This window comes from Bradyrhizobium sp. cf659, assembly GCF_900113725.1.
In the GTDB taxonomy this organism is placed as follows: domain Bacteria; phylum Pseudomonadota; class Alphaproteobacteria; order Rhizobiales; family Xanthobacteraceae; genus Bradyrhizobium.
In genome coordinates this window covers 110,555-340,012 of the sequence record NZ_FOQJ01000002.1, presented here as the reverse complement: position 1 = coordinate 340,012, position 229,458 = coordinate 110,555, and the positions used below count along the sequence as shown (strand labels likewise).

211 protein-coding genes and 3 pseudogenes (1 of these 214 running past the window's edge) are annotated in these 229,458 nt (G+C 65.0%); 84 read left to right on the top strand and 130 right to left on the bottom strand.

The window, feature by feature from the left end:
- Positions 1-215, top strand: partial view of an IS5 family transposase gene (locus tag BM118_RS10690; protein WP_092184984.1) — the 3' end only. 547 nt of this gene lie to the left of the window's left edge; the window shows 215 of its 762 coding nt (coding positions 548-762); the start codon falls outside the window, past its left edge; the stop codon is at positions 213-215.
- Here the strand turns inward: BM118_RS10690 and BM118_RS10685 are convergent.
- The gene (locus BM118_RS10685; RefSeq protein ID WP_092184982.1) at positions 212-1,237 is read right to left on the bottom strand and encodes an AraC family transcriptional regulator; all 1,026 of its coding nucleotides are present in this window, start codon (positions 1,235-1,237) and stop codon (positions 212-214) included. The genes BM118_RS10690 and BM118_RS10685 overlap by 4 nt on opposite strands.
- A 187-nt stretch (positions 1,238-1,424) precedes the next feature.
- On the opposite strand from BM118_RS10685, the gene BM118_RS10680 reads away from it, so the two are divergent.
- From BM118_RS10680 to BM118_RS10670, 3 genes are all read left to right on the top strand, one after another.
- Positions 1,425-1,874: a cupin domain-containing protein gene (locus tag BM118_RS10680; RefSeq protein ID WP_092184980.1), complete on the top strand. Its 450-nt coding sequence runs from the start codon at positions 1,425-1,427 to the stop codon at positions 1,872-1,874.
- Between the two features lie 106 nt (positions 1,875-1,980).
- On the top strand, positions 1,981-3,474 hold the full coding sequence (locus BM118_RS10675; protein ID WP_092184978.1) for a flavin-containing monooxygenase: 1,494 nt from the start codon (positions 1,981-1,983) through the stop codon (positions 3,472-3,474).
- A gap of 103 nt (positions 3,475-3,577) precedes the next feature.
- Positions 3,578-4,651: a hypothetical protein gene (locus BM118_RS10670; protein ID WP_092184976.1), complete on the top strand. Its 1,074-nt coding sequence runs from the start codon at positions 3,578-3,580 to the stop codon at positions 4,649-4,651.
- A 33-nt stretch (positions 4,652-4,684) separates the two neighbouring features.
- Here the strand turns inward: BM118_RS10670 and BM118_RS10665 are convergent, their stop codons facing one another.
- Positions 4,685-5,476 carry an ABC transporter substrate-binding protein gene (locus BM118_RS10665; RefSeq protein WP_092184974.1) on the bottom strand — a complete coding sequence of 264 codons (792 nt, stop codon included), beginning with the start codon at positions 5,474-5,476 and terminating at the stop codon, positions 4,685-4,687.
- 251 nt (positions 5,477-5,727) lie between these two features.
- Here BM118_RS10665 and BM118_RS10660 point away from each other — a divergent pair, with 251 nt between their 5' ends.
- Both BM118_RS10660 and BM118_RS10655 read left to right on the top strand, forming a co-directional pair.
- Positions 5,728-6,921, top strand: coding sequence for an efflux RND transporter periplasmic adaptor subunit (locus tag BM118_RS10660; protein ID WP_177234190.1), 1,194 nt, complete (start codon positions 5,728-5,730; stop codon positions 6,919-6,921).
- A gap of 12 nt (positions 6,922-6,933) precedes the next feature.
- A complete protein-coding gene (locus BM118_RS10655) occupies positions 6,934-10,092 on the top strand; it encodes an efflux RND transporter permease subunit (RefSeq protein ID WP_092184972.1) in 3,159 nt (1,052 codons plus the stop codon).
- 405 nt (positions 10,093-10,497) lie between these two features.
- Here BM118_RS10655 and BM118_RS10650 read toward each other — a convergent pair whose 3' ends face one another.
- Positions 10,498-11,670: an MFS transporter gene (locus tag BM118_RS10650; RefSeq protein WP_092184970.1), complete on the bottom strand. Its 1,173-nt coding sequence runs from the start codon at positions 11,668-11,670 to the stop codon at positions 10,498-10,500.
- A 50-nt stretch (positions 11,671-11,720) separates the two neighbouring features.
- Here BM118_RS10650 and BM118_RS10645 point away from each other — a divergent pair, with 50 nt between their 5' ends.
- The 3 genes from BM118_RS10645 to BM118_RS10635 all read left to right on the top strand — a co-directional run bounded on the left by BM118_RS10645 (position 11,721) and on the right by BM118_RS10635 (position 15,366).
- Positions 11,721-12,530, top strand: coding sequence for an AraC family transcriptional regulator (locus BM118_RS10645; protein ID WP_092184968.1), 810 nt, complete (start codon positions 11,721-11,723; stop codon positions 12,528-12,530).
- Positions 12,531-12,828: 298 nt separating this feature from the next.
- Positions 12,829-14,178 carry a malonyl-CoA decarboxylase gene (locus BM118_RS10640; RefSeq protein WP_092184966.1) on the top strand — a complete coding sequence of 450 codons (1,350 nt, stop codon included), beginning with the start codon at positions 12,829-12,831 and terminating at the stop codon, positions 14,176-14,178.
- A gap of 42 nt (positions 14,179-14,220) precedes the next feature.
- On the top strand, positions 14,221-15,366 hold the full coding sequence (locus BM118_RS10635; RefSeq protein WP_092184964.1) for a DUF418 domain-containing protein: 1,146 nt from the start codon (positions 14,221-14,223) through the stop codon (positions 15,364-15,366).
- Positions 15,367-15,989: 623 nt separating this feature from the next.
- On the opposite strand, the gene tarD is transcribed toward BM118_RS10635, so the two are convergent.
- The 5 genes from tarD to BM118_RS10605 form a co-directional block, all read right to left on the bottom strand.
- Positions 15,990-17,159 carry a D(-)-tartrate dehydratase gene (gene tarD / locus BM118_RS10625; RefSeq protein WP_092184960.1) on the bottom strand — a complete coding sequence of 390 codons (1,170 nt, stop codon included), beginning with the start codon at positions 17,157-17,159 and terminating at the stop codon, positions 15,990-15,992.
- 142 nt (positions 17,160-17,301) lie between these two features.
- Positions 17,302-17,559: a DUF3297 family protein gene (locus BM118_RS10620; protein ID WP_011089470.1), complete on the bottom strand. Its 258-nt coding sequence runs from the start codon at positions 17,557-17,559 to the stop codon at positions 17,302-17,304.
- Positions 17,556-18,032 carry a glutathione peroxidase gene (locus BM118_RS10615; protein ID WP_092184958.1) on the bottom strand — a complete coding sequence of 159 codons (477 nt, stop codon included), beginning with the start codon at positions 18,030-18,032 and terminating at the stop codon, positions 17,556-17,558. Before BM118_RS10615 ends, BM118_RS10620 begins: the two co-directional genes overlap by 4 nt.
- Positions 18,033-18,034: 2 nt before the next feature.
- Complete coding sequence (locus tag BM118_RS10610; RefSeq protein ID WP_092184955.1) at positions 18,035-19,435, bottom strand: amidase family protein; 1,401 nt, start codon at positions 19,433-19,435, stop codon at positions 18,035-18,037.
- Positions 19,436-19,645: 210 nt separating this feature from the next.
- On the bottom strand, positions 19,646-19,903 hold the full coding sequence (locus BM118_RS10605) for a DUF6894 family protein (RefSeq protein WP_177234189.1): 258 nt from the start codon (positions 19,901-19,903) through the stop codon (positions 19,646-19,648).
- Between the two features lie 284 nt (positions 19,904-20,187).
- Between BM118_RS10605 and pqqA the strand changes: the two genes are divergently transcribed.
- The 10 genes from pqqA (at position 20,188) to BM118_RS10555 (ending at position 30,368) form a co-directional block, all read left to right on the top strand.
- Entirely contained in the window at positions 20,188-20,268 is an 81-nt protein-coding gene (gene pqqA / locus BM118_RS10600; RefSeq protein ID WP_007595659.1) for a pyrroloquinoline quinone precursor peptide PqqA, read from the top strand.
- 132 nt (positions 20,269-20,400) lie between these two features.
- On the top strand, positions 20,401-21,330 hold the full coding sequence (gene pqqB, locus BM118_RS10595) for a pyrroloquinoline quinone biosynthesis protein PqqB (RefSeq protein ID WP_092184951.1): 930 nt from the start codon (positions 20,401-20,403) through the stop codon (positions 21,328-21,330).
- Entirely contained in the window at positions 21,327-22,106 is a 780-nt protein-coding gene (gene pqqC, locus BM118_RS10590) for a pyrroloquinoline-quinone synthase PqqC (RefSeq protein ID WP_092184949.1), read from the top strand. Before pqqB ends, pqqC begins: the two co-directional genes overlap by 4 nt.
- 12 nt (positions 22,107-22,118) lie before the next feature.
- Entirely contained in the window at positions 22,119-22,430 is a 312-nt protein-coding gene (gene pqqD, locus BM118_RS10585) for a pyrroloquinoline quinone biosynthesis peptide chaperone PqqD (RefSeq protein WP_092184947.1), read from the top strand.
- Entirely contained in the window at positions 22,427-23,626 is a 1,200-nt protein-coding gene (pqqE, locus tag BM118_RS10580; RefSeq protein WP_092184945.1) for a pyrroloquinoline quinone biosynthesis protein PqqE, read from the top strand. The genes pqqD and pqqE overlap by 4 nt, the downstream gene beginning before the upstream one ends.
- Positions 23,616-24,602: a prolyl aminopeptidase gene (gene pip, locus BM118_RS10575; protein WP_092184943.1), complete on the top strand. Its 987-nt coding sequence runs from the start codon at positions 23,616-23,618 to the stop codon at positions 24,600-24,602. Before pqqE ends, pip begins: the two co-directional genes overlap by 11 nt.
- Before the next feature lie 13 nt (positions 24,603-24,615).
- Positions 24,616-25,293: a DUF4286 family protein gene (locus BM118_RS10570; protein WP_092184941.1), complete on the top strand. Its 678-nt coding sequence runs from the start codon at positions 24,616-24,618 to the stop codon at positions 25,291-25,293.
- A gap of 236 nt (positions 25,294-25,529) precedes the next feature.
- Positions 25,530-27,329: an FAD-dependent oxidoreductase gene (locus BM118_RS10565; RefSeq protein WP_092184938.1), complete on the top strand. Its 1,800-nt coding sequence runs from the start codon at positions 25,530-25,532 to the stop codon at positions 27,327-27,329.
- The gene (locus BM118_RS10560) at positions 27,299-29,146 is read left to right on the top strand and encodes a 2-oxoacid:acceptor oxidoreductase subunit alpha (protein ID WP_177234188.1); all 1,848 of its coding nucleotides are present in this window, start codon (positions 27,299-27,301) and stop codon (positions 29,144-29,146) included. The genes BM118_RS10565 and BM118_RS10560 overlap by 31 nt, the downstream gene beginning before the upstream one ends.
- A 166-nt stretch (positions 29,147-29,312) precedes the next feature.
- Positions 29,313-30,368, top strand: a complete 1,056-nt coding sequence (locus tag BM118_RS10555) for a 2-oxoacid:ferredoxin oxidoreductase subunit beta (protein ID WP_092184934.1) — start codon at positions 29,313-29,315, stop codon at positions 30,366-30,368.
- On the opposite strand, the gene BM118_RS10550 is transcribed toward BM118_RS10555, so the two are convergent.
- The 3 genes from BM118_RS10550 to BM118_RS10540 form a co-directional block, all read right to left on the bottom strand.
- Positions 30,369-30,815, bottom strand: a complete 447-nt coding sequence (locus BM118_RS10550; protein ID WP_177234187.1) for a DUF4399 domain-containing protein — start codon at positions 30,813-30,815, stop codon at positions 30,369-30,371.
- A gap of 17 nt (positions 30,816-30,832) precedes the next feature.
- Positions 30,833-32,365: an SUMF1/EgtB/PvdO family nonheme iron enzyme gene (locus BM118_RS10545; protein WP_092184930.1), complete on the bottom strand. Its 1,533-nt coding sequence runs from the start codon at positions 32,363-32,365 to the stop codon at positions 30,833-30,835.
- A gap of 393 nt (positions 32,366-32,758) precedes the next feature.
- Positions 32,759-33,340: an STM3941 family protein gene (locus tag BM118_RS10540; RefSeq protein WP_092184928.1), complete on the bottom strand. Its 582-nt coding sequence runs from the start codon at positions 33,338-33,340 to the stop codon at positions 32,759-32,761.
- A gap of 195 nt (positions 33,341-33,535) precedes the next feature.
- On the opposite strand from BM118_RS10540, the gene BM118_RS10535 reads away from it, so the two are divergent.
- From BM118_RS10535 to BM118_RS10510, 6 genes are all read left to right on the top strand, one after another.
- Entirely contained in the window at positions 33,536-34,159 is a 624-nt protein-coding gene (locus BM118_RS10535) for a hypothetical protein (protein ID WP_092184926.1), read from the top strand.
- Positions 34,160-34,200: 41 nt separating this feature from the next.
- On the top strand, positions 34,201-34,650 hold the full coding sequence (locus tag BM118_RS10530; protein WP_177234185.1) for a DsrE family protein: 450 nt from the start codon (positions 34,201-34,203) through the stop codon (positions 34,648-34,650).
- A gap of 227 nt (positions 34,651-34,877) precedes the next feature.
- Entirely contained in the window at positions 34,878-35,201 is a 324-nt protein-coding gene (locus BM118_RS10525) for an ArsR/SmtB family transcription factor (RefSeq protein WP_080134163.1), read from the top strand.
- Positions 35,198-35,629 (top strand): SRPBCC family protein, encoded by a 432-nt coding sequence (locus BM118_RS10520; RefSeq protein WP_092184922.1) that lies wholly within the window; start codon positions 35,198-35,200, stop codon positions 35,627-35,629. Before BM118_RS10525 ends, BM118_RS10520 begins: the two co-directional genes overlap by 4 nt.
- Positions 35,630-35,678: 49 nt before the next feature.
- Positions 35,679-35,891 (top strand): hypothetical protein, encoded by a 213-nt coding sequence (locus BM118_RS10515; protein WP_092184920.1) that lies wholly within the window; start codon positions 35,679-35,681, stop codon positions 35,889-35,891.
- Positions 35,888-36,328 (top strand): DUF1801 domain-containing protein, encoded by a 441-nt coding sequence (locus BM118_RS10510; protein ID WP_092184918.1) that lies wholly within the window; start codon positions 35,888-35,890, stop codon positions 36,326-36,328. The genes BM118_RS10515 and BM118_RS10510 overlap by 4 nt, the downstream gene beginning before the upstream one ends.
- A gap of 213 nt (positions 36,329-36,541) precedes the next feature.
- Here the strand turns inward: BM118_RS10510 and BM118_RS10505 are convergent, their stop codons facing one another.
- The 4 genes from BM118_RS10505 to BM118_RS10490 all read right to left on the bottom strand — a co-directional run bounded on the left by BM118_RS10505 (position 36,542) and on the right by BM118_RS10490 (position 42,296).
- Positions 36,542-38,077 (bottom strand): SpoVR family protein, encoded by a 1,536-nt coding sequence (locus tag BM118_RS10505; protein WP_092184916.1) that lies wholly within the window; start codon positions 38,075-38,077, stop codon positions 36,542-36,544.
- The gene (locus BM118_RS10500) at positions 38,074-39,351 is read right to left on the bottom strand and encodes a YeaH/YhbH family protein (protein ID WP_177234286.1); all 1,278 of its coding nucleotides are present in this window, start codon (positions 39,349-39,351) and stop codon (positions 38,074-38,076) included. Before BM118_RS10500 ends, BM118_RS10505 begins: the two co-directional genes overlap by 4 nt.
- A gap of 19 nt (positions 39,352-39,370) precedes the next feature.
- A complete protein-coding gene (locus BM118_RS10495; RefSeq protein WP_027546894.1) occupies positions 39,371-41,314 on the bottom strand; it encodes a PrkA family serine protein kinase in 1,944 nt (647 codons plus the stop codon).
- A gap of 298 nt (positions 41,315-41,612) precedes the next feature.
- Positions 41,613-42,296: a hypothetical protein gene (locus BM118_RS10490; protein ID WP_092184912.1), complete on the bottom strand. Its 684-nt coding sequence runs from the start codon at positions 42,294-42,296 to the stop codon at positions 41,613-41,615.
- Between the two features lie 280 nt (positions 42,297-42,576).
- Between BM118_RS10490 and BM118_RS10485 the strand changes: the two genes are divergently transcribed.
- Genes BM118_RS10485 through BM118_RS10460 form a run of 6 tightly spaced genes read left to right on the top strand, consistent with a single transcriptional unit; the run spans position 42,577 to position 50,108 of the window.
- Positions 42,577-45,426 carry a bifunctional transaldolase/phosoglucose isomerase gene (locus BM118_RS10485; RefSeq protein WP_092184910.1) on the top strand — a complete coding sequence of 950 codons (2,850 nt, stop codon included), beginning with the start codon at positions 42,577-42,579 and terminating at the stop codon, positions 45,424-45,426.
- 13 nt (positions 45,427-45,439) lie between these two features.
- Complete coding sequence (gnd, locus tag BM118_RS10480) at positions 45,440-46,438, top strand: phosphogluconate dehydrogenase (NAD(+)-dependent, decarboxylating) (RefSeq protein WP_092184908.1); 999 nt, start codon at positions 45,440-45,442, stop codon at positions 46,436-46,438.
- 40 nt (positions 46,439-46,478) lie between these two features.
- On the top strand, positions 46,479-47,990 hold the full coding sequence (gene zwf, locus BM118_RS10475) for a glucose-6-phosphate dehydrogenase (RefSeq protein ID WP_092184906.1): 1,512 nt from the start codon (positions 46,479-46,481) through the stop codon (positions 47,988-47,990).
- A complete protein-coding gene (pgl, locus tag BM118_RS10470; RefSeq protein ID WP_177234285.1) occupies positions 47,990-48,739 on the top strand; it encodes a 6-phosphogluconolactonase in 750 nt (249 codons plus the stop codon). The genes zwf and pgl overlap by 1 nt, the downstream gene beginning before the upstream one ends.
- Positions 48,726-49,271 (top strand): gluconokinase, encoded by a 546-nt coding sequence (locus BM118_RS10465; protein ID WP_092184903.1) that lies wholly within the window; start codon positions 48,726-48,728, stop codon positions 49,269-49,271. Before pgl ends, BM118_RS10465 begins: the two co-directional genes overlap by 14 nt.
- Before the next feature lie 24 nt (positions 49,272-49,295).
- Positions 49,296-50,108, top strand: a complete 813-nt coding sequence (locus BM118_RS10460) for an HAD family hydrolase (RefSeq protein ID WP_092184901.1) — start codon at positions 49,296-49,298, stop codon at positions 50,106-50,108.
- A 180-nt stretch (positions 50,109-50,288) separates the two neighbouring features.
- Here BM118_RS10460 and BM118_RS10455 read toward each other — a convergent pair whose 3' ends face one another.
- Together BM118_RS10455 and malQ are read right to left on the bottom strand one after the other, a co-directional pair.
- A complete protein-coding gene (locus tag BM118_RS10455; RefSeq protein ID WP_092184899.1) occupies positions 50,289-52,094 on the bottom strand; it encodes a glycoside hydrolase family 15 protein in 1,806 nt (601 codons plus the stop codon).
- Between the two features lie 31 nt (positions 52,095-52,125).
- A complete protein-coding gene (malQ, locus tag BM118_RS10450; protein ID WP_092184897.1) occupies positions 52,126-54,087 on the bottom strand; it encodes a 4-alpha-glucanotransferase in 1,962 nt (653 codons plus the stop codon).
- A gap of 204 nt (positions 54,088-54,291) precedes the next feature.
- Here malQ and BM118_RS10445 point away from each other — a divergent pair, with 204 nt between their 5' ends.
- Genes BM118_RS10445 through treY form a run of 6 tightly spaced genes read left to right on the top strand, consistent with a single transcriptional unit; the run spans position 54,292 to position 68,302 of the window.
- Positions 54,292-56,238 (top strand): maltotransferase domain-containing protein, encoded by a 1,947-nt coding sequence (locus tag BM118_RS10445; RefSeq protein WP_092184895.1) that lies wholly within the window; start codon positions 54,292-54,294, stop codon positions 56,236-56,238.
- Between the two features lie 12 nt (positions 56,239-56,250).
- Positions 56,251-59,544 carry a maltose alpha-D-glucosyltransferase gene (gene treS, locus BM118_RS10440; RefSeq protein ID WP_092184893.1) on the top strand — a complete coding sequence of 1,098 codons (3,294 nt, stop codon included), beginning with the start codon at positions 56,251-56,253 and terminating at the stop codon, positions 59,542-59,544.
- Positions 59,537-61,684 (top strand): 1,4-alpha-glucan branching protein GlgB, encoded by a 2,148-nt coding sequence (gene glgB / locus BM118_RS10435; protein WP_244550120.1) that lies wholly within the window; start codon positions 59,537-59,539, stop codon positions 61,682-61,684. Before treS ends, glgB begins: the two co-directional genes overlap by 8 nt.
- 3 nt (positions 61,685-61,687) lie before the next feature.
- Entirely contained in the window at positions 61,688-63,766 is a 2,079-nt protein-coding gene (gene glgX, locus BM118_RS10430) for a glycogen debranching protein GlgX (RefSeq protein ID WP_092184889.1), read from the top strand.
- Positions 63,763-65,514 carry a malto-oligosyltrehalose trehalohydrolase gene (gene treZ, locus BM118_RS10425; protein ID WP_092184887.1) on the top strand — a complete coding sequence of 584 codons (1,752 nt, stop codon included), beginning with the start codon at positions 63,763-63,765 and terminating at the stop codon, positions 65,512-65,514. The genes glgX and treZ overlap by 4 nt, the downstream gene beginning before the upstream one ends.
- Position 65,515: 1 nt before the next feature.
- Positions 65,516-68,302, top strand: a complete 2,787-nt coding sequence (gene treY, locus BM118_RS10420; protein WP_092184886.1) for a malto-oligosyltrehalose synthase — start codon at positions 65,516-65,518, stop codon at positions 68,300-68,302.
- 3 nt (positions 68,303-68,305) lie between these two features.
- Here treY and BM118_RS10415 read toward each other — a convergent pair whose 3' ends face one another.
- Positions 68,306-68,623, bottom strand: coding sequence for a polyhydroxyalkanoic acid system family protein (locus BM118_RS10415; RefSeq protein WP_092184884.1), 318 nt, complete (start codon positions 68,621-68,623; stop codon positions 68,306-68,308).
- Positions 68,624-68,802: 179 nt separating this feature from the next.
- On the opposite strand from BM118_RS10415, the gene BM118_RS10410 reads away from it, so the two are divergent.
- The gene (locus BM118_RS10410; protein ID WP_007595743.1) at positions 68,803-68,967 is read left to right on the top strand and encodes a DUF3309 family protein; all 165 of its coding nucleotides are present in this window, start codon (positions 68,803-68,805) and stop codon (positions 68,965-68,967) included.
- 96 nt (positions 68,968-69,063) lie between these two features.
- On the opposite strand, the gene ligD is transcribed toward BM118_RS10410, so the two are convergent.
- Complete coding sequence (ligD, locus tag BM118_RS10405; RefSeq protein WP_092184882.1) at positions 69,064-71,730, bottom strand: DNA ligase D; 2,667 nt, start codon at positions 71,728-71,730, stop codon at positions 69,064-69,066.
- Between the two features lie 116 nt (positions 71,731-71,846).
- On the opposite strand from ligD, the pseudogene ku reads away from it, so the two are divergent.
- Positions 71,847-72,568: pseudogene (gene ku, locus BM118_RS10400) on the top strand (non-homologous end joining protein Ku); the annotation flags it as partial.
- A gap of 226 nt (positions 72,569-72,794) precedes the next feature.
- Here the strand turns inward: ku and BM118_RS10395 are convergent.
- The 6 genes from BM118_RS10395 to BM118_RS10370 all read right to left on the bottom strand — a co-directional run bounded on the left by BM118_RS10395 (position 72,795) and on the right by BM118_RS10370 (position 81,175).
- Positions 72,795-73,484, bottom strand: a complete 690-nt coding sequence (locus BM118_RS10395) for a response regulator (RefSeq protein WP_027546913.1) — start codon at positions 73,482-73,484, stop codon at positions 72,795-72,797.
- On the bottom strand, positions 73,481-76,204 hold the full coding sequence (locus BM118_RS10390; protein WP_092184880.1) for a sensor histidine kinase: 2,724 nt from the start codon (positions 76,202-76,204) through the stop codon (positions 73,481-73,483). The genes BM118_RS10395 and BM118_RS10390 overlap by 4 nt, the downstream gene beginning before the upstream one ends.
- Before the next feature lie 121 nt (positions 76,205-76,325).
- Positions 76,326-76,931 (bottom strand): K(+)-transporting ATPase subunit C, encoded by a 606-nt coding sequence (locus BM118_RS10385; protein ID WP_092184878.1) that lies wholly within the window; start codon positions 76,929-76,931, stop codon positions 76,326-76,328.
- A 189-nt stretch (positions 76,932-77,120) separates the two neighbouring features.
- The gene (gene kdpB, locus BM118_RS10380) at positions 77,121-79,235 is read right to left on the bottom strand and encodes a potassium-transporting ATPase subunit KdpB (protein ID WP_092184877.1); all 2,115 of its coding nucleotides are present in this window, start codon (positions 79,233-79,235) and stop codon (positions 77,121-77,123) included.
- 34 nt (positions 79,236-79,269) lie between these two features.
- Positions 79,270-80,973: a potassium-transporting ATPase subunit KdpA gene (kdpA, locus tag BM118_RS10375; RefSeq protein WP_092184875.1), complete on the bottom strand. Its 1,704-nt coding sequence runs from the start codon at positions 80,971-80,973 to the stop codon at positions 79,270-79,272.
- 112 nt (positions 80,974-81,085) lie between these two features.
- Positions 81,086-81,175, bottom strand: a complete 90-nt coding sequence (locus BM118_RS10370; protein WP_091879689.1) for a K(+)-transporting ATPase subunit F — start codon at positions 81,173-81,175, stop codon at positions 81,086-81,088.
- Positions 81,176-81,798: 623 nt separating this feature from the next.
- Here BM118_RS10370 and BM118_RS10365 point away from each other — a divergent pair.
- From BM118_RS10365 to BM118_RS10325, 10 genes are all read left to right on the top strand, one after another.
- Entirely contained in the window at positions 81,799-82,266 is a 468-nt protein-coding gene (locus BM118_RS10365) for a hypothetical protein (RefSeq protein ID WP_177234184.1), read from the top strand.
- Between the two features lie 39 nt (positions 82,267-82,305).
- Positions 82,306-82,566, top strand: a complete 261-nt coding sequence (locus BM118_RS10360) for a hypothetical protein (protein ID WP_092184871.1) — start codon at positions 82,306-82,308, stop codon at positions 82,564-82,566.
- Positions 82,567-82,698: 132 nt separating this feature from the next.
- Positions 82,699-82,953, top strand: coding sequence for a hypothetical protein (locus BM118_RS10355; RefSeq protein WP_177234183.1), 255 nt, complete (start codon positions 82,699-82,701; stop codon positions 82,951-82,953).
- Positions 82,954-82,977: 24 nt separating this feature from the next.
- On the top strand, positions 82,978-83,895 hold the full coding sequence (gene dapA / locus BM118_RS10350) for a 4-hydroxy-tetrahydrodipicolinate synthase (protein ID WP_092184867.1): 918 nt from the start codon (positions 82,978-82,980) through the stop codon (positions 83,893-83,895).
- 27 nt (positions 83,896-83,922) lie between these two features.
- Positions 83,923-84,315, top strand: coding sequence for a hypothetical protein (locus tag BM118_RS10345; RefSeq protein ID WP_092184865.1), 393 nt, complete (start codon positions 83,923-83,925; stop codon positions 84,313-84,315).
- A gap of 112 nt (positions 84,316-84,427) precedes the next feature.
- Positions 84,428-84,616 (top strand): hypothetical protein, encoded by a 189-nt coding sequence (locus BM118_RS10340; RefSeq protein WP_092184863.1) that lies wholly within the window; start codon positions 84,428-84,430, stop codon positions 84,614-84,616.
- A 17-nt stretch (positions 84,617-84,633) separates the two neighbouring features.
- The gene (locus BM118_RS10335; protein ID WP_092184861.1) at positions 84,634-85,032 is read left to right on the top strand and encodes a hypothetical protein; all 399 of its coding nucleotides are present in this window, start codon (positions 84,634-84,636) and stop codon (positions 85,030-85,032) included.
- Positions 85,033-85,122: 90 nt separating this feature from the next.
- Entirely contained in the window at positions 85,123-85,251 is a 129-nt protein-coding gene (locus tag BM118_RS42550; RefSeq protein ID WP_256374891.1) for a hypothetical protein, read from the top strand.
- A 240-nt stretch (positions 85,252-85,491) separates the two neighbouring features.
- Positions 85,492-86,127, top strand: a complete 636-nt coding sequence (upp, locus tag BM118_RS10330; protein WP_028174525.1) for a uracil phosphoribosyltransferase — start codon at positions 85,492-85,494, stop codon at positions 86,125-86,127.
- 33 nt (positions 86,128-86,160) lie between these two features.
- Positions 86,161-87,735 (top strand): AMP-binding protein, encoded by a 1,575-nt coding sequence (locus tag BM118_RS10325; protein ID WP_092184858.1) that lies wholly within the window; start codon positions 86,161-86,163, stop codon positions 87,733-87,735.
- 7 nt (positions 87,736-87,742) lie between these two features.
- Here BM118_RS10325 and BM118_RS10320 read toward each other — a convergent pair whose 3' ends face one another.
- The 11 genes from BM118_RS10320 to BM118_RS10270 form a co-directional block, all read right to left on the bottom strand.
- A complete protein-coding gene (locus BM118_RS10320) occupies positions 87,743-88,654 on the bottom strand; it encodes a flagellin (RefSeq protein ID WP_177234182.1) in 912 nt (303 codons plus the stop codon).
- 14 nt (positions 88,655-88,668) lie between these two features.
- The gene (gene flgK / locus BM118_RS10315; protein ID WP_092184856.1) at positions 88,669-90,444 is read right to left on the bottom strand and encodes a flagellar hook-associated protein FlgK; all 1,776 of its coding nucleotides are present in this window, start codon (positions 90,442-90,444) and stop codon (positions 88,669-88,671) included.
- An 18-nt stretch (positions 90,445-90,462) separates the two neighbouring features.
- Entirely contained in the window at positions 90,463-90,918 is a 456-nt protein-coding gene (locus BM118_RS10310; protein ID WP_441299752.1) for a flagellar protein FlgN, read from the bottom strand.
- 15 nt (positions 90,919-90,933) lie between these two features.
- Positions 90,934-91,194 (bottom strand): hypothetical protein, encoded by a 261-nt coding sequence (locus tag BM118_RS10305; RefSeq protein ID WP_092186124.1) that lies wholly within the window; start codon positions 91,192-91,194, stop codon positions 90,934-90,936.
- A 3-nt stretch (positions 91,195-91,197) separates the two neighbouring features.
- On the bottom strand, positions 91,198-92,463 hold the full coding sequence (gene flgE, locus BM118_RS10300; RefSeq protein ID WP_092184852.1) for a flagellar hook protein FlgE: 1,266 nt from the start codon (positions 92,461-92,463) through the stop codon (positions 91,198-91,200).
- Between the two features lie 19 nt (positions 92,464-92,482).
- On the bottom strand, positions 92,483-93,151 hold the full coding sequence (locus BM118_RS10295) for a flagellar hook assembly protein FlgD (RefSeq protein WP_092184850.1): 669 nt from the start codon (positions 93,149-93,151) through the stop codon (positions 92,483-92,485).
- Between the two features lie 381 nt (positions 93,152-93,532).
- Positions 93,533-93,805 (bottom strand): hypothetical protein, encoded by a 273-nt coding sequence (locus tag BM118_RS10290; RefSeq protein WP_092184848.1) that lies wholly within the window; start codon positions 93,803-93,805, stop codon positions 93,533-93,535.
- 165 nt (positions 93,806-93,970) lie between these two features.
- The gene (locus BM118_RS10285) at positions 93,971-94,399 is read right to left on the bottom strand and encodes a flagellar export chaperone FliS (RefSeq protein WP_177234181.1); all 429 of its coding nucleotides are present in this window, start codon (positions 94,397-94,399) and stop codon (positions 93,971-93,973) included.
- Positions 94,399-96,093, bottom strand: coding sequence for a flagellar filament capping protein FliD (gene fliD / locus BM118_RS10280; protein ID WP_092184842.1), 1,695 nt, complete (start codon positions 96,091-96,093; stop codon positions 94,399-94,401). The genes BM118_RS10285 and fliD overlap by 1 nt, the downstream gene beginning before the upstream one ends.
- A 64-nt stretch (positions 96,094-96,157) precedes the next feature.
- Entirely contained in the window at positions 96,158-96,982 is an 825-nt protein-coding gene (locus BM118_RS10275) for a flagellin (RefSeq protein WP_092184841.1), read from the bottom strand.
- A 143-nt stretch (positions 96,983-97,125) separates the two neighbouring features.
- Positions 97,126-97,824: an RNA polymerase sigma factor gene (locus BM118_RS10270; RefSeq protein WP_092184839.1), complete on the bottom strand. Its 699-nt coding sequence runs from the start codon at positions 97,822-97,824 to the stop codon at positions 97,126-97,128.
- 513 nt (positions 97,825-98,337) lie between these two features.
- On the opposite strand from BM118_RS10270, the gene BM118_RS10265 reads away from it, so the two are divergent.
- The 3 genes from BM118_RS10265 to BM118_RS10255 all read left to right on the top strand — a co-directional run bounded on the left by BM118_RS10265 (position 98,338) and on the right by BM118_RS10255 (position 102,685).
- Entirely contained in the window at positions 98,338-100,752 is a 2,415-nt protein-coding gene (locus tag BM118_RS10265) for a hypothetical protein (protein ID WP_092184837.1), read from the top strand.
- 63 nt (positions 100,753-100,815) lie between these two features.
- Positions 100,816-102,135, top strand: coding sequence for a hypothetical protein (locus tag BM118_RS10260; protein WP_092184835.1), 1,320 nt, complete (start codon positions 100,816-100,818; stop codon positions 102,133-102,135).
- A 13-nt stretch (positions 102,136-102,148) separates the two neighbouring features.
- Positions 102,149-102,685: a hypothetical protein gene (locus tag BM118_RS10255; protein WP_092184833.1), complete on the top strand. Its 537-nt coding sequence runs from the start codon at positions 102,149-102,151 to the stop codon at positions 102,683-102,685.
- A gap of 1 nt (position 102,686) precedes the next feature.
- Here the strand turns inward: BM118_RS10255 and BM118_RS10250 are convergent, their stop codons facing one another.
- The 6 genes from BM118_RS10250 to BM118_RS10225 are packed head-to-tail and all read right to left on the bottom strand — an operon-like array spanning position 102,687 to position 109,648.
- Entirely contained in the window at positions 102,687-103,934 is a 1,248-nt protein-coding gene (locus tag BM118_RS10250; RefSeq protein WP_092184831.1) for an acetyl-CoA hydrolase/transferase family protein, read from the bottom strand.
- A 7-nt stretch (positions 103,935-103,941) separates the two neighbouring features.
- A complete protein-coding gene (locus tag BM118_RS10245; protein WP_092184829.1) occupies positions 103,942-105,495 on the bottom strand; it encodes a class I adenylate-forming enzyme family protein in 1,554 nt (517 codons plus the stop codon).
- Positions 105,496-105,527: 32 nt separating this feature from the next.
- On the bottom strand, positions 105,528-106,694 hold the full coding sequence (locus tag BM118_RS10240; protein ID WP_092184827.1) for an acyl-CoA dehydrogenase family protein: 1,167 nt from the start codon (positions 106,692-106,694) through the stop codon (positions 105,528-105,530).
- 40 nt (positions 106,695-106,734) lie between these two features.
- Positions 106,735-108,024: a TRAP transporter large permease gene (locus BM118_RS10235; RefSeq protein ID WP_011089531.1), complete on the bottom strand. Its 1,290-nt coding sequence runs from the start codon at positions 108,022-108,024 to the stop codon at positions 106,735-106,737.
- Positions 108,025-108,036: 12 nt separating this feature from the next.
- A complete protein-coding gene (locus tag BM118_RS10230) occupies positions 108,037-108,591 on the bottom strand; it encodes a TRAP transporter small permease (protein ID WP_092184825.1) in 555 nt (184 codons plus the stop codon).
- A 28-nt stretch (positions 108,592-108,619) separates the two neighbouring features.
- Positions 108,620-109,648, bottom strand: coding sequence for a TRAP transporter substrate-binding protein (locus BM118_RS10225; protein WP_092184823.1), 1,029 nt, complete (start codon positions 109,646-109,648; stop codon positions 108,620-108,622).
- A gap of 227 nt (positions 109,649-109,875) precedes the next feature.
- Here BM118_RS10225 and BM118_RS10220 point away from each other — a divergent pair, with 227 nt between their 5' ends.
- From BM118_RS10220 to BM118_RS10205, 4 genes and pseudogenes are all read left to right on the top strand, one after another.
- Positions 109,876-111,078: a CaiB/BaiF CoA transferase family protein gene (locus BM118_RS10220; protein WP_092184821.1), complete on the top strand. Its 1,203-nt coding sequence runs from the start codon at positions 109,876-109,878 to the stop codon at positions 111,076-111,078.
- Between the two features lie 28 nt (positions 111,079-111,106).
- Positions 111,107-111,574, top strand: a pseudogene (locus tag BM118_RS10215) (MaoC family dehydratase); the annotation flags it as partial.
- Positions 111,574-112,425: an HpcH/HpaI aldolase/citrate lyase family protein gene (locus tag BM118_RS10210; RefSeq protein ID WP_177234180.1), complete on the top strand. Its 852-nt coding sequence runs from the start codon at positions 111,574-111,576 to the stop codon at positions 112,423-112,425. The pseudogene BM118_RS10215 and the gene BM118_RS10210, both read left to right, overlap by 1 nt.
- Before the next feature lie 37 nt (positions 112,426-112,462).
- Positions 112,463-113,206, top strand: coding sequence for an IclR family transcriptional regulator (locus BM118_RS10205; RefSeq protein ID WP_092184815.1), 744 nt, complete (start codon positions 112,463-112,465; stop codon positions 113,204-113,206).
- Positions 113,207-113,216: 10 nt separating this feature from the next.
- Here BM118_RS10205 and BM118_RS10200 read toward each other — a convergent pair whose 3' ends face one another.
- From BM118_RS10200 to BM118_RS10190, 3 genes are all read right to left on the bottom strand, one after another.
- Positions 113,217-113,633: a hypothetical protein gene (locus BM118_RS10200; protein WP_177234179.1), complete on the bottom strand. Its 417-nt coding sequence runs from the start codon at positions 113,631-113,633 to the stop codon at positions 113,217-113,219.
- 152 nt (positions 113,634-113,785) lie between these two features.
- Positions 113,786-114,577, bottom strand: coding sequence for a transporter substrate-binding domain-containing protein (locus BM118_RS10195; protein ID WP_092186123.1), 792 nt, complete (start codon positions 114,575-114,577; stop codon positions 113,786-113,788).
- 199 nt (positions 114,578-114,776) lie between these two features.
- Entirely contained in the window at positions 114,777-115,574 is a 798-nt protein-coding gene (locus BM118_RS10190) for a fumarylacetoacetate hydrolase family protein (RefSeq protein ID WP_092184811.1), read from the bottom strand.
- Positions 115,575-115,780: 206 nt separating this feature from the next.
- On the opposite strand from BM118_RS10190, the gene BM118_RS10185 reads away from it, so the two are divergent.
- Both BM118_RS10185 and BM118_RS10180 read left to right on the top strand, forming a co-directional pair.
- The gene (locus BM118_RS10185; protein WP_092184809.1) at positions 115,781-116,680 is read left to right on the top strand and encodes a LysR substrate-binding domain-containing protein; all 900 of its coding nucleotides are present in this window, start codon (positions 115,781-115,783) and stop codon (positions 116,678-116,680) included.
- 195 nt (positions 116,681-116,875) lie between these two features.
- Positions 116,876-117,172: a hypothetical protein gene (locus BM118_RS10180; RefSeq protein ID WP_177234178.1), complete on the top strand. Its 297-nt coding sequence runs from the start codon at positions 116,876-116,878 to the stop codon at positions 117,170-117,172.
- Between the two features lie 16 nt (positions 117,173-117,188).
- Here BM118_RS10180 and BM118_RS10175 read toward each other — a convergent pair whose 3' ends face one another.
- The 8 genes from BM118_RS10175 to BM118_RS10140 all read right to left on the bottom strand — a co-directional run bounded on the left by BM118_RS10175 (position 117,189) and on the right by BM118_RS10140 (position 126,725).
- Complete coding sequence (locus BM118_RS10175; protein ID WP_092186122.1) at positions 117,189-118,679, bottom strand: amidase; 1,491 nt, start codon at positions 118,677-118,679, stop codon at positions 117,189-117,191.
- A 16-nt stretch (positions 118,680-118,695) separates the two neighbouring features.
- Positions 118,696-119,493 (bottom strand): FAD binding domain-containing protein, encoded by a 798-nt coding sequence (locus BM118_RS10170; protein ID WP_092184805.1) that lies wholly within the window; start codon positions 119,491-119,493, stop codon positions 118,696-118,698.
- Between the two features lie 11 nt (positions 119,494-119,504).
- Positions 119,505-121,892 (bottom strand): xanthine dehydrogenase family protein molybdopterin-binding subunit, encoded by a 2,388-nt coding sequence (locus BM118_RS10165; protein WP_092184803.1) that lies wholly within the window; start codon positions 121,890-121,892, stop codon positions 119,505-119,507.
- A 2-nt stretch (positions 121,893-121,894) separates the two neighbouring features.
- A complete protein-coding gene (locus BM118_RS10160) occupies positions 121,895-122,386 on the bottom strand; it encodes a (2Fe-2S)-binding protein (protein ID WP_177234177.1) in 492 nt (163 codons plus the stop codon).
- Positions 122,387-122,407: 21 nt separating this feature from the next.
- A complete protein-coding gene (locus BM118_RS10155) occupies positions 122,408-123,514 on the bottom strand; it encodes an ABC transporter ATP-binding protein (RefSeq protein ID WP_092184801.1) in 1,107 nt (368 codons plus the stop codon).
- A gap of 7 nt (positions 123,515-123,521) precedes the next feature.
- Entirely contained in the window at positions 123,522-124,412 is an 891-nt protein-coding gene (locus BM118_RS10150) for an ABC transporter permease (RefSeq protein ID WP_092184799.1), read from the bottom strand.
- Positions 124,409-125,299 carry an ABC transporter permease gene (locus BM118_RS10145; RefSeq protein ID WP_092184798.1) on the bottom strand — a complete coding sequence of 297 codons (891 nt, stop codon included), beginning with the start codon at positions 125,297-125,299 and terminating at the stop codon, positions 124,409-124,411. The genes BM118_RS10150 and BM118_RS10145 overlap by 4 nt, the downstream gene beginning before the upstream one ends.
- Positions 125,300-125,375: 76 nt before the next feature.
- On the bottom strand, positions 125,376-126,725 hold the full coding sequence (locus BM118_RS10140) for an ABC transporter substrate-binding protein (RefSeq protein WP_092184796.1): 1,350 nt from the start codon (positions 126,723-126,725) through the stop codon (positions 125,376-125,378).
- A 246-nt stretch (positions 126,726-126,971) separates the two neighbouring features.
- Here BM118_RS10140 and BM118_RS10135 point away from each other — a divergent pair, with 246 nt between their 5' ends.
- Positions 126,972-128,462, top strand: a complete 1,491-nt coding sequence (locus BM118_RS10135) for a glycosyl hydrolase family 79 N-terminal domain-containing protein (RefSeq protein WP_092184794.1) — start codon at positions 126,972-126,974, stop codon at positions 128,460-128,462.
- A 6-nt stretch (positions 128,463-128,468) separates the two neighbouring features.
- On the opposite strand, the gene BM118_RS10130 is transcribed toward BM118_RS10135, so the two are convergent.
- Entirely contained in the window at positions 128,469-129,770 is a 1,302-nt protein-coding gene (locus BM118_RS10130; RefSeq protein ID WP_092184792.1) for an MFS transporter, read from the bottom strand.
- A 371-nt stretch (positions 129,771-130,141) separates the two neighbouring features.
- On the opposite strand from BM118_RS10130, the gene BM118_RS10125 reads away from it, so the two are divergent.
- Genes BM118_RS10125 through BM118_RS10115 form a run of 3 tightly spaced genes read left to right on the top strand, consistent with a single transcriptional unit; the run spans position 130,142 to position 133,559 of the window.
- On the top strand, positions 130,142-131,005 hold the full coding sequence (locus tag BM118_RS10125; protein WP_092184789.1) for an ABC transporter substrate-binding protein: 864 nt from the start codon (positions 130,142-130,144) through the stop codon (positions 131,003-131,005).
- Between the two features lie 7 nt (positions 131,006-131,012).
- Positions 131,013-132,746, top strand: a complete 1,734-nt coding sequence (locus BM118_RS10120; protein ID WP_092184787.1) for an FAD-dependent oxidoreductase — start codon at positions 131,013-131,015, stop codon at positions 132,744-132,746.
- Positions 132,747-132,764: 18 nt separating this feature from the next.
- Positions 132,765-133,559, top strand: a complete 795-nt coding sequence (locus BM118_RS10115; protein WP_092184785.1) for an IclR family transcriptional regulator — start codon at positions 132,765-132,767, stop codon at positions 133,557-133,559.
- Between the two features lie 171 nt (positions 133,560-133,730).
- Here the strand turns inward: BM118_RS10115 and BM118_RS10110 are convergent, their stop codons facing one another.
- The 10 genes from BM118_RS10110 to BM118_RS10065 all read right to left on the bottom strand — a co-directional run bounded on the left by BM118_RS10110 (position 133,731) and on the right by BM118_RS10065 (position 143,033).
- Positions 133,731-134,513, bottom strand: a complete 783-nt coding sequence (locus BM118_RS10110; protein ID WP_092184783.1) for an SDR family NAD(P)-dependent oxidoreductase — start codon at positions 134,511-134,513, stop codon at positions 133,731-133,733.
- Positions 134,514-134,571: 58 nt separating this feature from the next.
- Positions 134,572-135,162 (bottom strand): thiamine pyrophosphate-dependent enzyme, encoded by a 591-nt coding sequence (locus tag BM118_RS10105; RefSeq protein ID WP_092186120.1) that lies wholly within the window; start codon positions 135,160-135,162, stop codon positions 134,572-134,574.
- 5 nt (positions 135,163-135,167) lie between these two features.
- A complete protein-coding gene (locus BM118_RS10100) occupies positions 135,168-135,710 on the bottom strand; it encodes a thiamine pyrophosphate-binding protein (RefSeq protein ID WP_092184781.1) in 543 nt (180 codons plus the stop codon).
- A 308-nt stretch (positions 135,711-136,018) separates the two neighbouring features.
- Entirely contained in the window at positions 136,019-136,708 is a 690-nt protein-coding gene (locus BM118_RS10095) for a GntR family transcriptional regulator (RefSeq protein ID WP_244550119.1), read from the bottom strand.
- A gap of 120 nt (positions 136,709-136,828) precedes the next feature.
- The gene (locus tag BM118_RS10090) at positions 136,829-137,572 is read right to left on the bottom strand and encodes an aspartate/glutamate racemase family protein (RefSeq protein WP_092184777.1); all 744 of its coding nucleotides are present in this window, start codon (positions 137,570-137,572) and stop codon (positions 136,829-136,831) included.
- A gap of 9 nt (positions 137,573-137,581) precedes the next feature.
- Positions 137,582-138,847, bottom strand: coding sequence for an NAD(P)/FAD-dependent oxidoreductase (locus tag BM118_RS10085; protein ID WP_092184775.1), 1,266 nt, complete (start codon positions 138,845-138,847; stop codon positions 137,582-137,584).
- A gap of 3 nt (positions 138,848-138,850) precedes the next feature.
- Positions 138,851-140,512, bottom strand: a complete 1,662-nt coding sequence (locus BM118_RS10080; protein ID WP_092184773.1) for a thiamine pyrophosphate-binding protein — start codon at positions 140,510-140,512, stop codon at positions 138,851-138,853.
- Positions 140,509-141,735, bottom strand: coding sequence for a pyridoxal phosphate-dependent aminotransferase (locus BM118_RS10075; RefSeq protein ID WP_092184771.1), 1,227 nt, complete (start codon positions 141,733-141,735; stop codon positions 140,509-140,511). The genes BM118_RS10080 and BM118_RS10075 overlap by 4 nt, the downstream gene beginning before the upstream one ends.
- A gap of 10 nt (positions 141,736-141,745) precedes the next feature.
- On the bottom strand, positions 141,746-142,099 hold the full coding sequence (locus tag BM118_RS10070; RefSeq protein ID WP_092184769.1) for a RidA family protein: 354 nt from the start codon (positions 142,097-142,099) through the stop codon (positions 141,746-141,748).
- A gap of 16 nt (positions 142,100-142,115) precedes the next feature.
- Positions 142,116-143,033 (bottom strand): NAD(P)-dependent oxidoreductase, encoded by a 918-nt coding sequence (locus BM118_RS10065; RefSeq protein ID WP_092184767.1) that lies wholly within the window; start codon positions 143,031-143,033, stop codon positions 142,116-142,118.
- Between the two features lie 237 nt (positions 143,034-143,270).
- Between BM118_RS10065 and BM118_RS10060 the strand changes: the two genes are divergently transcribed.
- From BM118_RS10060 to BM118_RS10030, 6 genes are all read left to right on the top strand, one after another.
- Positions 143,271-144,110 carry a transporter substrate-binding domain-containing protein gene (locus BM118_RS10060; protein ID WP_092184765.1) on the top strand — a complete coding sequence of 280 codons (840 nt, stop codon included), beginning with the start codon at positions 143,271-143,273 and terminating at the stop codon, positions 144,108-144,110.
- Between the two features lie 13 nt (positions 144,111-144,123).
- A complete protein-coding gene (locus BM118_RS10055) occupies positions 144,124-144,786 on the top strand; it encodes an amino acid ABC transporter permease (protein WP_092184763.1) in 663 nt (220 codons plus the stop codon).
- Complete coding sequence (locus BM118_RS10050; RefSeq protein ID WP_092184761.1) at positions 144,783-145,553, top strand: amino acid ABC transporter ATP-binding protein; 771 nt, start codon at positions 144,783-144,785, stop codon at positions 145,551-145,553. The genes BM118_RS10055 and BM118_RS10050 overlap by 4 nt, the downstream gene beginning before the upstream one ends.
- 39 nt (positions 145,554-145,592) lie before the next feature.
- Complete coding sequence (locus BM118_RS10045; protein ID WP_177234176.1) at positions 145,593-146,321, top strand: aspartate/glutamate racemase family protein; 729 nt, start codon at positions 145,593-145,595, stop codon at positions 146,319-146,321.
- A gap of 339 nt (positions 146,322-146,660) precedes the next feature.
- Complete coding sequence (locus BM118_RS10035; protein ID WP_092184755.1) at positions 146,661-147,089, top strand: universal stress protein; 429 nt, start codon at positions 146,661-146,663, stop codon at positions 147,087-147,089.
- A 74-nt stretch (positions 147,090-147,163) separates the two neighbouring features.
- Positions 147,164-147,616 carry a universal stress protein gene (locus tag BM118_RS10030; RefSeq protein ID WP_092184753.1) on the top strand — a complete coding sequence of 151 codons (453 nt, stop codon included), beginning with the start codon at positions 147,164-147,166 and terminating at the stop codon, positions 147,614-147,616.
- 37 nt (positions 147,617-147,653) lie between these two features.
- On the opposite strand, the gene BM118_RS10025 is transcribed toward BM118_RS10030, so the two are convergent.
- The gene (locus tag BM118_RS10025; RefSeq protein WP_092184751.1) at positions 147,654-149,153 is read right to left on the bottom strand and encodes a carboxylesterase/lipase family protein; all 1,500 of its coding nucleotides are present in this window, start codon (positions 149,151-149,153) and stop codon (positions 147,654-147,656) included.
- Positions 149,154-149,170: 17 nt separating this feature from the next.
- Positions 149,171-150,511 carry an MFS transporter gene (locus BM118_RS10020; RefSeq protein ID WP_092184749.1) on the bottom strand — a complete coding sequence of 447 codons (1,341 nt, stop codon included), beginning with the start codon at positions 150,509-150,511 and terminating at the stop codon, positions 149,171-149,173.
- A 206-nt stretch (positions 150,512-150,717) separates the two neighbouring features.
- Between BM118_RS10020 and BM118_RS10015 the strand changes: the two genes are divergently transcribed.
- Positions 150,718-151,368, top strand: a complete 651-nt coding sequence (locus BM118_RS10015) for a TetR/AcrR family transcriptional regulator (protein WP_177234175.1) — start codon at positions 150,718-150,720, stop codon at positions 151,366-151,368.
- Positions 151,369-151,527: 159 nt separating this feature from the next.
- Here BM118_RS10015 and BM118_RS10005 read toward each other — a convergent pair whose 3' ends face one another.
- The 6 genes from BM118_RS10005 to BM118_RS09980 form a co-directional block, all read right to left on the bottom strand.
- A complete protein-coding gene (locus BM118_RS10005) occupies positions 151,528-152,313 on the bottom strand; it encodes an ABC transporter permease (protein ID WP_092184743.1) in 786 nt (261 codons plus the stop codon).
- On the bottom strand, positions 152,310-153,122 hold the full coding sequence (locus tag BM118_RS10000) for an ABC transporter permease (protein WP_092184741.1): 813 nt from the start codon (positions 153,120-153,122) through the stop codon (positions 152,310-152,312). The genes BM118_RS10005 and BM118_RS10000 overlap by 4 nt, the downstream gene beginning before the upstream one ends.
- A gap of 85 nt (positions 153,123-153,207) precedes the next feature.
- Positions 153,208-154,257 (bottom strand): ABC transporter substrate-binding protein, encoded by a 1,050-nt coding sequence (locus BM118_RS09995; RefSeq protein WP_177234174.1) that lies wholly within the window; start codon positions 154,255-154,257, stop codon positions 153,208-153,210.
- A gap of 28 nt (positions 154,258-154,285) precedes the next feature.
- Positions 154,286-155,593 carry an NAD(P)/FAD-dependent oxidoreductase gene (locus tag BM118_RS09990; RefSeq protein WP_177234173.1) on the bottom strand — a complete coding sequence of 436 codons (1,308 nt, stop codon included), beginning with the start codon at positions 155,591-155,593 and terminating at the stop codon, positions 154,286-154,288.
- A 16-nt stretch (positions 155,594-155,609) separates the two neighbouring features.
- Positions 155,610-156,326 (bottom strand): HAD family hydrolase, encoded by a 717-nt coding sequence (locus tag BM118_RS09985; protein ID WP_092184735.1) that lies wholly within the window; start codon positions 156,324-156,326, stop codon positions 155,610-155,612.
- 35 nt (positions 156,327-156,361) lie between these two features.
- Positions 156,362-157,444 (bottom strand): ABC transporter ATP-binding protein, encoded by a 1,083-nt coding sequence (locus tag BM118_RS09980; protein ID WP_177234172.1) that lies wholly within the window; start codon positions 157,442-157,444, stop codon positions 156,362-156,364.
- 210 nt (positions 157,445-157,654) lie between these two features.
- Here BM118_RS09980 and BM118_RS09975 point away from each other — a divergent pair, with 210 nt between their 5' ends.
- Positions 157,655-158,593 carry a LysR family transcriptional regulator gene (locus BM118_RS09975; RefSeq protein WP_092184731.1) on the top strand — a complete coding sequence of 313 codons (939 nt, stop codon included), beginning with the start codon at positions 157,655-157,657 and terminating at the stop codon, positions 158,591-158,593.
- A gap of 354 nt (positions 158,594-158,947) precedes the next feature.
- On the opposite strand, the gene uxuA is transcribed toward BM118_RS09975, so the two are convergent.
- The 6 genes from uxuA to BM118_RS09945 form a co-directional block, all read right to left on the bottom strand.
- Positions 158,948-160,138, bottom strand: coding sequence for a mannonate dehydratase (uxuA, locus tag BM118_RS09970; RefSeq protein ID WP_092184729.1), 1,191 nt, complete (start codon positions 160,136-160,138; stop codon positions 158,948-158,950).
- Between the two features lie 16 nt (positions 160,139-160,154).
- Positions 160,155-161,204, bottom strand: a complete 1,050-nt coding sequence (locus tag BM118_RS09965; RefSeq protein WP_092184727.1) for an L-idonate 5-dehydrogenase — start codon at positions 161,202-161,204, stop codon at positions 160,155-160,157.
- Positions 161,201-162,607, bottom strand: coding sequence for a TRAP transporter large permease (locus tag BM118_RS09960; protein ID WP_092184725.1), 1,407 nt, complete (start codon positions 162,605-162,607; stop codon positions 161,201-161,203). The genes BM118_RS09965 and BM118_RS09960 overlap by 4 nt, the downstream gene beginning before the upstream one ends.
- Before the next feature lie 4 nt (positions 162,608-162,611).
- Positions 162,612-163,190, bottom strand: coding sequence for a TRAP transporter small permease (locus tag BM118_RS09955; RefSeq protein WP_092184723.1), 579 nt, complete (start codon positions 163,188-163,190; stop codon positions 162,612-162,614).
- 110 nt (positions 163,191-163,300) lie between these two features.
- A complete protein-coding gene (locus BM118_RS09950) occupies positions 163,301-164,260 on the bottom strand; it encodes a sialic acid TRAP transporter substrate-binding protein SiaP (protein ID WP_177234284.1) in 960 nt (319 codons plus the stop codon).
- Positions 164,261-164,349: 89 nt separating this feature from the next.
- Positions 164,350-165,186 carry a FadR/GntR family transcriptional regulator gene (locus BM118_RS09945; protein ID WP_092184719.1) on the bottom strand — a complete coding sequence of 279 codons (837 nt, stop codon included), beginning with the start codon at positions 165,184-165,186 and terminating at the stop codon, positions 164,350-164,352.
- A 145-nt stretch (positions 165,187-165,331) separates the two neighbouring features.
- Here BM118_RS09945 and BM118_RS09940 point away from each other — a divergent pair, with 145 nt between their 5' ends.
- Together BM118_RS09940 and BM118_RS09935 are read left to right on the top strand one after the other, a co-directional pair.
- Positions 165,332-166,816: a mannitol dehydrogenase family protein gene (locus BM118_RS09940; protein WP_092186119.1), complete on the top strand. Its 1,485-nt coding sequence runs from the start codon at positions 165,332-165,334 to the stop codon at positions 166,814-166,816.
- A gap of 89 nt (positions 166,817-166,905) precedes the next feature.
- On the top strand, positions 166,906-167,313 hold the full coding sequence (locus tag BM118_RS09935; RefSeq protein ID WP_092184717.1) for a nuclear transport factor 2 family protein: 408 nt from the start codon (positions 166,906-166,908) through the stop codon (positions 167,311-167,313).
- A gap of 66 nt (positions 167,314-167,379) precedes the next feature.
- Here the strand turns inward: BM118_RS09935 and BM118_RS09930 are convergent, their stop codons facing one another.
- Positions 167,380-168,096 carry an HAD family hydrolase gene (locus tag BM118_RS09930; protein WP_177234283.1) on the bottom strand — a complete coding sequence of 239 codons (717 nt, stop codon included), beginning with the start codon at positions 168,094-168,096 and terminating at the stop codon, positions 167,380-167,382.
- 157 nt (positions 168,097-168,253) lie between these two features.
- Between BM118_RS09930 and BM118_RS09925 the strand changes: the two genes are divergently transcribed.
- The gene (locus BM118_RS09925; RefSeq protein ID WP_092184715.1) at positions 168,254-169,105 is read left to right on the top strand and encodes an SDR family oxidoreductase; all 852 of its coding nucleotides are present in this window, start codon (positions 168,254-168,256) and stop codon (positions 169,103-169,105) included.
- Positions 169,106-169,226: 121 nt separating this feature from the next.
- Entirely contained in the window at positions 169,227-170,495 is a 1,269-nt protein-coding gene (locus tag BM118_RS09920) for a serine hydrolase domain-containing protein (protein WP_092184712.1), read from the top strand.
- Positions 170,496-170,553: 58 nt separating this feature from the next.
- Here BM118_RS09920 and BM118_RS09915 read toward each other — a convergent pair whose 3' ends face one another.
- Positions 170,554-171,441 (bottom strand): dienelactone hydrolase family protein, encoded by an 888-nt coding sequence (locus BM118_RS09915; RefSeq protein ID WP_092184709.1) that lies wholly within the window; start codon positions 171,439-171,441, stop codon positions 170,554-170,556.
- A 666-nt stretch (positions 171,442-172,107) separates the two neighbouring features.
- On the opposite strand from BM118_RS09915, the gene BM118_RS09905 reads away from it, so the two are divergent.
- Positions 172,108-172,686: a MarR family winged helix-turn-helix transcriptional regulator gene (locus BM118_RS09905; RefSeq protein ID WP_092184707.1), complete on the top strand. Its 579-nt coding sequence runs from the start codon at positions 172,108-172,110 to the stop codon at positions 172,684-172,686.
- A gap of 13 nt (positions 172,687-172,699) precedes the next feature.
- Here BM118_RS09905 and BM118_RS09900 read toward each other — a convergent pair whose 3' ends face one another.
- A complete protein-coding gene (locus BM118_RS09900; protein ID WP_092184705.1) occupies positions 172,700-173,638 on the bottom strand; it encodes a hypothetical protein in 939 nt (312 codons plus the stop codon).
- Positions 173,639-174,457: 819 nt separating this feature from the next.
- On the opposite strand from BM118_RS09900, the gene BM118_RS09890 reads away from it, so the two are divergent.
- Positions 174,458-175,228: a response regulator transcription factor gene (locus BM118_RS09890; RefSeq protein WP_177234171.1), complete on the top strand. Its 771-nt coding sequence runs from the start codon at positions 174,458-174,460 to the stop codon at positions 175,226-175,228.
- A gap of 213 nt (positions 175,229-175,441) precedes the next feature.
- Here BM118_RS09890 and BM118_RS09885 read toward each other — a convergent pair whose 3' ends face one another.
- The 37 genes from BM118_RS09885 to motA form a co-directional block, all read right to left on the bottom strand.
- Positions 175,442-175,900 (bottom strand): hypothetical protein, encoded by a 459-nt coding sequence (locus BM118_RS09885; protein ID WP_092184699.1) that lies wholly within the window; start codon positions 175,898-175,900, stop codon positions 175,442-175,444.
- Positions 175,897-176,409: a flagellar biosynthesis protein FlgN gene (locus tag BM118_RS09880; protein ID WP_092184697.1), complete on the bottom strand. Its 513-nt coding sequence runs from the start codon at positions 176,407-176,409 to the stop codon at positions 175,897-175,899. Before BM118_RS09880 ends, BM118_RS09885 begins: the two co-directional genes overlap by 4 nt.
- Positions 176,410-176,451: 42 nt before the next feature.
- A complete protein-coding gene (locus tag BM118_RS09875; RefSeq protein WP_177234170.1) occupies positions 176,452-176,931 on the bottom strand; it encodes a rod-binding protein in 480 nt (159 codons plus the stop codon).
- Complete coding sequence (locus BM118_RS09870) at positions 176,928-177,347, bottom strand: hypothetical protein (protein ID WP_092186117.1); 420 nt, start codon at positions 177,345-177,347, stop codon at positions 176,928-176,930. Before BM118_RS09870 ends, BM118_RS09875 begins: the two co-directional genes overlap by 4 nt.
- Before the next feature lie 5 nt (positions 177,348-177,352).
- Positions 177,353-178,105: a flagellar biosynthesis protein FliR gene (gene fliR, locus BM118_RS09865; RefSeq protein ID WP_092184692.1), complete on the bottom strand. Its 753-nt coding sequence runs from the start codon at positions 178,103-178,105 to the stop codon at positions 177,353-177,355.
- Positions 178,102-180,183, bottom strand: coding sequence for a flagellar biosynthesis protein FlhA (gene flhA, locus BM118_RS09860; protein WP_092184690.1), 2,082 nt, complete (start codon positions 180,181-180,183; stop codon positions 178,102-178,104). The genes fliR and flhA overlap by 4 nt, the downstream gene beginning before the upstream one ends.
- A 76-nt stretch (positions 180,184-180,259) precedes the next feature.
- A complete protein-coding gene (gene fliQ, locus BM118_RS09855; RefSeq protein ID WP_008130649.1) occupies positions 180,260-180,526 on the bottom strand; it encodes a flagellar biosynthesis protein FliQ in 267 nt (88 codons plus the stop codon).
- Positions 180,523-180,945 carry a flagellar hook assembly protein FlgD gene (flgD, locus tag BM118_RS09850; protein WP_092184688.1) on the bottom strand — a complete coding sequence of 141 codons (423 nt, stop codon included), beginning with the start codon at positions 180,943-180,945 and terminating at the stop codon, positions 180,523-180,525. Before flgD ends, fliQ begins: the two co-directional genes overlap by 4 nt.
- 15 nt (positions 180,946-180,960) lie before the next feature.
- Positions 180,961-181,371 (bottom strand): flagellar biosynthesis repressor FlbT, encoded by a 411-nt coding sequence (gene flbT, locus BM118_RS09845; RefSeq protein WP_092184686.1) that lies wholly within the window; start codon positions 181,369-181,371, stop codon positions 180,961-180,963.
- Positions 181,371-181,715, bottom strand: coding sequence for a flagellar biosynthesis regulator FlaF (gene flaF, locus BM118_RS09840; protein WP_177234169.1), 345 nt, complete (start codon positions 181,713-181,715; stop codon positions 181,371-181,373). The genes flbT and flaF overlap by 1 nt, the downstream gene beginning before the upstream one ends.
- A gap of 67 nt (positions 181,716-181,782) precedes the next feature.
- A complete protein-coding gene (locus BM118_RS09835; protein ID WP_092184684.1) occupies positions 181,783-182,829 on the bottom strand; it encodes a flagellar hook-associated family protein in 1,047 nt (348 codons plus the stop codon).
- A 3-nt stretch (positions 182,830-182,832) separates the two neighbouring features.
- Entirely contained in the window at positions 182,833-184,308 is a 1,476-nt protein-coding gene (gene flgK / locus BM118_RS09830; protein WP_092184682.1) for a flagellar hook-associated protein FlgK, read from the bottom strand.
- Between the two features lie 34 nt (positions 184,309-184,342).
- Positions 184,343-185,575, bottom strand: coding sequence for a flagellar hook protein FlgE (locus tag BM118_RS09825; RefSeq protein ID WP_092184680.1), 1,233 nt, complete (start codon positions 185,573-185,575; stop codon positions 184,343-184,345).
- 90 nt (positions 185,576-185,665) lie between these two features.
- Positions 185,666-186,247 (bottom strand): transglycosylase SLT domain-containing protein, encoded by a 582-nt coding sequence (locus BM118_RS09820; RefSeq protein WP_092184678.1) that lies wholly within the window; start codon positions 186,245-186,247, stop codon positions 185,666-185,668.
- Positions 186,198-187,532 carry a flagellar hook-length control protein FliK gene (fliK, locus tag BM118_RS09815; RefSeq protein ID WP_092184676.1) on the bottom strand — a complete coding sequence of 445 codons (1,335 nt, stop codon included), beginning with the start codon at positions 187,530-187,532 and terminating at the stop codon, positions 186,198-186,200. The genes BM118_RS09820 and fliK overlap by 50 nt, the downstream gene beginning before the upstream one ends.
- The gene (locus BM118_RS09810; RefSeq protein ID WP_092184674.1) at positions 187,529-188,722 is read right to left on the bottom strand and encodes a chemotaxis protein; all 1,194 of its coding nucleotides are present in this window, start codon (positions 188,720-188,722) and stop codon (positions 187,529-187,531) included. The genes fliK and BM118_RS09810 overlap by 4 nt, the downstream gene beginning before the upstream one ends.
- Positions 188,719-190,044 (bottom strand): MotB family protein, encoded by a 1,326-nt coding sequence (locus BM118_RS09805; RefSeq protein WP_092186115.1) that lies wholly within the window; start codon positions 190,042-190,044, stop codon positions 188,719-188,721. The genes BM118_RS09810 and BM118_RS09805 overlap by 4 nt, the downstream gene beginning before the upstream one ends.
- 9 nt (positions 190,045-190,053) lie before the next feature.
- The gene (locus tag BM118_RS09800) at positions 190,054-190,755 is read right to left on the bottom strand and encodes a hypothetical protein (RefSeq protein WP_092184672.1); all 702 of its coding nucleotides are present in this window, start codon (positions 190,753-190,755) and stop codon (positions 190,054-190,056) included.
- Complete coding sequence (gene fliF / locus BM118_RS09795; RefSeq protein WP_177234168.1) at positions 190,752-192,377, bottom strand: flagellar basal-body MS-ring/collar protein FliF; 1,626 nt, start codon at positions 192,375-192,377, stop codon at positions 190,752-190,754. The genes BM118_RS09800 and fliF overlap by 4 nt, the downstream gene beginning before the upstream one ends.
- 297 nt (positions 192,378-192,674) lie before the next feature.
- A complete protein-coding gene (locus BM118_RS09790; protein ID WP_092184668.1) occupies positions 192,675-193,616 on the bottom strand; it encodes a flagellin N-terminal helical domain-containing protein in 942 nt (313 codons plus the stop codon).
- Between the two features lie 271 nt (positions 193,617-193,887).
- Complete coding sequence (locus BM118_RS09785) at positions 193,888-194,829, bottom strand: flagellin N-terminal helical domain-containing protein (protein WP_092184666.1); 942 nt, start codon at positions 194,827-194,829, stop codon at positions 193,888-193,890.
- A 240-nt stretch (positions 194,830-195,069) separates the two neighbouring features.
- A complete protein-coding gene (gene fliP / locus BM118_RS09780; RefSeq protein ID WP_092184664.1) occupies positions 195,070-195,810 on the bottom strand; it encodes a flagellar type III secretion system pore protein FliP in 741 nt (246 codons plus the stop codon).
- Entirely contained in the window at positions 195,807-196,250 is a 444-nt protein-coding gene (locus BM118_RS09775) for a flagellar basal body-associated FliL family protein (RefSeq protein ID WP_092184661.1), read from the bottom strand. Before BM118_RS09775 ends, fliP begins: the two co-directional genes overlap by 4 nt.
- A 42-nt stretch (positions 196,251-196,292) precedes the next feature.
- A complete protein-coding gene (gene flgH / locus BM118_RS09770) occupies positions 196,293-196,988 on the bottom strand; it encodes a flagellar basal body L-ring protein FlgH (RefSeq protein ID WP_092184659.1) in 696 nt (231 codons plus the stop codon).
- Complete coding sequence (locus BM118_RS09765; RefSeq protein ID WP_177234167.1) at positions 196,989-197,762, bottom strand: MotE family protein; 774 nt, start codon at positions 197,760-197,762, stop codon at positions 196,989-196,991.
- A 67-nt stretch (positions 197,763-197,829) separates the two neighbouring features.
- Complete coding sequence (gene flgI, locus BM118_RS09760) at positions 197,830-198,960, bottom strand: flagellar basal body P-ring protein FlgI (protein ID WP_092184655.1); 1,131 nt, start codon at positions 198,958-198,960, stop codon at positions 197,830-197,832.
- On the bottom strand, positions 198,957-199,433 hold the full coding sequence (flgA, locus tag BM118_RS09755) for a flagellar basal body P-ring formation chaperone FlgA (RefSeq protein ID WP_177234166.1): 477 nt from the start codon (positions 199,431-199,433) through the stop codon (positions 198,957-198,959). The genes flgI and flgA overlap by 4 nt, the downstream gene beginning before the upstream one ends.
- A gap of 13 nt (positions 199,434-199,446) precedes the next feature.
- The gene (flgG, locus tag BM118_RS09750) at positions 199,447-200,235 is read right to left on the bottom strand and encodes a flagellar basal-body rod protein FlgG (RefSeq protein ID WP_092184651.1); all 789 of its coding nucleotides are present in this window, start codon (positions 200,233-200,235) and stop codon (positions 199,447-199,449) included.
- A 17-nt stretch (positions 200,236-200,252) separates the two neighbouring features.
- Positions 200,253-200,582 carry a flagellar hook-basal body complex protein FliE gene (locus BM118_RS09745; protein WP_092184649.1) on the bottom strand — a complete coding sequence of 110 codons (330 nt, stop codon included), beginning with the start codon at positions 200,580-200,582 and terminating at the stop codon, positions 200,253-200,255.
- 2 nt (positions 200,583-200,584) lie between these two features.
- Entirely contained in the window at positions 200,585-201,001 is a 417-nt protein-coding gene (flgC, locus tag BM118_RS09740; protein ID WP_027546108.1) for a flagellar basal body rod protein FlgC, read from the bottom strand.
- An 11-nt stretch (positions 201,002-201,012) separates the two neighbouring features.
- Positions 201,013-201,414: a flagellar basal body rod protein FlgB gene (gene flgB / locus BM118_RS09735; protein ID WP_092184647.1), complete on the bottom strand. Its 402-nt coding sequence runs from the start codon at positions 201,412-201,414 to the stop codon at positions 201,013-201,015.
- A gap of 65 nt (positions 201,415-201,479) precedes the next feature.
- Complete coding sequence (flhB, locus tag BM118_RS09730; protein ID WP_092184645.1) at positions 201,480-202,565, bottom strand: flagellar biosynthesis protein FlhB; 1,086 nt, start codon at positions 202,563-202,565, stop codon at positions 201,480-201,482.
- Between the two features lie 13 nt (positions 202,566-202,578).
- The gene (locus BM118_RS09725; RefSeq protein WP_092184643.1) at positions 202,579-203,619 is read right to left on the bottom strand and encodes a flagellar motor switch protein FliG; all 1,041 of its coding nucleotides are present in this window, start codon (positions 203,617-203,619) and stop codon (positions 202,579-202,581) included.
- A gap of 2 nt (positions 203,620-203,621) precedes the next feature.
- Positions 203,622-203,996 carry a flagellar motor switch protein FliN gene (gene fliN, locus BM118_RS09720; RefSeq protein ID WP_092184641.1) on the bottom strand — a complete coding sequence of 125 codons (375 nt, stop codon included), beginning with the start codon at positions 203,994-203,996 and terminating at the stop codon, positions 203,622-203,624.
- Between the two features lie 76 nt (positions 203,997-204,072).
- Positions 204,073-204,387 carry a hypothetical protein gene (locus BM118_RS09715; protein ID WP_092184639.1) on the bottom strand — a complete coding sequence of 105 codons (315 nt, stop codon included), beginning with the start codon at positions 204,385-204,387 and terminating at the stop codon, positions 204,073-204,075.
- The gene (locus tag BM118_RS09710) at positions 204,368-205,309 is read right to left on the bottom strand and encodes a flagellar motor switch protein FliM (RefSeq protein ID WP_092184637.1); all 942 of its coding nucleotides are present in this window, start codon (positions 205,307-205,309) and stop codon (positions 204,368-204,370) included. The genes BM118_RS09715 and BM118_RS09710 overlap by 20 nt, the downstream gene beginning before the upstream one ends.
- Positions 205,306-206,202 carry a flagellar motor stator protein MotA gene (motA, locus tag BM118_RS09705; protein WP_028175216.1) on the bottom strand — a complete coding sequence of 299 codons (897 nt, stop codon included), beginning with the start codon at positions 206,200-206,202 and terminating at the stop codon, positions 205,306-205,308. The genes BM118_RS09710 and motA overlap by 4 nt, the downstream gene beginning before the upstream one ends.
- 143 nt (positions 206,203-206,345) lie before the next feature.
- Between motA and BM118_RS09700 the strand changes: the two genes are divergently transcribed.
- The 5 genes from BM118_RS09700 (at position 206,346) to BM118_RS41280 (ending at position 212,973) form a co-directional block, all read left to right on the top strand.
- Positions 206,346-207,134 carry a DUF1217 domain-containing protein gene (locus BM118_RS09700; RefSeq protein ID WP_177234165.1) on the top strand — a complete coding sequence of 263 codons (789 nt, stop codon included), beginning with the start codon at positions 206,346-206,348 and terminating at the stop codon, positions 207,132-207,134.
- Positions 207,135-207,137: 3 nt separating this feature from the next.
- A complete protein-coding gene (gene flgF / locus BM118_RS09695) occupies positions 207,138-207,866 on the top strand; it encodes a flagellar basal-body rod protein FlgF (protein WP_092184633.1) in 729 nt (242 codons plus the stop codon).
- Positions 207,867-207,902: 36 nt separating this feature from the next.
- Positions 207,903-209,228, top strand: coding sequence for a flagellar protein export ATPase FliI (gene fliI / locus BM118_RS09690; protein WP_092184631.1), 1,326 nt, complete (start codon positions 207,903-207,905; stop codon positions 209,226-209,228).
- 852 nt (positions 209,229-210,080) lie between these two features.
- Entirely contained in the window at positions 210,081-210,728 is a 648-nt protein-coding gene (locus BM118_RS09685) for a MarR family winged helix-turn-helix transcriptional regulator (protein WP_092184629.1), read from the top strand.
- Between the two features lie 1,180 nt (positions 210,729-211,908).
- The gene (locus tag BM118_RS41280; RefSeq protein WP_177234164.1) at positions 211,909-212,973 is read left to right on the top strand and encodes a ketopantoate reductase family protein; all 1,065 of its coding nucleotides are present in this window, start codon (positions 211,909-211,911) and stop codon (positions 212,971-212,973) included.
- A gap of 37 nt (positions 212,974-213,010) precedes the next feature.
- Here the strand turns inward: BM118_RS41280 and BM118_RS09665 are convergent, their stop codons facing one another.
- Positions 213,011-213,595 carry a LysE family translocator gene (locus tag BM118_RS09665; RefSeq protein ID WP_092184627.1) on the bottom strand — a complete coding sequence of 195 codons (585 nt, stop codon included), beginning with the start codon at positions 213,593-213,595 and terminating at the stop codon, positions 213,011-213,013.
- A 308-nt stretch (positions 213,596-213,903) separates the two neighbouring features.
- On the opposite strand from BM118_RS09665, the gene BM118_RS09660 reads away from it, so the two are divergent.
- On the top strand, positions 213,904-215,418 hold the full coding sequence (locus BM118_RS09660; RefSeq protein ID WP_092184625.1) for a helicase HerA domain-containing protein: 1,515 nt from the start codon (positions 213,904-213,906) through the stop codon (positions 215,416-215,418).
- Between the two features lie 3 nt (positions 215,419-215,421).
- Here BM118_RS09660 and BM118_RS09655 read toward each other — a convergent pair whose 3' ends face one another.
- The 9 genes from BM118_RS09655 to BM118_RS09615 form a co-directional block, all read right to left on the bottom strand.
- A complete protein-coding gene (locus tag BM118_RS09655) occupies positions 215,422-216,162 on the bottom strand; it encodes an ABC transporter ATP-binding protein (protein WP_092184623.1) in 741 nt (246 codons plus the stop codon).
- On the bottom strand, positions 216,159-217,007 hold the full coding sequence (locus BM118_RS09650; protein WP_177234163.1) for an ABC transporter ATP-binding protein: 849 nt from the start codon (positions 217,005-217,007) through the stop codon (positions 216,159-216,161). The genes BM118_RS09655 and BM118_RS09650 overlap by 4 nt, the downstream gene beginning before the upstream one ends.
- Positions 217,007-218,830 (bottom strand): ABC transporter permease, encoded by a 1,824-nt coding sequence (locus tag BM118_RS09645; protein ID WP_092184619.1) that lies wholly within the window; start codon positions 218,828-218,830, stop codon positions 217,007-217,009. Before BM118_RS09645 ends, BM118_RS09650 begins: the two co-directional genes overlap by 1 nt.
- 135 nt (positions 218,831-218,965) lie before the next feature.
- The gene (locus tag BM118_RS09640) at positions 218,966-220,123 is read right to left on the bottom strand and encodes an ABC transporter substrate-binding protein (protein ID WP_092184617.1); all 1,158 of its coding nucleotides are present in this window, start codon (positions 220,121-220,123) and stop codon (positions 218,966-218,968) included.
- A 61-nt stretch (positions 220,124-220,184) separates the two neighbouring features.
- Positions 220,185-220,769, bottom strand: coding sequence for an alkylhydroperoxidase domain protein (locus tag BM118_RS09635; RefSeq protein WP_092184615.1), 585 nt, complete (start codon positions 220,767-220,769; stop codon positions 220,185-220,187).
- A 13-nt stretch (positions 220,770-220,782) separates the two neighbouring features.
- Positions 220,783-221,409, bottom strand: a complete 627-nt coding sequence (locus BM118_RS09630) for a CMD domain protein (protein WP_177234282.1) — start codon at positions 221,407-221,409, stop codon at positions 220,783-220,785.
- 32 nt (positions 221,410-221,441) lie between these two features.
- A complete protein-coding gene (locus BM118_RS09625; protein WP_177234162.1) occupies positions 221,442-222,479 on the bottom strand; it encodes a putative FMN-dependent luciferase-like monooxygenase in 1,038 nt (345 codons plus the stop codon).
- 126 nt (positions 222,480-222,605) lie between these two features.
- Positions 222,606-223,388, bottom strand: a complete 783-nt coding sequence (locus BM118_RS09620; RefSeq protein WP_092186114.1) for a MetQ/NlpA family ABC transporter substrate-binding protein — start codon at positions 223,386-223,388, stop codon at positions 222,606-222,608.
- 228 nt (positions 223,389-223,616) lie between these two features.
- Positions 223,617-225,074, bottom strand: coding sequence for an MATE family efflux transporter (locus BM118_RS09615; protein WP_177234161.1), 1,458 nt, complete (start codon positions 225,072-225,074; stop codon positions 223,617-223,619).
- Between the two features lie 148 nt (positions 225,075-225,222).
- On the opposite strand from BM118_RS09615, the gene BM118_RS09610 reads away from it, so the two are divergent.
- On the top strand, positions 225,223-225,801 hold the full coding sequence (locus BM118_RS09610) for a TetR family transcriptional regulator (protein ID WP_092184607.1): 579 nt from the start codon (positions 225,223-225,225) through the stop codon (positions 225,799-225,801).
- A gap of 214 nt (positions 225,802-226,015) precedes the next feature.
- Here the strand turns inward: BM118_RS09610 and BM118_RS09605 are convergent.
- Positions 226,016-227,198 (bottom strand): annotated as a pseudogene (locus BM118_RS09605) (CaiB/BaiF CoA transferase family protein).
- A 162-nt stretch (positions 227,199-227,360) separates the two neighbouring features.
- Between BM118_RS09605 and BM118_RS09600 the strand changes: the two are divergent.
- Positions 227,361-228,248: a VOC family protein gene (locus BM118_RS09600; protein WP_092184606.1), complete on the top strand. Its 888-nt coding sequence runs from the start codon at positions 227,361-227,363 to the stop codon at positions 228,246-228,248.
- Positions 228,249-228,283: 35 nt separating this feature from the next.
- On the opposite strand, the gene BM118_RS09595 is transcribed toward BM118_RS09600, so the two are convergent.
- Positions 228,284-229,390 carry a HoxN/HupN/NixA family nickel/cobalt transporter gene (locus BM118_RS09595; RefSeq protein ID WP_244550118.1) on the bottom strand — a complete coding sequence of 369 codons (1,107 nt, stop codon included), beginning with the start codon at positions 229,388-229,390 and terminating at the stop codon, positions 228,284-228,286.
- Between the last annotated feature and the right edge of the window lie 68 nt (positions 229,391-229,458).

Below are 229,458 nucleotides of genomic sequence, written 5' to 3'. Positions count from 1 at the left end.
GGGCCAACATCCCGCCGAAAAGCAACCGCAGCGATCCGATCTGCTTCAGTCCGTATCTCTGTCGCGCTCGCAGCCGGGTCGAGCGGTTCTTCAACAGGATCAAACAATGTCGTCGGGTGGCGACGCGCTATGACAGGCTTGCTGCCAACTACCTTGCCTTCGTTCAACTCGCGTCAATCGGGCTATGGCTGCGCCTTAATGAGTCCGCATCCTAGCTCATCCTTCGCCGCAGCGTTGCCGACGGCGTCTCGCCAAATTTTTCACGGTAGGCGCCGGCCATGCGGCCGAGATGCGTGAAGCCGAGATCGAAGGCGATCGCGGTGATGGAGGCATCGGGCGGGGCCTGCGCGAGCCGGGCGTGCAGGCCAGCGAGGCGCATGTCGAGCAGCATCTCCGAGATCGACACGCCGAAATGACGGCGGAAGCCGAGCTGGAGCGCGCGGATGCCGATCCCGGCGGCGCAGGCGAGCTGCACAAGGTCGAGCGGCTCGCCGGCATTGTCCGCAAGACGGTCGCGCGCCACGCGGAGCGCACGCGGCAGACGCTCGGCTTGCCCCGAGAACGTCCTGATCGCATCCGACAGGCCATGACGCTGGCCATTGAGGAGGTGGTCGAGCAGCGCCTCCCGCCAGTCGGCCGTCGCGACCGGTGAAAGCCTGCCGGCGGGACCAAGACGTTCGGCGAGCGTCATCAGCCCGGCAAGGCTGGTCCGCAAGGCCTGCCCGGACGGCGCGTCCAGGTCGATCACAGGATCGAACTCGACCGTGCCCGCCACCCTCCCCGACAAAGCCGCGGCGCGCTGCTCGACCATGCGGCGGTCGAGCAACAGGATCACCTGGGCGCAGTCGCTCCACATCATCCGGGTCGGGATCGTCGGCGACAGCAGCGACGCCGTCCGGTCCGGCACGGCATCGAATTCGCCGGCGCCGGCACGAATCCGGGCGGCGCCCGTGAGCGGGACCTGCACCAGGAAGAAGCGCTCGAGGCAGCCGGGATCGATGCTGACCGATCCGCCATAGGCAACGTAGTTGACGGAAAAGCCGTCGAACGCCGCGCAATTGTGCCGGGCGGAGAAGCCGGCCGCCCGCGCCTGCGCCGGCTTGAGATCGTGCGGACAGAAGATGCGTCCGATCTGCTCGGCCGCCTCGTCGACATCGTCGGTGGCGACGCGGGCGAAGTCCGCAAGCCGTTCTGCTGCGGACGCACTTGCGTTCATTTCCAGCACGGCTGCGGACATCGTCGACCACGCTTCGCGTCACGGAATTGCTTTAAGCCTATAATAGTTCCCCGGGCGCGGAAAGGGCCGCGTCGCAAAATCGTCGTGCTGCATGGCAAAAGCTCCGTCCGGATTCGTTTAGCGGATAGACAGGCAGCCGGTCGCTGGCCGAAGCTCCATCCTCGCCGGAATCCATGAGGAGCGAGCCATGACTGCACTCGAAAAGGGCATAACCGCTGTCGGCACTGGCTATGGCGGCAAGAGCTGGAACATCCTTGGCCAGGTCTATTTCCCCAAGGCCGTCACCGACTCCACCTTCGCGTTCGAAACCAACAGCGATCCCGGCCAGTTCGTGCCGGTGCACATCCATCCGACCCAGGACGAGTTCATCCTGGTGCAGGAAGGCACGCTCGATCTCAAGCTCGACGGCCAATGGGTGAAGGCCCATGCCGGTGATCTCGTGCGCATGCCGCGCGGCATTCCGCACGGCTATTTCAACAAATCCGACAAACCGTGCCGCGCGCTGTTCTGGGTCTCGCCGATGCAGAAGCTGGAGGCGCTGTTCAACCAGCTCCACAATCTGACCGACCCTGCCGAAGTCGTGCGCATCTCGGCGCTGCACGAGGTCGACTTCCTGCCGCCCGAGGCCAACGACTAGGCGGCCGCCTCACCGTCCGATTTCACCTGCTTGCAGGTCCGCCGGCCGCGCATCGCGGCCGAGCGTGGCCGCCTGCGCGCGAAACAACCTGATTGCGAGAAATCCCATGGTCAGTCCCAAGCATGTTTGCGTGATCGGCGCCGGAGTCTCCGGTCTTGCCGCCGCAAAGGCATTCTCCACCCGCGGCCACCGCGTCACCATTCTCGAGCGCAGCCCCGATCTCGGCGGCGTCTGGGAGCCGGCGCGCTCCTATCCCGAGGTGCAGACCCAGAGCCCGAAGGATCTCTACCGCTACACCGATCGCGCCATGCCGGACGCTTATCCGGAATGGCCGACCGGACCGCAGGTTCACGCCTATCTCGCCGATTACGCCAAGAGCTTCGGCCTCGACCGCATGCTGCGCCTCAACACCGAGGTCGCCGGCATGGCGCGGCGCGCCGACGGGAAGCCGGGCTGGACGCTCGCGCTGGCGAACAAGGACGGCACGGCGACGAACGGGGATTTCGATTTCGTCGCGGTCTGCACCGGGCAGTTCAACGAGCCGCGCGAGCTGCATTGCCCGGGCGAGGACGGATTCCTGGCGCAGGGCGGCCAGATCCTGCATTCGTCGAAATACAGCGATTCCAGCCTGGCGAAAGGACGCCGCGTCGTCGTGCTCGGCGGCTCGAAATCGGCGACCGACATCGCGGTGAACGCGGTGAAATCAGGTGCACGCGAGGTCACCATCGTGATGCGCGAGCCGGTCTGGCGCATCCCCTATTTCATCGGCGGCCTCGTGAACTTCAAGCGCATCCTCTACATCCGCGCGCAGGAGGACATGTTTCCGGGCTGGGGCATGAGCGCGATGGCGCGGCTCGCACACCGCATCGCAGCACCCCTGGTCTGGGCGAACTGGCGCGGGCTGGAGAGCCTGTTGAAGGCCCAGCTCAAGCTTGGCCGGTGCAAGATGGTGCCGAAAGAGCGGATCGAGGACGGCGTCAACTGCTCGGTGCCGATCGCAACGCCGGGCTTCTATCCGATGGTCGCCGACGGCCGCATCAAGGCGGTGTTCGGCACGTTCGATCATTACGAAGGCGACAGCATCGTGATGAGCGGCGGCGAGCGCATCAGTGCCGACGTCGCGGTGCTCGCGATCGGCTACAAGCTCGGCGTGCCGTTCCTGCCTGCAGCCTATCAGCAGAAACTGGTCGATGCGGACGGCCAGTACCGGCTCTATCGCCTGATCGCCAACCCTGATCTGCCGGAGATGGGCTTCGTCGGCTTCAACTCGTCGTTCTGCACCGTGCTCTGTGCCGATCTCGCGGCGAACTGGCTGGTGCGCTATGCCGACGGGCAACTGGCGCGGCAGCCGACGACGCAACAGATGCGCGACAACATCGAGATGACGCTGCACTTCAAGCGCGTCGAGCGGCCGGCCGCCGGGGTCTATGGCGGCTTGTGTGTCGCGCCCTATCACTACCGCCATTTCGACGAGCTCATGGCCGATATCGGCGCCAAGAACCAGAAGCGCGGCGGGCTCGCCGGACACTTCCAGCCGCCGGATGCGGATGCCTATGCGAAGTTCCTGGCGACGGCGCCGGAGTACCGGGCCACGGCGTAAGGTCGGAGAACCCGGGCTGAGCGGGATTTGCAACTCGCCAGTCCGCGCGTTTGATGTTTACGATCCCCATGACCGACGAATCTCCGGCACATGGGAACCCGCCATGGGACTACGACGTCACGCCGCCGCAGCCATGGCGGTGCTTGGGCTGATCCTCACGACGTTTGCGGTCAGCCAGGCACAAACGCTCACGGCAAGGCAATTGGAGGCGCTTGCGGCCTACGATCGCGCGCTCGGCGATTTCAAATCCATCCTTGCCGAGCGGCGCCGACAGATCGAGGCGAAGGAGCCGCTGCCGAATCTGCCGGGACAGGCGCTCTATCTGGCACGCGTCGCTGTCATCAGCAGCTACAAGGATCTCACCGACGCCATGCCGTCGCGGATCGGCAAGCCCAACAAGTTCGAGATTCCGCCGGCCTATTTCGATGCCGCGATCGAGCCGCTGGTCGACGAATACGCTGGGCTGTTCGAGATCATGGAGGCACCGCCCGCCGGCGCACAGAACTCGCCGACGCCGTTCAAGGACGTCGTCGATCTCGCCGTCGCGATTGCGCGCGTGAAGAGGCTTGCACCTGAACACGCCGAAGCTGCCGGCCGCATCAGCCTCGGGCTGTTCTTTGCGGAGACGAACGGCAAGCAGAACGTCCGCAACGGGCGCTCGAACACCTATATGGGCAGCTTCCAGACCGGCCCCTCCGAAGACCGCAACGGCCGCAGGAAATGGGAGGCCATCAAGGACGCGATCGCGGCGGCCGATCCCGAATTGAGCGCGCGCGACGACAGGGAAGCGGCGCGCGCCCGCGGCACCGATCACCGCTTCAACCACTGGACCAACGTGCGCGACGGCCTGATGAACGCGCATGCGGATGTCTTCCGGGAAATCCCCGCGATCGTGAAAACGCTGCCCGACCCGATCGACCAGATGAAGCTGTTCGAGTTGATCCAGATCGTTCCCACCCCGACGCGGTCCGCGCTCAAGTCCGGCGATCTCCTGAACTACAGGGTGTCCAGCCCGACGATCATGAGACACTTGCGCAACAACAGCATCTTCGCCTTTGGACAAGCCGACAGATCGCGCAGCTCGGCAAGCTTCCGCGAGATTCTCGCTGCGATGTGGCTGTTCAACCGCAAGTTCGAGCGCGCGATGGCGAAATACGCGGAGATCAGGGCGCGCTGAGCGACGGTTGCAACCTGCCCTGCGCCGCCTGCCCTATTCGGTACGGATCGGCGAGTCCTTCAGGCCGTTGTTGTCATAGGCCTTGCGCAGAGTGCCGTTCGTCGTCGCCTCCGTCATGAACTTGGTGACGAACGCCAATGCCTGGCTGTGGCCGAGCGGCACGGCGACGGCCGTCACCGTCTTCTTGAACGTCTCGTCCAGCACCCTTGTACCGGGAATCTTCTGCGCCATCTTGTTGAGCTGGTCCCGCGACAGCGCAAAGGCGTCGATCTCGCCGCTCTTCAGGAGGCCGAAGATCTCGTCATAGGTCTGATAGCCGGTGACCTTTGCGTTCTTGAGATGCGCGACAGCGCCACGCATGGTGGTCGTGGCGTTGACGGCCGCGACCTTGATGCCGGGCTGGTCGAGCGAGGCGAAATTGGTCACGCTCGAACCAGGCTTGACGATGTAGGTGGCGTCCGCGACCTCGTAGATCGGGCCGAACATCATCTTGCTCTCGCGCTCGGGGTCCTTTGGCAGCCAGGTGACATCCCACGTGCCTTTGCCGGCCGCGTCGGTGATCTGCCCGGAATTCTGGTGCACGACATATTTGACGCCAACGCCGAGCCGGGCCGCCATCTCCTTGCCGAGGTCGACCGGCACGCCGGCATAGCCGGCTTCCGTCTTGGTCGACCAGAACGCGCCGCCCGCCGGGCTGATTGCGATCGCGACCCGCAGCTTGCCGGTCGGTGCGATCTCGTCCTTCAGGCCATCGGCTAGCGCAGGCATGGCAACCGCCGCTGCAAGGAGGAGGCCGGCAAGGGCCGATTGAAGCGACGTGGGCATGTCATGTTCTCCTCACTTTTTCTTCTTGGCTTCTTCTCTTCGTCCGGACCGCTTCGCTTCAGTGACACGGCCATTGACACAATTCTGATCGATCGTGCGCGCGGTGGAAAGCGGTTTGTCATGACAAACCTGTCAAAGGCCACACCGCCGTTTGCAGTGCAAGGCCGGCGAATGCCATGGCTATGGTGTTCCACGGCCGGGTATTTGTTGGTAGCCTGCCGCACCGACAGACAGCAATCGGGGGCCACCGAATGACGCGCGCGAATCCCGCATCTCCGGCACGACGCATTGGAGCGTGGAGACATGTCGGGCGGGCTGTGGCCGCCGTCGCGGCCGTGGCCGCACTCGCCGGTTGCGAGGACAAGAACGCCTTCGTGGCGCCGCCGCCGCCCAAGGTGGACGTCGCAACACCGGTGCAGCGCCCGGTGACGCGCTATGTCGAAGCCACCGGCAACACCGCCCCGATCAAGAGCGTCGACCTGGTTGCGCGCGTGCAGGGTTTTCTGCAATCGATCGATTATCAGGACGGGACTTTCGTCAAACAAGGGACTCAGCTCTTCACGATCGAGCCGGAGACCTACAAGCTCAAGGTCGAGCAGGCGAAGGCCGCGGAGGTCGGCGCGCAAGCCACGGTCAAGCAGGCCGAAGCCGATTTCAAGCGGCAGGTCGAGCTCGTGCAGCGCCAGGCGGTCTCGCAGTCCACCCTCGACACCTCGACATCGACCCGCGACAACGCTCAGGCCAGTCTCCAGCAGGCCCAGGTCAATACGAGACTCGCCGAGGTCAATTACGGCTACACCAAGGTGACCGCCCCGTTCGACGGTATCGTCAGCGCGCACCTGGTTTCGGTCGGCGAGCTCGTCGGCGTCTCCTCCCCGACCCAGCTCGCGACCATCGTCGCCATGGACCCGATCTGGGTGAACTTCACGGTCAACGAGCAGGACGTCCTTCGCATTCGCGCCGAAGCGGCCCGCCGCGGGCTGACCGTCGCCGACCTCAAACAGTTGCCGGTCCAGGTGGGCCTCCAGACCGAGACTGGATATCCGCATGAAGGCCACCTCGACTACGTCTCGCCGACCCTCAATACATCGACGGGCACGCTCGCGGTGCGCGGCGTCGTGCCCAACGACAAGCGGGCGCTGCTGCCAGGTTATTTCGTCCGCGTCCGCGTGCCCTTCGACCAGGAGAAGAGCGCCCTCCTCGTCCCCGACACCGCGCTCGGCAGCGATCAGGGCGGCCGCTATCTCCTCGTCGTCAATAACGACAACGTCGTCGAGCAGCGCAAGGTGCAGATCGGCCCCACCGACAACGGCCTGCGCGTGATCGAAAGCGGGTTGAAGCCGGACGACCGCGTCGTGATCGCGGGCCTGCTCAGGGTGATCCCGGGCCAGAAGATCGACCCGCAGGTGACGAAGATCGGACAGCCGCAGGCGTCTGCCAAGTAAGGAGCGCCGGCCATGATCTCAAAATTCTTCATCGAGCGGCCGGTCCTCTCGAACGTCATCGCACTGCTGATGATCCTGATCGGCGGCGTCGCGCTGTTCAACCTCGCGATCGCGCAATATCCCGACGTGGTGCCGCCGACCGTGCAGGTCACTACGCGCTATCCCGGCGCCAGCGCCAAGACAGTGATCGACACCGTGGCGCTGCCGATCGAGCAACAGGTCAACGGCGTCGAGGACATGCTCTATATGCAGTCCTACAGCGGCTCCGACGGCACCTACACGCTGACCGTGACCTTCAAGATCGGCACCGACCTCAACTTCGCGCAGGTGCTGGTGCAGAACCGCGTCTCCAGCGCGCTGTCGCAATTGCCGCAGTCGGTGCAGAACCAGGGCGTCACGGTGCAGAAGCGGTCGACCTCGATCCTGCTGTTCGTGACGTTGACCTCGCCGGACTCCCGGTATGACAGCCTGTATCTGAGCAACTACGCCACCATCAACATCCGCGACGAGCTCTCGCGCCTGCCCGGCGTCGGCAACGTCACGGTGTTCGGCGCCGGCCAGTATTCGATGCGGGTGTGGCTCGATCCCAACAAGCTGCAAGTCCTTGGCCTCGTGCCGCAGGACGTCATCAACGCAATCCAGCAGCAGAGCCAGCAGGTCTCGGCCGGCCAGGTCGGCGCGCCGCCGACGCCGCCGGGCCAGGCGTTCCAGTACACGCTCAACGTCAATGGACGGCTCGACGACACCAGCCAGTTCGAGAACATCATCGTCAAGTCAGGCACCAGCGGCGACGTTACGCGGGTGCGCGACGTCGGCTGGGTCGAACTCGGCGCACAGACCTACAGCCAGATCTTCTCGCTCAACAAGCAGCCCGCCACCGGCATCGGCGTATTCCAGTCGCCCGGCGCCAACGCGCTCCAGGTCGAGCAGGCCGTCGAGAAGAAGATGGCGGAGCTCGCCAAGCGTTTCCCGGAAGGCATCAAATACGACACGCCGTTCGACACCACCAAATTCGTCGAGGCCTCGGTGCACGAGGTCTACATGACGCTGATCGAGGCCGGCCTGCTGGTGCTGGTCGTGATCCTTGTTTTCTTGCAGGACTGGCGCGCGATGCTGGTGCCGGCAACGACCGTGCCGGTGACCATCATCGGCGCCTTCGCCGCGATGGCGGCGCTCGGCTTCACCATCAACATGTCGACGCTGTTCGCGATCGTGCTGGCGATCGGCATCGTCGTCGACGACGCCATCGTTGTGGTCGAAGGCGCCGCCCACCACATCGAGCAGGGCATGAACGGCCACGACGCCGCGATCAAGGCGATGGACCAGCTGTTCGCGCCGATCGTCGGCATCACGCTGGTGCTGATCTCGGTGTTCTTGCCGGCCTCGTTCCTCGCGGGCCTGACGGGCCGCATCTATTCGCAATTCGCGCTGGTGATCGCGGCGACCGCGCTGCTCTCCGCCATCAACGCGGCGACCTTGAAACCGACGCAATGCGCGCTGTGGCTGCGGCCGGCGGTGCCGCCGGAGCAGCGCAACTTCTTCTATCGCGGCTTCAACAACGTCTATAACCGGGTCGAGCGCGGCTACACGCGGCTGATCACATTCCTGGTCAGGCACGCCACGGTGTCGGTCGCGGTCGCACTGGTGCTGATCGGTATCGGCGGCTACGGCCTGTCGCGGGTGCCGACCGGCTTCCTGCCGATCGAGGACCAGGGCTATCTGATCGCCGCCATCCAGCTGCCCGACGGTGCTTCGCTGGAGCGAACCCAGAAGGTGCTCGACCGGGCCAGCGAGATCATCAAGGAGACGCCTGGCGTCCAGCAGGTCATCACGATTGCCGGCATCTCCGCGCTCGACAGCAGCGCGAGCCTTGCCAATGCCGGCGTCGCCTACATCATCCTGAAGGACTGGGGGGCGCGCAAAGGCCCCGGCGAGGATCTGCGCTCGCTGGTCTACGGGCTGAACGACAAGCTCGCTGTCATCATGGAGGCGCGCACCATCGTGCTGCCGCCGCCGCCGATCCAGAGCATCGGCAACGCCGCCGGCTTCTCGATGCAGGTCGAGCTGCGCGACGGCAACAGCGATTTCGCCAAGCTGCAGGCCATCACCGGTGCAATGGTCTCCAATGGCCAGAGCCAGAGCGCGCTCCAGCGCGTCCAGTCCTCGTTCCGCTCGTCGGTGCCGCAATTCAACGTCGAGATCGACCGCGTCAAGACCCAGACCTTGCACGTCACCACCGATCAGGTGTTCTCGGCGCTGTCGACCTATCTCGGCTCGTCCTATGTCAACCAGTTCAACAAGTTCGGCCGCGTGTTCCAGGTCTATACGCAAGCCGATCCGGCCTTCCGCGTCACCGAGCGCGACATCGCCAACATGCAGGTGCGCAACTCGAACGGCGACATGATCCCGATCGGCACGGTCGCCACGATCACGCCGGCCACCGGCCCGTCGCTGATCAGCCTCTACAACCTCTATCCATCCTCGACCATCATCGGCCTGCCGGCGCAGGGCTACTCGTCCGGCCAGTCGCTGAAGCTGATGGAAGAGATCGCGGACAAGACGCTGCCGCAGGGCACCGGCTACGAATGGACCGCGATGTCGTACCAGGAGAAGGCGGTCTCGAACCAGATCTACTGGGTGTTCGGGCTTGCCATGCTGCTGGTCTATCTCGTGCTCGCCGGCCAGTACGAGAGCTGGTACGCGCCGATCTCGGTGATCCTCGCCGTGCCGCTATCGCTGATCGGGCCGATGCTGATCCTCAACGGCCTGAAGATCGACAACAACCTCTACTGCCAGATCGGCCTCATCCTGCTGATCGCGCTGTCGGCCAAGAACGCCATCCTGATCGTCGAGGTCGGGCTCGAGCTGCATGGCCGCGACGGCAAGCCGATCCTGGAGTCGGCGATCGAAGCGGCCCGCGCCCGCTTCCGCCCGATCCTGATGACCTCGTTCGCCTTCATTCTCGGCGTGGTGCCGCTGGTGATCGCGACCGGCGCCGGCGCCAGCGCGCGCAAGTCGATCGGCATCACCGTGTTCTCCGGCATGCTGGCCTCGACCTGCCTCGCGGTGCTGTTCGTGCCCGCCTTCTTCGTGGTGGTGCAGCGGCTCGAGAACTGGCGGGCGTCCAAGAAGGCGCCGAAGGCGCAGCCGGCCGCGGAGGTGAAGCCGTAGCTTTTTTCTGCCTGCCCAAGCAAAAAAGCGAAAACAACCCCATGCACAGTAGAACGGCATTGACGGCGTTGAGTTTTTTCAGCCGCTCCGACGTTTGACTCGTCGGGCAAGACACCGGCAGAATGGCATGATCAGTGGCATGCGCGACGTGCCGCCTCATCCCCCGTCATTGCGAGCGCAGCGAAGCAATCCAGAGTCCCCCCGCGGAAAGATTCTGGATTGCTTCGCTGCGCTCGCAATGACGAGGTTGAAGCAGCTGCGTGCATCTCTTCCGTCATTCCGGGGCGCGCCGACAGGCGCGAGCTCGGAATCCATCGGGCGGCAGAGGCTGCGGGTAAATGGATTCCGGGCTCGTCGCTGCGCGACGCCCCGGAATGACGATGCGGCGCGAGCCGCTCACTGCTCTCACGCCGCCTGCGGCGTCCGGATCTCGCGCGGCAGGATCAGCGCGGCGGCGATCGCGAGCAGGCAGAGCGCGGCGAAGGCGTGCAGCATGGTGACGAAGCCGCCCTGCTCGTAGAGCCAGGCGACCAGGCCGACGGAAGCGCCCGCCGCGGTGAAGCCGACGAAATAGCGCACGGCATAGGCGCGCGAGCGCCACTCCTCCGTGGTGTATTTGCCGACCATGGCGTCGTTGACCGTGACCTGCCCGAACGCGCCCATGACGATGCCGATCGAGACCAGGATCAGCGGCAGATTGGACAGGCTCGCGGCGAGATACAGGAACGGCGCCAGCATGAAGGACAGCGGCAGCGCCACCGTCTTCAGCGAATAGCGGTCGAGCAGCCGCCCGATCGTGTACTGCGTCATCGCGCCGAACACGTAGACACAGGCCGCGATCACGCCGAGCAGCGCCGGGCTCTTGGTGAGATCGGCGAGCCGCTCCGCGAACAGCTTCGGCAACGCGACGGTGACGGCATTGAACGTGGTCGAGATCGCGATCACGACGATCAGCAGCGCCAGGATCACGCGCCACATGTCCTGCCTGGCGACGCGCGCCTGCGCCGCCGCCTGCTTCGAGCCCTTGCGGTCCTCGTGCACGACCATCATCGCAAATGCGATGCCGATCAGGATGGTGACGACGCCGGGGACGATGAAGGCAAAGCGCCAGCCGAGATACTGGCCGATCACGCCGGTGACCAGCGCGGATGAGGCAACGCCGAGATTGCCCCAGACGCCGTTCAGCCCCATCTCGCGGCCGAGCCTGTCGGCATAGGACACGATCATGGCGGTGCCGACGGGATGGTAGATCGAGGCGAAGATTCCGATCGCCAGCAGCGCCGCGCCGAGCTGCGCCGGGGTCTGCACGAAGCCGACCGCGATCATGGAGGCACCGATGCCGAGGAAGAAGATCAGCATCATGTGGCGGCGGCTCCAGCGGTCCCCGAGCCAGCCGGTCAGCAGCGAGCCTGCGCCGAAGGCGACGAAGCCCGGCGTCGCATAGGGCAGAAGTTCCGAATAGGCCATGCCGAGCGCCGGCCCCATGATGATCACGGCGGCGGCGAAGATCAGCATCGAGTAATGGTCGATGAAATGGCCTGCGTTGACGAAACTGATGACCCGGCTGGGGCTGTTCATACGAATCCTCTCCTGCTCCGAAATGAGTTATATGTCCTGGGCATGACGAGATGCTGCCAATGACTGTCTTGGAAACGCCAATCCTCCGGGAGGTCCGGAGCAATCATCGCTCGCCCGCGGGCGTGCACCTGGTCGCCCGCGATTATCCCAAGGGCATGCGGATCGACCCGCACCTGCACCGCGAGGCGCAGCTGATCTATGCCGCGAAGGGCACGATGCAGGTGACGACACCAGGGGGACGCTGGCTGGTGCCGCCGGACCGGGCCGTCTGGGTGCCGGCCGGGCTCGAGCACGCCCTCGACCTGCTGGCCGATATCGAGATGCGCACGCTGTATTTCGACCTGTCCTGGTTGAAGCGCGAGCAGCGCTATGACGGCCTGACCAGGGAATTCGTGGTGCGGGTGTCGCCGCTGCTCAATCAGGCGATCCTGGCGCTGTTCGATGCGCGCAACACGGAAGAGCGCACCGAGCTGCTGGTTCGGCTCGTGATGCTGGAATTGCACCAGGCCGAGGATTCCGCGACCTTCGTGCCGCTGCCGCGCGAGCCGCGCTGCCGGCGCGCCGCGATGATCGTGCTCGACGACCCCACCGGCCTGCACGACATCGACACGCTGGCGCGGGAGGTCGGAACCTCCGCGCGCACGCTGTCACGGCTGTTCTCGACGGAGACGCAGCTGAGCTTCAAGAGCTGGTGCCAGCGCGCCCGGATCGCCGCGGCGATCCAGCGGCTGTCGACGGATGCGAACGTCTCGGTGAAGCAGCTCGCCACCCAGCTCGGCTATGCCAGCGTGCCGGCGTTCTCGGCCGCGTTCCGCCAGGTGACCGGACGGACGCCGACGGAGTTTGCGGGGAAGGGATAGCTATCGCCTCACACTCGGTGTCATCGCCCGGCTTGACCGGGCGATCCAGTACTCCGAAACGGCGCGGCTAGAACCGAGACGCCGCGGCGTACTGGATGCCCCGCCCCCGTGCGCAATTGCGCACTAGGCGGGGCATGACAGCGGTTGTGGAGCGTGACGGTCTTGGCGAGGCATGACAACGTTCCTGGGACGCATGGCACCACGAAAGATACAAAATTCGTCTGCTTGATTGTGATCGGCTTCCGCCTAAATCCCGTGTAAGCTTCCGCACCGCACAAACCGGTTTCGAAAGGCCCAGATGGCTAACGCCTTCTTCTCCGACCTGCTTGCCACCATCTCCGAGCGCGGCCGCACGCTGCTTCGCCGCGATTCCGCGGACACCAAACAGGACGCCGGCGGGCTGATCGCGCTCTGCGGTGCGCTGCTGTCGGGCCGGGGCGAAGCCTCCGGCACAGCCATGGCGCGCGAGGTGCTCGATCTCTACCAGGACCTGGATGCGGCGGGACGCCGCGCCTTCTTCGAGGCGCTGGTGCGTGACTTCGGCCCCGACCGGGAACGCCTGTCCAAGGCGATCGAAAAATGGCGCGCCCAGCCGGCCGACGAGGATGGCAGCGCCCTGCATTTTGCATCGGAGCCGCGGCGGCAGGAGCTGATCCGCCGTCTCAACCGCGCGCCCGGCGGCACCGGCGACCTCGTCAACATGCGTGCTGATTTGCTCGGCATGATGAACGGGCACACCGATCTCGCCGCGCTCGATCGCGACGTCTCGCATCTGCTCTCTTCGTGGTTCAACAGGGGGTTTCTCGTGCTGCGCAGGATCGACTGGTCAACTCCGGCCAACATCCTCGAAAAGATCATCCGCTATGAAGCCGTGCACGAGATCAGCGACTGGGACGATCTGCGCCGCCGCATCGATCCGGTCGACCGCCGCTGCTATGCCTTCTTCCATCCCGCGATGGTGGACGAGCCCCTGATCTTCGTCGAGGTGGCGCTGACCGAGACGATCCCCGGCGCGATCGCGCCGCTGCTCGCGGTCGACCGCCAGCATCTGCCGATCGAGCGCGCGCGCACCGCCGTGTTCTATTCCATCTCCAACACCCAGCGGGGCCTCGGCGGCATCTCCTTCGGCAGCTTCCTGATCAAGCAGGTGGTCGAAGAGCTGCGCCGCGAGCTGCCGAAGCTCGACACCTTCGTGACGCTGTCGCCGGTTCCGGGCTTCATGCAGTGGGTGAAGCAGGACAAGGACCTGCCGCTGTCGGACGAGGACCGCGAGCTGCTGAAGCGCCTCGACGATCCGAAATGGTTCGAGAACCCCGAGACGACCGCGCTGCTGCGCGGCGTGATCGAGCCGCTCGCGGCACACTTCTTCCTGAAGGCGCGCACGCCGAAGGGCCGGCTGATCGACTCGGTCGCCCGCTTCCATCTCGGCAACGGCGCACGGCTCGAGCGCATCAACTGGCTCGGCGACCTCTCGCCGAAGGGCGTGCGGGAATCGGCCGGCGTGATGGTCAACTATCTCTACCGCCTCGAGGACATCGAGAAGAACCACGAGGCCTACGCCAATGACGGCGAGGTGGTGGCCTCGAGCGCGGTAAAGAAGCTGCTCAAGGGCGAAGGCCGGCGGCTGCTGGACATGCGGTTGTCGTAAGAGGACGAAACACGCCAAGACGCAATTGGAATTCATACCGCAATGACTTCCGATGGCGCCGCATCTCCCCGGCCAACAAATGCTACGGAGCGAATTGACGCTATCGACGTGTTGCGCGGCCTCGCCCTGTTCGGCGTCATGGCCATCAACGTCGTCATGGAATTTCGCATTTCGATCTTCGAGCAATTTCTTGGGCCCAAGACGCTTGCCTTGCCGGTCGATCGCGCCATCGAAACGATCCTGACACAGGCCGTCGAACTCAAGGCGTTTGCGCTGTTTTCGCTGCTGTTCGGCGCGGGCCTTGCCATTCAATTCGATCGGCTGACAAACAGCGAGCGCCGCATCTCGCTCCTCATGCGCCGGCTCGCTGTGCTGCTGATGTTCGGCGTCATTCACCTATGCCTGATCTGGAACGGCGATATCCTCACCGAATATGCTTTGGCGGGGTTCATCGTGCTGCCGTTCCTGTCTGGTCCGCGCTGGCTACTAACGCTCTCCGCGCTGGCGTTTCTGGCGCTGTACCTGGCAATGCAGGCCTTTCCGCCGGCTGGATTGTTTCCCAGCAGGGCTGCGATCTGGCGGGACGTCATGGATGCAAATCGCATCTATGCGACGGGCGGCCTCCTCGACGTATTGGCATTCCGTCTCCGCGAAATTCCTCTCATCGCGTCCCTGCACGCGTTCGTCTTCTTGCGCACGATCGGGCTGTTTCTTGTCGGAGCGCTCGCGTGGCGCAGCGGAATTTTGCAAAATGTCCGTGGCCTGCTCGTCATCGCGCCCCTCTGCATCGGTTTTGGCGCCACATTGATCCATATCGGCACCGAGCCGCTTGGCACCATCCTGCTGGCGCTGGGCTATGGCGCCGCCATTCTTGGCATCGCCAGTTTCGAGCACGGCAAGAGACTGCTTGGCTGGGCCGCGCCGTTGGGCCGGATGGCTTTCACCAACTACGTCGCACAATCCCTCATCTTCGGCTGGATTTTTTACGGCTACGGCCTTGGTCTGTTCGGGCGGCTTGGCATCACCCAGGCCCTCGCCATCGGCATCACCGTCTACGCTGGACAGGTGCTGTTCAGCGCATGGTGGCTGCGCCACTACCGATACGGCCCGATCGAATGGCTATGGCGCACGCTGATGTATGGTGTACGGCAGCCGATGGTGGCGACACAGGTGGCGGTGGTGGGGTGACGACCCATCTCTCGCCACCGTCATTGCGAGGATCTCTTGCGACGAAGCAATCCAGGCCGCCGCCGCCGAGAGATTCTGGATTGCTTCGCTGCGATCGTAATGACGGTGAATGCGGCGACACCTCACGCGCCCCAACCCACCGCCCGCCGCCGGCTCGGGGCCCGCGATTAACGCGGTTCTCTCCGCCGTCATTGCGAGGAGCCCTCGCGACGAAGCAATCCAGGCCGTCTCCGCGGAAAGATCCTGGATTGCTTCGCTTCGCTCGCAATGACGGAGAATGCGGCGACACCTCACGCACCCCAACCCACCGCCCGCCGCCGGCTCGGGGCCCGCGATTAACGCGGTTCTCTCCGCCGTCATTGCGACGAGCCCTTGCGACGAATCAATCCAGACCGTCTCCGCGGAAAGATCCTGGATTGCTTCGCTACGCTCGCAATGACGGAGAACGTTGCGACAGCTGAGGTCATCGCGGCCTACGGATCAAGGCTCTGACATAAGACACTACTCTCGCCACCGTCATTGCGAGGAGCTCTTGCGACGAAGCAATCCAGGCTGCCGCCGCCGAGAGATTCTGGATTGCTTCGCTGCGATCGTAATGACGGAGCGGGTTGCACCAGTGGAGGCTACTCCGCCAGCGCCTTCATCTCCTTGTAGAGATCCGACTTGCCTTCGAAGCCGATGCCTGAGAGCTCCGGCATGGTGATGTGGCCGTTCTCGACGCGGACGCCGTCGGGGAAGCCGCCATAGGGCTGGAACAGGTCGGGGTAGCTCTCGTTGCCGCCGAGGCCGAGGCCGGCGGCGATGTTGAGCGACATCTGGTGGCCGCCATGCGGGATGCAGCGGCTCGGCGACCAGCCATGGGTCTTCAGCACTTCCAGCGTGCGCTGGTATTCGCACAGGCCATAGGACAGCGCGCAGTCGAATTGCAGCCAGTCGCGGTCCGGGCGCATGCCGCCGTAGCGGATCAGGTTGCGGGCGTCCTGGTGGCTGAACAGGTTTTCGCCTGTCGCCATCGGGCCGGGATAGAATTCGGCGAGCGCGGCCTGCAGCGCGTAGTCGAGGGGATCGCCGACCTCCTCGTACCAGAACAAGGGATAATCCCGCAGCATCTTGGCGTAGGCGATGCCGGTTTCCAGGTTGAAGCGGCCGTTGGCGTCGACGGCGAGCTGCGCGTCCTTGCCGATCTCCTTCAGCACCGCCTCGATGCGGGTGCGATCCTCGTCAATCGGCGCGCCGCCGATCTTCATCTTCACGACGTTGTAGCCGCGATCGAGATAGCCGCGCATCTCGCCGCGCAGCATCGAGAGATCCTTGCCGGGATAGTAGTAGCCGCCGGCGGCGTAGACGAACACGCGCGGATTGGCTTTGACGCCGTGACGTTCGGCGAGCAGGCGGAACAGCGGCTTGCCGGCGATCTTCGCCACCGCGTCCCACACCGCCATGTCGATGGTGCCGACCGCGACCGAGCGCTCGCCGTGGCCGCCGGGCTTCTCGTTGGTCATCATCGCGGCCCAGACCTTGTCGGGGTCGAGATTGTCGCCGGCCGCATCCAGCAGCGACTTCGGATCGGCCTCCAGGATGCGCGAGGCAAAGCGCTCGCGGATCAGGCCGCCCTGCCCGTAACGGCCGTTGGAGTTGAAGCCGTAGCCGACGACCCGCTTGCCGTCGCGCACGACGTCGGTGACGACGGCAACGAGGCTCGTCGTCATCCTGGTGAAATCGATATAGGCGTTGCGGATCGGCGAGGAGATCGGTTTTGTAATTTCGCGGACGTCGACGATGCGGACGGACATGGTATTCAGCTTTCGGTGGTCGAGAGGAACTTCGTCATTGCGAGCGCAGCGAAGCAATCCAGACTGCCACCGCGGAAAGATTCTGGATTGCTTCGTCGCAAGGGCTCCTCGCAATGACGAGGAGAGAGTGTGCGCGCTGCGCTTACTTCTTATCCCTGAAATACGGCTCCACCGGCCCATGCACCTTGATGGTCAGCGGGTTGCCGTGGCGGTCCTTGGCGTTGCCGGCGGTGACGCGGACCCAGCCTTCGCTGATGCAGTACTCCTCGACATTGGTCTTCTCGATGCCCTTGAAGCGGATGCCCACGTCGCGCGCCAGGATGTCCGCGTTGTAATAGGGGCTGTTCGGATCGACCGACAGGCGGTCCGGAAATTCGTCGCTCATGATTGTCTCGCTCATAACAGGGTCTCGATTTGCTGCCGCAATCCTTCGGGCCGTGCGGTCGGCGCGTAGCGCGCGATCACCCGGCCGGCACGGTCCACCAGGAATTTGGTAAAATTCCATTTGATGGAGGCACCCAGCAGGCCGGATTGCTGGCGTTTCAGGTACTCATACAAGGGATGCGCATTGGCGCCGTTGACGTCGATCTTCTCGAACAGCGGAAAGGTGACGTCGTAATGGGTCGAGCAGAATTCCTGGATCTCGCTCGCCTGCCCGGGCTCCTGCGCGCCGAACTGGTTGCAGGGAAAGCCCAGCACCGAGAAGCCGCGCGGCGAGAGATCGCGATAGAGATCCTCCAGGCCGCGATATTGCGGCGTGAAGCCGCATTTGCTCGCGGTGTTGACGATCAGGAGCACCTGCCCCTCGAAGCGGCGCAGGGCGACTTCCTCGCCGAGAAGCGAGTTGGCCTTGAAGTCGTAGATCGCAGACATCGCTAACCCACGGGATCGATCGGCGACGGCGGCACGCCGCCCGCCTCGATCGCTTCGCCGGCGAGCAGACACAGATCCTCGCGGTAACGGCCGGACACGATCTGCACGCCGACCGGCGCCTTGCCGACGAGGCCGGTGGAGACCACGAGACCCGGCAGCCCCATGAAGGGAATCGCGATCTGCGGCAATTGCGCTTCCCAGACCCGCTTGAAGGACTCCTCGTCCTTGCGGTCGAGATGGTCGGGGAACGGCAGCTCGCCGGACACCGGCGTCAGCAGCACCGCATATTTCTCGAAGAACAGCATCCAGTCGCGGGTCAGCGTGGCGCGGCGGGTCAATGCCTTGGCGTAATTCGCCTGGTCCATTGGCGTGACCCTGCCGCGGTTGCCGCGCAGGCACGCCAGCGCACCGGGATCGCCCTCGCGCTCGGCCGCCTCTAGCTGCGCCTCATAGCCGTCGCCGAGCCAGAGCTTGATCTGCCACTCGACCGCTTCGCGCATCGGCGGAGTGTTCTCGATCACATCGACGGTCCACCCGGCACGCTCGAGGCGCTTGCCGGCGTCAACCACCGCGGCCTTCACCTCCGGCGTGGTCGCAAGGCCGTCCGGATTGAGGCAGAGCGCGGCGCGCTTCGGCCGCGCGGGGCCTTCCAGCGGCGCCGGCACATACCAGGGGTCGCGCACGTCGCGGGCCGCCATGGCCGCGAGCGAAATCCTGATGTCGTTGACGGTGCGCGCAAGGGGTCCCGACACCGCCATGATCTGCGGGCCGATCGGACGCTCCGGCAGCGCCGGATTGAAGGCGGGGATGCGGCCGAGAGTCGGGCGCAGGCCATGCACGCCGCAGGCATAGGCGGGATAGCGGATCGAGCCGGCGATGTCGGTGCCATGGGCGATGTGGCCGATGCCGGCCGCGACCGCCGAGCCGGCGCCACCGGACGAGCCGCCCGGCGTCAGCGCGGCATCGCGGGGGTTCCTGGTGTCGCCATGGACCAGGTTGGTGGTGAACCAGCGATAGGAGAAGGCCGGGCAATTGGTGCGGCCGAGCAGGATGGCGCCCGCCTTCCGAAAGTTGGCGACCACCGGGTTGTCCTCGCGCGCGATCAGGTCGCGCTGGAGCTTCAAGCCGTTGGTGGTGGCAAAGCCCTGCTGGTCGACATTGGCCTTGATGGTGACGGGGACGCCGGCCAGCACGCCGGGGTCCTCGCCCCTGGCAATGGCGGCATCGACGGCGTCGGCCTGCTTGAGCACGTCCTCCGGCCGGTGGTCGATCACGGCGTTAAGCTTTGGATTGACGGCGTCCAGGCGGGCGAGGCCGGCCTTGGCCGCCTCCCTGGCGGACACCTTTTTGGCCTTGACGAGGGTGGCGAGGTCGGCGGCCGACAGGCGCCAGAGATCTTGCATGACTTGCTCCGTATGACCGGCGTCTTTTAGCGCCGGGAACGCGGCAAAGCCATGCAGATTTCGCAGGGGCGAAGGGCAGGTTTGGTGTCGGATGGCGCCTCATTTTCCGTCATTGCGAGCGCAGCGAAGCAATCCAGACTACCTCCGCGGAGAGACTCTGGATTGCTTCGTCGCAAGGGCTCCTCGCAATGACGGCGGAGAGAGCTGGGGCTAATGCCTGGTCGCGGACTGAACCGGCATGTCCAGCAGCGCCTCGGTGAAGGGAAACTCCAGCACGACCTCGCCGTCGATGTCGGTGACCTCGATGACCGCCTCCAGCAGCGCCGGCTGGGTTCCCTCCGATTTCAGGACCTCCAGGATCATCTGGCGGGCGACCTCCCAGGCGTGGTCGGGATTGCGCAGATCCTCGCCCTCGGGATCCACGATCAATTCATCGCCGATGCGGGTGTTGAAGAAATATTTGGGCATCACCGAGATCCAATTGGGTCGCCTGGACCGGATTGAAAGCTGCACTGCACTCACAACTCCTTTATCAGGACAGCGGTCGCGACCGAATGCGTCAGGCGCAAGGCAGCACCACCATGAAGTATTGTTCCGACATCATTTTTACGGCCACAATACGCTCTCTTCGCAGTGCAACAATTCCGGCAGCCTACTACTTAGGTCGGGAAAATTTCACTGGCGAACTTTTCCCCCCGCAGTAGTTTAGCCAGTGGGCGGATACGTCCGAATTCATAAAAATGGAGAGCCAAATGGCCTGGAAAGCCCCGAAGATCGTCGAAGTGCCCTGCGGCATGGAAATCAACATGTATGTGAGCGCCACCCGCAAGTAAGCGGTTGGTGAGTTTGCGTTCTGCGCAGGTGGTTCTTTCGGTCGAGCACTTTCGGTCACGATGCGTTTCCGGAAGATAGATTTTGTGTCGACGTGAGATCCACCTCGCGACGTTGCCTCCAGGAGACGGATCATGCTTCGCGTCGTCGTCCTGGGCGCCGGGGCCGGCGGCGGAGTGCCGCAATGGAATTGCGGCTGCGAAGGTTGCCGTGCGGCCCGTGCCATCGGCGATGAGCTTCAACGAACCCAGGCCTCGGTCGCCTTCAGCGGCGACGGCGAGCATTGGTTCCTGATCAACGCCTCTCCCGATCTTCGCCAGCAATTGAATGCCACGCCGCAACTGCACCCCAGGGCGGGCGCGCTGCGTCATACGCCGGTCGCGGGCGTGATCCTGACCAATGGCGAGGTGGATGCCGTGGCGGGGCTGCTGTCGATGCGCGAGGGCTCGCCCTTCACGGTCTATGCGCATGAGAAGGTGCTGGCGATCCTAGCGAGCAACAGCATCTTCAACGTGCTGAATGAGAAGAACGTGCGGCGCCAGCCGATCGCCATCAGCGAGCCGTTCGAGCCGCGGCTGCCTGACGGTGCGCGGTCCGGAATCGAGGTGCTGCCCTTCGCGGTGCCGGGCAAGTCGGCCTGGTATCTGGAAGGCAAGGCGCATCCGGGCGGCGAGACCGGCGACGGCGATACGCTGGGCCTGAAGATCACCGACAAGACGACCGGCAAGTGCTTCTACTTCATCGCCGCCTGCGCCGAAGTGACCGACGCGCTCAAGGCCGAGATCGACGGCGCCGCGCTGGTGTTCTTCGACGGCACGGTCTGGCAGGACGACGAGATGATCAAGTGCGGGCTCGGCCACAAGACCGGCAAGAGCATGGGCCATGTCGCAATGTCCGGCGACGATGGCGCGATCGCGCGGCTGGCCGATCTCGATATCGACAGGAAGCTGTTTCTGCATATCAATAACTCGAATCCGGCGCTGCTGCCCGCCTCACCCGAGCGGAAAGCGGCCGAGCAGGCGGGCTGGCAGATACCCGCAGATGGAACGGAGATCGTGCTGTGAATGCCGCATCACTGACTGGAATAACCGCGCTCTCGATCGGCAAGGACATCAAGCTCAACTCGGCCGAGGAGCTGGAAGCGGCGCTGCGCCATATCGGCGCGACCCGCTATCACAGCCTGCATCCGTTCCATAAGCTGCTGCACGGCGGCAAGCTGAACAAGGGTCAGGTGCAGGCCTGGGCGCTGAACCGCTACTATTACCAGAGCACGATCCCGATCAAGGACGCGGTGGTGATCTCGCGCTTCCGCGACCGCGCCACGCGCCTGGAATGGCGCCACCGCATCGAGGACCATGACGGCGACGTCGGCTCCGAAGGCGGCATCGAGCGCTGGCTGAAGCTGACCGAAGGCCTCGGGCTCGACACCGCCTATGTGGAATCCACCGAAGGCATTCTCCCCGCCACGCGCTTCGCGGTCGAGGCCTATGTGCACTACTGCCGCGAGAAGAGCCCGCTGGAGGCGATCGCCTCCTCGCTCACGGAACTGTTCGCGCCGAGCATCCATGAAGAGCGCATCGCCGGCATGTTGCAGCATTACGACTTCGTCAACCCTGATATCATGAGCTACTTCAAGCGCCGGCTCACGCAGGCGCCGCGCGATGCCAATTTCGCGCTCGACTATGTCAGGACGCATGCGAGGACGCCGGAGGAGCGCGCCTCCGTGTGCAATGCGCTGATCTTCAAGACCAACGTGCTGTGGGTGCAGCTGGATGCGCTCCAACACGCCTATGTCGAGGGCCACATTCCGCCGGGTGCTTTCGTGCCCAAAGCGAGCTGAAGAGGAACCGTCATGGCCGGGCCGCGTCATATCAGCGTCAGCGAGGCAAGCCGCCCCGTGCTGCCGCGGCATGCCAAGCTGAAATACGACGAGACGCGCAAAGTCTGGGTGATCCTGGCGCCGGAGCGCGTGCTGGCACCGGACGAAATCGCGGTCGAGGTCTTGCAGCTCTGCAACGGCGAGCGTAGCGTCGGAGACGTCTCCGACCGGCTGGCGGCGAAATACGCCGCGCCGCGCGAGGCGATCCTGACCGACGTCATCGCCATGCTCCAGGATCTCGCCGACAAGGGCTTCCTCACCGAGGCCCGGGAGAAGACGTCATGAGCGATGTGCTCGGCAGTCCCACCGTTCCGCCCGAGGCAAACGACAGCCTCGCGGTGCTGGAGAAGCAGCGCTCGACGGCGGAGACCTTTGGCATTCCGCTCGCCGTGCTGCTCGAGATCACGCATCGCTGTCCGCTGCAATGTCCCTATTGCTCCAACCCGGTCGAGCTCGACCGGTCGGCTAAGGAGCTGACCACCGAGGAATGGAAGAAGGTGCTGAGCGAGCTCGCCGAGATCGGCGTGCTCCAGGTGCATTTCTCCGGCGGCGAGCCGACGGCGCGGAAGGATCTCGTCGAGTTGGTGAAGCATGCCAGCGACGTCGGCCTCTACACCAACCTCATCACCTCGGCCGTGCTACTGACGCGCGAGCGGCTGAGCGAGCTGGCGGATGCCGGGCTCTGTCACGTGCAGATCAGCTTCCAGGGCGTCGAGGAGGGCCCCGCCGATCGCGTCGCCGGGTACAGAGGCGGCCACCGCAAGAAGCTCGAAGTGGCAAAATGGACGCGCGAGCTCGATCTGCCGCTCACCGTGAATGCGGTGATGCACCGACAGAACCTGCACCAGCTCCCTGACATCATCCAGATGTCGATCGATCTCGACGCCGACCGGCTCGAGGTCGCCAACGTGCAATATTACGGCTGGGCGCTGAAGAACCGCGCCGCCTTGATGCCGACGGTGGCGCAGCTCGACGAATGCACCCGCCTCGTCGAGGACGCGCGGGAACGGCTCAAGGGCCGGCTTTCGATCGACTACGTCGTGCCGGATTATTACGCGCTGCGGCCGAAGAAGTGCATGGGCGGCTGGGGCCGGCAGTTCTTCAACATCTCGCCGGCCGGCAAGGTGCTGCCCTGCCACGCCGCCGAGAGCATCACCGGGCTCGACTTCGAATCCGTGCGCTCCAACCATTCGATCGCCTGGATCTGGCAGAACTCCGACGCCTTCAACCGCTATCGCGGCACCGGCTGGATGAAGGAGCCCTGCAAGTCCTGCGAATTCCGCGAGATCGATTTCGGCGGCTGCCGCTGCCAGGCCTTCGCGCTGACCGGCGATGCCGCCAACACCGACCCGGCTTGCGCGCTGTCGCCGCTGCACGAGACCATCTTCAAGCAGGCCGAGCGCGAGGCCGAGGGCGAGACCAACCGCTTCCTCTACCGCAACTTTGCCGGTGGCACCCTGGAATCCGAGAATGGCGCCTGACGCCGACGCGGCCAGTTCAGTCAAACGCGCCGATCCCTTTGCGCCGCTGACCTCCGAGATGCTCGACGTCGGCGACGGCCACGAGCTCTATGTCGAGAGCGTCGGCCGCACTGACGGCATTGCCGCGATCTACCTCCATGGCGGGCCCGGCAGCGGCTGCCAGCCCGACCATCGCCGGCTTTTTGATCCTGACCGTTTCTGCGCCGTGCTGTTCGACCAGCGCGGCTGCGGCCGCAGCCGTCCGAAGGGCTCGCGCGAGCACAACACCACGGCGCATCTGATCGCGGACATGGAGAAGATTCGCGAGAAATTCGGCTTCGAACGCTGGATCGTGGTCGGCGGCTCCTGGGGCGCGACGCTGGCGCTGGCGTATGCAGAGGCGCATCCCGAACGCGTCTGCGGCATCGCGCTGCGCGCGACGTTCCTCGGCACGCGGGCGGAAGTCGAGACGGCGTTCACCTCGCGCCTGTCGCAATTCTATCCCGCACTGTACGAGGATTTTCTGAGCGTGCTGCCACTCGAAGAGCGCGCGCGGCCGGTGGACGCCTATTGGCGCCGGATCCTCGATGCCGATCCGAGCGTGCATGGACCGGCGGCGCGGGCCTGGCATGATACCGAGCGCGCCCTGTCCGAGCACAAGCCCGCAAGGACGCGGCTCGACCTCGCCTCGCTGAACGTCTGGCGCACATTGCCGGCGACGCCGTTCATGGAAGCGCATTACTTCGTCAACGACAGCTTCATGACGGACAACCAGCTGCTGCAGAATGCGGGGAGGCTCGCCGGCATTCCCGGCATCATCGTGCAGGGCCGCTACGATCTGTTGTGTCCTCCTGAGACATCCGAGCGGCTGGCGAAAGTCTGGCCGGGTTCCGAGATTCGCATCATGGAAGAATCCGGGCATTCGCTCTATGATGCCGGCGTGAGGGACGCGGTCATGAAATCGATCGCCGACCTCGCTTCGAAAGCCGCGCGATGAGAGGACAAGAAAAATGCCGCTCGCCGGGAAAGGCATGCTGCTGACGTCGATGAATATCGACGCGGCCGATGAGGCCGATTTCAACCGCTGGTACGACCGCGAGCACCTGGAAGAGCGTGTCGCGATCGAGGGATTCCTGGAAGCGCGGCGCTATGTCGCGCACGCCGCCAATCCCAGATATCTCTGCCTCTATTCGACCGCGACGCTCGACGTGCTCGACAGCCCCCCTTACAAGGCGCGGCTCGCGAGCCCGACCGACTGGTCGCGGCAGACCATGGCGCGTTTCAAGGACATGCTCCGCGTCGTCGCGCGCATCACCATCAGCAATGGCACCGGACGCGGAGCTGCGCTCGGCGTGGTGCGGCTGCGGCCGACGCCCGACAATGCCGTGCCATGGCGTGATGCGCTGCAAGAAAAGCTGGCACCGGAAAAGCGCGACGGCATCATCTCGATGCATCTGCTCGAGAGCGAGCCGGAATTGTCGGGCGCAACGCCTGAGATTCCGGCAGTGCGCAACGAAGGTGCACGCGACTGGTTCGTGCTGATCGACGGCACGCATGTCGGCGCGGTCTCGGCTGTCATTGCCGAACGCTTCACCGGCCCTGCCGCATCGCCCTTCCCGCTTCCCGTCTCCGTCGGCACCTACCGCCTGATGTGGGACCTCGCGAAGAGCGACATCGCGCAGCGCTGACGCGGCTACATGCCCGTAGCATGTTGCACCGCCGCATTACCGCGCGCCGCCGTTAATGCTGTGCGCGCGCAGCTCCCATGAAAGCCGGTGATCCCCCAAATTTGCCGTTGTACTTCGGACCGGTTCTAATAAGCTAACTCAATGACGTCATTCAGAAACCAGATCGACGCGCGTTAGCGTTCGCCAAGCTCAAGAAAAGGCCGCCGGGTCTTTGGGCCCGCGCGGACAGGGTAGGAATGAAACCGACCGATATCGCGGCCCCCGACTACTTTCACAAAGTGGTCGATTGCCAGTGGGCCTGTCCTGCGCACACCCCGGTTCCCGAATACATCCGACTGATCGCACAAGGCCGCTACAGCGACGCCTACATGATCAATTGGAAATCGAACGTGTTTCCCGGAATTCTGGGACGCACCTGCGATCGTCCATGCGAGCCGGCGTGCCGCCGCGGACGCGTCGAGGAAACACCGGTCGCGATCTGCCGCCTCAAGCGCGTCGCAGCCGACTTCAAGGACGACATCAAGCACCGCCTGCCGAAGCCCTCGCCGAGGAACGGCAAGCGCGTCGCGCTGGTCGGCGGCGGTCCGGCCTCGCTGACGGTGGCGCGCGATCTAGCGCCGCTCGGCTATCACTGCACCGTGTTCGACGGCGATCCGGAAGCCGGCGGCATGATGCGCTCGCAGATCCCGAAGTTCCGGCTGCCCAATTCGGTGATCGACGAGGAGACCGGCTACATCCTAAATCTCGGCGTCGACTTCAAGGGCGGTCACCGCATCGAGAGCATGAAGGCGCTGCTCGCGGAGAAATACGACGCGATCTTCGTCGGCTCCGGCGCGCCGCGCGGCCGCGAGCTCGACATTCCCGGCCGGAAAGAGGCGGCCGCCAACATCCATATCGGCATCGACTGGCTGTCGTCGGTGTCGTTCGGTCACACCGACAAGATCGGCAAGCGCGTGATCGTGCTCGGCGGCGGCAACACCGCGATGGATTGCTGCCGAACCGCGCGCCGCCTCGGCGGCGAGAAAGTCACGGTGATCGTGCGCTCCGGCTTCGAGGAGATGAAGGCCTCGCCGTGGGAGAAGGAAGACGCGATCCACGAGGATATTCCGATCCTCAACTACATGGTGCCGGTGGCATTCAAGCATGTCGCCGGCAAGCTCATCGGCGTCACCTTCCAGCACGTCAAAGCCGAATACGACGCCAAAGGGCGCCGCAATCTGGTGCCTTCGGGCGACCCCGATCAGACCATTCCCTGCGACGACGTGCTGGTCGCGGTCGGCCAGGAGAACGCCTTCCCCTGGATCGAGCAGGACTGCGGCATCGAGTTCGACAAATGGCACATGCCCAAGGTCGATCCGAAGACCTTCGTCTCGACCAACCCGAAGGTCTTCTTCGGCGGCGACGCCGCTTTCGGCCCGAAGAACATCATCTGGGCGGTCGCGCAGGGCCATGACGCCGCGCTGTCGATCCACAAGCTGCTGTCGGGCGAGGACATCACCGAGCGGCCGCTGCCGGAGGTGCATGTCTCCTCGCAGAAGATGGGCATCCACGAATGGAGCTATGACAACGACATCTCCGTCGACAAGCGCTTCAAGGTTCCGCATCGCGACAAGGTGATCGCGCTGAAGGACATCCGCACCGAGGTCGAGCTCGGCTACGACGTCAAGCTCGCGCTCGGCGAAGCCCATCGCTGCCTGAACTGCGATGTGCAGACGGTGTTCTCGACCTCGCTCTGCATCGAGTGCGACGCCTGCGTCGACATCTGCCCGATGGACTGCATCACCTTCACGGAGAATGGCGAGGAAGCCGATCTGCGCCAGCGCCTGAAGGCGCCGTCGCCGCATCCCGACCAGGACCTTTACGTGTCCTCCGACCTCAAGACCGGGCGCGTGATGGTGAAGGACGAGGATGTCTGCCTGCATTGCGGGCTGTGCGCCGAGCGTTGTCCCACTGGAGCCTGGGACATGCAGAAGTATTTGATCGAAATGACTCACGCAGGTTCAGCATGTCCGACAAAAAGCCGATCAGCAGCGTAAACGACTTCGTCGTCCGTTTCGCCAACGTCAACGGATCGGGCTCGGCCAGCGCCAACGAGATGTTCGCGCGCGCGATCCTGCGCCATGGCGTGCCGGTGTCCCCGCGCAACATCTTCCCCTCCAACATCCAGGGCCTGCCGACCTGGTACGAGGTGCGGGTGACGGAGGACGGCCATCTCGGCGCCCGCGGCGGCGTCGACATGATGGTGGCGATGAACCCGCAGACCTGGGACAAGGACGTCGCCGGCATCGAGCCGGGCGGCTACCTGTTCTACGATTCCACCAAGCCGATGCCGTCGACGAAATTCCGCGACGACATCACCGTGATCGGCGTGCCGCTGACCGCGATCACCAACTCGACCTACACCGATCCGCGCCAGCGCCAGCTGTTCAAGAACATCATCTATCTCGGCGCGCTCTCGGCGCTGCTCGATATGGACGCGAAGCTGATCGAGCAGCTGATCGGCGAGCAGTACAAGGGCAAGGAGAAGCTGCTCTCCTCCAACGTCCATGCGCTGCATCTCGGCCGCGACTGGGCGCTTCAGAACCTGAAATGCCCGATCGGGCTGCGGGTGAAGAAGTCCGACAAGGTCGGCGACAGCATCTTCATCGAGGGCAACAGCGCCGCCGCGCTCGGCGCCGTCTATGGCGGCGCCACCGTGTGCGCCTGGTATCCGATCACGCCGTCCTCGTCGGTGGCGGAAGCCTTCACCGCCCATTGCAAGAAGTACCGGCACGACCCTGAGACGGGCAAGGCGAAATACGCCATCGTGCAGGGCGAGGACGAGCTTGCCTCGATCGGCATCGTCATTGGCGCCTCCTGGAACGGCGCACGCGCCTTCACCGCGACCTCCGGCCCCGGCATCTCCTTGATGACGGAGTTCATCGGCCTTTCATATTTTGCCGAGATCCCGGCCGTGATCATGAACATCCAGCGCGCCGGCCCCTCGACGGGCATGCCGACCCGCACCCAGCAATGCGACATCATCGCCTGTGCCTATGCCTCGCATGGCGACACCAAGCATGTGCTGCTGTTCCCGGAGGATCCGGCGGAGGCCTTCGAGTTCGCGGCCGCCGCCTTCGATCTCGCCGAGCGGCTCCAGACCACGATCTTCCTGATGCTCGATCTCGACATCGGCATGAACCACCGTCTCTGCCGTCCGCTGAAGTGGGACGATGCGCGGCAATATGACCGCGGCAAGATCATGACCGCGGAGATGCTGGAGGAAGGCCGCGACTTCGGCCGCTATCTCGACGTCGACGGCGACGGCATCCCCTATCGCACCTATCCCGGCACGCATCCGACCAAGGGCTCCTACTTCACCCGCGGCACCTCGCGCGACCGCTATGCGCGCTACTCCGAGGAAGGCCCGGTCTATGCCGACAACATGCAGCGCCTGGTCCGCAAGTTCGAGACGGCGCAGGACCTCGTGCCGCGCCCGCTCCAGGCCAATGCGGAACGGCCGACCAAATATGGCGTGATCTATTTCGGCTCGACCTCGCCGGCGATGGACGAGGCGATCGGCCTCCTGGAAGCGCGCGGCCATCAGCTCGATCGCCTGCGCATCCGCGCCTTCCCGTTCCATTCGAGCGTGGCGAGCTTCCTCGCCGAGCACGATTTCGTCTACGTGGTCGAGCAGAACCGCGACAGCCAGCTCCGACAGCTCATCGTCAACGAGAACGGCATCGACCCGGTGCGGCTCGTGCCGATCGTGCATTATGACGGCTCGCCGATCACCGCCCGTTTCATCGCAAAAGCCATTGGCGACCACCAGGATCACCTCAAGGTGACCCCGCTCCGCAAGGCCGTGTCATGATTTGCGCGTCGCTCTCTCCGTCGTCATGTCCGGGCATAGCCGTCCGAAGGACGGCGTCGCTTCCGCTCGCCTATGCCCGGGCATCCACGCCTTTCTTCTTCCTGGCCAAGACGTGGATGGCCGGGTCAAGCCCGGCCATGACGGGCTTGGGATCGCAGGTGCTGTCATGACCTATATTGCCAAGCCGAAATTCCATCATCCGGGCCTCAAGAAGAACGAGCTCGGCTACACGCATCGCGACTACGAGGGCAAGATCTCGACGCTGTGCGCCGGCTGCGGCCATGATTCGATCACGGCCTCGATCATCGAGGCCTGCTACGAGCTCTCGATCGAGCCGCACCGGGTGGCGAAGATCTCCGGCATCGGCTGCTCGTCGAAGACGCCGGACTATTTCCTCGGCAATTCGCACGGCTTCAACTCCGTGCACGGCCGCATGCCCTCGGTGCTGACCGGGGCCAACCTCGCCAACCGCGACCTGATCTATCTCGGCGTCTCCGGCGACGGCGATTCCGCCTCGATCGGCTTCGGCCAGTTCGCGCACTCGATCCGGCGCGCCGTCAACATGACCTATATCGTCGAGAACAACGGCGTCTACGGCCTGACCAAGGGACAGTTCTCGGCGACCGCCGACCGCGGCTCGAAGTCCAAGAAGGGCGTGACCAACACCGACAACGCCATCGACCTCGTCGCGATCGCGCTGCAACTGGGCGCAACCTTCGTGGCGCGCTCGTTCTCCGGCGACAAGACCCAGCTCGTGCCGCTGATCGCGGCCGCGATCCGCCACAAGGGCGCATCCTTCATCGACGTCATCAGCCCCTGCATCGCCTTCAACAACCATGCCGGCTCGACCAAGAGCTTCGACTATGTCCGCGAGCACAACGACGCGGTGAACCGGCTCGACGTGCTGGTCGGCCGCGACCCGATCGCCGTCGACTACGCGCCGGGCACGGTGCAATTGGTCGAGCAGCACGACGGCAGCAAGATCGCGCTGCGCAAGATCGACGCCGACTACGATCCACATGACCGGCTCGGCGCCCAGACCTTCCTCCAGAAGCACGCCGCCAAGGGGCAGATCGTCACCGGCCTGCTCTATGTCGACCCTGATGCGGACGACCTGCACGCGCATCTCAACACGGTCGAGACGCCGCTCAACGCGCTGGAAGCGGACACGCTGTGTCCGGGTTCGGCGGCGCTGGACAAGTTCAACGCCAGCCTGCGGTGATCACTTGCCGCGCTGAGGCGGCGTCCTGACGCGCACGGTGATCTTGTCCGACACGACGGGCGGCTCGAACGGATAGTGCTTCGCGTCGCCCAGCACCAGTTGAAGGGTATGGGTCCCGGGCGGAAGCTCGAGAAATGTCTCGGTCTGCCCTGCCCCGAAATGCAGATGCGACTTGTCCTGCGGGATCGGCTCCTTCGGATCGATGGGGTCGCTGACGTCGACCAGCAAATGATGATGGCCGGCGTTCTGGTAGTCGTCGCCGGCATGCGTCACGCCCATGTTGCGCAAGCCGAACCGGACCAGGAAACCGGCGCGCACCCTTTGCCCGTCATACGGGGTGATGAAATAAACCTTGGCGTCCTTTGGAGCAGCCTTACCCTGCGAGAGGGCTACGCCCGGGAGCAATGCGAGCACCGCCGACAGCGCGACGCAGCGAAGGATTTGCATCGGATCTACTCCTGCGCTCAAGGACTGAGCGCGACACGGAACCCATGCGTCGGGTAACGAACGTTGGTATCGTAACCGTCGCGGTTGGACGGCCGCACGTATCTTGAATCGTTCTTCCAGGAGCCCGAGCGCAGGACGTGCGAACCGCAGTCCCCACCGTTCCATGTCGAACCGTCATTGGGCGCGCCTTGATAAGTCCTGTGCCAGCAATCGGCGACCCACTGATCGACGCCGCCGCCCATGTCGTAGAGTCCAAATGGATTGGGTTTGAAGCTACCGACTTTCGCCGGCTGCTCGGCGGCTGCGTCACCGCAATCCTTGCACCCGGCCATGCCCGGCTGGAGCTTGTCGCCCCACCAATATTTGCTCTGCGTGCCGCCGCGCGCCGCATATTCCCATTCCGCTTCGCTCGGAAGCCGGTACGGCTTCTTCGTCGCCTGCGCGAGCCAGCCCGCATATTGCTGTGCATCGGTCCAGCTTACATTCGTGACGGGGGCGTCGTCCTTCCCGATCGCTGTAAAGCCACACGCCTTTGCAGCGGCGCATTCATTCCACTCCCGCACCGTCACGGGGTATTTGCCGATCGAGAATGGCTTGATCGCGACCTGGTGAACAGGGCGCTCGGTCGGATCATCGTTGCTTCCCATCGTGAAGCTGCCGCCGCGAATGGCGGTCATGTCCGGCTCGCTGGCGGGCGTCGGCGATTGGCTGGGCGTCGGCGTCGGTGCCGGCGGCGCAGGTGAAGCCAACGAGGGCGACGGTTGCGGCGTCGGCACGGCCGATTCGCGCGCCGGAGGCTGCTGGACAGGAGATGCGACCGGAGAGGCAGTCGGCGTGGCGGTCTGCTCGCTTCCCTTGCCGGGCGGCTGCGCCAGAAGATACCAGAGCACGCCGGCTGCGCTGACCAGCAACGTCAAGCTGAGGAGAAAGATCAAGGTATTCTCGCGCCGGCCTCGCGTCCCGCCGACGGCATCTGCGTCGGGCAGGACGCGATAGATGCGTACGGGGTCGGTGATGTTCTTCACCTTGCGGTCGCCAAGGGCCTCGTAGCCGCACACCACCTTGTGCTTGATCTGCTCGTAGATCGCGCCCGAGATGTAGACCTGACCGGGCTCGGCAATGCCCTCGATACGCGTGGCGATGTTGACGCCATCGCCGTAAACGTCGTCCGGCTCGATGATGACATCGCCGAGATTGACGCCAATCCGGTACTCGATCCGGGAGTGCTTCGGAAGCGAGGCATTGCGGCCGATGAGATTCTGCTGGATGACGATGCTGCAGCGAACGGCCTCAACAGGGCTATCGAAAATAGCGATGAAGCCGTCGCCCGTCGTCTTCACCAGGCTTCCATGGTGCTCGACGATACTGGGCTCGATGAGGTCCCGCTCGATCCGCTTGACGCGGACATGCGTGCCTTCCTCGTCGGCCTGCATCAAGCGGCTGTAGGAAGCGATGTCACCGACAATGATTGCTGCGAGACGACGAGGCATGGCGCCGTGCGAAGGCGGCTCGTTCTGATTCCCGGATCTGAAGTTGCGAATTTCGCCCATTGCGCGGGGACTCCACAAACTTACAAAGGCCGCCCCACCCTACGATTTCGAGAAGCAATCGTCTGTGAAGGCTATCACATTGACAAACTGGGACAATGTCGAAGGACTCGCGACATCGAGTTCCAGGGAGCGACGACCTTGAACCCTTCCGGTCCAACCAGCGACTAAAGCACCGCTCGGAACATCCATCTCATGTCGGTCCAGTGATGACGATGTCTGGGAGGAGCGAACGTGAACGCGCCGCGCTTACCCTGCGACTAACGGCCCGCCTGGGCTTCCGCTATCGCCATCGCAGCGACGATTTCGACTCCAGCGGGTCGTGCGGCAGCCACGCGGTGCTTCTCACTCAGGGCGACGGAGTCCGCCACTGGTTCAGCCAAGACACATCGGGCTTTAATGGACAGGCTCGGGCTCAGCTGCGGCGCGACCCGAATATGCCAACCGGCCGGCCGTCCAGTATTGCTTGCAGGTCTCGAACAGCGTTTCGCCGTCCATGGTCAGGCCGCCCGTGACGAGCACGCCGTCCGCGCCAATGGGCTTGTTCAGCAGCGACAAGACGCGCTTCAGAAAGCCGCCTTCGAACCGCTCGGCAAGAAGAGGATCGACCTGAAGAACGACGATCCTCTGGCTGCGATATCGAAAGATCGATATGTCCCTCACCGATCTCCACGAGATGGTGTCATCGGCGATCCTGGTGTCGCGAATGCCGACACGGGTGATGAAGAGGACCGGCTCCCCGGCGGAGATCAACGTCCAGAGCGTCTTGCAGGTGGCCAGGCCAAAAAACACGATGCCGAAATAGCTGAGCGCGATCTGGATCGTGGCGATGTCCTTGCCATAGTGCCAGCTGAATGCGAGCGCACCGCACAGCAGCGTCGCCAACAGGCCGGCTCCCAGCAACTTGAACAGCCGCGCAAGGGAATAGCCGATCGCAAGGTTGGGCAAGTTCTGACTTATGGACATTTTGACCGCCACCAGTCATCTGCAACAACCAGGGGTTTACCGACACCCCTCCTTCCAAATTGTTAAAGCGGGAACCTTGCGCGAGGCTGCCCGCAAGGCGTGCGGCCAGGAACGCTTGAACGCAACGCTTTCCGCCCGCGACTAACGGCCAATCGGCCCTGATCGTCCCGCCGCGGGCCGTCAACGGCTTACGCGTTCGGTGCGACCATGAAGCTTGCCCTCATCCTGCCGCTTGTCCTTGCCGCATTCACCGGCGTCGCCCACGCCGATGAGGCCGATAAAGTCCGGGAAACCACAAAAGCCGAAGCCGACGCCTTCACGGCCCGAATCTATGCGGGGACGCCGGGCGACAAGGCCTATGCCTGCTTCGTCCGCCGCTACGACGCCGAACATCTGGCGCGGCATCCCAAGCAGAAGGTCGCGTCGATGAAGCTGCTGATCTCCGCGGAGACCGACAAGGAGGACAAGCAGCTGCACAATTCCTTCCGCCTGGGCTTCCGCTATCGCCATCGCAGCGGCGATTTCGACTCCAGCGGGTCGTGCGGCACCCACGCGGTGCTTCTCGGTCAGGGCGACGAGGTGCGCCTCGGCTGCGGCGTCGACTGCGAAGGCGGCGGGATCGAAGTGGCGCTGTCCAAGGACAACAAGTCCGCCATCATTCGGCTCGAACAGGTCAGGGTCTGGCAAAACAACAAGCCGGATGACGAGGCCGAGCAATCGCTGGTCGCCGGCGCCGACGACAAGATTTTCCGCCTCGACCGCACCGACAACAGCGAGTGCGCCTCGCTGGTGACCGACCGCAAGGAACTCGCCGCGCTCCGTCACAAGTGATATGTGTCCGGCAAATTCGGGCGCAGCCGAGGGAGATCGCCATGAACCGCCGGAACATCCTGTGGAGCGCCGTCTCGGCCCTGGGCGCGGCGTTTGGCGCCTCCAGCGCGAAGGCTGCGACGGAAGCAACGCCGTCGAACAAGCTCAAGGTCGTCTATCACCTGAGCGACGCCGAGAAGGTCAATTTCGTGCTCGGCAACATCCAGAACCACATCGACGGCGTCGGCGGTCCTGATCACGTCACGATCGCGCTGGTGATTCACGGGCCGGCGCTGAAGGCGTTTCACGCGGCGCAGGCCAACCCCGATGTCAGCAAGCGGGTCGGCGACTTCTCCAAGGACGGCGTCGAGCTCGCCGCCTGCGGCAACACGATGAAGGCGCAGAACGTCACGCTGACGGATCTGCTGCCGGGCTTCGTCAGCGCGGAGAAAGGCGGCGTGGTCCGCCTGGCCGAGCTGCAATCGCAGGGCTATCTCTATCTGCGGCCGTAGAGCGCTGCGGTTGCGGCGAAAAAGCTGCGCCCCCCTCTCCAGCTTGCGGTGGAGGCTTGGTGGGGGTGTCTCCGCAGTCGAGAACCCCCCAAGAGGAGAGAACCCTCACCCGGCGCTGCGCGCCGACCTCTCCCGCAGGCGGGAGAGGTTAAGCCCCCAACCCGCTTGACTTATCCATAACTCTGCGGTTATGAGTTTATCCATAACTGAATGGTTATGGAAACCGCATGTCCGCCGCCCACGATGTCCTGTTCAGGACGCTCGCCGATCCGACCCGGCGGGCGATCTTCGAGCGGTTGTGCCGCGAGGGCGAGCAGACGGTCGGGGCACTGACGGCACGGTCAGGCGTTTCCCAGCCGGCGGTCTCGAAACATCTCGGCGCGCTGAAGCAGGCCGGTCTCGTACGCGACCGCCATGAGGGACGCCAGACCCATTACAGCGCGCAGCCCGGTGCGCTCAATCCGCTGGTCGACTGGACCAGCCAGATGGCCGGGTTCTGGCAGAACCGGCTCGACGCACTCGACGATCTCCTGAAGAGGATGGACCAATGAACGAACCCGCGGCTGAGACCCGCTCCGTCGTCATCGAGCGCGAATTTGCCTTTCCAGCCGAGCGGATCTGGCGCGCGCTGACACAGCCGCATCTGATCGAGGAATGGCTGATGAAGAACGACTTCAAGCCGTCGGTCGGCCATCGCTTCAACCTTCGCGGCGAATGGGGCGGCGTGCTGGACTGCGAGGTGCTCACCATCGAGCCGCAGAAGACGCTCGCCTACACCTGGAATTTCTCGCATGAGGACGCGGCGTTCGACTTGCGAAGCGTCGTCACCTTCACGCTGACACCGACGAGTGCAGGCACGCATCTGCGCGTCGAGCAGGCGGGCTTCAGCCCGACGCAGAAACAGGCCTATGGCGGCGCGCATGCCGGCTGGAAGCAGTTTCTCACCAAGCTGGACGAACTGCTGGCGCGACCGGATTGAGCCGGCGGCGCGCATCCATTCCGATCATTTCAGAGGAGGTCTCTTGAACATGTGGATTCGACAAATCCATTGCTGGCTGTCCATCGCCTTCACGCTCGCCGTCATCGCGAACATCGTCGCGATGACCATGCAGATCCAGGCCATGTGGATCGGCTTCCTGGCGCTCGTCCCGCTGATCCCGCTGCTCGCGACCGGGCTGTATTTGTTTGCGCTGCCCTATCTTGACCGGCGCAGCGGCATGCAACGCGAGGCGAGGTCATGAAGAAGGCGGTCGCGGTGAAGAAGACCAGCGCGAAGGACGTGGGCGCAGCGTCGGCGTCCAAGTTGATCGACGGCACGATCAAGGAGCTCGGCGACTGGCGCGGCGAGATGCTCGGGCGGATTCGCGCCCTGATCAAGGACGCCGACCCCGACGTGGTCGAGGAATGGAAGTGGCGCGGGGTTCCCGTGTGGGAGCACGACGGCATCATCTGCACCGGCGAGACCTACAAGGCCGTCGTGAAGCTGACCTTTGCCAAGGGGGCGGCGCTGGATGACCCGGCCGGCCTGTTCAATTCCAGCCTCGACGGCAACGTGCGGCGCGCGATCGATATCCGCGAGGGCGAGAACATCAACGAGAAAGCGCTGAAGGCGCTCATCCGCGCGGCCGTGGCCCTGAACGCGTCCAAGGCCAGGAAGCCGGCCAAGCGTTCTGCATAGAACAGCAGGCAGCCACAGACCTCTTCCTTCTCCCCTTGTGGGAGAAGGTGGCGCGAAGCGCCGGATGAGGGGGTATCTATCGACACGGGAAAGTGCGGAGAGATACCCCTCACCCCAGTGAGCTTGTGTCTGCCGGCGTCGCTGCCCTCTCCCACAAGGGGCGAGGGCACACCAACGCGCATCTCGCCGCATTGCTACACATAGACAGCGCCCTCAGGCCGCCGCCGGGATCGGGCGCGGGCTCACGACATATTCGCGCAGGACCTTGTCGTTGGCATCGACCTCGATCAGCGCGACGTCGTAGGTCCAGAGGTCCGCCAGATGCTGGAGCACGCGCTTGGCGTCGGTCTCGTTGAGCTGCGCGCCCTTGATGACGTGGTGATGCAGGATCAGCCGGCGGTCGCCGGAGAGATCGACGTCGACCACCTCGATATTGGCGTCGATGTAGCCGACATCGTGCTGCCGCGCCAGCTCGCGCCGGACGCGGCGGAAGCCGCGCTCGTCGTGAATGGCATCGACGCGGATGCCGGCACGCTCCTCGGGGTCGTCGTGCAGATGGAACATGCGGAGCTGCCGCATCAGCTTCGGGCTCAGGAACTGGCCGATGAAGCTCTCGTCGCGGTAATTGGCCCAGACATCGCGCAGCACGCCCATCACGTCGTTCTTGCCGGCGATGTCAGGGAACCATTCGCGGTCCTCGTCCGACGGGCTGGTGACGATGCGCTCGATGTCCTGCATCATGGCGAAGCCGAGCGCATAGGGATTGAAGCCGGAGAAGCGCGGATCGTCGAATTCGGGCTGGAACACTACATTGGTGTGCGATCCCAGGAATTCGAGGAAGTTGCCGTCGGTGATGCGGCCCTGCTGGTGCAGCTTGGTCATGATGCGATAGTGGACGTAGGTCGCCGTCCCCTCGTTCATCACCTTGGTCTGGCTCTGCGGATAGAAATATTGCGCGATGTGGCGGACGATGCGCAGCAATTCGCGCTGCCAGGGTGCCAGCCGCGGCGCGCTCTTTTCCAGGAAGTAGAGCAGGTTTTCCTGCGGCAGGCCGAGCAGCTTGCGGCGCCGCTCGACGCTGAGCACGGAACGGCTCTTGCTCTTCCCCGCCGGCACCGTGCGCCAGAGGTCGTTGAAGACCTCCTCCTCGTGCTGGCGGCGGCGCCCTGCCCGCTTCTCCTCGGCGCGCAGGTCGAGCTTCTTCTTGCCGGGGTAGCGGTCGATGCCGTGCGACATCAGCGCGTGCGCGGCATCGAGCGTACGCTCGACCTCGGCGCGGCCGTAGCGCTCCTCGCATTGCATGACGTAGTTCTTGGCGAAATCGAGATAGTCCAGGATGCCGTCGGCGTCGGTCCACTGCTTGAACAGATAGTTGTTCTTGAAGAAGTGATTGTGGCCGAAGGCGGCGTGCGCGATCACCAGCGTCTGCATCGTCGCCGTGTTCTCCTCCATCAGGTAGGAGATGCAGGGCGAGGAGTTGATCACGATCTCATAGGCGAGGCCCATCAGGCCCTTGCGGTAGGACGCCTCGTGGTAGGCGAAATGCTTGCCGAAGGACCAGTGCTTGTAGAACAGGGGCATGCCGACCGACGAGTAGGCATCCAGCATCTGCTCGGCGGTGATGACCTCGATCTGGTTCGGATAGACGTCGAGCCCGAGATCGTTCTTCGCCACCTCCTCACAGGCATCCGTGATGCGCTGCAAGGTGTGGAAGTCCCAATCCGCGCCTTCGAACAATCTTTCCGTCATGGAGCGGCTTTCTCCTGAGAGGTTTCGCGGCGCTGGAACAGGTCGTGGAACACCGGGAAGATCTCGCTGCGCTCGCTGACCTTGCGCATTGAGAGCGGTGCGCCGCTGTTACGCAGGCGCTCGTAGAGGGTCCAGAGCGAGGAGTCGGAGAGATCGAAGGCGCTGCCGCCGGACTCGCCGACCTCGAGATAGGCAAAGAACTGGCAGACCGGCAGGATCTTGTCGGTCAGCAGGAGCCCGGTGAGCTCGCCGTCGGAATAGGAATTGTCGCCGTCGGAGGCCTGCGCCGCGTAGATGTTCCAGTCCGACGGATTGAAGCGCTCGCGCACGATCTCGTGCATCGCCTGGAGCGCGCTGGAGACCAGCGTGCCGCCGGAGGCCGGGCCGTAGAAGAAGGTCTGCTCGTCCACCTCCTCGGCGCGGTCGGTGTGACGGATGAAGATGATCTCGACATGCTTGTAGCGGCGCTTCAGGAACACGTAGAGCAGCATGTAAAAGCGCTTGGCGAGATCCTTCATGTGCTCGGACATCGAGCCGGAGACGTCCATCAGGCAGAACATCACCGCCTGCGCGACGGGCTTTGGAACCGTCTCGAAGCGGCGGTAGCGGATGTCGAGCGGGTCGATGAACGGAATCCGTTTCGTCTTCGCCTTCAGCTTTTCCAGCTCGGCGAGAAGCACCAGACGCTCGTCCTCGTCGGTGCATGCGGCGATTGCGGCTTCGAGCTCTTCGATCTCCTCCTTGCGGGGACGCTTGAGCGCAATGCGGCGGGCGAGCGCGAGCTTGACCGTCCGGCTCACGGAGATGTTGGCGGGCGAGCCCGACGTGGTGTAGCCGGCGCGCTGGATGCCCTCGCTCTCGGTCTGCGCGATCTTGCGCTTGGCAAGATCCGGCAGCTCGAGGTCGTCGAGGAAGAGATCGACGAATTCGTCGCGGCTCAGCACGAAGCGGAAGGCGTCCTCGCTGTCGCCTTCGCCGGGACCGGAATCCTTGGCGCTGCCCTGGCCGGAACGCTGGAGATAGTCGCCTTCGACGAACTTCTTGTTCCCGGGCAACACCATGTCGCGCGTTCCGCCTTCGCGGCGGAAACGCGGCTCGTGCATCCCGTCGAGCGGAATCGTGACCTCACCACCCTCCAGGACGTCCTTGATGTCGCGTTCCTGCGAGGTCTTCTTGACGGCGCCCTGCACCAGGGATTTGGCCCGACGCAAGAACCGCTGGCGGTTCTCAAGACTCTTACCGCCTGGATTCAGGCGCCTGTCAATAATGTGAATGGGCACTTTTCCATCCGCCTCAACCGGCCTGCTTCACACGCATGTACCATTCGACGAGCCGGCGAACCTGACGCTCGGTGTAGCCGCGCTCCACCATGCGTGCGACGAACTCGCCGTGCTTCTTCTCCGTCTCGCCGTCCTTCTTCGACCCGAAGGAGATGACCGGAAGCAGGTCCTCGACCTGAGAGAATATCCGCTTTTCGATCACATCGCGAATCTTCTCGTAGGAGGTCCAGGTCGGATTCTTGCCGCCATTCTGGGCCCGGGACCGTAACGAGAATTTGACCACCTCGTTGCGGAAGTCCTTGGGATTGGCGATGCCCGCCGGCTTCTCGATCTTGGTCAGTTCCTGGTTCAACAATTCGCGATCCAGGAGCTGCCCCGTATCGGGATCCTTGAAGTCCTGATCCTCGATCCAGGCATCGGCATAGTCGACGTAGCGATCGAACAGGTTCTGGCCATAATCCGAGTAGGATTCGAGATAGGCCTTCTGGATCTCGTTTCCGATGAACTCGGCATAGCGCGGCGCAAGGTCCGCCTTGATGAATTCGAGATACCGCTTCTCGACCTCCTCGGGGAGCTGCTCGCGCTTGATCGACTGCTCCAGCGCGTACATCAGATGGACGGCGTCGGCGGCGACTTCCTGCGGATCGTGGTTGAAGGTCGCAGCCAGGATCTTGAAGGCAAAGCGCGTGGAGACGCCGTCCATGCCCTCGTCGACGCCGGCGGCATCGCGATATTCCTGGACGCTGCGCGCCTTCGGATCGGATTCCTTCAGGCTCTCGCCGTCGTAGACCCGCATCTTGCCAAACACGGTGGAATTCTCGTGCTTGCGCAGGCGCGACATCACCGAGAAACGCGCCATCGTCTCCAGCGTCGACGGCGCACACGGCGCCGACGCCAGCTCGGAGCCCTGGATCAGCTTCTCGTAGATCTTCTGCTCTTCCGTGACCCGCAGGACATAGGGCACCTTGATCACGCAGATGCGGTCGATGAAGGCCTCGTTGTTCTTGTTGGCCTTGAAGCTCGACCACTCCGCCTCGTTGGAGTGCGCGAGGATGATGCCGGTGAAGGGAATGGCGCCGATATTCTCGGTGCCGATGTAGTTTCCTTCCTGCGTCGCGGTCAGCAGCGGGTGCAGCATCTTGATCGGGGCCTTGAACATCTCGACGAACTCGAGGATGCCCTGGTTGGCGCGGTTGAGACCGCCCGAATAGCTGTAGGCGTCGGGATCGTTCTGCGCGTAGGTCTCGAGCTTGCGGATATCGACCTTGCCGACCAGCGAGGAGATGTCCTGGTTGTTCTCGTCACCGGGCTCGGTCTTGGCAATCGCGATCTGGCGCAGCCGCGACGGCTGGATCTTGGCGACGCGGAATTGCGAGATGTCGCCACCGAAGGCTTCGAGCCGCTTGTAGCACCACGGGCTCATCAACCCGGTGAGACGCCGGCGCGGAATGCCGTATTTCTCCTCCAGCATCGGCCCGAGCTGATCGGGATCGAACAGGCTGAGCGGGCTTTCGAACACGGGCGAGAGTTCGTCGCCGGCCTTGAGCACGTAGATCGGCTGCACTTCCATCAGCGACTTCAGCCGCTCGGCCAGCGAGGATTTGCCGCCACCGACCGGGCCAAGCAGATAGAGGATCTGCTTGCGCTCTTCGAGGCCTTGCGCGGCGTGACGGAAGAAACCAACGATGCGCTCGATGGTTTCTTCCATGCCGTAGAAGCCGGCGAAGGCCGGATAGGTGCGGATGGTGCGGTTCAAAAAAATACGGCCAAGGCGGGAATCCTTGGCCGTGTCAATCGTCTGGGGTTCGCCGATCGCCGCTAGCAGTCGTTCGGCTGCATTCGCGTATTTCATGGGATCGCTTCGACACGATTCCAGGTATTCCGCCATCGACATGTCGTGCTGGCTTCTCGCCTCGAACGACCGAGCGAAAGCGTTGAATAGAGAATCGTTGTACATGATCCCTCTCCGCGTGAGTTCCGCTACAAGCTGAAACGAAAGCAGTTACCGGACCGTTCCTCAGGCCGTTTCGAATCAGCGTGAGCACATGACGATCATTGGACACCCGGGGGCCGACTCCACGCAACGCACAACGTAGGCAACCGGGTGAGTTACGAACAGGCACCTGCCTGTTATTTATGCGAATCTATGTATATCTTCGCTCATTTCCAGCAAATGTCACTCGGCCGCAACATCCGGGCATTACCGGGGATCAGCCTATCCGGCGGTGCAGCATAGCCGTCAGCCGGCGGCAGCTTTATGACGCTTGTACGGCCAAGCCTTGTGAGACCGGACCTGAGTCTGGCGCACCTTGATCGCGGTCTCGCCGCAATGCGGTGCGTGAGTAGCTGGCAACATGACAGTCACGGCAGGTGCGCAGCAATGTGTCAAAATCGGTCGCCAGTCCGTCGCGGCAGAGGACGATGCGATCGTCTTGCGCGCCGCGCGACGTCGATCGGATCCTGGCGCGGATACGGGCGAGCTGCCGCTGCAAAGCCGGCGCCGGCGCCGGCAAGATCGTCCTGTGGCCGCGCCGCTGCTCGGTCGAAACCTTCGCAATCGACTCCCGCAGCAGAAATTCATTGCCGATGCGGCGATCGCGGACGCCAGAGGGGGTGACGATCGCCACCCGCCCGCGTTCGGCGGGGAGCATCCAGATCAGCCGGCTGGTGACCAGGCCGAACAGCGCGACGCCGGCATAGCCGACCGTCGTGTCGTCGTCGCCGAGGCCGTCCCACCAATCGAAGGCAAGGCTGGCGCTGAGCAGGGTCACCGCAAAGCCCGCCGCGACCAGCAGCCGCAGATACGTCGCGCATGGGTTGATTTCGAGATGGTGGGCCGCGTCGATGCTTACGGCCGGCGCGACCGATTGCGGACCGCCAGTAACGGCGAGCGGTGGGCCGTCGGGATGTGCGTGCATGCTTTCCCCCAGCACAGCCATTCGCGACGGGGCGACGAAGCATCAGGCGGATCGGAATCCGCTCTGTGCAGCGGCCGGCAGACGTTACGCAACGAGAGTCGGCCGAACCTCCCCGGCCAACGACTTTTCACGCAACAAAGCCACAACCGCCTGGATCGCCATGATCGCGACGGAGTTACACTGAGGGTATGACGCCTATACCCTTGATTGGTTCCCTCCCGGGAGCATGTTAGCTAGAGGATAGCGCGTCAGGACCGGCGCGGAAACCCCTCGCCCGCAGGCTTGGAGATAAATAAGCATCATGAATCCCGTCAAAGAACTGGAAAAGCACGGACAAGCCGTCTGGCTGGACTTCCTGGCCCGTGGCTTCATCGCCAAGGGCGACCTCAAGCGGCTGATCGACACCGACGGCGTCAAGGGCGTCACCTCCAATCCGTCGATCTTCGAGAAGGCGATCGGCAGTTCGGACGAGTACGACGCTCCGATCGGCAAGGCGCTGAAGCGCGGCGACCGGAGCGTGGCCGACCTGTTCGAAACCGTCGCGGTCGAGGACATCCAGAACGCCGCCGACGTGCTCCGCCCGGTCTATGACCGCCTCAAGGGGGGCGATGGCTATGTCAGCCTGGAGGTCTCGCCTTATCTCGCGATGGACACCGCCGGCACGGTCGCCGAGGCGCGGCGGCTCTGGAAGGACGTCAACCGCAAGAACCTGATGGTGAAGGTGCCGGCGACGCCGGAAGGCCTGCCGGCGATCGAGACGCTCATCGGCGAGGGCATCAGCATCAACATCACGCTGCTGTTCTCGAAGGCGGTCTACCTCCAGGTCGCGGAGGCCTATCTCGCCGGTCTCGAGAAATACGTCGCAGGCGGCGGCGACCCGTCGCATGTCGCGAGCGTCGCGAGCTTTTTCGTCAGCCGCATCGATTCGGTGGTCGACAAGCAGCTCGACGAGAAGATCGCGCGCGCCAACGACCCCAGCGAGAAGGAACGGCTCGCCGCACTGAAGGGCAAGGTCGCCATCGCCAACGCCAAGGTCGCCTACCAGGACTACAAGCGCCTGTTCTCCGGTTCCCGCTGGGAGAAGCTGGCCGCCAGGGGCGCCAAGCCGCAGCGCATGCTGTGGGCCTCAACCGGAACCAAGAACAAGGACTACAGCGACGTCCTCTATGTCGAGGAGCTGATCGGCCCCGACACCATCAACACCGTGCCGCCGGCGACGCTGGACGCGTTCCGCGACCACGGCAAGCCGCGCGACAGCCTGGAGGAGAATGTCGACGACGCAAGGCGCGTGCTGGAAGAGCTGGAGCGCTCCGGCGTCTCGCTCGACGCGATCACCGAAGAGCTGGTCAAGGACGGCGTCAAGCAGTTCGCCGACGCCGCCGACAAGCTCTACGGCGCCGTCGCGCACAAGCGCGCCACCGTGCTCGGGCCGGCGATCGACCGCCAGCAGCTCTCGCTCGGCGACGGGCTCGGCAAGGCGGTGGCGAAGAGCACCGAGGAATGGCGCGCGTCGGCCAAGATCCGCAGGCTGTGGCAGCGCGACAACTCGGTCTGGACCGGGGCCGACGAGGACAAATGGCTCGGCTGGCTCGACAGCGCCGCCAAGGCGGACGTCGCCGACTACGAGGACTATGCGAGCCGCGTGAAGGGCCAGAAATTCTCCGATGCCGTCGTGCTCGGCATGGGCGGATCGAGCCTCGGGCCCGAGGTGCTGGCCGAGACCTTTGCGCGAAAGTCAGGCTTCCCGAAGCTGCATGTGCTCGATTCCACCGATCCGGCGCAGGTGCGGGCGATGGAAGCGAAGATCGACATCGCCAACACGGTGTTCATCGTGTCCAGCAAGTCCGGCGGCACCACCGAGCCGAACGCGATGAAGGACTATTTCCACGAGCGTGTCGCGCAAGCCGTCGGGCCGAAGGTGAAGACCGGCCACCGCTTCATCGCGGTGACCGATCCCGGCTCGTCGCTGGAGAAGTCGGCCAAGAGCCTGAACTACGCCCGCATCTTCCATGGCGAGCCCTCGATCGGCGGCCGCTATTCGGTGCTCTCGCCGTTCGGCCTGGTGCCGGCGGCGACCGCGGGCATCGACGTCAAGACCTTCATCAAGCATGCGCGTGCGATGGCCCGCTCCTGCGGGCCGGACGTGCCGCCAAGCGAGAATCCCGGCGTGCAGCTCGGCCTTGCCATGGGCCTCGCCGGCCTCGAAGGCCGCGACAAGGTGACGATCCTGTCGTCGAAGAAGATCGCCGATTTCGGTGCCTGGGCCGAGCAGCTGATCGCGGAATCGACTGGCAAGGAAGGCAAGGGCCTGATCCCGGTCGATGGCGAGCCGCTGGGCGACTCCGCGGCTTACGGCAACGACCGCTTCTTCATCGACATCCGCACCGAGGGCGAGGCGGACGCCGCCCATGACGAGAAGCTTGCCGCGATCGAAGCGGCCGGCCATCCCGTGGTGCGCATCGTCATGAAGTCGATCGACCATCTCGGCCAGGAGTTCTTCCGCTTCGAGATGGCAACGGCGGTGGCAGGCAGCATCCTCGGCATCAACCCGTTCGACCAGCCGGACGTGGAAGCGGCCAAGATCAAGACCCGCGAGCTCACCGCATCGTTCGAGAAGACCGGCGCGCTGCCGGCGGAGCAGCCGGTGGTCAGCACCGACGAGGCCGATCTCTACACCGACGAGGCCAACGCCACGGCGCTGCGCGCCGCCGGCGCCAACGGCGACCTCACCTCCTGGCTGAAGGCGCATCTGTCCCGCTCCAATCATGGCGATTATGTCGCCCTGCTCGGCTACATCGCGCGCGACAAAGCCACCATCGACGCACTTCAGGCGATGCGGCTCGAAGTGCGCGAAAAACGCCATGTCGCGACCTGCGCCGAGTTCGGGCCGCGCTTCCTGCACTCGACCGGCCAAGCCTACAAGGGCGGGCCGGACAGCGGCGTGTTCCTCCAGATCACGGCCGACGACGCCAAGGATCTTCCGGTGCCGGGCCAGAAGGCCAGCTTCGGCGTGATCAAGGCGGCGCAGGCGCGCGGCGATTTCGACGTGCTCACCGAGCGCGGGCGGCGCGCATTGCGCGTCCACCTGAAGGGCGGGCTCAAGAAAGGTCTCGCGGCGCTCAATGCGGCGCTTAACGACGCGCTGAACTAAGGGAATCTCTCAGATGCAACTCGGCATGATCGGCCTCGGCCGGATGGGCGGCAACATCGTTCGCCGGCTGATGCGCCACGGCCATTCGACCGTGGTCTATGACAAGGACGCCAAGGCCGTCGCCGGCCTTGCCGCAGACGGCGCGGTGGGCTCGGCGACGCTGGAGGAGTTCATCGCAAAGCTCGAACGGCCGCGCACGGCCTGGGTGATGCTGCCGGCGGGGCGCATCACCGAGGCGACGATCGACACGATCGCGGGCGTGATGCAGGAAGGCGACGTCATCATCGACGGCGGCAACACCTTCTGGCAGGACGACGTCCGCCGCGGCAAGGCGCTGAAGGCGCGCGGCATCCACTATGTCGACGTCGGCACCTCCGGCGGCGTCTGGGGTCTCGACCGCGGCTATTGCATGATGATCGGCGGCGAGAAGCAGGTGGTCGACCGGCTCGATCCGATCTTCGCCGCGCTCGCACCCGGTGCCGGCGACATTCCGCGCACGGAAGGACGTGAGGGGCGCGATCCCCGCATCGAGCAGGGCTACATCCACGCCGGCCCCGTCGGCGCCGGCCACTTCGTCAAGATGATCCACAACGGCATCGAATACGGCCTGATGCAGGCCTATGCCGAAGGGTTCGACATCCTCAAGAACGCCAACATCGATGCCTTGCCGGCGGATCATCGCTACGATTTCGACCTCGCCGACATCGCCGAGGTGTGGCGGCGCGGCAGCGTGATCCCCTCCTGGCTGCTCGATCTCACCTCGACCGCGCTCGCCGACAGCCCTGCGTTGGCGGAATATTCCGGCTTCGTCGAGGATTCCGGCGAGGGCCGCTGGACCGTGAATGCGGCGATCGACGAGGCGGTGCCGGCCGAAGTCCTGACCGCGGCGCTCTACACGCGTTTCCGTTCCCGCAAGGAACACACCTTCGCCGAAAAAATTCTCTCCGCGATGCGCGCGGGTTTCGGCGGCCACAAGGAGCCGAAGCAGCCGGGCGCTTCGAAGCCGAAATAAAAGGCGAAGTACCAAGTAACAGAGCGAAGGCCGATCATTCGTGACAAAAGACCCGCAAGCAAAGCGCAAGCCGGAAAATTGCGCCTTCGTCATCTTTGGCGTGACCGGAGACCTTACTCATCGCCTTGTGATGCCCTCGCTCTACAATCTGGCGGCCGAGCACCTGTTACCGGAGAAGTTCTGTGTCGTCGGCGTGGCCCGCAAGGGCCAATCGGATGACGAGCTGCGCGACAGCCTGATGAAGGGCCTGCGCCAGTTCGCGACGCGGCCCGTGGACGACGATGTCGCCCAGAAGCTGCTGCAATGCCTAACCTTCGTCGAAGCCGACCCGAAGGACCCGCCGTCCTTCGACCGCTTGCGCGAGCATCTGGATTCGCTGGAATGCGCGCAGGACACCGGCGGCAACCGGCTGTTCTATCTCGCGACCCCGCCGGCCGCGTTCGCGCCGACCGCGCGCGAGCTCGGCCGCACCGGTATGATGAAGGAGAACGGCGCCTGGCGGCGCCTCGTGATCGAAAAGCCGTTCGGCACAGACCTCGCTTCGGCACGCGCGCTGAATGCCGAGCTGCTGAAGATCATGGACGAGCACCAGATCTACCGGATCGATCACTATCTCGGCAAGGAGACGGTGCAGAACATCCTGGTGCTGCGCTTTGCCAACGGCATGTTCGAGCCGATCTGGAATCGCAACCATATCGACCACATCCAGATCACGGTGGAGGAGAAGCTCGGCGTCGGCCATCGCGGCGGCTTCTACGACGCCACCGGCGCGCTGCGCGACATGGTCCCGAACCACCTGTTCCAGCTGATGTCGCTGGTCGCGATGGAGCCGCCGGCCCGGTTCGACGCACATTCCGTACGCTCCGAGAAGGCCGACGTGCTGACGTCGGTCCAGCAGCCAAGCCGGGAAGAGGCGCTGAAGAATTCGGTCCGGGCGCAATATCTGGCAGGCCGCATTGGCGACGACGAGATCACGGACTATCGCAAGACCGCGGACGTCAAGCCCGGCAGCACCACCGAGACCTTTGTCGCGCTGAAGCTGATGATCGACAATTGGCGCTGGGCCGGCGTCCCCTTTTACTTGCGCACCGGCAAGGCGCTGGGCCACAAGCGCACCGAAGTCGCCATCAAGTTCAAGCAGGCGCCACTGTCGATGTTTTCGGGCACGGACGTCGACCGCCTGTCGCAGAATTTCCTCACCATCGGCATTGCACCGGCCGAGACCATCGAGCTCCAGTTCAACGCCAAGATCCCGGGGCCGAGCATCACCATCGACGGCGTCGAGATGAAGTTCCGCTACGGCGACTATTTCCGCGTCGATCCCTCGACCGGCTACGAGACGCTGATCTACGACTGCATGATCGGCGACAACATCCTGTTCCAGCGCGCCGACGGCATCGAGGCCGGATGGCAGGCGGTGCAGCCGTTCCTGGACGCCTGGAAGGGCGAGGGCACCAACGGCATCGAGACCTATGAAGCCGGCAGCGACGGCCCCGCCTGCGCCGATGAACTGCTCCGGCGCGACGGACGAAGCTGGCGGAAGTTTTCGTGATGGCGGCGGCCGGCCAGCCGAAGCTGATCGTCGCAGCCAACGCCGAGGCCCTTGCGCAAGCCGCGGCCGAACGGGTGATGGCGCGGATTGCGGCCAACGCGGGGCGGATCGCGATCTGCCTCACCGGCGGCTCCAGCCCGAAGAAGCTCTATCAGCTGCTCGGCGGCGATGCCTGGCGCGGAAAAATCCCGTGGGATCGCGTGCACTGGTTCATCGGCGACGAGCGCTTCGTGCCTGAGAGCGATCCCCTCAACAACATGGCGGTGGCGCGCGCGACCTTTCTCGACCGCAATGCGGCGTCCGGCCACGTCCACCCGATCCCGACCGCGGCCGAAAACCCGGACCAAAGCGCCGCCGCCTATGCGCGCGAGCTGCAGGCGTTCTACGGTTCGGAAAGCCTCGATCCGGCCCGGCCGCTGTTCGACCTGGTTCTGATGGGCGCCGGCCCGGACGGCCACACCGCCTCGCTGTTTCCCGGCTATCCCGAAATCGAGGAAATGCAGCGTTGGGTCGTCGGGGTGCCCAAGGCCAATGTGGCCCCCTTCGTGCCGCGGGTGTCGCTCACCCTGCCCGTCCTTGCATCCTGCCGCGAAATGCTGTTCGAGATTGCGGGACATGACAAGCAGCCGATCTTGACGCGCCTCCTCAATGGCGAGACTCTGCCGGCTGTACGCGCGCGCTCGAATGGTGAGACCGTCTGGCTGGTCGACCAGGCCGCGCTTCCGGAGGAAATTCGTGGCGGGCGTTGAAGCACCTTGTGCGTTGATCGTGATGGGCGTGTCGGGCTCGGGCAAGAGCACGGTTGCGGAGGCGCTCGGCGAGCGGCTCGGCTGGCGCTTCGAGGACGGCGACAGCTTTCATCCCGCCAGCAATGTCGAGAAGATGCGGGCCGGCCACCCGCTCACCGACCAGGACCGCTGGCCCTGGCTCAATGCCATCGCCGACGAGATCGCGCGGGTCTGCGAAAAGGGCGAGCACGTCATCATCGCCTGCTCGGCGCTGAAGCACACCTATCGTGACGTGCTGCTGCGGGGGCGCGACGACGTCCGCTTCGTCTTCCTGAAGGGCACGAAGGAGCTGATCGCCGAACGGCTCGCGCACCGCAAGGGCCATTTCATGCCGCCCGAGCTGCTGACCAGCCAGTTCAACACGCTGGAAGCCCCGGAGGCGAGCGAGCACGTCATCACCGTCTCGATCGACGAAACCGTCGAGGCGATCGTGGACGGCGTTGTGCGGCAATTGAAACTGGGCGGCGCAATACCCAAGGTCATGAACACCTAAGGCCGTGAAACCCAAGGTCCTGCCATGACGCAAATCTCTCTCGTGGTGTCCGACGTCGACGGCACGCTGCTGACCAAGGACAAGACGCTGACCGACCGCGCGAGGTTCGCGGTGCAGCGGCTGCACCAGGCCGGCATCGGCTTCACCATCACCTCCAGCCGTCCCGCCATCGGCATGCGCTTCCTGATCGAGCCGCTGGCGCTGTGGCTCCCGGTTGGCCCGTTCAACGGCTCCTCGATCGTCGATCCCGAGATGAGGCCGGTCGAGCAGCACCTCATCCCCGCAGCCGCCGTCGAACGGTCCTTGCAGATCCTCCGGGAGTTCGGCGCCGACATCTGGCTGTTCACCACCGACAAATGGCTGATCGACAACCCCGACGGCAAATATGTCGCCCATGAGCGGCATACGATCCGCTCCGACCCGACCATCGTGACGGATTTTTCGCCGTACCTTGCGAGCGCCTGCAAGATCGTCGGCGCCAGCGCCGACGCCGCCGGGCTCGAGCGTTGCGAGAAGGCGATGCAGGAGGCGCTCGGCAGCGAGGCGATGGCGGTACGCTCGCAGACCTATTATCTCGACATCACCCCGCCCGGCTTCGACAAGGGCACCTTCGTCGAGGCGATGGCCAAGCACCTCGGTATTACGACCGACGCGGTCGCCACCATCGGCGACATGCAGAACGACCTCGCGATGTTCCGCGTCAGCGGCGTCTCGATCGCCATGGGCAACGCCACCGACAACGTCAAGGATCAGGCCACCCACGTCACCGCTACCAACGAGCAGGACGGTTTTGCGGAGGCGATGGAGATGATTTTGAAGCGGAATGGGGTGGGTTAGCTGGAAGTATGAGCTGCCGCTCGCGGCTCACCTCTCCCCGACGGGGAGAGGTCGGATTGCGAAGCAATCCGGGTGAGGGGCCACAGGCGGTCGGTGAGACTGTAACCCCTCACCCGGATCGCATCTTCGATGCGATCCGACCTCTCCCTACGGGAGAGGTGAAGAACCTGCCGCGCCGATCTACTTCGACCGCTGCATCGCCGGCTTCTCGCTCTCCTGCCTTGCCGCCGACAAATTGTGCGCGGTGTTGACCAGCGCGATGTGGGTCAGCGCCTGCGGGAAATTGCCGGTCTGGCGACCCGCCACGGAGTCGTATTCCTCGGCCAACAGGCCGACGTCATTGGCTAGCGCGGCCACGCGGTCGAACAGCGCCTGCGCCGCGCCGAGATTGCCTGACAGCACATGGGCATCGGCCAGCCACAGGCTGCAGGCCAGGAACGCGCCCTCGATCGGCTGCTTTTCTTCGGACACTTCGCGCGGATCGTGCCGCAGCACGAAGCCGTCGCGCATCAGGTGCTTTTCCACGGCCGCGATGGTGCCGCGGATGCGCGGGTCCTCCGCCGGCAGGAAGCCGACCGCCGACAGCAGCAGCACGCTGGCGTCGAGCAGCTTTGAGCCGTAGGACTCGACGAAGGCGTTTTCCTCCGCGTCGAAACCATTGTTGCAGACGTCGCGATGAATGGCCTCGCGCAGCGCGCGCCAATGCAGCAGCGGCGCCTTGAAGCCGAAGGTCTCGGCGCTCTTGATGCCGCGGTCGAAGGCGACCCAGGTCATGACCTTGGAGAAGACGTAGTGCTTCGGCTCGCCGCGCCGCTCCCAGATGCCGTGGTCGGGCCGGTCCCAGACCTCGGCGAGATGGCTGAGCACCGCGCATTCCAGCGCCCAGGTCGCATCGTCATCGAGCTTGAGCCGGGCCATGCGCGACTGGTGGAATGCGTCGATCAGCTCGCCGTAGACGTCGAGCTGGAGCTGAGCATGCGCGGCATTGCCGACCCGGACCGGCTGGGCGCCCTCATAGCCGTCGAGCCAGCCCGCCTCCCATTCCAGGAGCCGGCGCTGGCCCCAGATGCCGTACATGATCTGCATGTTCGCCGGCGAGCCGGCGGCGGCACGCAAGAGCCAATTGTGCCAGGCCAAGGCTTCCTCGGTGTAGCCCGAGTTCATCAGCGCCAGCAGCGTGAAGGTGGCATCGCGCAGCCAGCAGAAGCGGTAGTCCCAGTTCCTGCTGCCGCCGAGCTTCTCGGGCAGCGAGGTCGTGGGCGCCGCGACGATGCCGCCGGTCGGGCCGAAGGTCAGCGCCTTGAGCGTGATCAGCGAGCGCATGATGAGATCGTGATACTCGCCGTCCCGCGTGCAGCGGCTGCACCAGTCCTGCCAGAATTTTTCGGTCTCCCGGAGCGCGATCTCCGGGTCGATCGGCTCGGGCGGATCGAGATGCGAGGGGCCGTAGGTCAGCACGAACGGCACGGTCTGGCCGGCCGTCACCTCGAATTCGGCAACCGTCGTCAGGTCCTCGCCGCGGGTCTCGACCGGCGTGCGCAGCACGGTCATGTCCTGGCCGGCGACCGCCAGCAGCGAGCCGTCCTTGCAGCGGCGCACCCAGGGAATATCGACGCCGAAGCCGAAGCGGATCACGAGCTCCATCCGCAGCTTCACCGTGCCGCTGACGCCGCGCGCCAGCCGCACGATGTCGGACGCCTTGCCGCGCGGCGGCATGAAGTCGATCAATTCGACAATGCCGCTCCTGGTCTCAAAACGCGTTTCGAGGATGAGGGTATGGCCGAGATAGCGGCGTGACGTCGCAGCGACATCCTCGGCCGGCGCGATCAGCCAGCGGCCGTTCCTGCGCGTGCCGAGGATCGCGGCAAAACAGGCATCGGAATCGAAAGCGGGCCAGCACAGCCAGTCGATCGAGCCGTTGCGCCCGACCAGCGCCGCCGTCTCGCAGTCGCCGATCAGCGCATAGTCCTCGATCCTCTGAGACAATGTCGTGCGAGCCTTGAAAAATCCCGGCTCCTCAACTCCCGCCGAGCAACGAACGTTCCCGCGTCGCGGCCTTCAAGGCCGCGAGATCGACCTTCGAGGCGATCTTGTCGAGCGTGACAGGCAGCCGCTGACGCCAGTTCGGATGCTCGTCGATCGTGCCGGGAATGTTGGGCTGGTCGATCACGCCGAGCAGGTCCTCCAGCGACACCGCGAGCAGTCGCGAGGGCGTGCGCGACAGGAAGGCGAGCACCGAATAGAGATCATTGGCGTTGATGCCGTTCTGGCGCAGGATCTCATCGAGCATGCCGAGCGCATGCCAGCGGGCCTTGTCGTCCTCGCCGGGATCGAGCCCGAGCGACAGCTTCATCTTGAGATCGCTGAAGGAGCGCCAACCCGCATAGGTACAGAGGTCGTGCGTGTTCAGCGTCACCAGCGCGTTCGGCCGGTAATAGTCGATGTTGCGGAAATGGCCGGCATCGTCGCGCTCGAACATCATGACGAGATAGGACCAGATGCCGAAATCCTGCATGGTCTCGCGGAAACCTTCCGGCACCGTGCCGAGGTCCTCGCCGATCACGATGCATTTATGGGCCGCGCTCTCGCGCGCGACCGCGCCCAGCAGCGCCTCGAACGGCATCTGCACATAGGCGCCGTTGTCGGGCTTGAAGCCGCGCGGCACGAGATAAAGCCGCTTCAGCCCGAGCACGTGATCGATCCGGATGGCGCCGGCATGGCGCATCGAGGCGGCCAGCATGTCGGCGAACGGCACGAAGGATTGCGCCTCCAAGCCGCCGGCGTTGAAGCCGGCAAGGCCCCAATCCTGGCCGACCGTGTTGAGCACGTCGGGCGGCGCGCCGACGGCGAGATGGCGCGAAATCGCCGTCTGCTCGTTCCAGGCATCGAAGCCGTTGGACTGCACACCGACGGCCACGTCGAGATAGAGACCGACCCGCATGCCGAGCTGGCCGGCCAGCTCCTTGGCCGCATGCAACTGGCTATCGGCGGTCCATTGCACGAATTCGACGAACTCGACCTCGCGCTTGTCAGGCCCGCTACGCAGCTGGGCGCATTTTGTCGCGTCCGGCTGCCGCCACTCCGGCGGCCATTCCCACCACGGCCCGGCGAAACGATGCCGCAGCACCTCGAAGCAGGCAAAACGGGACAACAGCGGCCCGCGATCCGCGCGGAAGGCGTCGAACTGATTGCGGCGGACACCGCTCGCGCTTGTCACGAAGCTGTTGAAGGCAGCGCGCAAGGCCAGCCATTTCAGCGCCGCCATATCCGCATATGGCACACGGTCGCCTTCGCGCAGCCGTGCGGCGGTCGCAGCCGCGTCGGGGACGAGGTCCGCGGCAAATTCCGGGATCGCCTCGACGTCGATGTAGAGCGGATTGAGAAACAGCCGGCTGTTCGGCGAATAGGGGCTGCAATCGGCCGGGTGGTCGTCGAACAACACGTGCAGCGGATTGAGGCCGACGCCATCGGCCCCCAGCTGCTTTGCGAGCCGCACGAGGTCGGCGAGGTCGGTGAAATCGCCGATGCCCCAGTTGCGGTCCGACCGGACGCTGTAGAGCTGCACGGCGAGCAGCCAGCCGCGGTCGAAATCGCCGCCGAAGGCGCGCTCGGGCGCCACGATCATCGGCACCTCTTCGGTCACGCCTTCGGCATCGGTCAGCGTCAAGCGGTGATAGCCGAGCGGCAGGCCGGCGGGCCAGGCGATGACAGGCTCGCGCGTCTCGCCTCGCGCGATCACATTGCCGTTGCCGGCGATTTTCCATTGCAGCGGCGGCGCGCCGGTGGCCGCCAATTCCGTCCGCGGATGTCCCAGGGCGCGAACCACCACCGGCCCGCTGACGAAGCGATAAACCCGCTTCTCTGGGAGGGCGTCGAGGATGGACTTGAGGGCCACGGGATCGGTGACCCGCAGCTTTCCGAGGGCGTCCACGAATTCGGACTGAACACCCTTGATCTGGGCTTGAGCTAAAAGATCCATTCGGCACGCAGCTTGCAGGCCATTGTTTGGCCGGGGGCATTGATTTTAGCGAGGTGGCGGAAGACGTTAGTCAGGGGTAACTCACAAACCGGGCCTGCCGTTCCCAGGGGGAACTAATGACACACAAGCGGCTTTCTATATAGGTATCAAGCGTAGGTTCCCGACAAGGGAAACGGGCCCTGCTTTCTTGTCAATGGCATCACCGTGAACAAGACAATTCAAACTGTCGAAAGTGCCGCAGCCGGCAGCGCTTTCCTCATCGAAGACGTCTATCCCTTGATCGACGGCGGCCGTTTCGCCGTGAAGCGGATCGCGGGCGAGCGCGTCGAGGTGTGGGCCGACATCTACCGCGACGGCGAGGCCGTGATCGGCGCCGCACTGATCTGGCGTCGCGAGCAGGACCGGGAATGGCGGAGCGAGCCGATGATCCATCACGGCAATGACCGTTGGTCCGGCGCGTTCACGCCCGTCGAGCCCGGCCAATATGTCTACGCGATCGAGACCTGGACCGACGAGTTCGCGACCTGGTCTCACGCGGTCGCGCGCAAGCAGCTGTCCGGCGCCGATGTCAGCCTCGACGCCATCGAGGGCGCCGGGCTCCTGACCAAGGCGCATGGCGCGCGGCAAGACGCCGCGGCGGTGATCGTCAGACGATGCGAGGACTATCTTCAGACCGGCGATGTCACCCCGCTGCTTTCAACCGAGCTCGGCAACGCCATGGCCGAGAGCCAGTCGCGGCCCGACCTCACCCGCTCGCCGCCCTTCCCGCTGATCGCGGACCGCGGCAAGGCACGCTTTGGCGCCTGGTATCAGATGATGCCGCGCAGCCAGAGCCGGATCCCCGGCCGGCACGGCACGCTGCGCGACTGCATCGCGCGCGTGCCCGATATCGCCGCGATGGGCTTCGACGTGCTTTACTTCACGCCGGTCCACCCGATCGGGCACAACAGGCGCAAGGGCCGCAACAATTCACCGGTCGCCACCGAGGGCGAACCCGGCTCGCCCTATGCGATCGGCGCCGCCGAGGGCGGACACGACGCGCTGCATCCCGAGCTCGGCACCATCGAGGATTTCCGCGCGCTGGTCGCGACCTGCCTCGAATACGGCCTCGAGCTCGCGCTCGATTTCGCCGTGCAATGCTCGCCGGACCATCCCTGGCTGACGCAGCATCCGGAATGGTTCAAGTGGCGGCCCGACCGTTCGGTGCGGACGGCGGATGGCCCCTATTCGGACATCGTCATCCCCGATTTCGCCTCCGTCGACCGGGCCGGGCTGTGGAATGCGTTCCGCGACGCCATGCTGTTCTGGATCGACCATGGTGTCACCATGTTCGCCATCGACAATCACGATACCGCGCCACTTCCGTTCTGGGAGTGGCTGATCCGCGACATCCGCCGCCGGCATCCCGAGGTGATCCTGTTCTCCAAGACATTTGCACGGCCGAAGCTGATGAAGGGCCTCGCCAAGCTCGGCTTCGCGCAGTCCTTCACCTATTTCCCCTGGCGCACCTCGAGGTGGGAGCTGGAGCAATATCTCGGCGAGCTGACGCGTTATCCCGAGCGCGACTTCTATCGCCCGAACCTGTTCGTGAACACGCCCGACCTGCTGCCCTATCATCTCCAGAGCGGCGAAGCCTGGGCCTTCAAGTCGCGGCTCGCGCTCGCCGCGACGCTGTCGGGCAATTACGGAATCTATAGCGGCTTCGAATTGCTCGAGCACGAAGCCGTCCCCGGCCGCGAGGAACATCTCGATTCCGAGAAATACCAGATCAAGCAGCGCGACTGGGACAAGCAAGGCAACATCAAGCCTTGCATCACCTGGCTCAACAGCATCCGCAACGACAATGCGGCGCTCCAGCAGACGGCGAACTTGCGGTTTCTCGGCATCGAGGACGGCGAGACAATCGCCTTCGTCAAGGAAGCGACCGACCAGGCCAACACCGTCGTCGCCGCCATCGCACTCTCGCGCCATGTGCGCGAATTCTGGTTGCCGCTCGGCGACCTCACCATCGACGTCGGCGGCGAGCGCCGCCACGTCACCGCCCTCGAAAACCTCCTCACCGGCGAACAGTCCCGCATCGAATGGGGCGGGATCAGGTTGCGTATCGATCCCGACCGCGATCCGGCATTGCTGTTCCGCTGCCTGGCGTAAAGGCTCAACGCCATGAATGTTCTGTCTTCCGTCGACACCAAGAAGGTTGAGGCTGCCGAGATCGTGGATGAGCTCTGGTACAAGGACGCCATCATCTACCAGCTCCACGTCAAGGCGTTTGCCGACAGCAACCATGACGGCATCGGCGACTTCGCCGGCCTGACCGAGAAGCTGCCCTATCTCCAGGAGCTCGGCGTCACCGCGCTGTGGCTGCTGCCGTTCTATCCTTCGCCCGGGCGCGACGACGGCTACGACATCGCGGACTACGGCTCGGTCAATCCCGATTTCGGGACGATGAAGGATTTCAAGCGCTTCATCCAGGAGGCGCAGAAGCGCGGCTTGCGCGTCATCACCGAGCTCGTCGTCAACCACACCTCGGACCAGCACAAATGGTTCAAGCGCGCGCGCCGCAGCCATCCGGGCTCGAGCGCCCGCAACTGGTATGTCTGGAGCGACACCGACCAGAAATACCAGGGCACGCGCATCATCTTCACCGACACGGAGAAGTCGAACTGGACCTGGGATCACGAGGCCGGCGCCTTCTACTGGCACCGCTTCTTCTCGCACCAGCCGGACCTCAATTTCGACAATCCGCGCGTGGTCAGCGCCCTCATCCAGGTGATGAAGCGCTGGCTGGATGCCGGCGTCGACGGCTTCCGGCTGGATGCCATTCCCTATCTGTGCGAGCGCGAGGGCACCTCGAACGAGAACCTCCCGGAGACGCATGCGATCATCAAGCGTCTGCGCCAGGAGCTGGATTCCTACTCCAAGGGCAAGCTGCTGCTGGCCGAGGCCAATCAATGGCCGGAGGACGTGCAGGAATATTTCGGCCGCGGCGACGAGTGCCACATGGCCTACCACTTCCCGTTGATGCCGCGCATCTACATGGCGATCGCGCAGGAGGACCGCTTCCCGATCACCGACATCCTGCGCCAGACGCCGGACATTCCGGCAAGCTGCCAATGGGCGCTGTTCCTGCGCAACCACGACGAGCTGACGCTGGAAATGGTCACCGACGTCGAGCGCGACTATCTCTGGACCACCTACGCCAACGACCCCCGCGCCCGCATCAATGTCGGCATCCGCCGGCGCCTCGCGCCGCTGATGGACAACGACCGCCGCAAGATCGAGCTGATGAACTCGCTTCTGCTGTCGTTCCCCGGCACGCCGATCATCTATTACGGCGACGAGATCGGCATGGGCGACAACATCTATCTCGGCGACCGCAACGGCGTGCGTACGCCGATGCAGTGGAGCCCGGACCGCAACGGCGGCTTCTCGCGCTGCGACCCGGCCCGTCTCTATGCGCCGCTGATCATGGATCCGGTCTACGGCTATGAGTCGGTGAACGTGGAGGCGCAGTCGCGCAGCCTGTCCTCGCTGCTCAGCGCCACCAAGCGGCTGATCTCGGTGCGCAAGTCGACGCTCGCCTTCGGGCGCGGCACCATGACCTTCATCCGCCCCGCCAACCGCGCCGTGCTGGCCTATGTCCGGCAATATCGCGACGAGGTGATCCTCTGCGTTGCCAACCTCTCGCGGGCGGCGCAGGCGACCGAGCTCGATCTGTCGCCATGGAAGGACCGCATCCCGCAGGAGATGCTCGGCCGCACCCGCTTCCCTGCGATCGGCGAGCTGCCCTACATGATCACGCTGGGGCCGTACGGCTTCTACTGGTTCCAGCTCATGGAGCGCGACAAGTCCGAGCCGGTGACGTCGCGCGCGGTGCCGGAGTTCGAGACGCTGGTCGTACCGGTGAATTCGAACTGGGTTTCTCTCGCCCGCGAGCGCGGTGTTTTCGAACGCGACGTGCTGCCGGGATTTTTGTCACGGACGCGGTGGTATCCCGAGCACAATCCCAAGCAAATCAAGACCGCGCTGACCTCGGCGGTGCCGTTCTGCGACATCGGTGACAACCGGCCCTGGATCGCGTTCTTCGAGACCAAGCAGGAGGACGTGGCGGCACGCTACGTGATGCCGTTACAGATCGAGTGGGTGCGCTTCGACCGCGAGCGCTTCAATCCGAGGGCGCTCGCCGCCGTGCGCCAGGGTGCGCGCGAGGGCACGCTGCTCGACGTCGCGACCGACCAGATCTTCATCGGCCTGTTCCTGCGCAACCTGTCGCAGAACCTGGTGGTGGAAGAGAACAGTCTGCGGCTCGAGTTCAAGGCGACCAGCCGGTTCGCCGATTACACCATCAAGGAGCCCGAACGCATCCGCGCGATCGAGCAGTCGAACAGCACCGCGCTGGTCGACAACCAATACGTCGCCAAGATCTATCGCCAGCTCGAAAGAGGCACCAATCCGGAGATCGAGATCGGCCGCTACCTCACCGAGATCGCCCGCTTTGCCAATACGCCGGCGTTGCTCGGCAGCGTCGAGCTGGTCGAGGGCGATCAGCGCAGCGCACTCGGCGTGCTGCACGCCTATGTCGAGAACCAGGGCGACGGCTGGACGGTGACCACGGGCTATCTCGACCGCTATAGCGACGAGCAGCGCGTCTTGCCGGCGGGCGAAGCGCCGCGCGAGACCCAGGAGCAGGCGCCCTACCTGCACTTCATCGCGCAGATCGGCCGGCGCCTCGCCGAGCTGCATGTCGCGCTGGCCGCGGCAACGCCCGATGAACTCGCTCCGGAGCCGATCGGCTCCGCCCACGTCAAGCACTGGGTCTCGGACCTCAAGGCACGCGCCGAGCGGGTTTTCGAGCGACTGGCCGACAGCCGCGACGGCCTGCGGGAAGCGGACCGGCCGCTGATCGACCAGCTCACGGCAGTGCGCTCGAGCCTGCCCGGCCGCCTGAATGCGCTCTTGCCATCCGACATCGACGGGTTGAACATCCGTCATCATGGCGACTTCCGGCTCGGGCAAATTCTGATCGTGAAGGACGATATTTTCATCATCGACTTCGACGGCGCTCGGCGTCTGCCGCTGGCCGACAAGCGACGCAAGGCGCCGGCCGCCCGCGACGTCGCCGGCCTGATCCGCTCGATTGATCTTTCGGTTAACGCGGCGCTTGGCCGAGCCCTTTCAGGGGGTACCGACGAACAGAGCCGGCTTGTCGCCGCGCTCGGCGAATGGCGCGCGCGCGCCACCACGACCTTCCTGTCCGCCTATCGCGAGGCCATGACCGATCGGCGATTGTGGCCGGAAGCTCCGCAGTCCGCGGAAGGCCTGTTAAGGTTTTTCCTGCTTGATCAAGCGTTCGACGAAGTAGAGTGCGAGCTGTCCCACCGGCCTGAGGGGCTCCATGCGCCGCTGACCGGACTGCTTCGCATTCTGTCCAATGCCGAGAGCGAAGCCGATGCCTAAACTACCAGCCGAGGCCTACGCGATCATCGAGGGCCGCCACTCCGACCCCTTCCACTATCTCGGGCTGCATCCCGAGGGCGGCAAGAGCGTGGTGCGCGCGTTTCTGCCCGAGGCCTCCAATGTCGAGGCGGTCGGCGAGCACGGCGAGGTCGCCCGCCTCGACCGCATCCACGACGCAGGCCTGTTCGTCGGCGCCTTGCCGAACGGCTCGAAGCGCTACCAGCTGCGCGCCAAATTCGGCGACAGCGTCGTCGAGTTCGAGGATGCCTACCGCTTTCCGCCGATCCTGACCGATTTCGACCTCTATCTGCTCGGCGAAGGCACCCATCAGCGCCTCTACGACAAGCTTGGCGCGCATCCGATGCGGCTCGAAGGCATCGACGGCATCGGCTTCGTCGTGCTGGCGCCGAATGCGCGTCGCGTGTCGGTGGTCGGCGACTTCAATTTCTGGGACGGTCGGCGCCATCCCATGCGGGTGCGCGGTGCCGGCTATTGGGAATTGTTCATTCCGCATGCGAAGAACGGCGATCACTACAAGTTCGAGGTCATCGGCCCGCATGGCCATCTGCTGCCGCTGAAATCCGATCCGCTGGCCTTTGCGAGCGAGGTGCGGCCGAAGACGGCCTCCATCGTGTTCGACGAGGCGCACCTGCCGCGTCCGCGCCCGGCGCCTGACGGCATCAATGCGCTGTCGGCGCCGATGTCGATCTACGAGGTCCATCTCGGCTCGTGGCGGCGCAAAGGCGACAATGAATGGCTCACCTACCGTGAGCTGGCCGAGCAGCTGCCGGCCTATGCCCGCGACATGGGGTTTACCCATCTCGAATTCCTCCCCGTCAGCGAGCACCCGTTCGACGGCTCCTGGGGCTATCAGCCGACCGGCCTCTATGCACCGACCAGCCGCTTCGGCACGCCGGAGGATTTTGCCGCGCTGGTCGACGCCTGCCATCGCGAGGGCATCGCCGTGCTGCTCGACTGGGTGCCCGGTCACTTCCCGGACGATCCGCACGGGCTCGGCAGCTTCGACGGCACCTCGCTCTACGAGCACGCCAACCCGCTCCAGGGCCGGCACCTCGACTGGGGCACGCTGATCTACAATTACGGCCGCACCGAAGTGACGAACTTCCTGGTGTCGAACGCGCTGTTCTGGCTGGAGCGCTACGCGATCGACGGCCTGCGTGTCGATGCCGTCGCGTCCATGCTCTATCTCGACTACAGCCGTCCGCCCGGCGCCTGGATTCCGAACCAGTACGGCGGACGGGAGAACATCGAGGCGATCGCGTTCCTGCGCCGCTTCAACACCGAACTGTTCGCCCGCTTTCCGCAGGCAACCACGGCGGCAGAAGAATCCACCGCGTGGCCGCAGGTCTCGCGCCCGGTCGAATTCGGCGGGCTCGGCTTCGGCTACAAGTGGAACATGGGCTGGATGCACGACACGCTGAACTACATCAGCAAGGATCCAATTCACCGCAAGCATCATCACGGCGAGATCCTGTTCGGCCTGCACTACGCCTTCTCGGAAAACTTCATCCTGCCGCTGTCGCATGACGAGGTCGTGCACGGCAAGCGCTCGATCCTCGGCCGCATGCCCGGCGACGAATGGCAGCGCTTTGCGAATCTGCGCGCCTATTACAGCTTCATGTTCGGCCATCCCGGCAAGAAGCTGCTGTTCATGGGCGCCGAGATCGCGCAAAGCCGCGAATGGAATCACGACCAGTCGCTCGACTGGCACCTGCTCGAATACAAGTATCATTCCGGCATCCAGGCGCTGATCCGCGATCTCAACCGGCTCTATCGCGCAGTGCCGGCGCTGCACCAGATGGACTGCGACCAGGCCGGCTTCGAATGGCTGATCACCGATGACGCCAACCGCAACGTGTTCGCCTGGCTGCGAAAGGGGATCGACGCGCACGCGCGCTGTCTGGTGATCGTCAACTTCTCCCCCAACGTCTATCGCAACTATCGCGTTCGCGTGCCCTTGGCCGGCAAGTGGAAAGAGGTGTTCAACTCGGACTCCGCCCATTATGGCGGCAGCAATGTCGGGAACATCGGCGAGGTTCTGGCCGTTGACGGCAAGACGCCCGAGCTCCGCCTCACCATTCCGCCGCTCGCCGCGATCTTCCTCGTTCCGGAAAGCTGACCGATGCGCCTGACTGCTGGATCGCCCGCACGCCTCGGCGCAAGCTGGGACGGACGCGGCACCAACTTCGCGCTGTTCTCGGCCAACGCACAGAAGGTCGAGCTCTGCCTGTTCGACACGCAGGGCCGCCGCGAGCTCGAGCGCATCGAATTGCCGGAAAGGACCGAGGACGTCTGGCACGGCTATCTCAACGACGTCTCGCCGGGCCAGCTCTACGGCTATCGCGTGCACGGCCCCTACGAGCCCGAGCACGGCCACCGCTTCAACGCCAACAAGCTGCTGCTCGATCCCTATGCCAAGCGGCTCGCCGGACGGCTGGTCTGGAGCGATGCGCATTTCGCCTACCGCACCGGCAGCCCGCGCGAGGACCTGTCCTTCGACCGGCGCGACAATGCGCGCGGCATGCCTAAGGCCGTCGTGGTCGACGAGACCTTCAACTGGGGCCGGCGCGAGATCCGCCCCAACATCGCCTGGGAAGACACGATCATCTACGAGGCCCACGTCAAGGGCCTGACCCAGAAGCGCGACGACGTTCCGCCGAATTTGCGCGGCACCTATGGCGGCCTGTCCTCGCCGGCGATGATCGAGCATCTGAAGAGGCTCGGCGTCACCACGATCGAGCTGCTGCCGATCCACAGCTTCGTCGACGACCGCATATTGGTCGAGAAGAAGCTCGCCAACTACTGGGGCTACAACACGCTGTCCTTCTTCGCACCCGAGGCGCGCTACGCCCAGGACAACGCGCTCGATTCCTTCCGCACCACGGTCGCGCGCCTGCACGATGCCGGCATCGAGGTGATGCTCGACGTCGTCTACAACCACACCGCCGAGGGCAACCATCTCGGCCCGACGCTGTGCTATCGCGGCATCGACAACGCCTCCTATTACTGGCTGAACCGCGAGAACCCGCGCTATTACGACGATTTCACCGGCTGCGGCTCGTCGGTGAACCTCACCCATCCGCGCGTGCTGCAGATGGTGATGGATTCCTTGCGCTACTGGGTCGAGGTCTGTCATGTCGACGGCTTCCGCTTCGACCTCGCCACCACGCTGGCGCGCGGGCCGAACGGTTTTGACCGCGGCATCTCGTTCCTGACCGCGATCCGGCAGGATCCGGTGCTGGCAGCCGTCAAGCTCGTCGCCGAGCCCTGGGACCTCGGCCTCGGCGGCTACCAGGTCGGCGCGTTCCCCTCGCAATGGTCGGAGTGGAACGACCGCTATCGCAGCGCCATGCGTCGCTACTGGAGCGGCGAAGGCAGCCTGATCGGCGACATCTCCAGCCGCATGACGGCATCATCCGACCTGTTCAACCACGACGGCCGGCGGCCGCGCGCCAGCATCAACCACATCACCGTGCATGACGGTTTCACGCTGGCCGACCTCTTCAGCTACAACGAGAAACACAACGAAGCCAATGGCGAGGACAATCGCGACGGCTCCAACGACAACCACAGCAACAATTGCGGTGTCGAAGGGCCGACCGACGATCCCGGGATTCTCGGCTTGCGCCGCCAGCTTCGCAAGAACGTGCTGGCCTGCCTGATTCTGGCGCAGGGCGTTCCCCTGCTTCTCGCCGGCGACGAGGTCGGCAATTCGCAGTCCGGCAACAACAACGCCTATTGCCAGGACAACGAGGTCGGCTGGGTCGGCTGGGGCAATCTCGGCAAGGACGGCGACGACATGGTCGATTTCGTCGCCGATCTCGCCGACATCCGCCGCCGCTTCTCGCAGCTTCGCAGCCATCGCTGGCTCGACGGCCGCCCCAAGGACGGCCTGTCCTACGGCGCATTGTGGCTGACGCCTGCCGGGGAAGAAATGACGGAGAACGACTGGAAATTCCCGGAAGGGCGGTTCCTCTCCTATGTGATGGGGCCGATGGAACCGGGTGGGGCCGCGATCTTTATCGTACTGAACGCCGCCCCCGAAGAAATCGCATTCAAATTGCCCAAGATGACCGAATACAAGAGCTGGCAGCAGATCCTCAATACGACCGATGCCAAGCTGAACACGATCGACTTCCCGCCAGGGAGCGACAGCAAGGCGCCGCCGCGCTCCGTGCTCGCCTTCGCGGGGGCGCTATGAGGCCATCCTTCGGCGCGAGGCCGACGAAGGACGGCGTGTCGTTCCGCCTGTGGGCGCCCGGCGCACGACGCGTCGATCTCCTGCTCGACCGAAAGCACGCGATGCAGCGCCGGCAGGACGGCTGGTATGTTGCCGAGATCGCCGGCCTGACCGCCGGCAGTCCCTACAAGTTCAGGATCGACGACGAGATCGACGTGCCCGATCCGGCCTCCGCCTTCCAGCCCGAGGACGTGTTCGGCCCGAGCGAGGTGATCGATCATGACGCCTTCGCCTGGCGCGCGCGCGACTGGCGTGGCCGTCCTTGGGAAGAGACGGTGCTGATCGAGAGCCATGTCGGCACCTTCACGCGGGAGGGTACCTACCGCGCCATGATCGACAGGCTCGATCATCTCACGGCGACCGGCATCACGGCGCTTGAACTGATGCCGCTGGCCGATTTCGCCGGCCGCCGTGGCTGGGGCTATGACGGCGTGTTGTGGTATGCGCCCGACAGCGCCTATGGCCGTCCCGAAGACCTGAAGACGCTGATCGACGAGGCGCATCTGCGCGGGTTGATGGTGTTCCTCGACGTCGTCTACAATCATTTCGGCCCCGAAGGGAATTACCTCGGCCGCTATGCGCCGAGCTTCTTCACCGACGCGCACACACCCTGGGGCAGCGCCATCGACTATCGCGTGTCGCAGGCGCGCGCCTTTGCGGTCGAGAATGCGCTGTCCTGGCTCAGCGACTATCGTTTCGACGGCCTGCGGCTGGATGCCGCCAACCACATCATGGCAATGCCCGGCGAGCAGTCGATGCTGCAAGACCTCAGCGTCGCCGCCGGCGAGCTTGCCAAGGCCACGGGACGGCACATCCATCTCGTGCTGGAGAACGGCGACAACCGCGCGAGCCTGCTCGACGCCGCGCAGGAGCCGCCGAACGGCAGATATCGCGCGCAGTGGAACGACGACTATCACCACGTCTGGCATGTGATGCTGACCGGCGAGCTCGCCGGCTATTATGCCGACTACCAGACGCCGCGGATGGATCTCGCACGCGCGCTCGCCTCGGGCTTCGTCTACCAGGGCGAGATCTCGGAGTTCTGGGGCAAGAAGCCGCGTGGCGAGCCGAGCCGCGAGCTGCCGCCGGCGACCTTCGTCAACTTCCTGCAAAACCACGACCAGATCGGCAACCGTCCGCTCGGCGACCGGCTCGAAAGCCTGGCATCACCGCGGCAGATCGAAGCCGCGCTCGCGGTCACGCTGCTGGCGCCGATGGTGCCGATGCTGTTCCAGGGCGAGGAATGGGGCTCGAAGGTCCCCTTCCCGTTCTTTTGCGACTTCCAGGGTGGGCTGGCCGACGCCGTGCGCAAGGGACGCAGGCAGGAATATGCCTGGGCTTACGAGAAATACGGCGACGAAGTGCCCGACCCGCTGGATCCGGCAACACCATTGTCAGCAGTGCTCGATTGGAGCGGCCGAACGCCGGAGCAGGATGCGCGGCTTGGGCTGGTGCGTGACCTGCTCGCGCTCCGCCGCAAGGAGATCATGCCGCGGCTGAAAGGCGCGAGCTTCGGCGACGCCGAGGCGGGCGATAACGGCCTGCTCCGCGCGCATTGGCGCATGGGCGACGGCACGACGTTGCGCCTCCTCGCCAATCTCTCGGATCACGAGATCATGTCCACTGACAGCGCGGGCACGCCGATCTGGGGCGGCGCGGCCGGCGATCGGCTTCCGCCCTGGTCGGTGGTCTGGCGCCTCGGAGGTTGACATGCCTCCGGCCATTCCTCTGGCGACCTACCGGCTTCAGCTCACCGCCGATTTCGACTTCGACAAGGCTGCCGCGGTGGTGCCTTATCTCAAATCGCTCGGAATCACGCATCTCTATGCCTCGCCGGTGATGAAGGCGCGCAAGGGCTCGACGCACGGCTACGACACCGTCGATCACAGCCAGTTCAATCCGGAGCTCGGCGGCGAGGCCGGCTTTGCGCGGCTGAGCGAGGCTCTCAGGCAGAACGACCTCGGCCTCATCATCGACTTCGTGCCGAACCATGTCGGCGTGCATTTTGCCGACAATCCCTGGTGGCTGGACGTGCTGGAATGGGGACCGACTTCGCCGCACGCGGTCGCCTTCGATATCGACTGGGATCTGCTGCCCCACCGCGCCCGCGGCGGCGTGCTGCTGCCGATCCTCGGGTCGTCCTATGGCGAGGCGCTGGAGCGCGGCGACATCGAGCTGCGCTACGATGCCGGCGAAGGCAGCCTTTCTGCCTGGTATTTCGAGCATCGCCTGCCGATTGCCCCGGAGCGCTATGGCGAAATGCTGCGGATGTTCGTGAAGGAAGCCGATGCCGCCGAGACGGAGGCCGGCAAGCGCCTGCTTTCGCTCGCGGCGCGCTACACCGGCCTGCGCCGCCCCAACCGCAAGGAAGCCCCAGGCTTCAAGGCGGAGCTGAAGGAGATCGCGGGCGCGGCCGACATCATCGCGCGCGGCCTCTCCGCCTATCGTGCGGCCAAGGATCGTCCGGCGCAGACGCTGGCGCTGCATCATCTGCTGGAACGCCAGCACTACAAGCTCGGCCACTGGCGGCTCGCCTCCAGCGACATCAACTACCGCCGCTTCTTCGACGTCAACGGCCTCGCCGGCCTGCGCGTCGAGGACCCCGGCACATTCGCCGCCACGCACCGCCTGGTGAAGCAGCTCATTGCCGACGGCAAGCTGCACGGCATCCGTCTCGATCACATCGACGGCCTGCGCGATCCCGCCCAGTACTGCCAGCGGCTGCGCCGGCTGGTGCGCGACGCGCAAGGCAACACCAAGCCGTTCTACACCGTGATCGAAAAGATCCTGTGCGAGCACGAGCGCCTGCCGCATTTCGCCGGCGTCCAGGGCACCACCGGCTATGAATGGATGAACGTCATCACGCAAGTGCTGGTCGACGCCAAGGGGCTGGAAGCGCTGGACGAGACCTGGCGGCAGGTCAGCAATCGCTCACCGCGGCTTGCCCCTTACGTCAAGGAGGCCAAGCGGCGGGTGCTGGAGACGCTGCTCACCAGCGAATTCATCGTGCTGACGCGCCTGCTCGCGCGCATCGCCAACGGGCATTATTCGACCCGCGACTTCTCGGCCGACAGCCTGCGGCAGGCGCTCGAGCTCTACGTGCTGCATTTCCCGGTCTATCGCACCTATCTCACGACAAGCGCGCCAGCCGCGCACGATCGCAAGCTGATCGACGACACCATCGCACGTGCCCGTGCAGAGTGGTTCGCCGCCGACGAGGGCATTTTCGACTTCCTGCGCGACGCCCTGACCATGGACCTGCTCAAGCCCGGCCGGCCCCCGCACAGCGCCCCACGCGTGCGCCGCTTCGCGCTGAAGGTGCAGCAGTTCACCGGGCCGGTGATGGCGAAATCGCTGGAGGACACCGCGTTCTACCAATTCCACCGGCTGCTTGCGCTGAACGAGGTCGGCGGCGATCCCGCGAGCACCGGCCTTGCCATTCCCGCCTTCCACGAGGCCATGCGAGCGCGCGCCAGGGAGTGGCCGCAGGGGATGACGGCAACCGCCACCCACGACACCAAGCGCGGCGAGGACGCCCGCGCCAGGATCGCAGCACTCAGCGAAATCCCCGGCGAATGGACCAGCGCGGTGTCGCGCTGGAAAGTGCTGAACGCGCCGCACCTCGCGCTCCACGGCCATCTGCGTGCGCCGTCGGCGACGTTCGAATACATGCTCTACCAGACCCTGCTCGGCGCCTGGCCGCTTCAGAGCCCGGCGGATGCTGGTTTCGTCGAGCGCATCCAGGCCTACGCGCTGAAGGCCGCGCGCGAGGGCAAGGAAGAGACGAGCTGGCTCAATCCCCACGAGATCTACGAGACCGGACTACGAGACTTCGTCGCGAAGATCCTCGATCCTGCGCAATCGGGCGAATTCCTGGGAGCGCTGCAAACCCTGGCGCGCCGCCTCGCGCTGCTCGGCGCGTTGAACTCGCTGAGCCAGCTCACCCTCAAGGCAACGCTGCCGGGCGTCCCGGACTTCTACCAGGGCACCGAATTCTGGGATCTGTCGCTGGTCGATCCCGACAACCGCCGTCCGGTGGATTTTTCCGGGCGGGATACGGCGCTGGGTTCGCTGTCCGATCCCGACTTGAGCAGCCTGATCAAGACCTGGCCGGATGGCCAGCTCAAGCTGGCCTGGACGCGGCACCTTCTCAAGCTGCGCAACGAGCTCGCCGGCGTTTTTGCGCAGGGCGACTACCAGTCGCTGGAGGTGCGTGGCGCGCACGCCGATCATGTCATCGCTTTCGTCCGTCGCCGCGACCGCACTGCGGCGATCGTCGTGGTCGGGCGGCTGTTCGCGCCATTCACGCAAGGCGGCCGGGAATGGCCCGCACTCGAAGGTTTTGATGCCACCATCGACATCACCGGCTACACCGCGCCGGGACTTGCGGGCAACGAACTGCCGGTCGTGCAGGCTTTCCGTGATTTTCCTGCGGCCGTCATCGAGGCCCGCACAGCGGGCGCCATCAGGCCTGCGCGGCAGCGCGTGCGCGCCTGAAACTCACTTTCCCCCGTCCTTGGTCAGCAGCAACTGCCCGCGTTTGCGGATGGTCGCCTGCGCCATCTCGGCAAAGCGCTGCAACAGCCAGGGCAGCACGACTTGCACCTTGACGTGGTCGTCGGCGACGTCGACCTGGCCGGTGGCAATCTGCCCGAGCGCACGGATGCGAAAACTCATGCTGTCGCCGCTCCAGCGCTCCTCCTCGACCTGCATCACAGGAATGCTCGCCGCCGCGCGGCCAAGCCCGGCCTTGAGCCGGCGCACCGCTTCCTCGCGGCCGAGACGATGCGGAATTGAAACGACAAGCGGTGCTGACATGGCCTTGTCCTGCGCTGATTGAATCTCTCTTCATCATGCCGGCTCAAGCGGCAAAGGTTCCATGCAACTTGCACCTGTCGCCCCGTTTCACAACCGGAACTTTAAAACCTGCGGCAAGTTGCTCCCGCACGAGGACAGGTGCAAACGACCCTTTCAACAAAGGGCGGGAGGAGACTAGCATGTCTATCGGTACGATCATTCTGATCATTTTGGTCATCGCCCTGCTCGGCGGCTTCAGCGGCATCGGCGGCGGACCGTTCTACGGCACCGGCTATTACGGCGGCGGCGGCCTCGGACTCGTCATCGTCATTCTGCTGATCCTGCTGCTGCTGGGACGGATCTAGCCACTGACGTCGTAGGGTGGGCAAAGGCGCAATGCGCCGTGCCCACCTCTTCGTCGCGATGCAAAGAGATGGTGGGCACGCTTCGCTTTGCCCACCCTACTTCATCTTCCCCGCGAGCTTCTTCATCGCGGCCTTGATCGACGCGGCCGCATCGTCATAGCCCTCCCACGCTTTCGAACGCGCCAGCAGGCCCGGCACCGTCCGCACCGTATACCGCTTCGGATCGAGATCGCCCTTCACCTGCGCCCAGGTCACCGGCATCGACACGGTCGCGCCGTCGCGGGCGCGGGGCGATAGCGGCGCCACCGCCGTCGACAGGCGGTCATTGCGCAGATAGTCCAGAAAGATCTTTCCGTTGCGCAGCTTCTTGGACATGTTGAGCAGATAGCGCTCGGGATCGTCATCCGCCATCCACTGGCAGACACCTTGCGCGAACGCCTTGGCCTCCTTCCAGCTGACCTTGTCGCGCGCGCCGTGGAGCAGCGGCACCACCACGTGAATGCCCTTGCCGCCGGTGGTCTTGCAGAAGCTCTCCATGCCGACGTCAGTGAGGCGCTGCCGCATCTCCTTCGCCGCCTCGACGACATCCGCAAAATCGACGTCCGGCGCGGGGTCGAGATCGAATACCAGCCGTCCCGGCGTGTCATAGGCATCAGGCGCGCAATTCCAGGGATGCAGCTCGAGGCCACCGATCTGCGCGACTGCGGCAAGTCCCTCGACGCGATCGATCTGCAAATACGGCTTGCGATCGCCGGAAACCTTGGCGAGCTCGAGCAGGTTCGAGGTGCCCTGCATGGCATGGCGCTGGAAGAATGTCTCGCCGCCGATGCCGTCGGGAGCGCGCAGGATCGAGCAGGGGCGGCCTTTCAGGTGCGCGATCATCCAGCCGCCGACCGCCTCGAAATAGCGCGCCAGATCAAGCTTCGTAACGCCCTCGCCGTCGCCGCCATCCGGCCACAGCTCCTTGTCCGGCTTCGAGATCACAACGCCCATGACCTCGGCGGCGCCGGCATCTTTCTTCCTTGCGGGCTTCACCGGAGCGCGCTTTCCGGCAGAAGGCCTGGCGAGCTCGGTATCGGCGGGCGTTTCCGCCTCGACCTCCTCAGCCGGCTTGTCCTGCCGCAGCCCCTTGAAAGCGGCCTGACGAATGTTGCCGTCGGCGGTGAAGCCGGCGAACTCGATCTCGGCGACGAGTTCAGGCTTCAGCCAGTGCACGTCCCGCGTCTTCTTCGGCGCGTTCTTGCCGCCGAACGGGCTGTCGTTCGACGCCGCCTCCTTCAGGAGCGGCATGATGCGCTTGACCTTGTCGGCGCCGAAGCCGGTACCGACGATGCCGACATAGGCGAGATGATCGCCGCGATAGACGCCGGCCATCAGCGAGCGGAATTTTCCCGCCGTCGTCTTCCAGCCGCCGATCACGACCTCATGGCCGGCCCGGCATTTTGCCTTGGTCCAGCTCTCCGTCCGCCCCGATCGGTACGGCGCGTCCAGCTTCTTCGACACCACGCCTTCAAGCTCGAGCTTGCAGGCCGATTGCAGCACGGCGTCGCCGCCGCTCACGAAATGCTCGACATAGCGGATCTGGTTCGATTTCCGCTTGCGCTGCTCCAGCAGTTCCCCGAGCCGCGCCTTGCGCTCCCCGAGCGGAAGGCGACGATAGTCGCGGCCTTCGGCGAACAGGAGATCGAAGGCAAAGAAGATGAGGTCCTCGGTCTTGCCATCCGACAGCGCGGCCTGGAGCGAGGAAAAGTTCGGCGCGCCGTTGTGGTCGAGCGCGACGATCTCGCCGTCGATCATGGCCTCCGGCAGCGAGCTCGCCTCCTTCGCAATGGAGGCGAACTTGTCGGTCCAGTCGAGACCCTTGCGAGTCTTCAGCGTCGCCTTGCCGTCCTCGATGCGGAGCTGCACGCGGTAGCCGTCGAACTTGATCTCGTGGCACCAGCCGTCGCCGGCCGGCGGACGCTCGACCGGCGTGCAGAGCTGCGGCGCAACGAAATCCGGCATCTCCGAGACCGTTTTGGCATTTGTAGCGGTCGTGGCTCTCGTCCTTGGGGCCTTGCCGGCCTTCAACGCCGCGCGTGGCGCCGGCGCGACGGTGCGCCCCTTCGTCTCCTCGACGCGGTTGGACTGCCACACCGCATCGGCCTTGCTCTTGGCACCCTTCGCCAGCATGAACGGCCTTGGCGCGCGGCCCTTGCCTTCGGCGATCTGCGCCATTGCGCGGCCGGAGGCGACCGACTTGTCCTCGGCAAGGATGTCCTCGCCCTCGCTTGCATATTCGTCGCGATGCTTGATCAGCAGCCAGTTGGTGCGCTTGCCGCCCGTGCGATCATTGCGCATGCGGACCAGCACCCAGCTTCCGTGCAGCTTCTCGCCGTGCAGCGTGAACTTCAGGTCGCCTTTCTTGAAGCCACGCTCGGGGTCCTCGGCCTCCCAGGTGCCGCGGTCCCACAACATGACCGTGCCGCCGCCATATTGCCCTTCCGGAATCGTTCCTTCGAAATCGCCATAGTCGAGCGGATGGTCCTCGACCTCGACCGCCAGCCGCTTGTCGTGCGGATCGAGCGAGGGGCCCTTTGTCACCGCCCAGGACTTGAAGACACCATCGAACTCGAGCCGGAAATCGTAATGCAGCCGGGTGGCGTCATGCTTCTGGATCACGAAGCGGCGCTGTTTCGAGGAGGCTACCGGGGCCTCGCCGGAGGGTTCAGGCGTCTTCTCGAAGTCCCGCTTCTGTCGATAGGTGGAGAGTTTTCGCAGCACGACCGGTCCCGCATCTCTTTCGGCTTCAAGCCTATCACGGCAAAAGTCCCATCCGGAACCAAAACCCGACGCGCCGGTTGGAGTTCCAAAACGCCTTGAAAACGCTGGAGAATGGAATGGCCCCCCGCGCCTATTGGAAGGGAACGTTGAAGCTGTCGCTGGTCAGCTGCCCGGCGTGCTCTATCCCGCAACGACCGCCGCCGAGAAGACCCGGTTTCACATGATCAACCGCGAGACCGGCAATCGCCTCAAGCAGCAAATGGTCGATTCGGAAACCGGCGACGTCGTCGAGGATGGCGAGAAGGCCCGCGGCTACGAGCTGCGCAAGGGCAAATATGTCGAGGTGGAGAAGGAGGAGCTCGAGGCGGTCCAGATCGAGAGCAACCACACCATCGATATCGAGAGCTTCGTCCCCCGGGACGAGATCGACAGGCGCTACCTCAATCACCCCTACTACGTCGCCCCTGACGGCAAGGCCGCGCTCGACGCCTTCGCCGTGATCCGCGATGCGATGAAGGACAGGGAACGCGTGGCGCTCGCAAAAATCGTGCTCACCAACCGCGAGCACATCATCGCGATCGAGCCGCCCGGCAAGAGCCTGCTCGGCACCACGCTGCGCTACCCTTATGAGCTCCGCGACGAGGACCAGTTCTTCGACGACATCAAGAGCCCGAAGATCACCAAGGACATGGTCGAGCTCGCCGGTCACATCCTGCACACCAAGGCTGCGCATTTCGATCCGAGCAAGTTCAAGGACGAGTACGAGACCGCGCTGAAGGCGCTGGTGAAGCGGAAGGCGAGCGGCAAGACAATCGAGCTGCCGGAGCCGGAGGAGCGCAGCGAAGCAATTCAGAATCATTCCGCGGAGATAATCTGGATTGCTTCGCTACGCTCGCAATGACGATGCGGAAACAGGCTCGCGCCACAACCTCAGTCGTCATGCCCGGGCTTGTCCCGGGCATCCACGTTCTTCGTGCCCAGCGTCAAGGCGTGGATGGCCGGGTCAAGCCCGGCCATGACGAGTTTGCCCCAAGCAAGCCCTGCGCACCGCTGCTCGACGCGCGCTAATCCCCCGCCTTCAGCCGGTACCCGATCCCGGTCTCCGTCAGCACATATTGCGGACGTTCCGGATCGGCTTCGATCTTCTGGCGAAGCTGGCGGACATAGACGCGCAGATATTGCGCATCGGTCAGCTCGTCCCAGAGCTCCTTGAGCAGGAAGCGGTGGGTCAGCACCTTGCCGGCGTGCTGCACCAGCACGCGCAGGAGATCGTACTCCTTCGGCGACAGCTTGACCTCGCGCTCGCCGACCTTGACGATGCGGCGGACGAGATCGACGGAGAGGTCGCCGGTACGAAACACCGGGCGCTCGCCCTGCACCTGGAGCTGGTGCCGCAGCGCGGCGCGCAGGCGCGCCAGCAGCTCGTCCATGCCGAACGGCTTGGTCAGATAGTCGTCGGCGCCGAGATCGAGCGCCTGCACCTTGCCGGCCTCGTCGCCCCGGCTCGACAGCACCACGATCGGCACGGCTTCATTGCGAGCCCGGATGGTGCGGAGCAGCTCGTGCCCCTGGATGTCGGGCAGGCCGAGATCGAGGATGATCAGTGCAGGCTCTTCAGCGAGCTTTTCCAGCGCAATCTTGCCGTTTGACGCTTCCAGGATTTCATAGCCCTGCGTCGTCAGCCCCATCCGCAGCAATTTTCGGATCGGGGGTTCGTCGTCGATGACCAGAACCTTGATCGGGGCGGCACTCATGCGGCGGTATCCAATGCGTGGGTCTGTGCCGGAACGGGCAAACGGATGGTGAGGACCGCGCCACTCCGGTCGCTGCGGTTGGCGGCCGAGATCGTGCCATGCATTGCCTCGACGAAGCCACGGGAAATGGCGAGCCCGAGCCCGGTGCCGGGACGGACGTGATCGCCCTTCTGCACGCGATAGAACTTGTCGAACACGCTCTCGACCTCGTCCGGCGGAATACCGCTGCCCTCGTCGGCGATTTGGAGCACCACTTGATCTCGCTCGCGCTGGCTCTTGATGGAGATAGTCGTCTCTGCCGGCGAATACTTCGCGGCGTTGTCGAGGAGGTTGAACAGCACCTGCTCGAACAGCACGGCATCGAGCTGGAGCATCGGCAGATCGGCGGCCAGCACCAGCTCCACCTTGTGCGCGGTCAGGATCTTGGCCGCCCGCCGGAGCGCGCTGCCGACGATCTCGCCGAGATCGTGCAGCGCCGTGTTGGGCACGATGGCGCCGGATTCGAGTTTCGTCATGTCGAGCAGATTGGCGATGAAACGGTTGAGCCGCTCGGATTCGTCGATCACGGTGGCCAGCAGGTCGCGCTTCTCGGTGTCGGACAGCGCGCCGGCCAGATCGCGCATGGTGGAGGCCGCCCCCAACACGGAGGCGAGCGGCGTCTTCAGATCATGCGAGATCGACGTCAGCAGCGCCGAGCGCAGCCGCTCGGACTCGACGGTGCGCTTGACGCGGTCCATGTCCTCGACCAGCAGCACGCGCTCGATCGCGAGCGCGCCCTGGTCGACCAGCGCATCCAGCAGCCGGCGCTGGTCCGGCGTCAGCAGCGGCCCGGTGCGGTCGTTGTCGATGCCGATCACCCCGATCGGGCCGCGTCCGGTGCGCATCGGCAGGAACAGCCGTTTTGCACCCGGCAGCGTATCGGAGCCGCGGCCGGCCGGGCGATCATTGCTCCAGGCCCAGTTGGCGGCGGCAAGGTCGGCCTGATCGAGCTGGTCCTCCGGCGGATAGCCGGACTTCACCGTGAGCAGCCCGTCCTCCGGCAGCAGCAGCACCACGCGAACCTTCAGCATCAGCGCGGTCTGATAGGCGGTCGCCCACAAGACGTCGTCGAGCGTGGCGGTGCCGGCGAGCTTGCGGCTGAACGCATAAAGCTGCTCGGTGGTCCTGATGCGGCCGATCGCGGTGTCGGCCTGCGTGCGCACGCGCGCGGCGACATTGGAGACGATCATCGCCACCACCAAGAACAGCACGAAGGCGGCGACGTTGGTCGGATCGGTGATCGTGAAGGTGTAGATCGGCGGCAGGAAGAAGAAATTATAGGACAGCGACGCTGCGACGGTGGCAAGCAGCGACGGCCACAGGCCGTAGCGGACCGCGACCGCAACCACCGCCGTGAGCAGCACGAGGTCCACGTTCTCGATGCCGAACCGGGGCTGGATCAGCTCGGCGGCGCCGAGACCGATCAGCACGATGCCGAGCGCCTTCAGATACGGCAGCGGATTGAACGGCTCCGTCCGCGCCGCGGTCTGCACCGCGGTCTTGGGCGCCGCCTCGCCCGGCACATCGTCGCCGGCGATGACATGAACCGTGATATTGCCGGCACGGCGCACCAGGTCATGCACGACGGAGCCGCGCGTGATCTCGAACCAGCGCGAGCGCGTCGACTTGCCGATCACGATCTGGGTGACGTTGTTGCCTTGTGCGAAATTGACGACGTCGTCAGCGATGCGGCGGCCGACGGCGGGAATGGTCAAGGCTTCACCGCCCAGCGCCTCGGCGAGCCGCAGCGTATCGGCGAGCCGGTCGCGCTCCTCGTCGGAAAGCTGGAGGGAGCGCCGGGTCTCGATCGAGATCGCGGTGAACGGCGCGTGCAGCCGGTCGGCCAACCGCTTGGTGTAGCGCACGAGGCCAGCGGCGCGCGGGTCCTCGCTGACGCAGACGAGGATGCGCTCGCCCGCGGCCCAGGGGCCGGCGATGGCGTTGGCCTGCATGTGGGTGAGGAGCTGCTCGTCAACCCGCTCGGCCGTGCGGCGCAGCGCCAGTTCGCGCAGCGCGGTGAGATTGCCCGGCGAAAAGTAATGTTCCAGCGCCCGCTCGGCCTGCTTCGGGACGTAGACCTTGCCCTCCCTCAGCCGCTGGATCAGATCATCGGGCGTGAGGTCGATCAGCTCGATCGCATCGGCGCGGTCGAAGATCGAATCCGGCACCGTCTCGCGCACCCGGACATGGGTGATCTGGGCGACGACGTCGTTCAGGCTCTCGATGTGCTGGATGTTGACGGCGGTGTAGACGTCGATGCCGTGGGAGAGTAGCTCTTCGACGTCGAGATAGCGCTTGGGATGGCGGCTGCCGGCGGCGTTGGTGTGGGCGAGCTCGTCGACCAGCGCGATTTGCGGCCGGCGTGCGATCACGGCGTCGAGGTCCATCTCCTCGATCGTCTGGCCGCGGTAGTCGAGCCTCTTGCGCGGGACCACTTCGAGCCCCCGCACCAGCGCCTCGGTCTCGGCCCGGCCATGGGTCTCGACGAAGCCGACCACGACGTCGATGCCGGCCTTGCGCTTGGCTTGGGCACTCTGCAGCATCTCGTAGGTCTTGCCGACGCCGGGAGCGGCGCCGACGAAAATCTTCAGCTTGCCGCTCGCGCTTTCCTCCCGGCGCGCTGTTTCCAGCAGCGCCTCGGGGGACGGACGTTGTTCGGGATCGCGGCGCTCTCGGACCATCAGGGCGGCTTGCTCATCCGTTGCATTCTCCGCCAGTCACTTCCCTCTCCCCGCTTGCGGGGAGAGGGAGAAGAAGGCTTCGCAACAACTATAATCATCCTGATGCCGCGAGCCTAGACCGCTACTTCGCGGCAGAACGGTCGAGCGCGAGGTTCAACGCCGATACGTTAATGCGCGGTTCGCCAAGCAGGCCGAGCAGACGGCCCTGGACGCTGGAAGCCACAAGCTGCTTCACCGCGTCTTCCGGCATATTCCGGGCCTTGGCAACGCGCGGCACCTGGAATTGCGCGGCCTCCGGCGAGATATCCGGGTCGAGGCCGCTGGCCGAGGTGGTGACGAGGTCAACCGGCACGGCCGCGTTCGGATTCTCGCCCCTGAGCTTGTCCGCGTCCTCCTTGAGCCGGTCGGCCAGCGCCTTGCTGGTCGGGCCGAGGTTGGAGCCGCCCGAGTTGGCGGCGTTGTAGGGCGCAGACACCGTCTTGGTCGAATCATTCGGGTCCGGCGCCAGCGTCGCCGAGGGGCGGCCGTGGAAATACTTGTCGTCCTTGAACTCCTGCCCGATCAGGGCGGAGCCGACCACCTTGCCGTCCTTCTCGATCAGGCTGCCCTGCGCCTGCGCGGGGAAGATCGCGCCGGCAATGGCGGTCATGGCGAGCGGATAGGCCAGGCCCGTGATGGCGGTGAGCACCAGCAAGAGGACGATGGCGGGGCGGATTTCTCTGAGCATGTGTTTTCTCCTATTTCTCCGTCATTGCGAGCGAAGCGAAGTCACCCAACTGCCTCCGTCATTCCGGGTCGATGCAAGGCATCGAACCCGGAACCTCGAGATTCCGGGTTCGCCTCTACGAGGCGCCCCGGAATGACGGAGACTGACCTTCTGGATTGCTTCGTCGCTTCGCTCCTCGCAATGAAATGGTTAGGCCAGGTGCAAGGCGACGACGACGAGGTCGATCGCCTTGATGCCGATGAAGGGAATGACGATGCCGCCAAGACCGTAGATCAAGAGGTTGCGGCGGAGCAGTGCGCCGGCCCCGACCGCGCGATAGGCGACGCCCTTCAGCGCGAGCGGGATCAGCGCGATGATAATAAGCGCGTTGAAGATGATCGCAGACAGGATGGCGCTCTGCGGGCTCGACAGGTTCATGACGTTGAGCACGTTGAGCTGCGGGTAGAACGCCAGGAACATCGCCGGGATGATCGCGAAGTATTTTGCGACGTCGTTGGCGATCGAGAAGGTCGTCAACGCGCCGCGCGTCATCAGGAGCTGCTTGCCGATCTCGACCACCTCGATCAGCTTGGTCGGGTTGGAGTCGAGGTCGACCATGTTGCCGGCCTCGCGGGCCGCCTGGGTGCCGGTGTTCATGGCGACGCCGACGTCGGCCTGCGCAAGCGCCGGCGCGTCATTGGTGCCGTCGCCGCACATGGCGACCAGCTTGCCCTTGGCCTGCTCGTCACGGATCAGCTTGAGCTTGTCCTCGGGGGTTGCCTGCGCCAGGAAGTCGTCGACGCCGGCCTCCGCCGCGATCGCCGCCGCCGTCATCGGATTGTCGCCGGTGATCATGATGGTGCGGATGCCCATGCGGCGCAGCTCGGCAAAGCGTTCGCGGATGCCGCCCTTGACGATGTCCTTGAGCTGGATGACGCCGAGCAGCTTGCCGTCCCTGGCAACCGCAAGCGGCGTACCGCCCGCCTTGGCAATGTCATCCGCAATGGCCTGGACCTCGCGTCCGAGATCCGACAGCGCCGCCGGCTGGATGGCCCGGGCGGTATTGCCGGAAGCAACCACCAGCGGCGCACCGCCGCCGACATAGTTGAGCATGGCATCGACCGCACCCTTGCGCACCGACGAGCCGCCGGCATCGACGCCGCTCATGCGGGTCTGCGCCGTGAACGGGATGAAGGTCGCGCCGAGCTCGGCCATGTCGCGGCCGCGAATGCCGTATTTCTCCTTCGCCAGCACGACGATGGAACGGCCTTCCGGGGTCTCGTCGGCGAGCGAGGCGAGCTGGGCGGCGTCCGCCAGCTCCTGCTCGGTGACACCGCGAACGGGACGGAACGCGGTCGCCTGCCGGTTGCCGAGCGTGATCGTGCCGGTCTTGTCGAGCAGCAACGTGTCGACGTCGCCGGCGGCTTCGACCGCGCGGCCCGACATCGCCAGCACGTTGAAGCGCACCAGGCGGTCCATGCCGGCGATACCGATCGCCGACAAGAGCGCGCCGATGGTGGTCGGGATCAGCGTCACGAACAGCGCGACCAGCACGATCACCGAGATCGAGCCGCCGGCATAGGCCGCGTAGCTCGGAATGGTGACGGTGGCGAACACGAAGATGATGGTGAGGCCGGCGAGCAGGATGTTGAGCGCGATCTCGTTCGGCGTCTTCTGCCGCTCGGCGCCCTCGACCAGCTTGATCATGCGATCGATGAAGGTCGAGCCTTGCGCCGCGGTGATGCGCACGCGGATCCAGTCGGACAGCACCTGCGTGCCGCCGGTGACCGCCGAGCGGTCGCCGCCGGACTCACGGATCACCGGCGCGGACTCGCCGGTGATGGCGGCCTCGTTGACGGAGGCGACGCCCTCGATCACCTCGCCGTCGGAGGGGATGGTGTCCCCGGCTTCGACCAGCACGATGTCGCCGACCTTGAGGCTGGTGCCCGGGACCAGCTTGAAGGCCTGGCCGGCGTCGGTCAGGAGCTTGGCCTGGCTCTCGGTGCGGGTTTTGCGCAGCGACTCGGCCTGCGCCTTGCCGCGGCCTTCGGCGACGGCTTCGGCGAAGTTCGCAAACAGCACGGTGAACCAGAGCCAGAGGATGATCTGGAAGGTGAAGCCGAGATTCGCGCCACCCGTGACAAGGTCGCGCAGGAAGATCACGGTGGTGAGCGCGGCCACGATCTCGACCACGAACATCACGGGGTTCTTCACCATCAGCCGCGGGTCGAGCTTGGTGAAGGAGGCGCGGATCGCCGGTATCACGATTCTGGGATCGAGCATTGCCGACATCGAGGCACGTTTTTGCAGTTTCATCGTATCCATGGAGGTCACTCCAAACCAATCAGAAGATTGTCGATCAGAAGACTTGGCCGGCGTTCATCGCGAGATGCTCGACGATCGGACCGAGCGCGAGCGCCGGGAAGAAGGTCAGGCCGCCGATGATCAGGATCACACCGACGACGAGGCCGACGAACAGCCCGCCCGTGGTCGGGAACGTGCCCGCCGACGGCGGGATCGATTTCTTGGCGGCGAGCGAGCCCGCGATCGCCATCGCCGGAACGATCATGAAGAAGCGGCCGACGAACATCGCGCTTGCGAGCGTCAAGTTGTAGAAGAAGGTATTGCCGGTCAGACCCGCGAAAGCGGACCCGTTGTTGCCGGTCGCCGAGGTGAAGGCGTAGAGCACCTCGGTGAAGCCGTGCGGCCCGGCATTCGCCATCGAGGCGACCGCCGCCGGATAGACCACGCCGACCGCGGTCCAGCCGAGATACATCAGCGGCAGCACCAGGATCGCGAGCATCGCCATCTTGACCTCGCGCGCCTCGATCTTCTTGCCGACATATTCGGGCGTGCGGCCGACCATCAGGCCCGCCACGAAGATCGCGAGCACGACGAACAGCAGCATGCCGTAGAGGCCGGCACCGACGCCGCCGACGATGATCTCGCCGAGCTGCATGTTGATCAGCGGGATCATGCCGCCAAGCGCGGTGAAACTGTCATGCATGGCATTGACCGCGCCGCAAGAGGCGGCCGTCGTGATCACCGCGAACAGCGAGGACGCGACGATGCCGAAGCGAACCTCCTTGCCCTCCATGTTGCCGCCGGTCAGGCCCAGCGCATGCATGATCGAGGTGCCGCTGGCCTCCGCCCAGTAGGTGACCGCGACACCGGCGACGAACAGCACGCCCATCACGGCCAGGATCGCCCAGCCCTGGCGCTGGTTGCCGACCATGCGGCCGAACACGTTGGTCAGCGCGGCACCGAGCGCGAAGATCGACAGCATCTGCACGAAGTTCGACAGCGCGGTCGGGTTCTCGAACGGATGCGCGGCGTTGGCATTGAAGAAGCCGCCGCCATTGGTGCCGAGCATCTTGATCGCGACCTGCGAGGCGACCGGGCCGACCGCGATGGTCTGCCTGGCGCCCTCGAGCGTGGTGGCCTCGACGTAGTCGCCGAGCGTCTGCGGAATGCCCTGCCAGACCAGGAACAACGTGTAGACGATGCAGATCGGCAGCAGCACGTAGAGCGTACAGCGCGTCACGTCGACCCAGAAATTGCCGACCGTGCGCGTCGAGGCGCGCGAGAAGCCGCGGATCAGCGCCACCGCGAGCGCGATGCCGGTGGCCGCCGACAGGAAGTTCTGGTGCGTCAGGCCGAGCATCTGCACGAGATAGGACAGCGTGCTCTCGCCGCCGTAGTTCTGCCAGTTGGTATTGGTGATGAAGGAGATCGCCGTGTTGAAGGAGAGATCCTCGGCGACCGCCGCCTGCCCGGCCGGATTGAACGGCAGCACGGCCTGGAGCCGCATCACGCCGTAGATGATCAGGAAGCCGCCGACATGGAACAGCAGCATGGCGACCGTGTAGGTCAGCCAGTGCTGCTCGCGTTTCTCGTCGACGCCGGAGAACCAGTAGATGCCGGCCTCGATGGGACGCAGCACCGGCGACAGAAACGTCCGTTCGCCGTTGAACACGCGCGTCATGTACCAGCCGAGCGGCTTGGTCAGCGCGACGATGATCACGCAGAAAAGAATGATCTGGAGGCAACCGATCACAGTCATGGCATTAACCCTTCAGGCTTTGTGTCCGGCGCAAGAGCGGCAGGAGCAGCGCAAGCAGGCCCGCGACGAGCGCGGCGTCGGCCAGCAGCAATTCGACAAGCAGCAGCACGGGTCAGAACCGCTCGGGCCGCAGCAGCGCGTAGGTGAGATACATCAGCAGGCCGAACGAGACGGCACCGGCAAGCGCATAATCGAAGATCATGGTGTGCTCCGTCACAGCCGTTCGCAGGCGTAGGTGTAGCCGATCGCAAGCGCGAAGAAGCCGAAGCCCAACGCCAGCATCAGAATGTCCATCATGGGAATTCTCCTCGTTGCGCCCTTGTGTCCGGCGCAACCGCTTCTCGGACCTCCGGCGGGCGCGGGCGGGGAAACACAACGGATTTCCGCGGCACCAGCCGGAACTTTTGACCGTGCTGAAGTGCCAGCACGGGCATAGGTTTTCGAGATGAGGGCTATGGCGACGTTATAGGAATCTCATAAAGGGCGAGGAGATTCCGATGACGCGACGCGCGCCAAGCGATTTTCGCCGTCGTCCCGGACAAGCGCGCCCAAAGCGCGCGCAGATCCGGGACACATAACCACAGGGAGGAGCTGTCGCGCGGGCAAGTGACCACGGATCTTCGCCAAACCTCTCCCTGTGGTTATGGGTCCCGGCCTTCGCCGGGACGACGGCGGAGGGTGCGTCACGCATTGCGTCCTCGCCCTCCCCGCACACTTATGAAATCCTTATATCTCCCGCCCCATCCTCATCTCGTTTTCAAATGCCGCTTTGGCCATCTTGGAGACGCCGGCCGACTGACCGACGCCAACTCCAGGAGGCCTGACATGACCGCCGCTCTCCGTCGCCTCGACCCACCTTCCCTCAGCCAGCGGCTTCGCGCGGCACCGGCGATGACACGGCCGCTGATGCGCGACGTCATCGATCACGCCTGCCGGCGCATCCCCTCCCTCGGCCAGAACGAACGCACCGCACGCGTCACGCGCCTGATCGACGCCGAGGCCTGGGCCGATGCGGCGCTGGCGCTGATCGAGCTCGAGCTGCCGCTATGGCAGGTCCGCCGCATCGCCTATGACGAGGGCGAGTGGCATTGTGCGCTCTCGCGCGAGCGCGAGCTGCCGGACTGGCTGGACGCTGCGGTCGAGGCACGCCACGCCGACCTTGCGCTCGCCTTGCTGTCGGCCTTCGTCGAGGTCCGGGCCTTGGCCACGGACGTGTCGCGGCCGAGCGTTCCCTCGGTTCGTCCCGTGCAGGACCCGCTTTACGAGCCGGTCGCCTGCGAGAATTTCGGCTAGAGCAGCCTGACGGGTTCAACCTTGTCGCAAGCTCCGGACATGCCGCATATCCTGAGCCCGGCGCGCGTGATTGCACGCTTCGCCGTCCGCGTCGTGCTGCTCGCCGCCTTTGCCGCATTCGGCAGCGTCGGTTTCGGCCGAAGCCTTGCCGCCCTCCTCGGGATGTCGATCATCCTGTGCGCGCTCGCCGGCCTCGTCAGGCGCGAAGCGCTGTTCGGCCCTGCCCTCAATCATTGGGACGAAGCTGTTGCCTTCGGTGTGCTGTTCGCGCTGGTCCACATTGCCAATGATGTGGCCTGAGCGGTCGGCTTTATGACCTTCCTATGAGATCGCCGCGCCCCCGCCCTCGAAATCATATTCGCGAGACAGGATATTGAGCCCGCAGGCAGGGACATGCATCCCGCGCCGGCGTCGTTCAGAAGGAATACACCCGTGAGACTCGTCGAACCTCCCTCGTGCAGCTCCACCTCAACCATCGTCCTCATCGGCCGCAACCACCGGGGACAATGGGTCGTGCAGGAGCAGAACGGCCTCTATGGCGGCCTGTTCGTCAGCCGTGCCCAGGCCGTCAAATATGCGCTGTTCGAGAACGGACAGCATCCGGAGACCATCGTCGAGCTGCCGCGCGAGATCGAGCTCGACATGGGCAAGAGCCCCAAGGCCAACATCGCGCAGCGCGCCGCCTGAGCCGGCGCCATCAGGCGAAGCACCATGTTCATACCTCCCTCAGCCTGGTTCACCGGCTTCATTCCGGACCTGCCGACACCGTTCGACGCGGCTGACGCCATCGATCTCAAGGCGTTCGCCGCGCTCTGCGAGCGCCAGATCGCGGCGGGTGTCCCGGCGATCGTTGTCTGCGAGACGGCGGGTGAGGCTCCGACGCTCTCGCCGGCCGAGCAGGAGCTCGTCATCCGCGCCGCGGTCGATGTCGCCCGCGGCCGCGTCCGGATCATCGCCGGCGCGCTGTCGAATTCCACCAGCCAGGTCATCGAACTTGCGCGGCGTGCAGAAGCGGCCGGCGCCGATGCCGTCATGGCGGTGGTGCCGGCCTACAACAAGCCGATGCAGGAGGGGATGCTCGCGCATTTCCGTGCGATCGCCGGCGGGATGGGCCTGCCCGTGATCCTGCACGATATTCCCTCCCGCACGCTGCGTCCGCTTGCCGATGAGACGCTGGTGCGTCTCGTCGAATCCCGCCAATTCGTCGGCCTGCGCGATGGAAGCTGCGACATCACCCGCCCGATGCGCCTGAGCCGGCTGCTCCCGGCCGGCTTTCGCCTGCTCTCCGGCGACGACGTCACCGCCTTCGGCTACATCGCGAGCGGCGGCGACGGCGCGATCTCCGAGATCGCCAACATCGCTCCGGATCTCTGCCGCACGATCTTCTCTCAGGTCAGGCAAGGCCGCCTGCAATCCGCACGCTACCTGCACAAGCGCCTGATCCCGCTCATCACCTGTCTGTCCAAGGACAGCCCGGCGGCGCTCAAGAATGCCCTGAGCGTGCTGGGTCTGATGTCGTCGGCCACAAGATTGCCGGTCGTGCCGCTGGATGCCGCGGCGCAGCGGGAGATGGTGCGAGCCTTCGCCGCGATCGCCGACGAGGAGCTGATCGACGGCGTCGGCGCCTAACGCCTCGCGCAGCGTTGCGGATATCGCATGCCACCATCAGCCGGCGACCATCACAGGCTGCTCTACGCCTGGCAGCTCGCAGTCCTGCGCTTTGCGGTGACACTGAGTGATTCCGACAGGCTCAATGTCGCGGCTCCCGCAACCGAGCTCGATCGTCTCGGCGGCCGTCGCAGCGGCGAGGACTCGCTGCACTTCTTCCGGCGAACCACCTCCAGGCTCTGCGCGGCCATCTGCGGCCAGCAACAAGACGCCGAGGCGACTTTGAACTGCTTCCGCAAGCAGATCGACCAACCGCGGCTGCGGCTCGCTTTTGCGGCTGCCGTCGGGCTCGCGCGTTCGAAGCCTGCCCGGTCCAAACCTCAACCGAAACGCAGCCTTGGCCTCTTCAGAGGACTGCCGGCACGACCGGCGTCTTTATGACATTCCTATGCGACGGCCTCGACGCTCATCTCGAAATCCTACCCAGCGGCGGCCATCATGGAAGCCAGATTGGAGCGGCCGCAGCGCCGCACCACAGACAAGGACTTCCAGGATGTCGATGCTGACACATAGCTTTGACCGGCCCTTTGATGGAGCCGAACGACTGCGGATCGCGAAGGCGCGCAAGACCCAGCTCAAGCGCATGGCGCTCCGTGCACTGGCCGTGCTCTCGATGGGCAGCGTGCTCACTGCGCTCATCGCACTGAGGACGGCAATCCATGTCTGGCATCTCCACGCCTGACCGGCGGAGCGGGCATCATGACTTTGCAGATGTGTGAGGAGGCCGCCATGGCCGCAATCGCCCTTCAAGCCGTCCATCGCCGACCGACATCGGCGGCCGGAAACGATTCTGCCACGGCGCTCAGGCCGCTCGATCCGGACGTCGTCAGCGCCTCGATTCCGGCTTTCTTCATCGGTCGCAACAAGGCCGGGCTCTGGGTCGCGCGCGAGGCACGCGGACGCGTCGGCGGCGTGTTCCTGTTCAAGAGCTCGGCGGTGGATTTCGCCGCCCGTCAGAGCGCGCCGGCGCGGTGCGCGCTGGTGTTTCCTGCCGAGACCTTCGAGCTCGACATCGAGAACCGCGGCAATCCCCTGATCGTGCTGGCGGGGGGAGCGAGGCAGCTTCTTGCGCGCGTGGCCACGAGGCGGCGGACATGATCGAGCTCAAGATCGCGATCCTGGTTGCGTTGATGGATGCATTGCTGCTCGGCATGCGCATCGGCGCCGCGCCCGCCCCGGACAAGTAGCGTGCAGCTCCTCAAGGGAAATCTCGAGCACGCGGTCACCACGACGATCCTGACCATGACGCTGAGCCTGGTGTGGGGCGCGATCCTGACGATCGTGATCACGCTCGTCGCGCGCGGGCTCGGCGTTTAGCCCTCACCTCGCCGCTTCCGCCTCGATCAAGCGTGCCAGTTCCACCGCCGTGACCTCGTGGTTGCGCCTGAGGCCATCGACGCCATGCGGACGGCGATCGAGCGCGAATTGACCATGGCTGCCTACCAGGCAAGCAGCCGTGCCCGCCAGGAGGTCGCGGTGCCGGCTTGAGGCCGCGTATCCTGCGGAAAATATCCGGCCGATCTGGCGCAATTTCACGGAACCGTGTAGAGCGGTTTCATGAGCACAAGCAGCGTCAACGTCGTCGCCCACCCTCTGGTCCAGCACAAGCTCTCCCTGATGCGGGAGAAGGACCGCTCGACCAAGAGCTTTCGCGAGATCCTGAACGAGATCGGGATGCTGCTCGGCTATGAGGTGACGCGCGACCTGCCGCTGGAGCTGGTCGAGATCGAGACGCCGATCGCATCGATGCGGGCGCCGAAGATCGCCGGCAAGAAGCTCACGCTGGCGCCGATCCTGCGCGCCGGCGTCGGCTTCCTCGACGGCATGCTGGCGCTGATGCCCTCGGCGCGCATCGCCCATATCGGGCTCTACCGCGACCCCGAAACATTGCAGGCCGTGGAATATTACTTCAAGGCGCCGCAGGACCTGTCCGACCGCACCGTGATCCTGATGGACCCGATGCTGGCGACCGGCAACTCGGCCTGCGCCGGCGCGTCCCTGCTCAAGAACCGCGGCGCCCGCGACATTCGCTTCGTCTGCCTCCTGGCCGCGCCCGAGGGCATCGCGCAGTTCCAGAGCGAACATCCCGACGTACCGATCTGGACCGCTGCAATCGACGAGCGCCTCAACGACCACGGCTACATCGTGCCGGGCCTGGGCGATGCCGGTGACCGAATGTTCGGCACCAAGTAGACAGTTTTGCGCGATCGGGTTACTCCGGGGCGCATGAGCCCCAACGAATTTTCCCTGCAATCGCTGACCCGGATCGAGACCTTCGCCGATCCCGCCTTCGTATTCGACGGCACGCCGGTCTCGCGCGCGGAATTCTCGGAGAAGATCGAGCAGACCGCAGCCTGGCTTGCGGCCCAGGGTATAAGCAAGGGCGATGTCGTCGCGGTCTGGCTGGTCAACCGGATCGAATGGGTCGTGCTGCTGTTTGCCGCCGCCCGCCTCGGCGCGATCGTCGCCGCCGTCAATACGCGCTACCGCAGCGCGGAGGTCGCCCATCTGCTCCGCGTGTCCGGCGCCAGGCTGATGGTGGTCGAGGCCGCGTTCCGCTCGATCGACTTTAGCGCCATCCTCGCCGATATCGCCAAGGACGAGGTGCCCGCGCTGCGACAGCTTGCGGTGGTCGGCGCGGACGCGATCCCGGCGCACTGGCCCTGTGTGCGGTTCGATGCGTTCGACAAGTCCTATCCGCCGGCCCCGCCCGCCCAGGATGATTTCGATCTGCCCGTGCTGCTCTACACCACGTCAGGCACGACCAAAGGGCCAAAGCTGGTCGCGCACTCGCAGCGAACGCTGGCCGCGCACGCCGCCTCCGTCGCCACGGCGCTCAAGCTCTCGCCGCAACGTCATGCGCTGCTGGCCATGCTGCCGTTCTGCGGCACCTTCGGCATGTCGAGCCTGCTCGGCTTCATCGCAGCGGGCGCGACCATCCATGTGCTCGACGCTTTCGAAGCCGCGCCGGCGCTGAATATCCTCGGCGGCCATGACATCACGCACGCCTTCGGCTCCGACGAGATGTTCCGCCGCATCCTCGCCCTCACCGACCTGGCCCGTCCCTTCCCCCGTGCCGAGGTGTTCGGCTTCGCCGCGTTCCAGCCCGGCTGGCGCGAGCTTGCCGCGGAGGCCGAAGCGCGCGGCATGCCGCTGCACGGCCTCTACGGTTCGAGCGAGGTGCAGGCCCTGTTCTCGATCGCCCGCGCCAGTGACGCCTTCACCGACCGGATCGAGGGCGGCGGCTGGCCGATGTCGCCGGCAGCCAAGGTCCGCGTGCGCGACACCGAGACCGGCGAACTCGCGGCCCCCGGCATCTCCGGCGAGATCGAGATCAGTGCGCCGTCACGCTTCCTCGGCTACTTCAACAATCCCGACGCGACGCGCGATGCGATCACCGCGGACGGCTTTTTCCGCACCGGCGATATCGGCCGGCTGCGCGGCGACGGCTCCTTCGTCTACGAGACCCGCGCGGGCGACGCCATGCGGCTCGGCGGCTTCCTTGTCGCGCCCGGCGAGATCGAGGACGAGCTCAAGTCGTGCACAGGTGTTGCCGATGCCCAGGTCGTCGCGGTCGATCTGAAGGGAAACGCCCGCTGCGTCGCCTTCGTGATCCCGGCAGGAGAGCCGCCGCAGCAGGAAGCGCTGATCGCGCGCCTGCGCGAGCGGCTTGCCGGCTACAAGGTCCCGGCGCGGATCTATGTCGTGGAGGCCTTCCCCGTCACCGACAGCGCCAACGGGGTCAAGATCCAGCGCGCCCGGCTTCGTGCCATCGCAATGGAACGCATCGCGGCCGAATGAGCCGACCCTATTTCAGATAGCTCGCAAGATTCATGCTGAGGATCTTGCCGAGCGCCGAATAGGACGCGGTAAGTTGCGACTCGTAGGTCGAGAGCTCCGCCGTAATGGCGGCGACGTCGACGCTGGTGAGGTCGCTCGACAGTGTCTCGGCATAGCTCTTGTAGTCGCTCTGGCGGGCGCTCGCCGTCTCGATCGAGGACGCTGCGCTGGAAAGCTTCGCCTGCACGGCCGCCGTGTCGTCGAGCGCCGTGCTGGCAAGATCGAGCGCGCTGGAGATGTCCGCGGACGACAGCGAGGTGCTGTTGGCCACGAATTTCAGCACACGCATCACCTCCTCGAACGCCGAATTGTCGGCGGTGACACCATAGGAGACGGTTTCACCGGCGCCGACGCGGACCGAGGCGATCTCGTCATCGCCCCCGTAGTAGCTGGTGTCCGCCGTGGTGAGGGACCCCGTCCCCGACGAAAAGCTCGTGAGATCGACCGGCGCCGTGTCCGTCTTGCCGCCGGCAAAGACATATTGGCCGTCATACTGCGTGTTCATGATCGACCCCATCTCCTCCAGCATCTGCTGGGCGGAGGTGATCACCGAGTTCGTCTCGGTCGAGCTTCCGGTCGAGGCGGCGCTGAGCTGGGAACGAAGTTGAGTGATGATGTCGGTCATCGAACCGACCGCCGAATACATCACCTGCACCTTGCTGTCGGCGAGCGTTGCGGCATCGATATAGGATTGCGCCCGCGTCACCGAGACCTGGAGGTTGACGACGTGCTGGGCGTCCGAGCCGTAGCCGCCGAGGTCGCTCGAGATGATGCCCGACGATTCCTGGACCTGTTTCTCGGCCATGACCGCCTGCACGCGCAGCGCGTCGGAGATCATCTTGCTCGACTGCGCGAAGGTCGCGACCCGCATCGCCACCATGCCCTATTGCCCTCCTAGGTCGACTGCACGGCGGAGAGCAGCGCCGAATACATCGAGTTGATGGCCTGGATCAGCGCGGAAGCTGCCGAATATTTGTTCTGGAGCGTGCTGAGCTTCGCCGATTCCTCGTCCAGGTTGACGCCAGACTGCGACGACAGCGAGTTCGCATAGGTCGACTGCGCGGTCTCCTTGGCGGTGTAGTTGGTGGAGGCCTGCGACGACTTGCTCGCGACATCGGACACGATGGCCGAGGCGTAATCGGCGAAGGAGCCGGTGGTGGCGGCGAGCCCGCCGGTGGAGGAAAATGTCCGGGACTCCGTCAAGGCATCGTAGAAAGCATTGACGACGGTGGCGGACCCCGACGACAACACCGTGCTGCCGACCGTCAGGCTCGACGAGGAGTCGAGTGTCGCGAGCTGAAGCTCATTGGTTCCGGACAATATCTTGCTGTTGACCGCGATATCCGACGCGCTCGTCCCCGTCACCAGATCGTTGAGACCGAAATACTCCGAAAACCCTTCCCCGGAGCTTCCCACCGAGCTCGTCATCTCGTTGATGGCGACGCCGTTGCCGGAGCCGGTCGCCGTGATCGAGAGATGGCCGTCCGAATCGACCGACGCGGAGAGTCCGGAGATGCCGTTGATCGCGGTGACGAGATCGCCCACCGTGGAATAGGACGAGAGGTCGAGATCACCGTAGGAGACCAGATTGCCACTCTGGTCGGTGGCGGCGATGCGCACCGTGCCGGTGGCGGAGAGCGCCGTGCTGCTGGTGACGCCAGTCGTGCCGGTCAGGCTCGTCGGCGCCGGCACCGAAGAGGCGCTGTTGGAGACGCTGTTCATCGCCGAGGCGAGCTGCTGTGCGAGCTGGTCGAGCTGGGACTGCGCCGCCGGCAGGGTCTTGTCGCGAAGCGTGACGAGCGCGCCGATGTCGCCGCCGGTAATCTGGGAGGTGATATCGACGCCGTTCACCGTGATCGCGCTGAAGCCGCTCGACAACGAGCCGGCGGTGTAGGTCGTCGACGCCGTCACGTTGGCCGCGGCGGTATAGCTGATCGTGTGCGCGGAACTGTCGACCAGCGCCTGGCCGGACGTGGTATAGATCTGGAGATCGCCGTTCGACGCCGTGAAATAGCTGATGTTCATCTTGGAGGCGACGTCCTGGAGCGCGGTGTTGCGCTGGTCCTCCAGATCCGCGGTCGATTGGCCGGCCGCCGCCGTCTGCTTGATCGCAGCGTTGAGATCCGCGATCTGCTCCAGATCCGCATTCACGTCGTCGATCGAGGACGAGATGTCCTGGTCGGCGTCGCTGCGGAGCTTCTGGATTCCGCTCGATGTCTCCCGCAACTGGCTCGCGACGTCGTCGAGCGCGCTGACGACGTTGGATTGCAGCGAGGCGCTGCTCTGCGTGCTCGCCAGCGACGAAAGCGCCGATTCCAGCGAGGCAATGCTGTTCGCGAGCGAGGTTCCCGTGGAGCTGCCATCGCTGCTGCTGGTCGTGCCGTAGAGCTTTTCAAGCGAGGTCAGATAGGTGTTGGTCGTATCGGCCGATCCGAGGTCGGAGGTCGCCCCGACCAGCGACTTCAACAGCAGCTTGTCGACCGTCGAGGTGATGCCGGTCACGGTGACGCCGGTGCCGACACCGTTGGTGACGCTGCTCGACTGGTTCGCGGTCTTCGCGGTATAGCCCGTCGTGTCGGCGTTCGAGATGTTCGACGACGTCACGCTGATCTGCACCGACGTGGCCGACAACCCGCTGAAGGCGATCGATCGTGCGATATTGAGTGACACGGCGGGACCCTCGAATCGTCAGGCGCTGCGGCTGGTGCCGCTGGAGACGGAGCGCGCGGCGACCCGGCCGGAGGCGCCATAGGGCGACACCGCCGCGATCTGCTCGCGGATCGCCTGCATGACGGCCTCGATCCGGCGATTGCTGGCTTCGATCGCCGCGCGCAGGCGCACCAGATTCTCGTCCATCGCCGCGCGCAGCTTCAGGATCCGCTCCATGAGCTGCTCGCGCAGGATCCGGTCCGGTACGTTCAGGCTGGTCGTGCCCGCCGCGCACTCGGCAACGGTCCGTTCGAACATCTCCGCCAGGCGGTTCTTCTCGTCGACCTGCTTCAGGCGCGAGGCCGGCAGGCCCTTGGCGAGTTCCGCATTCTCCTCGGCGACCAGCGCGGTCAGCGTGTCGATCAGCGCGATCAGCGACTTGATCCGCGTGTCGCCATTTGCGGCGCTCGTCCTCGTGGCTATGGCTACAGTCATGGTCATCGCCTTCTTCTAGTTATTCCGTTTGCCGCGGCTCGCCTGCGCGTTGCGCAGGTAAGTGGCGATCGCAGTCGTCCTGACGGTTGCCTGCCTCATTTCGCCCTCGACCTCCGCGCATTCCCGCAACAGGCCGAGGCGGGCCGTCTCGACGTCGTCGATCAGTGCGAGCAATTGCTTGCGGTCGCGGCCCTTGACGGTCGCGGCCCGCGCCACCAGCCGTCGCAGCCGACGCAGCAGCGCCTCTCCGACAGCCTCGGACCCCTCACCGCGCACCACTCACCTCATCGCCGAGATCAGGGTGTCGTACATCTTGTTGACGGTCGAGATGACCTGGGACGCCGCCGAATAGGCCTGTTGCGCCGAGATCATGCTCGAGAACTGGCTGGAAGTGTCGGTGGTCGAAGATTCCAGCTCGCTGCCGTAGATCGTGCCCGCGCCGTTCTCGCCGGAGGCCTGCAGCGCGGCGTTGCCCGACGTCACGGTCGCCGAATAGATCCCGTCGCTGGAGGCGGCGAGCCCGTTGGGATCGGCGAAGGTCGCCACCGCGATCTTGTAGATCGCGATGGTCTGACCGTTGGAATAGGTCGCATCGACCACGCCGTCGTCGCCGATCGAGATGCTGGACAGCTTGCCGTAGGACAAACCATCCGAGTCGATGCTGGTGACGTTGACCGACGGCGTGGTCTCGCCGGACGCGTATTGCGTCAGGCCGTCGGTCTTGCCGGCGGTGCCGAGATCCATGGTGATGGTGCTGTCGGCTGCGCCGTCGGTCCAGCCGGTGATCGAGACGGTCGCCGGGTCAGGACTGGTGCTGGCCAGCGAGCCGTCGCTGTTGAAGGTGATGTCGATCGTGCCTGAAGCCGTACCGGTCGCGGTCGTCGTGTCCGAGGCCGAGGTCGGGTTGGCGAAGCTCGCGCTCCAGGTGTTGGTGCCGGTCTTGGACCAGGTGATCTGCATCGAATTCGCGGCGCCAAGCGAATCGTAGACCGTCATCGAGCTGGTATAGGTGTCGCCGGTCGCGGCGTCCGACGGCAGATTGGCCGCGATCGTGGTCTTGGTGGTGGCGCTGCCGCTGGTCGAGGCGACCTGGGTGTTGATGGGCTCGAGATTGCTCGCCGATTCGTTGCCGACGACATTGCCGTCCGCGTCGGTGCGCCAGCCCTCGAGATAATAGCCGTTGTTCTGGAGATAGCCGGCATTGTCGGTGGTGAAGGCCCCGTTGCGGGTGTAGGCGGTGGTGCCGCCCGACTTGGCGTCGGTCACAACGAAGAAGCCTGAGCCCTGGATCGCGACGTCGGTGGCGTTGGAGGTCGCAGCCAGCAGGCCCTGCTGGGTGATGTTGGCGCGGCCCGAGATGGTGACGCCGCCCGAGGCGTAAGAGGTCGTGTTGCTCGACGCCGTCACCAGCGCGTCGAACATCCCGGACGTCGTCTTGTAGGCGGTCGTGTCGGAATTGGCGATGTTGTCGCTGATCATCGACAGGGACTGGCTCTGCGCACTGAGCGCCGAGATCGCCGAGGATAATGCACCGCTGAGACTCATGATGAAACTCCGGAAGAAATCAGGATGTGACGCCGATGATGTTGGCGGCGCTGACGGAAATGCCGTTCACGGTAAGCGAGGGTGTCGAGGTCGAGGTGTCGATGCCGGTCACCGTGCCGGTGACGGTCGTGTAGTTGAGGACCGAATTGCCGGTGGAATTCGTCGCGGTCACCGAGATCGTGTACTGGCCGCCGTCGGAGAGCTGGTTTCCGCTGGAGTCCTTGCCGTCCCAGGTGAAGCTGTTCGATCCGGCATTGCCGGTCCCGGTGCCGGTCCACACCGTGTTGCCCGAGGAGTCCTGAATGCTGATCGAGACGTCGGAGGCGGCCGAGGACAGCGAGTAGCCGAAGGTCGCCGAGCCGTTGCTCAGTGTCGAGGTGTCCGTCTTCGCCTCGACGGTGTGGCCGATGTAGTTCACGGAGTTCAGCGTCACGAGGCTGGAGAACGAGCTCGCAAGCGAATTGAGATTGGAGTTGATCGACTGCTGGGAGGTGAAATTCGCGTAGGAGGTGAGCTGATTGACGAGGTCGGTGGTCGAGGTCGCATCCAGCGGATTCTGGTTCTGGAGCTCGCTGACGAGCAGGCTCAGGAAGTCGCTGGATGTCAGCGTCGAATTGGACGACGTGCTCGACGACGACGATGTCGTCGTGGTCGCGGTCGACGCGGAACTCGTTGCGGAAACGGTCATCAGAAACTCCGGCTTTCCCGCGCCGCCGGCGACGCGATGTCGGTCGGCGGCGCTTGAAATCTGTGTGCTGATGAAACGGGTGGGCGCGCGGATTCAGGCGGCGATTCACGCGTGCGAAAACGGCTTTCGACACGGCAAAATCTGCCGTGTACGCGTGTCAGACGGGCGGTTAGCTCAAGCTGATTTGTAGCGGCGGTGGCGGCGCGCTCCCTCTCCCCGCTTGCGGGGAGAGGGTTGGGGAGAGGGGGAGTCTCCGCGAGGACAGCGACAGTCGGACGCGCGGAGAGTCCCCCTCACCCGGATTGCATCTTCGACGCAATCCGACCTCTCCCCGCAAGCGGGGCGAGGTGAAGAGAGCGACGATGCCAGATGAAGAGCCCTTCAGCTCTCCGCCGTCTCGCCTTCCGTGCGCGGCTCGGCGGGGTCGCCTTTCATTTTCGCAGCAGCGGCGGCGATGCGGTCGGCGAGGCCTTTGGGGGCGCGGACCGGGGGCGCGGCGAGCGCCTGGCGCAAGGCGCGCGCCTCTTCCAGCAGGGCTTGCGCAGCCGACGAGTGCGCCAGCAGCTCTTCGGCGGGCACGCGCCGATCGTCGGGCCAGAGGGAGAGATCCTCGCCCAGCCGGTCGATCAGTTCCTCAAACTCGGTGACGTCCATCGCCCGCCGGTCCTGCCTCGGTCAGGCCGTCATAAAGCATTGCGAGCGAGGCGGAAACCGGATTTCAGCGGCTTCGGGCGCCAAAAGCGCCCGCAGCGCTACGGAAATCGGCCAAGACAACGACCCCGCAACGCCCCTCCCCGCAATGCGAAGGAACAGGCCGCTTCAGCCCGTGCGGGCCGAATCGGCCGGCCCGGCCTTGCCGCTCCGCAACGTGGCATCGACGGACTCCCAGGCCTCCCGCAGTTCGGTCAGCCCGGCGATGATCCGCCGAAAACTCTCGCGGGCATGCGGCCGGCCGTAAGCCTTGAGGCTCGCCAGGATCAAAGCGTTGTAGGTCTGGAACATCTGTTCCGCCACCGCCCCGCCCTTGGCGAAATCGAGATTGTGGCTCAGCCCGCGCAGAATCGCGGTCGCCTTCATCAGGTGCTCGTGCCCCTCCTCGAAGCGCCGTCCCTCCTGGGCGTTCAGCGACTTCTGGAGGAAGGTGATCGTGCCGCCAAGCAGCATCGCGACCGCCTTGAGCGGCGGCACACGCGTTGCCGTTCCCCGATAGGCCTGGTTGGCCATGTACGCCATCGGATTGTTCATCATCAATCACTCGAGCTGGAATTGAGCAGGGCCTTGAGATAGTCGAGCGTGCTGTTGGCGCTCTCGATCGCCGCCTGGTATTTCGCGTATTGCGTCTCGAGCTGCGACTGCAGCGTCGACGCCGCGCTGTTGATGTCGTCGACCTTCTGCTGGAGCTCGTCGTCGCGGGTCGTCAGACTGGTAATCTGCGTTTGCAGCGCGCCGGTCGACGACGAATAGTCCTTCGCGATCTGATAGAGCTGCGTTGCAATGCCCGTGGTCGACGTCACCGTGATCGACTGCGAGGTCGAGCCGCTATAGGTGAAGGCCATGCCGGCATAGATCGAGCCGGAAGCGCCGATGATCGTGGTGCCGCTGATCGTGAACAGCGACGAGTCGCCGCCGACCGACGCCGAGGTGAGGTTGCCGTCGGAATCGACCGCCAGATCCAGGGTGAAGGATTGCGGCGACGTTCCGGTATTGACGACGCTGAGCTGGCTCGACGACGTCGTGGTCTGCGCCGACAACAGCTTGGTGACGCCGCTCAGATTCGTGCTCAGGATATCCGACAGCGTGCTGGTATCCAGCTCGAGTTCATTGCTTTCGTTGAAGGACAGGCCGAGATCGGCCATGGTCATGTCGCCCTCGGTCGTGTTCAGGGCATTCTGAAGCGCATCCATGATATTGCGCATGGTCCCGTCGCCGAACAGCACCGCGCTCGAGTCCGCGGTGCCGTCGGTCGTGGTCGCCTGCTGGGCGATCACCTCGTCGCGGAAAGCGTTGTAGTTGGTGACGAACGTCTCCAGCGTCGATTCGATCTGGCTGGTGTCGGTCTCGATGCTGATGTTCAGCGTCGCTCCGTCCGGCGTCTCCTGGAGCAGGCTGAAGGTGACCCCGCTCAGGACGTCCGAGATGTCGTTGGTATCGCGGGTCATCGCGATGCCGTCGAGCGTGAACTCGGCGGCCTGCGCCTCCTGGAGCACGTCGGTGAAACTCCCCGAACTGTCGGTCACACCGAGCTCGTTCAGGATATCGTCGCCGGACGTGCTCGAATAAGTGATGTCGGCGGCATCCTCCGTGCCCGTCAGCACCATCTGGAACGAAGTGCTGGAGACCTGCACGATCGAGGCCTGGACGTTGGTCGTCGAGGTCTGGGCATTGATGGCATCGACGACGTCCTGAAGCGACATCGTGCTGGTGATGGTGATATCGGACGTGGTGCCGCCCTCCAGACCGATCGAGAACGTGCCGGAATATCCGAGTTCGTCGGTCTGGCTCGATTGCGAGGTGCCGGAAACCTTTTGCGCGGCGGCCAGCTGACTGATCGTCAGCGTGTGATCACCGGTCGCGGCCCCGCTCTTGAGCGTCATGGAGAGCGCCGACGAGGCGCTCACGTCGCCGGTGGAACTGATGCTCGCCGCACGCGTCGCAAATGCGCTGGTGGACAGCGAGTTGACCACCGCGGTCGAAAGCGACGCCAGCCCCGAATACAGCGTCTTCAGATCGCTCTGCAGCGTTTGATACGCCGAGATCTTGGCCTCATTGTTCGTAATCGTGGTCGAGATCGTGTCCGCCTGCGCGGTCTTCGCGTCGACGGCCGATTGGATCAGCGCCGTCCAGTCGATGCTGCTCGAATTGGTGGTTCCACTCGTCGTGACCGACACGCCCGAGGAGCTCGTCGTGCTTGTGCTGCTGGTGCTCGAACTGACGCTGGTCACTTTGCTCGGCCGTCCCTGACAGAGAGGGCCGGGCCGGCATCATGCCGGCCCGGTCGGTTGATCATCAGCCCAGGAGCTTGAGCAGGTACTGCGGCATCTGGTTGGCGGCGGCCAGCGCCGACACGGCGGCCTGGGTCTTCACCTCGGCCGAAGACAGCTTGGACTGCTCGGCCGCGATATCCACGTCCTTGATCGCGGAGTTTGCCGACTGGAGATTCTGCGTCTGGGTCGAGATCGAATCCGACGAGAAGTTGAACCGCGATTCCTGGGCGCCGATCGAGGCGCGCGCGGCGGAGACCGTGTCGATCGCGGTATCGAGGGCGTCGAGCGCCGATGTCGCACCGGACTGGGTGCTGACGTCGAGCGAGGTGACGGCGAGCGAGGACGCCGTCAGGCTGGTCAGCGTGATGGTGATCGTGTCGGAGCCGTCCGAGCCGACCAGCACGGACACGCCGGACGAGAACACGCTGGATCCGTCGAGCAGGCTCTGGCTGGAGTAGCGGGTGCCGGTCGCGATCGAGTCGATTTCGGAGTTGAGCTGCGAGAATTCCGACTGGATATAGGCGCGGCTGGAGTCGGTCGTGGTGCCCGAAGCGGATTCGGAGGCCAGCGACTTCATGCGCGCGAGAATGTCGGAGATGTTCGAGGCGCCGCCGTCGGCGGTCTGGAGGATCGCGGTGGCCTGCGAGGCGTTGGTCGCGGCCTGCTGGAGCGTGGTGACGTCCGAGGAGATGCGCGTCGAGATCGCAAGACCCGCGGCGTCGTCGGATGCCGAGGTGATGCGCGAGCCGCTCGACAGCTTCGAGAGCGAGCTGCTCTCCTGCGCGGAGTTGATGTTGAGATAGCGGACCGCGGCGTTGGCGGCGCTATTGGTATTGATTGCAGGCATTGGAAGCTCCTGTGCTGATGGGCAAGCGTGCCGCATCGTGGAAATCGACTTACGACGACGCGGACCGCAGCCCCGTCCGTTCGCTCAAACGGCGGAGCGCAGGCAGATCAGGCGCGAAAATTTTCGTGAGGCGATTTTTATGGTTAGCAGTCGGTAAACGCGGTGCGGATGTCGCGCTCGTGCTTGCGCAGGAGCTGGCGAAGCTGCTGGCGGCCGCGCTTGAGCAGCGATTCCACCGCGGCCACCGTGGTGTCCATCACCTGGGCGATCTCGCCGTTGCTCATGTTCTCGTGGTACGAGAGGATCACCGCGATGCGCTGCTGCTCGGGCAGGCGCTGCATCGCGAGCTCCAGCATGCCGTTCAGCTCGTTGCGCTCGATGATTTCGACGGCGCCGGGCTGACCGTCGGCGACTTCCGGCACCGTCTCGACATTCTCGTTGCGCGGCTTGCGGCGCAGGTCGATGCAGCGGTTGGAGATGACGCGATAGAGCCAGGTCGAGAATTTGGCGCGGCCGTGCTGCCAGCGCCCGCGATGGCTCCAGATCTTGAGCATGGTGTCCTGCACCACGTCCTCGGCGTCCGCGGCGTTGCCGACGATGCGCAGCGCGATCGCGTAGGCGCGATCGATGTGACGCTCGACCAGCATGCGGAACGCGACTTCGTCGCCGGTCGCGAGCCTGTCCAGGAGCTCGCTGTCCTCGTCGAAGACGACATCGACGGTATCAGGGGTGCTGTCCGGCGCGAGCGGCACCGACGGCATCACCGGCACGATCGCATCGACCGGCGCCGTCGTCGTGATCTCGGCCTCGGCGGGAGCCCAGACATCAGCAGCATAACTCATCCCGCAACCTCCAACCCGCAATGCCGGCGGCGCACATGCCACACGGCTTCCAGGCGTTGAACGCGGGGCGAAAACAATCCAGGCGGAGAATTTTTGTTATTTTTCAAGATGTTAGCCGGTATCTTTTGCCGAGTGTCGGGCAATAATTGCCGACTGCGCGCAACCCGCGCACGTCCAGCCTGCAATCATCACATCGTCTCGCGCCATGACGGATCATCCATCCCGAACAGATGTCGTTGAGAGAAAACGCTGACATTACGCGGCACTAGGTGATCAAACGCGACACGCGCGCAGCGCATCACGAAGCGATTGTTTCAGAGTGTGAACGAACGCGAGACGGCTTCCGCACTCGGCAATTTTTTCCGAATCACCTTTTTCGAACCTAGCGATTTTTTTGAATCTGTCAGTCGCAACGAGTGCGATTTTGAATCGCGCATGAACTTTTTTCGTCGTTGGGGCGCCTGACCTCGCGCGTGCGCACGTTAATCGTTCTGATTGGCGGGGAATCTTGGCATGACGATCGCAACGGCCGGCGCAGAGCGCCGCGCGAAAATTGTTTCTGCTTGGTCGTTCGATGTTTTCGATACATTTCTGCTTCGGGCCTGCACGACGCCAGATGGTGTATTTGAAAGGACTTACGAGCTATCTGGCATTTCAAGAACTTGTCCGAATGTTTCTGCGAGTTTCGTTCAGCATCGCATTCAGGCCGAAGCGCGAGCGCGCAGGACCGCGAAGGACAAGCGCGGCACGAGCGAAGTTCACATCGACGAGGTCTATTCCTATTTTCCGTTCAACCTGTTCGGTCTCACGCGCCGCGATCTGAGCCTCCTGGTCGAATCAGAGTTCGCCGCGGAGATCGAGCTCTGCCGCGCCAATCCAGACATGTTTCGGCAATATCTGGACATGAACCGCGCCGGCCACCGCGTCGGATTCATCTCCGACACCTATTGGGATTCCGACCGGCTGGCACGACTGCTGCGGGCCTGCCGCCCCGGACTGACCTGGGACTTTCTCTACGCCTCCTGCGACCACGGCAGCGGCAAGAGCGAGGCGCTGTTCGCAAAATACCTCGCTAACGAGGGCATCGATCCCAGCGCCTCCTTTCACGTCGGCGACAACGACAGGGCCGACATCAAGGGTGCCAAGCGCCACGGCATTCGCCCACGTTACTATCCGCAGGCCACGGCCCAGCTCGCATCGAAGTTTCAGCGCGAGACCGCGCTGTTCGAGCTGCTGTGCCACGGCGCGCCGTCGCGGCTCGACCACGGCGCGCGCACCTTGCGGCGCGTGGTCGCCGCGCGCAGCGCCGAGAGGTCACCGGCCTTCCACCTGGGTGTCACGGTGCTCGGGCCGGTGCTGTCGGCATTCGACGCCTTCGTCGCAAGGCGGTGCGAAGAGGTCGCAGGTCCCGGCAGGAAGGTTGCTCTCGGCTTCCTCGGCCGCGACGGCTTCCTGTCGCACCGGATCTGGCAGGACCTGCACGGCATGTCGGCGGCCTATGTCGAGATCAACCGCCGCGTCAGCCTGATCGCCTCGGCCGACACGATCCAGCCGCTCGTCGATCTCCTCAGCAAGGTCTTCAAGATCGACGCACCGACCTTCCGCGACATGGTGAAGATCATGCCGCCGAAGGTCGCGGCGTTCTTTGCCGGCTGTCGCGGCGGTATCGCCTCCGGTGAAGAGCTCGCAGAAGCGCTTCCCGGACTGATGGATCCGGCTGAAATCGTCGCGCTCGCCGCAGGCCTGCGGGCCCGGCTGCTCGTCTATCTCCGCCACGCCATCCCCGGCTTCGACGACTGTACCGACCTCGTGCTCGCCGATCTCGGCTATTCCGGCAGCGTGCAGAAGGCGTTGCGCCGAATCTTCGACCTGGAAGGCATCGATATCCGCCTCCATGGCGCCTATCTGATGTCGCTCGACGACGCCTTCGACGATCTCGCCGAGCAGGACAGCGCCAACGGTTTTGTCTCCGACCTCGTCGTCACGCCGCACGTCAAGCGCATGCTGATCCGCAACGTGGCATTGCTGGAGCAGGCCTGCTGCTCCGCCGATGGCTCGGTTCGCGATTACGACGGCCGCGCGGTGCTGCGCGAGGTCAATCCACGCCCCGCGGAGCAAATGGCGCTCGCCGCGGAGATCCAGGCCGGCGCGCTTGCCTTCGCGCAGAGCGCGGGCGACGTCGCGCGCGACCATGGCCTCGATCCCTATGCTGCGCCCGACGTCGCGGCGCGCTGGTGTGCCGCGACGCTGGCGCGGCTGCTGCTGCTGCCCGACGATGACGAGCTGGCACTGCTCGGCACGTTGAAGCACGACGTCAATCTCGGTACCCACGCGCTCGCGCCGCTGCGCGACGAACGGTTCGTGCGCGACCAGATCACCGCCCGCGGCCTCTCTGCCGCCTGCACCGCGGCCGCACCGCCGATGTGGCTCGCCGGCAGCTTTGCCGGCCTGTCACCCTCCTACGGCTATCTCTATGTGCTGTTCGGCGCCAACCGCCTGCCTGCCGACGTCTTTGAGGAACGGCCCTGCGGCCCGGTTCAGGTCGGCCTGTTCCGCGCGGGTGGCGATGCGGCGCTGGAGAGCGTGACCGTCCATCGCACCGGGCTCGGCGAGCTGCGCCTGCGCATTCCCCTGTCGCGCACCATGGCTATCGCCATGATCGCGCTGCCGCTGGCGAAATTCGCGCCCGAGGGCCTGCTTCACGGCGTCACCGTGCAGCAGGGGGACGACGTACGCGATGCCGCCGAGAGCCAGGACGTCGTCGGGATCGCGGCCAAAAGCCTGGTCTATGCGGGGATACAGCAGAGCGGCGATCACTATCGCGCCGAGAGCGAGGACGGCTGCCTGCTGATTCCGGTCGCTCCCATCACGCAGGAGATCGCGGTCTACTCCGTCGCAATCACGCCGCTCGGCTCCGGCCGCAAATAGTGCGCCTGATCGCGCCGCTCGGGACGTTGAAGTCCAGGGGCTGGCGACGTGAGGGGCACGGAATTGACGGACGAGACGCACGAAAACCTTGATCGGCTGCTGCAATCCGGCGGCGTGAGGCTCGGCCGCGCCCAGCGCGACCGCCTGGGCTGGCTGGTCAACCAGTATGGTGCGCCGACGCTCGACGATGTCAGCGAAAGCCGGCGGAACGGTGTCATCATCCTCAGGGAGCCGCCGAGCGGGGCGGTGGCCGAGCTGTTCTACCGCGCGCTCAATCCCGGCTGCGCCGTCGTCATTCCCTTCAGCGAAAATCCCGGCTTCGATTTCCTCAAGTCCAAGCTGACCGAGTTCGGCACCGTCGGCCCCTGCGGCGCGGACGGTCCGCACGAGATGTGGTGGGGCGGCATCGGCTGGTCGAAGTTCCTCACCGCGACCGATGCTTCCCCCCTCCGGCCGCGGATCGTCTCCTGCTATCCGCGCGGCGGCGACGAGGCCGCATCCCTCCGCCTCCGTCAGTCGCTCGAACGCTTGCGGCTCGATTGCCATATCGAACCGATCGAGACCCAGCTCGGCGACGGCATCCTCTGCTTCGAGAAGGCGGAGTTCATGATGCGGATGTGGAACAAGTATCGCGAGCCGCTGCTGTTCGTCGAGGCTGACGCCGTGCTGCGCGAGGCACCGCTGCTGCCGTCGTTCCTCGGCTGCGACGTCGCCCTGCACAAGTGGAATCGCTGGGAGATGTCGGCGCGCACGCTCTATCTCGGCCGCACCAAGGGAGCGGAGATGCTCCTGCGCGCCTGGCAGCAACTCGCCGCGTCCTATCCCGCGATCTGGGAAGGCTATCTGCTCGACCAGGCCTGGAGCCTGACCTCGTCACAGGTGCCGCTCGACACCGTATGGCTGCCGCGCTCCTATCACGCGCTGAAGGGCGACCTCGGCGCGATACGCGCCACGATCCTGCACGACCAGCAGACCACGACGCTGGAGCTCGGTCCCGATCCCGGCTTCGCCGGCGTCGTGCGCACCGCCCGTCGCGCCGGCCGCACCGGCGCTCGCGACGCCTTCATGGTGATGACCTCGAAAGCCGAGACCGGCAACGGCATTGCCGTGATCCTGCGCGACATCTCGGCCAGTGACGCGGGCGCGGTTGCCGCCACGGTGGAAGCCGTGACCGGCGCCTATGCCGCCGATTGCGGCGGCTACGGCCGGCTCGAGCTGTCGCTCTGCGCCTGGCAGGACGACGTCGGCGCCGCGCGGGAGGCCGCAGCGCAGGCCCGCTATCGGATCCTGGAGATCGCGCCAGGACAGCGCATCGCCAATGATTTTTTCGCCGCCCACGCCTCCGACGATGCGGTCATGACCGCGCGCCACCTCTTCCCCTGACGGACGATACATCATGCTCAAGACCATCATCCTGCTCACCGACACCGTGCAACAGCAGCAGCCGCTCGCCAATCTGCTCCGCGAGCACAGTCGCGAGCTCGCCTTCTGCTCGGCGCTGCGCGCATCGGACCTCAGCGCGATCGAGCCAGACGTGCTGAGCGAAGCACGGCTGGTGTCCTTTGCCGCCGACGTCGCCGTCCCCGAGAAATTCCTGCTCCGGCTCGGCTATGGTGCCTACAAGTTCTATGCCTCGCCGACGCAATATCCGGGTCTGCCACCGGCGCCCGACGAGAGCGACGACGATCCGCGCTGCTACTCCGTGATCGCGCAGTCGATGACGATCTGGCCCGACTTCAAGAAGGTGGTCGGCCTCGAAACCGTGACGATCCCGGACGGCACCGTTCCTGCCGAGCGCGAGCGGCTGGTGTTCTCCCGCCTCGCGCACCTGTTCTGGCAGATGTCGGGCATGATCGCCGGCGAGGCGGCGGACCTGCCCGGGATCATCGGATCCGGCGAAAGCCAGCGCCCGACACTCGCGATGATGAACTGAGCTAGCGCGCGAGCCCGCGAAGCTGCGCCGAAAGCGCGTCGCGGTGCTCAGGCGCCGCGATCGCGATCATGCGGCGCGCGCGCTCGGCAAGACCGCAACCACGCAGCTCCGCAACGCCCCATTCGGTGACGATGGCATCGACATCGGCGCGAGGTGTCGTCACGGTCTCGACATCAGCGACGATCCGGCTGGTCCCGTCGGAGGCCGTCGCCGGTAGCGCGATGATCGCCCTTCCGCCGAAAGAGGCGTTGGCGCCGCGCACGAAATCGAGCTGCCCGCCGATGGCGCCGATCGCGACGCCATTCAGCGTCTCGGAATTGACGCTGCCGTCAAGCCCGACCTGAAGCGCCGAATTGATCGCGACCAGCCGATTGATCCGCGCCAGCACGTTCTGGCCGTGCGTGTAGGACGCCGGCCGCACCGCCACCGCCCTGTTCTGATGTACGAAGCGATAGAGCCGCTGGGTCCCGATCACCTGGTTGGTGACGGTGATGCCGGCGTCGATGCCCTTCTCCGCATTCGTCACCGCGCCGCACTCGATCAGGTCGACGACGGCATCGTTGATCAGGCCGGAATGGATGCCGAGATTGCGCGCATGCGGCAGCGAGGACAGGATCGCATCCGGAATACGGCCGACGCCGAACTGGAGCGTGCTGCCGTCGATGATCAGACCTGCCGCATGTGCGGCAATGCGCCGTGAAATGTCATCAGGCGGCGTCGAGGCCAATTCGACCGGTGGCTTTCGGGCCGCCACCCGAACATGGATCGGTACGTCCTCCGGCCATTCCGCGCCGAACGTGAAAGGCGCATCCGGATTGATCTCGGCGATGACGAGGCGCGCGCCGCGCGCGGCATCGATGACGTAGTCGTTGGAGAGGCTGGCGCTGAGCCGCCCTTCCAGCTCCGCAAGCTGCACCAGAACGACCTCGGCTTGATAGCGGCGCGCGGCGAAGTCGGCACAGAAGGCGCTGTAATTGCTTGGGATCACGTCGAGCCGCCCCGCTTTCGCAAGCCGCCGCGCATTGCCGATCACGCCATAGCTCTGGAACGACACATGTCCCGCGCACGATGCCGAAAACGTCTCCGAGAACACTGGCCCGATCATCATGCGGAACGGCGGAAGATGTGCCGCCTGCGCCATCAACGCTTCGGTCAGGGTAACAGGCTCCGCCGTCGCCTGTCCGCATACGACGAGATCGCCGTTCCGGATCAGGTCCGAAAAGTCGATCGTCGGCGTGTCCTCGGACATCGCTGCCTCAGTCCATCGGCGTGAGACGCGTGGAGGACTCGGCGAGGAGCGTCCGCAGCTCCGTCTTCACGATCTTGCCATAGCTGTTCTTGGGCAGCTCGGCGGTGACGTAATAGTGCTTCGGCCGCTTGAAGCGGGCGATCCAGGCGTTGCACATCTGGTCGAGCTCGTCGCGCGTGACCGCCTTGCCCGCGATGGGCACGACGACGGCCACGACCTCCTCGCCCCATTCCGGATGCGGCCGGCCGATCACCGAGACCTCGGCGACGGCCTCGTGCCGCAGCAGCACCTCCTCGACCTCGCGCGGATAGATATTGGTGCCGCCGGAGATGACGACGTCCTTGGACCGGTCCTTCAACCTGAGAAAGCCATCCGCATCGAACGCGCCCATGTCGCCGGTGTAGAGCCAGCCGTCGCGCAGCGTATTGGCGGTGGCCTCCGGGTTCTGCCAGTAACCAGACATCACGGTATCGCCGCGCACGATGATCTCGCCGATCTCGTCGGCCGCAACGTCCCGCCCCGTCTCGTCCACGGTGCGGACCTGCACCACGCCCTGCGCGATGCCGACCGAGGCGAGGCGTTCCCCGTGGCGCGGATGGTCGGCGTCGGCATGCATGGATTTAGGCAGGTAAGTGATGGTCATCGGCGTCTCACCCTGACCGTAGATCTGCGCGAGCTTTGGCCCGAACACGGCAAGCGCCGCCTTGCAATCGGCGACATACATCGGGCCGCCGCCATAGATGATGGTCTTCAGCCCCGGTGCGGTCGCGCCGGAGGCCTCCGCCGCGACCGTCAGGCGCCGCACCATGGTCGGCGCGGCGAAGAACGAGATTCCGTCACGTTTGGCGGTCAGCTCCAGAATCTCGTCGGGCTCGAAGCGGCCGCTCTCCGGAATGATCTGCGCGCCCATGCCGAGCACATGCGGCACCATGTAGAGGCCGGAGCCGTGCGACATCGGTGCGGCGTGCAGCAGCGCCTCGCCCGGCACGATCGGATTGATTTCGGCCAGATAGTTCAGCGCCATGGCGAGCAGGTTGCGATGGCTCAGCACGGCGCCCTTGGGCCGACCGGTGGTGCCGCTGGTGTAGAAGATCCAGGCAGGATCGGTGATCGCGACGTCGGCGATGGCGATGCCTTCCGCCCGCTCCAGGCCGCGATGCTCGGCCGAGCCGACCTCGATGATGCGCGGCTTGGCGGCACCGAGCGCCAGGGCTTCCGAGACTACGCTTGCCATGTCCTCGGTCACGATCACCACCGCGGCGCCCGAATTGTCGAGGATGAACGCGACCTCGCGCGGATGCAGTTTTGCGTTGATGGGAACCGCAACCAGTCCGGCATGCCAGCAGGCATAGAGGCAGGCGACATAATCGGGCACGTTCTTCATCAACAACGCGACGCGGTCGCCCCTGGCGAGGCCAAAGCGCTGTTGCAGCGACGCGGCCAGCGAGGCCACCGTCGCGGCGAGCCGGCCGTAATCGGCGACCGGCGTCAATCCCTTGAACAACGCCGGCGCGGATGCGTCGGCTTTGGCGGCACGCAGCAGATGATGAGCAAGGTTCATGGCGATCCTGCCAAATGGTCCGCGCGCGAAGACTAGTACGACTTCGCCAGTCCAAGCACCTTTTCCGCGATGAAGCTGAGGGCGAGCTGCGGGCTGACCGGGGCGATGCGCGGGATCAGGACTTCGCGCAGATAACGCTCGACGTGGAACTCCTTGGCATAGCCGAAACCACCATGGGTCATCACCGCCTGCTCGCAGGCCGAGAAGCCGGCCTCGCCCGCCAGATATTTCGCGGCATTGGCCGCGGCGCCGCAGGGCATGCCCTTGTCGTATTGCCAGGCTGCCGACATCACCATCAACCAGGCCGCCTCGAGCTCGACCCAGTTCACCGCGAGCGGATGCTGGATGCCCTGGTTCTTGCCGATCGGGCGGTTGAAGACGACGCGGGTCTTGGCGTATTCGGTCGCGCGCGCCAGCGCGAGCTTGCCGAGGCCGACGGCTTCCGCCGCGATCAGGATGCGCTCGGGATTCATGCCCTCGAGGATGTACTGGAAGCCCTTGCCCTCCTCGCCGATGCGGTCCTCCATCGGGATCTCGAAATCCTCGAAGAACAACTCGTTGGAATCGACGACCTTGCGGCCCATCTTCTCGATCTCGTGGACCTTGATCTTCTTGCGGTCGAAATCGGTGTAGAACAGGCTCAGCCCATGCGTCGGCGAGCGCACCTCCTCGAGCGGCGTGGTGCGCGCCAGCAGCAATATCTTGTGCGCGACCTGTGCGGTCGAAATCCACACTTTCTGGCCATTGACGATGTAGCGGTCGTTCTTCGCCACTGCGCGGGTCTTGAGCTGGGTGGTGTTGAGGCCGGTATTGGGCTCGGTGACGGCGAAGCACGCCTTCTCGCGGCCCTCGACCATCGGCGGCAGCATGCGCTTGCGCTGCTCCTCGGTGCCGAACACAACGACGGGATTGAGCCCGAACACGTTGATGTGCACCGCGGAGGCGCCCGACATGCCAGCGCCGGATTCGGCGATGGTGCGCATCATGATCGCGGCTTCGGTGATGCCGAGCCCCGAGCCGCCATAGGCCTCCGGCACGCAGATGCCGAGCCAGCCGGCGTCGGCCAGCGCCTTGTGGAAGTCGTGCGGGAAGCCGCCGTCGTGGTCCTTCTTCAGCCAGTAGGCATCGGGAAAGTCTTCACAGATCTTGGCGATGGCGTCGCGAATGGCTTCCTGCTGATCGGTGAGCGCGAAATCCATGTTCTTGATCTCCTTATTGGGAGCAGCAAAGGCTCCGATCCTAGCGCCCCATCTGCGAGGGCAGCCAGAGAATGATGCTCGGAAACGCCACCAGGATGGCGATCGCGATCAGGTGCGCGATGAAGTGCGGGAAAGTGCCGTGGAACACCTCTGCCACCGGCCGCTTGGCATAGCGGGCGACGATGAAGCAGTTCAGCCCGACCGGCGGCGTGATCATGCCGACCTCGGCGGTGACGATCTTGATCACGCCGAACCAGATCGGATCGAAGCCGAGCGTCTTGATCAGGGGCAGCACGATCGGCACGGTCAGCACCAGGATCGCGATCTGGTCCATGAACGAGCCGAGCACGATGTAGCCGCACAGGATCAGCGTGATGATCACCCAGCGCGAGGTCGGCAAACTGCCGATCCAGGCGACGAGGTCCTGCGTGACGTGGGTGAGCGTGAAGAAATAGCCGAAGATCGAGGCGCCGACGAGGATCATGATGATCATGCAGGTGCCGTGGCAGGCGCGCAGCAGCGTCCGGTAGAGCGATGACGGCGTGATCTTGCCCTTGACGATCGCGAGCAGGAAGGCGCCGAACGCGCCGAAGGCGGAAGCCTCCGTCGGCGTGGCGACGCCGAGATAGATCGTGCCCGTCACGATCGAGAACAGCACCACCATCGGCGAGACTTGCCACAACAGCGCGAATTTTTCGCGCCACGGCACCGATTTCGCAGCCGGCGCGCGCGAAGGATCCTGCCAGACCAGGAAGTAGATCGTGGCCATGATGGTGATGGTGACGAGGATCGCCGGGATGATGCCGCTAATCAGGAGCTTGCCGATGTTCACCTCGGCGAGCAGGCCGAAGATGACGAGCGCGACGCTGGTCGGCAGCAGCATCGACAGCGTGCCTGATATCGCGACCACGCCGGCGGCCATCTTGGGCTCATAGCCCTGGCGGATCATCGCGGGAAGGCTGGTCGAGGACAGCGTCGCGGCGGAGGCCGTCGAGGTGCCGCAGATCGCGCCAAAACCTGCGCCGGCAAGTGCCGTCGCCATGCCGAGCCCGCCGGGAATGCGCCCGACCCAGGCCGACGCCGTCTTGAACAGATCGTCCGCGACGCCCGACAGCAGCACGAGGTCCGCCATCAGCAGGAACATCGGGATGGTGATCAGCTCGTAGGACGAGACAGTCGACAGCGGCGCGGTTTGCAGGATGCCGAACAATGTGCCCCATCCGCCGACCATCACGAGGCCGACCGAACCGGAGAAGGCCATGGCGAAACCGACGGGCGTGCCGAGTGCCAGCAGGCCGAACAGCAGGGCGAGAACGATGAAGGGTGTCATGGATATCGCCCGTTACTCGAAGCTTCGCGTTTCGCCGACGCCGGTCACCGGCGGCAGCGGATAGAGGTCGCGCCCACTGACGAGGCTCAGCACATTGCCGACGAGCTGGAGCGCCAGCCGCAGCACCAGCACGCCGCAGCCGAACGGCACCAGCGCCGCCGATATCCAGGTCGGCCAGGCGATCGCACCGGCCAGCACGTCGTGCTGCTCGTAATTCTCGAGCGCACGCTCGAACCCGACCTTGCAGATCAGGACGAACACGAACAGGCCGGCGAGCGCGGTGATGATCTCGGACAAACGCCGTCCCGCCGGCGAGAAGCGCGACAGGAGGATATCGACGCCGACATGCGCGTGCTCGCGCAAGCCGTCCGACAGGGTGAAGAAGAACACGCCCGCCAGAAAATAGAGCCCGATCAGATCATAGGTGAAGGCAAACGGACGGTTCAGCGCGTAGCGCATGAACACGTCGGTCACCACCAGCAGCATGATCGCGAAGAGGAACACCACTGCGATCACCGTCAGCGCGCGCTCCAGCGCGCCGAGCACATCTCCCGCCCGCTTGATCACCTCCAGCGCCTCCCTCTTTGATGTCGGATTACTTCGCGCCACCGGCGCCGAGCAGACCTTCGAATTCCTTCAGCGCGGCAGAGGCCTGCTTGCCGCGGCTATCGAGACCCGCCGCCCATTCCTGACCGACGCCCTTGAGCTTGTCCTTCATCTCGGTACGCGTGGCCTCCGGCAACGGATCGAAGCTTACGCCCTCATCCTGGAGATGCTTCCTGGTGGCCTCCGTCTCCTTGTCGACCTGGGCACAGGCGGTCGGCTCGATCGCGTCGGAGGCTTCGTTCATCGCCCTCTTCACGTCATCAGGCAGCTTGTCCCAGACCGACTGATTGATGGAATAGGCGACGATGAAACTGCCGAAGCTGACGCCTTCGGTCGCGTGCTTGACCAGCTTGTCCAGGCCATAGGCCACGACGCTTTCCATCGGGAACAGCAGGCCGTCCATGGTGCCGCGCGACAGCGATTCATAGGCGTCCGGCGCGGCCATGCGCACCGGCACGGCATTGAGCGCGCGCAGCGTCAGATCCTGCGCACCGCCCGTGGTCCGCAGCTTCAGGCCTTGCATGTCCTTCGGCGTCTCGACCTTCGTCTTTGCGGTCCACACCTGGTAGGGCGGCAGCACCACGGCCATCAGCAGCCTGATCTTGTTCGGCGCATATTCCTGCTTGGCCAAAATGCCTTCGCGCGCGGTCTTCCAATAGGCGATCGTGCCCTGGCAGCTCGTCTCAAAAGCCCCCGGCAACTGCGCGACTTCCGACAGCGGCATCTTGTCGGAGACGTAGGACGGCCCGATGTAGCCGATGTCGACGACGCCGGACTGGGTCAACCGCAACATGTCGGCTGCCTTGCCGATCTGCTGGTTCGGATAATAGGTGAAGGTTACCGCGCCATTGGTGCGCTTGGTGACGTCGTCCATCCAGGGCTTGAGCATCAGGCGGACGAGATAGTGGCCGGCGGGGAAGGAGTCGGCGACCTTCAGCTCCAGCGCCTGCGCCGATAGCGTCGAGACCGGCAGCGAAAGTGCGAACGCCGCGGCAGCCCAGACCTTGTTCTTCTTCATCTGCTTCTCCCTGACGCATCCCCAAGCCGGAGGCGGCAGCCTGCCGCTGCCCCCCGTCCGGCCCTCACTCCACTTCTTGCTTGAGGAAAATGTACATATATGTGAATTTATATGTCAAGTATATGAACTATGCATGGGCCTATGCACCGCGGATCGAGCTGGCCGAATTGACACCCCAACTTTATGAATTCTAACTCCACGAATATGAATTTATCCAACGAGGCCCCATGGGACCGCTCGCCGGCTTCACCATTCTCGACCTGACCTCCGTCCTGATGGGCCCGTACGGCACCCAGGTGCTGGCGGACATGGGCGCCGAAATCATCAAGGTCGAAAGCCCTGAGGGTGACATCGTCCGCCAGATCGGTCCCGGCCGCACGCCCGGCATGGGCGGGATGTTTCTCAACGCCAATCGCGGCAAGCGCAGCATCGTCCTCGACCTCAAGAAGAAGGAAGGCCGCGACACGCTGCTGCGGCTGGCCAGGCGCGCCAACGCGCTCGTCTATAATGTGCGCCCGCAGGCGATGGCGCGGCTCGGCCTCGACTATGAGACACTGGCCGCGGTCAATCCCGCCCTCGTCTATGTCGGCGCCTTCGGCTACGGCCAGTCCGGCCCCTACGCCGCAAAGCCCGCCTACGACGATCTGATCCAGGGCGCCGCGACCATCCCGACGCTGCTCGCGGCCGCCGGCGACGGCACGCCGCGCTACGTCCCTGTGACCATCGCCGACCGCATCGTCGGGCTGATGATGGTCAACGCCATCATGGGCGGGCTGATGCACCAGCAGCGTACCGGTATTGGCCAGCGCATCGACGTGCCGATGTTCGAATCCATGGCCGAGTTCGTGCTAGTCGATCATCTCGGCGGCCTCACCTACGATCCACCGCTCGACCATGGCGGCTATGTCCGCCTGCTCTCGCGCTATCGAAAACCCTACAAGACCAGCGACGGATATCTCTGCGTCCTCATCTACAACGACAAGCACTGGCGCAGCTTCTTCGAGGCGATCGGCCGGCCGGAATTCCTGCAGCAGCCGCGCTTTGCCAACCACGCGTCACGCACGAAACATATCGACGAGATCTATGAGGAGATCGGCCATATCTTCCTCACCCGCACCACCGCGCAGTGGCGCGAGCTGCTGGAGCGCGCGGACATCCCGGTGATGCCGATGCACACCCTGGAGACGATTCTGGACGATCCGCATCTCAACGCGATCGACTTCTTCAGGACCGTCGATCACCCCGTGGAAGGCCGCATCCGCCAGATGCGGGTGCCTTCGACCTGGAGTGTAACCCAGCCGGAGCCGGCCGGACCGGCGCCGACGCTCGGCCAGCATGGCCGCGACATCTTGTGCGAAGCCGGCTTCTCGACCGAGGAGATCGAACGGCTCGCAGAGCAGAAGGCAGTTCACCTGGCAGCGCCGCCTTGAGAGCGGTGCGGGCCAAAATCGCAACGACAGGGAGGAAATCGCGATGGCCGGACTTTATTTCGAGGACTTTTCCGTGGACCAGGAGTTCAGGCATCCGCTGACCCGGACCGTCACGGAAATGGACAACACCATGTTCAGCCTGCTGACGCTCAACCCGCAGCCGCTGCACATCGACGCGCATTTCGCCGAAAAGACCGAGTTCGGCCAGCGCATTTTCAACAGCCTTTACACCCTCGGCATCATGATCGGCATGACGGTCTATGATACGACCATGGGCACCACCGTCGCCAATCTCGGCATGACCGACGTCACCTTTCCGAAGCCGGTCTTCCATGGCGACACCTTGCGGGCGACGACGAAGGTGCTTTCGTTGCGGGAATCCAAATCGCGCCCCAAGGCGGGCATCGTCGAGTTCGAGCACCACGCCCTGAACCAGAACGACGAGATCGTCGGTAAATGCCGCCGCATGGCGATGATGCACAAGAGGCCGGTCTGATGCGTTCGATGCTGTTCGTGCCGGGGGATTCCCCGCGCAAATTCGAGAAGGCGAGCGAAGGCAAGGCCGACGCGCTGATCATCGATCTCGAGGATTCCGTCGTCACCGAGAAGAAGGCGGAGGCGCGCGGGTTGACGCTCGCGATGCTGAAGGCGCGCAGCAAGCCGCATCAGCTCTATGTCCGCGTCAACGCGCTCGACACCGGCATGACGCTCGCCGATCTCGCCGCGGTGATGCCGGGCAGGCCCGACGGCATCGTGCTGCCGAAATCGCAGGGCGGCGACGACGTGCGGCAGGTCGCGACCTGGCTCGAAGCACTTGAGGCGGCGGCCGGCATCACGGCCAGCGCAACCCGCATCGTCTGCGTCGCGACGGAGACCGCCGGCTCGATCTTCGGGCTCGGCAGCTACAAGGGCTGCTCCCCTCGCCTCGCCGGCCTGATGTGGGGCGCGGAGGATCTTTCCGCCTCTTTGGGCGCCACAGAGAAGTCCTCGGGCGGCGTGTTCCACAGTCCCTATCGCCTCGCGCGCGATCTCTGCCTGATGGCAGCCGCCGCGGCCGAGGTCGCGCCGATCGACACCGTCTACACCGACATCGACAATTTGGCCGGCCTCGAGCAGGAGACGCGTGCGGCACGGCGCGACGGGTTTTCGGCGAAGGCGCTGATTCACCCCAAGCATGTCGATGTCGTCAACGCGGCGTTCGAGCCGACGGAAGCCGAGCGTATCTGGGCGGAGAAGGTGATCGCGGCGTTCGCGAGCAATCCCGATTCCGGCACGCTGCGGCTCGACGGCCAGATGATCGACAAGCCGCATCTTCGCGCGGCGAAGAAGATCCTCGGCCAGCCGTAGATCAAGGGCAACACGTCGCGACAGACGGGACCGGATCATGATCGTTCGCCAAGCCGCAAACGTCCTGGAGATCATGGAATTCTTCGCCCAGACGAGGAAGCCGGCGACGCTTGCGGAGATCGCCGATCATTTCGGCTGGCCGCGCTCGTCGACCTTCAACCTGCTCGCGACGCTTTCGGAGAAGGGCTACCTCTATGAGCCGCGGCCGCGCGCCGGCTTCTATCCGACCCCGCGCTGGCTGGCGATGGCGCGGATGATCTCGGAGGTCGAGCCGCTGCCGCCATGGACGCATACGCTGATTGCCGATCTCTCGGCCGAGACCGGCGAGACTGCGTCTATCGTGGCGCCTGCGGGCGTGATGGCCGTGTTCATCGACGTCGTCGAGTCCCAGGCCGCGATCCGCTATTTCGCCACCATCGGCCATCGCGTGCCGATTCACGCGACCGCGAGCGGGCGCGCCCTGCTGCTGCAATATTCGCAGGAGGAGCGCGACTCCGTCTATCGCAAGATCGAGTTCAAGCAGTACGGCCCGTCGACGCCGATCAGCATCGAAGCCGTCGAGGCGGAGCTGCGCAATTCGATTCAACGCGGCTACTGCCAGAGTTTTGGCGACTACAGCCGCGATCTCGCCGGCGCTGCGATTCCACTGCCGATCGGCGACCGCAGGCTCTCCGTCGTCGTCGCAGGGCCGGAGTTCCGGATCGGGCCGAAGGTGGCCGAGGTGGCGGCGCTGATCGCGCGGACGGTCGACCGGCTGCGGCCGAAGACCACCGCGGCCTAAAGCCGAAGCTTCATTCGAATCCCTGAATGGGCGGCGCCGAAGTCTGCGCCGGCGCAGCCGGTGCAGCTTCAACGGGCTGCACCGCAGGCGTGGCTTGAGCCGGCGGATTGCCGGCAGCTCTCATTTGGCCGTTGGCATTCATCGCCTCACGTGCGCGCGGCGGAGCGCCGGTGGCGGCTGCGCGATACGCCTCGCGGCGCGGCGGCTGCCGATGCCTCGCCGAGCGTGAATCCCTCACGCCCCAGGACCGGGCGATTGCAGGTCCGGCGGTATAACCGATCGCCGCGCCCGCGACAGCACCGATCGGCCCCAGCACGACCGCGCCTGAGACCGCTCCCAGCGCCGCAGCACCGGCACGCTCTTGCGCGGCGGCGCTTGCAGGCACGCCAGCCAGCAGAACGACGGCAGTGATCAAAGCTTTGTTCATCGGAGCGTCTCCCTCACGGGAGATCACTCTTACTGAAATATGGCTGCAGAACGTTTGTTCGTTGCCAAACACGGGGCAATCGCCGACGGAACTCCGGCAATTCAAAGGCCGCCGCCTTCAAATCGTGGCCCAGCGGAGGTCGCTCGGCACAACTACGGCGCGACCTTGTCGCTGGTAAAACCGTTACCGTCGAGCGCGCGACGCACCGTGCCGTCCGCCTTGGCCTCGTCGAGGAAATGCGCGGCCCAGGCCTTTGCCGCCACCTTGCCCTTGGGAACGACCACGACCACCCCGGTCGATTGGATGACTTCGTCCAGTACCTTCGTTCCAGGCAGCTTGCGCGAAAGGTCTTCCAGAGCCCCCATGCCCATCGCCAGAGCATCGAGCTGCCCCTTGCCGATCAATTCGGCCGCCTCTTCCGGCTTCATGAACTTTGTGAGCTTGGCCTGCTTCAGCGACCTCTCGACCGTACGTGACGTCGACGTCCCCTCGATGCAACCGACCCGCATGCCGGCGCGATCGACATCCGCAACGACGCGGATGTCCGAGCCGGCGCGCACGAGATAGCCGCTCATATAGGCGACGTAAGCGGGGCCCTGGTCCACGAACTGCTCGCGCTTGACGTCCGCCGGCATGAAGGAGAGATCCCAGAGGTCCTTGCTGCTGGCGGCTGCGATCTCGTCGGAGCTCTGATATTCGACCAGCTGCAGAGGCACATGCAGCTTGTCAGCGGCGGCCTTGGCGAGCTCGACGGTGACGCCGCGCGGCTTGCCCGTCGCCGGATCGCGCGTGGTCCAGAAGGCGGACGCGGCGGGACCGACGGCTACCGCCACGCGCAGCGTGCCCGTGGGGGCAACGTCGAGTGCCCCCTCGGCCTTCGCATCAAAGGCAGGGATCGTAAGGAAGACAAAGCCCAACGCAGCAATCAAGCTATGCCGCAGCATCTCCGCCTCCAAGGTTGGACGAACCGTTAGCAACGCCGGCAGTGCGCTCCCTCGCCCCGCTTGCGGGGAGAGGGTTGGGGTGAGGGGGAATCTCCGCGGGGACGGTGACAGTCGGATTCGCGGAGACTCCCCCTCACCCGGAAATCAAGCTGCGCTCGATTTCCGGCCTCTCCCCGCGAGCGGGGAGAGGCGAGGACAATCAGACGATCTTGATCGACACGTCCGGCAAGCCTTCGAGCTTGCACAGCAGCACGTCGCCCTTCACCACCGGACCGACATTCTCCGGCGTGCCGGAATAGATGATGTCGCCGGCCTTCAGCTCGAACGCTTCCGAGAGCTTTGCGATCTGCTCGGCGACGCTCCAGATCATCTTGCTGAGATCCGAGCTCTGCTTCACGGTGCCGTTGATTGCGAGCGAGATCGCGCCCTTGTCGAAATGGCCGGTCTTGCTGGCGGGATGGATCGGGCCGATCACCGCGGCGTGGTCAAAACTCTTTCCGATCTCCCAGGGCTTCTTCTCCGCGGCCATGCCGTTCTGGAGATCGCGCCGGGTCATGTCGAGGCCGAGCGCGTAGCCGTAAACGTGGTCAAGCGCTTTCTCGGCCGGGATATTGGTGCCGCCGGATTTCAGCGCAGCAACCAGCTCGACCTCGTGATGATAATTCTTGGTCAGCGACGGATAGGGATGGTCGGCGACCTCGCCGACCGCGACGTTCTGGATCGCGTCCGTCGGTTTCTGGAAGAAGAACGGCGGTTCGCGGTTCGGATCCGAGCCGCGCTCGATCGCATGCGCCGCGTAGTTGCGCCCGATGCAATAGATGCGGCGAACCTGGAACACCTGAGTCTCGCCGACGATCGGGATCGCGACCATCGGCACCGGGAAGATCGGCTTCGGTCCGGCCTGCGCTGCGGCCGGCGCCACGTCCGCGATGGAAGCGGCGGCTGCCGCAGCAGCGGTTGCGAGCACCTCGCGCCGCGTTGGTGAGGTCTTCTCCATGTTATTTGCTCCCTTTCGACTTCCTTGGGCGCTTCAAGTGCGCAGGTCCCGCTGGTAAACGATATTCCGTATGCCAGCAACGCTGGACGGACACGACGCGGCAGCCTCTTATGACGGGACCAGGCGGCCGTGCAGCGTTGATCGGCAGCCGGCTCACGGCTCCCTAGCATGGAACTTGCATAAATTCTGGGCGACATGGACGCCGCATGAACCTCATCAGTCTCGATATCCGCATGCTCCGGTCGCTGATCTCCGTGGTCGAGACCGGCAGCATCACCGAGACCGCGCGACGGCTGGGCCGCACCCAGCCGGCGATCACCCTGCAATTGCAGCGGCTGGAGGAATTGACCGGCAAGCAGCTGTTCGAGCATGCCGGCCGCCGGCTGACACTGACCGACGACGGCACAACGGTTCTCACCTACGCCAAATCCATCCTGAGGTTGCATGACGAATTGATTTCGCAGCTGGCGTCGCAGGAGATCGAAGGCCAGGTGGTGCTCGGCACGCCCGACCTCTATGCGGCGTTCATGCTGCCGTCGATCCTCAGCGTGTTCCGAAAGTCCTTCCCGCGTGTGCAGGTCGAGCTCAATTGCGCGCTGTCGACGCCGCTGGTCGGCCTCGTCAAGCGCGGCGATGTCGACATTGCGCTGGTCACCCGCATGAACGATTTCACCGGCGGCCAGGTGGTGCGGCGCGAGCAGCTGGTCTGGATGACCGGCGAGCAATCCGCCGCGCACCAGGAACGCCCGATCCCGCTGGCGCTATTGCCGCCCGGCAACATCTACCGCGACTACGCGATCGACACGCTTGAACGGGCAAGCCTGCGCTGGCGCATCGCCTGTGTCAGCGAAAGCGTCGGCGGCCTGCAAGCCGCAGCCTTCGCCGGCATGGCCGTCACCGTGCTCGGCCGCAGCGCGCTGGTGCCTGCGATGCGCGAGATCGGCCCCAACGAGGGCCTGCCACCGCTACCGAAGATCGAGCTGCTACTCTACAAATCCAGCGGCGCGACCTCGAAGGCGGCCACCGCGCTGCACGACTATCTCGCGCACTATCTGCGTCTCGACGAAGAGCTCAGCGGCCGCGGCGCGCCGATCGAGCTGTCCTGAAGCGTATTGCCGAGCCGGGCAAAACTGCCCCAAAGCCGACCTGAAGCGCACCCAACCCATCATGCGGCAGGACGGACATGCTCAGCGCCTGCGGTGATCTCCGTTTTTGACCCATTTCATGAGTAGGCCCTAGTCCAGCAGCGGCTCGATATGCTTTGATGCGTGGGGCGGGAACCGAGACGCAAGGATGGCCTGATGTTCATAGTCATTCGAAAGTACACCAAGGTTCGTTCGGTCGCGGATGCTGCCCGCCGCGCCAAAAGCGGCGTCGGTCAGATCCTGAGGGATTCGCGCGGCTTCAAATCTTATTATGTGCTGGATGGGGGCGGGGGCGTTGGTGTCGCCGTGATGATATTTGAGGACCGCGAAAGCGCCAATGCGGCGAACGATAAGGTGATGGAGTTCGTTCAAGCAAGCTTGCACGACCTTGATCTCGGGGATCCCGAAATCATCGCCGGAGAAGTTTTGGTGAATATAGAATCTGCCGCGTAGATGCTCGCATGGCCACTCACGCCTTGACGTGCGCCAGGCTCTGCTCGCTCAGCGCCAGCGAGGGCCAGAATTTTGACCAGGGCTGCGCCTGCTCGAACGCCGCCGCGATCTTGAAGATCGTGGGCTCGTCGAGCCACGGCGCCACGATCTGAAGGCCGATCGGCAGGCCATCGCGGTCGAAGCCGCAGGGGAGCGTCGCCGCCGGCAGGCCGGCGAGATTGATCGGCCAGGTGAAGGGCGACCAGCCGAGATGCGGATCGACCTCGCTGCCGTCGATCGTTCCGACGCCGATCTGGCCGGCCTCGAACGCGGTCACAGCGACCGTCGGCGTCACCAGCGCATCGATGCGCTCGAACAGCTTGACGAAAGCGCCACGCGCCTGGCCACGACGGTAGCCAGCCTCGATATAGTCCGTGCCGCTGTAATGCCGGCCGGCGCTGACAACGTCGCGATAATCGGCTTCGGAGCTCGCGAGATCGGCGGCGGTCTTGGTCGCAACCGCCGCCGCCTGCTCGGTAAACGCGATCGGCTTCAGCGTGTGTTCCAAGATGCCGGGATCGAGGCCAGGACCATCCATGGTGACCTGCGCGCCGCAGGAGTCGAGAATGGCGAGCGCCTTGTTGAACGCTGCGCGCACGTCGGGGCTGACCGCGGCATAGCCGAGATCGACACTGGCGCCGATGCGAATGCCGTTCAACGGCGCGGCGTTGGTGTCGAAGCGCCGCGGCGACACCGGCAGGCTCGCGGGATCGCGCAGATCGTAGGCAGCGATGATCTCCAGCGTCAGCGCGGCATCCGCAACCGTGCGCGTGATCGGCCCGGTATGGGCGAGCGAAGCCCAGGACGGCGGCGAGAAGCCGGGCGAACGCGGCACCAGGCCGAAGGTCGGCTTCAGCCCGAACACGCCGCAGAACGACGACGGCACGCGGATCGAACCGACGCCGTCGGTACCGATCGCGATCGGTCCGCAGCCGGCGGCAACGCCCGCCGCCGCGCCGCCACTCGATCCGCCGCTGGTGCGGCCAGGATTCCAGGGATTACGCGTGGTGCCGGTAACGGGACTATCCGCTGTGAGCTTGTAGCCGGACTCGCAGGTCGTGGTCTTGCAGGTGATGATCGCACCGGATGCCTTCAGCGCCGAGACGACTGCGGCATCGACCTCGGGCACGAACGTCTTGTTCATCGGCGAGCCGGCATAGGCCGGCACGCCTGCGACGAAGACGAGATCCTTGATCGTGACCGGTACACCAGCGAGCGCCCCCTTGACCTCGCCCGCACGCATCTCCCTGGTGAGACGGTCGGCATCCGCCCTCGCCTGCTCGTACATCGGCGTCACCACCGCGTTGCAGGCCTCGCTCGTCGCTTGAAGCGCGGCGATGGTGTCATCGACGACATCGCGCGGGGTGAACGCCTTGCGCCGGTAGCCGGCCATGATCTCGGTTGCAGAAAGCGCGCCAAGGCCAGTCGGCGCCGGCGGGAAGGCCGTTCGGCCGGAACCATCAGTCATCATCAACCCTAAGGAGCTAGCTGAGCGCCGCGTCGACGGCGCGCTTGGCCATGACCGTGACGAGATGCGCCCGGTAATCGGCTTCGGCATGGATGTCGGAGGTGAGACCGTCGGTGTCGATCTTGATCGCCGCGATTGCGGATGGATCAAAATTCTCCGATAGCGCCGCCTCCATCGGCGGCACCCGAAACACGCCTGGCCCAGCGCCGGTGACGGCGACGCGGACACCATCGGCGAATTTCGCAACGAAGACGCCGACCAGCGCATAGCGCGACGCCGGTGCCTTGAATTTCTCGTAGCCCGCCTTGAGCGGCACCGGGAAGCGGATCGCTGTGATGATCTCGCCGGGTTCAAGCGCCGTCTCGAACAGACCAAGGAAGAATTTGTCTGCTGCGATCTCGCGCGTGCTGGTGACAATGGTGGCACCGAGGCCAAGAACGCCGGCCGGATAGTCGGCCGCCGGATCGTTGTTGGCGACCGATCCGCCGATCGTGCCGCGGCTGCGCACGGCGGGATCGCCGATCATCGAAGCCAGCGCCGCGAGCCCGGGAATTCTTGTCTGCACCAGCTTCGAGGCAGCCACGACCGCATGCGGCGTCATCGCGCCGATGGTGATGGTCGCACCATCGTCGGTGATACCCTTGAGGCTTCCGAGCTTCGACAGATCGACGAGCGCGACCGGACAGGCCAGCCGCTGCTTCAGCGTCGGGATCAGCGTCATGCCGCCGGCGACGAGCTTGCTGTCCTCGATCGAGGTCAACAGTTTTGCCGCCTCGGGGATCTGGGCAGGCTGATGATAGGCAAACGGTTTCATTGTTGTCCTCCCTATTCCGCGGCGACCGGCAGCGATGCGTTCTGAAGCAGGCGCCAGATCCGGTTCGGCGTCGCCGGCATGTCGACATGGGTGACGCCGAGATGCGACAGCGCATCGACCACCGCATTGATGACGGCAGCCGGCGACCCGATGGTGCCGACCTCGCCGCAGCCCTTCACGCCCATCGGCGTGTGCGTGCAGAGCGTAGAGTGGGTCGCGACCTTCATCATCGGCAAATGATCGGCGCGCGGCATGCAGTAGTCCATCAGCGAGCCCGACAGGAGCTGGCCCGAGCCTTCGTCGTAGACCGCGTTCTCGAACAGCGCCTGGCCGACACCCTGCACGATGCCGCCGTGCAACTGGCCTTCCACGATCATCGGGTTGATGACCGTGCCGACGTCGTCCACCGCCGTGTAGTTCACGAGGGTCACCGTCCCCGTCTCCGGATCGACCTCGACCTCGGCGATGTGGCAGCCGCCGGGATAGGTGAAGTTGACGGGATCGTAATAGGCCTGCTCCTCCAGTCCCGGCTCCAGCACTTCGAGCGGATAATTGTGCGGCACATAGGCCGCGCCCGCGATCTCCTCGAACGTCTTGGCACGGTCCGTGCCGGCGACCGAGAATTTTCCGGCCTCGAACTGGATATCCGCCTCGGCGGCCTCGAGCAGATGGGAAGCGATCTTCTTGCCCTTGGCGATCACCTTGTCCGTCGCCTTGGACAGCGCGGCGCCCCCGACCACCAGGGAGCGCGAGCCGTAAGTGCCCATGCCGAACTGCACGCGATCGGTGTCGCCGAACACGATGTCGACATTCTCGAAGGCGACGCCGAGCTTGTCCGAGACGATCTGCGCGAACGTCGTCTCGTGGCCCTGGCCGTGATTATGTGTCCCGATCATGACCGTCACCTGGCCGGTCGGATGCACGCGCACCGTGGCGCTCTCATAGAGACCACCGCGCGCACCCAGCCGTCCCGCGAAACGCGAGGGCGCAAGGCCGCAGGCCTCGACATAGGTCGAGTAGCCGAGCCCGCGGAATTTGCCCTTGCGCGCCGATTCCGACTTGCGGATGCCAAAGTTCTTGGCGTCGGCTGCGACCAGCGCACCGTCGAGGCAGCCCATCGGATCGCCGGAATCGTACTGCACCAGGACCGGCGTCTGATACGGATAGGCCTCCTTCGGGATCATGTTGCGGCGGCGGATCTCGACGCGATCGATCCCCATCTCGCTGGCAGCGACATCGACGATGCGCTCCAGCACGAAGGTCGCCTCGGGCCGGCCTGCACCGCGATAGGCGTCAACAGGCACGGTGTTGGTGAAGACCACCTTCACGTTGCAGTAGATCGCTGGCGTGGTGTAGACGCCGCCGAGCAAGGGGCCGTAGAGATTGGTCGGGATGTTCGGCCCGAAGGTCGAGAGATAGCCGCCCATATTGGCCAGCGTGTTGACGCGAAAGGCGAGAAATTTTCCGGTTTCGTCCAGTGCGAGCTCGGCCTCGGTGACGTGATCGCGGCCATGGCGGTCGGAGACGTAGCCCTCGGAGCGGCTCGCCACCCATTTGATCGGCCGCATCACGCGCTTGGCGGCCCAGGTGATCACCGCCTCTTCGCCGTAGTGGAACTGCTTGACGCCAAAGCCGCCGCCGACATCCGGCGCCACCACGCGCAGCTTGTGCTGCGGAATGTTCAGCACAAGCGCGCCCATCAGGAAGCGTACGACGTGCGGAAACTGACTGGTGGTCCACAGCGTGAATCGATCGGTGCCCGGCTCGTATTCGGCGATCGCCGCCCGCGGCTCCATCGGATTGCCGATCAGGCGGTTGTTGACGAGGCTGAGCTTTGCGACATGCGCCGCTTTCCGGAACGCGGTTTCGACCGCGGTCTTGTCGCCGAGCTCCCAATCGCAGCAGATATTGTTCGGCACGTCGTCGAACAATTGCGGCGCACCGGGCCGCACCGCTTCAAGCACGCCGACGACCGAAGGCAGCACCTCGTAATCGATCTTCAAAAGCTCCGCCGCCGCATTGGCCTGTTCTGGCGTCTCGGCTATGACGAAGGCGACCATGTCGCCGACGAAACGCACCTTGTCCTGCGCGAGCATCGGAAATGGCGGCTCTTTCATCGGGACGCCCTTGGCGTCCGTGATGCCCCAACCGCAGGGCAGCGAGCCAAGTCCATCGTCGGCGACGTCATCCCCGGTCAGGACCGCAATGACACCCGACGAGGCGAGCGCCGCGGTCTTGTCGATGCCGCGCAGGACCGCGTGGCCATGCGGCGAGCGCACGAATACACCGGCGGTCATGCCCGGGCGCTTGATGTCTGAGACGTAGTTGCCGCGGCCGGTAAGGAAGCGCTGGTCTTCTTTCCGCTTTGGTGACGCGCCGATCCCGATCACATTGCCCATGGTCACTCTCCCTTGGCGGCGTTCATGGCGGCAGCGCCTGATATCACCGAGACGACGATGTTCTGGTAACCGGTGCAGCGGCAGATATTGCCTTCGAGGCCGTGGCGGACGTCAGCCTCCGTCAGGTCCGGCTTCTCGGTGGCCAGTGCCACCGCGGTCATCAGCATGCCGGGGGTGCAGAAGCCGCATTGCAGGCCGTGATGCTCGCGAAACGCCTCCTGCATCGGATGCATCCGGTTCGAACCGGGGGCGCCTTGCAGACCCTCAATGGTGAGCAGCGTCGCGCCGTCAAGAGCAGGCGCCAGCAGCGTGCAGCTCTTCACGGGAAGACCGTTGAGGTGCACCACGCAGGCGCCGCACTGACTGGTATCGCAGCCGATATGGGTGCCGGTGAGGTTGAGCTGCTCGCGCAGGAGCTCGGCGACGAGCGTCGCCGGTTCGACGTCCACGACGGTGGGCCGGCCGTTGAGTGTGAAGGATATCTGCACGGTCATACTCCTGTGCGCGACGGGTCTCTAGGCGAGTGGAAGGGCGCTGCCGGTGGCCCATGTGGCCATCACGACATCGCCGACGGTGAAGGGATCCGCGAAGAAGGTCTTTTCCGGCACGTAGGCCACGAACTCGTCGTCCGGCACGGTGTCGAGCATGACCTTGACGAAGTAGCCCTGGTATTCGATCGCGAGCACCCGGCTCGGCAGCGACGTGGTGCAGCCCGGCGGCAAGTCCCTGCCGGGCCGAACCAGCGCGACGTCGTCACGGCGCACGGCGATATCGACCTTGTCACCAACACTGACGGTGGGTCGTGCCTGAAGCGGCACCTCGATGCCATCAGGCGCGGCCTGCGCCAGCGTGAAGCTCGCGCCATTGACCTTTTCGACCCGACCCGACAGCACGTTCTGTCCGCCCATGAATTCGGCGACATAGCGATCATGGGGGTGAGCGTAGACGTCGCGGGCGGCGCCTGCCTGCTTGATCTTGCCCTGCTCCATCACCACCACAAGATCGGCGAGCGCGATCGCCTCGAGCTGGGTATGGGTGACGTGGATGAAGGTGATGCCGAGTTCCTGCTGCATCCGTCTGAGCTCCTGGCGCATCTGCACGCGAAGCTGCTCGTCGAGCGCCGAGAGCGGCTCATCGAGCAGCAACACCCGCGGCTCGGTGATCGCCGCGCGCGCCAGCGCCACACGCTGCTGCTGGCCGCCGGAGAGCTGCGCCGGAAGGCGGCCGGCGAACTGCGTCAGCCGCACCTTCTCGATCATGGCATCCGCCGCACGCAGCCGGTCGGCCTTGGACATGCCGCGCACACGCAGCGCAAAGGCGATGTTCTCGCGTACCGTGAGGTGCGGGAACAGCGCGTAGGATTGGAACATCATCGCGGTGCGCCGCTGCACCGGTGCGAAGCCGACGACATTCTGTCCACCGATCACGATCTCGCCCGCGGTCGGGTCTTCATGCCCGGCGATCATCCGCAGGATCGTGGTCTTGCCGCAGCCGGAGGGACCGATGAAGCAGCAATAGGCGCCGTCGGCAATCTTGAGGTTGACGCCGTCGACCACGTTGGTGACGCCATCAAAGCTCTTGCAGACACCTGCCAATTCGATATCGCCGCGATCGCTCTTCATTCCAAACTCAACCCTTTGCGCTGCTGCTGCGCTTCTTCTGGATCAACACGATGCTGCCGAGGCTCGCACCGATCACGACGAAGGAGACGACGGTCGTCACCGTGCCGAGCGCGTAAAGCGAGGGCGAAGTGACGTTCAGCGTCATGCTCCAGATTTCCAGCGGCAGCGTGTTCAACGAACCCGCCGTTTGCAGGGTGCGTGCGAACTCGTCGTAAGACAGCGTGAAACCGAACAGCGCGACCGCGACGAGGCCGGGCGCGAGCACCGGAATCATCACCAGCCGGATCGACTGCCAGCGGCTGGCCCCTAAGTCGTAAGCCGCCTCCTCCCAGACATGGTTGAAGCGCGACATCACGGCGAACATCACGAGCACGCCGAACGGCAGCGTCCAGGACAGCTGCGCGCCGAGCGCCGAGGTGTACCAGCTCGCGTTCAGCCCGAGCGCCTGGAACAGGAGCCCGGTGCCGAGGCCGAGCACGAGGCCGGGCGCAACCAGGCTGCCGATCATCATGTAGAAGACGACGGTGTCGCCGCGAAAACGCTTGCGGAAGCCGAGGCCGGCCAGGAACGAGACCACCACCGTGATGACGGTGACGATGACCGCCAGCTTGATCGAACGGTCGAACGAGCCTTTGACGTCGCCGGTGCGCACCTGGGTGAAGAGATCGACGAACCAGTGCAGCGAGTGGCCCTTCATCGGAAACACAAGTCCGCCCCGGATATCCTGGAACGACAGGACATAGATGCAGAACATCGGACCGTAGAGCGCGAGCACGTAAAACGCGAACAGCGTCGCAAGCACATAAAACGTCCAGGGCCGCTGCCCGCGGCTCGGCGCGATCGCCTTGGTGGTCGCGGGCGCGACCGTCTCGGGCATGTCGGCGAGAACCGCGCTCATCGCGTGATCTCCTGCCGGATGTCCACGGTGCGCAGGATCAGCGAGACGATGGCGACCAGCACCAGCGTCAGCAACACGGCGCTCGCCGCGGCGGTCGGGTATTGCAGCACGCCGACGTCCTCGTAGAACGCGCTGACCACCGAGGCCGAGCCGCCGCCGGACATCACCTTGACCACGAAGAAGTCGCCCATCACGATCGACACCACGAAGATGGTACCGAGGGCGATGCCGCTCTTGGACATCGGCACCACGATGAGGCGCATGATGTCGAAACGGCTGGCGCCGGCGTCGATCGCGGCCTCGATCAGCTTCTTGTCGATCCGCGCCATCGAATTGAAGATCGGCACGATCATGAAGATCGTGAGCTGGTGGACATAGGCGATGACCACCGCTAGGTCGGAGAACAGCAACACTTCCAGCGGCTGGCGAATCACGCCCAGCGCCAGCAGCGCCTGATTGATCAGGCCTTCCTTGCCGAGCAGTGGAATCCAGGAAATCATCCGGATGATGTTCGAGGTCCAGAACGGCACCGTGCACAGCAGGAACAGGCCGATCGCCAGCAACTGGTTGCGGACGTGAAACACCAGGAAGTAGGCGACGAAGAAGCCGATGATCAGGGTAAAGACCCAGGTCAGCACCGTGAACTTGATTGTCGCCAGATACAGTTTCAGCGTCAGTGCCGAATGCAGCACCTCGACATAGCTCGCGAGTGTGAAGCCCGGCGTCAGCCCGCCGAAGCCGTCGGTCGCGAAGAAGCTCGCGGCCAGCACCACCAGGATCGGCGCCACGAAGAACGGCACGAGCACCAGGACCAGCGGCGAGACATAGAGCCAGCCGGCGAGATTTGCGCGTGGCGGAGTTTGAGCTGGACTCGAACTTGGCTGCATGTCGGCCTCGAAGTCGGTCTTCTCGCACCGGCGCGGTTCACGCGCCGGCGCGCTTGTTACGTCAGGGAAGCAGGTTTCAGGCCACCTTGAAGTCGTTCCAGCGCTTGTTCATGTAGGCGGCTTCGTCCATCAGCGTATTCCAGCACGAGATGTTCTTGACGCGGTCGAGGAACGAGCCGCCGTCGCGCTTGGTGCCGGCCTTCTCCATGGGCACGCCATAGGGATCGTTGACCACCTCAGGCGCGGGCTGGCCCTCGTACCAGAACGCCCATTCGGCAGGGGTGAGGAATTTCTTCGCGGTCGACGGCACCGGGCTGTAATAGCCGTAGCGCGCGACGAAGCCGCCCTGCCAGCCGGACAAATACCAGTTGAGATATTCGTAGGCCGCGTCGAGCTTCTTGCCGGAGAGATGCCTCATCAGGCCCATGCCGTTGCACCAGCCGCGATAGCCTTCCTTGCCGTTCTTGACGTTGACCGGCGCATAGACGCATGGAATCTCCTTCACGCGGACCGCAGCCACCGCCGGCGACCACATCGACTGGATGACCACTTCGCCCGCCGCCATGAGCTGCACCGACTGGTCGAAGGTGGTCCAGGTCGCGCGGAACTGGCCCTGCTTCTTCAGCTCGATCAGCTTGTTGCAGGTGAAGTCGATCTCCTCCTTGGTCATGTTGCCCTTGTTGCCGTACTTGATCAGGCCCGCGCTTTCGAAGCAGAGCGCGGCGTCCATGATGCCGATCGCGGGCACATCGAGGATCGCGGCCTTGCCCTTGAACTTCGGGTCGATCAGGTCCTTCCACTCGGTGACTTCATGGCCGACGAGATCGGGGCGATAGCCGATGGAGTCGGCGTTGTAGACCTGGGGCAGGAAGGTCGCCCAGTCGGTGACGCCGTCATGCAGATCGGTCGAGTCCGGCTTGGAGATGTACATGGCCTCATAGGGCGAGATGCCCTGGCGCGGGATCTTGTGGCCGTCGATCTCGCCCTTGGTGAAGATCGGCAGGATGTTGTCGAATTCCTTGATCTTCTTGACCTCGATGCCCTGGATCACGGCACGCTTGGCGGCGAGCTTGGCCTGCCAGCCCTCGAGATCGGCAATATCGACCGTATTAGGCTGGCTTATGAAGCGATTGATGGCGGCGGAGGTGTCGAGGTTCTGCATCGTCACCTTGAAGCCGAGATCCTTGGCCGCCTGGTCACCGATCGCCTTCACCACCGAGTAGGAGACGCCGACATGGCGCAGTTCGATGTCCTTGATCTCCTGCGCCCAGATCGTCGGGAAGCCGCGGATCGCGTCCGATCCTGCGGCGGCACCGGCGACCACCGCCGCCCCCTTCAACAGCGTGCGGCGGCTCAGCTTTTTCTGCCGTACGTCCCTGGTCTCCGACGGATCGGCCGCGGATGTTCCCTTGTCCCTGTCAAGCATGGCAACCCTCGTTGGCTACAATGAACGCTCGCACCGGTCGCCATTGACCGGCTGCGGATGTGATCAGTTGCGCGTGAGGCTATGGGCGGGATTTTGCGAAGTAAAATTGGAAGTAAAAATTCGCGATATAAGGGGGGCTAATGGTTCGGACGGCTGCATTTGCTTTTGGCAGCGCGCATAAGAAGGCGTCAGGACGTGCATACAAGACGGCGAATTCAACGCGGCGGACTTTTTCACGCAGCACGTGTGACAAGGCTTGCGCTGCTCGCGGCCGGAACATCGTGCGCGGCGCACGCCGGCGCCGTGTCGGTCGCGCCTGCGGGGCTGCAAGCGATCGGTACCATCGATCCCCGCTTTCAGTCCTACAACATCGAGATGGTGGAGGTGACCGGCGGGCGGTTCTGGAAGCCTTATCCGCAAACGATGCGCGCGCCGGCCGACAAGGATCGCTACAGTTACAGACCTCCGATCGATCTCGGAAACACGCGTCTGCGCAAGCTCGCGATGGCGTTGTCGCCGGCGTATCTGCGCGTGAGCGGCACCTGGGCCAACGCGACGTTCTTCGCCGACACCGAGAGCGCGCCGGCCGCGCCGCCATCGGGATTCAACGCGGTGCTAAGCCGCGCGCAGTGGCGCGGCGTCGTCGACTTTGCGCGCGCAGTCGATGCGCAGATCGTCACCTCCTTTGCCATCAGCCCGGGCAGCCGCGATGCGGATGGTCTTTGGAGGCCGGATCAGGCGCAACGCCTGATCGACTATACGCGTTCGCTGAGCGGCCACGTCGCCGCCGCCGAATTCATGAACGAGCCGACGCTCGCGGCGACGAACGGTGCGCCGCCCGGATACGATGCGAAGGCCTATGTCCGCGATGTCGGGATCTTTCACGAGTGGATGCTGCGCGCCGCGCCGGGAACGCTGATCGTCGGACCGGGCTCGGTCGGTGACACTGCTTCCGCCGGCGCGTCCGGCCTCCGCACGCGCGATCTGCTCGCCGGCTCAGGCTCCGCTGTCGATCGCTTCTCCTATCATCACTACAACACGATCTCGCCGCGCTGCGGCGGCCGCGATGAGCCGGCAGGCGCGCTGTCCGAAGCGTGGCTCGCCCGCACCGATGCCGCGCTAGCGACTTACAAATCGCTGCGCGACGAATTCGCGCCGGACAAGCCGATCTGGCTGACGGAAACCGCGGACGCTGCCTGCGGCGGCAATCGCTGGGACAAGACTTTCCTCGATACGTTCCGCTATCTCGACCAGCTCGGACGCCTGGCCAAGGCTGGCGTTCAAGTGGTGATGCACAACACGCTGGCCGCGAGCGATTACGGATTGCTGGACGAGAAGACGTTCCGCCCGCGGCCGAACTACTGGGCTGCGCTGCTCTGGCACCGGCTGATGGGAACGATCGTGCTCGACGCGAACGCACTCGCCGCGCCAGATCTCCATCTCTACGCGCATTGCCATCCGGGCATGCGGGGCGCCGTGTCCGTGCTTGCGATCAACGCGTCGCGGCAAGCACCATCCACCCTGACGCTGTCACACCCCGTCGAGCGTTACACGTTGCATGCGACGCGGCTGCAAGACGCGACCGTGCAGCTGAACGGCAAGACACTCGCGCTGAGTGCTGATGACGAACTGCCCCGACTTGAGCCGCGCGCAACGCCTGCGGGAGCGATCCGGCTTGCGCCGGCGACCATCACCTTCCTGGTGTTCCCAGCGGCCGCGAATCGTACCTGTAGTTAGCCGCTCTCAGGATTTCAGCGCGTCGCGCGCCGTCTCCGGCGCCATCAGCGTCGCGACGATCGTGATGATCGACAGCGCGATGATGTAGACCGACACCGCCCAATACGAGCCGGCCCATGCGAGCAGCGCGGTTGCGATCAACGGCGAGAAGCCGCCGCTGAGCGCGGCCGCGACGTTGGCACCAAGCGATGCGCCGCTGTAGCGCACCTGGGTGCGGAACAGCTCCGGCATGAACGCGGCCTTCGGCCCGAACAGCAGCGCATGCGTCAGCGTCATCGTGACGACGAGCGCGAGCGTGATCAGCGCCGGGTCCCTGGTGTCGAGGAACCAGAACAGCGGAAACGCCAGCGCCACCGAGAACACGCCGCCGGCGAGATACAGCGCCTTGCGTCCAAAGATATCGGACAGCCAGCCTGCAAGCGGCAATGTGGCGAATTCGACGATCGCAGCATAGACCAGCGCATCCAGGATCACCTGGCGCGGCAGGCCGAGCTTTGTCGTGGCGTAGACCACGGTGAAGACGGTGAGGAGGTAGGCGAGCCCGACCTCCGAAACCGTGATGCCGACCGCCAGCAGGAAGCTGCGCCAGTCGCGGCGAAGCACTTCCCACACCGGCTGCGCCAGCACCTCCTTGCGCTCGACCACCTCCTTGAAGTGCGGCGTCTCCGCAAGCTTGAGCCGCACGATGAAGCCGACGCCGACGAGCACAATGCTGATCAGGAACGGCACGCGCCAGCCCCAGCTCAGGAAGTCGGCCTCAGGCAGCTTCGTCATCAGGGCGAAGATGCCGGTGGACGCGGCAACCCCGACAGGAAAGCCGATCTGCACCAGACTGCCGTAGAAGCCGCGGCGATCGCCGGCATGTTCGATCACCATGACGACCGCGCCGCTCCATTCGCCGCCGAGCCCGATGCCCTGGACGAAGCGCAGGACGATGAGCAGGATCGGCGCCCACACGCCGATCTGGCTGTAGGTCGGCAGGCAGCCGATCAGGAAGGTGCCTAGCCCCATCGCGATCATGGTCGCGACCAGCATTGTCTTGCGGCCGAGCCGGTCGCCATAATGCCCGATGATCGCGCCGCCGATCGGCCGCGCCACGAATCCGACCGCATAGGTCGAGAACGCCGCGAGAGTGCCGACGAAGGGATCGAAGCTCGGAAAGAACAGCTTGTTCAGCACCAGCGCCGCCGCCGTGCCGTAGATCAGGAAGTCGTACCACTCGATCGCGGTGCCGAGCGCGCTCGCCCACACCACATGCGCCGTCGTCGATCTCTCCGTCGCGCCGGAGACCCCCGTTGCTGCCGTCATGCCATGCCCCAAAGATTCCTCGGCGGCATCATGGCCAATCGCGATGGCGGTTGCAACCTGCGGGGGTGTTGCTGCCGGCGATGACCACAGCGGGAATGGTGGCGCACAACTGTTTCAACAGCGTCATTGCGAGGAGCTCGTGCGACGAAGCAATCCAGACTGTCTCCGCGGAAGGATACTGGATTGCTTCGCTACGCTCGCAATGACGCTGTTGAGGTAGTTGCCCCCCTGCCTCCCCATCGTCGTCCCGGCACAGGTCGGGAACCCGGCCGACTTGTATTCGCCATTGACAAATTCGTTCGCTAATATCTAACTTACCGCCAACTTATGACCCGCCGCGCCAAGCGGCCCATAAAAAAGAGGGAACGACGATGAGAGGGTTTTTGGCCTGCGCCATGCTCGCGGCCATGACTTCGGCTGCCATGACGTCAACCGCGACCGCGCAGGTCTCCGACGATGCGGTGCGGATCGGCGTGCTGACGGATCTGTCGAGCTGGGGCCGTGACAACAGCGGGCCGGGGTCGGTCGAAGCCGCGAAAATGGCGGTCGAGGAATTCGGACCGACCGTACTCGGCAAGCCGATCGAGATCATCAGCGCCGACCACCAGATGAAGACCGACGTCGGCGTGCAGATCGTGCGCGGCTGGTTCGACAACGGCAAGGTCGACGCCGTCGTCGACATCCCCAATTCCGGCATCGCGATCGCCGTCCACAACATGGTGCGCGAGCGGGGCAAGATCGCCCTGCTCTCCGGTCCCGGCGCGAGCTCGCTGACGGACGAGCTGTGCAGCCCGAACACCGTGCATTTCACCTACGACACCTACGCCCTGTCGAAGGTGACCGCCTCCGCGGTGATCAAGGAGGGCGGAAAATCCTGGTACTTCATCACCGCCGACTACGCCTTCGGCCAGCAGCTCGAGAAGGACGCCACGCGCTTCATCAACGAGATGGGCGGCAAGGTGCTCGGTGGCGTGAAGCACCCGACCAATACCGCGGACTTCTCGTCCTTCGCTCTCCAGGCACAGAGCTCGAAATCCGACGTCGTCGCCTTCGCCAACGCCGGCCAGGATACCGACAACGCCATCAAGCAGTCCGGCGAGTTCGGCCTGGTCCAGGGCGGCCAGAAGCTCGTCGGCAAGGAACCCTGGGACTACCTGGAGATCATCAAGACGGTGAAGGGCGAGGACGCCTTCCGTCCGGTCTCCGAGTCCAAATGTCCGCTGCTGAAGAAGTGAGGCCCGCATGACCGGCAACGAGCGCAACGCAATTGAGACTTACGAGTGCGATGTGCTCGTCGCCGGATCGGGCGCCTCCGGCATGTCGGCGGCGATCACGGCGCGCTATCGCGGCCTCGACGTGCTGATCGTCGAGAAGGAGCCGCGTTTCGGTGGCACCACCGCCCGTTCCGGCGGCTGGCTCTGGATCCCCGGCACATCGCTGGCGAAAGCCTACGGCATCGAGGAGACGCCGGAGCAGGCCCGCACATATCTGCGGCACGAGGCCGGCAATAATTTCGACGCCGCGCGCGTCGATGCGTTCCTGAGCGCCGGTCCCGAGGCGGTGGATTTCTTCACCACCAAGACCGCCCTTCGCTTCGACATGCCACTGGTGTTCCCGGACTATCACGCCGAAGCGCCCGGCGGCGCGCAGGGCGGCCGCTCCATGGTGACGCGCCCGTTCGACGGCCGCGCGCTCGGCGAGCAGATCAAGACACTCGGCATGCCGCTGCCGGAGCTGACTGTGTTTGGCATGATGTTGGGCTCCGGCAAGGAGATCATCCATTTCATGCGGGTGACGAAATCGCTGACCTCCGCGGTCTATGTCGCAAAGCGCCTGTCGCGGCATCTGATGGACGTGCTGCGCTACGGCCGTGGCATGACGCTGACCAATGGCAACGCGCTGGCGGGGCGGCTGGCGAAATCAGCGCTCGATCTCAAGATTCCGATGTGGCTGTCCTCTCCCGTGCGCGAGCTGACGGTCGAGAGTGGCACTGTCACCGGCGCCGTCGTCACCCGCGACGGGCGAGATATACGCATTCGCGCAAGGCAAGGTGTGGTGCTCGCCTGCGGCGGCTTTCCGCATGACGTCGAACGCCGCAGAAAAATGTTTCCGCATGCGCCGACCGGCAACGAGCACTATTCGCCGGGCCCGACCGGCAACACCGGCGACGGCTTGCGCCTTGCGGAAAGCGCCGGCGGACATGTCGAGGACCGTCTGCCGAATGCCGCAGCCTGGGTGCCGGTGTCGCTCACCACGCGCAAGGACGGCTCAAAGGGCGTGATGCCGCATTTCATCGACCGCGCCAAGCCCGGCGTGATCGCGGTGATGCGCGACGGCAGGCGGTTTGCCAATGAAGGCAATTCCTACCACGACTTTGTCCAGGCCATGGTCAAGGCGGCGAAACCCGGCGAGGAGATCGCCGCCTTCCTCGTCTGCGATCACAAGACGCTGCGGAAGTACGGCCTCGGCTGCGTGCCGCCCTTCCCGATGCCGACAGGCCATCACCTCAAGACCGGCTACCTCATGCGCGGCGACACGTTAGAGGCGCTCGCGGCGAAAGCCGGCATCGACGCCACGGCCTTCGCCGGGACCGTCAAGCAGTTCAATGCGACCGCGCCGCTGGGACACGATGCCGCCTTCGGCAAGGGATCGAAGGCCTACAACCGCTACCAGGGTGATGCGCTGCACGGCCCCAATCCTTGCGTTGCACCGATCGAGAACGGCCCGTTCTACGCCATCAAGATGGTCATTGGCGATCTCGGCACCTATGCCGGCATCGTCACCGATGAGAACGCGCGGGCGCTCGACGCCGAAGGCCGGGTCATCCCCGGGCTGTACGCCGCCGGCAACGACATGGCGAGCATCATGGGCGGCAATTATCCCGGCGCCGGCATCACCCTTGGGCCGGCGCTGACCTTCGGCTACATTGCCGGCCGTCATCTTGCCGACAGCGCCGCCAAGCGCAACGCGGCGTAAGCATACGCCAGGAGGCGCATGAAGAGAGAAAGCCGCGGCATCCAGTCGATCGAGGTCGGCGGAGAACTGCTCCGCGCCCTCGCCCGCAGCGGCGAGCCGATGATGCTGCGTGACCTCGCGCGCGAGGCCGGCATGACGCCGGCCAAGGCGCATCCCTATCTCGCCAGTTTCTCGCGCATCGGGCTGATCGAGCAGGACGAGACCACCGGCCGCTACGAGATCGGCGCGCTGGCGCTGGAGCTCGGCCTCATCAGCCTGCGCCGCCTCTCCGGCGTGCGCATCGCCGGACCGAAGATCGCGGCGCTTGCGAGCCAGATCGGCCACGCGGTCTCGCTGGCGGTCTGGGGCACGCATGGTCCGACCGTGGTGCAGCTCGAAGAGCCGGGCCAGCCGGTACACATCGTAATGCGGGCCGGCTCGGTGATGGCGCTGCTGGAGACCGCGACCGGCCGCGCCTTTGCGGCCTTCCTGCCGGAGAAGACCATCAATGCCGCGCTCGAAAGCGGCCTCGACCGTCACGGCGTCGGTTACAATCCGAAGCGGGCGGTGAAGGGCGCGAAGGTCACAGAGATGCTGACCGAAGTCCGCAAGCACGGCCTCGCCCGCGCGCTCGGCGATCCCCTGCCCGGTGTCAATGCGTTCTCGGCACCGGTGTTCGATCACGCCGGCCATGTCGCGCTGGTCATCACCGCGATGGGACCGGAAGGCACGTTCGATGCGCGCTGGGACAGCCCGATCGCGCATGCCTTGCGCGACTGCGCCGGCGCCATCTCGAAGCGGCTCGGCCACGGGATCACGGTTGCGGCGGAGTGAGCGATAGTTCTCCGAGTCGTCCTGGCGAAAGCCAGGACCCATACCGCGTGATCTATCGAGCGCGGTTGGTCGTCGTACCGAACGTCGAGTCTTCGCCAAATATCTTTCTGGGGTAATGGGTCCTGGCTTTCGCCAGGACGACATCGAAGACATGGCCGATTGGTACGCCCGCTACCACTCCTTCACCGGCACCGTGTAGTTCAGGATCAACCGGCCGCCGTCGGGATAGATCGTCTGCCCCGTGATGTAGGACGCATCGTCGCTGGCGAGGAACGCAACAACGGAGGCAACCTCGCTCGGCTCACCACCGCGGCCGGCTGGCGTGCGTGACATCACAGTCTTGCGGGCATCCTCCGAGGTGTAGATGGAAGACGCCACCATGTCGGTCAGGATCGTGCCCGGCCCGACCGCCACGACGCGGATGTTGTGCGGGGCCAGCGCGACGGCAGCAACCGAGGTGAGCTGCTTCATGCCGCCCTTGGAGATGGCATAGGTCGCAAGCGTCGGGATCGCCAGCAGTGCATTGACCGAGGACATGTTGATGATGACCCCGCCGGCGCTGCCTTGCGCGATCATCTGCTTCGCCGCCGCTTGCACGCCGAAGAACGCGCCTTTCAGGTTGATGGCGATGATTTCGTCAAAATCCTGCTCGGAGATATCAAGAATGTTCTGGTTGCGAGCGACGCCGGCATTGTTGACCATGATGTCGAGCCGGCCGAATTCTTTCACGGCGGTCGCAACGAGCTGGTCGACGTCGGCACGCTTGGCGACGTTGCCGGGGACGGTGCGCAAGGCATCCGGCCGCCCAAGCTCGGCAGCCGTCGCGGCGAGGCCCTCGGCATCGACGTCCGAGATGACGACCTTGACGCCGTCGTCCAGGAATCTCTTCGCGCAGGCCTTGCCGATGCCGCGCGCCGCGCCGGTGATGGCGGCGACCTTGCCGGATAGTTTCATGGTCTCACTCCAGAATAGCTGCTTGGACGGCGGGCTATCGCCGGGTGAGATACCCGGCTCAGGCCGCCGCAAATCCGAGGTGAGCACGGAACCGGTTCTTGATAAAGACGGCATCGCGCGAGGGCAGCGAGCGCGGCGGATTTTCCGCCAGAACCTTGATGACGAAGAGTCGCGGCCCCTCGCCCGGGGCGGCGATCTGCGCTGCGAGACGTTCCACCTCGGCGATCGTCCGCGCGATTCCGGTCGCGGCAAAGCCGCAGGCCGCGGCAATCGCGGTGAGATCGACGCCGCGCCCGGTATGGCTCGCCTGCATCCCGGTCTCGCCGAAATGCTGATTGTCGATCACCACGATGTCGAGATTGCGCGGGCGCGCGACGCCGATGGTGGCAAGACCGCCGAGGCCCATCAATTGCTCGCCGTCCCCGGTCAAGGCGAGGACGCGCTTGCCGGGCTGCGCCTGCGCCAGTCCAAGCCCGATCAGCGCGGCGCCGCCCATGGCGCCCCAAAGGTAGAAATTGCCGTCGTGGTCGCCGACGGAATGAAGATCATAGGTCGGGGAGCCAAGGCCGGCGACGACCAGCGTGTCCTTGCGGTTCTTGAGAAGCGCGGCGACGGCGGCACGGCGATCGAGCTGAGACATATCGGACATCGACATCACCACTTCTTCTTGCCGATCAGGCGCTGCCCGATCAGCACTGCGATCTGCTGATCGGACTCGTAAGCGAGCGACGCCGCGGATTCGACCGTCTCGACCAGATCCTCCGCCGTCTCCGCGCGCATCACCTTCAGGCCGATCGCCTCCAGCGAGGGCTGCGTCGCCCGGCTCATCGGCACCTGCCAGGGATTGAACTCGGCCCATTCGCCGCGCATCGTCACCAGCATCAAGAGCGGAAAGCGGCCGATCGCCGAGAGCGAGAGCATGTTGATGCAATTGCCGACCCCGCTCGACTGCATCAGCAGCACGCTGCGCTGGCCGCCGAGCCAGGCGCCCGCGGCAATGGCGATGCCCTCCTCTTCGGTCGTCAGCACGTTGGTGGTGACGTCGCGGTCGGCCGAGAACAGGCGAATGAGCTGGCTGTGGCCGGCATCCGGCACATAGGACATCTGCCTGACGTCAGCGGCCTTCAGGACGCGATAGAGCTCGCTCGGCCAGTCGTCGCTCGAGCGCGTTTCAAGATCGGGTTGAGGGCTGTGCACCGCGAGGTCTCCGTGAGAGTCGAAAGGACGCTAGCGATGTTCGCGCGCGAAGGCTCTGACCGTCTGGCACGATCAGATATCGAGGGATTGTATAGCTGATGTTCTTTCGGGTGAATCTAATACAAGCGCGATGCGCATTGCTGCGCCCTCTCCCCTTGTGGGAGAGGGCATCACCGCAGGTTGACGCGAGCTGACTCGGGTGAGGGGTTTGTCTCCGCGCACGCATGCGCAGCTATATTTGTCGAAAGATACCCCTCATCCGGCGCTTCGCGCCACCTTCTCCCACAAGGGGAGAAGGAAGAAAGAACTCAATTCGCCGCCGACCTCGCAGCCGGCATATAGATCTGCGCGTAGCCTTCCTTGATCGCGGAGGTGATGCGGTCGAGGCGGCGGTCGATGTGCTTTTCCAGCACGGAGACGCAAGCCTCTTCATTGCGCGCCTTCAACCCTTCGACGACGGCGCGGTGCTCGGCCTGCGTGTTGGAGCGGTTGACGCGGTCCATGTCGATCCAGCGCACGAAGCGGATGCGGGCGTTGACGTTGCGCAGCACGCGCAGCATCTCGGCGTTGTTCGACATTGCCATCAGCCGTTCGTGAAAGGTCTCGTCGAGCTCGACCAGCTCGACCGAGGAGCGCTCGCCGGGATCGGGACCGGTCGCTTCGAGGAATTTCAAGAGCGCGTCGATGTCTTCATCTTTGGCACGCTTGACAGCGAGACGGACCGAGGCGACCTCGATCGACTTGCGCAGCTCGTAGAGATCGAAGATCTCGTGCGCGTCGAGCTCGCGGCAGAAGAAGCCCTTGCCCGGCGTGAAGCGCAGGAAGCCTTCGGTGTTGAGACGGTTGAGCGCCTCGCGCAGCGGCGTACGGCTGACGCCGAGACGTTTTGCCAGCTCGCCTTCGTTGAGTCGTTCGCCAGGTTTGAACTCGTAGCTCACGGCCATCGCCTTGAGCTGTTCATAGACGCGATCGACGATGCTATCGGAAGCCGGTTCCACGCTGCTCTTCATAAGCTGCATTCATGCCCAAACACAGCCCAATATACCGGGGCTGTGAAGACGATTGCAATGCAAAGGACGGCTTGGCAGAGCTTGTTCAGAGCTTTGCGACACCTGGAATCAGGCAAAGACGCGCGGGCGCAGTCCAGCATGAAACCAGGTGATCATGGAATAGATATCATAGACCGGCAGCCCGACCTCGGCCTGCAAGGCTGCCGCATAGGGCGGCATGTTGGTGCATTCGAGCACGATGGCGCCGACGTCGGGGTTCTTTGCGACGAGCAGCTTGCCCGCCTCGACCACGTCGCGCTCGGCCAAGCCGACGTCCATGTCGTCCTTCTCGGCCTTGATCAGGACACGGAAGAATTCCTTGCCATGCTCGGTGCCGACCAGCGGCGTATCGAGCGGCACGCCGGCGCCTTCGAGATGGGCCGGCGTCAGGGTCGAGCCCGACACCGTGACCAAGCCAACGCGCTTGCCGGGCGGCAAGGTCGCCTGCACCCACGGCACCTGCATCAGCGAAGAGGTCGCAACCGGCACGCCGACGGCCGCCGCGATCTCCCTCTGAAACAGCGAGAGGAAGCCGCAATTGGTGGTGATGGCTTCCGCGCCAAGCCGCACCAGATCCTTCGCCGCATCGATGAAGTCAGGCAGCAGGCCGGCCGCGCCCTTCAGCACCACCTTCTCCGGCGAGGCGCCGCTCACCACGCGATAGAGTACCGGGAACGGCCAGGTCGTACCGTTGCCCATGTCGCCGGGAATGCGGGGAAAGCGCGCCTCCAGCATTAGGATGCCGAGCGGCGCGCCATAGATGGCCTTGCCGCCACGGGCGACACGGGAGGACGAGTTGGCAGGATAGGTCATGGTGCGATCTCAGAGGAAACGATCGGGCGCAAACGGTGCGAGCGGAATTTCCGGCGCCTTGCCGCTCAGAAGCTGGGCGACGAGACGGCCGGTACGGGCCGAGCCGACCAGGCCGACATGGCCGTGGCCGAAAGCATAGACGATGTCGCGCGAGACGCGCGCGTAACCGATGCAGGGACGTCCGTCCGGCATGCTGGGCCGATGACCGAACCAGGTCTTGATGCGTGAGGCCGGAATGTCCTTTGGCAGTTTTGGGAACATGCTGAAGAGATGGCCGCGCAAGATCTCAGCGCGCTTCCAGTTCGGCGCGGCCTCGAGGCCGGCGATCTCGACCGTGCCGGCGGCGCGCAGGCCCTTGTCGGTCCAGTTCACCACCATCTTTGCATCCGATGCCATCATCGAGCTGCGCGGACCGGATTCAGGGTTCTCGATCATGACGTGATAGCCGCGCTCCGTCTCGAGCGGCAGCGGATCGCCGACCGACGCGGTGAGCCGTTTCGAATGCGCGCCTGCCGCGACGACGGCAGCATCGCAAGGTATCTCGCCGGTTTCAGTGAGAACAGCCACCAGCTTGTTGCCGTTGAGCTTGAGGCCGGTCGCCTTGGCACACACCAGCTTCACGCCGCTCGCCAGCGCATGATTGGCAAGGGCCGCAACGTAGGCGCCGGGATCGCGGCAGCGTCCGGCTTCCTCCACCACCACGCCAAACGTGTAGCGGGGATGCAAATCCGGCTCGCGCTGCCGCATTTCGTCGGCGGAAAGCTCGAGCCATTCGACGCCGACGCGCTTGCGCAGCCGCCAGCCGAGATCGCCGTCAAAATTGCCGCGCGACGGGAACACATGCATCACCCCGTTGCGCTCGATCAATTCAGGAACGCCGGCCTCCTCCGCGAGCTTCCTGTGCAGCAGCGGCGCATCCTTGAGGAGATCGCGGAGCGCGAAGGCGGTCTTCTCGACGCGCGCCTCGGTCCAGCCCGAGAGCAGGTACTTGATCAGCCAGGGCAACGCCTTCGGCAAATACGACCAGCGGATCGCGAGCGGGCCGAGCGGGTCCATCAGATAGCCCGGCACCTTCTTCCAGATGCCCGGCTCGGCCGGTGGGATCACCGAATGCGACGACAGCCAGCCGGCATTGCCATAGCTCGCCGCCTGTTCGCCACCGGGCTCGCCCGGATCGATCAGCGTGACGCGATGACCCTCGCGCAGCGCCTCGATCGCGCTGATCACGCCGACCGCGCCGGCTCCGATGATGGCGACGTGGCGGCCTTCGGGCATCGCTTACGCCTTTACCGACGGCACAAAATCCTTGCCGACCGAGATCGCGCGCGGATCGATGATGCAATGGAGGATCGACGGTTTTCCCGACGCGAGTGCGCGCTCGAATGCCGGTGCAAACTCCTCGGTGCGCTCGACACGTTCGCCATGGCCGCCGAACGCCTTGGCGTACATCGCAAAGTCCGGGTTCTTGAGCTGGGTGCCGACGACGCGGCCGGGATAGTCGCGCTCCTGGTGCATGCGGATGGTGCCGTATTGCGAATTGTCGACGACGATGACGACCAGCGGCGCGTCGTACTGCACGGCGGTCGCGAATTCCTGCCCGTTCATCAGGAAGCAGCCGTCGCCGGCAAAGGCAACGACGGTGCGATCCGGATATTGGCGTTTCGCGAGCACAGCCGCCGGCACGCCGTACCCCATCGAGCCCGAGGTCGGCGCGAGCTGGGACGCAAAACTGTGGAAGCGGTGATGGCGATGAATCCAGCCGGCATAATTGCCGGCGCCATTGCAGACGATCGCGTCCTTCGGCAGCCGGTCGCGCAGCCAGGTCATGACCTGGCCGTACTGGAACGTGCCCGGCAGTTCGCGCGCCTTCCCGGTCCAGGCGAGGTAATCGGCATGCGCCTTGGCGGCCTCGCCCTTCCAGGCAACCGCGCCGGAGGGCTTCAGCGTCTCCACAGCGGCGGCGAACGCCGCGGGCGTCGCCTGGATCGCCAGCGCCGGCTGATAGACCCGGCCGAGCTCTTCCGAGCCCGGATGCACATGGATCAGCTTCTGCTGCGGGGTGGGAATGTCGAGCAGCGTGTAGGACGAGGACGGCATCTCCGACATGCGGCCGCCGATGAGCAGAATAACATCGGCGCCGTCGATGCGCGCCTTCAGGCCCGGGCTCGGCCCGATGCCGAGATCGCCGGCATAATGCGAATGGTCGGCGTCGATCAGCGAGGCCCGGCGGAACGAGGTCGCCACCGGCAAGTCGAACCTCTCGGCAAAGCGCGCGATGCTCTTGGTGGCCTCATCGGTCCAGCGCGAGCCGCCGAGAATGACGAGCGGCGCCCTGGCGCTCGCGAGCATGGCGCCGACGCGCTCGATATCGGATGGCGCGGGCCAGCTGACCGCCGGCTCGATGCGCATGGCATCGGCGACCGCGGCGGTCTCGGTCAGCATGTTCTCCGGCAGCGAGATCACCACAGGACCCGGACGGCCCTGCATGGCGACGCGGAAGGCGCGCGCGACCAGCTCCGGAATGCGGTCGGGGCGATCGATCTCGACCGCCCATTTCGCCATGGTGCCGAACACCGCCTTGTAGTCGAGCTCCTGGAACGCCTCGCGCTCGCGCATGCCGGTGTCGACCTGGCCGACGAACAGGATCATCGGCGTCGAATCCTGCATCGCGATGTGGACGCCATGGCTGGCATTGGTCGCGCCCGGTCCGCGGGTGACGAAGCAGACGCCCGGCCGGCCCGTGAGCTTGCCATAGGCTTCCGCCATCATCGCGGCGCCGCCCTCGGCGCGGCAGATCATGACGTCGATCGGGCTGTCATGCAGCGCGTCGAGCGCGGCGAGATAGCTCTCGCCCGGCACACAGGTGACGCGCTCGACGCCCTGGGCGACGAGCTGATCGATCAGGATCTGGCCCCCGGTGCGGGTGTTGCGAATGGTCATGACAGCTCCCTGCAGGCTTTGGCGATGCGCATCACGGCCTCGCGCAAGTTTTGTTCCGAGGTGGCGTAGGACAGGCGGAAATAAGGTGCAAGGCCGAAACAGCTGCCCGGCACCACGGCCACGTCATGCCTCTCCAGCAGAAAGCGGCAGAACGCGGCATCGCTGTCGATGGCGGCACCATCCGGCGTACGGCGTCCGATCAGGCCGGCGCAGCTCGCATAGGTATAGAACGCGCCTTCCGGCCGGCGGCAGGTGACGCCGTCGATGGCATTGAGCGCGTCGACCACGATGTCCCGGCGCCGCTGGAACGCGGCGCGGCGCTCGATCAGAATGCCTTGCGGGCCGGTCAGCGCGGCGATCGCGGCGGCCTGGCTCACCGAGGACGGATTGGTCGTGCTCTGGCTCTGGACAACGGCCATCGCCGCGATCAGCTCACGCGGGCCGCCGCCATAGCCGACGCGCCAGCCGGTCATGGCATAGGCCTTGGAGACGCCGTTAACGGTCAGCGTGCGCGATTTCAGGCTCGGCTCGAGGGCGGCCGCGGTCACGAACGGCATGCCGTCGTAGATGAGGTGCTCGTAGATGTCGTCGGCGATCAGCCAGACATGCGGATGGCGCGTGAGCACGTCCAGGATCGGGCGAAGCTGCGCCGCCGAATAGGCCGCGCCAGTCGGATTGGACGGTGAATTCAAAAGCAGCCAGCGCGTCTTCGGCGTGATCGCGCGCTCGAGATCGGCGGCATCGAGACGAAAACCGTTCTCCTCGCGGCAGAGCACGTCGACCGGCGTTCCGTCGGCGATGCGCACCATGTCGGCATAGCTGGTCCAGTAGGGCGCGGCGAGGATGACCTCGTCGCCGGGGCTCAAGGTCGCCATGAAGGCGTTGTGGATCACCTGCTTGGCGCCGGCGCCGGCGGTGATCTCGTCCGCGGCATAGACGAGATCGTTCTCGCGGCGGAATTTCTCGGCGACCGCCGCCTTCAATTCCGGCGTGCCGTCCAGGATGGTGTATTTGGTCTGGCCGGCGCGGATGGCGCGCTCGGCGGCGTCCTTGGCATGGTCAGGCGTGTCGAAATCAGGCTCGCCGGCGCCCAGCACGATCACCGGCCGTCCCTCGCGCTTCAGCCGCTGCGCGACCGCGCCGATCTTGAGGATCTCGGAGACGCCGATCGCGCTGATGCGCTGTGCGGGGCGGAAGCCGGATGCGGGAGCCTGGACGGTCACGGCCGAGCCCTTACTTGCGCGCGGCGATCGCGATCACTTCGATGCGGAAGGCGGGATCGGCAAGCTCGACCTTGCCGCAAGCGCGCGTCGGCGCGTTGCCTGGCACGACCCACGCATCATAGACGGCGTTCATCGCGTCGAAATCGTCCATGGTCTTGAGCCAGACCTGCACGCTGAGCAGGCGCGACTTGTCGGTGCCGGCGCGCGCCAGCATGTCGTCGACCTTGGCCAACGCCTCGCGGGTCTGCTGGGTGATGTCGGCGATCTTGGTGTCCGCCACCTGTCCCGCGAGGAAGACGAGATCGCCGAACACGGAAGCGCGGCTGCGGCGGGCGTTCTGGTCGATGCGAGTGATATCCGACATGGGATGTCCTTATACTTTACTTGCCGGTGGCGATGATGCGGCGGCAGTGGTCGAGCGCCGCGCCGATGAGGTTGTCGCTCGCCTCCGGCGTGCGGAACGCCGAATGCGCCGACAGCGTCACGTTCGGCAGTTTTGTGAGGGCATGGCCAGCCGGCAGCGGCTCGACGGTGAAGACGTCGAGGCCTGCGTGCGCAATGTGGCCGGAGCGGAGCGCATCGAGCATCGCGTCCTCGTCGACGACGGCTCCGCGCGCGGTGTTGATCAAAATGCTGCCCGGCCGCATCTGCGCGATGCGCTCACGCGACAGGAAGCCTTTGGTCTCGTCGTTGAGGAGCAGATGCAGCGAGACGACGTGGCTCTCGGCAAGCAGCTTTTCCAGCGAAACGAACTCGACGCCGGGATGGGTCTTCGGCGTCCTGTTCCAGGCGATCACCTTCATGCCGCAACCTGCCGCCATGCGGGCGGCTTCCGCGGCGATGCCGCCGAAGCCGATCAGGCCGAGGGTCTTGCCGGTAAGCTGGAGTGCGTCACGGCGCAGCCAGTTGCCCTCGCGCATGCCGCGGTCCATCTCGCCAAAATTCCGCGCGGAGGCCCACATCAGCGCGATCGCGCATTCGGCGACGGCCGTGTCGCCATAACCCTTGATGGTGTGCACGGCGATACCGCGCTCAGCCATCTCTTCCGGATTCATGTAGCTGCGCGCGCCGGTGCCGAGGAAGACGACGTGCTTCAGCTTGGCGCACTTCGCGGCAATCGCGGTCGGCACCGCCGTGTGATCGACGATCATGATCTCGGAATCGCCGAGCAGACCGGGCAGATCGTCGGGCTTGATCGAGGGATTGCGGTTGATGCCAACAGGCAGATTGTCGATGCGCAGCAGCTTGTCGGTCACCGCCGCCAGGGTCTCGTTCGCATCGACAAATAGAGCGCACACAGGCCTCTCCTTCAGATCATGAAATAGTTGCGTTCAGTCTTGTATTCAGACTTGCATGCCGTTGACAACCCCTACCGCCGCCGAATTTTGCGCAATCCTGCCAAGATATTGGGCTCATCTTTGCCTTGCCGCACAAATGGTCAGCAACATGAAATACCGTATTGCATTTTATCCTGAATACAGAAATAGTCCAGTGGCCGGAGACGATCCGACCCAAATTCCAGGGAGACAGAGACCATGAATCGCAGGGACGCTCTCACCAAAGTCGCGCTGGCAGGCGCCGCGATTGCCGCCGCGAGCAGCTCGGCCAAGGCCGACACCGCGCCGACCTCGACTCTCGACCGCATCAAGAAGAATGGCGTGCTGCGGGTCGCCGTCATCGTCGGCCAGGAGCCCTACTTCCATAAGGATCTCGCCACCAACGAGTGGTCCGGCGCCTGCATCGAGATGGCCAAGGACATCGCGGGCAAGCTCGGCGCCAAGGTCGAGACGCTGGAATCGACCTGGGGCAACCAGATCCTGGACCTGCAGGCCGACAAGGTCGACCTCGCCTTCGCCGTGAACCCGACGCCGGAGCGCGCGCTCGTCATCGACTTCTCGACGCCGATCCTGGTGCACTCCTTCACCGTCATCACCAAGAAGGGCTTTGCCAAGCCGCAGACCTGGGCCGAGCTCAACAAGCCCGAGGTCAAGATCGCCGTCGACATCGGCTCGACGCACGAGACGATCGCGCGCCGCTACTGCCCGAAGGCGACCATCCTCGGCTTCAAGAACCGCGACGAGGCGATCCTTGCGGTTGCGACCGGGCGCGCCGACTGCAACGTCTCGCTGGCGGTGCTCTCGGTCTCGACCCTGAAGAAGAATCCGAACCTCGGCGATCTCGCGATCCCGCGCCCGCTCCTGACGCTGCCGACCAACATGGGCATCCGCGCCGAAAGCGACCGCCGCTACAAGGACTTCCTCAGCGCCTGGGCCGACTACAATCGTTCGATGGGCCAGACCCGCGAATGGATGCTCAAGGGCTTCGAGGCGGTCGGCCTCACCGCGGACGACCTTCCGGGCGAAGTGCAGTTCTGACGGCCGTTCGACGATGTATGTCTGGGAGTTCGCGGCGCTCAAGCCGTATTGGGGCCTGATCTGGCAAGGGCTCCTGGTCACATTGTTCTACACGGCGATCACGGTGGCCGCGGGCCTCGTGATCGGACTGATCGTCGGCATTCTGCGCACGACGGCACCGCGCTGGGTCTCGGTGCCGCTGCGTCTCTACATCGAGGTGTTCCGCTGCACGCCGCTCCTGGTGCAGCTGGTCTGGATGTACTACGCCCTGCCCGTTCTGATCGGCGTCGACATGTCGCCGGCGATGGCCTGCTTCATCGCGCTGTCGCTCTATGCCGGCTCGTTCTACGCCGAAATCTTTCGCGGCGGCATCGAGGCCGTCGACACCGGCCAGTGGGAGGCCGGGCGCGCCATCGGCATGCGCCGCGGCAAGATCTTCCGCCGCATCGTGCTGCCGCAGGCAACCCAGGTGATGATTCCCTCCTTCATCAACCAGACCATCATGCAGCTCAAGAACACCTCGCTGGTGTCGGTGGTCGCGGTCGGCGACCTCCTTTATCAGGGCTCGGTGATCACGGCGACGAGCTACAAGCCGCTCGAGGTCTACACCACGATCGCCGTGCTCTATTTCGTCGTGCTGTTCCCGCTGACGCTGGTCGCGGACCGCGTCGAGCTGAAGATGGGAGCGCATCGATGAACGCGAACGGCGCGACGCTGGTCGCTGATAACATCCACAAGGCATTCGGCGATCACGAGGTGCTCAAGGGCGTCTCGCTCTCGGTCGCGCGCGGCGAGGTTGTCACCCTTATCGGCGCCTCCGGCTCGGGCAAGTCCACCTTCCTGCGCTGTCTGAACCTCTTGGAAATGCCGCAGCAGGGCGAGCTCGCGATCGGCCCGCACAAATTCGCCTTCGGCAAGGGCGTGCGCGCCGCGGGCGATGCGCAGCTGGCGCTGCTTCGCCGTAGCGTCGGCATGGTGTTCCAGCATTTCAACCTGTTCCCGCACATGTCGGTACTCGGCAACATCACCGAGGGTCCGGTGCAGGTGAAGGGCATGGTGCGGAGCGAAGCCAACGCGCTCGGCCGCGACCTGCTCGCCAAGGTCGGCCTCGCCGACAAGGCCGACGCCTTTCCGAGCCGCCTCTCCGGCGGCCAGAAGCAGCGCGTCGCGATCGCGCGCGCGCTCGCGATGAAGCCCGACGTGATGCTGTTCGACGAGCCGACCTCGGCGCTCGATCCGGAGCTCGTCGGCGAAGTGCTCTCCGTCATCCGCAGCCTCGCCGCCGAAGGCATGACCATGGTGCTGGTCACGCACGAGATGGCATTCGCCGCCGACGTATCGACGCGCGTCGGCTTCATGAACGACGGCGTCATGGCCGAGATCGGCACGCCCGAAGAGACCATCCGCCAGCCGCGCAGCGAGCGGCTGAAGGCGTTCCTGAGCCGGTTTCACGAAACGCATTAGACTGCCAGTCACGACCAACCCGAATCGGTGGGGAGACTTATGAAACTTCGCGGCGGCTTCACGAATTACGGCGAGACAATCGGCATCCTGATGCTCGATACCCGCTTCCCGCGCCCGCGCGGCGACATCGGCAACGCGCTCTCCTACGACTTCCCGGTGCGCTACAAGATCGTGCGCGGGGCGCACGCGACCCGGATCATGGGCGACCAGCCCGATCCGACCCTGCTCGAGCCGTTCATCGCCGCGGCCCGCGAATTGGAAGCCGACGGCGTCAAAGCGATCACGACGAGCTGCGGCTTCCTCGCGCCGTTCCAGAAGCAGCTCGCGGCTGCCGTGAACATCCCGGTCTTCACCTCGAGCCTGATCCAGGCGCCGCTGATCCACGCCATGCTGCCGCCCGGCAAGGTCATCGGCATCTTCACCGAACGCGGCCACCACATGAACGAAGGGCACTTCCGTGGCGTCGGCTGGTCGCCGGACGAAATCGCGGTTCAGATCCAGGGCATGAAGCCCGATGCGCAGTTTCCCGCAACCTACATTCTCGGCCGCGAGGAGCTGGACACCGACGTGCTGCGCGCCGAGATGATCGAGATGACGCAAGCCTTCATGGCGTCCTGCAAGAACCCCGGCGCGATCCTGTTCGAGTGCACCAACATGTGCCCGTTCTCGAAGGACGTGGCCGAGGTGTCGGGCCTTCCGGTGTTCGACATCAACACCCTGATCAATTTCTTCTACCGCGCAGCCCATCCCGTACCGTTCCTGCGCTGAACTTGTCGGGACGGCGCCGCGCCACGTTCAATCCCGCGACACCCGCGGCGTTGACGGCGTGACGTTCGCCGGCGTGTGGAATTCGAGGCGCGCGCGATTTTTCCTCGCGCACCCGCTATCGTCGCCGAACTCGACATACTTTCTTTTGCGGCCCCCAGCCCATTGCGACCAGGGCGTCGCCGAGTTCGCCTCGACAGACGTCGAGGTTGTGCCAATTACGGACATCCGGATCGCGGCACGATGATCCGACAGGTTGATTTATCTCAAGACTGCATTCGGAACGCGAGTTAGCCTATTTTCGCAAGGCAGCGATACGTCCGGACAATCGGGAGGTAAAGCATGTACCGGCACATTCTCATTCCGACAGATGGGTCCAAGCTAGCGGAGCGTGGGGTGGCGCACGGATTGGCGCTGGCGAAATCCCTTGGAGCCACCGTATCCTTCATCTTCGTTGTGGAACCATTCTCCGAAGTGTCAGGCCGGTTCCTTGAAGCAATCGCAACATATGCCGAGCTGCGCAAGGAACAGGCCGCGAGCGTATTAGACGGCGCGGCAAATGCGGCCAGGACGGCCGGTGTTTCCTGCGAGACGATTCAAGCGGAGAACGGGCAACCCCATCAGGCCATCATCACAGCAGCCGCGGACAAGGGCTGCGATCTCATCGTCATGTCGTCGCATGGGCGCAGCGGGCTCGCCGCGCTTCTCATCGGGAGCGTGACGAACAAGGTGCTGACGCACGCAAAGACCCCCGTCCTGGTCTGTCCATGAATGTGGGACCCTGTTGAAGTCAAACCATCGCTCCGGAAGACGGCGACAGGGTCGTCCAGAAGGGGAGCCTCCAGATGTACACCCGGATTCTCTTGAGCACCGACGGATCGGACGTCGCAAGAAACGGCATCAGGCACGGGATTGCTTTGGCAAAGGCCTTGAAGGCCAAGGTGACCGTCATCGCCGTGACGGAATCACTGCCAATCGACTACGGGAGCGGACACGCCTCGGGATGGATACCGTCGCAGCAGGAAATTGATAGCTTCGACGCGGCCTGCAAGGAACGAGCGGGCAAAGTCCTCGACGAAGCGCGAGCCATGGCAGAGCAAGCCGGGATATCCGTAGAAGTCTTGCACGTTCCGAATGCGCACCCGGCCACCGCGATTATCGAAACAGCAAAGTCAGGAGGCTGCGACTTGATCGTCATGGGCTCTCATGGGCGCCGCGGTCTCAAGAAGTTATTCTTGGGGAGTCAAACATCGGAGGTCTTGGCGGACGGAAGCCTACCGGTGTTGGTCGTGCACTAGAAGCGCCGAGTTCCGCCGAGCGTGCCCGGCATTCTTCTCATCCGGCCTCCCTGATTTTCTTCTTGTCGTTGGTACCCGCGCCGAGCTCCGTCCAAACGCGGCAGCGCACGCCTTCGTTGAGCGGCACAATATGGAACGGTTGGCCGAAGATCGCGAGCGGCTCCTTAGCCAGCTCGAACCTTGGCCAGGCTTCCGCAACATCAGGCATACCGGTCGTGACAAAACGCAGCACGCCGGCTTGCAGCCGCGCCGCCACATCGATGTCACCAGGCGTCATCGGCCCGCCCTTGCGCTTCAGGATCGGACGATCGATGAAGTCAGGCAGATGCGCCCAGAGGCAGGCATTGTCGGCGCCATGGGTCGGCCCCTGCGACAGGAACGGTTCCAGTGCCGGGCGATGGTCGAACCGGCTCAGCCACACCGCGCCGCCGGCCGCGGCATGAAGCCGTGCAAGATCGGCCATGGGGCGATGCCAGAACGCATCCGACAGCATCGCCTCGTACGGATCCTCGTCGACGCGCGCTGTGGCGCGGTAACAAGCCAGCAGACGTTGCCAACCGGCATCGCCGAATGCGGAGCGCATTTGCCGTTCGGTGGTGCGGATCATCGCCGCCGGCGGCGTGCTCTTCAGGAACATCACCATCTCGTCGCGGCAGGAGCCGAGCCAGAGCGGAATGTCGCGCAAGGTCCCGTCGGCGAAGACGTCCCGCGGCTCGCGCGGGATCACGACGCCGTCAAGCACCGGGCCGAACACGGTGCCTTGTTCGGTCTCGTTCGCGAGCCTGCGACTGACGCGCTCCACCGCCGCGAAGAGCTTTGGCAGTGGCAAGGAGGCAATCGCGGCTGGATCGTGCGCCAATTCGAGCTCGTCGAGCACGCGGCGTGCGACGTCGTCGGCATGATCGGTGCCTATGATGGTCCGCCCGGGCGCGCTGAGCGCGAGCGCGCGGATGAACTTGCCTCTGGCCTGCGGCAAGGTTGCGAGCGCGATCACCATGGAGGCGCCGGCCGACTGGCCGGACAGCGTGATCGCGTCCGGATCGCCGCCGAAATTCGCGATGTTGGCGCGCACCCAGTCGAGCGCGGCGAGCGCGTCCGACGTCGCGAGGTTGTTCGCCTCGCCGAGCCCATGGCGATGCAGTTGCAGGAAGCCGAGCGGGCCGAGCCGGTAGTTGATGGTGACGATCACCGCCGGACCGTGCGCGGCGAGAAATGCGCCGTCATAGTCGGCGCCGCCGCCGGTGACGAAGGCGCCGCCATGGATGAAGACCAGCACCGGCAGCGGCCGATCGGCCTCTGCCGGTGTCCAGATGTTCAGGCTGAGACAGGCTGTCTCGTCCGCATGATCGAGATGGCCCGGCTGCGGCGCATAAGCACCGTAGTCCGTGCAGCGGCGCGGCTCCGTCCACGCTTTCGGCGGCGTTGCCTTGGCAAAGCGCGGCGCGGTTGCGAACGGCACGCCCTTGAAGGCACGCATACCGGCCTGCGTCGTGCCGACGACGGGGCCACTCGTGGTCTGAACTGTGCTGGTCAGCATGTGGGCCTCGTCTTCACTCAAGCGCGCCGCTTGCCGAGATCGGCGATGTCGACGGTGTGGGTTTCGCGCGCCGTCGCCGCCGCGGCTGCCGAGATCACGCAGCAACTGGCGACGAAGATCGCAACGGGAACCCAACCGTTCGGCCCCTCGCCGACCAGGCTCGCGCTCACCAGCGGCGTGAAGCCGGCGGCAAGGAAGCCGAGCTGCGTGCCGATCGCGGTGCCGGAATAGCGCACGCGCGCCTCGAACATCTCGGCGTAGAACGACGGCCAGATTGCGTTCGGCGCGGCGTAGACGATGCCGGACAGGATCATCGCGGCGGCGAAGATCGCGATCGTGTTGCCTGACGTCACCAGCATGAAGTACGGGAACAGCAACACCGCGCAGCCGAGCACGCCGCCGATGAACACCGGCTTGCGGCCGATCTTGTCGGCGAGCAAGGCCCAGAGCGGCTGGGTGATCAGCGCCGTGACGTTGCCGAGCACGCCGGCCCACAGCATGGTGGGGCGCGCAACGCCGAACTTGCTGGTGGCATAGCCGAGCGCGAACACGGCGGTCATGGTGCTCACGGTCGCGATCAGTGCGCAGACGATGACGCGCAGCACGTCCGGCCAGTAGTCGCGCAGCAGCGCGACGACGGGGAAGCGCGCAACCTGCGCCTTGTCCTTGATGTCTTCGAACACAGGCGTTTCCGGCATGGTCCGCCGCACCAGATAGGCGACGACCAGCACGACGAACGAGAGCAGGAACGGAATGCGCCAGCCCCAGCTCAGCAATTGATCCTCGGGCATGCTCGACACCGGGATGAACACCAACGTCGCCAGGATCGCGCCGGCCTGGGTGCCGCTGAGGGTCCAGCTCGTGAAGAAGGCGCGGTTGGAATTGGCCGAATGCTCCAGCGTCAGCGAGTTCGCCCCGCTCTGCTCGCCGGCGGCCGAGAGGCCCTGCAACAGGCGAAGCAGCGTCAGGATGACAGGCGCGGCGTTTCCGATTGCCTTGGCATCCGGCAACAGGCCGATCGCAAGCGTCGAGCCGCCCATCAAGACCAGCGTGAACAGCAGCACCGTCTTGCGCCCGATACGGTCGCCGAAATGGCCGAGGATGACGGCGCCGACCGGCCGCGCAATATAGCCGATGCCGAAGCTGAGGAGCGCGAGCAGCGTTCCGGTCGAAGGATCGACGTTGGCGAAGAACACTTTTGGAAAGATCAGCGCGGCCGCCGTGCCGTAGATGAAGAAATCGTAGTATTCGAGCATGCTGCCGACGAAGCTGACGAGCGCGGCGCGCTTCGGCAGCTTGCCCGGCGTGGCTTCCGCTGCTGTTGGCGCGTGCAGCGATGCGGTTGACGTCAACGTCATTGCAAGTCCTCCCCATGTGGCCGGTGCGGCTCGCGTCAGGCAGTCCGCCCGCGCGCATTTTCTGGTTCTGATTGCCGCAACCTTGGTTTGAGGCCATAATGTACGAACTAGTACGTTTATGCAATACGCGTTGGATCAAGGCCCCGACGGGTGAAATTTGCCTTCACCTTCAAGGTGATCCGTGGAAACTGGCGGGAGAAACAGTGATGCTCGAGCGCATGCCGCCCCCATCGAAGCGCACCAACGACCCCGAGCGCACCAAGCGCGACATCCTCGAAGTGGCGATGGCCGAATTCGCCTCGGAGGGCTATTCCGGCGCCCGCGTCGATGCGATCGCGGCGCGGACGCGCACGTCGAAGCGCATGATCTATTACTATTTCGGCGGCAAGGAGCAGCTCTACCTCGCGGTGCTGGAGGAAGCCTATCGCAGCATCCGCGCGCTCGAGGACCAGCTCGACATCGAAAGCTGCGATGCGCGTGAGGGCTTGCGCCGGCTGATCGAGGCGACCTTCGACCATGACGAGCGCAATCCGAACTTCATCCGCCTCGTCTCGATCGAGAACATCCACCACGGCAAGCACCTGAAGCAGAACCTGCAACTGCGCCAACTCAACGCCAGCGTGATCGCGACACTCGACGGCATCCTCAGGCGCGGCCGCGCCGAAGGTACCTTCCGCGACGACGTCGACGCCATCGACCTGCACCTGGCCATCAGCTCCTACTGCTTCTTCCGCGTCGCCAACCGCCACACCTTCGGCGCCCTGTTCGACCGCGACCTCAGCGAGCCCAGGGTGCTGGCAAAGAGCCGCACGCAGATCGTGGAGATGATTTTGGCGTGGCTGGGGGCGAAGGGGTGAGGATGCGAGGATAGCGCCAAACAGTCGGTGTCGTCCTGGCGAAGGCCAGGACCCATAACCACCGAACGCAGTTTGGCGAAGACTCGGGGTTACCAGCTCGCGCGGCAACATCTCCCTGGGGTAATGGGTCCTGGCGTTCGCCAGGACGACGAACAAGAATCACCCACTGCTCTTCTGCCGCGTGCTCGCCAGCAGCACCAGCATGAAGGAGGCCGCGGTCATCAGCGTCGAGATCGCGGCAATCGTCGGGTCGATCTCGTCGCGGAGCGCGGTGAACATGCGCTTGGTCAGCGGCTGGTACTGGCCGCCGGAGATGAACAGCGCGACGATGGTCTCGTCCATCGCCGAGATGAAGGCGAAGATGCCGCCGGCGACCACGCTGGACTTGATCTGCGGCAGCGTCACCGCGAAGAAGCTGCGCAGGCGGTTCATGCCGAGGCTGCGCGCCACCATCTCCTGCGCCGGATCGAAGCTCTGGAGCCCCGCGAGCACGGAAATGACGACATATGGCAGGCCCAGCATCACGTTCGCCAGCACGAGGCCCGGCAGGGTCGCGACCAGGCCGACCTTGGCATAGACGAAGAAGATGCCGACGGCGGTGATGATGATCGGCACCACCAGCGGCAGCAGCAGCGCCATGTGGATGATCCGCATGATGCGGAGCTTCGACTGGCTGATGGCGTAGGCGGCGGCAACCCCGAGCGGCGTTGCGATGACCACGGTGAAAAACGCGACCGTCAGCGTCACCCGCGTCGCCTGCATCCAGGCCGGGTTGGCGAAATATTGCTGGTACCAGCGCAACGAGAAGGACGGCGGCGGGAAGGTCAGGAAGCGCGCGCTGGAGAAGGAGATCGGCGCGATGATCAGCACCGGCAGGATCAGATAGACCAGCACCAGCGCGCTGATCACGTAGAGGACGATCCGGGCGGGGGACAATCGCGTCATTTCTGCCCCAACACGCGATCGAGCGAGATGAAACGGCTGACGACGAGGAAGATCAGGAGCACGCTGACGAGCAGCACCACCGCGACCGCACTGGCCGCTCCGAACTGGTTGTAGAGCTCGACATTGCGGCTCACCAGCATCGACACCATCACCGTGCGGCCGCCGCCGAGCAATTCCGGCGTGATGTAGAAGCCGAGGCAGAGCACGAACACCATGGTGCAGCCCGCGAGCACGCCCGGCAGCGACAGCGGCAGGAAGACGCGGACGAAGGTCAGCGACGGGCTGGCCCCCAGGCTGGCGCCGGCCTGCATCAGGTCGCCGGGAATCTTCTGCATGGTGGCGTAGAGCGGCAGCACCATGAACGGCAGCAGGATGTGCACGGTCGCCACCACCGTGCCGAACGTGTTGTGCACCAGTGCGAGCGGCTCGGAGATCACATCGAGGTAACGCAAAAGCTGGTTGATCACGCCGGTGCGCTGGAGCAGCGCAAGCCACGCATAGGCGCGAACCAGCACGCTGGTCCAGAACGGCAGCACGACCAGCGACAGGATGAGGATGCTCCAGCCTTTCGGCACGGCGTTGGCGAGGTACGCCACGGGATAGCCGAGCAGCAGCGCGATCAATGTGACCGCGAGGCTGATCTCGAAGGTCAGCGCAAAGCTGCGCCAGTAGATGTCTTCGGTGAAGACGCGGCGATAGTTCTCCAGCGTGAAGCCGTCATGGTAGATCGACTGCCAGGCCAGCCAGCCGACCGGCAGCACGATCAGAGCCAGGATCACCAGCAGCGCTGGCGACACCAATGCCAGCATCAGGCCGTGCTCGCGGCGCTGATGCTTTTGGGAGGGATCTGGCACTGTTATCGTCAACGCTGCCTCGCTTCGCTTGCTTCTACGTCTACTTCTGCATGAACGATGCCCAGCGCTTCTCGGCCGCCTCGCCGGCCGGCGACGACCACCAGGCGTAGGACATCAGCGCCTGCTTGGCCGCGTTGGCGGGCTCGCTCGGCAATTGCGCCGCGCGCTCGGGCTTGATCACGTTGGTCTCGAACGCCCTGGGATTGCCCGGACCGTAGTCGATATGCAGCGGCAGATTGGCCTGGTGCACGGGATCGACGGCCTCGTTGAGGAACTTCACCGCCGTCTCGAGATTCGGCGCACCCTTGAGGATGCAGAGCGAGGTGCTCTGAAGGATGCCCTGGTTGTAGGTGAAGGACACCTTTGCGCCTTCCTTGGCCACTGCGCTGACACGGCCGTTCCAGGCCATCTCCATGTCGACTTCGCCGTCATTGAGAAGCTGCGCCGACTGCGCGCCTGACGTCCACCACACCGTGATGTGCGGCTTGATCTCCTCAAGCTTCTTGAAGGCACGGTCGACGTCGAGCGGGTAGAGATTGTCGGGCGCGACGCCGTCGGCCATCAGCGCCGCTTCCAGCGTGGCGATGGGGTGATTGCGCAGCGCGCGGCGGCCGGGGAATTTCTTGACGTCCCAGAAATCGACCCAGCTGTTCGGCGCGTCCTTCGGGAACGTCTTCTGGCTGTAGGCCAGCACGCTGGAATAGAACTCGTAGGACACCGAATAGGGACTGCGATAGGCCTCCGGCATCGCCGCGGCGTTCGGAATTTTCGAGAAGTCGAGCTTCTCGATCAGCCCCTGCTCGCCGCCGCGCAGGCAATAGCCCGTCGGCGTGTCGACGACATCCCAGATCGGCTTGCCGCTGCCGACCTGGGTCTTGATCGCGGGCCAGGCATCGGGAATGGAATCCTGGTTGATGGTGATGCCGAGCTTCTTGGCGGAGGGATCGAGGATCGCCACCGTCTGCGCCTGCTGATAGGCGCCGCCTTGCGAGACGAAGGTGATCTGCTCGGCCGCGCTGGCCGCCGTGCCGCTAAACGCGATCGCGCCCAACAGGGCGTAGCCCAATCCAGAATTCCGTTTCGTCGTCATCCTCGCCTCCTCCATCGCCAAAGAAATCTCACTGACCGATCGCGTCGAGAAACTGGTACCAGCCGGCGACCATGCGCACGGCGGGCTCGCGCAGCGGATAGAATGGAATCGCCCTCATGCGCCGCGCATCGAGCAGGCCGACGTCGGGCGCCTCGCCGCGCACGAAGGCGGCGAGATAGCGCCCCATCAGGCTCGACATCGCAACGCCGGCGCCGTTGTAACCCATCGAGAACAGCGTGCGCTCGTCGAGCCGGCCGATATGCGGCACCGAGTCCAGCGTCATGGCGACGAGGCCCGACCATTTGTAGGCGAGCGGCAGGTCGGCGAGATCAGGGAAGATGCCGACCATCGCCTTGCGCAGGGCGTCGAACGCGGCTTCGGAGTCCTCTCTGCCGAAGGCGCCGCGGCCACCAAAGATGACGCGGTTGTCGACCATGCGGAACCAGCGCATCATACGCTTGGTCTCGGTATAGGTGCGCCCCGTCGGCATCAATTTTCCGGCGAGATTGCGCGGCAGTTTTTCCGTTGCGACCATGGCGCTGCGGAACGGGATCAGCGTGCGCTGCAGGTGCGCGGTCGCACCGGTGAGATCCGAATAGCTGTTGGTGGCGATGATGACCTGCTTCGCGCGCACGGCGCCATTCGGCGTCTCCGCGACAATGCCGCCCTGCTCTCGCCTCAGCTTGAGCACCGGCGATTCCTGGAAAATCGAGACACCGCGGCGCGCCACGCCGTCGGCGAGGCCGCGCAGATAGTTCAGCGGATGAATACCGCCCGAGCCGGGATTGAGCACGCCGCCGACGAAGATGTCCGAGCCGATCTCCTCGCGCACCCCGCGCTTGTCGAGGATGCGGACTTCCGCATCGCCCATCTCGCGCGTCATCCAATTGGCTTCGTCGATCGCGGCCTTCAAGGTCGTCTCGTTGTGCGCGGCCTTGACCTGGCCTGCGCGCGTCAACGCGGCGCTGGTGATGCCGAACTCGGACACCAGCTCCTCGACGATGTCAGTGGATTCATGCGCGATCTCGTACATGCGCCGCGCCATGGCGCGGCCGTGCACGGCGTCGATCTCGCGAAACGAGAGGCGGAATTTCGCCGTGATCACCCCGCCATTGCGCCCGCTCGCGCCCCAGCCGGGGCGGTTGGCCTCGAGCACGACGGGGGCGAGCCCGCTCTTGGCGATGTGGTGCGCCGCGGACAGGCCGGTATAGCCCGCACCGATGATCACCACGTCCGCCTGTTGCTCGCCCGACAGGACCGGAAACTGGCGCGCCGATTCCGCCGTGGCTTCCCACAGCGAATTGGCCGATGGCAGCGCGCTCCAGTCCCGTGTCATGCCCGCACTCACGAACTTACGCCGCTGGGCCGATCGCGGCGTCGGCTAGCGCCTTCAGCGTCGGGAAATGGAAGTCCGGCTTGGTCAGCGTCTCCACCGCCGGCGTGCCGCCGAAGCCGGCGATGCCCTGGCGGCGCTCGATCCAGCACACCTTGTAGCCGAGCTTCCGCGCGATCCCGATGTCGTGGTACTGGCTCTGCGCGACGTGGAGGATGTCGGACTGCTTGTAGCCGAAGGCCGATTGGCGGCCCTTGTTGTAGGCGAAGAATTCCGGGTTCGGCTTGGCAACGCCGGTGTCGTCGGCGCAGACGGTGTCGTCGAAGGGATTGCCGAGCGCGTGCGCGTAACAGGACAGTGCAACGCGGTCCGCATTGGTCATCGCCACCAGGCGGAATTTCGTGCGCAGGCGCTTCAGGGCCTCGACCGAATCCGCGAACGGCCCCCAGCGCAGCACCGAGAGCTGGAAGACGTCGCAGGACGCATCGTCCGAAGGCAATCCGAGCTCCTTGGCGAGATGGCGATAGACGTGGAACATCGCCTCGCTGGAGCGCTCATAGTGCTTGTCGCGGCCGCGCTTGTAGGGCTCGAAGATCTGCTCGTCGGTGAGCTCGGCCGGCGACTTGCCCGAGATCCTGCGCACCGCGGCGAGCACGCCGGTCTCGAAATCGATCAAGGTGCCGACGACGTCGAAGGTGAGAACCTTGAAATTGCTGAACGCGGCTTGGGACGACATTTTGGTCTCTTCTCTCGGGTTGGACTAGGCTGGATTCAGTCCCCCGCCCTGGGCACGACGATGGTGTCCTCGGGGTGGAGGGTGACGGTGAGGCTGCCGCCGAGCGGCGGGATGCGGCTGTAGGCCTGGTGGTAGCTCGGCTGGCGCAGGCTGAGCACGATGCCGCCTTCGAGCGCCAGGAAAATGCGCAGGCTTTCGCCCTGGTAGACGATGTCGGTGACAGTGCCGCTGAGCCGGTTGCAGGTGGCATCCTGCGCGCCGTCGTCGATCAGCAGCTTCTCGCTGTGCACGGCCAGCATCAGGGCATCGCCGCCGGGAATGGCGCGGGCACTGCGCAACAGGGCGTTACCGAGCGCGACGCTGGAGGCATCGACGCGGCGGACCGGCAACATCGTCGCCTCGCCGATGAAGCTTGCGACGAAGGAATCGGCGGGATGATCGTGCAGGCGCGCCGGCTCGTCGATCTGGATCAGCCGGCCGTCCTTCATCACGGCGACGCGGTCGCTCATGGTCAGCGCCTCGCGCTGGTCGTGGGTGACGTAGATGATGGTGGCACCGATGCGCCGGTGCAGTGTGCGCAGCTCGATCTGCATGGATTCGCGGAGCTGCTTGTCGAGCGCGGAGAGCGGCTCGTCCATCAGGATCAGCCGCGGCTCGAAGATCATGGCGCGTGCGAGCGCCACGCGCTGGCGCTGGCCGCCGGAGAGCTGCGCGATGCCGCGTTCCTCGTAGCCGGCGAGGCCGACCATCGCCAGCGCGGCGCGCACCTTGTCGGGCCAGCTCGCCTTCGGCAGGCGCCGCGCGCGCAAGGGAAAGGCGACGTTCTCGCCGACGCTCATATGCGGGAACAGCGCGTAGTTCTGGAACACGACGCCGATGTCGCGCTTGTGCGGCGGCATGTAGGTGACGTCGCGGCCGCCGAACAGGATGGTGCCTGACGACGGCAGGATGAAGCCGCCCAAGATGCCGAGCAGCGTGGTCTTGCCGGAACCGGACGGGCCGAGCAGCGAGACGAACTCACCGGCGCCGACATTGAGGGACACGCCGTCGAGGGCGCGAACCACGCCGTAGGCCTTGCTGGCAGACCTGATCTCGACGCTTTCCGCTCGCTTGTCCAACGATCGACCTCGCCATGTCCCTAGCTGGCGTGCCTCACTGCACGCCATAAGCCTGCTTTATAGACAGAATTCTTGAGCACTCACGATCGAAGCGTGCAATGCACCATCTCTTCTCTCGCAAGCCCTGTCTTTAGGCTGTCATGCCAATGACAACAGACTTGGCAAAACTCGGCAATTGCCAAATTCTCACCCAGCTCATAACATGGCGTTATGCCCGAGCTGCGCCGAATGCTGCCCTCCAGTAACGCCCTGTTCGTCTTCGACGCGGCGGCGCGCAATGGCAGCTTCACGGCTGCCGCCGCCGAATTGAACGTCACGCAGCCGGCGGTGAGCCGGATGCTCGGACAGTTCGAGGAGCATCTCGGCGTCCGCCTGTTCGATCGCACAGCTGGCCGCGCGGTGCTCACCGAGGAAGGCGAGCTCCTGTATCGCCGCGTGCTCGAAGGCTTTCGCAGCATCGAGAGCGGCCTCGTCGAGATCGAGCGGCGGCGCAAAGGTACCGAGACGGTGACGCTGTCGGTCTCCTCCGCCTTCACCACACACTGGCTGATGCCGCGCATCGACAAGCTGCAGAAGCAATTTCCCCAGGTCGACCTGCGCTTCCAGCTGATCTCCGGTGCGCTGCGCGGGCCGGTGGAGAATGTCGATCTCGGCATGCGCTTCCGCGACCGCGACGAGCCGTCATCCGGCGGCACGCTGGTGATGAAGGAAGCGATGCTGCCGATGTGCAGCCCTGCCTATCTCGGCGCGACCGATCCCGCCGAGGGCAACACCATCATCCGCCTCGCCGAGACGCCCGGCGACTGGGCCGCGGATTACGCATCGCTTCTCACCGGGCGCCGCGGCGCGGCCAAGGCGCTGAGCTTCACCGACTATGCCGTCGTGGTGCAGGCCGCGCTGCTCGGCCAGGGGATCGCGCTCGGCTGGCTGACGGTGGCCTCGCACTGGCTCTTGACCGGCGCGCTGGTGCCGGCCTCCGACACGCTCACCACCACGCGCCGCATCTGCGAATTCCTGCCGCCGCGCAACCGGCCGATGCGCCCGATCGCCACTGAAATCCGCGACTGGATCATCGCGCAGATGAAAAGCGAGATCACCGCGATCGACAAGCTCTATCCGAAACTCGGCGCAATAGAGGCGTGCTACTGAGGGGTGAACCGACAATCGCGCTTGAACATTCGCAATAGGTCGTCATGCCCGGGCTTGTCCCGGGCATCCACGTTCTTCGGGCCGCGGGCCAAGGCGTGGATGGCCGGGACATAGGCGAGCGGAAGCGACGCCGTCCTTCGGACGGCTAGGCCCGGCCATGACGCTGTGAAGCTTCGGCGACCTCTCCCTCCACGTCATTGCGAGCGCAGCGAAGCAATCCAGAGTCTTTCCGCGGAGGAATTCTGGATTGCTTCGCTGCGCTCGCAATGACGATGTGGGTAGATTCCGGCCTCTCCCCGCATCCGCCTTCGCTAAAGCTTCGGCGGACCAGCGCGGGGAGAGGCGTAGCTACTTTCAATGATGCTCGATGGCCCTGATCGCGCCGCGGAGCTCGGCGAGGCCGCGCAGACGGCCGATCGCGGTATAGCCGGGATTGGTGCGCTTGGTGGCGGCGAGATCGTCGAGCATGCGGTGGCCGTGATCGGGACGGAAGACGATCTGTTTGTCGGATGCGCGCCGCGCGTTCTCCTTCAGCAGCGCCTTCAGCACCGCGACCATGTCGACGTCGCCGTCGAGATGGTCGGATTCGTAGAACGACAGGCCATCGGCCTCGCGCTTGGTCGCGCGCAGATGCGCAAACGCAATGCGCGGGCTGAAGCGCTCGGCCATTGCAGGGAGGTTGTTCTCAGGCCGCACGCCGAGCGAGCCCGTGCACAGGCAGATGCCGTTGGCCTTTGACGGCACCGCGTCGAACAGCGCCTGATAGTCGTCGGCGGTGGAGGCGACGCGCGGCAGGCCGAACAACGGACGCGGCGGATCGTCCGGATGCAGGGTCAGCGACACGCCGAGCTGCTCGGCAACGGGTGCGACCCGGCCCAGGAATTCGGCGAGATGCTGCCGCAGGATCGTTGGCGTGATGTCGCGATACTGCTCTAGCCGGTCGCGGAATTGCGGGATGGTCATCGGCTCGGTGGTCGAGCCGGGCAGCGCGCTGGCGATCACCATGACGAGGTAGTCGATGTCGGCCTGGCTCATCTGGTCGAACAGCTTTTTGGCGCGCGCCTGCTGCTCCGGCGAATATTCCTGCACAGCGGCGGGACGCTTGAGGATGTGCAGCTCGAACGCAGCAAAGCGGTCCTGGTCGAACCGCATGGCACGGGCGCCGTTCGGCAATTCCCATTCCAGATCGGTGCGGCACCAGTCGACCACAGGCATGAAATTGTAGCAGATGATCTTGATGCCGGCGGCGGCGACCGCCTCCAGGCTCGCGATCCACGCCTCGATCGAACGCGTCGCTTTGGCTCCAAGACGCTTGACGTCGTCGGGGATCGGAATCGATTCCACCACCGACCATGTTAGCTTTGAGCGGCCGGGCTGGCCGTGCTCGATGAAGTTCTTGCGCTCCTCGACCGCCTTGCGCGTCCAGGCCTCCCCGATCGGCACCTGATGCAGCGCCGAGACGATATCCGTCGCCCCGGCCTGCCTGACGTCATCGAGCGAGACCGGATCGTCCGGTCCATACCAGCGCCATCCCTCTAGCATCATCCGCGTTCTCCCAGGATCAGTTCGCGGTCAGCACGACCTTGACGCTCTGCGAGCGGTCCAGCGCCAGCCGCAACGCATCGGGCGCGGTGGAGAGCGGCCGCTCGGCGGTGACCAGCGACAGCACGTCGACGCTGCCGGCGCCGATCAGTTCCACCGCCGTCAAGAACTCGAAGCCGAAGCGGAACGAGCCGCGCAGGTCGATCTCCTTCGCCATCACGGCGTTCGACGGCGTCGGGATCTGGCCGCCCGGCAGATTGCCGATCTGCACCACAACACCGCCGCGCCTGACGATGCCGATGGCGCTGGCAAGCCCGGCGGCCGTACCCGAGACTTCGAACGCGACGTCGTAGGGGCGCGACGCGGCCTGCGCCTTCAGGCCCTCTTCTCCACCCGCGACGTTCTCGACGTGCGAGGCGCCGAGACGGCTCGCAAAGGCGAGCGGGGCCGGCGCGATGTCGGCCACCGTGACGTCGGCCATGCCGGCACGGTGCGCGGCGAGCATGGTCAGAAGCCCGATCGGGCCGGCGCCGAAGATGATGCCGCGCTTGCCCTCGATGTTGCCGGCGCGCGCGACCGCGTGCAGGCAGACCGCGAGCGGTTCGGCGAGCGCTGCCGCCTGATAGGACACATGGTCGGGGATCTTCACGCATTGCGCGGGGATCGCGTCGAAGTAATTGGCAAAGCCGCCCTGCATGTGCGGCGTCTTCGACGCCGAGCCCATGAAATAGATATTTTCGCAGAGGTTCGGCCGGCCCTCGCGGCAGGCGACGCAATGGCCGCACCAGCGCGACGGATTGACGGCGACGCGGTCGCCGACCTTCAGATTGGCTGCGGAACCCGAGATCTCCACGACCTCGCCGGAGATCTCATGTCCCAGCACCAGCGGCGACTTCACCACGAAATCGCCGGTCCGCGCGTGGCGGAAGTAATGCATGTCCGAGCCGCAGATGCCGCCGGCGCCGAAGCGGATGCGCACCATGCCTGATGCGAGCTTGTCGAGCGGATGCTCGATCATGCGCAGATCTTCGGGGCCGAACAGGGTTGCGGCGAGAGCAGTGGAGGTCATTTGGAGAGTCCCATGTATTTAGGCAGCCAGAGGGTCAGTTCGGGGATGTAGGTGATCGCGATCAGCGCGAGCATCAGCGGCACCAGCCAGGGCAGGATCGCGACCGTCGTGCGCTCGACCGAGAGCTTGGCCACGCGGGCGAGCACGAACAGCACCATCCCGAGCGGCGGATGCAGCAGGCCGATCATCAGGTTCAGCGTCATGATCAGACCGAAATGAATGGGATCGATGCCGAGCTTGAGCACGATCGGCAGCAGGATCGGCACCAGAATGGTGATCGCCGCCGTGGTGTCGATGAAGCAGCCGACGAACAGGATGAGGACGTTGGCAAGCGCCAGGAACACCCATTTGTTGTGGGTGATGCTGAGCATCCAGTCCGAGAGCATCTGGGCTGCCTGCGACACCGTCAGCAGCCAGGCGAAGATCGAGGCTGCGGTGACGATGAACAGCACCGAGGCAGTGGTCTCGATGGTGTCGAAAGTCGCCTTCGCCACCGTCTTCAGCGTCATGGTGCGGTAGCGCACGAGCCCGAGGAACAGCGACCAGATCACGGCGGCGACCGCGGCCTCGGTCGGCGTGAACCAGCCGAGCGTCATGCCGCCGATCAGGATCACCGGCGCCATCAGCGCCATCACCGCGGAGAAGTCGAAGTACCAGTCGATCGCGAGCAGCGCGCCGAGCCCGATGACCACAGCCATGTTGGTCGACATGCCGGCAACCACCATCAGCCAGATCGCGAGCGGGAAAGCGAGCACGATGGCGATCTCGAGCCCGGCCGAACCGAGCTGCGGCCAGGAGAACGGCGTGTCGCTGCCCCATTTGTTCTTGTGCGCGAAGTAGGTGACGGTGGCCATCATCAGAAGCGTCATGACGATGCCGGGAATGACGCCGCCCAGAAACAGCGCGCCGATCGAGACGTTTGCCATCATGCCGTAGATCACGAAGGGCAGCGACGGCGGAATGATCGGGCCGAGCGTTGCGGAGGCTGCGGTGACGCCGACGGAGAACTCGGTGGAGTAGCCGTGGTCCTTCATCGCCTTGATCTCGATGGTGCCGAGACCGGCGGCGTCCGCGATCGCGGTGCCGGACATGCCGGAGAAGATCACCGAGCCGATGATGTTGACGTGGCCGAGGCCGCCGCGCATCCAGCCGACCAGGGCAACGGCGAACTTGTAGATGCGGCCGGTGACGCCGGCGATGTTCATCAGATTGCCGGCCAGGATGAAGAACGGCACGGCGAGCAGCGGAAAGCTCTCGACGCCGGCGATCATGCGCTGCGCCAGCGTGACGTCAGGCGTCACGCCGCTGACCAGGATGTAGAGCAGCGACGACGCAGCCATGGCAATCGCCACGGGCACACCGAGCAGCATCAGGATGAGAAAACCACCAAGCAACAGCAGCATGACCTTACCCTTCAAAACCGTCGTAGGCGCCGGGACGTTCGAGGATCGAATAGCCCTGTCGCAAATGTTGCAGCGCCACCTGTACCGAGCGCACGAACATCAACACGAAGCCGGCCAGCACCGCGTAATAGACGTAGTCCTTGGGAAGATTGATGGTGGTCATGGACTCGTCGCCGATGATCTGGATGTAGACCCAGACCAGCTTGATGGCGTAGCCGAAGAAAGCGATCCGGATCAGGTCGATGACCGTCGACAGCGTGCGCGCGACGAGATGCGGCAGATAGCGGTAGATGAGATCGACCTGGATGTGCCGCGACAGCCGCACGCACATCGAGGCGCCGATGAAGACCACGCCGATCAGGCAGTAGGTCGCGATCTCCTCGGTCCAGGCATAGCTGTCGTTGAGGACGTAGCGGGTGAAGAACTGGAGGAAGACGGCAAGCGCCATCACCCAGAAGATCGCCAGCGCCACCCAATCCTCGAAAGCGTAGATGCCGAGATCGACCTTCGGCGTCGCCACCTCCTCGAAGGTGTGGGCGATCTCGTCCGCGGTGATCTGCCGGTGTATTTCGGCGGTCGACATGGGGTTACCTCTCTCCAAATCGTCGTTCCGGGGCGACGCGTCGGCGTCGAACCCGGAACCTCAAGATCCCGGATTCGGTCCTACGGACCGCCCCGGGATGACAGTCGTTGTTATTTCACCGCCTGAATCCGTTCCCAATCCGCCTTGCGATAGCCAAACGTCTCGAACGCGACGTTCTTCAGCACGGTGTCGCGGAACTCGTTCTTGTCGACCTCGGTCACGGTCAGGCCCTTCTCCTTGAAGAAGGCGACCAGCTTGGCTTCGTTCTGCTTGATCTCCGCGGTCGCCTTGGCGGCGGCCTCCTGCGCCACGTCGGTGAAGATCTTCTTGTCCTCGTCGGAGAGCTTCTTCCAGAGCGCGCCCGCCACCACCGTGTTGAGGTGGTCGACGATGTGGCCGGTCAGCACGATGTGCTTCTGCACCTCGTAGAACTTCTTGGCCTCGATCGTGGTCAGCGGATTCTCCTGCGCCTCGACGGTGCCGTTCTGCAGCGCGAGATAGACTTCGGCGAACGCAATCGGCGCGGTGTTGGCGCCGCAGGCGCGCGGCATCGCGAGATAGGCCGGAACGTCGGGCACGCGCATCTTCAGGCCCTTGAGATCGGCGCAGCTCTTGATCGGCTTGTTCGACGAGGTCTGGCGCACGCCGTAATAGGTCACGGCGACGATGTGGTGGCCGCTCTTGTCCTCATAGCCCTTGGCGAGCTCCTTGAAGATGTCGCTCTTGGTGTAGGCCAGGAGATGATCGGCATCGCGGAAGGTGTAGGGATAGTAGGTCACGCCGATCGGCGGGAAGCTCTTGGCCGCGAAGCTCGAGCCGGAGATGATGATGTCGACCGAACCGAGCGAGAGGCCCTGGTTGATGTCGGCCTCCTTGCCGAGCTGCGACGCCGGGTAGACGTCGACCGCATAACGCCCGTTGGTGCGCTTGCCGATCTCCTGCGCGGCCCAGACCGAAGCGGTGTGGAACGGCTCCGAGGTCTCGTAGACATGGGCCCATTTGAGCTTGGTCTGCGCCATGCCGGCATGGGTCGTCGCAAACATCGCCGCGGCCGAGACCGCGAGCATCATCGTCATCTTCTTCAACACTGACTTTTCCTCCATCGTTCAAGTCTGCTTCTTGTTTGCCCGCCTCCAAGAGGGATGCGGGCCGCCCAATCTCATCGCCGCCGCGCGCTGCCGCTCTTGGCCTGCTTCTTGGCTTGTTTTTTGGCCTGCTTCTTCGGCGCCCGTTCCGGTTTTGCCGGCGTTGCCGGAGATCGTGCCGTCCGGCCGCGTGCCGGGGACGATCCCGCCGCGGTCTCGGCGCCAAAATTCTGCGCAAAGCGCGCCTGCGAGCGCGCCAAATGATTGCGCATCGCCTCGCGCGCGGCGTCCGGATCATGCGCGGCGATCGCGTCGCGCACGGCGCGATGCTCGTCGAGCGCGGTGCGCCACGTGCCCGGGTTCTCGAAATAATGCGCAAGCTGAGCGAAATAGGGATTGAGGCGCTGGTCGAACAGCTCGCCGACCACACGCACCAGAACGGCATTGCCAAGACTTCCGGCGATCGCGACATGGAACGCGCGGTCGTGGACCATCGAGGCTTCGCCGGGATGCTCGACATTCTCCATCGCGAGAAGGGACGCGTCGATGCGGGCGAGATCGTCCTTGGTCGCGACGCGCGCGGCCTGCTCGGCGATCGCGCTTTCCAGGAATTCGCGGGCGCGCAAGAGCTCGAACGGACCCTCGATGACGGAGGCGGTTGCGGGCGCCGCAACGGCGGCGGGCTCGATCACATAGATGCCGGACCCGACGCGGATGCGGAGGCGGCCTTCGACCTCGAGCGCGATCAGGGCTTCGCGCACCGTCGGCCGCGACACCCTGAGCTGCTCGGCGAGCTCGCGCTCGGTCGGCAAGCGGCTGCCGACCGCGTACTCGCCGCTGTCGATCAGGCTTCGCAATTGATCGGCGACCTGGCGATAGAGCCGTCTCGCCTCCACAGCTTCCAGCGGCACGCTGGCCTCCCCGAAAGGGTCTCGCAGGGAAGCATCGCCCCCGGCGGCCCGCCAATTTTTGGAAAATTGGTCTTACCAATTGACCGGAGCATTGACCGAGGACGGGCGCCATGTCAAGCAGCGGCAAAGCAAAGGGGAGACGTCCATGCGCCTTAATTCGACGCGCCTTGGCCGCGCCAATCTCGACCGGCTGCCACCTGGCATCCGCCGCCCGGCCTATGACCGTTCGCGCGTCACGCCCGGCATCGTGCATCTGGGCCTCGGGGCCTTCCATCGCGCACATCAGGCCGTCGTCATCGACGATTGCCTTGCCACCGGGGCCGCATCCTGGGGCATCGTCGGCGCGAGCCTGCGCAGTCCTGATACGCGCGACGCCCTCGCCCCGCAGGATCATCTCTATACTGTCGCCGTACGGGCAGCCGAAGGCACCGAGCACCGCGTCATCGGCGCACTGCTCGACAGCGTCGTCGCGCGCGAGAACCCGGCGCGGCTGATCGAGCGGATGACCGATCCCGCCATTCGCATCGTCTCGCTCACCGTCACCGAGAAAGGCTATTGCCACACGCCGCAGACCGGCGATCTCGACGAGCGGCACCCTGATGTCGTGCACGATCTGAACAATTTTGACGCGCCGCGCTCGGCGCCCGGCTTCATCGTGGCTGCACTGGCGCGCCGCCGGGCGCAGGGGCTCGCGCCCTTCACCGTGATGTGCTGCGACAACCTTGCCGCCAACGGCCACACCGTGCAGCGGATCGTGACGCAGTTCGCGGCGCTGCGCTCGAAGGATCTCGGCAAGTGGATCGCGGATACTGCAGCCTTTCCCTCGACCATGGTCGACCGCATCGTGCCGGAGACGACGGATGCCGACCGCGATGCGGTGTCATCGGCGCTCGGCTTTCGCGACGCCTGGCCCGTGATGACCGAGCCGTTCACGCAATGGGTGGTCGAGGACCGCTTCACGGCGGGCCGCCCCGATCTCGCCGCCGCGGGCGTCGAGCTCGTCACCGATGTCAAGCCGTTCGAGCTGATGAAGCTGCGGCTGCTCAACGCCAGCCATTCCGCGCTCGCCTATCTCGGCTATCTCGCCGGCTACGAGACCATTGCCGACACCATGCAGGACCCGCATTTCGCGCGTCTCGCCGCGCAGGTGATGGAAGAGGCCGCGGTGACGCTGACGATGCCGGCGAGCACCGACCTTGCCGCCTATCGCGCCTCGCTGCTCAAGCGCTTTGCCAATCCGGCGCTGCATCATCGCACCTGGCAGATCGCGATGGACGGCTCGCAAAAGCTGCCGCAGCGCCTGCTCGGCGCGATGCGGGATCGCCTGCTCAAGAACCTGCCGGTCGCGACCCATGCGCTGGCGGTCGCCGGCTGGATGCGCTACGTCACCGCGCGCGACGAGCAGGGCCGCGCCATCGACGTGCGCGATCCGCTGGCCAGCGAGTTCGCAGGCTTGGCGCGCGAGGCGGGCCCTGTCGCCGAACGGCTCGCGCCCGCGCTGCTCGGGGTCGAGAAGGTGTTCGGGCCGCTGGGTGCCGAGCCGCGCCTGCTCGAGGCCGTGACCGCGGCGCTCGGCCGTCTCTATACGGATGGTGCGCGCCGGGCGGTGGAGACGCACGTTTCCGCGTGACGGCAATCCCGAACGTCGATGCTGCACTGCGGTCAAAATCGACGGAAGTCTCGCTTGATTTTTGCCTGTCCTTGGCCCACCCGAGAGCCATGGCAAAGGACAGCAAGGTCATCGCCGCGAACGCGGCCTTCTACGCCGCCTTTTCGTCGGGCGATTTCGCCGGCATGGAACGGATGTGGGCGGATGACGACGCCATTTCCTGCATCCACCCCGGCTGGCCGGCGATCATCGGGCGGGCCACGGTGATCGGAAGCTGGCGCGACATCCTGCAAAATCCCGAGCGGCCGCAGATCGTCTGCGCCGAACCGCAGGCCATCGTCGACGGCGACAGCGCGCGCGTGCTCTGCATCGAGATCGTCGACGGCACCGCCTTGGCCGCTGCCAACCATTTTCGCCGCGTCGGCGACGACTGGCGCCTGGTTCACCATCAGTCGAGCCCGATTGCGCAGATTGTCGAGCAGGATGAAGACGATAGAACGAGTCACCGCGTCCACTGAAGGCGGCAGGCGCGCCGGCCCGTTCTACTGTGCATGGGGTTGTTTTTCAGTTTTTTGTTGGCGGCCTCATCCCAACCCCGACAGATCGTCCAGCACGACCCGCGCCGCACTGAAATCATCGTCCCGGAAGAACATGCTGCGGGTGATCAGAACCGGGATGCTTGCCTGCGACGCCGCGATCAGCCCGTTGGCGGAATCCTCGATCGCGACGCAGTCGGAAGCCGCCAGCTTCAGCCGCGCCAGGACCTCGAGATAGACATCCGGCGCAGGCTTCTTGGAGCGGACGTCGTCACCGGCAACGATCGCATCGAAATGCGCGGTCCAGCGCATCCCCAACGCTTGCGACAGCAGCGCATCGATGTTGCCGTGTGAGGTGGTGGTCGCGATCGCAAGCCGCTGGCCGCGTGCCTTCGCCGCGGTGAGAAGGTCCGTCACGCCCGGCCGCAGCGGGCAACAGCCCGTCTCGATCAGTTCAGCGTAATGCGCGGTCTTGACGCGGTGGAGTTCGGCGATGTCGGCATCTGATAATGGCGACGCGATCTCTTGCCTTCCATGGTAAGCGCGAATGCGCTCCTTGCCGCCTGTCACCCGCAGCAGGTCCTTGTAGACGGCGCGGTCCCAATGCCAGTCGAGACCGTGGCAGACAAAGGCGTGGTTGAAGGCCTGCCGATGCAGTTCCTCCGTCTCGGCCAAGGTGCCATCGACATCGAAGATCAGCGCGGCCGCGCGCCGGATCAGTTCGCTGGCCTCAGTTGGCTCAATGGTGGCCGCTTCCGCCTGCATGATCGACACTTCCCGAATGACGTCTCCGTGACGAGCGATCATCGCCTGCACTGGCAGGCGCGTAAAATTGCAATATCTTTTGCCGGACCCAAAAATCCCTTATGAGCGGAGGCGCGCTGGGGCGCGAACGGGAACTCCGACCTTGCACGGGAGAGGCATGCGGCTCTTCATTCTAGGCTTCGGCTACAGCGCCAAGCATTTCGTCCGCAGATTCGGCGGCGCCTTCTCGCACATCGCCGGCACGGTGCGCGATCCCGCGAAACGGGACGACCTTGCAGGCATCGAGGTGCATCCGTTTTCCGGGAGCCGTCCGGCCCGCGAGACGGCTGAACGCATCTGCGACGCCGATGTCCTTCTGGTATCGGTCCCGCCCGGCAGCGGCGGCGATCCCGCAATCGCGGCCTTCGCGGACGTGCTGGCCGCGGGCCGTCAGCGCAAGATCATCTACCTGTCTACGATCGGCGTATATGGCGATCACGCCGGCGCATGGGTGGACGAAAGCACGCCGCCGCAGGCCGCCCTCGACCGCACACGCATGCGGCTCGCAGCGGAGCAGGCCTGGACGGATATGGGGCGCGGCGATGTCGCGATCCTGCGGCTTGCAGGCATCTACGGTCCCGGCCGCAACGCGCTGGTGACGCTGCGCACCGGAACGGCCCGGCGCATCATCAAGCCCGGACAGATCTTCAACCGCATCCACGCCGACGACATCGCAAGTGCGATCATGGCCACGGTTCATCACCAGGGCAGCGGCACCTGGAACGTCTGCGACGACGAGCCCGCACCGCCGCAGGACGTGATCGCCTATGCTGCGCAGCTCATGGGCGTTGCGCCGCCGCCCGAAGAGGCGTTCGAGACCGCCGAGATGTCCGCGATGGCGCGCAGCTTCTATGCCAGCAGCACCCGTGTCTCCAACGCGAAATTAAAGCGCGAGCTCGGCGTCACGCTGGCCCATCCGACCTACCGGCACGGCCTGGATGCGCTGTGGCGCGCCGGCGAAGGACGATAGGTTCGGCCATCTCCGGCGCGTCCCAGACATGCCCTGCCCGCGCTTGACTTCGCTCCGGTGCGGTCGTGATCTACGCGTTCAGCGGGCCACTGCATAACGAGCTCGTCCTTGGGAGGATACAATGAAGAAGACGATCGCCATGATCGCGGCGGCGGCTGCCGTCATCAGTTTCGGTGCAGCGCGCGCCGCACCGCTGCCCGAAGCCAACCCTGATGACGCCGGTTTCTCGAAACAGGGCCTTGCGCGGCTCGACAGTTTCTTCGCGCGCGAGATTGCCACAAAGCGTGTGCCGGGTGCAGTCGTCGCGGTGGCGCGGGACGGCAAGCTCGTGCACTACAAGGCCTACGGCATGCTCGATCCGGACAAGGGCACGCCGATGCCTGTTGACGCGATCTTCGCGCTGGCCTCGATGACCAAGCCGATGGCCGCGGTCGCCGGCCTGACGCTGATGGAGCAGGGCCGGCTGCCGCTCCAGGCCAGGCTGTCCGATTACTATCCCGGCTTTGCCGACATGAAGGTCGGCGTACCCCAGGCCGACGGCTCGCTCAAGCTCGAGCCACAGGCCTCGCCGATCTTCATCCACGATCTCTACCGGCATACGTCCGGATTGATGTATGGCGGCCGCCCGGACTCATCGAGCCCGGTGGCGCGGCAATACCCTGACGGCGTCGCGCCGGCGATCGAAGGCGAGACCCAGGCCTTCATCGAGCGCATCACAAAGCTGCCGCTGGCGCATCAGCCCTCGACCGAGTTCGAATACGGCTTTTCGATCGACGTGCTCGGCGCCGTCGTCGAGAAGGTGAGCGAGCAGCGGCTCGGCGACTATCTCGCCGCCAATGTGTGGCAGCCGCTCGGCATGAAAGACGCGACCTTCCACCCGACCGACGCGCAGCGCCCTCGCCTCGCCCGCCCGTTCGCCAACGATCCGCTGACGGGGAAGCCGCAAGCCATCAAGCTGCTGGACACGCCGACCAGGTTCGACTGCGGCGGCGCCTGCTCGTTCGCGACGGTCGGCGACTACATCCGCTTCGGGCAGATGCTGCTCAACGGTGGCGAGCTCGACGGCCAGCGCATCCTCGGCCCGAAGACCGTGCATCACATGACGACCAACCATCTCGGCCCGGAGATCAAGAACAACGTGGCGAACGTCGAGCCGCATCGCGCCGGCTTCGGCTTTGGCCTCGCGGTTGCGGTCCGCACCAGCGAAGGGCTGTCGTCGGTCCCCGGCAATCCCGGCGAGTTCACCTGGAACGGCGCGTTCGGGACGCAGTTCTTCTGCGATCCCAGGGAGCGACTCGTCGTGGTAGTGGGAACGGCGGCGCCCGGGGAGCTCCGGAAATACTATCGCGAGCAGGTCCAGGACATCGTCTATGGCGCGATGGCGAAGTAACGTCAGCGCACCTTGATAGAGAAAGGGCGGCCGATCGGCCGCCCTTTAGAATCCAGCGTCAGCTCAGGACGCCATATTTTTTGAACCAGGCCTCGGCCTGCTTCCAGGCATCTTCCGCGGCGTCCTTGCGGTAACTGCCGCGGTAGTCGGCATGGAAGCCGTGCGGCGCTTCGGGGTAGATCTTGAATTCAGCCGTCCTCTTGTTCTGCTCGAGCGCCGCCTTGAGCTGCTCGACCTGCGCAACGGGAATGCCGGTATCGGCGCCGCCATAGAGGCCGAGCACCGGCGCCTTCATCTCGGGTGCGAGCTGGAGCGGGCTCTTCGGCCACAGCGGATTGGCGGGGTCGACCACCGTCCCATAGAAGGCGACACCCGCCTTGAGAGTACCGCTGTGAGCGGCATATTCCCAGACGGTGCGCCCGCCGCGGCAGAAGCCGATGATGCCGAGCTTCGCAGTGTCGCCGCCCTGTGATCCCGCCCACGCCGCCGTCGCATCGAGATCGGACGACAGCTCGGCGTCCGGCTTGGCATTCACGACCGCCAGCAGGTCCTTGATGTCGGTCACCTTGGTCAGGTCGACGCCCTTGCGGAAGTAATAGTCGGGCGCGATTGCGAATGCGCCGAGCTTGGCCAGGCGCCGCGTCACGTCCTTGATGTATTCGTGCAGGCCGAAAATCTCCATCGCCACGATGATCACCGGGGCCTTGGTGTTGCCGGCAGGGCGGGCGAAATAGGCAGGCATCTCCTCGGAGCCGACCTTGATCCTGGCGTCGCCGGCCTGGAGGCCGCTGGTGTCCGTCGCGATCACCTCGGCACGGACCGGGCCTGCCGCAAGCGTGTAGCCGGCGGCGACGGCCGCGGTAGCGCTCATGAATCCGCGGCGCGAGACCGGGGCAACTTTCGTCAGCCCGACGACGTCGGATGTCATGGTGGTTTCGAAGCTCATCGATCTGTCCCTTCCTGCTGCCCGTGGTGGTATCCCCGAGGGCGACGCATTCGCCAATAGTTGCCAGGGAAACGCAAATCACCAGCCTGCGAGCATGCGGTCTTCAGGCTTGTCCCTGACGCTGCTCCCCCGCGCCCCGCATGAGCTGGATCGAGATGATGCCGCGGGCCCGCGATCGTCCGCGCGCAAGGCCACGCGCAAGCTTTCCGGATTTGATCGTGTGCCCGATTTAACCGCGTGGCTGCGCTGCGGCGCAACATCCATTAACCGAAAATAGGGGTTCTTCCACCGCACCTCACGCGGTCAGAAGTTGCAAACGCTCCGCCCCCTCGCCACTTCGAGACGCTTCGCCGCAACAAATGGGCTCCATGGTGGCCGCAACGACGCATCATGTTGCCGGGATGTTGCGCGCTATCGGAATCCCGCACGCGAGCCGCCGTCATTTGACTGAAATTTTCAGAAGAGTTGAGCCGCGCGGTTTACTCGAACTTTCTTTGTGACGCTCTAGTTCCACGGCCGGAAGTTCCATCTCCGGGAACGGAGAGACGTCTTCCAAGTGCGCTCCGCCGTCCGGCCAAGGATCGCCCGAGAGTTTCATCCTCGTCCACCCAGATTGCGCTACCCGAAGGCTCAATTGAATAAAGCTTTATCCGACCTGGAAGTGAAATGAATTTGGCTCGCGAATCGATTGAACTGTTGGAGCAGGTCGCACGAATCCTCTGGTTCGAAGGCACCAAGCACGGCTTGCGCGACCGCGAGTGGATGGCGCTGCGCTTCCTCTCCCGCGCCAACCGGTTCTCCCGCACGCCCTCGGCGCTCGCGAGCTACGTCGGCACCACGCGCGGCACCGCCTCGTTCATCATCGGTGAGCTCGAGCGGCTCGGCTATCTCGAGCGAAAGCGCTCGGCCAAGGACAAGCGGTCGGTGATGCTGAGCGTCACGCAGCAGGGCAAGAAGTTCCTGGCGCGCGACCCCATCAGCGTCCTCGTCGAGGCGATTGCCGTCCTCGACGACGAGGCCAAGATCCGCTTCCGCGACGCGCTCCGCCACGTGCTGGACCAGTCGGACGCGGCCGAGCAGCGGCACCATACCGACGTCTGCAAGCGCTGCATCTTCCTCCGGGAAGATCGCACCACGGCGGACGGCAAGACGACGGTCGAGTTCAGCTGCCGCCTGTTTCGCGCGCCGATCGCGGAGCCGGAGGTCGATCTGCTATGCACCAGCTTCGAGCATCACCGCCAATAGAAGGCGCCGTCGATCAGGGCGTTGCCTTGCGCGACGAATAGATCACGCCCCCGCTGGATTCGACCACCAGGCGCCCGTTCTCGTTCCGGATCTCTTCGATGCGGCCAAGGCCGGGCACCTGCTGCCCCAGCACGGCCTCGATGACGCCGTTCGGGCTTTGCAGGATCGCAATCCCCTCATAGGCCTGGCGCACCGACCAGCCCTTGACCACCTTCCGCGGCACTGACGCGCGCTCGGAGGGAGACACCGAGCCCGTGACCTCGGGCGCGGCGAGCGAAGCCATCATCGGCGCGGCCTGCGGCGACGGCTGCGATTGCGCCAAAGTCGGCGCCGGGGCCTGGGCTTGCGCCTGGGCGAGCTTGTCGAGCTTTACCGTCGAGGACGAGCTCACCCGCTCGATGCGGTCCAGATTCTCGGCAAACCTGCCGAAGCGATCATTGGTCGCCTTGCTCGATTGATCGACCGCGGTGCGCAGGCCGTCGAGATTTTCGGACACGCCCGACACCTGCTTGCGCAGCTGGGCGACCGTCTCACGCAGATTCCTGATCTCCGTATTGGCCGCGACATTGTTCTGGGCGGGCTGCGTGGTGAGATAGGCGATCACGCCGGTGCAGGCGCAGACCACCAGGACGGCGGCGACCGCCAATGTCGCGAGCGGCGCGACCCAGGTCGGACGGGGCGGCGGCGGCTTGGCCACGATCATGGCCGGCTTGATCACGACCGGCGCAGGCTTGGGTATCGCCATCTTGTCGAGGCGCGCCTTGGCGCGAATGCGCTTCAGCCCCTCGAGCGCCTCTTTCGCCAACGCTTCGTCGCTCGCCGCAGCCGACGCACGCTTTGCGCTCGCGGCAGGCTTGGCCGTTTGCGTCGCGTTGTCCTTTGTATTGGCCGGCTTCGCCGCCGCGGAAACGTCAGCAGTCTCGTTGGGACGAGCTTTTCCATCGGACGACATGCAAGAATGCTCCGTTCGGTTCGATCTATCGAACGACGAATTTATTTGTCGAAGCTTGCCCGAGACGTGCGCATCGAAAACTTTTCATCGCGCCCGACGCGACGTCGCATGAGTCGAAAGCGTCACGCACGTGGCGAGAGTGCGACTCGAAAGACACACCCTCGCCAAGATTTCGCCAAGCTGGAGTCGCGTCGCCGTACATGAGTCGAATTGTCGCATGTGGAAAAACGGTGGAGAGAGTCAATCCGGGGTTGAAAACCCCTCCATGCGCCTACCCCCAACACTACCCAAAATAGCTGTGATTATACGGGGATGCGGAACTATAGAACCGTCACGGTGCAAAACTAGTTCGAAATCCAAATCAACTGATGCGATTGAATATACCAAGAAACAACTCGAAACAAATCAACAGCATCAAACACACTTAGCAATCGCTTTGTGGCGCGCGCTTGATCGGAAATCGGCAATTGTTACGGTCCTACTCAAGTGATTCGCCAGTTGGCGAGGAGATCGGCAAAGTTCGGTAGCGTTCGGACGCGATAAGCAACCTGGCGCAACTGTTCTAGGTCGCTGTCTCAATCCGCTCCGCGAGGTGATCCGCAAGACACCCGCCGGGCCTCACGCAGTAAGCGTTCAGTATCGAGTCGAAGTAACAGGCCAGCGGAAAACGCAGGCACTGAATGCGTAGGGCTGCCCGCGAATATCGAAACCATAACAACGGTTCGCGGGATGGAAATATCGTCAAACAGCATGGTCGCCAAGCCGGGCATCACAACAACCCACCGGCCGCGACAAGTGCGAAACAGGGGCGAAAGACTGATGTATATTATCGTTGATGATCGCGAGAGCGTCACGAACAGCTATGTCGGAGGGCTCGTTCGCGAAGGCGTATCGTCGATCGGCTTCTCCTCCGGAGAATTCTGGGACTGGCTGCAATCTGCGAGTGAATCGGACCTGGCAGCGGTCGACGCCTTCCTCCTCGGGGATTGCGACGCCCGCGGAAGCCTGCCGCGGGCGATGCGCAAGCGCTCCTCGGCTCCCATCATCGCCATGAGCGGCCAGAAGATGCTCAAGAACACGCTGGAGCTGTTCGAATCGGGCGTTGACGACGTCGTGTACGTGCCGATTCACCTGCGCGAGATACTCGCCCGAACGGCCGCGATCGCGCGCCGCCGGGTGGGCGAGCTACCGAGACCCTGCGAGACCAGGATCCAGGTCTTCTTCAACGGACGCGACCCCGAGATCGCGGGCCACGCCCTCACCCTGCCCCGCCGCGAATTGCGCATTCTCGAATATATGGTCAGCAACCACGGCAAGTGGATCACCAAGACGCAGATCTTCAACGCTGTCTACGGCATCTTCGAGTCGACCTTCGACGAGAGCGTGATCGAGAGCCACGTCAGCAAACTGCGCAAGAAGCTCCGCGACCGCCTCGGCTTCGACGCGATCGTGGCACGGCGCTACGTCGGATACCGCCTCAACATTCCCGCCGGCGAGACCGTCGACGTACCGATGCAGGATCTCGACGAGGTCGGTATCCTCCTCAACAGGGCGCATGCCGCCCCGGCGGCCTATCCAGCCGGAAACTGACGCGGCAGAGCGCTGCCGCGAAAAACGACAACGGCCTCTGCGGAGCACCTTCGCAGAGGCCGTTGTACTTTCAGCGGTGGAGACGGCAGAACGCAGGCCTCGCGGCGCGAGGCGCCGCCATACCAAAGCGCTACGCGATCAGGCGCGCGCCCTGGATTCCTGGTCGAGCATGATCCTTCCGGAAAGCCGCTTCGCGCTTGTCCGGATCGTGCTCTAGGGCTTCTGCTGGAATTCTTCCTTCGAGACGTAGTTGAAGTCCTCGACCAGGACGTCCTGGACGACGTCGGCCTGCATCCGCTCGTTGACGCGCTGCTTGATGCCCGTCGTGAGGATGGAGAGGTCGTAACGGGCGAGCTTCCTGAAATCGAGGCGGTCGTCGGCATAGATCCTGCGGAAGGCTTCGTCGACGACGAACGGCTCCGGCGGAACGTTGAGCTGGTGCATGGTCCGCGCCTCTACGGTGTAGACGAAGCGCGCGACGATGTAGCCCTGTACACTGCCGTTCTCGACCATGGGCACGCTCAGCGCCCGCGTCTTCTGGTATTGGAGCCCGTCGAGATATGCGTCCTTTGCCGGCAGCAGGCTGCCGTTTTCCTTCCAATAGGCCACGGCGTAGCTCGTGCCTGCCGTGAGGATGCAGACCCAGAGCCCGGCAAGCACGAGTCTGATCATTTTCCGTCCTGCGCTGAGCGACCGGTGTAGGTGCCGTCCGAATCGGCCTCCCTGATCGCCTTGACGATGATGGTCGCGACCTCGCGCACCGCGTCGTAGTGCATTTCGAGGATGGAACGGTTCCGCTCGAGCTTCTCGCGCAACCGCTGGATCTCCTCGGTGATCTCGACCTCGCTGCCGAGATGCATCCGCGCCCGCATCAGGCGGACGAACTCGAGCATGCTCCGGCTCTTGCGGGCGCTGAAGTCGTCGAAATCGATCTTCTTGCCCGTAGCGAGCGCAACCGTCTCCTCCTCGACGATCCCCTCGAGCCGGCGGATCGCCGCCAGAAGGCCGCGCACCTCGTCCGCTCTCGCCGCCTCGGCGCCGTCGACCACCGCCTCGCCGCCGACATTCGGCAGCAGCACGGGCAACAGCGCATCGCCCGATGCTGCTTCGACCGTCATCGCCCCGGTATCCACGACCGGCTGCTCCATCACCAGGGCCGCCGCGCCTTCTTGTGCCTGCATTGAAAATTCACCCCTCAACTTCTGTCGCCCATTCCCGGATCATCATCCGGCCTTCCCGGTCACGTCCGGTCCCGCCGGATGCGCGCCGGCAAGCTGTCTCGCAATGCCGATGCCCTTGCCCTTGGCGAGCTGGTTGCCGAGCTGTTCCGCCAGCATCGACTTCCAGACGCTGCCGGCGGTCCCCTTGCCGAAGACTTCCTCGGATTCCTTCGGCAGCATCGTCTCGACGAAGGTCTGGAGGATGAACGCCTCGAACTTCCGATAGACGTCGCCGGACGCCGGCGCCTTGATCACCTGCACCGGCGCCCCGTTCACCGCACCCGACTGCGCTTCGGAAACCTGCGCCGCGGATTGATCGGCATTAGCCGCCGCGGCCTTGCCGGCCTCCGCGTCCATCGAGGCGGCGAAATCGGCGTCCGACGATTTCAGCGCATCGAGCTTCGCGGTCGCCGCGCGTTGCGTCACGGGGTCGGCGGCCTCGAGAACGTCGAGGACGAGGTCGGGCGTCGCAGTCACGATCATGTCTTGTTCCGGCTGGCTGGCCGTGGCGTCCACTCGCGCACGGTGAGGCTTGTTCCCGTCATCTCCTCGAGCGAGCGCTTTTCCGCCTCGCGAAGCTTGTCCGCGAGCGCCGCCTTGGCGACTTCCTCGAGCTGTTTCACACGCCGGCTCTCCGAACGAACCTGGTCGAGCTGCCGCGAAGCCTGCTCCTTCACGGCGCGCGCACCGACGCTCGTCCTGTTGAGGCGCCGCGCGATCGACTCGCTCGACGACCCCACCGGCGGCTTCCCCTCGTTCAGCGCCCCGACCAGCCATTCCTGCTCGTCCTGCAAGCTGCGCTCCTGCTGCCGCAAGTGCGCGAGCTGCCATTCGGACAGCCGGAGCTGGAGCTTCACGAGCGAGACCATCCGACCGAGCTTGTCCGCGCGCGACCTCATGACGGTCATTCCGCCAGCCAGGACGAGACGCCGAGCATGAATTGCGTCAGGAGCTCGTCGCTGGTGAGATAGAGCAGCAGGAAGCCGCCGAACAGCACGAAAGGCACGGAGATGAAGTAGACGGGAATCGCCGGCGTCAGCTTGTTGATCAGGCCGACCGCCAAATTGACGATGACCGAATAGACGATGAACGGGCTGGTGATCCGCAGCGTCAGCACGAACGCTTCCGACAGGCGGCCGACGAGCTGGTCGAGCGCCATGCTGCCGCCGAGCCTGTCGCCGGGATGCCAGACGTCGTAGGAGTTCATCAGCCCGCGCAGCACCTGCCAGTGCTGATCGGTCATGAAGAACAGCGTGGTGACGGACGCCATGATCAGCGGCACCAGGGCCGGCGCCGGATCGGTGTCGCCGATCGGCGTGCCCGGGATGTTGCTCAGCCCGATCGCACTGGCCATCACGGTCGCCATGGTCTGAAGCGCGAGGAAGAACACGCGGCCGCCGAGGCCGATGACGCTTCCGACCAGGATCTCGGAGCCGATCAGGAGTGCCAGCGTCAGCGGCGCCGCGTTGTCCGTCAGGGGTTTCAGGACCGCGATCAGGATCGGCGTCAATGCAAACGTCGTGACGAGCGCGATGAACAGGCGGACCTGGGCCGGAACGTTGACGCTGGAATAGCCGGGCACGAACATCAGGCAGGCACCGATGCGGCAAAACACGATGAACGTCACCAGAACGCTGTCGGCGAGGCTGCTGATCACGATATGGCTCCGAGCGCCCTGATCTCGGCGCTGCGCGCGACTTCCACATGCGACAGGACCGGCAGAGTCGGGAACACCCGTTCCAGGATCATCCGGACATAGGGACGGGCTTCCGGGGTCACCGCCAGCACCACGCTGGTGCCGTTCTCGGTGAACTTGCGGATCGCGGCGCTGGCTTCCGTCGCGAACTGCTCGATCAGGCGCGGATCGGCGTCGAATTCGACGACGTCGCCCTTGGGGTCGCGCTTCAAGCTCTGGTGGAAGGCGAGATCCCAGCGATTGCCGAGGCGGACCACGTTGAGCACGCCGTTGTCGGAGAGGTCGCCGCAGATCTGCTGGGCAAGACGCGTGCGGACATGTTCTGCGACCTGTTCGGAGCGCCGCACATGGGGCGCGATCTCGGCGATCGCCTCGAGGATCAGATGGAGGTTGCGGATCGACACGCGCTCGGCCAGCAGGATCTTCAGGATCGCCAGCAAACCCGAATAGGAGATCTGTGACGGACAGAGATCCTCGATCAGGCGCTTGTATTCGGGATCGAGCCGGTCGAGCAGCGCGCGCATGTCCTTGTAGGACAGGAGCTGGGCGAGGTTCGCCCTGATCACCTCGCTCAGATGCGTGAGCAGCACCGACAGATTGTCGACCGGCTTGCAGCCCTGCCGCCTGACTTCGTCGGTGAAGGCTTCCGTCACCCACAGCGCCTTCATGCCGAAGGCGGGTTCGATCACCTCCTCGCCGGGCACGTCGGGCTTGCCGTCCTTGTCGACCAGCACCAGCACCTCGCCGAGCCTGAGCTCGCCATGCGCGACGCGGGTGTCGTGGATCCGGATCTGGTATCCCTTGGGATTGATCGACAGATTGTCGGTGAGCTTGATCTCGGGAACGACGAAGCCGTATTGCTTGGCGAACTTCTTGCGGATCTTGGCCACGCGATGGGCAAGCTCGGTGCGCGAGCCCAACAGATGGACCGAAAGGTGGCCGCCGAGCGCCAGCTCGATCTCCGCGGTCTTGAGCGATTCCTTGACGGATTCCTTGGCCTCGGCCTGGGTGCGTTCGTCGGCCTTGCGCGCATCCTCTTTCCGCTCCCGCGCCGCCTGCCGCCTGGGCAGCGTGTAACCGACGAAGGCCATGACGCCGCCGAGCACCACGAACGGCGCCAACGGCAGCCCCGGCATGAGGGCGAGCACGAACATCATCAATGCGGCGGCCGACACGGCGCGCGGATAGCCGCTGAGCTGCCGCAGCACGGCCTGCTCCGCCGAACCCCTGGTGCCGCCCTTGGAGACCAGGAGGCCCGCCGACAGCGACACGATCAGCGCCGGCATCTGCGACACCAGACCGTCGCCGACGGAGAGCTTCGTATAGACGTCGGCGGCGCGCGACAGCGTCAGCCCGTGATGGGTGACGCCGATGATGATGCCGCCGAAGATGTTGATCGCGGTGATGATCAGGCCGGCGATGGCATCGCCGCGGACGAATTTCGAGGCACCGTCCATGGCGCCGAAGAATGCGCTCTCCTCTTCGAGCTCGCGGCGCCGGCGCTGGGCTTCCTTGTCGTCGATGAGGCCCGCCGACAGGTCCGCGTCGATCGCCATCTGCTTGCCGGGGATGGCGTCCAGGGTGAAGCGGGCGCCGACTTCCGCGATACGCGTCGCACCCTTGGTGATCACGACGAAATTCACCGTGACCAGGATCGCGAAGATGATCAGGCCGATGACGAAGTCGCCGCCCATGACGAATTTCGAGAAGCCGGCGACGACGTGGCCCGCGGCCTGCTCGCCCTCCCCGCCCCGCGACAGGATCAGGCGGGTGGTCGCGACGTTGAGCGCCAGCCGCAGGATCGTCGCGATCAGCAGCACGGTCGGGAAGGCGGAGAAGTCGAGCGGCCGCTGGATCCACAGCGCGACCATCAGGATCAGCGCCGACAGCGCGATCGAGAAGGCGAGGCCGAGATCGATCAGGATCGGCGGTATCGGCAGGAACAGGATCGTGAGCATGGCCACGATGCCGCCCGCAAAAAAGGCATCCGCCCCGAGTCGTCGCGGGGTTGGCAGGCTAGCAGCTAACGTATCGGCCATGGGTCACCGGCAGAGGGTCCGCCCGGTAATCTGCCGCGCAAAGCTTACGCGAGGGTGGTGGCCAGGGCCTCGCGGCTCAGAAGCCGCGCTCGATATGCGAATAGACCATCTCGGTGAAGGTGGAGAGATGCGCACCGATGAAGGAGCCGGAGATGGCGACGACCACGAGAATGACGATGATCTTCGGAACGAAGGTCAGCGTCACCTCCTGGATCTGGGTCAAGGCCTGGATCAGTGCAATGATGGTGCCGACCAGCATCGCCGCCCCGACGGCAGGCCCGGAGGCGACGATGATGGTCCAGATCGCCGCCTGGACGATGTCAAGAGCGTCCCGCTCGTTCATGACTGGCTGATCGTGAGCCCGGGCCCGACCGCGACTTTCGTGCCGTTCTCGAGGGTCGCGACGGAGCCGTCGCTGTTGATGGAGATCGACTGGACCTTGCCGGAGAAGGTCGCACCGGTCGAGTCGGTGAAGCTGACGGTCTTTCCGATCAGCCCGTCGGCCTGCGACAACGATTGCGAAGACAGCAGCGCATCCAGCTTGGTGTTGGTCTGCATGGCCTGCTCGACCGTCGAGAGCTGGGCGAACTGGCTCATATATTGCGAGGTATCCATCGGATTGGTCGGATCCTGATTCTTCATCTCGGCGACGAGAAGCTGAAGAAAGGTATTGTAGTCGACGCTGTTGCTCGACGTGGACGTCGTGGAGCTGGTCGAACTGGACGACTTGCTGGTGCTGTCGGTCGCGCTGGTAACGTTCATGTAGCCTCTCCGCTGTCAGGCAGCCTCGAATGGGATGTCGGTGGCGACGCCGGCCAGGATGGCCTGCTCCACCGGGAACAGCGCCCTGATCCGCTTGAGCGCTTCGAAGTAACGGGTTGCCCCGACCAGCTCGTCGATCGCGACAAGCCCTTCCAGCATCTCGCGGCTTTCGCATACCGCGACCAGGGCCGCGTGGTGCTGACTGTAGAGCGCCGCGGCATCGCGGACATCGGTCGGGTTCATCAGCATGAGCTGGACGATGAAATAGAGCTGCCGCATCGCCGTGGTGGCGTCGGAGGCCTGCATGATCTGCCCTTCGAGCAGAAACATCACGTCGTTGACGAGCTCGACGGAGACCTTGCGGTCCACGCGCAGCACCGCCCCGTTGATGTAGATCCGTTCGCCCGCCCGCAAGGAGATCTTCATTAAAGAGCGTCTCGGATCAGGCGGTTGATTTCGATGAGCTGCATCACGTCGCTCGACTTCTCTTCGCGAAGGCGATCCGCCTCCTTGACGACCCACAAGCCGATCGAGATGATGTCGGCGCGCAGCTTGTCCGGGAGTCCGTTTTCCGGGTGCGCGAGATCCTCGATGAAGATCGTCCACAGCCGGCGCACATAGAGCAGGCTCTCGACCAGATCCTCGAAACTGAAGCGCCCCTTCTGGATCCGCTCGAGCCGGTCGATGCCGAGGCTGAGCGCCTGTCGCTCGCGGCCTCTGGCCTCATAGCCGCTCTCGTCAACGACCGCTTCATAGGCTTCAAACGTCATCAGGACCACTCTGCGCAGGAAACTGAATAACAAGACAAAGGGTGCGAACCTCGCAAATGAGCTTGGCTCAGAGATAGTTGATGAGGCTGATCTTCTGGAGCTGCGAGGTCAGCGCCAGCGCCGTCTGGATCTGGGTCTGCAAGGTGTTGACCCGGACCGCGGCTTCCGCCGGATCGACCTTCTCCATACCGACGATCTGATTGTTGAGAATGTCCTGCTGCGCCTTGAGCTTGTCGGTTGCGGAGGTGATGCGCTGCTGGACCGTGCCGACGCTGCCGCCGAGTGTAGCAAGGTCAGAGATGGCGTTACCAACGAGGCCGATGGCCTTGTCAACGACGACCTGGAACGTCTCTTGGCTCAGTTTCGCGTTCCCGAGATCCGCCATCATGGTGTAGGCCTCGGCGAGCTTGCGGAAGCCGGTCTGGTTGGCGCTAACGGACGTATCGGCGATCTCGGTCGTGGAAATACGGCTTTGCATGACCTGGTCGGTGGCCGATGACCAGTTGGTGTTCCAGGCCGGGCTCGCGAACTCGGCATCGAAGGTGGTGTCGAGGAAGGTCTGCATTTGGGCCGAGGTAATGCTGCTCACGTTCGCTGAAGATTGCGAGAAGCCGAAGGTCGCAAGGAAATCGGCGTCGACCTGGTTCTTGCTGGCCGAGCCCGCGGTGTAGGCCGTGATCGGCGTGTTCTGCGTGTTGATGCCCGAGAAAAGATACGAGCCGTTGTAGGAGACGTTCAGCGCGCCGATCAGATCCTGGAGGTTGGAGGACGCAGGCGGCAGAATGATCCGCCCGCCGCCGTCGGTACTGCGGGCCGCGATCAGGTCCTTGAGGAAGTCCGTGGCGGTCGTGGTGAGCTGGGTGATCCGGTTTTGCGTCGTGTCGAGGCGTCCCGAGACGAGCCCGTTGGTATCGACGAGCTGATCGGCGAAACTGAGGTCCGCCCGCAGGGTGAGGTCGCCTCCCGTCGTGGCACCAAGCTCGAGGCCGACATCGGCGAAACGGCCGGTGGTCGCCTCCTTCGACGCCTTGCTCAACGCAGCCTGGTTGTTCGTGACCGAGGACCTCAACGACGAAGACAGCATCAAGGTCGAGATGTAGTTCGCGCTCATCATGGCTTAATTCCCCACGGCGGCCAGCAGGCTCTGCAACATTTCGTCGACGGTCGAGATGATCTTCGACGAGGCCGAATAGGTGCGCTCGACCTGAAGCATCAGGGACATCTCGTCGTCCATGTTGACGCCGCTGACGTTGGACAGCGCCGCGGTGCTGCGGTCGAGCAGCGTTTTCTGGTAGGTGACGTTGGAGTCCGCGGTCTTGCGCTGGTTTTCGATCCAGCTCGTCGACGACGACGCGAAGTCGATCAAGCTGCCACTCGGCTTGCCTTGCGTGGTTGCATCGAACGGCTGCGACGCATCCATGCCGCCGATGAGCTGCTGCAACCGGATCGAGTAGCCGCCGTTGCCGGCGGTGTTGTATTGGTATGCAACGTTACCGCTGATCGCGCCGTCGCGCAGCAGATTGGGGTTGCCGCCCTGCGCCGGATCGACCGATGCCGCAACACTGATCAGGCCGGCCAGGCCGACCGAGACCGTGGCGCTCGCCGGCATCGCCGGCGCGCCGGGATAAGTGAAGAGACCCGGAACGTCGGGGAGCGCCGCTGCGGTCTGATCACTCTCCCTGAATGTATTGATCAGGCCGCGCGCGATTTCGTCGAGCTGACTCTGATAGGTGACCGCGTCCTGGTCACGCAGCTGAGCAAGGCCTGCAAGCTTGCCCGACTTCAGCGGCATCACGGAATTGGCGCCGGTCACCGGCACGCCGTCGATATAGACCGCATTGCCCGTGGTGCCGGGCGCATAGATGTTGGTCGCCGTGAAGCTGACCGTTCGCGCCGTCTTGTCGAACAGCACGACGCCGCTATCGGTGTAGAGCGCCGCGTCGCCGTTAGGTCGGAGCGACATGGTGACGCCGAGCTCCTGCGACAGCTGCGAGACAATGTTGTCGCGCTGATCGAGATAGTCGGTGATGTCGTCGCCGGAGATCGTGCCCTTCACGATCTCGGTGTTCACGGTCTGGAACTGGGAGAGCAGCTGATTGATGTTTTGAACCGACGTTTTCATGTCGGCATCGGCGCCCTCACGAACCGACTGCACGGTCTGGGTCGCCTGATTGAGCGCGGTTGCCATGTCCTTGGCGGACGTGACCGCCGCCTGCGCCAGCGTGGCGTTGTCCGGGGCGTTGGCATATTGCTGCAGCGCCTTCTTCAGCGCATTGAGCTGCGCCGTCGGCGACTGGTCGAGCTCCGTATCGTCCACCGTGGCAGATGCGATCTTCTGGAGACCGTCATAGATCGCGCTCTGCTTGGCCGACGACGAGGTCGCGACCAGGACGTTGTTGTAGAGACCCGAGCTGGCGGCGCGCTGGATCGCCGCCACATAGACGCCGGCCCCGGGGAGGTTGTCCAGCACGGCGATCTTGCGCGAATAGCCGGCTGCGCTGGCACCGGCAATGTTGCGCGAGATGGTCGACGACTGGATACCCGACGCCATGAGCGAAGCGCGGGCGGAGTCGAGAGCGGCGGTAAGGGACATGATTTGCTCTGGCCCGGGATGAGCGCTTGAGGATTCAGCGCTTCAGGTTGACGACGACGTCCAGAAGGTCGGAGCCGGTCTGGAACGTTTTCGAGTTCGCCGTAAAGCCGCGCTGCGCCTCGATCATCCCGGTGAGTTCGTCCGCGAGATCGACGTTGGAATCTTCCAGGGCACTGGACTGGATCGTACCGAGCCCGCCGGTGCCGGCGTTCGCGGCCTGCGCATTGCCGGAATTCATGTTGGTCGAAAAGACGTTGCCCGGCTCAGGCGTCAGATTATCCGGGCTCGCGACGTCGGCGAGCATGATCGTGTAGAGCGTCAGTTGCTGCCCGTTCTTGAGGGTGGCTGTCACGTGACCCGCCTCGTCGACATTGACCTTGTCGATGGCCGCGGGAACGCTGCCATTGACGGTGGCCTTGAAGCTGAAGTCGGTGCCGACCTGCGTCATGTTCGACAGGTCCATGGTCAGCGCTGCGCCGCCGGGGACGGTTACGGTGAGACCCGTCGGGCTCGCGGCGGCCAGCGCACCTTTTCCGGCTGCCGTGGTATCGAAGGTGAAAGTGGTGGCGGCAGCGAGCGAGGTAGCCGTCGCGGAGTCATAGACCTGAACCTGCCAGGTGTCCGAGCCGGCCGCCGTCGCGGTGTGGGACATATAAACGTCAAGCGTAACGGCCTGGCCGATATTGTTGTAGGCCACGATCGAGCTTTTCGATGAATATGACGCCGGACCCGGCGGGCCGGCAATGACAGCCGCTGTCGGATCCAGATTGCCGGTCGTGAGCGTTCCCGCCGTCGACGGCACGGGCACCTGCGAGACCTGCGCGACGTTCACGATCTGCATTCCCGCGAGGCTGTTCTGCGAGAAATTGGTCACGAGGCCGGGCTGTCCCAGAAGGTAGAAGCCGGCCGCGTTGACCAGATTACCCTGGGCGTCCGGTACGAACGAGCCGGCTCGCGTCAGATACTGCTGCGTATTGTTGGCGTTCGACACCACGAAGAAGCCGTTGCCCTGGACGGCGAGATCCGTGGTCGACGTGGTGAACTGCGTATGTCCCTGGTCGCTGATGGCGTAGCGAACGGTCGTCTCGACGGCGCCGGAATCGTAATTGCCCGAACCGCTCTTCAGGATCAGCGAGGAGAATTCGGTGGAAGCCCGCTTGTAACCGGTCGTGTTGACGTTTGCGATGTTGTCCGAGACGGTCGACAGCTTGTTGGACTGCGCAGACATGCCGGAAACGCCGGTGCGCATAACACCATACAGGCTCATGGATTGGGCTCCTTTGGTAGGGTGCAGTTACAATGAGGGTTCTTGCTTGCGCGGGGCTGATGGTCGGGAACCATGCACAACTTCATGTTGTCAGGTTGTCTTCGGCTGACAGAAGGAGCGCGCCTTGTCGGTCCACGCGCCGAAGCCGCTCGAGACGAGATGGGCGACGATGTGACAGACATAGCGCTTCTGCGCCGGCTGGTTGTTCGGGCCTGCGTTGTAGCGGGCGACCGCCATGGTCCAGCTTCCCTCGCGCTGCTTCAGTTCTTTCAGGAAGCGCGCGGCGTAGTCGACGTTCCGGACAGGATCGAACATCGCCCGCACCGAGGCGAATTTGTCGCCGTGATAATAGTGGTTGATCTGCATGCAGCCGAGGTCGATCAGCTTGATGCCCTTGCTTCGCATCGCCTCGAAATTCGCGATCGCGTCGTTCATGTCCTTGGCGAACACGGTCTGGCCGTCGGCGCCGAGCGCGTAAGGATGGAGCGCGCCGCGCCGTCCGGTCTCGGTGAGGCCGACCGCATAGAGAATGCCGAGCGGAATGCCGTGCTGCTGGGCCGCACGCGCCATCTCGCGCTCGCAGGGGCGCGCGCTGTCGGCGGCCGCCTCGGCGGCGCCCGCGTTACAGATAAACAGGGCCGCGACGAATCTGCGGCGCCACGTCCTGGTCATGACGCGTCTCCTGGTTGGACTGGCGCTCCTGCCGGGCCTGTCTCGCATCGCCGTCCGATTGTCCCGACGACGTGCCGGCGCCGTCGAACGAGCCTTGCGACTGTGACGAGGGCTGTTGCTGGCCCGAGAGCTGCGGCTGCGACTGGCCGGAGCCGCTCTGGAATCCGTCCAGCGAGCCGTGCTGGACGGGGGCGACGTCGGCGACGTAGCCGGCCGACTGCATCAGTTCGCGGATCGAGTCGCGCTGCTGATCCAGCATCTGGCTCGTGTCCTTGCGCTCGGCCGCGAGATGGATGGAGACCTCCGAGCCGACGAGGCGGAGACGCACGGTGACATTGCCGAGCGCCGGCGGCTCGAGGTTGACGGTCAGGATCTTGAGCGGCTGGTCCGGTGCATTGGTCTGGGCTCCGGCGAGATCGGCGGCTGCGGACGCCGCCGGTGCCGAGGATTCCTTCAGCTCGGCGACCACCGCATTGGCGACCTGTTGCGGCGCGTTGAACTGCGCCGGGGGCAGATGGGTCTCCTGCTGGACCACGGTGACCTTGGTCGCCTCGGGCAATGCCTCCCGGGCCGAGGCCTTGACCGCGCGTTCGACATTGGCCGTGACGGCCTCGAAGCCCGGCGTCGCGGGCATTGCCTTTGACGAACTCTCGTTGCCCTGCGGCGCGGCGGCCGCCGCCTGCGAAGCCGCGGCCTGTGAGCGCGTGCCTGTCGGACCGGCAGAGGGCGGCGCGGACTCGGCGGCGGCAACCTTCGCCATGCCCGCAGCCTGAACCTCGCCCTTCGCCGTGGAGGAGCGCTCGTCGCGCGCCGACGCGTCCTTCCTGTCCCCCGCCGGCGACTGCACCTGCAGCTTCACGGCCGGCACGGCGGCGAGCTCCTGTCCGACGATCGCGGGAATGCTCGGCCGGCTCGAAACGTCCGCCTTCGCGGCCTGGTCGGCCGGACTTTGCGTCTCCGACGACTGGTCGGTGTTCTGGTCGGACGACTTGTGACTGGACTTGGTCTCGTCGGCCGCCTCGGTGCGTTCGTGCACCGCATCGTCCTTCTCGGCCGAATGCACCAGGTGCGTGCGCAACGTTCCGGCCTTCACGGTCGTATCGCCGCCCTCGTCTTTGAGCGCCCGCTTGGCCAGGTTCGAGACGGTGTGGAGCAGATCGTTGAACGATGAATCCGCCTGCGATTTCGTCCCGGCGCCCTTCGCCGAGCGCGACGTCCCGCGCATATTGAGGCTCTCGGCGAGCCCCGAAAAAACCTGTCCGGCGGTTCCGCTGAGCTTGGTCATGGGCGGCGATCCCTGGTGAGATGTTCGAGTTCGCCGAGCTCCTTCCGCGCACGCGCGAGAGTCGCCGTCGATGAGGCGAGATCGAGACGCGCCGGCGTGGCCGGAGGCTTGTCGGCGGTGGCGGCAGATCCGCCCGCGAACGGTTTGCGGACGTCGAGCGCGAGCTGGAGCGTTGCATTCAGCAGGGGAAGGTCGCGCTCGGGCAGCTTCGACCGGTCAAACGCCTTCAGCTCGGCGAGGCCGCCGTCATATTCGTCGGTGAGCACCCGCGAGGCGCCACGGAAGAAATGCGCACGCTCGCGCTCCGCCGAGGCATCGGCGCTGAGCGCCAGCGCCCGCTCGCCGGCGAGCCGGGTCACGGCCATCCGTCCACGCACCATGGCACTGCGCGCGATGACGAGATAAAGCTTGAGGCGGCTACTGCGATCGATCTGCTCCAGCATGGTGACGATCCGCGCAAAGCGGCGCTCGTCGAGAGCGAGGCTCGATTGCGTCAGGCCGGTGGAGAAGCGCTGCCAGAAATCGCCGGCATAGATCGAGTTGCGGTAATGGCGGATATAGGCCAGCGTCAGGAACTCGAACTTGTCGAAATCCTCGGCCTGCCCGACCAGCAGGATCTCGCGCCGCAGCGCCGCCTCCTCCACCAGCGTGCCAGGCAGGAGCAGGCGCGCGTCGTCCAGACGCTCGATCGCGAGCGAGGCCTCGGTGCGTGCGAACAGCGCGCCCTGGACCAGCGCGACCTGTCCGCCCAGACCCGACGGAATCGTCCTGGGCTTGACGTCCTTGAGCAGCTCGCGCGCTTCGTCCTGTCGGCCCTCGACATAGGCGAGCGCGCCGTCGAACAGCCGTCCGTCGACGTTCATCTTGTCGCGCGGCAGCTTGCGGACCAGTTGCGGGGCGCCGCCGCTGAGCAGGTAGATGACGACGGCCTGGCTGTTCTGCGGATTGCTCCACACGCTCGCATCGGCGGCGAGAAATTTCTCGCCGATCTGCCGGATCAGCGCGATGTGGCCGCCATGCGCCGCGGTGTCGCCGTTGGCGATGCCGTCCTGCACGGCCTGCAACGCGCGCACGAGCTCATAGGGTTCACCCGATGTCGACGCCGGAGCCGGCGCCGGATCGGCCAGCGCGCGCGCCGCCGCGAACGGCAGCAGCACCAGCAGGGCGGCACGGAGGAGCGGCCTGATCAAGGGCGCTTCTCCCGGATCAGGATCTCGATCCGGCGATTCTGCGCGGCCGCCGGGTCGTTCGGAAGTTTCGGCCGCCGGTCGGCGTAGCCTTCGACGTGCTCGATCCGCTGCGCATCGACGCCGGAGCGGACCAGCATGTAATAGGCCATCTGCGCACGCGCGGTCGACAGCCGCCAGTTGTCGTAAGTTTCCGACTTGTACGGCCGATTGTCGGTGTGGCCGCGGACGATGATCATGCCCTGGCGTTTCATCAGCAGCGGCCCGATCTTGTCGATCACGCGGATGAGCTCGGGCCGCGGTTCGGCCGAGCCGACCGCGAACATGCCGAAGCTCGCATCGTCGGTCAGGCTGACCAGCAGACCTTCCTCGACCTGACGCACCTCGGCCACCGGTCCCGCGCCCGCCTTGATGTCGGACAGCGCATCCGCGATCGCGGACTGAAGCTGCTTGACGGTCGGCTGCTGCGTTTGCGCGGCGTCGCGCGGTTCGGAATCCTTCGGCGTATCGCCGGGACGCCCTTGCGCAGTGGCACCGGCCTGAGCACCCGGCTGGGCATTCGCCTGCGCGCTGCCGTCGCGCGAGGTCTGCGACGGCGCGGGCCCCGGCGGCAGCAGCGGCGACAGGGTTGCCGACGACGCATCGGCGTTCGGTGCCACGCTTCCGCCGGCATCATCCGCCTTGGCACGGCGCGGCTGCGGCTCGCCCTGGCCCGTCCCGGTCGCGTTGTCGCGCGCGGACGCATTCGGCTTGGGCTCGCTCTCGATGAAGCGATCCGAATCCTTGGACGCCTGCGGCGCCAGCTTCCAATAGCCGGGATCAAAGGGATCGCGGTAGGCGTCGCCGCCCTTGAGGCCGTCCTCTTCCGCGGACGTCAGCGCGCCGGCGCGGCGCTGGCCCGAGGCCTGGTTCGCGCTATTGGCGATCTCGGCAAGCGTCGCATAGGGATCGCGGAACAGCACCTTCTCTTCGTAGAAGGGCGGTTTCTCGGCGGTCGGGGAGTCACCGCGCCGCTCCTCGCTCGGCCCAGCCGGCTGACGCCTGCCGTCCTGGCCTTCGAACGAAGTCGGCTCCTTCTTGGAGAGATCCTTGAGACCCTTCGGGGCGGGTGCGTTCTCCGCGAGCTTGATCGGGTTGAAATAGCTCGCGACCACCTGCTTCTGGTCCTGGTTGAGCGCGTTGAGCAGCCACATGACCAGAAAGAACGCCATCATCGCGGTCATGAAGTCCGCATAGGCGATCTTCCACACCCCACCGTGATGCGCCTCCTCGGCGAAGGCGCTGCGCCGGCGGACGATCACGAGCTCTTGCTTGACCTCTTCCACCATGGCGGACTACCGGCGTGCCTCGTTCAGGCGCTCGCTCCAGGCCGCGATCTTCGTCTCGATCACGGTCTGGTCGGCGACGACGCGGACCTCGAGAGTCTCGGCCGCCTCGTACTCGATGCCCGTTCGCCGGGCCGTCTCGAGCTGCGTCTTCACCAGGTCAAGCAATTCGCTCGGGCCGGTGATCTTGAACACCGGCACCGGCGAATTGCCGGTCAGCGCCGCGATTTGCTCGACCAGCGACCCGATCGCCTTGTCGCGGACCGCATCGGCGAGGAACGGCAGCAATATTCGGGCAACGGAGCTCGCAATGTTGGTCTCGATCTCGCGGCAAGCCGCCTCGAAGCCACTCACGATCGCGACCGCCTGCTGGTCGGACCATTTGGCCCGCTCCTCGCCGAGCCGGATCGCGCTGCGCACCCGTTCCTCGGCGACCCTGGCATCGCCTTCCGCAACGCCGGCGGCATGGCCGCGCCGATACGCATCATCAAGGAGATTGACCGGCGGGGCTTCCGTCGCGGGCGCCGGAGGCGGCGACTGAAGCTGCGGCTGCGAATGGGCCTGAGGCTGCGGTTGAGGTTGCGGCTCGCGCCGGGCCTCCTTCGGCCTGGTCAGCACGTCCTGGATCTTGGGCGGCGGAGGCGGCGGCGGCGACTTGACCCGGCCGCTCGCGTCGAACTGCGTCAGGAGTTTTCCGATTGCCGCGTTCATGCCGCCTCCTCACGTCGCATCCAGTCTTTAAGGATCGCTGCTGCCTGCATCTGATCGAGCCGGACGATCTGCTCCAGCCGCTTCTGCGGCGTGCGCTGCATCTTGCCTTCGAGGTCCTCGACGAGGTTGAGCTCGGGGTCCTGACTCTCGGCCAATGCAAGCGCCGTGGCTGCTTCAAGCTCGGCGGCCTCCGCCGCCTCGGTCTGCTCCTGCGCCGCGCGGTGGGTCAGGATGCCGTTGACCGCGGGGCGAAGGCCGAACCAGACCAGCATCGAAGCCACGGCCAGGATCGTCACCGCGTTGATGACGCTGCCGAGCTGCTTGTTGATCATCTCGACGAAGCTGATCGGCGGCACCGGCGCGAGCTCGCGCGAGCCTTCGATGAAGTCGACGGCCGTGACCTGAATCTGGTCGCCGCGCTGCTTGTCCAGTCCGCCGGCGGTTGCCGCGAGCTGGCTGATCTCAGCGAGCTTGCTATCGACGATGGCCTGGTTGCTCTTGTCGCCGAGATCGGCGACGAGGCGCGCGCGGTTGACCAGCACCGCGATGAAGAGCTTCTTGACCGAATAGCCGTCGCTCACCGTCGTCGTGGTCTTGGACGACACCTCGAAGTTGGTGACGTCCTCGCGGCGGGTCTTGTCTTCGCTGGAATTCTTGGTACCGCCGCCGTTGACCTGCTGATCGGGAAGGTTCTGCTGCACCGTGGTCGGCGTCGAACGGTCCGCGTTCTGCGACGACTCCTTCTCGCGCACGTTACGGACGGAACGCTCGGCGCGGCTCTCCGGATCGTAGACGGTCTCGTTGACCTGCCGCTTGTCGGTGGAGAGCTGCGGCGCGACGCTGACCTCGAAATTGTCGAGACCCAGATACGGCGTCAGCGCCTTGCGGATGTTCTCCTGCACCATCCCGCCGACCGTCTTCTGGAGGCTCGCCATCTTGGTCGGCGCAGCGGTGGCTTCGTCCTCCTCGGCCAGCAGCATCGAACCGTCGGCATCCAGCACCGTCACCTTGTCACGGCTCATGCCGGGGATGGCGGCCGCGACGAGATGACGGATCGACTGCGCCGTGCGCGCCTCGATCGCGCCGTCGGTGCGCAGCACGACCGACGCCGAAGGCGGCTGTTGCGTCGCGCGGAACGAGCCGCGCACCGGCATCACGATATGCACCCGCGCCGCCTTCACGCCCTTCATCAACTGCACCGTGCGCGCGATCTCGCCTTCGAGCGCGCGCAGCTTCGTGACTTCCTGCATGAACGAGGTCAGGCCGAGCGAGCCGATCTTGTCGAACAGCTCGTAACCGGAATTGGCGCTGGTCGGCAGCCCCTTCTCGGCGAGCAGCATCCGCGCCTGCATGGTCTGGCTCGGGCGCACCGAGACCGCGTCTCCGGCCGTATTGACGTCGAAGGCAATATTCTGTTCGCGCAGCGCCGCGCCCATGCGCGTCACGTCTTCGCGGGAGAGGCCGGTATAGAGCGTCTCGAATTCAGGCCGGCTCAGATAATAGGCGCCGCCGACGACGGTAACGAGAACGGCAAAGCCGATCAGTCCCAAGGCCATCAGGCGTCGCGGCCCAAGCTCCAGCAGATTGTTGAGCAGTTGCTGTATCTGCGCACGACTGAGCATATGACCTCGTACCAATGCGAACATATGGGACACTCCGCTGCCAACCTTGTCTGAAGGTTGCGCGAGAACGCGAATGTGTCAGTTCGCAGGCGAGGCGTTGCAATTTTACAGTGACGCAATCACGGGTATCGGCAACAGGCGCACGGCCGGACGCATCGCAGCGCGATCGGCTACGGCGTGTTGCTTAAAAATCTGGCGTCGGGAGATCGATTGCGGGCACATCTTGTGCCGCCATATCCGCCGTTCATGGCGGAGACCGTGCTCCCGAGGGAGCACGGTCGTTTTTGAAGCCGCGACTTAGCGGAACAGCGTCAGGATGCTCTGGCTGTTCTGGTTGGCGATCGAGAGCGCCTGCACACCGAGCTGCTGCTGGGTCTGGAGGGCTTGCAGGCGCGTCGATTCCGCATTCATGTCGGCGTCGACGAGCTGGCCGACACCGCGGTCCACGGAGTCCATCAAGGTCTTGACGAATTCCGTGTTGGTCGCGATGCGGTTCTTGACGGCACCGAGATTGGCGGCGGCCGAGGCCACCGAGTTGATCGCGGTGGTGACCTGCGTGATATAGCTATCGAGCTTGGTCTGGTCAGTCGCCGAGTCGGTCAGCGCACCGATGCTGATCGTGTCGATCGACGCGCCGGTTGAGCCGCCGACCACCGTATCCAGGAGGCCGGTCTTGGTTGCGCCGCCGGTGGTGTAGAGCGCGTAATTGGCGGTCGTCACCGTGATGGAGCCGATGGTGGGCGTACCGCCGACGCGCGAGTACGACGACACGAGGTTGAAGCTCGTCGGCGTGGCCGTGGACGAGGTCGAGGTGTCGATGCTCAGCCAGTTGATTCCGTTGAACGTCGCCGAGTTGGCCTTGAGCTTCATGTCCTGCTGGATCTGGGTGATGTCAGCCTGGATCTTGGTGCGGTCGATACCCGCGGTCTTGGCTTCGACCAGCAGCGCCTGGAGCTTGGTCAGGCCGGAGCTGCTGTCGCCGATGACCGAGGTCAGGGCGGTATATTCGGTGTCGACGGTCGCGGCCGACAGACCGAGCGAGTCGGAGACCGCGGAAAGCGCGGCGTTGTCGGAGCGCATCGAGGTTGCGATCGACCAGTAGGCAGCGTTGTCCGAAGCGGTCGAGACGCGCTGGCCGGTCGAGATCCGGTTCTGCGTGGTCGCGAGCTGCGTGCTGACGTTGCGGAGGGTCTGCAGCGCGGTCATTGCAGACGAGTTGGTAAGCAGACTTGAACCCATTTTGATGTCCCTTTGAAGATTGAATTGAGTTTTGGGGACATACCGGGCTTGCACCGGTACGACAGGGCGGCGTCATGCCTTTGGGCCGCGGAAATGCGGATGAGGAGCCCAATCTGTCGTAGCAGAGAGGTTACCCGCCGAAGCTTGTGCGAGGCTTGTGGCTCTGTGACCCGGCCGCAACAGCGGGGCAGGATCATGGCGCGGCGTCACGCCAGACAAAAAAGGGCCGCGCTTCGCGAGAAGCGCGGCCCTCCCCCAGATGAGTTGAGGTTTAGCGGAACAGCGACAGGATGCTCTGGCTGCTGTTGTTGGCGATCGAAAGCGCCTGCACGCCGAGCTGCTGCTGGACCTGAAGGGCCGCCAGGCGGGTGGACTCCTGGTTCATGTCGGCGTCGACGAGCTGGCCGACACCGCGGTCCACGGAGTCCATCAGGGTCTTGACGAATTCCGTGTTGGTCGAGATGCGGTTCTTGACGGCACCGAGATTGGCGGCGGCCGAGGCCACCGAGTTGATCGCAGTGGTGACCTGCGCGATGTAGCCATCGAGCTTGGTCTGGTCAGCCGCCGAGTCGGTCAGCGAGCCGATGCTGATCGTGTCGATCGACGCGCCGGTCGAGCCGCCGACCACCGTATCCAGGATGCCGGTGGCGGTCGAGCCGCCGGTGGTGTAGAGCGCGTAATTGGCGGTCGTCACAGTGATGGAGCCGATGGTGGGCGTACCGCCGACACGCGAGTACGACGACACGAGGCTGAAGCTCGTCGGCGTAGCGGTGGACGACGAGGCCGTGGTGTCGATGCTCAGCCAGTTGATCCCGTTGAAGGTCGCCGCGTTGGCCGTCGACTTCATCTGCTGCTGGATCTGGGTGACGTCGGCCTGGATCTTGGAGCGGTCGATACCGGCGGTCTTGGCTTCGACCAGCAGCGCCTGGAGCTTGGTCAGGCCGGAGTCCTTGTCGCCGATGACCGTGTTCAGAGCGGTATATTCGGTGTCGACGGTCGCGGCCGACAGACCGAGCGAGTCGGAGACGGCGGAGAGCGCGGCGTTGTCGGAGCGCATCGAGGTTGCGATCGACCAGTAGGCAGCGTTGTCCGAAGCAGTCGACACGCGCTGACCGGTGGAGATGCGGGTCTGCGTGCTGGAAAGTTGCGAGCTGACAGACCGCAGGGTCTGGAGCGCGGTCATGGCGGTCGAGTTCGTAAGCAGGCTTGACATTGCGAATGTCCCTTTATGTACGCGTTACATTTTCACGAGGGGACATACCGGACTTGCACCGGTACGGAGGGGCGGCATCATGCCTTTGGACTGATGTGGGTGGGGTCCAACCCGCCGTGACGCATTGCTAGCACGTCGAATCTTGCCCGCGGATTAAGATCCGCTTGAATTCCGCTGCAATATCATATGGTTAATATTACCCTCCGCTAACCATAACCGGCCAGCCGACGATCGCGGCTCTTACGAGAACGACCGCACCAGTCCGGAGGCCAGCAGATTCCAGCCGTCGATCAGCACGAAGAACAGCATCTTGAACGGCAGCGCGAGGATCGTCGGCGGCATCATCATCATGCCCATCGACATGGTCAGCGTCGCCACGATCATGTCGATGACGAGGAACGGCAGCATGATGAGGAATCCGATCTCGAACGAGCGCCTGAGCTCGGAGATCATGAAGGCCGGAATGATGACGCGCAAATCGATGCGCTTGTCGTCGAACTTCTTGCGGAAGCTCTCCGCGGCGAGCGCCTCGAAGGTCTGGAGGTCCTTGTCGCGGACGTGAGCCAGCATGAACTCGCGGAACGGATCGGTGATCTTCAGATAAGCCTCTTCCTCCGAGATCTCGTTCTTCATGAGAGGCTGGACGCCGGTCTCCCAGGCGCGGTCGAAGGTCGGCGCCATCACGTAGAACGTCATGAACAGCGCGAGGCTGACCAGCACCAGATTGGCCGGCGTGGTCTGGAGGCCGAGGCCGGAGCGCAGGAACGACAGCGCCACCGCAAACCGCGTGAAGCTCGTCACCATGATGAGCAGTCCCGGCGCCACCGACAGCACCGTGATCAGCGCCATCAGCTGGATGATGCGGCCGCTGGTCGAGCCGTTTCCGGGCGGCAGCAGCGAGGTGAGGTCCGGAATCTGGGCGAACGCCATCTCGGGCAGCACGGCCAGAATCAACGCGAGCAGCAGGACTCTCAATTTCACTGGATCACCAACGTCTCAATGATCAATTCGCGCACCTTGCCCGAAGAGCGGACATTGGCGCGTTCGGCGAGGTCATCGCGCAAATGCTGGAGCCCGCGCGATCCCTCGAACTGCGCGACCGAGGCCGATCGCAGATAGGTGACGATGTCCTCGCTGATATGGGCGGCCAGGATGCCGGCGTCCTCGTCGCTCATGCTCTCGGTCACCATGGAGGCCTCGACACGGGCCCAGTTGTTGGCCGGCGCGCCGAGATTGGTCACGATCGGGGATAGTTTTCGAAGCCGCGCGCTGCCGGTGTAGCTCGACGCAAGCGGCGGCGGCGTGGCGCTCTTCTTCGCGTCGGCGACGCGTTCGGCGGCCGCAAACAGATGCAGGCCGGCAAGGGCACCGGCACCGATCGCAACCAGGGTCAGCGCCACAATGGCGGCAATCAGGCGCATGACGTCCCCTGCCCTTGCGACGCGGCCCGGCCGGCGCGAACCTCAGAACGGTGCCACGGCGTCATAGATCCGATGTCCCCATCCAGGCTGCTGCACGTCCGACAGATTTCCGCGACCACCGTAGGATACGCGCGCCTCCGCGATCTTCTCGTAGGAGATCGTGTTGGTTCGCGAGATATCGCGCGGACGCACGATGCCGCCGACATTGAGCACGCGCATCTCGGTGTTGACGCGGAATTCCTGCGAGCCGCTGATCATCATATTGCCGTTCGGCAACACGTCGGTGACGATCGCGGCGATGGACAGCTTGATGTCCTCGGTGCGGTCGATCTGGCCGTTGCCCTTGATCTGGGTGTTGGTGCTGAGGTTGGCGGTGGCCTGGCCCTTGTCGGCCCATCCTGCGACGTCCATCAGCCAGTCGAGCCCGAACTTGATCTGCGAATCGCGCGAGCGGTCGGTCTTGTTGTCGAGCTTGGCCTTGTCCTGCATCGAGATGATCACCGTCACGACGTCGCCGGTGCGCCTGGCACGGGGATCGCGGTAGAGATCAGTGCCGTCGTCCCAGGTCGAGCGATAGCTGACCGGCGTGCGCATGCGCGGCGTCACCGGGATCGGGTCGGCCTGCGTCCTCAGGCCGCTCCCGACCGGCGACAAACGCGGACCGGTCAGGACTTCCGCCGGATCACCGACGCATCCGGCAAGCATCAAGAGCGGCAGGATGAGGATCAGATTCTTCATCTATTTGGTCTTTCCGTCATCCACGCGGCGCATTCCGCCGAGCAGGTCGGCGAGGTGCGCGGCGCGCGCCGTATCCATCTCGTTGAAGATCGCGCTCGAGCTCCTCGGGCTGAGCTTGGCGAGCACGGCGGCGGCGGTCTCGTCCGCCATGCCGGCGATCTGGGTGGCGGCGGCATCCGGCTTCATGCGCGAATAGATCTCGACGACCTGCGCCTCGGCCTTCTTCAGGAAGTCGTCGCGCAGCGCCATCCACTTCTCGTATTCGGCGCGTTTGGCCTCGACCTCGGCGATGCGCTCGCGGAGCTGGTTCTCGGCCTTCTCCAGCTCCTTGAGCTGCCAGGCCAATCTCGCATCGACGGCGGGATCAGCCACGTTGCTGCAGAACAGGGCGATCTCGTTGTCCGCGTTCGCGGCGGCCTGCGGCGGTGCAGGCTTTGGCGGCGCCGTGACACTGCCGGGCTTGGCCGGACGTACGGGCGCGGGTGTAGGCGCCGGCGCCGCTGCCGGTGCAGCCGTCTCGGAAGCCGGCACCGCGCCGGTGGTCGCCGGTCCGGTATCTTCGGCCGCCCACGCCGTCGCCCGCATGGACGCGTTGTCGCCCGGGATCGGCGTACGCGGCTTCTGCGGTCCGGGCGCCCGCGCGCGCGCGAAGGAGAGCAGGTTGAGCGGCTTCGACGACTTGTCCTCGTCCAGCGCCAGCACGGGCGAGGCGCCCGCGAGCGCCGCGGCCGCGACCAGGAGGAGGAGTTTGGCTTTGTGATCCAGCTTCAGCATCGGGCCGCGTGCGATTCTCGGTCGAGACCTCAGCATTGAGCGACCAAGCTTGCACGACGCTTATGCGTCATTGGACGATGACATCGGCCTGGAGCGCGCCGGCCGTCTTGATCGCCTGGAGGATCGCGATGATGCCTGATGGCTTGAGGCCGATCTGGTTCAGCCCGCGCACCAGGCGCTGGAGATCGACGCCGCTCAGGATCGCCACCTGCGATCCGGCCTCGTTGGCCTCGACCACGGTCTGCGGAACGACCACGGTCTGCCCGCGCGAGAACGGCGCCGGCTGCGACACCACGGGCATCTCCGTGACGCGGACCGTCAGATTGCCGTGCGTCACCGCAACCGTCGATATCCGCACGTCCCGTCCGATCACCACCGTGCCGGTGCGCTCGTTGATCACCACCCGCGCCGGCGTGTCCGGCTCGACCGTCAGCTCGCCGATTTCGGCGAGGAAGCGGACCGGACCGATATGGCGCGGCTTCGACAAGACGATGGTGCGGTAGTCGCGCTCGAAGGCGATCTGCGCGCGATAGCGGCCGCCGGCGAAGCGGTTGATCGCGTCGAGGATGCGCGTTGCGGTGACGAAGTCCGGGTTCTTGAGCTCCAGCACCAAGAATTCCATCTCATGGAGGCTTCCCTGCACCTCACGCTCGACCAGCGCGCCGTTCGGAATGCGGCCCGCGGTGGGGGTGCCCTGGCTGACGTTCTGCGCCTGCCCCCCCACGCTGTAGCCGGCGACCGTGACCGCGCCTTGTGCCACCGCATAGACCGCGCCGTCCGCCGCGCGCAGCGACGTCATCACCAGCGTGCCGCCGAGCAGCGAGGTCGCATCGCCGAGCGACGACACCGTCACGTCCATCCGCTCGCCCGCCCCGATCGAAGGTTGCAGGTCCGCGGTCACCATCACGGCCGCGACGTTGCGCGTGCGCAGGGTGGTCGGACGCGCGGGGTTGGTGGTGCTCGTGGTCTCGTTCCTGACATTGATGCCCATGTTCTCGAGCATCGATTGCAGGGACTGCTCCGTGAACGGAGCATTGCGAAGCGTGTCGCCGGTGCCGTTCAGACCGATGACGAGGCCATAGCCGACGATCTGGTTTTCGCGCAATCCCTTGATGTCCGCGATGTCCTTGATGCGGACGGCGGCCTGGGCGCTGGCGGCGGAAACGATAAGGACGAGCGCAAGCAGGAGCCTGGTCATGATCCGTCCACGACTTTGACGGTGCCGTCCGGCTGGACGACGCCCCTGATGATCACGCCGGTGTCGGTGTTTCGTACTGGAATCAGCGCGCCGGCGGCGCCCGACTGCATCGCCGAGCCGTAGGTGACGATCGACAGGCCGCTGTCTTCGACGACGACCTTGACCATGGCGCCGCGGGCGACGGTCCAGGGATCTTCCACAGAGTTGGTCGGGATGGGCTGGCCCGGCAGCAGCGCGCGCCGGGCCATGCGGCCGACCAGGACCTGTCGTCCTTCGATGAACATGGCGACGCCGAGCAGGTTCGGCGCGAAGGCGCGCTCCGTGATCATGTCGTCCCGGATCAGCTCGCCGGCGCGGATCGACACGGCCGGCACGGGAAGCCGCTTCTCCTCGGCCACAGCGACGCGCGCCGAGACGAGAACCAGCAGCACGGCGGCCAACCCGCGCACGATCAGGCCCACCCTGTTCAACATGGACACACCGGAACTAGCGAAGGCCCTTCGATACGGTCGAGGCCATTTCATCCGAGGCCTGAATGACCTTGGCGTTCATTTCGTAGGCGCGCTGCGCCGATATCAGCTCGGTGATTTCCTTGACGGGATCGACGTTCGAGGCTTCGAGATAGCGCTGGTTGATCTTGCCGTAGCCGGCATCGCCCGGCAATCCGACGACCGGCGTGCCGGACGCCGTGGTCTCGCGATAGAGATTGCTGCCCAGCGGCTCGAGGCCCGCCTCGTTGGCGAAGTTGGCGAGGTTGAGCTGGCCGATCTGCCGCGCGTTCACTTCCGTGTCCAGCTTGGCGAACACCTGTCCGGTCTGGTTGACCGTGACCTCGACCGTCCCCTGCGGGACCGTGATTGCGGGATCCAGCAGGTAGCCGTCGGTGGTGACGAGTTGACTGTTGGCGTTGGTGTTGAACGAACCCGCGCGGGTGTATTGCACCTCGTTGTTCGGACCCAGCACCTGGAACCAGCCGCGGCCGTTGATCGCGAGGTCGTAGGGATTGCCGGTCTGGGTGAGCGCGCCCTGGATGTGCAGCTTGCGGATCGCCGCGGACTTGACGCCGAGGCCGAGATTGGCGCCTTCCGGGATCGGCGACGAGCCGTTGACGTTCGCGACGCCCTGCATGCGGTCCATCTGGTAGAACAGATCGGTGAACTCCGCGCGCGCCCGCTTGTACGACGTCGAGTTGATGTTGGCGATGTTGTTGGCGATGACTTCGATATTGGTCTGCTGGGCATTCATGCCCGTGGCCGCAATGGCAAGCGATTTCACAATGTGACTCCTTCAGATCAAATCGACATACGAACGACTTCTTGGTAGGCCTGCACGACCTTGTCGCGAACCGCGACCGCGGTCTGCAAGGCCTGCTCGGCCGACATCAGCGCCTCGACGACGCGCCGCGTCGATTCCTTGCCCTGCATCGCCGAGATCGACGCCGCCTCGCCCGCCTTCAGCGTGCCGATCGCGTCCGATGTCACCTGCTTCATCACCGAATCGAAGCCGACGTCGCCGCCGGACTGGATCGCGGTCGGCGCCGCGGGCGAGATCGCCTGCGTCTCGGTTACGCGGCTCGCCGCCTGGCCTGCGGAGATCGCCGTGGACGAAATTGCCTCAAGCATTGTCAGCTCCTCAGAAGGTCGATGGTCATGCCCAGCATCGACCGCACCTGTTTCACGACCTGGAGATTGGCTTCATAGGACCGGTTGACTTCCCGCATGTCGGCCATCTCGATCATCATGTTGACGTTCGGCAGCTTGACGTAGCCGGACTTGTCGGCGGCGGGATGCCCCGGATCGTACTCGACGCGGTACGGCGTGGTGTCGACGCCGACCTCCTTGACTTTCGCGAGCTGCGCGCCCGAGGCGCGGTCCAGCGCGGCGTCGAAGGTGATCGTCTTGCGCTGATACGGATCGGCGCCGGCGGTCCGTCCCGTCGACGTCGCGTTGGCGAGGTTTTCCGAGACGATGCGCATGCGCGTCGACTGCGCTTCGAGCCCTGAACTCGCGACCGTCAGGGAGGCGCTCAGTGAGTCCAGCATGTCAATTCACCTCAGGTCTTCGTGCTCGACAGCAGCATGCGGTGGAACGACCGCACGACCGCCGAGTTCATCGAGTAGTCGCGGTTGACGTCGCTACCCTTGATCATTTCCTGCTCGAGGCTGACGGAATTGCCGGAGTGGACCACTTCCCAGCTGTCCTTCTTGGCGGTCGCGCGCGTGTCGGTCTCGGCCGGGGAAAGCTGCATGTGCGTCGGCGACGTCGTCGCGAGCCGGACCGGCATTCCGTCGAGCACCTTGTTGAACGGCTCGACGTCGCGCGCCTTGAAGCCCGGCGTGTTGGCATTGGCGACATTGGTGGCGATGGTCGACTGACGAAGCTCGAGCCAGCGCGCCTGCGATGATGCGAGTTCGAAGAGATAAAGCGGTCCCACGGCAGTCCCATTCTGGTCCATTCGAGGAGAACCCTAGGGCGTTAAGCTTTCGTCAAGCTGTTGCGCGAAGCACCATCCTCGGAAATCTACTGGACCTTCTCGGGCCGCGTCGTTTGCTTCGACTGGAGGAAGTAGATGATCTCCGCGACGGGCCGGAAGAACTCGGCCGGAATCACCTGATCGACCTGAACGGCCTCGTAGAGCGCGCGCGCCAGCGCCTTGTTCTCGATCACGGGGATTCTGTTCTGCTCGGCGACTTCGCGGATCTTCAGCGCGATCACGTCCATGCCCTTGGCCACCACGAGCGGCGCCGGGTTTTCCTCGCGGTTGTAACGCAGCGCGATCGCAAAGTGCGTCGGGTTCGCGATCACCAGCGTCGCTCGCGATGCGGAGGCGATCATCCGCTGACGCGAGCGGTCGCGCGCCAGCGAGCGCAGGCGCGCCTTGATCAGCGGGTCGCCTTCGGCCTGCTTGTGCTCGTCCTTGATTTCCTGCCGGGTCATGCGCAGCTGGCGCCGCCAGTGGAAGCGCGCCCAGGCGAGATCGATCGCGACCAGGACAATGGTCGCGATGCAGATCGCCGAGACGATCCGCATCGCGATGCTGAGAATCATCTCCGGCAGCGCGACCGGATCGGTGTACATCGCCTCGAACGCCCTTGCTTCGGACGAGCGCAGCACGAAGGCAACGACGGCGGTCACCGAGGCGAGCTTGAACAGCGACTTGGCGAACTCGACGAGCCCCTGCGTTCCGAACAGCCGGTTCCAGCCGCTGATCGGGGAGATTCGCGACAGGTCCGGCATGATGCGCTGGAGCACCAGGCTGGGCGCGTTTTGCAGCAGCGACGATGCCAGCCCGAACACGAGCAGGACGACCACCAGCGGCACCAGGAATCGCAGCGCCTCGAGGCCCACCACGGTGAGGAGGTTCTGCGCGTCCGCCCCGGTGCTGAGCGGGAAGCCCTCGGGATCGTCGAGGAGGTTCTTCAGGGTCGGCGTCAATTGCTGCACGCCCTGACTGATCAGGAACATCTGGATCACCATCAGCGCCGCCATCGACGCGAAGATGGACGCCTCCCGAGAGACCGGAATTTTGCCCTCTTCGAGCGCATCACGGACTTTCTTCTCGGTCGGCTCTTCTGTCTTGCTCTCCTGATCGAATGTTTCTGCCATGCCCGTTCAGCGGTCAGCGGAAGACCAGCTCATCCTCCTGCTCGGGGTTGAGCTCGATTTCGCCCTTCTCCGCGAGGTCGAGCGCGAGATCGGTAATCACGCGCCGCGCCTCCAGCACGTCGCGCTGGTTCGACGGCTCGCCGATGGCGAGCTCGTGCTCGACGACGCGGCGGACGCGCGATGCGACCGAGGACAGGATCAGCTCGCGGAAGTTCTTGTCGGTCCCCTTCAGTGCGACGACGATGCGATCGGTCGGCACCTGATCGAAGATCATGGTGCGCGCCTTCGGCGTCAGGTGGATCACGTCGTCGAAGGTGAACAGCAGCTCCTTCAGCACTTCGGCCGACTTCGGCCGCTTCTCCGACAGGCTCTTCAGCATGTCCTCGATGTGGCCGCGCTCCATCTTGTTGATGATGTCGGCGACGCGGGCATAGGTGTCCGCACCGAGGTTGCGGGCGAAGTTCAGCGTCAGATCCTCGTGCAGCGTCTTCTCGAGGACCCTCATGGCATCGTCGGCGATCGGCTTGAGGCTGAGCACGCGCCGCATCAGCTCGTTGCGCAGGCTCGATGGCAACTGGCTCATGACCTTGGCGGCGCAGGCCGGCTTGACCTTGGACAGGATGAGGGCCGCGGTCTGCGGATGCTCCTTGGAGAGGTAGCTCGCGAGCGAGTTTTCCGACACCGAAGAGACGCGGTCCCACACCGACCGGCTCGAATTGCCAAGCAGGTCCGACATGATCTGCGAGACCTGGTCGGCGGGAAGCACGTCGCCAAGCACGGCCTCGAGGCCGCCGAGCGTACCGAGAATGTTGGCGCCCATCGAGAACTGCTGGGCGAACTCCTCGACGATTGCCTCCAGCTCCTGCGCGGTGATCGGCCGCAGTTCGGCCGCGGCCTTGGTGACGATGCGGATATCCTGCGGCTCGAACTGCGCGAGCACGCTCGCGGCCGCCTGCCGACCCATGGCCAGCAGGAGCGCCGCGACCTTTTCCGTTCCGCCCAGCGTGGCAACGCCTCGCTGCTTGATGGGAGCGATGCCGACCTGTGCCGCCATGGTCAGGTATCACCCTGCCCCAGCGGACCAACGATCTCCGTGAGCGAGACACCGAAGCGGGAATTGTCCTCTTCGACGACGACCACTTCGCCGCGGGCGACGATACGGCCGTTGACGACGACGTCGACGGGCTCGCCGACCCGGTGATCGAGCGGAACCACCGCGCCGCGCCCGAGCTTCATCAGGTTCGCCACCGGGATGGTCGCCGAACCCAGCACCACCTGCATGGTGACGGGAATGCGCAGGATGGCATCGACATTGGCGAACTTGCCGCTCTCCTCCGCCGTGCGCGCGGCGATCTCGGCCAGCCGCTCCAGCGGAGACGTCTCGGTCTCTCCCGATGCAGATGCAGACTCATAGTCGAAGGATTGCGCCATTTGGTATCGCCTCTTGGTATTTCCGCTCCCGGAGCGCCGCGGCGTTCCGGTCGTATCTGGTTCGCCGGCCCCGGCTTCAATGCTTGTTCACGTCGGCGCCGCCTGCGGTCGCTGCGGACGCAAGTCCACTCCTGGCGTCGAGTGCCGCGATCGCCTCATTGGCCTGGTCGATCTTCGCGCTCAGCACGTTGGCGAGCCGTCCGAGATTTGCGGTCGAATCGTGCGCAGCGGTGATGACCGTGTCGAAGGCGCCCGCCGTCTCGTGGACGATGGTCGAGAATTCGCCCTGGTAGCTGCGCAACCGCGCCAGCTCGCGGTGCATCCGCGTCACCCGCATGCTGGTGAAGGCAAGCGCAATCAGCAGCACCGCATCAACGAGATAGGATATCATCGACGAACTCCCGTTTCTGATCCACGGGATCTGCCACCTGCATGGCGTAATAGCCATCGAGCTGGCCGATCTGACACCAGAACAGCACCTGGTTGTTGCTTTCGAGGCGGGCCAGCGTACGCGGCGTGGCTTCGAGCTCGAGCACCTGCCCGACCTGGAACTTCACGACGTCGCCGAGGGTCACCATCTTCTCGTCGAGCACCGCGCTCAACGTCACTTCGGTGCGGTGGACCTCGCTCTCCATCTGCTCGCGCCAGCGCGGATCGGACGCACGGCCGTCGCTGACGACGACATGGGCGAGCTTCTGGCGCAGCGGGTTGAGCGCGGAGTGCGGAATGATGAGGAACATCTGGCCGCCGCGATAGAGCGCCTGCAACATGATGTTCGCGCAAATCGACATGTTGCCGCTCCGCCCGATCGCCAGCGAGGCCATCGCGGTTTCGACCCGCTCGACACGGAAGGTGACGTTGGAGGTGCCGGCGAAGGCGGATTGCAGCGCCTTGGCGAAGCGATCGAACAGGGCCTGGACCAGGCGGATCTCGATGTTCGAGAACGAACGCTCGACGTCGAGCGGCGGTTCGGCGCCATCGGAGCCGAACATCGCCTCGACCATCGTGAACACGAAGTCGCGGTCGAGCATGATGATGATGCGGGAGTCCCACTGCTCGGCATAGAGCACGGCGGCGACTGCATTCGCCTCGTAGTCCTTGATGATGTCGCCGACCCGATCATTGGTGATGCCGTTGACCGAGAAATAGCAGGGCGTTCCCGCCATCGGCTGGAGGCTGTCGGTGCAGGATGCCGCCATGCGATCGAAGATCACATTGAGCATCGGCATGCGTTCAATCGATATACCGGCAGCGTCCAGCAGGTAGTTCGGCAGCTGCTTCCTCTGATCGATTTCGACGTCTTCCATCGTCATGCGCGCGCCGCCTTCGGTTCAGCGTCGGCCACGACGGCCTTCGGACCCGCGATCGTCTCGTTCTCGACGACGTCGATCGAGGGACGCTCGCTGCTCGAGATCATCTTGCGGCCGTGCTCGACCGCGATCTGCGGCATGGCGCCGTTCATGAATGCCAGCAGTGTCTGCTTGACGATGATGTAGGGCCGGCACTTCTTCTCGCGCGTCATCTTGATCTTGATCGCGAAGGGCGAAATGATGCCGTAGGACAGGAAGATGCCGGCGAAGGTGCCGACCAGGGCGGCGCCGATGAAGCCGCCCAGCAGCTTCGGCGACTGGTCGAGCGCGCCCATTGCCTTGATGACGCCGAGCACCGCGGCGACGATGCCGAGCGCCGGCAGCGCCTCGGAGACCGTCACCAGCGAATGGTAGGGCGCCAGCTTGCCCTTCACGATGGTGTGGATCTCCTCGTCCATCAGCGCCTCGATCTCGTGCGTGCGCGCATTGCCCATGATGATGAGACGGACATAGTCGCAGATGAACTGGAGCAGCGACGGGTCACCGAGCACGCTCGGGAACGCCTTGAAGATCTCGGAGGACGCGGGATCGTCGATATGCGCCTCGACCTCGTTGCGGCCCTTGCCCCGCAGCTCGCGCATCAGGGCATGCAGCGCCCCGAGCAGGTCGAGATAGTAGCGCTGCCCCGGCACCGCGCCGGTGATGGCCTGCATGCAGGCGACCCCGGTATCCACGACCGTCTTCCACGGATTGGCCACGATGAAGGTGCCGACCGCGGTGCCCATGATGATCACGAACTCCCACGGCTGCATGAGCACGGCCAAATGCCCGCCCATGGCGGCAAATCCGCCGAGCAGCGCCGCCACCGTGATGAAAATCCCCACGAAACTGAGCAACGCGCAACTCCATCGCCGATCCCACCGGGAATATCTAGTCGGCGACGCTTGCGCGAGGCTGGCTTCCCGCATCGCCAGCCCCGCGCAAGCAACTGGCGGCAGCTTGGGACGATGTCGCAATTGCGGCCAAAGGGGCGCGGGTCATGCTATCCACCATCGCGGACTACACCAGATTGACCCAGGACCTGGGCAAGTCGATGACGCAGGTCGCGAAGCAGCCGGATGTCAGCCGCGAGACCGATTACTTCCTCAGCCATATCGGCAACGTGAAGACGATCGACGACTTCCTGAAGGACTATCGCCTCTACAGCTATGCGATGAAGGCCTATGGCCTCAGCGACATGGCCTACGCCAAGGCGTTCATGCGCAAGGTGCTGACCGAGGGGGTCACCGACAAGGACGCCTTCGCCAACAAGCTCACCGACACCCGCTACCGGGAATTCGCCACCGCCTTCAATTTCGCCGCCCTCGGCGCCAACGCGACCTCGACCACCGCAGCCACGACCGGCACGGCCACCCAATACGTCACGCAGACGATGGAGCAGAAGGCCGGCGACCAGAACGAGGGCCTGCGGCTGGCGCTCTATTTCACCCGCAAGGCGTCCACGATCACGAATGCCTACCAGATCCTCGCCGACAAGGCGCTGACGCAGGTGGTCCAGACCGCAATGGGCTGGTCGTCGACGATCAGCTCGTCCGACATCGATGCCCAGGCCAAGATGATCACGGACAAGATCGACCTCACCGATTTCCAGGACCCGACCAAGGTCACCAAATTCGTGCAGCGCTTCGCGGCAATGTGGGATGCGACCCAGGCCCAGAGCGACAGCTCGACCAATCCCGCGCTGGTCCTGATCGGCGGCGCGGCGACGTCGGCCGGCTTGGATACCGACATGCTCGCGACGCTTCAGAACATCCGGTTCAACAGGTAAATCATGCAATCGGCTCTCTATGTGGGATTGTCGGCGCAGGTCGCCCTCGAAAAGCGCCTCCAGACGATCGCCAACAACGTCGCCAACGTCAACACGGCGGCATTCCGCACCGACGTCGTGAAGTTCGAGACCGTGCTGTCCAAGGCCGGCGCGAACCCGGTCGCGTTCTCCTCGCCCGGCGACAACATCATCTCGCGCGAGACCGGCAGCATCACCGAGAGCGGCAATCCGCTCGACGTCGCCGTGGTCGGACAGGGCTGGCTCGCGTTCGCCGGCCCGAACGGCACCGTCTATACCCGTGACGGCCGCCTCCAGATCGCCGCCAACGGCGACCTTCAGACGGTGGCCGGCTTCCCGGTCATCGATGCCGGCGGCGCGCAGATCACGCTCGATCCGAACGGCGGGCCGGTCTCGATCGCCCGCAGCGGCGCGATCACCCAGGACAACAACGAGATCGGCACCATCGGCCTGTTCAACATTCCCGCTGACGCCAATCTCGAGCGCTACGGCAATTCGGGCGTCACGCCCGACCGGCCCGCGACCGCCATCGCCGATTTCGCCCGCGACGGCTTCAAGCAGGGCTATGTCGAGGGCTCCGGCGCCAATCCGATGATGGAATTGACCAAGCTGATGGCGGCTTCGCGCGCCTTCGACGGCACCAATTCATTGATCGAGGGCACCGAGAGCTCGCTCCAGAACGCAATCCGGACGCTGGGCGAGCCCGGCAAGTAGAGTGCGCCTCGCGCGCAATGAGGGTGGACGGTTTCCTTGAACGCTCTTCGGCAACTCGAGTGGGCGCTGCTGGAGCTTCAGCAGAGCACTCCCCTGGCAAGCGTCAGCGGCGCGATCTCCGAGATCGCGCCGACGCATTTCCGTGTCTCCGGCCTGTCGCGCTTCGTCAGGCTCGGTGAACTCATCGGCGTCAACTCCGGCGGCAAGCCGCAGATCGGCGAGGTGGTGCGGATCGACAGCGAGGGCATCATTGCCAAGCCGTTCGACCGGCAGTTTGCCGGCGGCCTCGGCTCCGTCGCCTACCGGATGCCGCCACTGTCTTTCGCGCCCGATCCGAGCTGGAAGGGCCGCGTCATCAACGCGCTCGGCGCCCCGCTGGACGGACGGGGTCCGCTGACGCCGGGATCGCGCCCCGTCTCGGCGGAGGCCGAGGCGCCCTCGGCCATGAAGCGCGCACGCGTCCACAAGCCGCTGCGCACCGGCGTGCGCGTCATCGACCTGTTCGCCCCGATCTGTGCCGGCCAGCGCGTCGGCATCTTTGCCGGCTCCGGCGTCGGCAAATCGACGTTGCTGGCGATGCTCGCCCGCAGCCAGGGCTTCGACACCGTCGTGCTGGCGCTCGTCGGCGAACGCGGCCGCGAGGTGCGCGAATTCATCGAGGACGTGCTGGGCGCCAACCGCAATCGTGCAGTCACCATCGTATCGACGGGCGACGAAAGCCCGATGATGCGGCGCCTGGCGCCGAAGACGGCTATGGCGGTCGCCGAATATTTCCGCGATCGGGGCGAATCGGTCCTGCTGATGGTCGATTCGATCACCCGTTTCGCCCACGCCGCCCGCGAGGTCGCACTCGCCGCCGGCGAGCCCGCGGTCGCGCGCGGCTACGCGCCGACGGTCTTCACCGACCTGCCGCGCCTTCTGGAGCGCGCCGGCCCCGGCGAGGAGGGATCCGGCACCATCACCGGGATCTTCTCCGTGCTGGTCGACGGCGACGATCACAACGAGCCGATCGCCGACACCATCCGCAGCACGCTCGACGGGCATATCGTGCTCTCCAGGCACATCGCCGACCAGGCGCGCTATCCGGCCGTGGACGTTCTGGCCTCGGTCTCCCGCCTCGCCCACAACGTCTGGGACCCCGAAGAGCGCGAATTGGTGAGCAAGCTGCGCACCATGATCGCCAAATACGAGGACACGCGCGATCTTCGCCTGATGGGCGGATACCAGTCGGGGCGTGATTCGGGCCTCGACCAGGCGATCGACCTGGTTCCGAGGATCTACAGCGCCATGCGGCAAGACGCATCGGCTCAGCCGAGCGCCGATCCGTTCCGCGAGCTGAGGGACATGCTCAAGGGCGACTAGCAGATGAGACGGCGTACTACGCGCCCGCGATCTCGCCCTGCTCACTATTTCAACAGTCGGTCGCGCTTGCAGTCACGCTGCCGGCGCATGCACACCCATCGCCGCCACCGCGATCCGTCGTGAGCGCATCAACCGTTCGGATGGATCATCGGGCGGCCGCAACGGACGCGCCTGAGGGATGACTCCACGACCGCGACCGCAACAACCGCCGCGTGTAATCCCTGCAAGTTCCCTCGACGATTCTCAGGACTCATTGCACAAGTTGTGGATGACTCATCAACGCACATCACCCGTGTCATGCACAAGCTTCGATCAACTTGCATCAACGACGGACAACAACATGCCCTGCAATCAAACCGTCGTATAGTTGCGGGCAAGCTGCACTTAGGACAACGTATTGCGTTCACTATCATGTGTCCCTAAGAGCGAGATTGTCTTGAACGTTACATTCGCCAGCAACGACATCCAGTCTCCGAGAGTGTCTCTACTTGATTTTGTTGAGAAGCTCATTCATCGTTTCGGTGGAATATCAAGAAACGTCTTCTTGTGACTTGTACTCAGGGGCTTCGGTTGAACAATTCCGGTCCAGCGTCCGTTCGTGACGGCAACTCGGGCTCCCGTGCGACGACGACGCGATTGGCATGCCATCGGCGACGCGGCCTCCCGGTCCGGACGACGCGACGCACGCCGGTCCAGGTCGGGCGCGTTGCGCTCCGTGCCTTCGAGCAGGAATCGACCACGACGTGCTCATCGGACATCTCCGGAGGTCTGACGTCTTCCGAAGCATTCGCGAACCACGGCGCAAGGCGGCTTCGGGACGCCGCAAACGAAGTTCCGGGGACGAGGTAATCCATGCCATTGGCACGAGAAGCCGTCGAGCTGCTGGTCCAGGCGGCGAGGGCTTGGTATTTCGAAGGCGATCAGCATGGATTGCGCGATCGGGAATGGATGGCGCTGCGCTTTCTCGACCGCGCCAACAGGTTTTCGCGCACACCGTCCGCGCTCGCCGGCTTCATCGGCGCCACCCGGGCGACCGCATCGCAGATCGTGAAGACGCTGGAGAGCAAGTCCTTCCTGGTGCGAAAGCCCTCGCACGAGGACAAGCGTTCCGTGGTGCTCCAAGTCACCGCGCAGGGCGAGAAGTGCCTGAGCCAGCACGACCCGATCAACCACGTGTTGAATGCGGTCACGGCGCTCGGAACCGACGAGTGCATCAGGTTGCGCGACTCGCTGCGGGAGATCCTCAATCACCTCGACGCAGCTCACCAACGGCTCGACGCCAGCATCTGCCGGGACTGCATGTTTCTCGCCGAACGCAGCCCTGGCATCGGTCCGGCCGCCGGGAAGGGACGCGCAACCGCCGAATTCATGTGCCGGCTGTATCGCGCCCCCGTCACGCTCGAGGAGACCGAGCTGCTCTGCACCAGTTTCGAGCGCACCCGCGACCGCCCGAAGATCGAGGAGCATCTCGACCGCGCGCGCGTGGCGAGCCAGGGATGAGGCGAAGGCCCGCAGCCTGAACGCAACATCCGCACTGATGGCGCGGCCGAAGCTCGTGGAAGATTTCGCGGCGCTCGCGATGACGGAGCAAGAGGCATCGACTTCGTCTCCAAGCGCCACTGTCATTCCCCGCGACCCGGCTACGCCAAGGCTTCGCCGGGGTTGAGGTCGAGGGGCGCCGAAGCTTTAGCGTAGGCGGCAGGCGGGGAATCCAGTACGCCGCGGCCTATCGATTGAACTACGACCGCCTCGGAGTACTGGATCGCCCGCCCCAGTGCGCAAGTGCGCACAAGGCGGGCGATGACAGCGAATGTGTGGTCGCAGACACGCCTTCGCAGCCTCGCGGCGGATTTCGCCCGAGCTTTGCTTCATCACTCCACCCTCTCCAAGCCAAGAGGGCGCAGGGAAGGCCGGGTGCCGGCTGGCACCCACGGTCCGCTGTGCGCGTGTAGCGCATGAAAAGATGCACAGCGGCATACAGGTGCAGCCAAAACACTCGGCCTTCCCTGCGCAGTGGTTGGACGGCTTATGCCGTGCTCTCCCGGGAGCCGAGTTCCTTCTGGCCTCCCTCACCCCGCGAATTGACGATGCCGTCCGCCCGGTTGGGCTCGCGTGCACCTCCGCGAAAGGCTTGACCGTAGCAACGACGGTCAGGACCACACGGTTTTGCCGTACGCGCGTTCGCTGACCGCCGCAGGGTTCTCCGGCCTTGTCGACCTAGCCGGAAAAATGCTGGCGAGACGAACTTTCAGCGCCGCTCATCTGCACGCGGTTTCGGGCTCACAGGGACTAACCGCCCTGCCCGCACCATGTCGTGCCGACGCTGCCGCGTCCACCGCAACCCGGCTCGCGAAAATGACGACACAAGATCGCCCCTCAAGGTCAAGCCGGGATAGGCGACACATACGACAAATCCGAATTTCGGTAAAGTGGAATATTTCTGCGCGGACGGATTGACAGGCCGTGCGGGTGTTTTGCCCGTCGGGCTTTGAGGGCTCGGCATCCGGAGCAAAAACCCTCACAGGACGCGTCGTTCCGGATCATTGGGGGGAATCTGTGGTCCTCTTGTATGCATTATCCCAGTTGCCATCGCCGGGCACTTCGCTTTAGATGCCGCCAACTCGCCCTCGGATGACGGCCGAGGCTCAAAAATCCGCAAAAATTGTCAAAGGGACGAAGCATGGCGCGTAACATTCTGATTCTTGGGGCTTCCTACGGCTCCCTGCTGGGCACGAAGCTGCTGATGGCGGGGCACAATGTCACCCTGGTCTGCCGCGCCAAGACCGCCGAGCTGATCAACCGTGACGGTACCGAGGTGCGCATCAAGTTGCGCGACGAGGCGGTGCACCGGGCAATCTTCTCGCGCGACCTGCCCGGCAAGCTCGACGCGGTGACGCCGGCCGATGTCGACGTCTCGCGTTACGACATGGTCGGCCTTGCGATGCAGGAGCCGCAATACACCAACCACACGGTGCGCGTGCTCATGGTCAAGATCGCCGCGGCGAAGCTGCCGTGCCTGTCGATCATGAACATGCCGCCGCTACCCTATCTGAAGCGGATTCCGGCGCTCGCAGGCATGGATCTCGAGGAGGCCTACACCAATGCGCAGGTGTGGGAGCGGTTCGAGCCGGGGCTGGTGACGCTGTGCTCGCCCGACCCGCAGGCCTTCCGCCCGCCGGAGGAAGCCGCGAACGTGCTTCATGTCGGCCTGCCCACCAACTTCAAGGCATCGGTCTTCGCCGACGACAAGCACAACAAGGTGCTGCGCGAGCTCGAAGCCGACATCGACGCGGTGACGCTCGACGGCCTCGACGTGCCGGTGAAGCTGAAAGTGTTCGATTCCCTGTTCGTGCCGCTGGCGAAATGGTCGATGCTGCTGACCGGCAACTATCGCTGCATCACGCCGCACGAGCCGCAGTCGATCCGCGACGCCGTGCACGGCGATCTCAAGCGATCGCAGACGATCTACGATCATGTCGACGCGATCGCCCGCCGCCTCGGCGCCGATCCGCAGGACCAGGTGCCGTTCGCGAAATACGCCAGGGCGGCCGAAAGCCTGCTCAAGCCGTCGTCGGCCGCGCGCGCGGTGGCCAGCGGCGCGCCCTTCATCGAGCGCGTCGACCTGCTGGTGAAGCTGATCTCGCATCAGCTCGGCGTGCCCAACCCCGAGATCGACCGCACGGTCGAGACCGTGGACCAGAAGCTGAACGAGAAGATCGTGCAGGGCGGATCGGGCGCGCAGTAGCGGCGCGCGGCTTCTGATCGCCGCGCTGCGTGGGCGCTCACGCGCTCAGGAATGATTGAAGCCAGATCAGGCCGGTCACCGCGACGAGCGTGACCGCGCCGGCGCGCGTGATGATCTCGGGGTGGCCGAGACGGCGGGCGCCGCCGCCGAGCGTTGCGCCGAACGCAATCCACGCAGCTCCCGCGGTGACGATCTGAAGCGCGATCATTCCGAGCCAGGGCAGGAGCTCGAACAGCCCGGCCTGGAGCTGCAGGAGCAGGAAGGCGAACACCATCGCCTTCGGATTCAGCAGAGTGGTGATCAGTACCTGGCGGAACGTCACCACGGCGCCGCCGCGCAGCTCGCGCGCGTTGACACGCCAGAGCATGACGGCAAGGCCCAGGATGTAGACACTGACCGCCACGCGAAGCACGACGGCCGCAAGCGGAATACCGCTCACGACGGGACCGAGCGCCAGCCGCAGCAGCGCGATCGCCGCGAGATAGCCGAACAGCTCGGCTGCGAGCAGATGGAGCGACCGCGAGATCCCGATCCCCGCTCCCGACGTCGCGAGCAAGGTGTTGGTCGGTCCCGGCATGGCGAGGAGGAAACAGGTCGCCGTGAAGAAGGTCAGGAAGTTCATGCACCCAGCTAACAGGTCTCGGGTTCATGGACCTTGATCTGTGTCATTCCACGCGGGCGCGCGGGATCGCCTGAGTTCTGACCGCGGCGAACGCTGCCTTGGTCGCATGGCAACGGCGCATGTCCAGGTCATGCGGCAGCAACGACGCATCGCAATCCCGGCGATGGGATGACCGCGGGCGGAACGGTTCCCGGTCACGCCTGAACTCCGCCGTGGGCAACAGAGCATGATTCGCGCTGCGGCGCTCGACGCGCCGCGGCCGGGTTGATAAGCCCCTGTCCGCGAATGATGGGGACTTGAGTCGGGACATGACGGTTGCGATCGAGATGGGGCAGACCACGGCGGGCGCCGCGGCGGCCATGGACCTCGAGGAACTGCTGGCGACCCGCCTCCTGGTGCAGGGCAATTCGGGCTCCGGCAAGTCACATCTGCTGCGGCGGCTGCTGGAGCAGAGCGCGCCCTGGGTGCAGCAGGCCATCATCGACCCCGAGGGCGATTTCGTCACGCTGGCCGAGCGCTTCGGCCATCTCGTGATCGAGGCCGAGGATCACACCGAGCGCGGCCTTCAGGTCGCCGGTGAGCGCGCACGGCTGCATCGCGTTTCCACCGTGCTCAATCTCGAGGGCCTCGACGCCGAGAACCAGATGCGCCGCGCCGCCGCGTTCCTCGGCGGCCTGTTCGACGTCGATCGCGACCATTGGTATCCGATGCTGGTGGTGGTGGACGAGGCGCAGCTGTTTGCACCGGCGGTCGCGGGCGAGGTGTCGGACGAGGCGCGAAAACTGTCGCTGGGCGCCATGACTAATCTGATGTGCCGCGGCCGCAAGCGCGGGCTCGCCGGCATCATCGCGACCCAGCGGCTGGCGAAGCTCGCCAAGAACGTCGCGGCGGAAGCTTCCAACTTCCTGATGGGCCGGACCTTCCTCGACATCGACATGGCGCGCGCCGCCGACCTGCTCGGCATGGAGCGGCGGCAGGCGGAAGCCTTTCGCGATCTCGAGCGTGGACAGTTCATGGCGCTGGGACCTGCACTGTCGCGGCGTCCGCTACGCCTGAACATCGGCCCGACCGATACCCACGCGCGCAACTCCACGCCACGACTGATGCCGATGCCGGACTCCGCACTCGAGGATATGCGCGCCGTGATCCTGGCCGCGCCGCCGCCCGATGCCAGCCGGCCGCAGCGCCGGCCCGCGCCGGATCTGCTCGAGCAGCTCCGCGCCGCGAAAGCGGCCGCCACGCCGGAGATCCGGCCTGAAGTGGTCGAGGTTCAGGTCAGCGCCGAGGAGCTCGCGGAGCGGCGCGAACGCGTCGATCGGACCCTTCGCGCCGTGCTGGCCGAGCCCGATGCGGGCTTCCGCGCCGTCGGCGTGCTCTATCAGGAGTTCGTGGTCCGCTGCCGCATCGAGGGCCTCGGCGCGGCCGTGCCCGACCTCAACGAATTCCGCCGCATGCTGACGCGCGCGCGCGCCGGGCTTGGCGCCGAGCATGCCGAGGACGACGCCTGGCAGGACGTCTCGCTGCGCGCCTCGATCCTGCCCGACGACATGCAGGGCGTGTTCATGATGATCGCCCGCGCGGCCAAGGAAGGCTGGCCCTGCCCGGGCGACGCCGCGATCGCCCGCGCCTATGGCTCGCATTCGCTGCGCCGCGCGCAGCGCCTGCTCAGCTACATGGAGGAGCAGGGTCTCATCGTCTGCCAGCTCGACGGCGGCGGACGCAGGATCGTGACGCTGGTGGAGCTGGCCTGGGCGACCGCGCCCGGCGATCCCAGCGGCGACGATCTGCCAGCGGAGCCGGCGCAGAGCGCGGCTTCGGCCTGATCGCTAGGCCGCCTCGGCACCGCCGAGATAGGCGTCGCGCACCCGCGGATCGTCCTTCAGCGCCCGCGCGGGGCCGGAGAGCACGATCTTGCCGGTCTGGAGCACATAGGCCTCGTGCGCGATCTCGAGCGCGAGGCTGGCGTTCTGCTCGACCATGAACACCGACACGCCCTCCTGGTTGATGGTCCGGATCAGCTCCAGCACGCGATCGACATAGAGCGGCGACAGGCCCATGGTCGGCTCGTCCATCACGATCATCCTGGGACGGCTCATCAGCGCACGCGCCATCGCCACCATCTGCTGCTCGCCGCCGGACAGCGAGCCTGCGCGCTGCGACAGCCGCTGGCCGAGCTTCGGAAACAGCGTCAGCATCTTGTCGAGATCCTGCGCCACCGCATCGCGGTCGTTGCGCACGAAGGCGCCCATCAGGATGTTCTCGCGGACGGTCATGTCCGCGAACAACCGCCGCGCCTCCGGCACCGAGGCGATGCCGCGGCGGACGATCTGCGGCGTGGTCAGCCCGATCAGCGAGGCGCCGTCGAACGTCACGTCACCGGACCGCGGTTTGACGAGGCCGAGGATGATCTTCATCGTCGTGGACTTGCCGCTGGCATTGCCGCCGAGCAGGCAGACGATGTGGCCGCGCGCAACCGTGATCGACAGGTCGAAATGCACCTGGGCCTGGCCGTAGAAGGTGTTGACGTCGGTCAATGCGAGCAGCGGTTCGGGTACGTTGATCGTCATGCCGCGCTCTCCTGCTCCGCCGTCCCCGACAGGCCGTGACCGAGATAGGCCTCGATCACCTTGGGATCCTTGCGCACCTCTTCGCCCGGCCCTTCCGCGATCTTCTTGCCCTCGTCCATGACGATGACACGGTCGGAGAGGCGCATCACCATCTCCAGCTTGTGCTCGATCAACAGGATCGTCAGCCCTTCCGCCTTGAGCTCGGCGACGAGGGCCTGCATCTCCGCGGTCTCGGTCGGGTTCATGCCGGCGGTCGGCTCGTCGAGCAGCAGCAGGCGCGGCTTCAAGGCGAGCGCACGCGCGATCTCGACGCGGCGGCGGTTGGCGTAGGAGAGACTGTAGGCCGGCTGGTCGATCCGCGGCAGCAGCCGTTCGCCGAAGCGGGCGAGGATGGCTTTCACGTCCTCGCGCAGCCGCTCTTCCTCGGCCTTGACGCTGGCGGGACGCAGCAGCGCCAGCCCCAATTCCAGCAGCGGACCGATCACAGGAACGGCCGGCTTCACCGCGCGCAGCCGCGTGTGCGCGCCGATCAGGACGTTGTCCATGACGCTGAGATTGCCGAAGACGCGGCCGAGCTGGAAGGTGCGGGCAATGCCTTCGGCCGCGAGCCGCTCCGGCGAGAGACCGGTGATGTCCTGACCTTCGAAGCGAACCGTGCCGGCATCGGGCCGGTCGAGCCCGGTCACGAGATTGAACAGCGTCGTCTTGCCGGCGCCGTTCGGGCCGATGATGCTGACGAGCGCGCCCCTGGCGAGGTCTAGATCGATGGCATCGACCGCGGTGAGGCCGCCGAAGCGCCGCGTCAGCCCGCGCAGCGACAGCATGGACGTGTGCTGCTCTGCCATCACATCGTCCCCAACAGGCCCTGCGGCCTGAACCGCACCAGCAGCAGGAGCACGATCCCGTAGATCAAAATGCGGTACTCCGCCGCGATCCGGAACAGTTCGGGCAGGCCGACCAGCGCCACCGATCCGACGATGGCGCCGACGACATTCCCCAAGCCACCGAGGATGACGACGGTCAGCGCCAGGATGGATTGCTGCGTGTTGAAGGTCTCATGGTTGATGTAGGAATAGAGATGCGCGGCGATGCCGCCGCTAACGCCGGCGGCAAACCCGCCGAAGATGAAGGCCAGCGACTTGTAGCGGTTCAGGCTGAGGCCATAGGCGCGCGCGGCGATGTCGTCATCGCGAATGGCGCGAAAGCTGCGGCCGAGATGCGAGCCGAGCAGGCGCGCCTGGAGCAGCGCCAGCACGATCATGACCGCGAGGCTGAACCAGTAGATCGAATTTGGACTGATCAGGTCGTAGCCGAACAGCGACAGCGGCGGGATGCCGGAGATGCCGACCGGACCGCGCGTGACGCTCTCCCAGTTCAGGATCACCAGCGACACGATCTCGCCGATGGCGAGCGTTGCGATCGACACATAGTGCCCGCGCAGGCGGAACGACGGCGAGATCAATGCGGTGCCGAGCGCGGCGCTCATCAGGCCGCCGCCGATGATGGCGAGGCCGACCGGAACGGCGAAGCTCAGCGACAGCAGTGCCGACGTATAGGCGCCGATCGCCAGCAGCGCCGCGTGTCCGAGCGAGACCTGGCCGATCGTGCCTGCAACGAGCGTGAGGCTGAGCGCGAGCATGCCGAGCAACCACGCGTTGATCAGGGTCTGGAGCACATAGAAGGACACCGGGAACAGCGGCAGGATCGCAAAGGCAGCGGCCGCGACCAGCAGCGCCCAGCGTGGAATGCGCACCGGCCGGCTCGGCGCGATGAAGGTGCCTGTGAGCGGCTCGGGCGGTGCCTGCCGCGCGCTGGCGAACAGGCCGTTCGGCCGCAACACCAGCACGACGACCAGCAGCAGGAACGCGAACAGGTTGCGATAGCTGGTGCCGAACACGGCGACGCCGTAGCTCTCCACCAGTCCCAGCAGCAGGCTGCCGATCACCGCGCCCGGCACGTTGCCGGCGCCGCCGACGACTTCGGCGACGACGCCCTTGAGCGTCGCTTGAAGGCTCATCGCGGTGTCGATCTGGTTGTAGTACATGCCGACCAGCATGCCGGAGACGCCGCCGAGCGCAGCGGCAATGCCGAACACCGCCTGATTGACGCGGTTGACGTCGACGCCCATCTGCATCGCGGCGTCGCGGTCCTGCGCGGTGGCGCGCACCGCCCAGCCGAGCTTGCTGTAGCGCAGGAACACGAACAGCAGCAGCGCGCTGGTGATGCCGACGCCGGCGATGAGCAGATCAAGCGGCCCGATCGTGCCGCCACCGATCTGGAAGCGGACGTCCGGCAACTGGCTCGGCAGCGCGCGCGGATTCGGCGAGAAGGTCAGCATCACCAGCTGATCGAGCACGAAGCTGATGCCGATGGTCGCGAGCAGCGGCGCTATGCGCACCGAGTTCTGGAGCGGACGCAGGCCGAACCGCTCGATGATCAGCCCGACCAGCGCGGCGGCCACCGCGACCACGATGATGGTGAGCGGCAGCGGCGTATGCAGCTGCACCACGGCGACCCAGCCGATATAGGCGCCGACCAGATAGATCGAGCCTTGCGCGAAGTTGATCAACCGGCTGACGCCGAAGATCAGCGCGAGCCCGACCGCAACGAGGGCGTAGACATTACCGACGATCAGCCCGTTGATCGTGTAGTCGAGCCAGGAAGACACGCAGCGTTCCTAATGAATGGAGAGGGGCCGGAGCGACCAAGCGCAATGAGATCATTGCGATTTAGTTTGTTTTTGCGCATGATCTCTTCGGAAAACCGCTTCGCACTTTTCCGGATCATGTGTCCGGCCATCATGTCAGGTCGGCTTGCCGTCCCAAAGCGCGAACTGCCCCTTGCGCACGACCAGCTCCGCATTCATGGCGCCCTTGACGCGGCGGCTCTCGACGTCGAACGTCGCGGTCCCGAAGATCACGCTCGAGACATCCTTCACTTTCGCGAAGGCGTCGCGGATGGCGCGGCGATCGGTGCCGCCGATCTTCACGACGGCGGCTGCCATGTGCATCGCGTCATAGGAATAGGCGTTGAAGGCGTCGGGCTCCTGCCCGTTGTACTTGGCCTTGAAGCCTGTGATGAACTTCTTCACCTCCGGCCGCGGGTCCTGGGGGAAATAGCGCGTGCCGAGATGGACGTCCTCGACCGCCTCGCCGCCGAGCTCCAGGAATTTCGGCGAGTAGACCGAGCTTGCCGCGCAGATCGTCTGCTTGAGGCCAACCTGACGCGCCTGGCGCGCGATCAACGCACCGTCGGAATAATAGGAAATCAGGATCAGCCCGTCCGGATTGGCATCGCGCACGCGCACCAGCGTGGAGCGGAAGTCGCGCTCCTCCGCGATGTAGCCCTCGGTGACCGCGACTTCGGCGCCGTATTCCTTCGCCGCCTTGACGAAATAGTCGCGGCTGGTGCGGCCCCAATCGGTGTTGAGGTGGAGTATCGCAAGCTTCTTGAGACCGAGGCGCTTGACGGCATAGGCCGCCAGCAGCGGCTGCTCGTCGGCCTGGCTCACCGACGTGCTCCACATGAAGTCACCGCCCTTGGTGAAATCGGGATGCGAATTGGTGAAGCCGAACTGCACGAGGCCGCCGCGCTGATAGATCGGGGATGCCGCCATCGAGGCGGGACTCGAGAAATCGCCGAGCTCCATGACAATCCGGGGATCTGAGACGAACTTCTGGGCAATCGCCACCGACTGGCGCGGATCGCTCTGGCTGTCCTCGAATTGATAGGCGAGCTTGCGTCCGTTGACGCCGCCGGCCGCCTGGATCTCGTCAAGCGCGAGATCGAAGCCCTGCTTCCACTGCGTGCCATATTGCGCATTCGGCCCGGTCAGGGGGCCGCTGACGCCGAGCAGGATCGGCTCGGACGACTGCGCAAACGCGCTGCGCGAGAAGGCGGCTCCCGCCATCATGGCGGCGAGCGAGCCCTTGACCAGGGTACGGCGATCGATGTTGCTCATCTACGGCTCCATCCACTCAGGTGTTGAAAACAAGTGGCAATTCTCGTGCCAGTGAAGCTGCCTATTTCGAGGGCTCGCCGAGCGACAGCATCAGCCGGTTCGCCCAGTTGAAGAACGAGGCGCCGTTGATGACGTCGACGATCTCCGCGTCATCGAGACCGGCGCGGCGCAGCTCCTCGACATTGTCGGGCCCGAACGCGATCGGCGTTGTGGCCAGCGCCACCGACGCCTTGACCACGGCATTCCAGCGCTCGCCGAGATCGGCCTTGACGCCTTCGTCGAGCAGCCGCTGCACGTCGTCGCGGCGCTTGGAATAGGTGCTGGCAAATCGCGCATGCACGGAAGCACAATAGATGCAGCCGTTGTAGCGCGAGGTCGCGGCGGCTGCGAGCTCGCGCTCGGCGCGCGGCAGGCCGTCGGCGACGTTGTAGAAGATGTCCTTGTCGGTCTTGGTGCGGGCTTCCAGCACCTCGGGATCGCGCACCAGCAGGCGGAAATATTCCGACTTGGCGCGGGCGCGATCGACGAGGCCGGCGAAGTGCCGCTCGGTCAACTCCGCCTCGGGCAGCGGGTCGATCCACGACACCCAGCCGAGCTCGTCCTGGGTGAAGACGACGGGCGGATTGACGTTGTTTGCAGCGCTCATGATTGCGATCTCCTTACGCGCCAGCCGCGGCGTTTGCTGTGCGCCCAAGCGAGGCGCCGAGTACGCGCAGGCCAGTGACGACGCGCATCTGGAACGACAGGAACGCAACGAGCTGGGAGAAGGTGACGATGCCAGTCGTCGACCAGCCGGCGGCGAGCAGCGCCTTCATGTCGGCGGACGCGGCATCGCGCGGCCGGAACACCAGCAGATGCGCATGCTCGAGCGCCGCAACGAGCCGGGCGCCAAGCTGCGGTTTGCGTTCCGCGCTGACGCGGTAGATCAGACCGGCCTTGTTCTCCACCGACAACGGTCCGGCCGGAAAGGCGCCGTACGGGCCCGAGGTCTCGCCCCGCGCGATTTCGACCTCGATCGCCTCAATCAGGCGCGCGCCTTCGGCGGTCGCGGCGAGCTTCGCCCGATAGAAGGCGGCAACAGTGGGTTCGCGGTGAAGACCGATCACGAACAGCGCGACCGCGGCGCGCTCGACGAGCGAACAATCGCCGGCGTCGATCGGCTCGAACAGCGAGAGATAGCTCTTCTGCGCGTTCTCGCGCGCCTGCACGCGCTTGCCGCGGATGCCGTCCAGGGTCGACCCTGGTTCGATCCCGGCCAGCATGTCGATGATATCCTTCGTAGCCATCATTCAGCCTCGTACAACGCCATTCATTTCAATCAGCCCGCCAGCGCCACGTCTTGCGCCGCCGTCCGGGCCCAGCCCAGCGCCGGCGCGACCTTGTCCGCGACCAGCTCGATCGAGCGCAGGATGTAGGGGTGCGGGGCATCGATCGAATGCACCTGGAAGACCAGATCGGTCACCCGCTCCAGCGTCGCGTCTGTCCGCAGCGAGGCGATGACCTCATCGGCTGCGCCGACATGCGTGTCGAACGCGGTGATCATCTCCGCCAGCGTCTCGCCCGGGGGAAGGTGGCCGCCCTTCATGAATTGCGGCAGCGCGCGCCGCAATCCGATGTCGGCAAGGCGCATCGCCTCACGATGGTCGTCGGCGACGAAGACGCTGCGCGAGGCCATGATGCGCGGCTCGCGTCCCGGCGGCAGTGCTTCGAGATAGGCGTCGATGATCGGGTTCTGGATCTCGGCCAGCGTTGCGCGCGGCGCCTCCTTGGCCCGCGGCTGCGTGCGCGAGAGCAGGAGGCCGTCACCCGCCTTGCCGGCGCGGGCACCGCCGGCGACCGAGAATGTCGCCTGCCAGATCCGGCCGTCCAATTGCGGCCGCTGCGGATAGAGCGTATCGCCGCCGGTGAGCGGCTTGCCGGCGAGCGCGGTGCGGACGACCTCGAGATTGCGCGCAAAGATCTCGTTGCGCTGGGCGCCGTCGAGACCGAAGGCGGCGAAGGCCGACGGATTGCCGCCGGTGCCGACGCCGAGCTCGAAGCGGCCGTCGCAGAGAAGGTCAAGCACCGCGGCGTCCTCCGCCACCCTCACCGCGTTCTCAAGCGGCAGGGTGACGATGCCGGTGCCGAGGCGGATGCGCGACGTCTGCGCGGCGACGTAACCCAGGAAGGTGAAGGGCGACGGCAGGCCGCCCTCGCGCTCGTGAAAATGGTGCTGCGCGATCCACGCGGAATCGAGCCCGGCCTTCTCGGCGCGCACGATCTGCTCAGCCGCGAAGCGATAGCGGTCCGCCGGCGGCGCCTCGTCGAGAAGCCGCGTGAAGAAGCCCAGTCTTTTCAGATTTGCGAACCGTTTCATGCCAACCGCGCCCAACATTGCAACAGCCCGCATGATGTCCGCTGCCGCAGCGCGAGGCAAGCAGCCGCCGCGCAGGGCTGCCACCCCGGAGCCATCCATTCCTGCCGAAGATACGACGCCTGCTGCCTACCAGCTGGGCAGCACCGCCCCCTTGAACTTGGTCAGGACGAACTCCTTCACCTCAGGCGTGTGATAGCTGTCCACCAGCACCTTGACCCAGGGCTTGTCCTTGTCGGCGGTGCGAACCGCGATCAGGTTGACATAGGGTCCCTTCGGGTCCTCGCGCAGGATCGGATCCTTGACCGGATCGAGGCCCGCCTGGGTTGCATAGTTGGTGTTGATCGCGGCTGCGTCGACGTCGTCGAGCGCGCGCGGCGCCTGCGCGGCGTCAACCTCGATGAACTTCAGCTTCTTGGGATTCTCGGTGATGTCGAGCACCGTGGGCTTGAAGCCCGTGCCGTCCTTCAGCTTGATCACGCCCTTGTCGCGCAGGAGCAGCAGCACGCGGCCGCCATTGGTCGGATCGTTCGGGATCGAGACCTTGCCGCCCTCCGGAATATCGGCGAAGGCCTTGTGCTTCTTCGAATAGACGCCGATCGGGAAGTTCACGGTCAGTCCGACGGCCTCGATCTTGTAGCCGCGGTCGGCTTTCTGGTTGTCCAGATACGGCTGGTTCTGGAACGAATTGGCCTGGATCTCGCCGGCATCGAGCGCAGCGTTCGGCACGACATAGTCGGAGAACTCGAGCAGCTGGATATCGAGCCCCTGCTTGGCGGCGATCGGCTTCACCGCCTCGAGGATCTGCGCATGCGGCCCCGGCGTCACGCCGATCTTGATGGTCTCGGCGCTAGCTGCGGCCGACCAGGCGGCGAGCACGGTCGAGAGGATCAGGGGGAGGCGAAACGACATCTTGGTCTCCGTAGGTCTGCGACAATGATTGGAACCGTATTCGCTTCTCCGTAGGACGAAATCAATGAAATGGAAATCCATATTGGCCGCCTGGGCGGGCGAGCCTTTCTCCATTCGGCACCAAACAGGAAACGAATTCACGGCGCCCGACGGCGCTACAGTTGCTGATCAACGCGCTACTGCTGTGGGTGCTGGCCGTTGGCGTTGCCAGCATCAGGCGAGGCAGGTCTATTCGGACCGCCAGGTCGACGGCGACAGCATGACTAGGGCACAGATCGCGGCATAAGCGGCGAGCGACACCGCGACCATGGTGGCGAGCCCCGCCATGCCCGCGCCAAAGCTTGCCACCGCGATCCAGCCGCCGCCGGCGGCGATCAGGATCCGCGCGATCGAGGACGCGAGCGGTCCCATGGCGCGCCCGGTGCCTTGGGCCGCGAAGGACGCGACGAAGCCGAAGCCGAGCGCGGCATAGGCCGGCGCCACGATGCGCAAATAGGTCATGCCTTCGCTCACCACCTCGGCATCGTGGCTGAAGAGATTGAGCCAGGCGGTCGGGAAGATCGCGACCAGCAGGCCGATCGTCCCGGTCATGACCATGCCGACGATGCCGCTGATCCAGCCGATCCGGCGCGCCCGCGCGGTCTGGCCCGCGCCCATGTTGACGCCGACCATGGTCAGGGTCGCCGTGCTGATGCCGAACAGCAGCGGGATCATGATGTAGTCGAGCCGCGAGGCGATGCCGTAGCCGGCGAGCGCCGAGGTGCCGAACAGGCCGACCGCACCGGTGACGAGGATGACGGTGAGGTTGGTCAGCACCGCATTGAAGGCGGTGGGGATGCCGACCTTCAGCATGTCGCCGAAGATTCTTGGGCGCAGCGGCACGATGTGCAGCGTCAGGCCGGTCGCACCCGAGGCCATGTAACGCAGCAGGAACAGCATGGCCGCGCCATAATAGAGGCCGAAGGCGACGCCGGCGCCGCCGATGCCGAGCCGCGGGATCGGCCCGAGGCCGAAGATCAGCGCCGGCGAGACCGGGATGGTCACGATCGCGCCGACCAGCGTCACCAGCGCGGGTACCTTGACATTGCCCGAACCACGCAGGGCCGCTGCCTGGAGGTTGACGATCCACACCGGAATGGCGCCGGCGAACAGATAGTTGGAATAGGTGGTGGCCGCAGCGAGCGCATCGCCCTGGCCGCCGAGGGTACGGTAGAGCCACGGGCCGCCCAGGATCACGCCGAGCGTGAACACGCCGCCGGCGAGGATGGCGAGCACGACGGCATGAAACAGCGCCGCCTCGGCGTCATCACGGCGCCCGGCGCCGACCGCGCGCGCCACCGAGGACGCAACGCCGCTGCCGAACCCGCCGTTCGACATCATCGTCATCAGCATGAAGATCGGGAACACCAGCGCGGCACCCGCCAGCGCGTCGGTGCCGAGGAACCCGACATAGTAGGCCTCCGCGATGTTCACCGTGGTCTGCGCCACCAGCACGGTCACGGTCGGCGCGGCCAGCCTGAGCAGCGTGGGCAGGATCGGCGCGGTCAGCAGTGCCGCTCGCCTCTGCTCCGCCGCGCGTGGAGTAACGACCGCGCCTGGCGCAGCCGCCTGGCGAAGCGGAGCCGCGGCATGGGCCACGACTTGCGCGGCGGACAAGGCCGGGGCGGCGGCATCCTCGACTGACATGAATATCATCCTCGCGTGCCTGCCGGACCGCCGCCGATCGGCCGCCCATTGCATTACGATCATAATGTATTATTATGATCATAATTCAATAGCCCCCTCCTCACGATTTCGTTGGCCGGGGTGGGCATCGGCTCCCAAGGAGGCGCGATTGGCGCGGTACGACAAGGGGCACCGGGACGCGACGCGGCGGCACATCATCGACGTCGCCTCGGCGCAGTTCCGCGAGAGCGGCATCGCCGCCGTTGGTCTCGCCGGCATCATGTCCGAGGCCGGCCTGACCAACGGTGCCTTCTACACGCACTTCGAATCCAAGGAGGATCTGGTGCGCGCGGTGCTGCTGGATGCGCTGCAGCGGCGCGAGCAGCGGCACAAGGACAATCTCGAAAACAGCATCGCGGTGGAGACCACGATCCGCGACTACCTCTCCCCGCGCCATCGCGACCGCGCGGCGACGGGCTGCCCGACCGCGGCGCTGGTTTCCGAGATCGCGCGGCATCCGAGGACGACGCGCGATGCCTTTACCGGAAAGATGTCCGACATCATCGCGCTGATGGCGGCGCAGATTCCGGATGGCTCAGCTGCGGAGCGTCGGCGACGCGCGATTTCAGTCTACGCGACCATGGTCGGCGCGCTGCAATTGTCGCGCGCCGTGAGCGACAGACAGTTGTCGGAGGAGATTCTGGAGAACGCGGTGAAGGCCGCGCTGGCACTTGCGAATGGGCGGTGACGCATTCGAGATCTTCGGCGTTCCAACTGTGGCCATTTGTCGGCCGCCGCAATGAATCTCTTGCCGGAGCAACACTACGAAACTTGAAGCGTTTGCCCCGGCCGGGTTAGCGTTGCTTGCGGCCTTACAACTTCCCCAAGTTCGTTTAGCTCGCACTGGATCGTCGCCTGGATGTTTCAGGCGGCGGTCCAGTACTGCCGCCGCCCGACATCAGCTAGATGATGCCACCTTGCCGAAGTGCATCGATCGCGGCTGCGTCATAGCCGAGCTCCGCGAGGACACGATCGGTATGCTCGCCGAGTGTCGGCGGGCGGCTCGTCACCCGGCGTTTCCGACAGCCGCACGGCGGCTCGCGCCACCGGCGCGGGTTTCGGCAAGCCGGGGTAATCGACGTCCTGCATGAAGCCTGCGGCGCGAATGTGCGGATGATCCAGCGCCTGTTGCGGGCTGAGCACGGGCCCGGTCGGAATCATGGCCTTGCCCAGCGTGTCGACGGCCTCCTGCGTGGTGCGCTCGGCGCACCAGCGCGCCATCCGCTCGCTGATGACGGGGCCGTTGTTGCCGCGGCTGATATCGTCGGCAAAGCGCGGATCGTTCAGCCACTGGTCCTCCTCGCCCATCAGCTTCGCCCAGCGCTTGAACAGCGGATGACCGGTGACCTGGCACAGCACCCAGCCGTCCCTGGTGCGGTAGATGTCGGCCGGCGCTGCGGTCTGGCCGAGATTGCCTGATGGAACGCGGTTGACGTTGATGACGGCCTGTTCGATCAGCGTGGCATTGGTGAAGGACAGAGCGGTGGCCAGCAACGCGCCCTCGACGATCTGCCCGCGCCCGGATTTCGCACGTTCCATCAGCGCGGCGAGCGTTCCGAACGCGCAGTGCAGCGCGGTTCCGAAATCGACCCAGTTGACCGCGGCGCGGTAGGGCGGATCGCCGGCGCCGGTCATGTACACCGAACCCGACATGACCTGCCCGACACCGTCGAAGCCGACGCGGTCGGACCAGGGCCCCGGCCCGCCGAATGCCGTTGCCGTCGTCAGGATGATGTCGGGCTTGATCGTCCTGAGCGAGTCGTAATCGAGCTTCATCGCGCGCAGGGTCTGCGGCGGCAGGTTGGCGACGACCACGTCCGCGGTCGCAACCAGGCGGCGCATCACCTCCTGCCCCTCCGGCTTCATCGGATCGAGCGTAATGCACTTCTTGTTGCGGTTGACCTGGAGGAATAGCGCGCCTTCGCCGCCCTCGCCGACCGGCGCCACGAAGCGATCCTCGCTGCCGTCGCGCTTTTCAACGCGAATGACCTCGGCGCCGAATTCGGCCAGCAAGGTCGCGCAATAGGGCCCTGCGATATAGCGTCCGAAATCGAGGACGCGCACGCCTTCCAGAACTCCCCCCATCGACCCTTTCCTTGATGTCTTCCCGCCAGATTACAGGGACTGGTTGCCGGGGCAAGGTGGCTGACAGCATGCCTCTTTCAGCAGATGTGATCGCCCGATGGTTCGACTGGCCGACGTTCTGCTCTACTATGGCCCGTCCGTCCCACACCCAGAGCCGCAGCCATGCCGCAACAATTCGATCGATCCGCTGAAGATCTCGGCAACGCGATCCATTTCGAGCACGTCAACATCCAGGTCCCGGATCAGCGCCTGGCGACGTTATTCTACGTCACGGGACTCGGGCTCACCCGCGATCCCTATTTGATGGTGTCCGACAGCAACATGTGGATCAACGCCGGGCGGAGCCAGTTTCATCTGCCGAGCGGCAGGCCACAGGTGCTGCGCGGCCATACCGGCCTCGTCATCGAGGGACGCGAGGCGCTGCTGGCGCGATTGGCATCGGTCGCGAAGAAGCTCGAGGGGACGGCATTCACATTCGCCGAGCACAACGTCCATGTCGAGGTCGTCTGTCCGTGGGGCAACCGCATACGCGTCCATGAACCGGACGCTACGCGCTTCGGGCGCATCACGCTCGGCATCCCCTATGTCGAATTCGAGGTGCCGGTCGGAACGGCGCCGGCGATTTGCGCCTTCTATCCTGACATCATGGGCATGCCCGCGGCTTTGCGAAATGGCGACGGCACGGTTGCGGCGGTGAAGACCGGCCGCGACCAGCACCTGCTGTTTCGCGAGAGCGACCGGCAGCAACCCGACTATGACGGGCACCATGTGCAGATGTACATCACCGACTTCTCCGGCCCGTACCGCAAGCTGCTCGCACGCGACCTGATCTCCCGCGAGGACAATCAATACCAGTACCGGTTCTGCGACATCGTCGATCTCGACAGCGGCAAGAAGCTGTTCACAGTCGAGCACGAGGTGCGCAGCGCGACCCATCCGATGTTCATGCGGCCGATGGTCAATCGCAATCCTGCCGTCACCAACCGGAATTACGCCTTCGACCATGATCAAACGTCCTGGGCGATGGGACCGGACCATTACGACGGATAGGATGCCGCAAATTCGGCGAGCGCAGCGTCGTGCGTCTAGACCACCTCGGTCGCATCGACGCTCCGGAGCACATCCGGCGTGCGTCGCCGGTCGCCGGCGGACATGCGGCGATAGGTCACGACCGAGACCAGCCAGGCGAGCGCGAACAGCGCCATCACGGCGAAGCCGAAATTGGCGAACGAGTCGTTGACGGCCTCGACCAGCGCCCACACGCCCCCGGACAGGTCGAGCCGGTCGCTGATGAGCCCCAGCGCCTCGATGCCGCCGATGAACAGCGCGACCAGGACCGAGGCGCCGGTGATCGTGAGGTTGTACCAGAGCTTGCGATAGGGATCGACGAAGGCCCAGCGATAGGCGCTCACCATCAGCGCGGAATCGGCGGTGTCGACCAGCGCCATGCCGGCGGCGAACAGGGCGGGGAACACCAACACATGCGCGAGCGAGGCGCCGTGCGCGGCTTCGGTGGCGGAGATGCCGAGCAGGCCGATCTCGGTCGCGGTGTCGAAGCCGAGCCCGAACAAGAGCCCGAGCGGGTACATGTGCCAGGGCTTTGCGACCAGGCGGAACATCGGACCGAGCAAGCGCGTCAGCAATCCGCGATGAGCGAGCAGCGCATCGAGCTGCGCGGCGTCATGGATGCCCTGCTCGCGCACTTCGCGCAAGGTTCGCCACAGGCCGGCGAAGATGGCGAGATTGATCGCCGCGATCACGAGCAGGAACAGCGCCGACACCGAGGTGCCGATCAGGGAGCCGATCTCCTTCAGCAGGCCGTCGCCGCCGAGGCTGACGACGCCGAGCGCGAGCAGCGTGGTGGCGGCCAAGACGACCGTGGAATGGCCGAGCGCGAAATACAGGCCGACGCTTCGCGGCGTATCGCCCGCCTGCATCAGCTTGCGCACGACGTTGTCGATCGCGGCGATGTGGTCGGCATCGACGGCGTGGCGCAGGCCGAAGACCCAGGCGAGCAGCGCGGTCGCCATCACCGCGGGCCGGTCGCCGAACACGGCGAAGGCGAAGGCCCATGCGGCGATGTTGGCGGCGATCAGCCCGCCGAACAGCACACCGGGCCCGAACGCCCGCCTCGCGACACCACCTGACTGAACCACGCCGCCCCTCCGAGTATGATGTTTGTACCAATCCATCATACTCGCGGGCAAGAGCCGGGCCATGTTCGGGGGACGCAGCCGATCGTCCGCGAACGCGCATCTCG

What these genes read in the sequence shown, in the direction of transcription:
- BM118_RS10685 (WP_092184982.1), bottom strand. Translation starts at nt 1,237, where the DNA reads ATGTCCGCAGCCGTGCTGGAAATGAACGCAAGTGCGTCCGCAGCAGAA.
- BM118_RS10680 (WP_092184980.1), top strand. Translation starts at nt 1,425, where the DNA reads ATGACTGCACTCGAAAAGGGCATAACCGCTGTCGGCACTGGCTATGGC.
- BM118_RS10675 (WP_092184978.1), top strand. Translation starts at nt 1,981, where the DNA reads ATGGTCAGTCCCAAGCATGTTTGCGTGATCGGCGCCGGAGTCTCCGGT.
- BM118_RS10670 (WP_092184976.1), top strand. Translation starts at nt 3,578, where the DNA reads ATGGGACTACGACGTCACGCCGCCGCAGCCATGGCGGTGCTTGGGCTG.
- BM118_RS10665 (WP_092184974.1), bottom strand. Translation starts at nt 5,476, where the DNA reads ATGCCCACGTCGCTTCAATCGGCCCTTGCCGGCCTCCTCCTTGCAGCG.
- BM118_RS10660 (WP_177234190.1), top strand. Translation starts at nt 5,728, where the DNA reads ATGACGCGCGCGAATCCCGCATCTCCGGCACGACGCATTGGAGCGTGG.
- BM118_RS10655 (WP_092184972.1), top strand. Translation starts at nt 6,934, where the DNA reads ATGATCTCAAAATTCTTCATCGAGCGGCCGGTCCTCTCGAACGTCATC.
- BM118_RS10650 (WP_092184970.1), bottom strand. Translation starts at nt 11,670, where the DNA reads ATGAACAGCCCCAGCCGGGTCATCAGTTTCGTCAACGCAGGCCATTTC.
- BM118_RS10645 (WP_092184968.1), top strand. Translation starts at nt 11,721, where the DNA reads ATGCTGCCAATGACTGTCTTGGAAACGCCAATCCTCCGGGAGGTCCGG.
- BM118_RS10640 (WP_092184966.1), top strand. Translation starts at nt 12,829, where the DNA reads ATGGCTAACGCCTTCTTCTCCGACCTGCTTGCCACCATCTCCGAGCGC.
- BM118_RS10635 (WP_092184964.1), top strand. Translation starts at nt 14,221, where the DNA reads ATGACTTCCGATGGCGCCGCATCTCCCCGGCCAACAAATGCTACGGAG.
- tarD (WP_092184960.1), bottom strand. Translation starts at nt 17,159, where the DNA reads ATGTCCGTCCGCATCGTCGACGTCCGCGAAATTACAAAACCGATCTCC.
- BM118_RS10620 (WP_011089470.1), bottom strand. Translation starts at nt 17,559, where the DNA reads ATGAGCGAGACAATCATGAGCGACGAATTTCCGGACCGCCTGTCGGTC.
- BM118_RS10615 (WP_092184958.1), bottom strand. Translation starts at nt 18,032, where the DNA reads ATGTCTGCGATCTACGACTTCAAGGCCAACTCGCTTCTCGGCGAGGAA.
- BM118_RS10610 (WP_092184955.1), bottom strand. Translation starts at nt 19,435, where the DNA reads ATGCAAGATCTCTGGCGCCTGTCGGCCGCCGACCTCGCCACCCTCGTC.
- BM118_RS10605 (WP_177234189.1), bottom strand. Translation starts at nt 19,903, where the DNA reads ATGCCCAAATATTTCTTCAACACCCGCATCGGCGATGAATTGATCGTG.
- pqqA (WP_007595659.1), top strand. Translation starts at nt 20,188, where the DNA reads ATGGCCTGGAAAGCCCCGAAGATCGTCGAAGTGCCCTGCGGCATGGAA.
- pqqB (WP_092184951.1), top strand. Translation starts at nt 20,401, where the DNA reads ATGCTTCGCGTCGTCGTCCTGGGCGCCGGGGCCGGCGGCGGAGTGCCG.
- pqqD (WP_092184947.1), top strand. Translation starts at nt 22,119, where the DNA reads ATGGCCGGGCCGCGTCATATCAGCGTCAGCGAGGCAAGCCGCCCCGTG.
- pqqE (WP_092184945.1), top strand. Translation starts at nt 22,427, where the DNA reads ATGAGCGATGTGCTCGGCAGTCCCACCGTTCCGCCCGAGGCAAACGAC.
- pip (WP_092184943.1), top strand. Translation starts at nt 23,616, where the DNA reads ATGGCGCCTGACGCCGACGCGGCCAGTTCAGTCAAACGCGCCGATCCC.
- BM118_RS10570 (WP_092184941.1), top strand. Translation starts at nt 24,616, where the DNA reads ATGCCGCTCGCCGGGAAAGGCATGCTGCTGACGTCGATGAATATCGAC.
- BM118_RS10565 (WP_092184938.1), top strand. Translation starts at nt 25,530, where the DNA reads ATGAAACCGACCGATATCGCGGCCCCCGACTACTTTCACAAAGTGGTC.
- BM118_RS10560 (WP_177234188.1), top strand. Translation starts at nt 27,299, where the DNA reads ATGTCCGACAAAAAGCCGATCAGCAGCGTAAACGACTTCGTCGTCCGT.
- BM118_RS10555 (WP_092184934.1), top strand. Translation starts at nt 29,313, where the DNA reads ATGACCTATATTGCCAAGCCGAAATTCCATCATCCGGGCCTCAAGAAG.
- BM118_RS10550 (WP_177234187.1), bottom strand. Translation starts at nt 30,815, where the DNA reads ATGCAAATCCTTCGCTGCGTCGCGCTGTCGGCGGTGCTCGCATTGCTC.
- BM118_RS10545 (WP_092184930.1), bottom strand. Translation starts at nt 32,365, where the DNA reads ATGGGCGAAATTCGCAACTTCAGATCCGGGAATCAGAACGAGCCGCCT.
- BM118_RS10535 (WP_092184926.1), top strand. Translation starts at nt 33,536, where the DNA reads ATGAAGCTTGCCCTCATCCTGCCGCTTGTCCTTGCCGCATTCACCGGC.
- BM118_RS10530 (WP_177234185.1), top strand. Translation starts at nt 34,201, where the DNA reads ATGAACCGCCGGAACATCCTGTGGAGCGCCGTCTCGGCCCTGGGCGCG.
- BM118_RS10525 (WP_080134163.1), top strand. Translation starts at nt 34,878, where the DNA reads ATGTCCGCCGCCCACGATGTCCTGTTCAGGACGCTCGCCGATCCGACC.
- BM118_RS10520 (WP_092184922.1), top strand. Translation starts at nt 35,198, where the DNA reads ATGAACGAACCCGCGGCTGAGACCCGCTCCGTCGTCATCGAGCGCGAA.
- BM118_RS10515 (WP_092184920.1), top strand. Translation starts at nt 35,679, where the DNA reads ATGTGGATTCGACAAATCCATTGCTGGCTGTCCATCGCCTTCACGCTC.
- BM118_RS10510 (WP_092184918.1), top strand. Translation starts at nt 35,888, where the DNA reads ATGAAGAAGGCGGTCGCGGTGAAGAAGACCAGCGCGAAGGACGTGGGC.
- BM118_RS10505 (WP_092184916.1), bottom strand. Translation starts at nt 38,077, where the DNA reads ATGACGGAAAGATTGTTCGAAGGCGCGGATTGGGACTTCCACACCTTG.
- BM118_RS10495 (WP_027546894.1), bottom strand. Translation starts at nt 41,314, where the DNA reads ATGTACAACGATTCTCTATTCAACGCTTTCGCTCGGTCGTTCGAGGCG.
- BM118_RS10490 (WP_092184912.1), bottom strand. Translation starts at nt 42,296, where the DNA reads ATGGCTGTGCTGGGGGAAAGCATGCACGCACATCCCGACGGCCCACCG.
- BM118_RS10485 (WP_092184910.1), top strand. Translation starts at nt 42,577, where the DNA reads ATGAATCCCGTCAAAGAACTGGAAAAGCACGGACAAGCCGTCTGGCTG.
- gnd (WP_092184908.1), top strand. Translation starts at nt 45,440, where the DNA reads ATGCAACTCGGCATGATCGGCCTCGGCCGGATGGGCGGCAACATCGTT.
- pgl (WP_177234285.1), top strand. Translation starts at nt 47,990, where the DNA reads ATGGCGGCGGCCGGCCAGCCGAAGCTGATCGTCGCAGCCAACGCCGAG.
- BM118_RS10460 (WP_092184901.1), top strand. Translation starts at nt 49,296, where the DNA reads ATGACGCAAATCTCTCTCGTGGTGTCCGACGTCGACGGCACGCTGCTG.
- malQ (WP_092184897.1), bottom strand. Translation starts at nt 54,087, where the DNA reads ATGGATCTTTTAGCTCAAGCCCAGATCAAGGGTGTTCAGTCCGAATTC.
- treS (WP_092184893.1), top strand. Translation starts at nt 56,251, where the DNA reads ATGAATGTTCTGTCTTCCGTCGACACCAAGAAGGTTGAGGCTGCCGAG.
- glgB (WP_244550120.1), top strand. Translation starts at nt 59,537, where the DNA reads ATGCCTAAACTACCAGCCGAGGCCTACGCGATCATCGAGGGCCGCCAC.
- glgX (WP_092184889.1), top strand. Translation starts at nt 61,688, where the DNA reads ATGCGCCTGACTGCTGGATCGCCCGCACGCCTCGGCGCAAGCTGGGAC.
- treZ (WP_092184887.1), top strand. Translation starts at nt 63,763, where the DNA reads ATGAGGCCATCCTTCGGCGCGAGGCCGACGAAGGACGGCGTGTCGTTC.
- treY (WP_092184886.1), top strand. Translation starts at nt 65,516, where the DNA reads ATGCCTCCGGCCATTCCTCTGGCGACCTACCGGCTTCAGCTCACCGCC.
- BM118_RS10415 (WP_092184884.1), bottom strand. Translation starts at nt 68,623, where the DNA reads ATGTCAGCACCGCTTGTCGTTTCAATTCCGCATCGTCTCGGCCGCGAG.
- BM118_RS10410 (WP_007595743.1), top strand. Translation starts at nt 68,803, where the DNA reads ATGTCTATCGGTACGATCATTCTGATCATTTTGGTCATCGCCCTGCTC.
- BM118_RS10395 (WP_027546913.1), bottom strand. Translation starts at nt 73,484, where the DNA reads ATGAGTGCCGCCCCGATCAAGGTTCTGGTCATCGACGACGAACCCCCG.
- BM118_RS10390 (WP_092184880.1), bottom strand. Translation starts at nt 76,204, where the DNA reads ATGGTCCGAGAGCGCCGCGATCCCGAACAACGTCCGTCCCCCGAGGCG.
- BM118_RS10385 (WP_092184878.1), bottom strand. Translation starts at nt 76,931, where the DNA reads ATGCTCAGAGAAATCCGCCCCGCCATCGTCCTCTTGCTGGTGCTCACC.
- kdpB (WP_092184877.1), bottom strand. Translation starts at nt 79,235, where the DNA reads ATGGATACGATGAAACTGCAAAAACGTGCCTCGATGTCGGCAATGCTC.
- kdpA (WP_092184875.1), bottom strand. Translation starts at nt 80,973, where the DNA reads ATGACTGTGATCGGTTGCCTCCAGATCATTCTTTTCTGCGTGATCATC.
- BM118_RS10370 (WP_091879689.1), bottom strand. Translation starts at nt 81,175, where the DNA reads ATGATCTTCGATTATGCGCTTGCCGGTGCCGTCTCGTTCGGCCTGCTG.
- BM118_RS10365 (WP_177234184.1), top strand. Translation starts at nt 81,799, where the DNA reads ATGACCGCCGCTCTCCGTCGCCTCGACCCACCTTCCCTCAGCCAGCGG.
- BM118_RS10360 (WP_092184871.1), top strand. Translation starts at nt 82,306, where the DNA reads ATGCCGCATATCCTGAGCCCGGCGCGCGTGATTGCACGCTTCGCCGTC.
- dapA (WP_092184867.1), top strand. Translation starts at nt 82,978, where the DNA reads ATGTTCATACCTCCCTCAGCCTGGTTCACCGGCTTCATTCCGGACCTG.
- BM118_RS10345 (WP_092184865.1), top strand. Translation starts at nt 83,923, where the DNA reads ATGCCACCATCAGCCGGCGACCATCACAGGCTGCTCTACGCCTGGCAG.
- BM118_RS10340 (WP_092184863.1), top strand. Translation starts at nt 84,428, where the DNA reads ATGTCGATGCTGACACATAGCTTTGACCGGCCCTTTGATGGAGCCGAA.
- BM118_RS10335 (WP_092184861.1), top strand. Translation starts at nt 84,634, where the DNA reads ATGACTTTGCAGATGTGTGAGGAGGCCGCCATGGCCGCAATCGCCCTT.
- upp (WP_028174525.1), top strand. Translation starts at nt 85,492, where the DNA reads ATGAGCACAAGCAGCGTCAACGTCGTCGCCCACCCTCTGGTCCAGCAC.
- BM118_RS10325 (WP_092184858.1), top strand. Translation starts at nt 86,161, where the DNA reads ATGAGCCCCAACGAATTTTCCCTGCAATCGCTGACCCGGATCGAGACC.
- BM118_RS10320 (WP_177234182.1), bottom strand. Translation starts at nt 88,654, where the DNA reads ATGGTGGCGATGCGGGTCGCGACCTTCGCGCAGTCGAGCAAGATGATC.
- BM118_RS10310 (WP_441299752.1), bottom strand. Translation starts at nt 90,918, where the DNA reads ATGACTGTAGCCATAGCCACGAGGACGAGCGCCGCAAATGGCGACACG.
- flgE (WP_092184852.1), bottom strand. Translation starts at nt 92,463, where the DNA reads ATGAGTCTCAGCGGTGCATTATCCTCGGCGATCTCGGCGCTCAGTGCG.
- BM118_RS10295 (WP_092184850.1), bottom strand. Translation starts at nt 93,151, where the DNA reads ATGACCGTTTCCGCAACGAGTTCCGCGTCGACCGCGACCACGACGACA.
- BM118_RS10290 (WP_092184848.1), bottom strand. Translation starts at nt 93,805, where the DNA reads ATGGACGTCACCGAGTTTGAGGAACTGATCGACCGGCTGGGCGAGGAT.
- BM118_RS10285 (WP_177234181.1), bottom strand. Translation starts at nt 94,399, where the DNA reads ATGATGAACAATCCGATGGCGTACATGGCCAACCAGGCCTATCGGGGA.
- BM118_RS10275 (WP_092184841.1), bottom strand. Translation starts at nt 96,982, where the DNA reads ATGCCTGCAATCAATACCAATAGCGCCGCCAACGCCGCGGTCCGCTAT.
- BM118_RS10270 (WP_092184839.1), bottom strand. Translation starts at nt 97,824, where the DNA reads ATGAGTTATGCTGCTGATGTCTGGGCTCCCGCCGAGGCCGAGATCACG.
- BM118_RS10265 (WP_092184837.1), top strand. Translation starts at nt 98,338, where the DNA reads ATGACGATCGCAACGGCCGGCGCAGAGCGCCGCGCGAAAATTGTTTCT.
- BM118_RS10255 (WP_092184833.1), top strand. Translation starts at nt 102,149, where the DNA reads ATGCTCAAGACCATCATCCTGCTCACCGACACCGTGCAACAGCAGCAG.
- BM118_RS10250 (WP_092184831.1), bottom strand. Translation starts at nt 103,934, where the DNA reads ATGTCCGAGGACACGCCGACGATCGACTTTTCGGACCTGATCCGGAAC.
- BM118_RS10245 (WP_092184829.1), bottom strand. Translation starts at nt 105,495, where the DNA reads ATGAACCTTGCTCATCATCTGCTGCGTGCCGCCAAAGCCGACGCATCC.
- BM118_RS10240 (WP_092184827.1), bottom strand. Translation starts at nt 106,694, where the DNA reads ATGGATTTCGCGCTCACCGATCAGCAGGAAGCCATTCGCGACGCCATC.
- BM118_RS10235 (WP_011089531.1), bottom strand. Translation starts at nt 108,024, where the DNA reads ATGACACCCTTCATCGTTCTCGCCCTGCTGTTCGGCCTGCTGGCACTC.
- BM118_RS10225 (WP_092184823.1), bottom strand. Translation starts at nt 109,648, where the DNA reads ATGAAGAAGAACAAGGTCTGGGCTGCCGCGGCGTTCGCACTTTCGCTG.
- BM118_RS10220 (WP_092184821.1), top strand. Translation starts at nt 109,876, where the DNA reads ATGGGACCGCTCGCCGGCTTCACCATTCTCGACCTGACCTCCGTCCTG.
- BM118_RS10210 (WP_177234180.1), top strand. Translation starts at nt 111,574, where the DNA reads ATGCGTTCGATGCTGTTCGTGCCGGGGGATTCCCCGCGCAAATTCGAG.
- BM118_RS10205 (WP_092184815.1), top strand. Translation starts at nt 112,463, where the DNA reads ATGATCGTTCGCCAAGCCGCAAACGTCCTGGAGATCATGGAATTCTTC.
- BM118_RS10200 (WP_177234179.1), bottom strand. Translation starts at nt 113,633, where the DNA reads ATGAACAAAGCTTTGATCACTGCCGTCGTTCTGCTGGCTGGCGTGCCT.
- BM118_RS10195 (WP_092186123.1), bottom strand. Translation starts at nt 114,577, where the DNA reads ATGCTGCGGCATAGCTTGATTGCTGCGTTGGGCTTTGTCTTCCTTACG.
- BM118_RS10190 (WP_092184811.1), bottom strand. Translation starts at nt 115,574, where the DNA reads ATGGAGAAGACCTCACCAACGCGGCGCGAGGTGCTCGCAACCGCTGCT.
- BM118_RS10185 (WP_092184809.1), top strand. Translation starts at nt 115,781, where the DNA reads ATGAACCTCATCAGTCTCGATATCCGCATGCTCCGGTCGCTGATCTCC.
- BM118_RS10180 (WP_177234178.1), top strand. Translation starts at nt 116,876, where the DNA reads ATGTTCATAGTCATTCGAAAGTACACCAAGGTTCGTTCGGTCGCGGAT.
- BM118_RS10175 (WP_092186122.1), bottom strand. Translation starts at nt 118,679, where the DNA reads ATGACTGATGGTTCCGGCCGAACGGCCTTCCCGCCGGCGCCGACTGGC.
- BM118_RS10170 (WP_092184805.1), bottom strand. Translation starts at nt 119,493, where the DNA reads ATGAAACCGTTTGCCTATCATCAGCCTGCCCAGATCCCCGAGGCGGCA.
- BM118_RS10165 (WP_092184803.1), bottom strand. Translation starts at nt 121,892, where the DNA reads ATGGGCAATGTGATCGGGATCGGCGCGTCACCAAAGCGGAAAGAAGAC.
- BM118_RS10160 (WP_177234177.1), bottom strand. Translation starts at nt 122,386, where the DNA reads ATGACCGTGCAGATATCCTTCACACTCAACGGCCGGCCCACCGTCGTG.
- BM118_RS10155 (WP_092184801.1), bottom strand. Translation starts at nt 123,514, where the DNA reads ATGAAGAGCGATCGCGGCGATATCGAATTGGCAGGTGTCTGCAAGAGC.
- BM118_RS10150 (WP_092184799.1), bottom strand. Translation starts at nt 124,412, where the DNA reads ATGAGCGCGGTTCTCGCCGACATGCCCGAGACGGTCGCGCCCGCGACC.
- BM118_RS10145 (WP_092184798.1), bottom strand. Translation starts at nt 125,299, where the DNA reads ATGCAGCCAAGTTCGAGTCCAGCTCAAACTCCGCCACGCGCAAATCTC.
- BM118_RS10140 (WP_092184796.1), bottom strand. Translation starts at nt 126,725, where the DNA reads ATGCTTGACAGGGACAAGGGAACATCCGCGGCCGATCCGTCGGAGACC.
- BM118_RS10130 (WP_092184792.1), bottom strand. Translation starts at nt 129,770, where the DNA reads ATGACGGCAGCAACGGGGGTCTCCGGCGCGACGGAGAGATCGACGACG.
- BM118_RS10125 (WP_092184789.1), top strand. Translation starts at nt 130,142, where the DNA reads ATGAGAGGGTTTTTGGCCTGCGCCATGCTCGCGGCCATGACTTCGGCT.
- BM118_RS10120 (WP_092184787.1), top strand. Translation starts at nt 131,013, where the DNA reads ATGACCGGCAACGAGCGCAACGCAATTGAGACTTACGAGTGCGATGTG.
- BM118_RS10115 (WP_092184785.1), top strand. Translation starts at nt 132,765, where the DNA reads ATGAAGAGAGAAAGCCGCGGCATCCAGTCGATCGAGGTCGGCGGAGAA.
- BM118_RS10110 (WP_092184783.1), bottom strand. Translation starts at nt 134,513, where the DNA reads ATGAAACTATCCGGCAAGGTCGCCGCCATCACCGGCGCGGCGCGCGGC.
- BM118_RS10105 (WP_092186120.1), bottom strand. Translation starts at nt 135,162, where the DNA reads ATGTCCGATATGTCTCAGCTCGATCGCCGTGCCGCCGTCGCCGCGCTT.
- BM118_RS10090 (WP_092184777.1), bottom strand. Translation starts at nt 137,572, where the DNA reads ATGACCTATCCTGCCAACTCGTCCTCCCGTGTCGCCCGTGGCGGCAAG.
- BM118_RS10085 (WP_092184775.1), bottom strand. Translation starts at nt 138,847, where the DNA reads ATGCCCGAAGGCCGCCACGTCGCCATCATCGGAGCCGGCGCGGTCGGC.
- BM118_RS10080 (WP_092184773.1), bottom strand. Translation starts at nt 140,512, where the DNA reads ATGACCATTCGCAACACCCGCACCGGGGGCCAGATCCTGATCGATCAG.
- BM118_RS10070 (WP_092184769.1), bottom strand. Translation starts at nt 142,099, where the DNA reads ATGTCGGATATCACTCGCATCGACCAGAACGCCCGCCGCAGCCGCGCT.
- BM118_RS10060 (WP_092184765.1), top strand. Translation starts at nt 143,271, where the DNA reads ATGAATCGCAGGGACGCTCTCACCAAAGTCGCGCTGGCAGGCGCCGCG.
- BM118_RS10055 (WP_092184763.1), top strand. Translation starts at nt 144,124, where the DNA reads ATGTATGTCTGGGAGTTCGCGGCGCTCAAGCCGTATTGGGGCCTGATC.
- BM118_RS10050 (WP_092184761.1), top strand. Translation starts at nt 144,783, where the DNA reads ATGAACGCGAACGGCGCGACGCTGGTCGCTGATAACATCCACAAGGCA.
- BM118_RS10045 (WP_177234176.1), top strand. Translation starts at nt 145,593, where the DNA reads ATGAAACTTCGCGGCGGCTTCACGAATTACGGCGAGACAATCGGCATC.
- BM118_RS10035 (WP_092184755.1), top strand. Translation starts at nt 146,661, where the DNA reads ATGTACCGGCACATTCTCATTCCGACAGATGGGTCCAAGCTAGCGGAG.
- BM118_RS10030 (WP_092184753.1), top strand. Translation starts at nt 147,164, where the DNA reads ATGTACACCCGGATTCTCTTGAGCACCGACGGATCGGACGTCGCAAGA.
- BM118_RS10025 (WP_092184751.1), bottom strand. Translation starts at nt 149,153, where the DNA reads ATGCTGACCAGCACAGTTCAGACCACGAGTGGCCCCGTCGTCGGCACG.
- BM118_RS10020 (WP_092184749.1), bottom strand. Translation starts at nt 150,511, where the DNA reads ATGACGTTGACGTCAACCGCATCGCTGCACGCGCCAACAGCAGCGGAA.
- BM118_RS10015 (WP_177234175.1), top strand. Translation starts at nt 150,718, where the DNA reads ATGCTCGAGCGCATGCCGCCCCCATCGAAGCGCACCAACGACCCCGAG.
- BM118_RS10005 (WP_092184743.1), bottom strand. Translation starts at nt 152,313, where the DNA reads ATGACGCGATTGTCCCCCGCCCGGATCGTCCTCTACGTGATCAGCGCG.
- BM118_RS10000 (WP_092184741.1), bottom strand. Translation starts at nt 153,122, where the DNA reads ATGCTGGCATTGGTGTCGCCAGCGCTGCTGGTGATCCTGGCTCTGATC.
- BM118_RS09995 (WP_177234174.1), bottom strand. Translation starts at nt 154,257, where the DNA reads ATGACGACGAAACGGAATTCTGGATTGGGCTACGCCCTGTTGGGCGCG.
- BM118_RS09990 (WP_177234173.1), bottom strand. Translation starts at nt 155,593, where the DNA reads ATGACACGGGACTGGAGCGCGCTGCCATCGGCCAATTCGCTGTGGGAA.
- BM118_RS09985 (WP_092184735.1), bottom strand. Translation starts at nt 156,326, where the DNA reads ATGTCGTCCCAAGCCGCGTTCAGCAATTTCAAGGTTCTCACCTTCGAC.
- BM118_RS09975 (WP_092184731.1), top strand. Translation starts at nt 157,655, where the DNA reads ATGCCCGAGCTGCGCCGAATGCTGCCCTCCAGTAACGCCCTGTTCGTC.
- uxuA (WP_092184729.1), bottom strand. Translation starts at nt 160,138, where the DNA reads ATGATGCTAGAGGGATGGCGCTGGTATGGACCGGACGATCCGGTCTCG.
- BM118_RS09965 (WP_092184727.1), bottom strand. Translation starts at nt 161,204, where the DNA reads ATGACCTCCACTGCTCTCGCCGCAACCCTGTTCGGCCCCGAAGATCTG.
- BM118_RS09960 (WP_092184725.1), bottom strand. Translation starts at nt 162,607, where the DNA reads ATGCTGCTGTTGCTTGGTGGTTTTCTCATCCTGATGCTGCTCGGTGTG.
- BM118_RS09955 (WP_092184723.1), bottom strand. Translation starts at nt 163,190, where the DNA reads ATGTCGACCGCCGAAATACACCGGCAGATCACCGCGGACGAGATCGCC.
- BM118_RS09950 (WP_177234284.1), bottom strand. Translation starts at nt 164,260, where the DNA reads ATGATGCTCGCGGTCTCGGCCGCGGCGATGTTTGCGACGACCCATGCC.
- BM118_RS09940 (WP_092186119.1), top strand. Translation starts at nt 165,332, where the DNA reads ATGCGCCTTAATTCGACGCGCCTTGGCCGCGCCAATCTCGACCGGCTG.
- BM118_RS09935 (WP_092184717.1), top strand. Translation starts at nt 166,906, where the DNA reads ATGGCAAAGGACAGCAAGGTCATCGCCGCGAACGCGGCCTTCTACGCC.
- BM118_RS09930 (WP_177234283.1), bottom strand. Translation starts at nt 168,096, where the DNA reads ATGCAGGCGGAAGCGGCCACCATTGAGCCAACTGAGGCCAGCGAACTG.
- BM118_RS09925 (WP_092184715.1), top strand. Translation starts at nt 168,254, where the DNA reads ATGCGGCTCTTCATTCTAGGCTTCGGCTACAGCGCCAAGCATTTCGTC.
- BM118_RS09920 (WP_092184712.1), top strand. Translation starts at nt 169,227, where the DNA reads ATGAAGAAGACGATCGCCATGATCGCGGCGGCGGCTGCCGTCATCAGT.
- BM118_RS09915 (WP_092184709.1), bottom strand. Translation starts at nt 171,441, where the DNA reads ATGAGCTTCGAAACCACCATGACATCCGACGTCGTCGGGCTGACGAAA.
- BM118_RS09905 (WP_092184707.1), top strand. Translation starts at nt 172,108, where the DNA reads ATGAATTTGGCTCGCGAATCGATTGAACTGTTGGAGCAGGTCGCACGA.
- BM118_RS09900 (WP_092184705.1), bottom strand. Translation starts at nt 173,638, where the DNA reads ATGTCGTCCGATGGAAAAGCTCGTCCCAACGAGACTGCTGACGTTTCC.
- BM118_RS09890 (WP_177234171.1), top strand. Translation starts at nt 174,458, where the DNA reads ATGTATATTATCGTTGATGATCGCGAGAGCGTCACGAACAGCTATGTC.
- BM118_RS09885 (WP_092184699.1), bottom strand. Translation starts at nt 175,900, where the DNA reads ATGATCAGACTCGTGCTTGCCGGGCTCTGGGTCTGCATCCTCACGGCA.
- BM118_RS09880 (WP_092184697.1), bottom strand. Translation starts at nt 176,409, where the DNA reads ATGCAGGCACAAGAAGGCGCGGCGGCCCTGGTGATGGAGCAGCCGGTC.
- BM118_RS09875 (WP_177234170.1), bottom strand. Translation starts at nt 176,931, where the DNA reads ATGATCGTGACTGCGACGCCCGACCTCGTCCTCGACGTTCTCGAGGCC.
- BM118_RS09870 (WP_092186117.1), bottom strand. Translation starts at nt 177,347, where the DNA reads ATGAGGTCGCGCGCGGACAAGCTCGGTCGGATGGTCTCGCTCGTGAAG.
- flhA (WP_092184690.1), bottom strand. Translation starts at nt 180,183, where the DNA reads ATGGCCGATACGTTAGCTGCTAGCCTGCCAACCCCGCGACGACTCGGG.
- fliQ (WP_008130649.1), bottom strand. Translation starts at nt 180,526, where the DNA reads ATGAACGAGCGGGACGCTCTTGACATCGTCCAGGCGGCGATCTGGACC.
- flgD (WP_092184688.1), bottom strand. Translation starts at nt 180,945, where the DNA reads ATGAACGTTACCAGCGCGACCGACAGCACCAGCAAGTCGTCCAGTTCG.
- flbT (WP_092184686.1), bottom strand. Translation starts at nt 181,371, where the DNA reads ATGAAGATCTCCTTGCGGGCGGGCGAACGGATCTACATCAACGGGGCG.
- flaF (WP_177234169.1), bottom strand. Translation starts at nt 181,715, where the DNA reads ATGACGTTTGAAGCCTATGAAGCGGTCGTTGACGAGAGCGGCTATGAG.
- BM118_RS09835 (WP_092184684.1), bottom strand. Translation starts at nt 182,829, where the DNA reads ATGATGAGCGCGAACTACATCTCGACCTTGATGCTGTCTTCGTCGTTG.
- flgK (WP_092184682.1), bottom strand. Translation starts at nt 184,308, where the DNA reads ATGTCCCTTACCGCCGCTCTCGACTCCGCCCGCGCTTCGCTCATGGCG.
- BM118_RS09825 (WP_092184680.1), bottom strand. Translation starts at nt 185,575, where the DNA reads ATGAGCCTGTATGGTGTTATGCGCACCGGCGTTTCCGGCATGTCTGCG.
- BM118_RS09820 (WP_092184678.1), bottom strand. Translation starts at nt 186,247, where the DNA reads ATGACCAGGACGTGGCGCCGCAGATTCGTCGCGGCCCTGTTTATCTGT.
- fliK (WP_092184676.1), bottom strand. Translation starts at nt 187,532, where the DNA reads ATGACCAAGCTCAGCGGAACCGCCGGACAGGTTTTTTCGGGGCTCGCC.
- BM118_RS09800 (WP_092184672.1), bottom strand. Translation starts at nt 190,755, where the DNA reads ATGAACGCGGCAATCGGAAAACTCCTGACGCAGTTCGACGCGAGCGGC.
- fliF (WP_177234168.1), bottom strand. Translation starts at nt 192,377, where the DNA reads ATGCTCAGTCGTGCGCAGATACAGCAACTGCTCAACAATCTGCTGGAG.
- BM118_RS09790 (WP_092184668.1), bottom strand. Translation starts at nt 193,616, where the DNA reads ATGGGTTCAAGTCTGCTTACCAACTCGTCTGCAATGACCGCGCTGCAG.
- BM118_RS09785 (WP_092184666.1), bottom strand. Translation starts at nt 194,829, where the DNA reads ATGTCAAGCCTGCTTACGAACTCGACCGCCATGACCGCGCTCCAGACC.
- BM118_RS09775 (WP_092184661.1), bottom strand. Translation starts at nt 196,250, where the DNA reads ATGCGCCTGATTGCCGCCATTGTGGCGCTGACCCTGGTTGCGATCGGT.
- flgH (WP_092184659.1), bottom strand. Translation starts at nt 196,988, where the DNA reads ATGAAGAATCTGATCCTCATCCTGCCGCTCTTGATGCTTGCCGGATGC.
- BM118_RS09765 (WP_177234167.1), bottom strand. Translation starts at nt 197,762, where the DNA reads ATGCTGAAGCTGGATCACAAAGCCAAACTCCTCCTCCTGGTCGCGGCC.
- flgI (WP_092184655.1), bottom strand. Translation starts at nt 198,960, where the DNA reads ATGACCAGGCTCCTGCTTGCGCTCGTCCTTATCGTTTCCGCCGCCAGC.
- flgA (WP_177234166.1), bottom strand. Translation starts at nt 199,433, where the DNA reads ATGTTGAACAGGGTGGGCCTGATCGTGCGCGGGTTGGCCGCCGTGCTG.
- BM118_RS09745 (WP_092184649.1), bottom strand. Translation starts at nt 200,582, where the DNA reads ATGCTTGAGGCAATTTCGTCCACGGCGATCTCCGCAGGCCAGGCGGCG.
- flgC (WP_027546108.1), bottom strand. Translation starts at nt 201,001, where the DNA reads ATGCTGGACTCACTGAGCGCCTCCCTGACGGTCGCGAGTTCAGGGCTC.
- flgB (WP_092184647.1), bottom strand. Translation starts at nt 201,414, where the DNA reads ATGGACCAGAATGGGACTGCCGTGGGACCGCTTTATCTCTTCGAACTC.
- flhB (WP_092184645.1), bottom strand. Translation starts at nt 202,565, where the DNA reads ATGGCAGAAACATTCGATCAGGAGAGCAAGACAGAAGAGCCGACCGAG.
- BM118_RS09725 (WP_092184643.1), bottom strand. Translation starts at nt 203,619, where the DNA reads ATGGCGGCACAGGTCGGCATCGCTCCCATCAAGCAGCGAGGCGTTGCC.
- fliN (WP_092184641.1), bottom strand. Translation starts at nt 203,996, where the DNA reads ATGGCGCAATCCTTCGACTATGAGTCTGCATCTGCATCGGGAGAGACC.
- BM118_RS09715 (WP_092184639.1), bottom strand. Translation starts at nt 204,387, where the DNA reads ATGATATCCTATCTCGTTGATGCGGTGCTGCTGATTGCGCTTGCCTTC.
- BM118_RS09710 (WP_092184637.1), bottom strand. Translation starts at nt 205,309, where the DNA reads ATGACGATGGAAGACGTCGAAATCGATCAGAGGAAGCAGCTGCCGAAC.
- BM118_RS09700 (WP_177234165.1), top strand. Translation starts at nt 206,346, where the DNA reads ATGCTATCCACCATCGCGGACTACACCAGATTGACCCAGGACCTGGGC.
- flgF (WP_092184633.1), top strand. Translation starts at nt 207,138, where the DNA reads ATGCAATCGGCTCTCTATGTGGGATTGTCGGCGCAGGTCGCCCTCGAA.
- BM118_RS09685 (WP_092184629.1), top strand. Translation starts at nt 210,081, where the DNA reads ATGCCATTGGCACGAGAAGCCGTCGAGCTGCTGGTCCAGGCGGCGAGG.
- BM118_RS41280 (WP_177234164.1), top strand. Translation starts at nt 211,909, where the DNA reads ATGGCGCGTAACATTCTGATTCTTGGGGCTTCCTACGGCTCCCTGCTG.
- BM118_RS09665 (WP_092184627.1), bottom strand. Translation starts at nt 213,595, where the DNA reads ATGAACTTCCTGACCTTCTTCACGGCGACCTGTTTCCTCCTCGCCATG.
- BM118_RS09660 (WP_092184625.1), top strand. Translation starts at nt 213,904, where the DNA reads ATGACGGTTGCGATCGAGATGGGGCAGACCACGGCGGGCGCCGCGGCG.
- BM118_RS09655 (WP_092184623.1), bottom strand. Translation starts at nt 216,162, where the DNA reads ATGACGATCAACGTACCCGAACCGCTGCTCGCATTGACCGACGTCAAC.
- BM118_RS09650 (WP_177234163.1), bottom strand. Translation starts at nt 217,007, where the DNA reads ATGGCAGAGCAGCACACGTCCATGCTGTCGCTGCGCGGGCTGACGCGG.
- BM118_RS09640 (WP_092184617.1), bottom strand. Translation starts at nt 220,123, where the DNA reads ATGAGCAACATCGATCGCCGTACCCTGGTCAAGGGCTCGCTCGCCGCC.
- BM118_RS09635 (WP_092184615.1), bottom strand. Translation starts at nt 220,769, where the DNA reads ATGAGCGCTGCAAACAACGTCAATCCGCCCGTCGTCTTCACCCAGGAC.
- BM118_RS09630 (WP_177234282.1), bottom strand. Translation starts at nt 221,409, where the DNA reads ATGGCTACGAAGGATATCATCGACATGCTGGCCGGGATCGAACCAGGG.
- BM118_RS09625 (WP_177234162.1), bottom strand. Translation starts at nt 222,479, where the DNA reads ATGAAACGGTTCGCAAATCTGAAAAGACTGGGCTTCTTCACGCGGCTT.
- BM118_RS09620 (WP_092186114.1), bottom strand. Translation starts at nt 223,388, where the DNA reads ATGTCGTTTCGCCTCCCCCTGATCCTCTCGACCGTGCTCGCCGCCTGG.
- BM118_RS09615 (WP_177234161.1), bottom strand. Translation starts at nt 225,074, where the DNA reads ATGTCAGTCGAGGATGCCGCCGCCCCGGCCTTGTCCGCCGCGCAAGTC.
- BM118_RS09600 (WP_092184606.1), top strand. Translation starts at nt 227,361, where the DNA reads ATGCCGCAACAATTCGATCGATCCGCTGAAGATCTCGGCAACGCGATC.
- BM118_RS09595 (WP_244550118.1), bottom strand. Translation starts at nt 229,390, where the DNA reads ATGGATTGGTACAAACATCATACTCGGAGGGGCGGCGTGGTTCAGTCA.